A 230,686-nucleotide genomic window follows, 5' to 3' on the forward strand; every position below is an offset into this window, starting at 1 on the left:
CCCGTGTGAAAGTAGGTAATCGTCAGGCTCCCCTTAAAAACCCCTTGTAGCCTTAGCTGCAAGGGGTTTTTGCTTTGGGCCCGCGATTTGTATCGACGTTTTGCACCCACACTTTCTACCGATGCGCCGATGCGCCGATGCGCCGATGCGCCGCTTGGCGGCAGTCGGTTGATGGTGCCGGCGGGGCGATAGCTTAATTTCAATGGACGTCTCCTACTCGCCGGATGTCTCGACGGTGATCCACTTGGTTCCGGTTCGGCGCTGCTCGTGCATCAGTTTCCCGGCGTTTGCGTGACGCACGCCTGGACGATGCCGTGCCTAATATGCGGTTTTGCCTGCTCGATTGCTTAACATCGCCTCGCTCGGTGCCGGTTGTGTATCAAAGTCCTCGCAGCGTTGAAGTGCTGCTGGCCTGAATGACGCGATGACTTCAGCGCCTGGCGCGCACTGGCGGCTGGCTGTTCTCAGAAGCCTCACCACACAACTTCCGAAAGAAGACGACGCGCTCTGTTTCGTTGAAACCCAGTGCTCGGTGGATCGCTTGGGCATCAATGTTGGATAGTGCGGTGTCAGAGGCAAATTCTGTGCAGCCCCGCTCCATGCCCCATTGCTCGATCTGTACGCATAGCGCTCTGGCAATACCGGAGCGTCTCATGGACGCTTCCACATAAATTCCTTCGAGGAACAGGACCGGTGACGTGTCGCAACCGTTGACGTAGTCGCGTCTTATCGACGCTTCTGCAAAGCCTAAGCACTCATCGGCTTGAGACATGGCGAGGAATGCCACGTATCGATCCGGTTGCGATAACAAATCCCTTCCATCACGTTCGTGCTCGGAGGCACTCGCGTCGGGCCAGAGTTTCGCTCTCACGCTTCCTAGCGATGCTACAGCGCCGGCGTGAACGCGCTTGATGAGAAACGGGCGTGGTGACATTCTGGGCGTTCGCTTGAGAGGGACGTTCCACCAGCCTACACGGTTTTCCCTGCGGCTTCAGGAATCGACTACTGCACCCGATGAGTCGGCAACGGGCCAGTAAATTCTCGTTGCCCAACCCCGCAATTCGATAAGCGAAAATTGGATCGGCTTAAGTTTGACATGCGTAAAAAAACGCGCTGCCCACTAGGACAGTGGGACAGCGCGTTCATGACGTTGCCGACGATGCCGAGACGCCAAGGCGCCTCGTCTTCGTCCGGCGTCAGGCGGTTGCAGCGGAGTCCGGGAATACCGGTTCGCCCAGGTTGAGCATCAGTCGGTTGGCCCACGCGAAGATGGCGATCGAGTGGATCAGGTCCAGAATCTCGGCGTCCGTCAGGCCTACGTCACGCAATGCCTGCAACTGCTCGGGACGGATGTCGCCAGGCGTCTGCGTCAGTGCAATCGAGAACTGGGCAATGGCCTTTTCACGGTCGGTCGTGCCGGCGGTGTGCGGGTCCTCGAAAACCTCGCGAATCACGTCGTTACGCTTCGCCAACTGCTCGAATCGCTGCGCATGCACCGACGCGCAGTACACACACCCATTGATACGCGAGACAACTGTCGTCGACAGCTCACGCTCGGCTCGCGGCATGCCGCCCGGCGCATACATGATCGCGTTGAACGCCGCAGAGCGTTGACGGAGAATTTCCGGCTGATGCACCAGAAAGAGGTAGTAATCCGACGTCTTCGCCTTCGGATGACTTTCCTCCAGCACGGCTACCTGCTCCGGTGTCGCCTTGTCGAGTGCGACCACATCGAGCCAGGCGTCCCAGTCGAGCGACTCGTTAGTAAATCCATGCGAACGGATGATCTCGCTCATGCTGCCGTCTCCTGTCGTGCCAGTTGATCAAGCGCTTGCAATCCCGCAACCAGACGCGTCTGGTACGACAGGAACGCAATCAGTTGTGCCAGTGCAACGACGGCAGGCGTCGTCAGTCCCGCCGCAGGCAACCGATGCAACGCTTCCTTATCCCCGGCAACAGGGTTCTCGATCAGCGTCTTCGTAAACACCAGCATCGCGCGCAGACGCTCATCCGTCACCTCCTGCGGCGAACCCGATTCGACAGCCTTCAGTTGCCCGGCATCCACATCGTAGTTATCCAGCGCCGCCCGATAGTGCGCAGCAAGCGATGCCGAGGGCGTCAGGCGACTGGCGTACAGCGCGACGAGCAAACGCTCGACGAGCGAAATGCCTTCGAGCTTCGGGTCGAACAGTCCTTCATAGCTACCCTGCGTCGCCACGGCGACCTTGTCGCGTGCGTGACGCAACGTATGCGTAGCCGATCCCGGCGTCAGACCGGCGACGCGGTCGACGAGATCGTTAGCAATGTCGTATTCAGTACTGACGGTCATGATTGTCCTTGTGATTGGGCGCGCTCGGCCACGGCCTGCGCGAGAAAGGCCTGCACTGCTACCCACGAACGCTCGTCGGCAATCGCATTGGCGTCCGGCACGCCACCGCCGGTGCTGATCTTGCCGGAGACGGGATGGGCGTATACGAGTTGCGTCGTCGGCACGTAAGGGAAGACGATGGCGTGTCCCGCCCGGTCGAAATCGAGATGCTCGACCGCATACGGGTGCGCATGTGCCGCGAGTCGCTCCGTGACCATGCGCGAGTAAAGGCTCGACGGCCATGAGCCGTCGTCTTGCGCGGATAGCAACATGACGGGCCCCCGGATCTTCTCGACAGGGATGCGGGCACGTTCGACGGCGGCCGCGTCGTCCAGCGCAGTCAGCATTGCACTGGCGTGACGATGCGGCGGCGGACCTTCGTCGAACGGCGCCCACGACGCGGTTCGGTTGTTCTCCCAGATGTGCGGCAACGGCTTGCCGTCGAGCAACCATGTCGGTCCCTCCCGACCGATCGCCGGATCGCACGCGTTCTGCGCACTGTGAATCAGCGCGCTCGGCACATAGCCGATGATTGCCGAGACGGCGTCCGGGAACGTCGCACCAAGCAGCAGCACCAACTCGCCGCCCCGCGACTGGCCGGACAACGCCACGAAGTCATGCGCGGGACGCACCGTGCGGCGCAGCCAGTCCATGCCCTTCGCGAAGTACTCGAGCGCCGTGTTAGAGATGTAGTCGGGCAGGCCAGGGCCTTTGAAGTACCCCAGTGCGAACGCCGCATACCCGTGCGATGCGTACAACGCGGCACGCGGCTCGTTGATCCCGCCGCCCGATCCATTGAGGATCATCACCGCTGGATAGGGACCCTCTCCCGGCGGCAGGTACAACGTGCCGACGAGTCCGTCTTCGCGCACGTCCCGCCGAGTGACACCTTCGGCGACAAGCCGCTGGGTGAACGACACCGATGTCGCCACTGGTGCCGAAGCGGTGCCGTGTTTCGGCGGCGCATCGGTCGTGGATGCCGTCGAACGCGACGTGAGCATCTGTTCCGACGCCGACGCCGACGCCGACGCCGACGCCCAAGCCGGGCCCTGTCTCAGCGGCGCATCGGTTGCAGATCCCGTCGTGCTCGACACGAGCGACCGCTCCGATGCCACGACCCGCGACGACGCGACACCATGTCCCGACGGTGCGTCCGAGACAGACGTCGGTGAAGACGTGCGATCCCGATCCGACGAAGACGCAGGTAAACCGTCCTCATCGACGACCTGTGCGACGACCGTCGTGACGAGCGGGGCAAGGACCGGTTGCGGGAAGACGTCGCGGCTCTTGCCGTCTTCCGGCACCTGCGACCAGATGAGACCCATTGCGGACACGCCGCGGTAGCTGCCGCTCACCGGGGCGTCGCGCGAGACATCGACGACACCGTCGGCGTCGGCCACAAACGTGGCCTGCGCGTGCCAGACCACACCGCCGGCACGCGCGGTGCGGGCCGCGAGCGTCACATGCGCGCCGGGCACCGCACCGCGCACCACGAGGTGGCGCGGCACGTCGATGAGCGCATCGGCGGGCGTCGCCGTCAGGATCAACGCGGTACTACAGGTCGCACCGAGCGAAGCCTCGGGCGACCCGATGGACGAAGAAGCAGACGATGAACCGGTCGATGAAACATGGGATGACGTCATGGCGCGGCGACCGGTTTACTTCGCTGCCTGGGTCACTTGCATCGCAACGGTGCGATCGCTCGTGAACGGCGTGACCTTCAGCCCCTTACGCGCCGCCCAGATGTTCTGGTAGTGATACAGCGGAATCGTGCCGACGTCGTCCGTCTCCACCTTCACCGATTGACGCAGTATCGCTTCACGCTTGCCCTCGTCGAACTCGGCCGTCGACGCATCGAGCGCCTTGTCGATGGCCGGGTTGCTGTAATGACCCCAGTTCGATGCACCAAGCCCCTTCTTTGCGTCGACCGTCGCCAGCACGTTCACGAGCGCATAGCTCGCCTCGCCCGTGCCGTTACCCCATGCCAGCATCGTCATGGCGTACTCGTTCTTGTTGGCGCGGCCCGAATACACCGCCCAAGGCACCACTTCCACTTGCGTCTTCACGCCGATACGCGTCCAGAACTGCGCCACCGCCTGGGCCGTTTCCGGGCCTTGCGGGTAGCGGTCGTTCGGCACGTGCATCGTGAGCTTGAAACCCTCGGGGAAACCGGCCTCGGCCAGCAGCTTCTTGGCCTGTGCCGCATCGAACGGAATGTCCTTCACGTCGGGGTTGTAGCCGAACGTATCCTTCGGCATCCACTGGTTGGCCACGCTGGCCGTGCCCTGCATGATGCGCGAGACGATCGCTTCGCGGTTGATGGCGAGCGACAGCGCGCGACGCACACGCACGTCGAGCAAGGGGTTCTTCGCGAGCGGCTTGCCGGCATTGTCCGTAATGTACTGATTCGTGCCTTCGCGGAACGTCGGCTGAAGCAGCATCACGCGCAGACCCGGATACGGATAGACCGTCACGTTCGGCGCCTTCTTCAGACGCGGAATGTCCGACGCCGAGACCTTGTCGATCACGTCGACGTCGCCCGCGAGCAGGGCGGCGGTGCGCGCCGCGCCGTTGTTGATGTAGCGATAGTCGACCTTTTCCCACTCCGACTTGCCGCCCCAGTAGTTGTCGTTACGCACCATCTCCACGCGGTCGCCCGGCGTGTACGAGACGTACTTGAACGGACCGGTGCCCACCATCGCACGCCCGGCGTTGTAGTCGTCCGTGTTCGACTTTTCACCGACGTGCTTGCTCACGATATGCACCGACGCGAGGTTCAGCGGCAGGTCCGGGTTCGGGATCTTCGTTTTCACGACGAGCGTGAGCGGGTCCGGCGCGCTCATCGTATCGATGGTGCGCAGGTAGCCGGCGAACGTCGCCACGCTGCCCGGCACGTTACGCGCGCGCTGGTACGAGTAGATGACGTCGGCCGCCGTGAACGCCTGACCGTCGTGCCACTTCACGTTCGGGCGCAGTTTGAATTCCCAGGTCTTCGCGTCGAGCGCCTTCCACGACACGGCAAGGCCCGGCTGGAGCTTGTTCCACTTGTTCTCGACGAGCAGATCCCAGAAGTGCAGATCGACCGAGCGGTCGCCCGCGTGGTTGTTCAGTTGCGGGTCGAGCGACGACAGCGGGTCGGCAAATGCGATACGGAGCGTCTGGCCGGACTGGGCAGATGCGGCTGCGCTCGTCACGAGCAGGGCAGCCGCCAGAGAGGACAACAAGAAGCGTTTCATTATCAATCGATCCTGGTCGTGGGTGATTCGGTTGGAAAGCCGGGCCGGTCGCGCAATCGGGCGATCGGGCGCTCGGGTCGGCGGAAATTCAGGCAAACAGGTCAGGTGTCGCGTCGGTCACACGTCGTTCAGATGACAGGCGCTGACGTGGTTGATCGCCACGCCGCGCAGCGTCGGCACTTCCGTGCGGCACCGCGGCATGGCGTGCGGACATCGCGGATGGAAGTGACAGCCGCCGGGCGGCGCGATCGGACTCGGGATTTCGCCGCGAATCGCGGAGAACGTCTTGTGACGCACGTCGATACGCGGAATTTCGGCCAGCAGCGCCTGCGTGTACGGATGGTTCGGGCGACGGAAGACTTCCTCGACCGGCGCGCTCTCGACGATGCGCCCCAGATACATGATCACCACGCGATCGGACAGATGCTCGACCACGCCGAGGTCATGGCTGATGAAGACATACGTCAGCCGCAGTTGCTCGCGCAGATCCATGAACAGATTCAGAATCTGCGCCTGAATCGAGACGTCGAGCGCGGCGACGGCTTCGTCGCACACCAGCAGATCCGGATTGACGGCGAGCGCACGGGCGATGCCGATGCGCTGGCGCTGTCCGCCGCTGAACTGGTGCGGGTAACGATGACGCAACGCCGGGTCGAGTCCCGCGCGCTGCAATTGCGCGCTCACGTAATCGTCGAATCCGGCGCGATCCGTGAGCCCATGCACGAGTGCGCCCTCACCCACGATGCGATCGATGCGCAGTCGCGGGTTCAGGCTTGCATACGGGTCCTGAAAGATCATCTGAATCTTCAGACGCGCGTCGCGCTGTTCGTCCGGGCTCAGCGACTGCGCCGGGCGTCCGTGAATCTGTACCTCGCCCGACGACGGCTTGAGCAACCCCGCAAGCATGCGTCCGAGCGTGGACTTGCCGCATCCCGACTCGCCCACGAGACCGACGACTTCGCCCGGCTTGACGATGAGGTCGACGTTATCGACCGCCCGTACGACGGCGGGCGGGCGCACGAGACCGGCGCGCTCGAGCAGGCGTGCGGCCGGACCGGCACGACGCTCGCCGAAACGCTTGCTCACGCCGCGCAGCGACACGATGGGCGCCGGCAGCGTAGCGCTCGGGCTGTTCGACTTGCCGTAACCGGCAGTCGCCGGACCGCCCGCGTTGGCGGGGCTGGCCGACTGGCCTTGCGGCTGCGGCGTGTTCATACCATCTCCTTTTGCAGCGCCGCGCCCGGGTGGAAGCAACGCACGAGGCGACCGGGCGACGTCTGCGTCATCTCGGGACGCTCGCCGCACACCGCCGTCGCATAAGCGCAGCGCGACGCGAAGGCGCAACCGGCGGGCATGTTCAGCAGGTTCGGCGTCATGCCGGGAATCTGGCGCAGACGCTGCCCGCGCTTGTTCAGGCTCGGCAGGCTGCCGATGAGTCCTGCGGTGTAGGGGTGTTGCGGCGCATCGAGCACGGCGTCGACCGCACCTTGCTCGACGATGCGCCCGGCATACATCACGGCCAGCGTGTCGGCCAGTCCGGCCACCACCGACAGGTCGTGCGTGATCCAGATGAGCGCGGTGCCGTGCTGGCGCGCGAGCTTCTGCACTTCCGAGAGGATCTGCGCCTGAATCGTGACGTCGAGCGCCGTGGTCGGTTCGTCCGCAATGATCAGGTCCGGGCGATGCAGCATGGCGATGGCGATCGCCACGCGCTGGCGCATGCCGCCCGAGAGCTGATGCGGATAAGCGCGCAGGCGCTCCTCCGGACTCGGGATGCCCATCATGCCGAGCGTGTCGCGCGCGAGGTCACGCGCCTGCGACTTCGACACTTTCTGATGCGCGCGCACGGCCTCGATCATCTGAGCATCGACGCGCAGCACGGGGTTGAGCGTCATCATCGGATCCTGAAAGATCATCGCGATGCGATTGCCTTGCAGGCGACGCAGCTCACCCGGCGACATCTTCGTCAGATCGCGCCCCTGGAACAGGACTTCGCCACCGACGATGCGGCCCGGCGCATCGACCAGCCCCATGATCGAGAAGCCGGTGACCGACTTGCCCGAACCGGACTCGCCAACGAGCCCCATGATGTGACCCGGCGGCAGCGAGAACGAGACGTCGTCCACGGCGGGCAGGGTGCCGGCGCGCGTGACGAATTGTGTGCGCAGATTGCGTACTTCCAGCGTGAGCGCGGACGTTGAGGAGGGAGATGACACGGCGCCGCTCATTTCTGCAACCTTGGATTGAACACGTCGCGCAGGCGATCGCCCACGAGATTGATGGCGACGACGGTGACGAGCAACGCCAGCCCGGGATAGAGGCTGATCCAGTATTCGCCGGAGAGCATCGTCTGATAGCCGTTGGCGATGAGCAGGCCGAGCGACGGCTCCGTCACCGGTACGCCGAGTCCGAGGAACGACAGCGTGGCTTCGAGCGTGATCGCGCGCGCGACCTGCAATGAGCCGACGACGATCAGCGGCGGCAGACAGTTCGGGAGAATGTGGCCCAGCACGATGCGCCAGTTCGGAATGGCCTGGCAGCGCGCGGCTTCCACGTACTCGCGTCGCGATTCCACCAGCGCCTGCCCACGTGCCGTACGCGCGAAGTAGGCCCATTCGAGTACCACGAGCGTGAGCACCACGTTGCCGATGCCTTTGCCGACGTAAGCGAGGATCATCAGCGCGACGAGAATCGACGGAAACGAGAGCAGCAGGTCGACCAGACGCATGATGAAGGCGTCGACACGACCGCCTGCGTAGGCGGCGGTCAGGCCGAGGATCGTGCCGAGAATGCCGGCGATGAGCGCCGAGCCGACACCCACCCCGAGGCTGATTCGCAACCCGTAGATGATGCCGGAGAGCAGGTCGCGACCCTGTCCGTCGGTGCCCAGCCAGTAGGTATAGGTGGCGGCGCCGTTGGCCGTCGCGGGCGGCAGACGCGCGTCCATCACGTCGAGCTGGCTCAGGTCGTAGGGGTTTTGCGGCGAGATCCACGGTGCGGCAAGCGCGGCGACGATCAGCACCGCCAGCACGACGAGACCGAGCACGGCACTCTTCGAGCGCAGGAACTCGCGCAGCCCTTGCTGCCACGGCGATTCACGACGCATCGGCACCGGCTCGGGCGCGAGCGCCGGTGCGGGGTTGCCGTTGGGGGAGACGTTGAGCGACATCAGGCAGCGGCCTCCACGCGCACACGAGGATCGAGCCACTTGTAGAGCACGTCCACGATCAGGTTGATCGATACGAACAGGCACACCACCACGATCAGATACGCCACGATCACCGGGCGGTCGAGCGCGTTGATGCTGTCGAGAATGAGCTTGCCGGCGCCGGGCCACGCGAACACGCTTTCGGTCACGACGGCGAAGGCGATGGTCGATCCGAACTCGAGGCCGATCACCGTCACCAGCGGAATGAGCGTGTTGCGCAGCACGTGCACGAGCACGACGCGCAGCGGCGACAACCCCTTGGCGCGGGCGAATTTCACGAAGTCCTGCGGCAGGACTTCGGAGACGCCGGCACGCGTGAGACGCAACACCAGCGAAATCTTGAACAGCGCCAGATTGAACGCCGGCAGGATCAGATGACGCAACCCGTCGACGGTGAGGAAAGACCATTCCACACCGAACAGACTCGCCGTCTCGCCCCGACCGCTCGCAGGCAGTACGCCGAGATGCACCGAGAAGAACATGATGAGCATCAGGCCGACCCAGAACGTCGGCAGCGAGAAGCCGACGATGCTGCCCGTCATCAGCAGTTTCGAGATCGGATTGCGCGGATACAGGCCTGCGAACAGCCCCAGCGGAATGCCGATGACCACCGCCAGCACCAGCGCGGCGAAGGCGAGTTCCAGCGTGGCGGGCAGGCGTTGCACAATCAGCTGGATGGCCGGGACGTTGTACACGAAGCTGTTGCCCAGATGGCCATGCAGCGCGCCGTCGAGGAACGAGAGGTACTGACGCCACAGCGGCTGATCGAGACCCAACTGCGCGATGATGCGCGCACGGTCGACCTGATCGACGTCCTGACCGATGAGGATGTCGACCGGGTTGCCGATGGCGTGCAGGCCGACGAACACGATCAGCGTCATCAGCCACACCACGAACACCGCTTGCAGCGCGCGGCGCAGAATCCAGGCGGTCATGATGCGAGAGACTCCTTGGCCTGGCCGGCCCCGTGAGGCTCGGTCCCGATCTCGGCCACGGCGGGCGGCGGCGGCGCGGGCGTCCATTCGTCGCCGTAGACTTCCGGCTCGGCGTATGCCTCCATATTGGCGTAGTGATGCGCCACGTCTTCACGATAGAACGTGCCCGCCAGCCCTTGCGCCAGACGCTTCGCCCCTTCGCTCACCGCCGGGATATCGCCCGAGACGGCGCCGTGCGAGAGCGTGGCGGGGGCGCAGAAGCAGTGAATGCGTTCCAGGCCGGGGCAGGCGCCCGGCGTCTTTTCCTGAAACTCGAACGTAGGACCGAGATCCGGGGAGTCGGACAGTTCGGCGTCTTCGTCGCCGGCGTCCGGCGTATAGCGATCGCTCCACTTGCGCACGGACTTCGAGAACGCGGCGAATTCCGGTCGTCCTTCGATATCGATACGGAAGCCCGTGGCGAAGACCAGGAAGTCGAGCACGAACGTGCCTTTAGCGGTGCGCACGTGCAGTGCATCGCCCACCGGCGTGACGTCGAGGATCGGCGCGCCGAGGTTGAAGCGGGCGTTGTCGTGACGCGAGACGCGCAGCGTGCTGCCGCGCGGTGGCGGCACTTGCTGCACGTTGACGTAGTGACGGATGCGCCACTTCCACTCGTCCGGTAGATTGAGATGGCCATGCGTGAGGCCCGGGTTGCCTGCGCCTTTGCCCTTGTTGATGCGGGGAATGTCCGCGCGGCGAATCAGCAGGTCGACGCTCGCCGCGCCGGCTTCGAGCGCGGTGGCGGCGCTGTCCATGGCCGATGCGCCCGCGCCGATCACGCCCACGCGCTTGCCGCGCAGCGTGGCGTAGTCCATGACGTCCGACGAGTGCGCCCAGAAGCGGCGCGGCAAGTCGCGGGCGAATGCGGGCACGGTCGGGCCGCCCAGGCCGTCGCGACCCGTCGCCAGCACCACATGGCGCGCATAAACGGTGCGGTTGCCCTCGGGCGACGTGACGGACAGTTCGACGAGGCCGTCTTCGCCTCGTGGCGTGACGTGATCGATGCGATGGTCGTTGCGCACGTCGATGGCGAGCACGTCGCGATACCAGCGCAGGTAGTCCATCCATTGCAGACGCGGAATCTTGTCGAGCGCTTCCCACGCATCAAGCCCGAACTGGGCCTCGAACCACGCACGGAACGTGAGAGCAGGCAGACCGAGCGCCGGGCCGGTGAGTTGCTTGGGCGAGCGCAGGGTTTCCATGCGCGCGGTGGTGGCCCACGGGCCCTCGAAGCCGCGCGGCGACTGATCGAAGATCACGGCGCCGACACCGAGATGCGTGAGCGACGCCGCCGCCGCCAGTCCGGCCATGCCGCCGCCGATGATGGCGACGTCGAGCACGGGCTGCGCGTTGTGCATGCGCTCGGGCACCCAGCGTCTGGCGGGCAGTTCGAGCCAGGCGAGGTCCTGGCGCAGACGCGCTTCGAGCGCGGGCAGGCCGGTGGCGGCGGTGGGGAACGTGGTCATGACGACTGAGCTTCCTTGGGAGCGGGCAAGTCGCCGTAGAGCGACTGCAAGACTTGAGCGTGTTCGGTGGCGGCGCGCTGCACGAAACCGGGCAGCAGGTCGCGGGCGGCGTTGGCCAGCGCTTCGACGAAGGCGAGCGCGGCGGGCGATGGCGCGCGGGCGTCGCGCGTGATGACGCCGAAAAAGAATGGGATGTCGGCGTCGATGGGACGCACCGCGACATCGGCGAGCGGCAGCCCGTAGGCCGTGACGGGTTCGAGTACCGCAACGCCGAGTCCGGCGCGCACGGCCGTCATCGCATTGATCGACGCGTTCGTCTCGATGAGCCCGGCCGGGGCGACGCCGGCTTGGGAGAACGCCTGATCGAGACGTCGGCGCAGCCGGTACGGGTTCTGCATGGTGATGATGCGACGCCCCGCGCAGGCGGCGAGCGGCAGACGCTCGTGAGCAGCCAGCGGGTCGTCGGCACGCACGGCGGCAACGCAGGCCGACTCGCCGATCCAGTGCACGACGATGCCGCGATGCTCGAGCGGGAGGCTGGTGACGCCGATGTCGGCCGCGCCGGTCAGCACGGCGTGCACGACTTGCTCCGGCGACGTGCTGCGCATCTGGATCTGATGCGTATCGTGGGCAAGCCCCGGTAGCGCGAGCGCGGCGGGTACCAGGCCCGCGGCCAGCGCCGAAGTGGCCGCGACATGCAGCGGGCGGGTCTGGCCGCGCGCGATTTCGTCGGCGCGGGAGCGGATCTGCTGCATGCCGGCGAGCACATGTTCCACGTCTTCGAACAGCAGAAAGCCCTGCTCGGTCGGTGTGACGCGCGGACCGCTGCGGGTAAACAGGGCGTAACCGATCTCGGCTTCCAGCTCCTGAATCATGCGGGTGATGGCAGGCTGCGAGCGCCCGAGCAGACGCCCGGCAGCAGTGACGCTGCCCGTCGACATGACTGCCGCGAAGGCTTCGAGTTGGCGTAATTCCATCTGGCTCGGTGTGGGGACGAAGCGCCGGCGCGTACCCCTACGCGCCAGCGCCCCGGTGATCGACGACGCCATGGCCGTCGATATCGCAAAACCTTGTATTCGGATTGCGTATTCTTCGACCGCCAGCATGCGTCTTGCAAATACTTAATGTTTATATGCTCATGACCCGAAGTGCAAAGGAGGGTTTTGCCTAGGTGGCATAAGGCGGAAAGCAATTTAGGACGGCGGAGACGCTTGCGGCGGTCTCTCGCAGCGTGAGACGCGCAGGCGGCGAACGCGATGTGTGAAGCGCCGACGGGCGGGGCTGCGGGAGGGGGAGAGAAGGTGAAAGAGGGCAGGAGAGGAGCGCGCGGTCGCCGGCTAAGGGCTGGCGACCGCTGTGCCGGGTCGGCGCTAATGCGCGTCGAACGGCAGTCGAAGCTGGTACGGATCTTCAGGGCGAGGCTGCCGACGACGTAACAGCGCAACGCTGCGGGGGTTGCGGGGCGTGTCGACGGGGGGCTCGATGTGGCTCAGACGAAACGCCGCACGTGTGAGGTGCAGCACCCGTGCGTCCGCATCGAACTGGGCGAGGCGCCGGCCGAGCAACCGATAGATGTCGGGATCGAAACCCGTGGCGGCGGGCATGTTGTCGATGAGCGCATCCAGCGCCTCTCGCGACGCCACGCTGCCCAGATATTGCCAGCGGTCGATGACGTGATACTCGACCTCTCCCGACTGGCTGCCGGGTTCCTCGATGGCGATCGGGCCGTCGTAGGGCCATGTATCCAGTTGCAGCGTTGCAAGCGCCTCACGCGTGCGAGCGGTGTGCGCATCGAGCGGCGCGTCGCCAACGCAGACGCCGTCGCAACGCTTCACCTGATAACCGAAGCACGGACGCCCCTTCGCCACTTTCTCCAGCCCCAACTGCGCGCAGCAAAGACGATGCTCGTCCGCCAGCGTGCGCAACGCACTTTCCGCGCCGTAGCGCGAGGAAAACGTGCCGTACAGCGATCCGGTGCCGGAGAAGTCGACTGTCTTCGCGCTGACCAGTCGAGGGGTATCGCTATCCGGTGCCAGTTGCCAACTGTAGAGACTGGCGGCGCGGCGCAACATGCGGTTATGCACGGGCTGCAATTGCTTGACGAGCTGCGATTCGAGCAGCAACGCGCCCAACTCGCCGACCGTACGACGCACTTCGACACGACGGATTTCCTGCGAGATGCGCAGATCCTTGGCGACCTGATGATCGCTGGAAAAGTGCGAACGCACGCGTGCCCGGACATCGACGCTCTTGCCGACATACAGCAGCGTGTCGCCCTCGCCGTAGAAGAGGTACACGCCGGGGCTGGCCGGCAATGCGTCGATGGCTTCGTCGGGCAGTTGCGGCGGCTGGCTGGAGCGCTTCGTCACACGCTGCACCGCCTGCCCGATAAGGTCGGGCGCATAAATCGTGTGGAGCTTTTGCCAGAACTGCCAGAGCAGATCGGCGTCGGCAAGTGCGCGGTGGCGGCCCTGCGGCATGAGGCCGAAGCGGGCGATCAGCGCGTCGAGTCCATGACGCGCTGCCGAAGGAAACAGCAGCCGCGACAGACGCACGGTACAGAGCACGTCGGCCTGAAAACCGATGCCCGCTCGCCGGAACTCGTTCTTGAGAAAGCCGTAATCGAAGCGGGCATTGTGGGCGACGAACAGTTTGCCGTGCAAGCGTTCGGCCAAGCCTTGCGCCAGCGTACCGAACGACGGCTGGCCTTTCACCATCTCGTTGGTAATGCCGGTGAGCTTCTGGATGAACGGCGGAATCGGCTCGCCAGGATCGAGCAGGGTGCTCCATTGGTCGACACCGTGCGGCCCGACTTCGACCACGCCGATCTCGGTAATGCGGTCTTCGAGGGCGTTGCCGCCGGTCGTCTCCAGATCGACGAAAACCATCGGGGCCGGCAGTGAGCGTGCGAGCGTATCCGGGTCGATCCCGTCGGGAGCGAATTCTTGAGTGCCGTTCAGGACATGCGGATCCATCGCTTCGACCACGGTTTCAAACATTGGATGCACCCGGTCCCCGATGCGTGGCGGGCGGATTCCGGCGGCTACGGGGCATCGCACTCAGGCCCGGCACGCCGGACCCCCGGCACGCGAGGCGGAAAAAGCCGATGCGGCAGACGACGCGGACGACGACGCGCACGACGGGGCGGGATGGGAAGGATGGGGGGTACGGGACGCAAGCGATGTCAGGATCGTTGCGCCCTCACCGAACACGCCGGCTGGCGCCGTATCGTCCCGAAGATCCGCCATCGACGCGGCAAGATCGCCCTCGGTGAAGGCGGTCACGATGGCGCGGAAGACGGCCGGGGCGGGGGCGTCAGGCCATTGCAGGTCGACTTCGGCGTCAAGCGACGGCAGCTCGCCGCCGCGTCGCAGGGTTTCGTCGCCCGGCAGGCGCAGAAGACGTGCGAGCACCCAGGACTCATGCCTGGCATGCAGTCCGATGTCTGCCTCCGCTTCGTCGGCAATGGCCACGAGCGTGCGCCAGTCCAGCGCCATTGTCGACGCGACTGCGCGGGGCGCGACAGCGACGTTCGTTGCCCCGATCGCTTGCGCACGCTGTGACGCCTGCGCCTGCACATAGCGCGCGGCAATCTCGCGCACGATGCCCGCCAGGTCGCGCTCGGCGGCGCTCAGCGCCAGTTGATCCCAGTCGATGGTTTCCATGAGATGTTCCTCGATTGGGGGATATGATACTGTATAAAATCACAGTGCGCGAGTCGCGTATCCGTAGCCGACGCCTCTCATGTCTCGATGCACTCGCCGGGGGCACCGCGGCATGTAATACTCTGCGCCAATCTTCTCGCACAGGAGCGCGCCTCAAGATGTTGACCCTGTATACCTTCGGCCCGGCGTTCGGGCTTCCCGACGCCAGCCCGTTCGTCGTCAAGGCGGAGATGCTGCTCAAGCTCGCCGGATTGCCGTACCGCACCCGGCGCGGCGGACTGCGCCGCGCCCCCAAGGGCAAGCTGCCTTATATCGACGACGATGGCGAGATCGTGGCGGACTCCACGCTGATCCGTCTGCACATCGAGCGCAAGTACGGGTTCGACTTCGACGCGGCTCTCACACCGGGCCAACGCGGGGCGGCGTGGATGTTCGAGAAGGCGTTAGAGGATCACTTCTACTGGCACGTCGTGCAGGCGCGCTGGTGCGACGACGAGAATTTCGACCGGGGGCCGGCCTCCTTCTTCCGGTCGATTCCGTGGCCGGTGCGCCCGATGGCGCAGGCGTTGATTCGCCGCAAGGTGCGTAAGACTCTGCACGGGCAGGGCACCGGCCGCTACCAACCCGAGGAGCAGCGACACTTGCTCGCGCGCGGTGCGCAGGCCGCCGCCCAGTTGCTCGGCGACCAGCCTTACTTCTTCGGTGATCGGCCGTGCGGGGCGGACGCCACCGCCTTCGGCTTCATCTCCAGCGCCATGTCGCCGGATTTTCGCCAGCCGTTGCGCGACGAGATCGAAAACCATCCGAACCTGACGGCCTATGTGGCGCGTATGCGTCGGGAGTTCTTCCCCGACGCCGGGGACGGCGGGAGCGCGTAGGCCGAGGCGCGCGCGGGCGATCGGCGCGCGGATCCGGACGCAACGCGTTCGCAGGCCGGCAGGCGAGGTGCCCCCGGCAAGCCGCGGGCCGTCGTCCGTCAGCCCGCCTCGGGGGCGGTCTCGTCGCTGGACAGCACGTCGGAGAGGACGAGATTGCGCCCGGAGATCTTGGCGGCGTAAAGCGCGCGGTCGGCACGGATGCACAGTGCTTCGAGGCTTTCGTGCTCGATCCACGTTGCAACACCGCCGCTCAGTGTGTAGTGGCATACGCCGAAGGGGCCCGCCACGAGATGCCGGCTCGCCTGCGTTCGCAAGCGCTCGGCAATGCGGATCGCCCCCGGCGTGTCGGTGCCGGGCAACAGCACGGCAAATTCCTCTCCGCCTAACCGTCCGAAAACATCGCCCTCACGCAGACTGTCGCGCACGAGCTTCACGAACTCCCGCAGCACCGTGTCGCCACCCGCATGGCCGTGTGTGTCGTTGATCGCCTTGAAGTGATCCAGATCGATGACGACGATGGACAGCGGCCAGCCGCGCGCGACGGCGCGCACCATCTCCTGACGCGCGAGCAGGTCGAAATGCTTGCGTGAGATTGCGCCGGTCAGATAGTCGCGATTCGCGGCTTCTTCGGCGGTAGCGAGCATGGCGTCATGGATCATGAGGACCGAGCCCATCGTCATCGCAGGCATGACGATCGCGCCGATCGTGAGCATGACGAGATTGAACATCGTCGGTGCGAAGACGTCGAGTCCGGGCGCTGGCGCCCATGCGAACGCCACGCCGCGCACGGCGTGCGCCGTGGCGAACACCGCCGCCATGCCGGCCGTCAGCCAGTAGTTATGGGGATGGCGACGCGGCGGGATATGCCGCAGGATCAGCGTCGCAATCGCGAGCAGGAAGGTGGCGTGAAACGCCGATACGGCCACGACGCGCAGCGACGGATTGTCGATGCCGTAATGCCAGAACAGCATCGCCGCCGCGAGCACGCCGAGCGAAGCCCCCAGCGCGTGCCAATGCGGCGGACGCCCGAGAAACCGGGCGCAGCCGGCGTAATACGACAGCAAGCCACTGGCCAGCGCGAGGTTGGCGACCGGAATCGACAGGAAATCGGGGATGACGCCGCGCAGCGCGAACAGCGGCAAAGAGACGAGGACCGCAACGTTGGCGAAGCACCACTCGCGAACGCCGGCCACCCGCGAGCGCAGGAGAGAACCTACGATCAGCAACATCATGAAGCTGAGCAGTGAGGTGATCGCGAGCAGGGACGTCGTCAACATGGCGCTGGCCAATGGGGAGGCTGACATGTGTTGAGCATTGTAATGTACGGCGCGCCGGGCGTTACATTCCTTCGCGTGCCACACCAGTAGAATGGCCGGGTTCGTCATTTCTGCCAGTAGGAGCTTTCGTCAATGCCGACGACTCGACGCGATGCGTCACATTCTGTTCGCCCGACGCGCCTCGCGGCGCTCGCCCTCGGCGTGGTCGCCTGTCTGGGCGCCGGCCTGAGCGCCTTGCCCGCCTACGCGCAGCAAGAGCCGATGCAACGCCGCTCGGCGCAACCGCCGTTGTTCGCCACGCCAGCCAGTAACGCCACCGCGCCGGCGGCGGACATCAATCGCGATATGCGTCCCGCGCTGCAGGCCGCCAATCTTTGGCTGGGACTCGCCGACATCAACCGCGCGCAGCAGAGCTGGGAGCAGGCCGCGCCGGTGTTCCAGCGCGCGATTTCCGCGGAAGACTGGGCGCGGAGTCTGCAAGGCGCACGCTCGCCGTTAGGCAAGGTGAAGACGAGGAAAACGCACGACGCGGTCTTTACGCGCTCGCTCGCCGGGCAGCCCGACGGCGAATATGTGGTGATTCAGTACGACACGGTGTTCGAGAACAAGGCCGAGGCGCGTGAAATGGTGACGATGGTTTTCGGTATTGACGGCCGCTGGCGGGTCGCGGGCTATCTGGTGCGTTGATCCGGGGTGTGGGGCAGGATGCCTTACCCGCTTGCCCCCGCTCGCCCCGGTCCGGCGTGCGCGTCTAGCGCGGCAGCGCCGGCTCGACGATGTGCATCGTCGTCTCGACGTGAGTACGGGCGATCTGCTCGGCAAGCGCTTCGTCGTGCGCGCGCAGCGCCGCAAGCAGTTCGCGATGTTGCTCGTTGGTGGCGCGAAGCTGTTCATCGGAGAACATGACCGGCACGCGCAACGCCCAATAGTAAAACTGCGTACGTTCGTGAAATTGCTCGATCACGACGTTATCTGCCGCCTTCACGATGAGATCGTGAAATTCCGTGTTGAGGCGGTTCAGGGCCAGACGCGGCAGATCGGCGTTGGGTTCCATCTGTGCGATGAGGGCTTCGAGGGCGTCGCAGGTCTCGGGGGTGATCTTGCGTGCGGCGAGCCGGGCGGTTTCGGACTCGATGGCCACGCGACTCTCGAAAATCGCGCGCACGGGCAGATGGTCGGCACCTTGCACTTCCCAGCCGCGATTACGTGCGATAAAGCCTTCGCCTTGCAGGATCAGCAATGCTTCGCGCACGGGCGTGCGGCCTACCCCGAGCAATTGAATCAGATCGTCCTCGATGAGGCGCTGTCCCGGTTTGAGTTCCGAGGCGAGAATCATGCCGCGGATTTTGGTCCGCACTTCACCAGTAATCAAGTTGCTCGGCGCTTTCATCTGATGCTTGTCTTCCATTGAGCGGCGCGAACGCCGTTTCCTTCGACTTCGGCGAGAGGCCGTCGGTACTGCCGGATTTCTCGTGCACAGGTATGCCTTGTGTATGGATTCCTATGCCGCTGCGGATTTTACCGAGTTTCTTTCGGCGCCCCGGAAACCATTCCCAAAACGGCAAAGTTGTGGCAACCATGCGCGCAACGCATGAATGGGGTCCGATTTTGCGCAATTCTTTCGGTTTCCGAAGCGAGGACTCGCTTATACGAGCGTTTGAAGTGTCGAAAAAATACCATAACGCCCGACGTGTCGGGGTTCGCGCTCACTTACTTGCAATGTGAGTACCCACAGTCATAGCGTTGCGGGTACCGAAACATGCGCCGTGCGACGGCTTCGGAAAATTGATGAAGATGTGAATAAAGTGCGCCTAATAACCCCTCATTTATAAGGGGCTTTGGACAAAAATGTTGACCGTCTTCCCGGTATGCGGGATTTCACAGGCCCCGATCGGGTGCGATGCCAATGATTTGTTCGATAATTTTTGCAATAGATGATAATTCTGCATGATTGTTAATAAAATTGGTGCAAACCCCGTCGATTCCCGGTGGATTGCCCGGCCATTCGCTGGCCAATGTGCCTGGTCTGCATGAAAAACCGTCGGGTGACAGAATCGACGTATGCCGCTTTGTGCCACTTCGCGTGTCATCGCACGCCTGTCCCCATGCCACCATCGCTCTATCGGCGGGCTAGCCGAGTGTCTCGACAAGTCGTTGCGACCCTGCGCGCTGCCGCCTGCATCAGTCTCGCGTCCCTTGTCATGCTGAACGTCGCACAGGCGGCGCCGTGGGGTGTTGGCAACGGTGCCGAGGGGAGTGCCGATAGCAATGCCGGTCCGGCCTACGGGCCGGAGTTGCAGGGCTTCGACTATCCCTATCCGGTCAATCGTTTCGACTTCACGTCGCAGCGTTTGCCGCTGCACATGGCCTATATCGATGTGAAGCCGACGCAGGCGAACGGCCGCACCGTCGTATTGCTGCATGGCAAGAACTTCTGTGCCGCGACGTGGCACGAGACCATCGACGCGCTTGCGGGGGCCGGCTATCGCGTGATCGCGCCGGATCAGATCGGGTTTTGCAAGTCGAGCAAGCCTGCGCAGTATCAGTACAGCTTCCAGCAACTGGCTAACAATACCCATGCGTTGCTCGCGTCGCTCGGCATCCCGTCGGCCACGATCATCGGCCACTCGACCGGTGGCATGCTCGCTGCACGCTATGCGCTGATGTATCCGGGGCAGACGCAGCAGCTAGTGCTCGTCAATCCGATCGGACTGGAAGACTGGAAGGCGCTGGGTGTGCCATCCAGGACGGTGGACGAGTGGTTCGATCGCGAATTGCGCACGAGTGCGCCGGGTATTCGCCGATATGAACAGTCGACGTACTACGCCGGGCAATGGAGCGATCGCTACGAACCATGGGTGCAGATGCTCGCGGGGATGTATCGCGGTCCGGGCAAGCGGATCGTGGCGTGGAATTCGGCGTTGCTCTACGACATGATCTATACGCAGCCGGTCGTCTACGAACTCGGTGAGATTCGTGTGCCCACGTTGCTGATGATCGGCGATAAGGATACGACGGCCATCGGCAAGGATTTCTCGCCGCCCGAGGTGCAGGCGCGCATTGGTCATTATGCGGAACTCGCCAGGACCACGCATGCCACGATTCCGGATTCGACTCTCGTCGAATTCCCCGATCTGGGACATGCCCCGCAGATGCAAGACCCGGCGGCTTTCCACAAGGCGCTGCTCGCCGGGCTGGCGGCGCTACGCTAATTCGACATGGCGCTCACCGATGCGCCCTTTGCACACCATCGATAAGCCTATCGGCAAAGGCGTCGGCGGCGGCGAGTGCTTGCCATCGAGCGTTGCCAGCCCGAGGGGGCGAGGGGTCGAGGGGGCGAGGGGTCGAGGGGGCGAGGGGGCGGTGCGGCACCCGCGACGGAATCGGAAGACGTCAGGACGCTCGCCTGTTGGCGTGAAACGGTAACGTCACGAGTCCGACGAGGTATCGCGCCGTCGTCGAGGCCGGATTGTAAAAGCCGATCGGCTGATCGAGCCGCATGGCGAGGCAATCGCCGGCGTCGAGCCGCCAGGTCGTGTTGCCGAACGTAATCTCGATCGTGCCATCGATGATCCAGATCTGCTGCCAGACCTCGTTGTCCCTCGTGCCGGCGTCATAGGCAACGCGCTCGCCCGCCGGGAACCGGATCTCCGCGAACTGGAGCGGCGACGGTTGCGACGGCGAAAGATTACGTCTCACATACCCCGAATCCGGATCGGTCCACACCGGCTGGTCGGCGTGTCGGGCAAGCGGCGAGGGCGGCGTGTCTTGCGCTGCATGCTCCTCGAAGAGCGACGCCAGCGTGACGTCGAGCGCCGTGGCGAGCTTGTCCAGCACGTTGGCCGTGGGACTCGTCTGCGCGCGCTCGATGAGCGAGATGTTCGACCGGCTCACGCCACTGCGCTCAGCCAGCGTATCGAGGGAGTAGCCGCGCTCGCTGCGCAGGTCGCGCACTCGGCGGGCGATGCGTTCATTGATATCCATGATGTCCAGTTTACTGGAAATTTATTTCTAGTAAACTGGACGCCAATGAGGATAACGTTGAGAATGTCGCGAATGCGGCCCACGTCTGGCTTCGGATCATCGGCGGTCATCGGTCGCCAGATGCTGCCGTACGTCACCGTACAGCGCCATACAGAGCCATACAGCGCCATACCGCGCCATTCACGTCACCTGCTTGCGGAACCCATGAAATGACTGCTTCCTCCTCGTCGTCCAACTCGCTGACGATTCGCGACGCCACCGATGCCGACCTCCCGGTCATTCGCGACATCTACAACGACGCCGTCGAGCACACCACCGCCATCTGGAACGAGATCCTCGTCGACCTCGACAATCGTCGCGAGTGGCTGGCCGCGCGTCTGAAGCGCGGCTATCCGGTGATTGTCGCCGAGCGCGACGGCAAGACCGTAGGGTATGCGTCGTTCGGCGACTGGCGCGCCTTCGACGGCTATCGTCATACCGTCGAACATTCGATATACATCGACGGGCATGCACGCGGCGGCGGCATCGGCGAAGCGCTGATGCGCGCCCTCATCGAGCGCGCTCGCGCGGCCGACGTGCATGTGATGATCGCGGCCATCGAAGCCGGGAATGCGCCGTCGATTCGCCTGCATGAAAAGTTGGGCTTTCGCACGGTCGGCACGTTCAGCGAAGTCGGCACGAAGTTCGGCCGCTGGCTCGATCTCACCTGCATGGAGTTGCGTATCGCGTAACGGCCGGACGATCGATCCCGACCGCGTCAGCGCTGCGCACCGAACGGGACATGGCGCATAATGTCGCGCCATGTCCCGAACACAACGTCTCTTCTCATTGATGCAACTGCTGCGCCGTCACCGTTATCCGGTGGCAGGTGCGGCGCTTGCCGACTCGCTCGGCGTGAGCTTGCGCACGCTTTATCGGGACATCGCCGAATTGCAGTCTCAGGGGGCGCATATCGAAGGCGCGCCGGGGTTGGGGTACGTCCTCAAGCCGGGCTTCATGCTGCCGCCGCTGATGTTCTCGGAAGAGGAAATCGAAGCGATCGTGCTCGGCTCGCGCTGGGTCGCCAAGCGCACCGACGGCGCGCTGGCCGATGCCGCGGCGAATGCGCTGGCGAAGATCGCAGCGGTGCTGCCGGCGGATTTGCGTGCGTCGCTGGAGGCGTCGACGTTGCTCATCGGCCCCGGCGATCCGCTGCCGCCGATGATCGTCGATCTGACCGACATTCGCGAGGCCATTCGCGCCGAGCGCAAACTGCATCTGTCCTACCGTGATGAAGCCGGCCGCATGTCCGAGCGAGTCGTCTGGCCGTTCGCGCTGGGCTTCTTCGATCGCGTTCGCATGATCGTCGCGTGGTGCGAGTTGCGCGATGACTTCCGAAGCTTCCGCTGCGATCGTATCGAAGCAATGACGGCGACGGGAACCCGCTATCCGCGCGGGCGTCGCGCGCTGCTCAAGTCGTGGCGGGAGACGATCGGCAAAGGCTGATGACGTATCGGCTTTGCTGGGGCATAAAGGGGGCATCAAGGGCGCATAAAGCACGAGAGACGCACGAGAGACATGCGTGAAAAACGGCGTAGCGATAGGTGCCCCGGGGTTTCAAATCTGCGTTCGAATACTGACAAAATCTGACAGCATGCCTTCGTACGATGACGTTCATGACAGCGCGCAACAGTGTTCGGTTGACAGGCAATCGATACGGCGTTGTCCATCCAAAACGACATCGATAACGAACGACAGGAGCCCGTCATGCTGCATCCCGACATGATCAATTTGTACGTTGCCAGTCCACCCGAGAGCGCCGGCTTTTATTCGGAGCTGTTCGATATGGAGCCGGTGGAAGCGTCGCCAGGGTTTGCGCTGTTTGCATTTCCTTCGGGCATGAAGCTCGGCCTGTGGGCGCGCTTCTCCGTGGCACCGACGGCGATCGCGCCGCCGGGCGGCAGCGAGATGGTGTTTCCGGTGGCGTCGTATTCGCACGTCGATGCGACGTGGGAGGACTGGAGCGCGCGGGGCATCACGATTCTTCAGGCGCCGACCACCATGGACTTCGGCCGTACGTTCGTCGCATCCGACCCGGATGGGCATCGCCTGCGTGTGTATCGCCTTGCCGAGAATCGCTGAGCGCTGATCGGCGTTGTCCGGCGCGAGTCGGTCGGGCCAGCCGGGTGCCCTATACGAGCGGCACCCTCGGCCCTTCCTGCTCTCGCTATTGCACTGCCTTTGCTACTGGTAACGCGACATCAACTGCTGGTACATCGACTGCAACTGCAACTTCGACATCAACTGCTGGTACATCGACTGCAACTGCAACTTCGACATCAACTGCTGGTACATCGACTACAACTGCAACTTCGACATCAACTGCTGGTACATCGATATCAACAGCCACTTCGACATCAACATCAACGGCTGCTACTGCTACACCACCTGCCATTGCGTTACGGCGTGACCGCCGTTTCTCTCCTCCACCTCATGCTTCACTTTGCCGACGCCGTTTTTACGAGCACCGGCGTATCGCGGTACTGCGTGGGGAAAATGCGCTTGAGATCCTTCACTTTCGGCAGATCGTTGATCACGATGTACGGATAGTTCGGGTGCTCGGTCAGAAAGTCCTGGTGATACGTCTCGGCGGCATAGAAGCCCGTGTACTTCTCGACCTTCGTGGCGATGGGTTTGTTGTAGACGTGCGAAGCGTCCAGTTGCGCGATGTAAGCGGTGGCGACCTGCCGTTGCGCATCGTTCATCGGGAACACCGCCGACCGGTACTGCGTGCCGCTGTCCGGGCCCTGACGGTTCACTTCCGTCGGGTTGTGCGCCACCGAGAAGTAGATTTGCAGCAGCTTGCCGTAAGACACCTGCTGCGGATCGAAAGTCACCTGCACCGATTCGGCGTGCCCGGTCGACCCCGTGCCGACCGTCTCGTAGTCTGCCGTCTTGGCGCTGCCGCCGGCGTAGCCGGACTCGGCCTTCGTCACGCCCTTCACGTGCTGGAAGACGCCCTGAACGCCCCAGAAGCAGCCGCCGGCGAAAACCGCCGTTTCCGTGCGGGCACCCGTGGACGGCATGTCGAGTTTCGGCGCTGCGATGACGACGGCGTTTTCGGCTCCGAAGGCGAACGCGCCGGACTGCCAGGCGAAGATGCCGGCGGCGACGGCAGCCGTGCCGATCAGCGCGCGTCGCAAATGGGAGACCGGCGACGCTTGACGGCGGGACGGGGCGACGTCGTTGCACCCGGGGTGATGCGGTTGTTGCGGTTGGTGCGAATTGAGCTTGGCCATCTGAATACTCCCGGCGTCGACGGACGCCTCGGTTGTGGCGTTAATTAAGAGACTTGGCGTTTGCGGCTGTCGCCCCCGCTAGCGCGGCATGCTGCGAGGACCTCATCTGTCGTATCGATAACGCGGCTTCATACATCGGTGTGACTACCTCGTCGGTCAACCGAACGTGAAGGCGTAGGCAGACGCCCCGGCGTCGAAAAACTCGATGCTGAACGTGTGGTCGCGCACCTCACCCGTCTGACGGACCAACTGGTACAGGCGCTGCGACGTTACGGTGCCGGTGCCGTCCGCTGCCACGTCGGTGCCATGGGCGTTGCCGGGCGCCTCACCGTCGAGCGTCACGCGAAAGCGCACCGGCTTGCCGTTGACGTCAGGACCGAGCACGAGATGCAGGTCGCGAGCATGGAAGCGATAGACGATGCGTGCGCCGACTTGCGCTGCCGTGGCCTGCTCAGGGCCGACCTTCCATTGCCCGGCAAGCCCCCAGTTGTTGAGCGACGGCGTCGAGGGGGCGCGGTAGTCGCTGACGGCATCCTTCACGGCGCCGCCCGGCGAAGTGAAGTTCTCGGCGCGCTCGTAGCCGACATACGTTTCCGGCGAGCGAACGTCGCCCATGTCGGCGGCCTGCTGAACGCCAGCGGCCTTGACGTCGGTAATGCCGTCGGCGACCTGGGCGGCGCCGGCTTCGCGCAGCAACTGCTGAATCACGCGCTCCGATTCGGCGTAGTTGCCCTCACCGAAGTGGTGATAGCGCACGCGACCCTGCGCGTCGACAAAGTAATGCGCCGGCCAGTACTGATTGTTGAAGTTGCGCCAGATGGCGAAGTTGTTATCGATGGCGACCGGGTAATCGACGCCGAGATCGTGCACGGCCTTCTTCACGTTGTCGATGTCGCGCTCGAAGGCGAATTCCGGCGCGTGCACGCCGATAACGACGAGCCCCTGATCGCGATACTTCTGAGCCCACGCTTTCACGTACGGCAGCGTGCGCAGGCAGTTGATGCAGGAGTACGTCCAAAAATCGACGAGCACCACTTTGCCGCGAAGGGCCTGTGCCGTGAGCGGCGGCGAATTGAGCCATTGCACGGCGCCGTCGATCGACGGCAGTTGACCCTCGACGGGCAGCGGTGCGGGGGCGCTGGCCGCCGTGCGAACCATGGCAGGGCCACCCGGGGTGGCGTCGGTTGCCGATGCGTTCTGCGCAGAGGTGTCGGGGGCGGCGCGGTTCGCGCCATCGACGTTGCTAGCGCTATTGCCACCGTTGCCCCGGCCGCCGAGCTGGTCGACCAGACGCTGTTCGATGCCGCCGGTCGACGCCGTCGACAACCGGGCGAGGGCACCCGTGTCGAGACCCAGCGCGATGGCGCCGACACCCGCGAGCATCAGACCGCCCAGCACGCGGCGAATCCATTCGCCTGCGCCGAGTGAGCGCTTCATGGTGGCGAATACGCGTCCGCCCACGAGCAACGCCAGCGCCAGCGAGGTCGCAGCGCCCGCCGCATACGCGATCAGCAGCAATGTCGTGCCGACACTCGCGCCTTGCAGGGCTGCTCCCGTGAGTACCAGACCGAGGATCGGGCCGGCGCAAGGCGCCCAGAGCAGGCCCGTGGCAATGCCGAGCAGAAACGATGCGCCCGGCCCGGCGCCTTTCGATTCGCCCCCTGAAACGGTGCCATCGCCCTGCGCAGATTGCGTCAGACGATTGCCGAGCGAGACGAGCGGGTGTGTCAGGCGTTCGGCCAGTTTCGGCAGCAGCAGCGTGGCACCGAACACGGCGACGAGTGCGAGGGCGAGCCAGCGCCCGTACTGGTTGGCTTGCACGACCCAGCTACCACCGACGGCGGCAAGCGTGGCGACGACGGCGAACATCAGTACCATGCCGGCGAGCATCGGCAGTACGCTGCGCGAGAACGACTGGCCGGCACGTGAGAACACGAACGGCAGCACCGGCAGAATGCACGGGCTGACGATCGTCAGAATCCCACCGAGGTAGGCAAGGATGAGCAATGTCATGAAACGCTCCTTGGGCGACGTCAGGCGGCTTGCGCGCGGAAGGTCATCGCCAGACCGTTCATGCAATAGCGCAGACCGGTCGGTTTCGGGCCGTCATCGAATACATGGCCCAGATGACCGCCGCAGCGGCTGCAATGCACTTCGGTGCGAATCATGCCGAACGTGGTGTCGGTTCGGGTACCCACGGCTTTGTCGAGCGGTGTCCAGAAGCTTGGCCAGCCGGTATGGCTGTCGAATTTGGTGCGCGACGAGAACAGCGGCTGCGCGCAACCGGCGCATGCGAAGGTGCCCGCGCGATGCTCGTCGTTCAACGGGCTGGAGTAGGGCCGCTCCGTGCCTTCCTGACGCAGAATTTCGTACTGTCCCGGCGAGAGACGTCGGCGCCATTCGGCATCGCTGTACGCGACTTCGAAATGCTCGGCGGCGCTCGCGCGACGGGTGTCGTCGGCGCGCGCGGGGCGCACCAGACGCGGCACCAGCCCGGCGGCCACGGCGGTCGCGGCGGCAGTCGCGCTCAGCAGGAAGACCCGGCGGGCGGGTGTCGCGCCGGCGTCGGTGGCCGTTGCCCCGGTTCGGGCGGCATTGCGCGACGCGTACGGCTGGTGCGACTGATGCGGCTCGATCGGTTTGCGGGGCTTGGGCGGATACAAATCGGACAATCTCATGACATCCTCCGGTCAGTGGGACGATCCGGGGTGGGCTGGCCACGCCGCAGCAAAATCGGGGAGCGCGTCGGCGGTGGTACGGCACAGAGGGGGTCCACGCCGGATCGATGGCTGAAGGTTAGTGCGCCGGCGATGGCGAAGTCCTCACGTAAAATTAAACAATTCGTGATACCTCTTAAGGCGTGTTCTGCGCACAATGGGGGGCATCACCACTCATGTCCCTCACTTTTCGGGAGCCGCCCGTTCGATGGAATCGCCGCGCCGTGTTCTGCTCGTCGAAGACGACGTGCATATCGCCGACCTGCTCTCGCTGCATCTGCGCGACGAGCGCTTTGACGTCGTGCATTGCGCCGACGGCAACGAGGGCCTGCGCCGTCTGGCCGAAGGCGGATGGGATGCCCTGATTCTCGACCTGATGCTGCCGGGTGTCGACGGGTTGGAAATTTGCCGCCGCGCCCGGGAGATGACGCGCTATACGCCCATCATCATCACGAGCGCCCGCTCCAGCGAGGTCCACCGGATTCTCGGGCTGGAACTGGGCGCTGACGATTATCTCGCCAAGCCTTTCTCGGTGCTCGAACTCGTTGCCCGGGTCAAGGCGCTCATGCGCCGCGTCGATGCGCTCGCGCGCAATGCCCGCATGGAAGCGGGCAGTCTGGCGATTGCCGGGTTGTTCATCGATCCGATCGCTCGCGAGGCGTCGCTCGCGGGCAAGCTGCTCGACCTTACGCCGCGCGAGTTCGATCTGCTGTACTTCTTCGCGCGTCAGCCAGGCAAGGTGTTCTCGCGCATGGATCTGCTCAACGCCGTGTGGGGCTATCAGCACGAGGGCTACGAACACACCGTCAATACGCACATCAATCGCTTGCGCGCGAAAATCGAGGCCGATCCGGCGCAACCGACGCGCATCCTGACCGTGTGGGGCCGCGGCTACAAGTTCGCGAACGACGGTGCGCCCGACGGTGCTGGCGGTGTGAGCGGTGAAGCAGGAGCTGCATGATGCGTCGCTGGCGTTTTACCCTTACCCAACGGTTGTCCGTCGTCTTTGCGGTGCTGTTGCTCGTATGCAGCGGCACGTCCGCGTGGATGCAGGTGCAGGCCAACCGCATCCACGAGGCCGAGGTGATTCAGGGGCTGTCGCGCGGGCTGGCCGAACACATCGCGGCGAACGCGCAACTGATGGACTCGAACGGCATGAAGCCTGACGCCGTGCGTCGTCTGTTCGGGCAGCTCATGGTCGTGAACCCGAGCGTCGAGGTTTATCTGCTCGACGAACAGGGGCGCATCACCGGACATGCGGCACCCGATGGCCACCTGCGACGCACCCAGATCGATCTCGGGCCGGTGCACAAGCTGCTCGACGGCGAATCGCTGCCGATCTATGGCGACGATCCGCGTAGCAGCGATGTCCGCAAGGTGTTCAGTGCGGCGCCGCTGCGGGTGGATGGGCGTGAGGTCGGTTACGTGTACGTCGTGCTGCTGGGCGAGGCGCACGACCGCTTCGCGGAGCGTGGGGCCACGAGCGCGGCGTTGAATACGGCGCTGTGGTCGATCGGACTGGTGGCCGCACTGTGCCTGATCGCCGGTCTGGCGGCCTTCGCGCTGATCACGCGCCCCTTGCGACGCCTCACGGATACCGTGCGCGAATTCGATATCGACGCCGCGCCGCCGGCGACGGCGCCTTCGATGTCCTCGCTATCCCCGCTGTCGGCCGAAGCGCTTGCCGCGCAGCAGTCGCGGTCGAGCGACGAAATCATGGTGCTGGAGCGCGCATTCCGCCAGATGGTCGAGCGTCTGGGGACGCAGTGGCGCACGCTGATGCGTCAGGATCAGGAGCGGCGCGAACTCATCGCCAACATCTCGCACGATCTGCGAACGCCGCTCTCCTCGATGCACGGCTATCTCGAGACGCTTTCGCTCAAGGACGCGACGCTCACGCCCGCCGAGCGGCGGCGCTATCTTGGCATTGCTCTCGATCAGAGCCGAAAGGTCGGCGCGCTCGCTCAGTCGCTGTTCGAGCTGGCCCGTCTGGAGCATGGCTTCGTGCAACCCGAGGCGGAACCCTTCTCGGTGACGGATCTGATTCAGGACGTCTTCCAGAAATTCGAACTCAGCGCCGAGTCGCGCGGGGTGACGTTGCGGGCCGAACTCGCCGCGCAGATTCCGGCGGCACGGGCCGATCTCGGTCTGATCGAGCGCGTGTTCACCAACCTGCTGGAAAACGCGTTGCGTTACACGCCGTCGGGCGGAGCGATCACGGTGGCGGTTGCGCCGGTCGGCTCGGAAATCGAAGTGCGGGTGAGCGATACGGGACCGGGCATTCCGGAGAGTGCGCGCGAAGGACTCTTCGAGCGCCCCTTTACGGTGGGCGGGGCGCGCCGCGAAGGCGGGCTCGGACTGCGAATCGTGCATCGTATCCTGCAACTGCACGACCGGCGGATTTCGTTGATCGATACGCCCGGTCAGGCAGGGCAGGGCGCAACGTTCCGCTTTACTTTGCCGACGTAACTGCGGTCAGCGCCGTCGGTGAGGCAGCCGAAGTAAGCGTGTCGCCTAAGGTAGCTGAGGTGGCTAAAGTGGCTGATGTGTCTGAGGCATCTGACGCGGCCGCAGCCGCGGCGGGTGCCTCAGCGGCGGTCGCCGATGGCGCGCGCGGGGCCGCCGACGTGGCGCCGAGCGGGCCGTTGGTGTTGTTGGCGCCGTTCGGCGTGACGCCGGTCGTTGCGTCGAAGTACGTCAGCTTGCGCACGAAGACATTGGCGAAAGGATCGATCTTGTCGCCGGGCGACGTGATGACGATACGCACGATGTTGCCGTGGCTGTCGTACTTGTAGTGATACTCGGACACATGATGCTCGCCGGTGGCGGCGTCGGTCCGAATGACCCGTACCAACTCGTGGCGCGGCGAGTATTCCGAGACCTCGTTATCCCAGGCCAGCGGCAACCATTGTCCGTCGATGAAGGCCGCCGCGCCGTTGTCGCGCACGATGCGGCCGCCGTCGGGTTTGCGCTCGACGCTCGCGAAGGTTCGATACGACACCATCTTCGGCGCCGGGCGCGCCCGTCCGTCCGCCGTGATGACCTGACGCGCTTCGTTCGGCGCTTCCCACTGACGCGAGAGCGCGAAACATTCATCGTCGAACTGGCGCGCCTGCACGGTGCCGGGACGACGGTGATGCAGGCTACCCGATGCGGACACCAGGCTGCGCGTCCATTCGAGATGGCCGTCTTCCAGACGCACCTGTTCCTTCCATGCCGGTTGCCGCGCTGCGTGCACGACCCATGCGTCGGGACCTTGCCAGTCGACGGTCGTGCCGTTGATGCTGTGCAGCCGACCGTCGGCGTCGTACGTGTAGCGGCCCCGGTCGGTGCTGGCGAGCAGATGACCCTGCGGGTCGAACTCCATTACGAACCGATTGCCGTTGTCGAGCGGACCGACCTTGCCGGTGCTGCGATCGTAGCTGGCGATGAAGCGCGTTTCCTCGATCTTGCGAACGCCGGCGGGAATGCCCCCGAAGTTGCGCATGAGGTCGTCTTCTTCGCGCAGTGCGGCTTGAACGCACCACGGCAGCGGTGCGGCGGCCGCCTGAGGCGTTTCGGCGGAAGGCACGGGCGTGGCGGCATTGACCGGCGCGAGCGCGGGTGCATTCGTCGCCTTCGGATTTGCCGGGGCGACGCCCGGTGGTGTGCCGGCACAACCGGCGAGCACGGCGGTGAGTGCGGCAAGTGCCAGGGCACCGCGCACAGAGCGGAAAGAAAGCATGGACTGGACAGGTCGGGCAGGTGAAGCAGACATCATCGCAACGGATTGCCGGAAGTGTTTTTCCGCAATTGTACCGGCTCCGTGTGACGTGTCTGCGCCGACCCGTCCAGGCAGGGGCCGCCGGCGCGCCGATCGCGCCCCGGCGGCGACTTAACGCGCTATCGCCACAAGCACCACGCAAACGCGGTGATGACGAGGATGCACACCCCGTTGATACCGACGCCCGCCCGTATCATGGCGCTTTGCGGCACGCGCCCGGTGCCGAACACGATGGCGTTGGGCGGCGTGGCCACCGGCAGCATGAAAGCGCAAGACGCACCGATGCCGATCACCATCGTCAGCAAGGCTTCGGGCATGCCCAGCGACACCGAGATGGCGGCGAAGATCGGCACCAGAATCGCAGCGCTGGCAGTGTTGCTCGTCAACTCCGTGAGGAAGACGATGAAGGCGGCGGTGATCAGCAGGATCACGAGCGTCGGGCTCGTTGCGAAGGCGCTGGACACCCCTTGCGCCATGACGACGCTCGCGCCCGAGTCGCGCAGCACAATGCTGAGCGTGAGGCCGCCGCCGAACAGGAGCAGCACGCCCCAGTCCGTGTGCGCCTGGATCTGCTTCCACGACGCAACGCCTGTCGTCGCAATCAGAACGGCGGCGAGCAGGGCGATCAGCGTGTCGAGTTGCTTCACGCCCCCGAGCCATGCGGAGATCTGCTGGCTGAAGATCCACGACACTACGGTCACGCCGAAGATGGCGACGGCTGTGATGCGTTGCCCGGTCCACGTCATGGGCTCATTGTCGATGCTCACGGTCTGATCCAGACGGGGGCGCAGAACGACATAGGTCGTCGCGATCATGAGCGGCAGCAGCAGCGCGACCAGCGGCACGCCGAACTTCGCCCACGTGAGGAAATCGATGCCCAGATGCGAGGCGACCATCGCGTTGGGTACGCTGCCGACAACGGTGCCGAGGCCGCCGATGTTGGCGCTGTAGGCGATGCCCAGCAGCAAGAAGGTGACCGTCTTGCGATCGCGGCTCGCATCGAGTTGCGACAGAATGCCGAGCGCGAGCGGCAGCATCATCGAGGTGGTCGACGTATTGTTCACCCACATCGACAACATGGCCGTAGCGATGAACAACATGAGAGCCGCGCGGCTCATGCGGCCGCCGGCCAGACGAAGGAGCTTGTTGGCCAGAAAGCGGTCGAGCCCCTGAACCCGCATGGCGGTGGCAAGTGCAAATCCGCCGAAGAACAGGAACACGATCGGATGGGCGAAGGAGGTGAGCGCGGCGGGCGTGTCCAGGATGCCCAGCATGACGGCGAGCACCGGCACCATGAGGGCGGTGGCCGTCAGATGTACCGCCTCGGATAGCCATAACACGGCGATAAAGACGGCGAGCGCTAGTCCGCGATTGGTTTTGTCGTCGAACGGCAGGACGAAAATGAGCGCCAGCATGACAATGGCGTTGCCCAGCAGTATCCAGGCGTCGCGGGCGGACATGGCCCAGCGCTGGGTGAGGGTTCCGGCTATTTCGTTCATCTCCTAATTCCTCTGTTTTCCTTTGTTGCGATTGTTTTCTTTTGAAGCTTCCCACCGTGGTAAGCGGCGCGGACGGTAGCAGGGCGCGTGGCGGACACGTTGCGGACACGTTGCGGACACGTTGCGCCGGTCGTTACACGCTGAAAAAGGGAACGGCCGGTGCGTCGTCAGCGCGAGGTTCTTCGCGCCCCTGCCTTAGATGCCACGGATTTTCCAGAGGTGCCTTAGGAAATCGCTCATACGTGAGGTGAGGGGGGCGTGGGCGAGTCGCGGTGGGGGCGCAACCTACCCATGGGGGATTGCCGGCGAGCAGGGTTTGCCGGCGATGTACAGCGCCACTTCCCGCGTTGTCCGGGCGATCCGAACAAAGTCGGACCAGTTGCCTCAAGCCGGTGACGCTCGACGATGGCCCCGTGATACGCTACCGCCAGCCCAGCATACGGATACGGGGCATCTCGATAACGAGAGCGATGGACAAGCCTGAAGCGCACCAATAGAGAGATGCCAGGAGGGGGGACATGCAGCGTATCGAGAAGGACGCGCCACCGGGCGATCGGTCGACGCAACCCGCGAATCGGGGCACGCCCGAGCCGATGGCCGCCGCAGGACGCACAACCCCGGAACGGCACCCTCACGCCGACCGGCAACGCCGTATACAGGCGATTGCCAACAATAGCCCCCGACTTCAGTCCGCCGCGCAACTACGTACGATGATGGACCAGCGCACGTCGGCGCAGGCCTTCAGCTCGACGCATCCTGCCCCCCTCGCCGTCCCCCTCGCCGCGCAGGATGCCGCCATCGGCGTAGGGGCAACGCACGCGCCCCGGAGCCCGCATGACGCGGCGCAAGGTCGGACACCCGTCGTTCAATTGAGTAAGAAGCGCCGCGGGGGCGCGAAGCGGTCGAAGAAGACGGTTAAAAAATCGCCATCAAAAGGCAAGGACGAAGCGACGGCGGACGACACGCAGGGCGATGACGCGCCGCAAACCCAGGACGGGGCGTCCGACGAGATTACCGCGATCGCGCCCTACCGTGTGCCTGACAAAGGCACCGGGCAGAACGTCGCCGGGGCCAAGGAAGCCCGGCAGACGCTGGATGCCATGCGAGAGAACTTCTATCGGGCGGCCACAGGCGTTCTGCGGGCGGCCGGTGTCGACGGCTCGGGCGCTCCGGGAACATCGGTCGCAGACTTACAGGCGTTAGCGTTCGAGGATGCGGTTTCGCGAGCCGTCGATATCACGCTGCCCGCGCTGCTGCGGGCACTGCCGTTCGGCGGTGCCGGTGCTGCAATTCGATTTGCGTACAACATGATGCTGGAACGGCTGCGCGTCGAGCCTGTACTGGCGAGTCAGGACAAGCCAGCCCAGGAGAAAGCCGTCGAGGCGTTTCTGATTGCCGCCGTCGAGGCCCTCGGCCCGGTAGACAGCGACGGCGAAGACGACGAAATGGACGACGATGCGCAAGACGGCGAGAAGCCCCGCGTCGATTTGAAGCGTCATCAGGCTGCGAAAGCGAACGTCGCCGCGATCGTCGAAGCCGATGCGCAAGCCTCCAACGAGCACATTACTAAGTACAGTCAGACCCGGGCTCAGGCACAAACAAGCTACTTGTACTCCCGGATGATGGAAGTGCCGGTGATTGCTGGGTTGCGTGGCCGCGAATCCAAGGCAAAAGGCATTGCATTCATCAACGATCAGCGTAGGTCGGAATTGTCGTTCGACGCCGCTGACAAACTTCTCGTGAAGCTTGCGGTGACGCTCGACTTTCGCAACGGTGTGGAGTTGTTGCACCGGTTCCGGACGACCCCCGTTGCCGATGCCGTTACGGCGCATCGCATCCGGCTATTGCTCCGAACCCGGTTTAACAAAGAGTTCGACTCGCACCCGCTGGCGACACCGATCACCGACGCGCTTGTGGCACTGAATCTGGTCAGCAACGCGGTGAGGGGGGAACTTCAGCCAAAATCCGAAGTGGCCAGACAGGTGGCCGATGATCTGGTGCTCTCCGACCATTTCTCTCGCATCGGGAAGATGGAGCTCGCCTTCAACACCAGGCGCCAGGAGGCCGTGAAGCGCGATACCGCGCAAGACGAAAAGAAGCGTCAGGCGCGGCACGAAGATCTCCTCCAGCAATTCGATGCACTCAAATTTCCTCGGGACACGTTGGAGCGCGTTGCAAAATTGCTGGGTGTCGTATTGCCCAAGCCCAAAAGCGAGGATGCCGCAGCGGACAGGGCTTACGTACCGTCCGTCGAACTGCTGCTGTTCACCATGGCGCTGACCCATGTGCAAAGCGGCGCGACCACGGACGTCGTGCAGACAGGCTTCGAAAACTTGTTGTTCCGTGCGAATCTCGACCCCGGCAGCGAGCGCCGGGAAGCAGTCGTCATGCAATTGAAGGCCGACAAGCTGTTGGCGGGTGTCGACCCGGAAGTGCTGAGCCGGGGGGCGAAAAGCATTGCTTCACTCAAGCGCGATGCCGTGCAGGGGGGATGGGCCACGGCAGGCGAAATCGATATTTGCTCTCGCTTGCTGGGGCCGCGGGCGTTCATCGGCATTCTTGGCTCACACATGGCGCGTCGCAAATATGGCCCATTGCGATCGATCATCGAACAGACGATTCGGCACCGTGAAGCCGTCGCCGTGGCGCCTCCCATGACGAATCGCTCGCTGGCCCTCGATACGAACACCATCGAAATTCTGTTGCCGACGATCAAAGAGGTGCCGGATGCCATGAAATACCGGCGCGAGCAACTCAACGACATCATCGTCAACAACGATATTCAGGATATCCGTCTCGCCAACATGAACGTCGCGGAACTGGGCGAGTACGGCCGCCTGATCGGCCGGACACTCGACATCGAGGTCCTTGTCGGATCGGTGCTCTCGCGCCGCAAGCTGACGTTCATGGGCGTTCCCTTCTCCAAAAATCGCGCGGGTGGCGCGTACTCGCGGTTGTTCAAGGAGTTGGAAACGAAGAAGGTCGGCGAGAATAAGGGGCACGCCGACCGTAGCATGATGGCCGACCTGTTCCTCGCAGAACGCGAGGAAGGTCATGTTCCACATTTTGCAAGCGCCGATCAGGGCGTGGGCGACGAAATCGGCGATAAGAAGCATCAATTCAACCCCAAGGCGTTGAAGCTTCCCCCTTTGAACATCGTACCGATCAAAACGAAGCGAGACGAACCGTCCACCGGCGCGAAGGCATCGACCGCAGGAGGCGCCACGGCGACGGACAGCACGAAGGCCGCGGCCTCAGGCATCGATCCCGTTGCGAAAACACCCCCCAAGTCTGTTTCTGGCGCGACGCCATCTCCCGGCAGCGGATCGACCGAGCGACCCCACAGGTTGGGGGAGGGCAATGCGATCTATGGCTTCGAAGTGGGTGGCACGCACACGGTGGCCGAAATCACCAAACTCATTACGGACGAGACATACGGCCGCAAACGCAAAAAGCACTTCGAGGTATACGTGGTGGGCGGGGCCGTGCGCGACTACTTGCGTGGCAGCAAGGTCAAGGACGTGGACGTGAAGACCAATATGCCGGTCAAGGTCCTTCAGAACCTTCTCGAAAAGCACAAGCTCCCCTATCACACGACAATCAAGGACGGCCTTTACCTCGTCACCGTCTCTGAGGAGCCGCACTCACTGGATATCGTCTGTGCGACACAGACACAAGAAGCGTTCGATGCGCTGCACCACAGCGGGAAAGAGCGCCTCGATCTGCGGAAAGATGCATTGGAGCGCGACTTCACCATCAATGCTCTCTATCTCGACAGCCGCTCAGGCTTTGCCCCGTCACGCGGGGGAGAGCAGGTCATCGACCCGTTGGATGCCGGTGGAATTCGGGACGCGCGTAGCGGCAAGCTCAGACTGGTGGCCGATCGCACCCGAGAGGACGGCGCCGACAAAGACGATGGCGCCAGCGCTTGGTTGCCCGTACCGATTCAGGAGCGGGCGCAACGTATCGTCGAGCATCTGTTGGCACATCCCGAGGAATTTGGCCGCACGCTAAAGTTTCTCGATCGCGGCCACACCGAATGGGAAGCGCAAGGCCGGAAAACCCGCACGGTCAGCACAGGCAAAGGCGGGGCCGGAAAGTCGCATGCCATCGACACCTACCATCTCGATACCGAAGTCCTGGACATCCTGCGCAGCAATGCCGAGATTATTCTTCATCCGCTGGTCACCGAGTTGAAAGAAGACACCAGCGCGATACGTGGAGAAGACGTCAAGCGAGGCAGCAGTCCCGCAGCGCGCAAGAACTTTTTCTTCCATAAAACCGGCTTCTCGACACCGATGGAGTTGGTGGAAGTCATGCAACGGCTGCACTTTTCCGCGCATGTCATTCAGTTGCTAATCCCGGATACCGTCGCCGGCGAGTATGGCAGTGGCGAGTTGGCATACAACCGCAATGTGTCGCCGCGCAATCGCCCCACAGGCTCGCCCTCGGCATGGGACCCGAAGGCGGCGCCCAAGGTGAAGGTCGACATGCAAAGCGGGGCGTTGTACCAGCATCGCATTTATGCATGCCTGCCCAGCGAGACCCAAAGGTATGCTGCCGACGCGGCGGACAAGACGTTGACGCGCATCCTGATCGATGTGGATTACACAAATCACGCCGTCTCCGGGCACCCGGCCCCTCACCATCACGTTTTTCGCGACATCGGTGGGAAATGGGTCAAGAACGAAAGCGGGTTCTCGAATACCGGCCAGCCCGGATTGCCGTCTGTTGCGATGGAAGACGGTATTTACGTGTATCACGGACCTACGCCGTGGTTGTGGCGTCCTGCCCCGGGGCAGGACGATGACAGCGTGCCGGACAGTCGCTTCGTCGAGCTGGTGGAAGCGGCGTGTCAGGACGCATCGCTGACGTTCGAAAATCATAACGATGGCGTGGTGACAATCGGCAAACAACTGCGCATACCCGTGGCACGTTTGCGGCAAATCGATGCGCGCGATGCCGAGAAGGGGAGTCCCAACAAGTACCGGCTGGCACGTCTGCTGACCTTGATAAGGACGTTGAACGCCGGCGACGTGAATACGGACGACGACAGCCTGAAGTACTTCACGCAATCCAAACGCGGCGGCGAAAGACTTCGGTTTCAGGTGCAATTGGAAAAGGTCGACGATTTCATGGCAAAGTCCTGCGGCTTCGCGCGCAAGGGACCGGAAATCGCCTCGTTAACGCACGAAGAACGGCTGCGGCTCTACGACTTGCTGTCCGCAGGATATGGCGAATTGGAGAGCGCCGCGGCGGCCCGTTATGCGAAAACACAGTTGGCCGGGAAATTCGACGCCCATTTGTTCGTGGAGTATTTCGAGTTCTATATGGCGGCTGTCGCCAGTCGTGTGAGTGGCAAAGACGTCGCCGAGCTGAATCGGCGGATGATCCGCAAATCGCGGTCGACTGTGGTCGGGCCCGCCGTGGCGCTTTCCGCCAAGGGGCAGGCGGCCGCCGACGACGTTATTGAGGCGGCGATCAAAGACAAGCAGGCGGCACTACGCTTCACGAGTGAGCAAGCCGCCGCCTATCACATCGTGAAGCACCGCGAAGTCACCGGTGAAGATCCGAAGGCACTCGAAACGAATGCCGGTGCTGCGCAAGCCGGCAAGCACTACATCGATGCGGCGACTGGCGCCGTCGCCAATGGCAAGGTCGAGAAGACTGTGCGCGAAAGTGCATCGACGCGTGTGTTTTTCTTCAAGGCGAACGACGTCACGACGATCGTCGAAGCCCGGCTGGATAAAGACACCTGGCACGCCAGAATCTTGTCGTGCTACGGAAAAAACGACGAGCAGGATGTCGTTGTCGGCTCGCCGTTCATCGATGTTCCGTCATCCTCGGGGTTGAGTGGGCTGACGGCCCCGCACGGCGGAGCGAAGTCCGGGGCAGAGTCCGCGCAAGTCGACAACGTGCTTCGGACGGATTTCGGATTGCTGTACAGAGTGCCAGCCGTGACGGACGGCAACTGTTTCTTCGACTCGGTCCGGCTTTCTGCGGGGTTGCCGCAGAGTGCGGCGAGACTGCGGGAAATGGCGGCCGCTCAAATTCATCCCGCGAGCGAGGCAGACCAGCGTTGGCTTGCGCCGTTCGTCACAGGTTCTCAATCGGACGAAGCCAAGTTAAAGGCCACGAATCGCAAGATCAAGCAAAACGGATTCTGGGCCGACAACGCGGGTGATTTCGTCCCGTATTTGATGGCTCGCGCACTGGCGCGGCCGATCTACATCGTCTCGGGCATCAATGGCCGTCTGATTACGGTAGCAGGGGGCGGAGCCGGTCAGCCGATTGTGGTTTTCTACAACGGTGCCAACCATTACGACGCGACGGCGCAGGCGGGGCCTGGACCACTGAAACATTGATCGGCCACAGTGGCCATAGCCAACCCAGCGCTCGCTCGCGCCCCTGATTCAGTGAGCCTCCCCCTGTTGGACCGGGCGCCACACGCCCATCGCGATTTATCGGACGAACCCCGTCGCTGTCGTCGTCTCGTCAGTCGCAAACATGTACGCCCGACAAGGGAGAGGGCTGCGGATCTCTTGTATGTTGTTGATTTGAAGTGATTTTTCTCGGGTGTCGATCTGACGGGGGCCAGATTGCGTGAATAACGCTCAAAGTTGAGTGAATGTCGACATGCGCTTTGGCAGGGGGGCGTCCCAAATTTTCTTCGCCTCAGGGAAAACCCCGCGTCTTGAAATCGTAAAACCCCGTCCCTATAATTAGCACTCGTTGGCGCAGAGTGCTAACGCCATGAATTCACCAGATATGCAAAAGTTTGCATATTTAGTTTTGACGATCTCACTGAGAGAAAGAGGAGCTTGTAATGAACCTTCGTCCCTTGCATGACCGCGTTATTGTCAAGCGCCTGGACAACGAAACGAAGACCGCATCGGGCATCGTGATCCCGGACGCCGCTGCTGAAAAGCCGGACCAGGGTGAAATCCTGGCCGTCGGCCCGGGCAAGCGTGACGATCAGGGCAAGGCGATCGCACTCGATGTGAAGGTGGGCGACCGCGTTCTGTTCGGCAAGTACGCCGGCCAAAGCGTGAAGGTCGATGGCCAGGAACTGCTGGTCATGCGCGAAGAAGACATCATGGCCGTCGTGGCCCAGTAAGTCTTTCCCCCAAAGACATCTACGTAAAGTATTCAAGGAGTTACTGCAATGGCAGCTAAAGAAGTCGTTTTCGGCGATGCCGCTCGTTCCAAGATGGTCGAGGGCGTCAACATTCTCGCCAACGCCGTCAAGGTGACCCTGGGCCCGAAGGGCCGTAATGTCGTGCTCGAGCGCAGCTTCGGCGGCCCGACCGTGACCAAGGACGGTGTGTCGGTCGCCAAGGAAATCGAACTCAAGGACAAGCTCCAGAACATGGGCGCGCAAATGGTCAAGGAAGTGGCTTCCAAGACCAGCGACAACGCCGGTGACGGCACCACCACCGCTACGGTGCTGGCTCAGTCGATCGTGCGCGAAGGCATGAAGTACGTTGCCTCGGGCATGAACCCGATGGACCTCAAGCGCGGTATCGACAAGGCCGTCGCCGCTGCGATCGAAGAACTGCGCAAGATCAGCAAGCCCTGCACGACCAACAAGGAAATCGCGCAAGTCGGCTCGATCTCGGCCAACAGCGACACCTCGATCGGTGATTACATCGCCAAGGCGATGGACAAGGTCGGCAAGGAAGGCGTGATCACCGTCGAAGACGGCAAGTCGCTGCAAGACGAGCTGGACGTCGTCGAAGGTATGCAATTCGACCGCGGCTACCTCTCGCCGTACTTCATCAACACCCCGGAAAAGCAAGTCGCGATCCTGGAGAACCCGTTCGTCCTGCTGTTCGACAAGAAGGTGTCGAACATCCGTGACCTGCTGCCGGTGCTCGAGCAAGTCGCCAAGGCTGGCCGTCCGCTGCTGATCATCGCCGAAGACGTCGAAGGCGAAGCCCTCGCAACGCTGGTGGTCAACAACATCCGTGGCATCCTGAAGACCTGCGCCGTCAAGGCTCCGGGCTTCGGCGACCGCCGCAAGGCCATGCTGGAAGACATCGCCATCCTGACGGGCGGCCAGGTCATCGCCGAAGAAATCGGTCTGACGCTGGAAAAGGCCACGCTGGCTGAGCTGGGTCAAGCCAAGCGCATCGAGATCGGCAAGGAAAACACCATCATCATCGATGGCGCCGGTGAAGCCTTGAACATCGAAGCACGCGTCAAGCAGATCCGTGCCCAGATCGAAGAAGCCACCAGCGATTACGACCGTGAAAAGCTGCAAGAGCGCGTGGCCAAGCTGGCCGGCGGTGTTGCCGTGATCAAGGTCGGTGCTGCGACCGAAGTCGAAATGAAGGAAAAGAAGGCACGCGTGGAAGACGCGCTGCACGCGACCCGCGCTGCCGTGGAAGAAGGCATTGTCCCGGGCGGCGGCGTTGCGCTGCTCCGTGCGCGTGTTGCCGTGTCGGACATCAAGGGTGCTAACGCCGATCAGGACGCCGGTATCAAGATCGTGCTGCGCGCCATGGAAGAGCCGCTGCGCCAGATCGTCACCAACGGCGGCGAAGAAGCCAGCGTCGTTGTGGCCAACGTGATTGCCGGCAAGGGCAACTACGGCTACAACGCATCGACCGGCGAGTACGGCGATCTGGTGGAAATGGGCGTTGTCGACCCGACCAAGGTCACGCGCACCGCGCTGCAAAACGCCGCTTCGGTGTCGGGCCTGCTCCTGACGACCGACTGCGCCGTTGCCGAACTGCCGAAGGAAGATGCACCGATGGCCGGCGGTATGGGCGACATGGGCGGTATGGGCGGCATGGGCATGGGCATGTAAGTCTCGAAAGAGACAGCATGTGCGGGGCGCCGCGAGGCGCTTCCGAATGCCCGGTCGTCGGGCGTCGGTGCAAGATCCTGGATCTTCGCGCCGTCGCCCGAAGCCAGAACGGCAACACATTCTTCGGAATGCGTTGCCGTTTTTTTATGGGCGCCTGGGCTTGAACGGGGAACCGGCCAGTGGCGTCATGGCTGCGATTTCGTCCTGCATCCAATCCCAGAAGGCGAGGATCGCCGGCTCGCGCGGGTGGTTTTCCCGCCAATTCACGTGATATTCCAGGCTTGGCGGAATACACACGTCGCCAATCTGTACCAACTCACCTGCGGCCAGGGCGTCGCGCACCAGCAAACTGCGTGTCGTGGCAACACCTTGCCCGGCGATGGCGGCGCGCAGCAGCAGTCCGGAATCGTCGAATATCGGTCCGCGCGTGGGCTCATGCGGCGGCAAACCCGCAGCGACCTGCCAGTCGCGCCACGAGCGATGAGCGAAGCGCAGCATCGGCAACTGGTGAATGTCGGCGACCGTAAAGTCCGGGATCTGCGCCACGACATCGGGACGACACACGGCGATCACGAAGTCGTCGAGCAGCTTGCGGGTCACGAATCCCGTCGCTTCCACACGCTGATGCCATATCCCCACGTCGACCGAATACGGATCGGGTGCGGAAATATCCGCATGAATCCGCACGACCAGATCGATGCCCGGATGTCGCTCGCTAAAGCGAGAGAGCCGGGGAATCAGCCACTGGGCCGCGAGATCGGTCATCACACTGATCTCAAGCCGGACGATGGCGGGCGTCGCATCGGGAGTGACGCCCGCCCTGGCCTCGTTCATGGCCTCATCCAGTTCGGACATGCCGATGCGCACCCGCTCGGCCAGACGGGCGCCGACGCTCGTCGGAATCATTCGCGCACCAACGCGGCGAAAGAGGGCCGTGCCCAAGTGCTGCTCCAGTGCGCGCATGTGGTGACTGACGGCACTGTGCGTCAAATTCAATTCTTCCGCAGCGCGCGTAAAGCTCCGATGACGGGCAGCGGCTTCAAGCGCACGCAGGGATTGGAGAGGAGGCAGGTGTTGGAACATGATGTCAAATTCTACTCACAATGCGAGCACAAAGGTTTCGTTGGCCTCGACGCGCGGTTGCGCAGACAATCGGTACCCAAGCCAGTTACTAGGGTTTACTCCATGTCGAAAGCACTCAGAATCTTTGTGCTGTTTGCCTGCGGATACTTCGTCTCTTACGTGTATCGCGGTGTGAACATCGGATTTGCGCCGTTTATGACGCGCGAACTCGGCCTCTCGTCCGCCGACCTCGGTCTGCTCACGAGTCTCTACTTCCTCGGTTTTGCCGGTGCGCAACTGCCCGCCGGCGTGCTGCTCGACAAGTTCGGGCCTCGCCGCGTGGCGTCGCTGGTGCTGCTGCTCGCGGCAGCCGGGGCCGCGCTGTTCGGGCTGGCGCAGGGGGTTGGCGCGCTCATGGTGGGACGTCTGCTGATCGGTGTCGGCGTATCGGTCTGTCTGGGCAGCGCGTTCAAGGCGCTGGCCCAATGGTTTCCGGTGGCGCGTCTGCCGTTGCTCAACGGTCTTGTCATGGCCGTCGGGGGGATGGGCGGTGTGGTCGTCGGCACGCCGCTGAACTGGTTGCTCGGGTTGACGGACTGGCGTGTCGTGTCGTTCGGGCTGGCGGCGCTCACGGTTTTCATGTCGGCGGCGCTCTGGTTCGGCGCGCCGGAGAAGCCCGGCTCGCATGCGCAAGGTGGCTTGTCCGAGGCGTTGCAGGGCGTGCGTCAGGTGCTGGGCAGCGCCATGTTCTGGAAAGTGACATCGCTCTCCGGTATCACGCAGGGCGTGTTCTACGCGATGCAATCGCTGTGGATGGCGCCTTTCATGCGCGACGTCGAAGGGCTGTCCGAAGCGCAGGCCGCATCGCTGGTGTCGGTCGTGGGGCTCGCGATGATGGTCGGTAGCGTAGTGTTCGGCGCGGCGGCCCGTTCGCTCGAACGACGTGGCGTGAGCGTCTTCGCGTTTTCGGGCCTCGGCATGTCGCTGTTCGTCGTGGTGCAGTTGCTGCTCATGCTCGGCGCACCGATTCCGCCGGCCGGGTTGTGGGCCGCCTACGGGATCTTCGGCGGTACAGGCATTCTGTCTTACGCCGTGCTCGCGGAGCACTTCCACGGCACGCTGATCGGGCGTGTGAATACCTCGCTCACGCTCGTTATCTTCTTGCTGATCTTCCTGTGCCAGGTCGGCGTGGGCGCGGTGCTAGGCGCTTATCCGGCGCACGGCGCGCAGGGCCACTTCTCGGCCTGGACAGCACTCATCGTGCTCCAAGTGGTGGGGGCGGTGTGGTACTTCTGGCCGCAGCGTCAGCGCGCTGGCAAGGTGGCGGCGGCGTGATGTGTCGTGGTGCGTCGTGGTGCGTCGTGATGCGTCGTGATGCGTCGTGATGCGTCGCCCGCCGGCGACGCATTGGCAGCAAGGTGCGCCGACCCGGTGCGCTGGCAAGGAGGCTCGCCATGGCGAGCCTCTTTTCGCATGCAACGCGCTTACTTTTCCGCTTCGAGTACGCGCAACCAATCGCTCAGCCCCGATTCGATGCGCGTGAGCGATGCGATCGTGAGTGGCGCAAGCATGCGATGCTCGTTGGCGACGTGCGCTTCCACCGCGCGCTCGATCAGCGTAAAGCCGCTTGCGGTGAGTTCGACGAGCATGCTGCGGGCGTCGTCCGGATTCGCGACGCGGACAATCCAGCCTCGCGCTTCGAGGCGTTGCAAGCGATGCGTCATCGTACCGGACGTCACCATCAGCGTCGAAAACAAGGCGGTCGGCGCGAGCCGGTAAGGCGAGCCGGCGCGTCGTAGTGTCGCGAGCATGTCGAACTCCCAGCCGCTCATGTCGAACTCGGCGAACGTGGCGTCGAGCTGCTGCTGAACGAGCGCGGCGCACCGCTTGAGACGGCCGATCACGCCCATTGGCGAGACATCCAGATCCGGGCGCTCACTGTGCCATTGCGCGAGGATCTTGTCCACGGCGTCTCCATTTGCCGAGGCTTGCGGTGTTGCATCATGGGCTTTGCCCCCCGTTGGCCGGTTCGCCATCCCTTAACTCCAGTTGTCTTGACATCGAGATAAAAGGATACCAAACTGCCATTTATCTTGAATTGAAGATAAATAAACATGACGACGAAAACGCCCTTGCGATTGACGTGGTGGGACGTGCTGCTCACGGCACTGGCGCCCGTGATCTGGGGCTCGACCTATATCGTGACGACGCAGGTGCTGCCCCCCGACCGGCCGTTCACTGCGGCGCTGATTCGCGTGCTGCCTTCCGGGCTACTGCTGCTGTTGTATGCGCGACGTTGGCCCGCGCGAGGTGAGTGGGCGCGATTGGCGGTGCTTTCGGCACTGAACATCGGCGCGTTTCAGGCGCTGTTGTTCGTGGCGGCGTACCGTTTGCCGGGCGGCCTGGCGGCGGTCGTTGGCGCGATTCAACCGTTGCTCGTGATGGGGCTCGCGTGGGGTGTGGAGCAACGGCGTCCGCTCGCGAGCACGGTGTGGGCGGCGCTGGCCGGTGTTGTCGGGATGGGGGTGTTGCTGCTCTCGCCGGGGACGGTCTTCGAACCGGTGGGCATGCTGGCGGCGCTGGCCGGTGCGGCGAGCATGGCGACGGGCACGTACCTGACACGTCGCTGGCGTCTGGGCATGCCGGTGCTCGCGCTGACCGGCTGGCAACTGTGGTTGGGCGGCCTGATGCTCATGCCGATCGCGTTGATGGCAGACCCGCCGTTGCCGTCCCTCACGCTCTGGCAGACGTTGGGCTACGCGTACCTGTCGATGGCGGGGGCGTTGCTGGCCTATGCGTTGTGGTTTCGTGGGATCGCGCGGCTGGCGCCTGTCGCGGTGTCGTCGCTGGGACTGCTCAGTCCGTTGACGGCCGTCGTGCTCGGTTGGGTGCTGTTGGGGCAGGCGATCAAGGGCTCCGCCTTCGTTGGCCTCGCGATGGTGTTCGCGAGTATTTTGGCGGTGCAGTGGACGGCCTCACGGGCCTGAATCGGCGGTGGGGGCGCGGCGTGCGATCCGCCACGATACCCCACCGCTATCCATCGTCGGCAATCGCGCGCTATTCAGAGACGTTGCGCAGACATTGCGCAGACGTTGATTAGACTTTTCGGAGACGATGCCGAGACTATTCGGAGACGACCCAATCGCCCGACTTGCCGCCGTGCTTTTCCAGTACGCGAACGTCGGTCATCGTCATGCCGCGATCGACGGCTTTGCACATGTCGTAAATCGTCAGCAGCCCGACTTGCACTGCGGTGAGGGCTTCCATTTCGACGCCGGTGCGGCCGATGGTCTCCACCTGTGCGCGGCAATGTACGGCGTTCGCGCCGTCGTCCACCAGAAACTCCACCGTCACGCGCGTGAGCGCCAGCGGGTGACACAGCGGGATCAGATCGGCCGTGCGCTTCGCTCCCTGAATCGCCGCGATCCGCGCGATGCCCAGGACGTCGCCCTTCTGGGCGGTGCCCGAACGAATCAGTGCGAGCGTTTCGGGCTTCATCCGAATCGTGCCGCGCGCGACCGCAATGCGATGCGTGCTGTCCTTGCCGCCGACGTCAACCATGTGAGCCTGTCCGGCGGTGTCGAAGTGGGTGAGTTCTGCCATGGGTCGATGCATGAAAAATGCTGGGAAGGTGACGAAAACGGTCTGAGTGCCGTGTGATTGCGTCGGTTGTGAATGTGAATTCGCCGATGTTGTCGACGTCCGGCCAATGGTGCGGAACGTCTGCGTCTGGCTGCTATCATAGCAGCAGCCCCGAATGATTCGCGCCGTGCCGCGCCTACCTCCATGACGCGTTCGTCACATTCGTTTCGCGCCGCAGGCCGCATGTTCTGCATGATGTCTCGCGCTGGCGCAGCAGCGGCATCCTTTGCCTCCCGCGCATGTCTTCGGCTCGGTCGGCTCAGTCGGCTTGGTCGGCTTGGTCGGCCCGGTGGGCTCTGTACGCTTCGTCCCGGTTCCTTTGCATGACCATGATGCCGATGCGCGCTCGCCATCCCCATCCTTCGTTATCTGGAGCATCCTGCCCGACGGGCTCGACCGAGGTCTGCGCTCGCTGGCGCCGCGCGTTCGCGTGGGTCATGTTGCCGGTGATGACGGCGACGACGTTCGCGACCGCCGTGGTGCCGACGCAAGTGGCCGCGCAGGGACTGCCCACGCTCGGACAGAGTTCGGCGGCGGACCTCTCGCCCGCGATGGAGCGCAAGCTCGGCGAGCGCGTGATGCGCGAGATCCGCGCCGATCCCGATTACGTCTCCGATCTGCTGCTCTCCGATTATGTCAATGCGCTGGGCAGCCGGCTCGTCTCCGCCACACGCAAGGTCGGGCTCGACGCCAGCCAGAGCTTCGAGTTCTTCGTCGTGCGCGATCCGGCAATCAACGCGTTTTCGCTGCCCGGCGGGTTCATCGGCATCAACACCGGTCTGATCGTTGCGACCCGTACCGAGTCCGAACTCGCATCGGTCGTCGGACACGAGACGGGGCATGTGCTGCAACACCACATCGCGCGCATGCTCGGCCAGCAGGCCCAGAACTCCTGGCTTGCGCTGGGCGGCATGTTGCTCGGCTTGCTCGCGGGTATCGGTGCGCGAAGCTCGGATCTCGGCCTGGGCATCGCCATGGGCGGGCAGGGCCTGGCCATCGATCGGCAACTCCGGTTTTCGCGCGATGCCGAGCGCGAGGCGGATCGGGTCGGCTTTCAACTGCTACAGGCGGCGGGTTTCGATACGTATGCGATGCCGACGTTTTTCGAGCGTTTGCAGCGTGCTGACGCCATCAACGAAGCCGGTGTGCCCGAATACGTCCGGACTCACCCGCTCACGACAGAGCGCATCGCCGACATGCTCAATCGCTCGCGCAGCGCCGGCTATCGCCAGCCGGAGCAGTCGCCGGAGTACGTTTTCGTGCGTGCGCGCTCCCTCGTTTTGCAGCAGAAGTCGGCGAGCGATTTCGCCGCGATTGCCGAGGCCCAGCGCACGGCCATCCGGACGCAGACCGCGCCCAGCGTCGCCGGGGCGTGGTACGCCGTAGCGCTCGCAGAGTACAAGCAGCGTCGATGGGAACCGGCGCGCGACGCGCTGGAGCGCTCGCGTGCGGCCTTCGGCGGCACCGGGCCGGGCACGCCGAGTCTGGCGGTGCTGGCCTCGGATCTCGCCAGACTGTCGGGCAGGTCCGACGACGCACTGCGCATCGCCACGCAGGCCCGTGCGGCGTTCCCGCTCTCGCAGGCAGCGGACATGGCGTATGCGGACGCGCTGGTCGCGAGCCACCGTATTCCCGACGCGACGAAGTTCCTGCAAGCGCAGGTGGAGCGCTATCGCAGCGAGCCGGTCTGGTGGCGGGCGCTGGCCGGCGCCTGGGCGGCAGGCGGCAAGCGCGCGCGGCAGCATGAGGCGCTCGCGGAACAGTACGCGCTGCAAGGTCAGTGGATGGCCGCCGTCAGTCAGTTGAAGCTCGCGCGGGACGCCGGGGATGCCGACTTCTACGAGCTGTCGACCATCGACGCCAAACTGCACGAGTTTCAGCGTCGATACCGGGAAGACAAGGAAGACGAGAAGGACTTCAACAAGCAGTTCGGGTAGTCCGGCGGGTTGGGTCCATGGCGCATCGATGGTGCATCGACGGTGCATCGACCGGTGCATCGACCGGTGCCGAGCGCCCGATGCCCATCCCATGGGACTTCGCTACCCGCGTGTTTGTCCCGATCGGTTCGTCGACGTCTCCGGGGCTTGCGGGTCGCGCTCGAAGCCGTAGGTCTGCGGCAAGGTGCCCGCATGGACCGTGGCGAAGGCAAGCGAGTCGCCGTTGCGCCAGTGCAGACGCACGGCGGCCTTCGCATCGGCTGTATCGTCGGAGGTTTCGGCGACTTCATAGGCCTGCGTCAGATCCGATACCTGCGTGAGCAGATCGATGTCGTGATCGTGCAGCAGCGCCAGCGTGGTCACGGCCGGGGCATTGGCGGCATCAGCGTTGTCACGGGGCGTTTTGCTCGCACCGGTGCTTGCCTCGCGCGTTTTGCCGCCTCTGCCGCCTCTGCTATTTCCGCTATTTCCGCTATTTCCGCGATCGCCCGAGATTCCCGCAAACGCGACGCTGCCGTCCTCATCGAGCAGGCAGGCCTGCGGCACGAAGACCTTCCCCAACTGGTCTGTCAACACAGGCGCGCCGTGGCCGTCGTTGGCGGTGGCGTTCCACGTCAATCGCACGACCAAAGGGGCGTACGCCAGCGAGACGTACACCCGCTGCGGCCCGTTCTGGAAGTACCAGCGCCCGGCTTCGTCGCTCGCGTAATTGCGGGCGATGAACGCAATCAGGGCGTCGTGACGAATCGGATCCCCCGCCGTGCCTTCGGCTTGCACCTGCTCGTCGCGCATGCGCCACTGCCCGCGCCGATCCAGTGCGAGCCAGCCGTAGCAATGCGGCACATTGGGCCATTTGGCCATGGCCTGACGAACGATTTCATCCATTCGGAATCCTTAATGTATGGTGAGCCGGCGTACGCCGTACGCCGTACGGCTTGCGGCGCCGTCGCGCCGGTCGCAGGAGTTGCAGTCGTCACGCGGCGTTCGGCAGAAATTGACGGAAATAGTCGACGACGGTGCGCGGCATCCACGTGAGGCCTCCCGGAAATGGCCCGCTCATGAAGCCCACATGTCCGCCGTGCGCCGGTTGCAGCAGTTGGACGAAGCGTCCGACATCGTCTTCGCCGGGCAGCGCGCTGGCGGGCTGGAACGGGTCGTTGTGTGCGTTGATGACGAGCGTGGGCACTTCGATGGCGGGCAGAATCGGTTTGCTGGACGCCCGTGTGTAGTAGTCGAACGCGCTGTGAAAGCCGTGCAGCGGCGCTGTCACCACGTGGTCGAACTCGCCGAGATCGCGCGCCGCCATCATCAGGTCGCGGTCGTAGAGGCCCGGGTACTGATCGAGCTTCGCCAGCGCCTTTTTCTTGAGCGTGCCCAGAAAATTGCGCGTGTACACCATGTTGAAGCCGTGCGAGAGCGCGAGTCCGCCCGCGCGCAGGTCGAGCGGCGCGGAGATCGCGCACGCGGCGCTCACCACTCGCGACGCGTGCGCCTCGCGCTCGCCGAGCCAGCGCAGCAGCACGTTACCGCCCAGCGATACGCCTGCGGCGAAGATCGGGCCCGAGATGTGCGCACGCAGACGTTGCAGCATCCAGTCGATCTCGGTGCTGTCGCCCGAGTGATAGAAGCGCGGCGCGCGATTCATGCGTCCGCTGCAACTGCGAAAGTGCGGAATTACGCCGCGCCAGCCCTGCGCTTCGACTTCGCGCATCAGGGTGCGGGCGTAGTGACTGCCCGAGCCGCCTTCCAGTCCGTGAAACAGCACGACGAGCGGCGTCTGGACCAGGCCGTCAGGTGCGGGCGGGGGCTTCTGCGAGGCGGGCGGGGCGACCAGCCAGTCGACATCCACGAAATCGCCGTCGGGCGTATCCCACGTCTCCCGACGGAATGCCACCGACGGGCGGCGGCCCATCAGGGCAGGATAGATCGTCTGGCTGTGCCCGTCGGGCAGCCACCGGGGCGGCCGGTAATCCTGGGGGAGAAAGACTGCCGGGCGCGCTGTCATCGGGACGCCGGCGCGCTCAGTGCAGCCCGTCCGGACGCGCGTGCATCATCAGGCTGAATTGCTCGACGGCATGCGGGGGGAGCGGGCTGGAATGGATGTGGGCGAAGCGCCAGTCGCCCTGCTCATGCACCAGCACGTAGGTCGTGTGGATGAGCTGGGCGGTGTTTTGCTTGGCGTCCTCGGCGCCGACGCGCATCGCTTCGGTCGCCGTGTGCACGACCGTGCCGACGGTGTCGTACTCGGTCGTGTCCAGCGAGTCGATCAGCACGACGCTTTGCGCGAACTGAGCGACGAGACCGCTGCGGATCTGCTCGAGTCCGTCCCAGCGGGTGCCGTCGGCGCGAATATAGCTGACGAAATCCTCGTTCGCCCAGAGCGCCATCGCGCGATCCGTCTGACCCCGGCGCAGCGCGTCATAAAAGGCCGTGATGGTTTCACTGGCGGCATCGAACAGACGGACAAAACGTGGCATGAGGATTTACCGTTGAGTGTTACCGGGATCGAACTGATGCAGCTTCAGACGTCTCGTGTTTCGCAAAATGGGGGCGGCTCAGCGCTGCGTGAGCAGGATGTTGCGCAGGTTCGCGAACACGTGCTCGGGCATCAGCTCATTCAGGCAGCGCGTGTGACCCAGCGGGCATTCGCGGGCAAAACACGGGCTGCATTCCAATTGTAGCCACAGGATGTGCGCCTGATCGGACAACGGCGGCGTGTGGCGCGGATCCGACGAACCGAACAGGGCGATCTGCGGCCGGCGCAGCGCGGCGGTTACGTGCATCAGCCCGGAGTCGTTGCTCACGACGGCGTTGGCGCGCGCGAGCAGGGCGCAGGCTTCCGCCAGCGACGTCTGCCCGCAAAGATTGCGGACGAAGGGCGCGTCGGCGGCGATTTGCTGGGCCAGCGCGCCGTCCTTGCCCGAGCCGAGCGCGACGATCTGCGCATACGGGAACGAGCGACGCACCAACTGCGCCAGCTGGGCGAAGTGTCCCGGCGGCCAGCGCTTGGCCGGCCCGAACTCGGCGCCCGGGCAAAACACCACGAGCGGCACGCGCAGATCGAGCCCGAAGCGGGCGAACACGCGCGCCGATTCGTTCAGATCGGCTTCGATGCGCGGCGTGGGCAGCGTCTCGGGCAATTTGGCGCCCGGCGCGAACGCGAGCGCGGCGTAGTGCCGCACCATCGGCGGGCGCTCGTCCTTGCGCGGATTGGCGTGGCGCACGTTGAGCAGGCCGTAGCGCTGCTCGCCCTTGTAGCCGATGCGCAGCGGAATGCGCGCCAGCCACGGAATCAGCGACGACTTCAGGGAATTCGGCAGCACGTAGGCGGCGTCATACCCTTCGTCGGCGAGCACGCTCGCGAGCCGGTAGCGCTCGAGCGGCTGCAATTTGCCGTGCGCGAGGTCGGTGGCGACGACGCGCGAAATCTCCGGCATGCGTTCGAGCACCGGGGCGACCCAGCCGGGCGCGATCGCGTCGATGGTCAGGCGCGGATGCAGACGCTTGAGCAGGGTAAACAACGGCTGCGCCATCAGCGCGTCCCCAATCCAGTTGGGGGCGATCACCAAGGCTTTATGCATCGTGGCGGAGACTCTGTACGTTAAGCGTGGCGATGAAACGGACCGACTTGCGGGCGGCGCCGGGCAGCAACGGGGTGCTGCGCGCCGCCGGGCGGGTCCGGGTCACGAGAGTGGCAGCGATCAGTGACCCTTGATCACGGTGCCGGGCTTCAGGCGATAGCGCGTGCCGCAGTAGGCGCAGGCCGCTTCGCCGTGGCTCACGTCGATGAACACGCGCGGATGGCTGCTCCAGAATTGCATCTTCGGATTCGGGCAGTGGACCGGCAGATCTTCGGCGCCGACTTCGACGACCGGCATTTGTTTGACTTCGCTCATGGGGTTCGGACCGTGATGGGTATTCGCAGGTATTCGCTGGTATTCGCGGATATTCGCTGATTCGGTAACTTCCGATGGCTTCGCGAGCAACCGCCCGCTTACCAAAAGTCGCTATTGTAAAGCAGCAGCAGCCCTTTGCGGATGGCCCGCACCTCGCGCGCCCCGGTGTCGCCTCGTGTCACGGGTCCGCGTGGTACGTACGCGACACCCCTCGCGTTGCATCAGAAAAAACAGGTCGAAGTACGGTTTTCAGTGACTAAGTAATCATTTACCGTGGCTATAATGGCCTGTCGTCCGCCGCCAATGATGAACATATTCACGAGACACTCCGGCAACCCTGGCGGGCGCCATGGCCGCTTGCGGCCATCTTGGGCGTGCCGGGCGCCGTCGGGACCGCTTCGCCCCGCAATACCAGACACCGCGTCGTTCGTCACGGCGCTCGCCCCCCAAGCTGACCATGCCAATGCTTCGCTTGCCAGCCGCCGAACGTGAAGGGTTCGCGGCGGGTTTTCGCATTATCTCGCCGTTATTGCCCGCTATCTTCTCGTGGGGGCTCGTCACCGGCGTCGCCATGAGCAAGTCGGTGCTCACCGTGCCGCAGGCCGTCGGCATGAGCCTGATGCTCTACGCCGGTTCGGCGCAGTTGGCGTCGCTGCCGCTTTTCGCCGCCGGCATGCCGTTGTGGACGATTCTGCTCACGGTCGGCATCGTCAATCTGCGTTTCGTGATTTTCAGCGCCGGGCTGCAACCGCATTTTTCCTATCTGTCGTTGCCGCGACGCATCGCGCTCGGGTACATGAACGGCGATCTCGGGTTCGTGATGTTCATGAACCAGAATTTCGCGAACGGTTATGTGCCGGGTAAAGAGGGCACGTATTACGGCATCACGCTCAGCAACTGGGCGGTGTGGCACGTGTCGTCGATGCTCGGTATCGCGCTGGGCGCGCTCGTGCCCGATAGCTGGGGGCTCGGATTCGCGGGCACGCTCGCCCTCATTCCCATGATGGTTCACACGATCAACAGCCGCTCGACGATGCTGGCGGTGGCGCTCGCGTCGCTCATCGGCGTGCTGGCGTTCGATCTGCCTTACCGCCTCAATCTCGTGCTGGGGGTGATCGGGGCGCTCGCTGCCGGCATGGTGTGCGACGAACTGGCCGCGCGTCACGCGAAGCGGCTGGCGCTGGCGAACCCGGTGAAAGTGCCGATTCCGGCGACGCCGCCGGCTGCGGCCGCTGCGGTCGAGACGCTCGAAACGCGCGAAACGCTCGAAACGCTCGAAACGCTCGAAACGCTCGAAACGCTCGAAACGCTCGAAACGCTCGAAACGCTCGAAACGCGCGAGGACGGTGCGCAAGCGGTGGAGGCGTCGCCCGAGGCGCGTCGCAGTGCGGGAGAGCGTCGTCGATGAGCACCTTCGAAATCTGGTTCGCCTTCGTCGCGATGACGGCAATTACGATCGTCACGCGGACGTTCTTTCTGCTCGGCGGGGAGCGCGTGGCACTACCGCAGCGATTGCAACGCGCGCTGCGCTACGCTCCGGCGGCGGCGCTGGCCGTGATCGTCGTGCCCGAAGTGGTCCTGCTCGATCATCAGTTCGCCGTGCATCTGGGCAATCACAAGCTGGCCGCGGCCGTGGCGGCGACGGGCTGGTTCATCTGGCGCCGCAACATGATCGAGATGATCGTGATCGGCATGGTCGTCTACACGCTCGGACGGCTGTTCCTGTAGGCGGAACCTTCGACCGCAAAAATGGGCGTCCGGTGGGTCGGATCAGTTAAAATGCATGTTTTTCCCACCATTTATTCCGGATTCTCATGGCTTCCGTCGTACGTCTTTCCGATTTGATCGCTCAGGGCCGCCTCGCGGGCAAACGTGTCTTCATCCGCGCCGATTTGAACGTGCCGCAGGACGATAACGGCCGCATCACGGAAGACACGCGGATCCGCGCCTCGGTGCCGGCCATTCAGATGTCGCTCGACGCCGGCGCTGCCGTGATGGTCACGTCCCATCTGGGCCGTCCGACCGAAGGCGAATTCAAGCCCGCCGACTCGCTCGCCCCCGTGGCGCAACGCCTGTCGGAACTGCTCGGCCGTGAAGTGAAGCTGGTGGCCGATTGGGTCGACGGCGGTTTCGACGTGGCGCCGGGCGCGGTCGTGCTGCTGGAGAACTGCCGCGTCAACAAGGGCGAGAAGAAGGACAACGACGAACTGGCGCAGAAGATGGCCAGGCTGTGCGACGTCTATGTGAACGACGCGTTCGGCACCGCCCACCGCGCCGAAGCCACCACCCACGGCATCGCCAAGTACGCGGGCGTCGCCTGCGCCGGCCCGCTGCTCGCCGCCGAACTCGAAGCGCTGGGCAAGGCACTGAACGCGCCGGCGCGTCCGCTCGTGGCCATCGTGGCCGGTTCCAAGGTTTCCACCAAACTCACCATCCTCAAGACCCTCGCCGACAAGGTCGATCAACTGATCGTGGGTGGCGGTATCGCCAACACGTTCATGCTGGCGGCCGGCCTGCCGATCGGCAAGTCGCTCGCCGAAGCCGATCTGGTCGGCGAAGCGAAGGCGATCATCGACGCCATGGCTGCGCGCGGCGCATCGGTGCCGATTCCGACGGACGTCGTGTGCGCCAAGGAATTCAGCGCCACTGCCGAAGCGACCGTGAAGGCCGCTGCCGATGTGGCCGCCGACGACATGATCCTCGACATCGGCCCGCAAACCGCCGCCAAACTGGCCGAACAACTGGGCAGCGCCGGCACGATCGTGTGGAACGGTCCGGTGGGCGTGTTCGAATTCGACCAGTTCGGTCACGGCACGGAAACCCTGGCGCGCGCCATTGCGGCGGCCAAGGGCTTCTCGATTGCCGGCGGTGGCGACACGCTCGCGGCCATTGCCAAATACGGTATCGCCGATCAGGTCAGCTATATCTCGACCGGTGGCGGCGCTTTCCTGGAATTCCTGGAAGGCAAGACGCTGCCGGCCGTCGACGTGCTGCAACAACGCGCCGCACAGTCGAACTGATCGCGCGGATTGCGGGAAGGCAGGTGGGGCGGGGCTCGCGGGCCGGTTGGACGGTCCCGGAGACGTTGGCAGACGGCGGTTTCGATCGCCTTATTGCGAACGTTTGGGATCGAATCAAACGATTTCGTACGGACAATACGAACTTTTTGGTTAACCTGCGGCGGCCTAATTGCGTTACAAACCTCTAAGCGCCGGTAATGTCGAAAGCGCTGCTACCAAAAGAGGATGAAGAGATGGATGTAATGAACCGCTCCACCAAGATCGTCGCCACCATCGGTCCGGCATCGAGCACGCCGGAAGTGCTTTCGCGCATGATCGCCGCAGGCGTCGACGTCGTTCGCCTGAACTTCTCGCACGGCAAGGCGCAAGACCACATCGAGCGTGCCGACATGGTGCGCGCGGCTGCCCGGGCGGCAGGCCGCGAAGTGGCCATCATGGCCGACTTGCAGGGCCCCAAGATCCGCGTCGGCAAGTTCGAGAACGGCAAGACCACGCTCGAAGCCGGCGCCAGGTTCATTCTGGATGCCGAATGCGAACTCGGTAACGACGAGCGCGTCGGGCTGGATTACAAGGAACTGCCGCGCGACGTGCGCACCGGCGACGTGCTGCTGCTCAACGACGGGCTGATCGTGCTGATCGTCGACCGGGTGCTCGGCAGCGAGATCCACACGACCGTGAAGGTTGGCGGCGACCTGTCGAACAACAAGGGCATCAACCGCCAGGGCGGCGGACTCACGGCGCCGGCGCTGACCGCGAAGGACATGGAAGACATCAAGACCGCGATGGCGCTGGGCGCCGATTACGTCGCGGTCTCGTTTCCGAAGAACGCCACCGACATGGAAATGGCGCGACGTCTGGCGAACGTGGCGGGTGAGCCTTACGGCATCAAGCCGCTGATGATCGCCAAGATCGAGCGTGCGGAAGCGATCCCGGCGCTCGAAGAGATTCTGGCGGCGTCGGACTGCATCATGGTCGCGCGTGGCGATCTGGCCATCGAAGTCGGCAACGCTGCGGTCCCGGCGCTTCAGAAGCGCATGATCAAGCTCGCGCGCGAGATGAACAAGACGACCATCACGGCCACCCAGATGATGGAGTCGATGATCCACAATCCGGTGCCGACCCGCGCCGAAGTGTCGGACGTCGCCAACGCCGTGCTCGACGGGACCGACGCGGTGATGCTTTCGGCCGAGAGCGCCGCAGGCAAGTATCCGGTCGAGACGATCGAGACGATGGCGGCGATTTGCGTCGAGGCCGAGCGCTCGGAGACGGTGGAACTCGATCGCGATTGGCTGGACCAAACTTTTACGCGCATTGACCAAACGATTGCCGCCGGCGCCCTGTTTACCGCGTATCATCTTGGCGCGAAAGCCATCGTGGCGCTGACCGAGTCGGGCGCGACCGCGTTGTGGCTGTCCCGTCACAAGATCCATGTGCCGATTTTTGCGCTGACCTCGCAGCTCGGCAGTCACCGCAAGATGGCGCTGTATCGCAATGTCTACGCCATGCGCGCAGACGCCACGCAGGACCGCGATCAGGCGCTCAAGCAGGCAGAGCAACTGCTGCTTTCGAGCGGCGTCGTCAAGCGCGGCGACACGATCGTGCTGACGGTGGGTGAGCCGATGGGACAACCCGGCGGTACCAATACGTTGAAGATCGTCCAGGTGGGCCACGCATGACGATGCAGGCCGCGCGAGTGCGGCGGGGTGACAGTGCGTTGCACACGCCGCGCCGCCCGCGAGCCGTCGTCATGAGGGGCACCTCTGGATCGAGGAAAGATTTGCTTAGTTTTTGATTCCAAGGAGAACATCATGCCCCTAGTCTCTATGCGACAGCTGCTCGACCACGCCGCCGAAAACGGCTATGGTCTGCCGGCCTTCAACGTCAACAATCTGGAGCAGGTTTCCGCGATCATGGCCGCTGCCGACGAAGTCGGTGCGCCGGTCATCATGCAGGCATCCGCCGGTGCGCGTAAGTACGCCGGCGAAGCGTTCCTGCGTCACCTGATCTCGGCCGCCGTGGAAGCCTACCCGCATATCCCGGTGGTGATGCACCAGGATCACGGCCAATCGCCGGCCGTGTGTATGGCCGCTATCAAGAGCGGTTTCTCGAGCGTGATGATGGACGGCTCGCTCGAAGCCGACGGCAAGTCGGTCGCCAGCTACGAGTACAACGTCGAAGTGTCGAAGAAGGTCGTCGAGTTCTCGCACTACATCGGCGTGACGGTGGAAGCCGAGCTGGGCGTGCTGGGGTCGCTCGAAACGATGAAGGGCGACAAGGAAGACGGTCACGGCGCCGACGGCACGATGACCCGTGAGCAACTGCTGACCGATCCGGATCAGGCTGCCGACTTCGTGCAGCAGACGCAATGCGACGCGCTGGCCATCGCCATCGGCACCTCGCACGGCGCCTACAAGTTCAGCCGCAAGCCGACGGGCGACATTCTCGCCATCGACCGCATCAAGGAAATCCACCGCCGCATTCCGAACACGCACCTGGTGATGCACGGTTCGTCGTCGGTGCCGCAGGAACTGCTCGCTGAGATCCGTGAGTTCGGTGGCGACATGAAGGAAACCTACGGCGTGCCGGTCGAAGAAATCGTCGAAGGCATCAAGCACGGCGTGCGCAAGATCAACATCGATACCGACATCCGTCTGGCCATGACCGGCGCGATCCGTCGCTATCTGTTCGAAAACCCGAGCAAGTTCGACCCGCGCGACTACCTGAAGCCGGCGCGCGAAGCCGCCAAGCAGGTTTGCAAGGCGCGCTATCTGTCGTTCGGTTGCGAAGGTCAGGCCGGCAAGATCAAGACCGTGTCGCTCGAGAAGATGGCCGAGAAGTACAAGAGCGGCGACCTCGCGCAGATCGTGAAGTAATCAGGCGGCACGCGTCGTGCGGAACATGCCCTGCATGCACCGCATGATTCGTTGCCTGACCTGCGCGGCGTGACGCCCGCGGCATTGCCGCAGGCCATACACCGTCGCTCAGGTCGCAGGCCCGGCTTTCGCCAGCACGCGCTGGAACAGAAGCCGGGCCTTTTCTTTTGGCAGTTGCAACTGGAACTTGCCGCCCAGTTCCGAGCGGATCGTGGCGGTGAGCATCTCCACGCCGTCGACGATCAGCGTCATCGGCTCGTTCAGATGCTGGCGTGAGAAATCGCGCATGCGTGTGGTCGCACTGTCGCGCAGACGCATCGTGACGACAACCTCGCTGTCCGGCGACGCATTGGCCGTCTGTGCCGGAAACTGCAAACCCAACTGTTCGATATCGCGGGCCGCATAAAGGGCGAAGCGCGGGATGTCGTTGTCGGTTTCCGGTGTCGCGATGGCGATCAGGCGGGGCGTCGCGACGCGTTCGTCGGTGTCGGGCGACGTGCCGGACGCGCTGCCGCCCGAGGCGATGCTCGGTGCGGCTGCCTGAGACCGCGGTTTCCCGGACGGCGAGGGCGCCGCGGAGGCCGGCGACGCCGAGGGCATGGACGCCATCGCGTGAGGTGCGGTCGTCCGAGCCCACAATGGGCCGCTGCCCGGACCGATAGCGGCGGCAAGGGCGACGAGGGCAACGCTCGCGATGTGAGCGCCATGCCGCAGCGCGCGGTGCGGGGTGGCCGGTTCGTTGGCCGGGGCTGTCGTCCCGGCGCGCGGGCGCGGGACGTTACGTGGAGTCGATGCGAGCGTCACGGCAGCCCCCTTTCGCGCGTCGGCGGGTGAACATTTCCATTCTAGGCAACATCCTTGCGCGCACGAAGCACGGCGACATGCCGGTCGGCGCTCGGCGCCGCAACGCCGTGGCCGTTGCCTCGGCACGAAACCACAGGTGGGCGGCCGATCCCGGAAGTCTGGCGGCACGGGGCGTGGCAGTCTCCGTGCCTCCCGCCAACCCGCCCAACCTGGGCCATCCGGAGTGATTCATGCCGTTCAATAGCTTTCCCAGGACCGTCGCCCGATGTCTTGGGCTTTCCAGCGCCGAGGAGACATCTCCACCGCCGTCGCGCACCGGCACCATGGCGACATCGCTGACAGGCACCCTCAACCGTACGCCTTCGCTACGCGGGCCGGGCGCCGTTTCCCATGCCGCAGCGCAGGCGTCGACGGACATTCCGACGGACGTGCGGATGACGATGGCCGCCGACTGGCGAGCCGCCGGACGTGGTCCCCGCGCCGACGCCAGTGCCGCACTGAGCTTGCCGATCCGACTTTGGGGCTACGACGACCCGGCGCCCGACTGGGGGCCGTCGATGCGCGAAAGCGCACAACACTGGGCCGACCGTTATGGCGTCAACACCGCGACGCTGATGCGTGCGGGCGGCGAGTGTACCCGCTACGGCCTGCTCGAGCTGGGCGGCTGTCGCTTTATCGTCGGGCCGACGGCGACGCCGGCCGAGGTGCGCTCGCTGACCCGCATGCTCAAGGCGCACCCGCAGATCGGCGCGATTTTCAGCGTCGAGCCGGGGACGATGCGCCTGCGGGATATGCAGGATGCGCAGGATGCAACGGGTGCAACGGGTGCAAGGGGTGCGGCCCGTGTGTCTCAGGGGGCTGTGGCCACACCCGGTTATCGTGAGCGGCCCGTCAGCGATTACATCACTGCGCTCACGCGCCGGGGCGCGAAGGCACGTCATCCCGCCGCCTCGGGGGCCCTTTCGGCCCACGGCAATCTCGACGGCGGCCTGTCGCACGTGCACTTCATGGAATTCACCGGCATGGAGCGTTTCGATGCGAAGATCGACGGCGCGACGCTGTGGCGCGCCGGCAAAGGCGTCGCGGATTTTATGCGACGCAATCCCGGCAAGATCGCGCTGGTGTGTTCCGAGCATGGCATCGCCCGGCCATGTGCCGTGATCGCCAGCGCGGCGCTGCAACTCCGGGCGGGCGACACGCGGCTGCGCGCTCAACTCGCCACAGAGGTCGTCAGTCAGCGCGCCGAGGCCAGCGACCATCACATCAACGTGGCGGCGCGCGGCATGGACCTCGTGGCGGAGTTGTCGCGGCTCACGGCCATGCTGCGCGCCCCCGGGCGCGGCGACCCGCGCTGGGAGCGCAAAGTGTTGCAGCTCAGGCAGCGGCTGCCCGAGGTAATGGTCAACGCCGACATCGACTGGCAAAGCGCTCAGGGGCGTTGCAAACTGGCCGGCATTCTGGAGGCGAACTTCGAGCGGGTCGCGCCGCTGCTGGCGTCGGGCGGCTTACCGCCCGGCACGGCGCTGTTGTGGTTGCGCGGCGAAATCGGCGTGCTGAGCGGCGTGCGATTCCTGAGTCCGGGCTACATCGGCGGGCACACGGACCGGATTTCGCAAGATGAGGTCGATCCGCAGAGTCCGGACGCCGTGCGTCTGGTGTCGCTCGACGACTACGGGCTGACTTGCGACAACAAGTATTACGACGTCAAGTCGGTCGCCGACTGGTACCGGCATTGCCGGCAGCGCGGCGACGTCATGACGAACCCGATCTCGCGCTCGCCGGTGGTCGCCTTGCTGGTTCAGGCAGACGAGACGGCGCGGCTCGCCGCCGGATTTCGTCACTGACGGCGCACGTGGAGCCCGGCAGAAGGCGCAGCGCACCGGGGAATTGACGGCGCGCAAAGCCGGCAAGATGTCGGCGCCCGGCACTCGCCGGACCGACATCTTCGTGAAACACCCCCCCGACGCGCGTATAATTACGCCTTTGCCCTTCCTGATATTGGGTCCCGCCGTGACTACCCCCGCTCTGAACGCCCTGTACGAATCCTCCCTCAAGAGCCTGCCGCTGCTCTCGCGCGGCAAAGTGCGCGATAACTACGCCGTCGGCGACGACAAGCTGCTCATCGTGACGACGGACCGCCTCTCGGCGTTCGACGTGATCATGGGCGAGCCGATTCCGGGCAAGGGCCGCGTGCTCAACCAGATGGCCAACTTCTGGTTCGACAAGCTCGCCCACGTCGTGCCGAATCACCTCACGGGCGTGGCGCCGGAGACGGTCGTCTCGGCGGACGAAGTCGCACAGGTGGCCGGCCGCGCGGTCGTCGTGAAGCGTCTGAAGCCGATCCTCGTCGAAGCCGTGGTGCGCGGTTATCTGGCCGGCAGCGGCTGGAAGGACTATCAGGCGACGGGCGCCGTGTGCGGTGTGACACTGCCGGCCGGTCTGCAAAACGCGCAGCAACTGCCCGAGCCGATCTTCACCCCGGCGGCCAAGGCCGAACTGGGCGAGCACGACGAGAACATCAGCTTCGACGACATGGTGAGCCGCGTCGGCCGCGAACTGGCCGAGCAGATCCGCGACATCTCGATCCGTCTGTACAAGGAAGCCGCCGCCTACGCCGCCACGCGCGGCATCATCATTGCCGACACGAAGTTCGAATTCGGTCTGGACGACGACGGCCGCCTGCACCTGATGGACGAAGCGCTGACCGCCGACTCGTCGCGCTTCTGGCCGGCCGATTCGTACGCGGTCGGCAGCAACCCGCCGTCGTTCGACAAGCAGTTCGTGCGCGACTGGCTCGAAACCCAGCCGTGGGGCAAGACGCCGCCCGCGCCGGCACTGCCGGCCGAGGTCGTCGAAAAGACGGCTGCCAAGTACCGCGAGGCGCTCGAGCGCCTGACCGGCCAGCAACTGGCCTGAGCGGGGCATTGACGACATGAGCGAGAAACAAGCCGTGGCCCCGCGCGTTGGCGTGGTAATGGGGTCCAACTCGGACTGGGAAGTGATGAAGCACGCGGCCGCCATTCTGGCCGAGTTCGGGGTGCCGTATGAGGCGCAGGTCGTCTCCGCGCACCGCATGCCGGACGACATGTTCCGCTACGCCGAAGCCGCGCGCGAGCGCGGGCTGGTCGCCATCATCGCCGGCGCCGGCGGCGCCGCGCATCTGCCGGGCATGATCGCCGCCAAGACGACCGTGCCGGTGCTGGGGGTGCCGGTGCCGAGCAAATACCTGCGTGGCGAAGACTCGCTGCTCTCCATCGTGCAGATGCCCAAGGGCGTGCCGGTCGCGACCTTCGCCATCGGTGAAGCGGGGGCGGCGAACGCGGCCCTGTTCGCCGTCTCGATGCTGGCTGCCGACGACAAGACGCTTGCCGACAAGCTCGAAGCGTTCCGTGCGAAGCAGACCGAAGCGGCGCGCGGCATGACGCTGCCCGCGCTGTAATAGAAAAGAACGTCCCCGCTACCGTCTGCTTCCGACCGAAGATGAATTCTGCCTCCGCTGCGCCTGTCCTTCCCGGCCAATGGCTGGGCATGCTGGGCGGCGGCCAACTCGGCCGCATGTTCTGTTTTGCCGCCCAGTCGATGGGTTACAAGGTCTGTGTGCTGGATCCGGACCCGCGCTGTCCGGCCGGCGCCGTCGCCGACCGTCTGATCGTTGCCGATTACCGTGACGAGACGGCGCTCTCCGAACTCGCCGCCCTGTGTCCGGCCATCTCGACCGAATTCGAGAATGTCCCGGCGCAGTCGCTCGACTTCCTCGCGCAAACCACGACCGTGAGTCCGGCGGGCCGTTGTGTCGCCATCGCGCAGGACCGCGTGGCGGAGAAGCGTTTCATCGAGAGCTGCGGTGTGCCGGTGGCCCCGCATCTGGTCATCGAGTCGAACGACGCGCTCGCCGCCATTGGCGATGCGGCCATCGAGAGCGTGCTGCCGGGGATTCTGAAGACGGCGCGTCTCGGTTACGACGGTAAAGGGCAGGTGCGCGTGAATACGCCCACCGAGGCCCGCGACGCCTACGCCGCGCTCGGCGGCGTGCCGTGCGTGCTGGAGAAGCGTCTGGCGCTGGCGTTCGAAGTGTCGGTGCTCAGCGCGCGCGGGGCGGATGGCGCGGTTGCGACCTATCCGCTTGCGCAGAACGTGCATATCGACGGCATTCTCGCCACCACGACGGTGCCCGCACCCGATGCCGCACCGGGACTGGCGGACGCCGCGCGCGCTGCCGCCGCCGCGATCGCGGCGCAAATGGATTACGTGGGCGTGCTGTGCGTGGAGTTTTTCATTCTGAAGGACGGTTCGCTTGTGGCGAACGAAATGGCGCCGCGTCCGCACAACAGCGGTCACTACACGATCGACGCCTGCGCATCGAGCCAGTTCGAGCAGCAGGTGCGCGCCATGGCCGGTCTGCCGCTCGGCGAGACGCGCCAGCATTCGCCGGCGGTCATGCTCAACGTGCTCGGCGATGTCTGGTTCGACGGTCCGGCGAAGGACCAGCCGCGAACGCCCGCATGGGCCGATGTGGCGGCGCTGCCCTCCGCACGTCTGCATCTGTACGGCAAGGAAGACGCACGCGTGGGCCGCAAGATGGGCCACATCACGTTCGCGGGTGCGTCGCTCGACGAAGCGCGCAATGCGTGTGTGACGGCGGCCGCGAGCCTTGCCATTGCTCTGGAAGACTGATCCGATGGCAACGTCCACCCCGCCCGACGTTCCGCGCATCGTCATGCCGCCGGCGGAGGCCATCGCGCAAGCCGCCGCGCAACTGGCGGCGGGCGAGTTGGTCGCATTCCCGACGGAGACGGTCTACGGTCTGGGCGGCGACGCCGAAAACCCGGCCGCCGTGGCGGCGATCTACGCGGCGAAAGGGCGTCCGGCGAATCATCCGGTCATCGTGCATTTCTCGCCGGACGGCGACCCCGGTTACTGGAGCGACGACGTCACGCCTGCTGCGCGCAAGCTGATGGACGCCTTCTGGCCTGGCCCGCTCACCCTTATTCTCAAGCGTGCGCCGCACATCCCCGACGCTGTCTCCGGCGGTCAGGGTTCCGTGGGGCTGCGTTGTCCGTCTCACCCGGTGGCGCAGGCGTTGCTGCGTGAGTTCGAGCGTATCAAGGGGGGGCAGGGGGGCGTGGCCGCGCCATCGGCCAACCGTTTCGGTCAGGTAAGTCCGACCGCTGCGCAACACGTGCGAGACGAGTTTGCCGGTTTGCCGGGCGTGACCGTTCACGTGCTGGATGGCGGCGAGGCGGCTGTCGGCATCGAGTCGACGATCGTGGATCTTTCGCGCGGGTTCCCGGCGTTGCTGCGTCCGGGACACATTACGCCTGCGCAGATCGCCGAGGTGCTGGGGGAGATGCCGCGCTTGCCGGGGCAGGATAGCGACGCGCCGCGTGCGTCCGGCACGCTCAAGGCGCATTACGCGCCGCGCACGCCGCTGTATCTGTGCGATGCCGGGCAATTCGCGGCGGCGCTGGCCGTCCATCCGGCGGGCGAGCGTGTGGCCGTAGTGGCATTCGCGCCGACGCTGGCTGCGCTGTCGTCAGCGCTGTCGTGCCCGCCGTTGTCCACGTTATCGTCAGACATCTCGGCATCGGACGACATCGTGACAGTCGTGCTGCCCGCGACACCTGCCGCGCTTGCGACCGATTTGTACGCGATGTTGCGACGTCTCGATCGCGCCAACGTCACGCACATCCTGTTCGAGCGTCTGCCCGACACGCCCGCGTGGGCGGCAGTGGGCGACCGCCTCGGGCGCGCGGCGGCTGCCTTCGAGCGCACCTGAAGACGGCAATGCACTGAACGCCCGCGCCCCGCACATGACGCGGGGCGTGACGCGGCACGGCGTCGAGCGTCAGAGGGGCTTCTGCGTGCGACCCATGCCGTGCGCATCCCCGCCAGCCGTTGCCGTTCCCACCGATCCCGTTTCCGTTTCAGTTTCAGTTTCCATCGACCGGCTTGCCGCCGCCTGCCATGCATACCGCCATTCCGGCGGCCCGAACAACGCCATCCACTTGTTACGCCAGCCGGGCAGGGTCACGGCGTCGCGCGCCATCGCTCGCCATTCGTGAAACGTCAGCGTGATCGGATTGTGCGTGTGGATCGGATCGACGATGCCGTACTCGCACGGTTCGGTGTCGCTCTCCTCGACGTACGAGCCGAACAGACGATCCCAAATGACGAGCACCCCGGCATAGTTCCTGTCTATGTAACGGGGATTGCGCGCGTGATGGGCTCGATGGATCGATGGCGTGTTGAGCACGTACTCCAGCCAGCCGAGTTTCGGAATCGCCTGCGTGTGCACGAAGAACTGGAACGCGAGATTGAGCAGCACCACGCCGACGATCTGCGCGGGGGTGAAGCCGATGAGTGCCATCGGTGTCCAGAACAGCCACATTCCCGCGACGGGATACATCAGACTTTGCCGGAACGCCGTCGACAGGTTCAGACGCTCGGACGAGTGATGCACGACGTGCGCCGCCCACAGCCACCGAATGCGATGACTGGCGCGATGAAACACGTAGTAAAGGAAGTCCTGCACGATGAACAGGAGCAGGAGACCGAGCCATCCCGCAGGCATCGTGTAGAGGCGGTGATGCTCGTAGAGCCATGCGTAAAATGGCACGACGAGCAGCCAGGCCAGTTTGTCGGCGCCCTGGTGCATGAGCGCGAGCGTGGCGTTGCTGAGCGTGTCCTTGAGGCTGTAAAGGCCGGGACGGCGACCCCGCCAGTACCAGGCTTCGATGCCGATACACAGCACGAATACCGGCGCGAGCGCCAGCAGAATCAACTCGACGTTCATGACCTCGCGTCTCCTCACGATTGGGTCATCTGAACCGGTGTCCCCGCATCTCGTGGCGCCAAGGGGCGGTCTGGCGCGGGTGACACCGGTGGAACGTCTATTCTGACGCGAATGAGGCGTGTCGGCGTTGCGGTTAGAAGGAAACGTCAAATACGCGGCTCGCGTCGTTCCCCTCCGTCACAACGCGTTCGCGGTCACGGTGCGTTGTCGAACACCCAGGAGATCAGCGCATCGTTGAACGCCCGTGCGTTGCTCGCGCGTGGGTCGTTGACCAGCGAGACCACCACGTAGACGCTGCCTGAGCGCGCGGCGACGTAGCCCGCCACCGCACCGACATCGTCGAGCGTGCCTGTCTTGATGTGAGCGTTGCCCGCCACGCTGTGATTCGTCAGGCGATTGCGCATGGTGCCGTCGACCCCGACGGTCGGCATCGATTCGACGAGGACTTGTCCGGTCGGGCTGTTGATGCCGTGTTGCAGCACACGCCCCAATTCCGCCGCGCTGATGCGCTCGATGCGCGAGAGCCCCGAGCCGTTCTCCACCACTAGGCTCGGTGCGGCCAGATCGTTCTTGTCGAGCCAGCGGTTGAGCACCTCACGCGAGCGCGCGATGCTCGCGGGCGTTTTCCCGTCGGCGGCGAGTCCCAGCGTGAGGAACAACTGGCGCGCCATCACGTTGTTGCTGAACTTGTTCATGTCGTGCACGACTTCGGCCAGCGTCTGGCCGCGATGCGTGACGAGCAGACGCGCTCCCGGCGGCACGACGCCGGTGCGCACATTGCCGTTGAACTGCCCGCCCGAGGCCTGCCATAGCGCCCGGAAGCCGCCAAGGAAAAAGCGGTCGCGATCGGGGGCGGCGATGTTCCACCCCTTGTCTTCGCACGACGCGGGATATGTCCCGGAGAACCGCGCGACGTAGGCGCCGTCGGGCGTCGTGCTCAGGCTGGGATGGATGCGGGTGAGCCAGTCGCCGCAATTGCCTGCGGCCGTGGACGACATTTCGTTCGAGACTTGCAGATTGGCCAGCGGCGGCAACACGTTGACGTCCACCGTGCCGTTCGGATTGCCCGTGAAGTTGAACGACATCGCCTTGAACGAGTAAAGCAGCGGGTCCGGCGAGACGTTGTACGGACGGTCGGTGTCGCCGTCGATAGGACCCTGTGCGCCGATATCCGAGCTGTAGGCCGAGCGGTCGAGCACGATGTCGCCGTTGATGTTCGTCACGCCCGCGTTGTGCAGTTCGGCGATGAACTTCTCCATCTCCTCGGGCACGAGCTTCGGGTCGCCGGTGCCTTTGAAATAGAGATTGCCGTTGAGCGTTCGACCGTCCAGTTGCCCGTCGGTGTACGCCTGCGTGCGCCAGCGGTAGTCCGGGCCGAGCGTGTCGAGAGCGGCAATCGTCGTGACGAGTTTCATCGTCGAGGCGGGATTGCGCGGCACGTTCGGATTGAGGGCGAGCATCGGCGCCGGAATCGCACCGCGCGTTTGCAGCGGATTGTCGACCCTGGCGACGATCACGCTGACGTGAGACGCCGGGACTTGACTTGCCGCGAGGGCACGCGCCAGCGGGGCGGGCAGCGGTGTGGCGTGCGCCGGCGTAACCGGCACCCGGGGGGCTTTCGCCTTCACGAGCTTCGTCGATTTGGCGGGCTTGGTCGGCTTGGCCAGCGCAGGCGCGCCCGCCATCATCGTCAACGCCAACGCGGCGCAGCAGGCGCGCGCGATGTGGCGAAGGTTGCCGTGCAGACGCGGCGCGCCGGGCGTGAGTCTGGCGGAGGCACTAAAGACCTTGGGGGATGTGGCGCGAGCGAAGCGAGGGGGGTGCGAGGGGAGTCTGGGCAAGCGAGGGACGCGCATGACGGGCGAGGTTCTCCAGCGTTGCGTGCGGCGTGCTGTCGGACGATCTTCGGGCGACCCAGAGAGACAATCCGAGCGATCGGAGCGACCTGCGCCGATGCCCGACGGCATGTCGACACCAGGTGGGGCGATGCGCACGCGGCAACGCAGTTAAGCGTAAAAGTAGGCCGCGAGTGCGTCTGAGCGCGCGGCGCGTGCGTGCCATTGTAAAGCCGCCGTGCAACGAACTGTGGCTACAATGAGTCGAATTTTGGCAAATGTCACTCGAAGGCAACATCATGCAACGTTGCATGGGCTTGAGGCGACGTGAGCCGCGAGGCCCGGACACGGTCCCAAATCACGTAGCTGACTGCGTACCGGACCGGTCCCGAAGCGTTTCCTGAATCCCGTTCCCGATGACGTCCAAAACGGTGCCTGAACCATGCGAATTTTGTTGGTGGAAGACGATGCGATGATCGCTGCCGCGGTCTCGAAGGGGCTGCGCCAGGACGGCTGGACCGTTGACCACGTGGGCGACGGGCAGCGCGCGCTCGACGCATTGTCCATCGAATCTTACGACGCCTTGCTGCTCGATCTCGGTCTGCCGCGACGCGACGGCATCGACGTGCTGCGCACCTTGCGCGCACGTGGCCAGACGCTGCCGGTGCTGATCGCCACGGCGCGCGACGCCGTCGCGGATCGCGTCAAGGGCCTCGATGCGGGGGCCGACGATTACCTTGTCAAACCTTTCGATTTCGATGAACTGGCGGCGCGTCTGCGGGCGCTGGTGCGGCGTCAGGCCGGGCGCAGCGAACCGTTGCTGCGCCATGGGGGAATCGTGCTCGATCCTGCCACGCGTCAAGTGACCTGCGACGGCACGCCCGTTGTGCTCTCCGCACGCGAATACGCGGTGCTCGAAGCGTTGCTCAATCGTCCGGGCGCGGTATTGTCGAAGTCGCAACTCGAAGAGCGCATTTACGGTTGGGGCGAGGAGGTGGCGAGCAACGCGGTGGAAGTCCACATTCACGGGCTGCGCAAGAAGTTGGGCGCGGAGGCCATCCGGACCGTGCGCGGCGTCGGGTACATGATGCCCGCGCCCGGCGTGGCATCGGAGGCGAACTGATGCGCTCGATTCGCCGTCGTCTTCTCGTCGGATTGCTCATTACGCTGGCGATCGCGCTGGTGCTCGCGGGCATCGCCATCTTCCGTCAGGCACGCACCGAGGCCAACGAGTTGTTCGACTTCCAGTTGCAGCAGATGGCGTTGTCGCTGCCCGCCGAGTCGTTTTCGAGCGTGCAGGGCGAGCACAACGATACGGAAGGGCTCGTCATTCAGATCTGGAGCCGCAACGGCGTGGAGTTGTATTACTCGCATCCGCGCACCCCGTTGCCGCCGCGCGCCGAACTCGGTTTCACGACGGTGCAAACGCCGGCGGGCGACTGGCGCGTCTACGCCGCACTCGTGGGCGATAACGTCGTGCAACTCGCGCAACCGATGGTCATCCGCGATTCGCTGGCCGTCTCGATGGCATTGCGCACCTTGTTGCCGCTGGTGGTCGCCATGCCGCTGCTGGGGCTGCTGGTGTGGATCGTGGTGGGGCGCGGCCTGCGCCCGTTGCGTCGCGTGACGAAGGCGCTCGACGCCCGTGCGCCGGGGGCGCTGGAAGCGTTTCCCGAGGCGGGATTGCCGGATGAAGTGCGTCCGTTGGTTCGCGCGCTCAACAGCCTGCTCGGCAGACTCGACGAAGCGCTCGTGCAGCAAAAAGCCTTTGTGGCCGACGCAGCGCACGAGTTGCGCACACCGCTCGCCGCGCTGCAACTTCAGGTGCAGTTGCTCGAACGCGCACAGACGGACGCGGCGCGCGCCGAGGCCATGCGCGATTTGCGCGATGGCGTGCGGCGCGCGTCGCATATGGTGGCGCAGTTGCTCACGCTGGCGCGTCAGGAGCCGGACGCCGCACGAGCCGCAACGGCGTTCGTCGAGATGCCGCTCGTGCCGCTGTTGCAGGATGTGGTGGCGCACCACGCGGCGCTGGCCGTCGCACGCGGCATCGATCTGGGACTGGAGGCGCCCGATGCGCTCGCGGCGATCAGTCGCGTACGCGGCGATGCGAATGCGTTGCAGACGCTCTTCGGCAATCTCGTCGACAACGCGCTGAAATACACGCCACGCGGTGGACATGTGGACGTGCGGCTGGTATCGGCGATGCCGTCGCCGGTGGTCGAAATCGAAGACACCGGGCCGGGGATTGCGCCAGCCGAGCGAGAGCGCGTGTTCGATCGGTTCTTTCGGGGCGGTGCGGCGTCGGTCGACGCTTCGCCGGCGTCCGGCGCATCGACGCACGACGCGCCGGACAGCGCTGCGCCACGCGTTCAAGGCAGCGGTCTGGGGCTGGCCATCGTACGCAACATTGCGCAGGCGCATGGCGCGCGCGTGGAGTTGTTCGACGCACGCAACGGCTCGGGACTGCGCGTGCGCGTGAGCTTTGGCGATGCGGCGTCGGTGCCGCCCGCGCTTTGACGGTAGTGGCGTGGCGGGCGAGATATCGCGCGGCGCGGGTGGGCCGTCTCCCGACACCGCGCTCACGGCGTACGGCGCTGCGCACGTCCGCGTGGCTCAGCGTGTTGCCGTGATTTACCGGTGTGTTACCCGCGAGTCACGTCCGTGACCTTGTCGTGCTCGATGGTGAGCGTGCGGCGATCCGGACGATGATCGCGCGTGGTCGGCATGGCCTTGCCGTCTTGCATGCCGATGCGCCACGGGCATCCTTGCAGCATCGACTTCGCTTCCGAGAGCGACTTGCCGACAATGGCCTGATCGGACGGCGAATCCTTCGAGCAATGGCCGCTCTGGCTCTGCATCGACCCCGGCATCTGGCCCGAATGACCCTGCATCGGCATGGAATTGGATGTTGAATTCGACGTTGAATCGGCCGGCCCTTGCGTGCCCGTCCCATTGCCGTTGCCGGACGCGGCGTGGGCCGACACGGCAAACGTCAGGCACAAGGCGACGCCGGCGGCGCCCATCCAGTCGTCCGGAGGAAGTTGCGATCGGATTGCATAGGCATCGTGATTCTCCTGTAGACGAAAGACGTGCGACGCGGAATTGCGCCACTTCGCCACCGTAGGCAGCGGTGGCACGCTTTCGCAAGCTGAACCACGCGAGTTGCGCCTTCAAACGCATGCTGCCTTCACGCATAGCGTGCAAGGAACGTCGATTTTGGTTTCGATGGGTGACGTTATGGCGTCGACGCTCGGGCAATGTCGCTCCCGTTTTTTCTCCCGCCAGCCCGCAGGTCGGACGCGGTGTCTTGCATCCACGGTCTTTCGACGCCGTTCTCTCGTGGTTGTCTCTCCGGTTGTTTTTCCGGTTGTCTTTCCGATTGTCCTTAAGGTTCTCTTAAGGGAGCGTCTCTACGATGGCAGTCATGTTCAAACGTGGTTGTCGGTAAGGAGAGACTCATGCGGACCTCGAAGCTCACTCGTACGCTGGTTGCCAGTGCCGTGCTCGTCGCGTTGACGGGCGGTTACGTCGCGGGACGCCAACATTGGCGGACGCCGCTCGCCTCGGAGATGGTCAGCGACGCCAGCGCGGCGGCAACTTCGGCCGCCAACGTGCAAAACGCGCCGAACACCGCGCCGCGCATGCTCGTGCCCGACTTCTCGCAACTGGCGGAACAATACGGACCGGCCGTAGTCAACATCAGTGTGACGCACGATGGGAAACCTACGGCGCAACGGGGTTCGGCGGCGAATCAGCTGCCGCCGGGCATGGATCCGAACGACCCGCTGTTCCAGTTCTTCCGTCATTTCTATGGCGCGCCGGGTAACGACGGCGGTGACAGCGGCGACGGCGACGACAGCGATGGGCCGACGCGCAGCCTCGGTTCGGGCTTCATCGTGAGTGCGGACGGTTACATCCTCACCAATGCGCACGTCGTCGACGACGCAAGTCAGGTGACGGTGAAGCTCACCGACAAGCGCGAGTTCAAGGCGAAGGTCGTGGGGAGCGACAAGGCGAGCGACGTCGCGTTGCTCAAGATTGCGGCCACGGACTTGCCGACGGTGAAGATCGGCGATCCGTCGAAGTCGAAGGCGGGTGAGTGGGTCGTTGCCATCGGTTCGCCTTACGGCTTCGACAATACGGTGACGGCGGGTATCGTCTCGGCAAAGGCGCGTGCCTTGCCCGACGAAAATTACACGCCGTTCATTCAGACGGACGTGCCGGTCAACCCGGGCAACTCGGGCGGACCGCTGTTCAATCTGAACGGCGAGGTCATCGGTATCAACTCGATGATCTACTCGCGTACCGGTGGGTTCCAGGGCTTGTCGTTCGCCATTCCGATCGACATGGCCATGAAGGTCAAGACGCAGCTTCAGCAGTACGGCAAGGTGAGTCGCGGACGCATCGGCGTGGCGATTCAGGAAGTGAATCAGTCGCTCGCGAAGTCGTTCGGTCTGCCCAAGCCGACGGGCGCGCTGGTGTCGTCGATCGACAGAAACGGCCCGGCGGCGAAGTCCGATCTCAAGCCGGGCGACGTGATTCTCGCGGTCAACGGCGCGACGATCGACGATTCGGTGCAGTTGCCGGAGAAGATCGCGGATATGCGTCCGGGGCAGACCGCGACGCTCACGATCTGGCGTAACGGCGCGAAGCAGGATGTGAGCGTGAGGGTCGCCGCGCTCAACGAGAAGAAGGATGCCACCAATACCGACGATTCGGCCACGCACGGTCGTCTGGGGTTGGCCGTACGTGAGTTGTCGCCGCAAGAGAAGCGCGCCGCGCAGGTCACGAACGGTCTGCTCGTCGCACGCGCCGGCGGTCCGGCGGCGCAGGCCGGTGTGGAGGCGGGCGACATCATTCTGTCGCTCAACGGCACCCCGGTCAGCAGTGCTGCGCAACTGAGCGATCGGCTCAAGAAGGCGGGCAATAATGTCGCGTTGCTCGTACAGCGCGACGGGCAACAGATTTTCATCCCGGTCGATCTCGGCTAATCGCCGCGAAGACCGCCAAGGGATGCCATGCGCTTCCTGAGTCCCGAGGACGCACCTCGGGACGCTCCGGCATCGTGAAGTCGTGCAATGGGAGGTTGATTATGTGGCAGAACAAATGGCAACGCTGGTCGGTGGCAGTGGCCGCCGCAGCGGCACTGACGGGCAGTCTGGGCGGCATCGCCGTCGCGCATGCGCAAGGCGGCGCGCTACCCCCGTCGATGCAGCAGGGCAATGTGACGTATGTCTCCGGCGGGATCGACAGCGACGAATCGGGAGCCTTCAAGCGTGAGGCGCCGCACTGGCCGCTGTCCATCGAGATGGCCGCGCGCGGCGACGGTGCGAACGAATACATCGCCGATGCGCAGGTGCAGATTTTGCGCGGCGGCACGACGGTGCTCGATACGCGTTCGAAAGGCCCGTTCATGCTGGTGAAGCTGCCCGAGGGCAACTACACCGTGAAGGCGACTTACAACGGCAAGCCCATGACGAAGGACGTGAAGGTCGCCGCCAAGGGCCACGCCGTTGCAACCTTTCTGTGGCCGCACGACTGATGTGCCGATCGGTCGGGCACGCGAGGTTCCACGGATGACGAGGTAACCCAGGCAGTATCGAGTAGTACCGAGCAGTACCGAGCAGTACCACTCTGCAACGAGTGAGCGAGTTGCGCCGCCATGTTCGTCATGGCGGCGTTTTTTTTTCGACGCGCGCCTGCGCCCCGCTCCCGCGGTGGGGTGTTCAGACGAGCCCAGGGCACTCGGCGGCGGTGTCGTCGCGCTGGGCGTCGTCACCGCGACGCATGCCGAACGTCTGCGTGACGGCGATGCCGTTCTTGATGGCCGTCATCTCCGCGAGAATCGCCACCGCGATTTCGGCCGGCGTGCGTGCGCCGAGATGCAAGCCGACGGGGCCATGCAGACGCTCGATCTCCGCCGTGCTCAGATCGAACAGGGACAGACGCTCGCGACGTCGCGCATTATTCACACGCGAGCCGATGGCGCCGATGTAGAACGCCGGCGATTTGAGCGCTTCGAGCAACGCCATGTCGTCGAGCTTGGGGTCGTGCGTGAGCGTGAGCACGGCGCTGTGCGAATCGAGTTGCAAACGCACGATGAGATCGTCCGGCATTTCGCGCGAGAGTTCGGTGCCGGGCACTTGCCATTCGTCCGCATACTCGGTGCGCGGATCGCAGACGATCACGTGATAGTCGAGCGCGCAAGCCATGCTTGCCACGTACTTCGAGAGTTGTCCCGCGCCGATGATCACGAGCCGGCGGCGGGGGCCATGCGAGGTGATGAGACGCTCGCCGTCGAATTCGACCGACGGCGTGTGATGCCCCGGCGCCATGCGCACCGCGCCGGTCTTCATGTCCAGTTCGCGCACGACGAGACGGAATTTCCCGATCGTATCGAGCAACTCGGCGATGCGCGAGGTCTCCCGCACGGGTTCCAGCACCAGTTGCAGCGTGCCGCCGCAAGGCAGGCCGAAGCGATGCGCTTCCTCCGCCGTCACGCCATAGCTGGTGATCTGAGGACGATCCTGCGGCCAGTCGCCGTCGCGGATTCGGAGGATCAGGTCGTCCTCCACGCAACCGCCCGACACGGAGCCGACCATGTGGCCGTCTTCGCGGATCGCGAGCATCGAGCCCACGGGGCGCGGGGCTGAACCCCAGGTGCGCACAACGGTGCCCAGCGTGACGAAAAAGCCTGCGCGGGTCCACTGTACGGCGGACTTCAGCACTTCCAGATCGACACTATCCATAGCACGCTTCCTTCGCCAATATGCGAGCGACGGCCGTCAGTGGGCCGGGTAGGGGGCTGGAATTCCGATGGGGCGCCGCTCAATGTGATGCGGCAGTATATCGCGCCTTGGCTGGCGCTGTATTTCAGGGGATATTCCGGTTGCCACGACGAATATGGCGGTGTCGGCGTCGCGCACACGCGCGCCCGGCGGCCGTGTGGAGGGGGCAGCGCAGGGTGTCGCGGCGTATCGGGATGGCGCTGTGATTCGGCGGGCGGTAACTCGTGTCACAATAGTTCGATGTTCGAGACAACGCCACGACAACTCCGTACAACGCTGAAGGCGGGACGAGCGTCCGTACACAACGGATACCAAGGAGAGGGGCAATGGAACTTCGAAACAGCCGGCAGTTGCCGGTCGCGAGAGACATCGCGTGGATCGCGCTGGGCGATCCGGGCGTTTTACAGGGCTGCATCCCGGGATGCGAGTCCATCGAGCGGATCGACGACACCACGTGGACCATTGTCGTGGCCGCGACGCTCGGTCCCGTGGGCGGGCGCTGGACCGGGCGCATCCGGCTCACCGATGTCGTCGCCCCGACCTCATACACATTGCATTTCGACGGGCTGGGCTCGTCCGCCGGACTCACGCGCGGTCGGGCCGTGGTCACGTTGCAGCCGCAAGGACCGATGAACACATTGCTCACATACGACCTGAAGGCGCAGTTCGGCGGCGAGTTCGCCGGGCTCGATACGCCTCAGGTGGACGGCGCCGCCGGCAAGCTCGCCGACGAGTTCTTTCGTCGTCTGACGGCGGCGATCGCGCCGCATCACAAACTGAACGACCCCGTGCCCGCCAGCACCGCTGATACCGCTGATACCGCCGATGGCGAAGCGGCCACCGCACTCGCCGCGGACGGCACCATGCGCGATATGCCATCGACGCGCGCCGGGATGACGCGCTGGTGGCCCTGGGCGGTGGCGCTGATCGTGTTGATCTTCATCGTCATGTGGGGCAACCATGCCGGCTGAGCGACGTCACGCGAAGCGCGCGGCCACGGCTGACGCGGCGCCTCCGGATACGACCGGCGAGGCGGGGGCCGTTGCGATACGGGGCCAGGACGCAAACGACTCGCTTACCCGCGGGGCGCTCGCGCCGGCCGCATTGCAGGATGCGGCGGGGGCTGTGGAAGCGTCGGAAGCGGCGGAAGCGGCGCCAGCGACCGTCGGCGTCGCCGGATACGATGTGCGTGTGCGAATTCGCGACGGGGAGACACCGGTGTTTGGCCCCGGGCGTCTGACGCTGCTGCGCGCCATCGATGCGACCGGGTCGATCTCGGCGGCGGCGCGTTGCATGAATATGTCTTACCGCCGGGCGTGGCTGCTGGTCGAGGCAATGAACCACGAGTTCCGCGAACCGCTCGTCACGCGGCATATCGGCGGGGTGTCGGGCGGCGGGGCGCAACTGACGCCGTTCGCGCAGAATCTCGTGGCGCACTACGACACGCTCATCAAGGAAATCCGCGCGCTGCTCGACGCCCACGTGCCGACCTTCGACGCTTACCTTAAAGCCGGCAAAGCCGTCGATCCGGACGACGAGTAAGCCGGCCGGGCCTGCCCCCCCTACCCCCTCCCCCCGGTCGTGCCCGTCCCCTCCTGCCGGTAACCCTATTTCCCGCCCGTTATTCCCCCTGAATCCCGTTCCTCACGAAAACGTTAATTTTTCGTGAGGACTTCGTCACTGGCCAGGCGCGACACTAACTCCATCGAAAGCAACCCCTGCGATGGAGATCCCGATGTCCACTTTGACGAAGTCAGTGCCCCCCGCGGCACAGCCTCCCGTGCGTAGTGCACCGGTCCAGCCGGGGTGGCTGCGTATTACCCACTGGCTCAATGTGCTGGCGGTGATCGTGATGACCATGAGCGGCTGGCGCATCTATAACGCCTCGCCGATCTTCGCGTTCCGATTTCCGAACGACATTACCCTGGGCGGCTGGCTCGGCGGTGCGCTGCAATGGCACTTCGCCGCGATGTGGCTGCTCGTTGCCAACGGCCTGATCTACCTGCTGACGAATGCCGCCAGCGGACGCTTCTCGCGCCGGTTTTTCCCCTTTTCGCCGCGCGGCGTGGTGCGAGACCTGTTTGCTGCGCTGCGGGGTCGTCTGGCGCATGACGATCCGCGTCATTACAACCAGGTGCAGCGCGCCGCCTACCTCTTCGCGGTGCTCGACCTCGTGCTGCTCGTCGCGTCGGGTCTGGCGATCTGGAAGCCGGTGCAGCTCGGCTGGCTTTGCACGCTGTTCGGCGGCTTTCAGGGGGCGCGTCTGGTGCATTTCCTCGCGATGGCGGGGCTGGTCGGGTTCATCGTGGTTCATGTGGCGATGGTGGCGCTGGTGCCCCGAACGCTGCGCACCATGATCACCGGACGCTGAGCGCGTCGACACGACGCATCGACCACAGACATCGGCCACGAGCCATCGAACAAGGTAAAGGACGGCACTGCCATGAGCCTCGAACGTAAGTCCCGGATCCTCACGCCCGACGCGCCGGTCATTCGCGACGGCGAAGCGATCCTTCACGAAGCCCGCGCGATCATGACACGTCGCGTGGCCGAGCCCTCGCGCCGGGCATTTCTCACGCGCACGTTGTCGCTCGGCGGGGTGGCCCTGCTCTCGGGCTGTTCGCTCGACAACAACGCCAGCGTGGAGTCTGCGCTGACCAGGATTTCGCGCTGGAACGATCGTGTGCAGGCCGCGCTGTTCCGCAAGGACGTGTTGGCCCCGACGTTCCCGGCGTCGGCGATCACGCGTCCGTTCCCGTTCAATGCGTTCTACACGATCGACGAAGCGCCGGTCGTCGAAGAGGACGATTATCGGTTGGAACTGTCGGGCCTGATCGCGGACAAAGCGCCGTGGCGTCTCGAATCGTTGCGCGACTTCGCGTCGCCGCGTGCGACTGAGCAGATCACGCGTCACGTGTGCGTGGAAGGGTGGAGCGCCATTGGCCGCTGGGGCGGGGTGACGTTCTCGGACTTCCTGCGTCGCATCGGCGCGGATACCACGGCGAAGTACGTCGGCTTCAAATGTGCGGACGACTACTACACGAGCATCGACATGCCCACGGCGCTGCATCCACAGACGCTGCTCGCGCTCACGTATGACGGCCAGACGCTGCCGAGGGAGTACGGCTTCCCGATGAAGCTGCGCATTCCCACGAAGCTCGGCTACAAGAATCCCAAACATATCCAAGCGATCTACGTGACCAACACGTACTCGGGCGGGTACTGGGAGGACCAGGGCTACAACTGGTTCGGTGGCAGTTGAGGCGAGCGCCGGGGCGGTGAGCCGATCCCCGGGGCGCAAGACTGCACGATTTAGGAGACGGACAGGAACGTCTCACTGGAAATTTCTCACTCTTGGAGTAACAGCAATGAAGACGCGATATCTGGCAGTGATGGCAATGGCGATGGCACTCGGCACGGGCGCAGCATTTGCGCAGGATGCAATGGGTAAGGCAGACGCCATGTCGAAGGGAGACGCCATGGGCAAGCACGACGCGATGTCGAAGGGCGACGCCATGGGCAAGGGCGGCGCGATGTCCAAGGGCGACGCCATGGGCAAGCACGACGCGATGTCGAAGGGCGACGCCATGGGCAAGCACGACGCGATGTCGAAGGGCGACGCCATGAGCAAGGGCGGCGCGATGTCCAAGGGCGACGCAATGAGCAAGTAAGCGCTTCGGTCGCGAGGTAGTGCGGTCGTGACAAGGCGTCGCAGCGGGATTCCGTTGCGGCGCCTTGTGTTTTGTTATCGACCGCGACGGCGGCTTGTGCGCATCGTCGTTCCTTGCGTCATTCCGGCACCATTCGGGCATCGGTCGGGCATCGGTCGGGCATCATCGGGTGAGCGCGACGGATTTGACGAGCAGGTACACGTCGCGTCCCGGCGCGAGTTGTAACTGGTCGGCGGAGAAGCGGGTGATGCGGGCACGCAGGGCGGTTTGCGCGCCATCGCCCACCAGCGTGGTGCTGACTTCCACCGCGTCACCCAGATCGCGCAGCGTGGCCACCCGTGCGCGCAGCACATTGAGCACACTGGTGTCGACCGGCGCGAACGTCGCCACGGCGACATCGCGCTCTCGCACGAGGATGCGGCACGCGTCGCCGACCTGGCCGCCCGCGCGCGGCACCCGCAGCCGAATGTCCTCGTTGCCGCTCACCGCCAGCTCGGTCAGGCCGTAATGCGTGTCGTGCGCGACAATGCGCGTCTCCAGCACCGTGCCCGGCGATTCGGCCGTGCCATCGAACGCGTCGCGATGCACGTTGAGCACGTCCGCAGGCGCCCCCTGCGAGATAGTGCGTCCGTCTTTGAACAGCACGACCTGATCGGCCAGCCGCATCACTTCGTCCAGCGAATGCGTGACATACAGCACCGGCAGCTTCAATTCGTGACGGATGCGGTTCAGGTAGTCGAGCACTTCCAGGCGGCGCGCGTGATCGAGCGAGGCGAGCGGCTCGTCCATGAGCAGCATTCGGGGGCACGACAACAACGCGCGGCCGATGCCCACACGTTGCTTCTCCCCGCCGGACAATGCGCCGGGACGACGACTCAGCAAGTGCGCAAGATTGAGCACGTCGACCACATGTTCGAGCGCGATCGCGCCGCTGCCGGCGGCAGCCACGTCGCGTCGCCGCAGCCAGCGGCCGAAGAGCAGATTCTGGCGCACCGTCAGATGCGGCAGCAGACGGGCGTCCTGAAACACGTATCCGATGCGTCGGCGCCATGTCGGCAATGCGATGCCGGCAGCGCTGTCGAAGAGCACGTCGTTGCCGACGACGATGCGTCCGGCATCCGGTTCGAGCAGCCCGGACACCGCGTTGACCACCGTGCTCTTGCCGCTGCCGGACGGGCCGAACAACGCGGTCACGCCCATGCCGGCAGCGAACTCGGCGTCGAGCGTGAAGTCGCCGAAGCGATGCCTGAGACGAACCTCAACCGTCATAACCGAGCGCCTTGCGATTGCCGAAGCGGATCATGACTTCGGAGAAGATGAGCGTGGCGACGGCCAGCACGACCGAAATCGCGCATAGGCGCCAGACCATGGCGTCGCCGTCCGGGACCTGGGTGGCCGTGTAGATCGCGAGCGGCAGCGTTTGCGTCTGCCCCGGAATGTTCGAGACGAACGTGATCGTCGCGCCGAATTCCCCGAGCGCACGGGCGAACGCCAGCACGAAACCGTGCAGCACGCCGGTGGCCGTGAGCGGCAACGTCACCGTGAGAAACGTGAGCCAGGGACCTGCGCCGAGCGTCTGCGCCGCTTGTTCCAGCTTCGTGTCGGAGGCTTCGAGCGCTTGACGAATAGCGCGTACGAGCAGCGGGAAACCCATGACGCCCGCCGCCAGCGCCGCGCCCGTCCAGCGAAAGGCGAACGTGAAGTGGAACCATTCGCGCAGCAGTTTGCCGATGCTGCCCTGCGCGCCGAACAGCACGAGCAGCGCGAAGCCCACCACGACCGGCGGCAGCACGAGCGGTAAATGCAAGACGGCATCGAGTAGCGCCTTGCCGGGAAAGCTTCGGCGCGCGAGCAGCCAGGCGGCGGCATAGGCAAAGGGCAGGCTGCAAAGCGTGCCCCACAACCCGACGCGCAGACTGAGTTCGACGATGCCCCATTCCTCCGGCGTCAGGCCCATGACGGTGATTTCCGTAGTTGGCGTTGTGTCAGCGGCATCCGCAGCCTCGGCATGATCCGCTTACGGGCGGCTGAAGCCGAAACGCTGGAACGTGGCCTGCGCCGACGGCGTTTGCAGGAATTTGTAGAACGGATCGGCGTCGGCCCGATTGGCCTGCTTCGTCACGGCCACCGGATAGACGATCGGCGCATGGCTGTCGGCCGGGAACGTGCCGGCGATGCGCACACGCTTTTCGGCGTTGGCGTCCGTCTTGTAGACGATGCCGTACGGCGCTTCACCGCGCGCGACGAGCAGCAGCGCGTTACGCACGTTGTCGGCGGCGGCGACCTTGCCTTGTATCTTCGACCAGATGCCGAGCTTCTCAAGGGCGGCCTTGCCGTAAAGCCCGGCCGGCACGTGCGCCGGGTCGCCCATGGCGAGTTTGCCGTTGGGCACCTGTGCGAGCTTGGCGTCGAGGTCGGCGCCCGACTTGAGGTCGACGTCGCCGGTGGTTGTGGCCGGCGCGATCAGCACCAGTTCGTTGCCGAGCAGATTGCGGCGCGTGCTGCTGTCGATCAGATCGCGCTTCTGTGCGTAATCCATCCAGTCCTGATCTGCCGAGATGAAGACGTCAGCTGGCGCGCCTTTCTCGATCTGGCGAGCGAGCGTGGAACTTGCGCCGTAGACCAGCACCGGTTTCTTGCCCGTCTCCTTGGCGTAGGTAGCCGACAGGTCGTCGAGTGCGTCTTTCATGCTGGCGGCGGCGAACACTTGCTGGGCCACCGCGTGGCCGGCGAACAGCAGGCTCGCGCCGACGGTGGCGGCGCGCAGGGCGCGGCGCAGCATCGTGCCGGTCGTCTGCGTGGCGTGGGACTTCAGGCTGACGGTGACGGTGGTTGCGACAACAGCTTTCACGAAAGTGGTCTCCAGCGTGGGATGGGCAAGGCTGGCTCGACGATCGGCGGGAAGGGAGCGCAACGACGATGCCGACGCGCCATCCCCCTGACAATGCCGCGAACCGGCGCATGGAAAGGCCGGGCAGCGAGGCCCGGCCGTCGGCTGCGCAGGGTGCGCAACGCGTTGTGTAGGATTATATATAACGCTGCGACGCTGTATAGGGATATGCCGTGTCCCGGCACCCGAAAGACCTCTGGCGCGGCGACGCCGCGTGGGGAAACGATGAAATCGGGACAATGCGCGCTTGGGCGGGAGATCGCTGCGCGAGCGGAGGCGCCGGCCCCTGGTCAATCAGGCAGGCGAGGCGCCGGGCGGCGGCTCGCCGTCCGGGCGGCGCATGGCGGGGCTGGCGCGCAACATGTCGAAAAAACCGTCGACCACGGCGTCGCACTCCACACCGAGGTCGTAATCGGGGAAAAACAGCCAGTCCGACATCATGCCGACCACGAGCGCGTGCAGCATGATGGCGGCGCGATGCGTGTCGAGCGTTGCCGGCAACTGCCCGCGTTCGATGGCGCGCTCCATGTCACGCATGATGCGCTGCTTGCCGTCGGCACAGGCTTCGCGCTGACGCTCCAGCACCGAAAGCATCTCGTTCGTGTATTCACATTTGTGGAACAGAATGTCGAGCACGCGGCGGCGGCGCTCGTTGCGCGCCGTTTCCTTGAGCACGAGCTTGCAGATCTCATGCATGCGCTGCATCGGGTCTCCGCTCTCGGGCTCCGAGCATTCCTCGTCGATCATGCGCTCCATCGGCAAACGGATGCGGTCCGTCATGGCGTTGAAGAGATCGATCTTGTTCTTGAAGTGCCAGTAAATGGCGCCGCGCGTGAGGCCGGCGGCTTCGGCGATGTCGGCGAGCGACGTGCGCGACACGCCTTTCTGTGCGAACACCGTCTCGGCGGTATCCAGCAGCAGATTGCGGGTCTCGATCGCTTCTTCTTTCGTTCTGCGGGCCATCGTCGTGTCACAGGGTTGGCGCGGGAGACGCCGGAATGTGTGAAATGTCATGTAAACCGCACCGCACGATGGTGCGACGCAATGTGATTTACATACATTCATGAATGTATCTATAATAGCAGCCGCTTGCTCTATTGCACAGGGACCATTTAAGCTGCCTCCTCTAAGGGAAAACTCTCTGACCGGGGCGAGCGATTTGGAAAAGGCGCGCCGCCTGAATCGATGTTAAGTGCGCCGGTCAAGGTCGCCTGATGTCCCGGAGCCTGTTCGACGATCTCACACGAGTGCCAGCGTGCGCGGCGAACGCCGCGCCCGGGGATGTCTTGTTGGCCCGCCTGACGGGCCTGTCTCCGATGGCCCGCTCACCCGGGCCTTTTGGCATTCGCCGCCCGCCTTTGTGCGACGGGATTGCGGACCGGCCTTCGCCGTCGCAATCGTCGCAACGTATTCGTCATTTTGTTTGACCGCATTCCATTTATCGGGGGCGTATATGCACGTCAAGAGAAGTTCACTGGGGATGGTCACTGCCGTCGCACTCGCGGTATTGACCCTGGCCGCGTGCGGCAAGAAGCCGCAGCAGCCGCAGGGCATGGTGCCGGAAGTCGGCGTCGTGACACTGCAACCCCAGAGCGTCACGCTGACGACCGACCTGCCCGGCCGTACCGCGCCCTATCGCGTTGCCGACGTGCGTGCGCGTGTCGACGGTATCGTGCTCAAGCGCGATTTCACCGAAGGCGGTGACGTCAAGGCAGGCCAGCGTCTGTACAAAATCGATCCGGCAACATATCAGGCCGCCTACGAGAACGCCAAGGCAACGCTCGCGAAGGCCGTGGCGAATCAGGCCTCGACCAAGCTGCTCGCCGATCGCTACAAGCAACTCGTCGCCGTCGAAGCCGTGTCGAAGCAGGATTACGACAACGCCGTGGCCTCGGCGCTGCAAGCCGACGCCGACGTGCAGGCCGGCAAGGCCGCCGTCGATACGGCGAGGATCAACCTCGGCTACACCGACGTGCCGGCCCCGATCTCGGGCCGCACAGGTCTGTCGCAAGTGACCGAAGGCGCTTACGTGCAGGCCGGCGCCGCCACGCTCATGACGACCGTGCAGCAGATCGATCCGATGTATGTGGACGTGACGCAATCGGCCGCCGACGGCCTGCGTCTGCGCCGTGCACTGGCCGACGGCAAGCTGCAAAGCGCGGGCAAGAATGCCGCCAAGGTCGAACTGACGCTCGAAGACGGCACCGCGTACCCGCTCGAAGGCAAGCTCCAGTTCTCGGACATCACTGTCGACCAGACGACCGGCTCGGTGACCGTGCGCTCCATCTTCCCGAACCCGAACCGCGAGTTGCTGCCCGGCATGTTCGTGCACGCCAGGCTTCAGGAAGGCGTGAAGGAAGGCGGTCTGCTGGTGCCGCAACAAGGCGTGACGCGTGACCAGAAGGGTCAGCCCACGGCGCTCATCGTGAACAAGGAAGGCAAGGTCGAACAGCGTCAGCTCGTGACCGACCGCGCGGTCGGCGACAAGTGGCTGGTGAGTTCGGGCCTGGCGGCGGGCGATCAGGTGATCGTGTCCGGTCTTCAGAAGGTTCGCCCGGGCGCGCCCGCGAAGGCAGTGCCGGCGCAGTTGCCGGGTGCTCAGGCGCAGGCGCCGGCAGGTGCAAGCGCACCGGCCGCCGCGAGCGCAGCGCAGGCCGACGCCGCCTCTGGCGCCAAAGCCCAATAACGCGGAGCCTCATTCATGGCAAAGTTTTTTATCGATCGCCCGATCTTTGCTTGGGTGATCGCCATTGTCATCATGCTGGCCGGCGCGCTCTCGATTCTGAAGCTGCCGGTCTCGCAGTACCCGCCGATCGCACCGCCGTCCGTGCAGATCACCGCAGTCTACCCGGGCGCTTCGGCGCAGACCGTGCAGGATACGGTCACGCAGGTGATCGAGCAGCAGATGAACGGTATCGACCACCTGGAATACATGTCGTCGACGTCCGACGGCTCGGGTACCGCGCAGATCACGCTGACGTTCGCGCAAGGCACGAACCCGGACATCGCGCAGGTGCAGGTGCAGAACAAACTGCAACTCGCCACGCCGCTGCTGCCGCAGCAGGTGCAACAGCAAGGTATCAAGGTCGCGAAGGCGACCAAAAACTTCCTGCTGGTGATCGGCGCGTATTCCGATGACGGCACGATGACCGACATCGACCTGGCGAACTACATCGCGGCCAACGTGCAGGATCCGATCAGCCGTGTGAACGGCGTGGGTCAGGTCCAGTTATTCGGTTCGCAGTACGCCATGCGCGTGTGGGTCGATCCGCAGAAGCTCAACGGCTACAACCTGACCGTTATCGACGTCTCGAACGCCATTCAGGCGCAGAACGTGCAGATCTCGGCCGGTGAGCTGGGTGGCGCGCCTGCGGTGAAGGGCCAGCAGCTCAACGCGACGGTGACGGCCCAAAGCCGTCTGCAAACGCCCGAGCAATTCCGCAAGATTCTGCTCAAGGTCAACAAGGACGGCTCGCAAGTGCGTCTGGGCGACGTGGCGCGTATCGAGCTGGGCGGCGAATCGTATCAGGTGGTGGCCCGTTACAACGGCAAGCCCGCCGCCGGTCTGGCGATTACGCTGGCCACCGGCGCGAACGCGCTGCAAACGGCAACGGCGGTCAAGCAGCAGGTCACCGAGCTTGAGCCGTACTTCCCGCAAGGCATGAAGGTCGACTATCCGTACGACACCACGCCGTTCGTGAAGATCTCGATCGAGGAAGTGATCAAGACCCTCATCGAGGGTATCGTGCTCGTGTTCCTCGTGATGTATCTGTTCCTGCAAAACCTGCGGGCGACGATCATCCCGACGATTGCCGTGCCGGTGGTGCTGCTCGGTACGTTCGGCATCATGGGCGCCGCAGGTTTCTCCATCAACACCCTGTCGATGTTCGGTCTCGTGCTGGCCATCGGTCTGCTTGTCGACGATGCGATCGTGGTGGTCGAAAACGTCGAGCGGGTGATGGCCGAGGAGGGGCTCAGTCCGAAGGAAGCGACGAAGAAGGCGATGGATCAGATCGTCGGCGCGCTGGTGGGCGTGGCGCTCGTGCTCTCGGCGGTGTTCGTGCCGATGGCGTTCTTCGGCGGCTCGACCGGCGCCATCTATCGTCAGTTCTCGCTGACGATCGTGGCGGCCATGGCGCTGTCGGTGCTCGTGGCGATCGTGCTGACGCCGGCCATGTGCGCGACGATCCTCAAGCCGATCAAGAAGGGCGAGGTCCACGAGAAGCGCGGCTTCTTCGGCTGGTTCAACCGCAAGTTCGACAGCGGTTCGAAGGCATACCAGGGCCAGGTGGAGCGCATTCTCAAGCGCACCACGCCGTTCGTGGTCGTCTATGTCGTGATCGTGGCGGTGGTCGGCTTCCTGTTCGTGCGCATGCCGACGGCGTTCTTGCCCGACGAAGACCAGGGCTACTTCTTCAACCTCGTGCAATTGCCGCCGGGGGCGACGCAGGAGCGTACGCTCGACGTCATGAAGCAGGTCGAGAAGCACTACCTCGAGAAGGAAAAGGATTCGGTTCGTTCGATCTTCACGGTGACGGGCTTCGGCTTTAACGGCCGGGGTCAGAACGTGGGTCTGGCGTTCACGATGATGAAGCCGTGGGAAGACCGTCAGGCATCGGACCTCAAGGTGCAGGCCGTGATCGCGCGTTCCTATCAGGCTTTCGCCAGCGTGAAAGACGCCATGATCTTCGCCATCAACCCGCCGTCGGTGCCGGAACTCGGTAACGCGGGCGGTATCGACTTCGAGTTGCAGGATCGCGCAGGCCTCGGCCACGACGCGCTCATGGCGGCACGAAATCAGTTGCTGGGCATGGCGGCGAAGAACCCGAACCTCGCGAACATGCGTCCGAACGGGCTGGACGACACCCCGCAGTACAAGGTCGACGTCGACGAAGAAAAGGCGGCCGCATTGGGCCTGTCGATCTCCGACGTCTACCAGACGCTGTCGGCGTCATGGGGCTCGTCGTACGTGAACGACTTCATCGACCGCGGTCGCGTGAAGAAGGTGTACGTGATGGCGGAACCGAAGGACCGGATGCTGCCGCAGGACATCAACAAGCTCTACGTGCGCAACAGCAGCGGGACGATGGTGCCGTTCTCGGCCTTCGCCACCGGCAAGTGGACGTACGGCTCGCCGCGTCTGGAGCGTTACAACGGCGTGCCTGCCGTGGAAATTCAGGGCATGCCGGCACCGGGCAAATCGTCGGGTGACGCGATGAAGGCGGTCGAAGAGATCGCGAAGCAACTCCCGCCGGGTATCGGTCTGGAGTGGACAGGGCTGTCGTTCGAAGAGCGTATTTCGGGCTCGCAGGCGCCGGCGCTGTATGCGATCTCCATCCTGATCGTGTTCCTGTGTCTGGCCGCGTTGTACGAAAGCTGGTCGATCCCGTTCTCGGTGATTCTGGTGGTGCCGCTGGGGGTGTTGGGGGCACTGCTGGCAGCAACGCTGCGCGGATTGTCGAACGACGTGTACTTCCAGGTGGGTCTGTTGACGACCGTGGGGCTGTCGGCGAAGAACGCGATTCTGATCGTGGAATTCGCCAAGGATCTGCAAGAGCAGGGCCGTACGCTGATGGAAGCGACGATGGAGGCGGTGCGGTTGCGTCTGCGACCGATTCTGATGACGTCGATGGCGTTCATTCTCGGGGTGCTGCCGCTGGCGATCTCGAACGGTGCGGGTTCGGCGTCGCAGCACGCAATCGGTACAGGCGTGATCGGCGGTATGCTGGCCGCGACGTTCCTCGCGATCTACTACGTGCCGGTCTTCTTCGTGCTGGTGCGCAAGCGCTTCGCCCATGAGGATCTGGATACGGTGGAGCATCCGGAAGCGCGTCACGAAAAACCGGACGCAACCGACGGTCCCGCCAAGGAAGGAAACTGACCTATGAAGCACAAAGCATTGCCGATGGCCTTGGCGGCAGCGTTCCTGGCAGGCTGTACCCTCGCGCCGCATTACGAGCGGCCCGAGGCGCCGGTCGCCACCGCGTTCCCCACGGGCCCGGCTTACAAGACGCCCGCTGCGGCGAACCAGAACGGCGCCACCGACAGCAACGTCGTGGCCGCCGAACTGGGCTGGCGCGAGTTCTTCGCCGATCCGCGTCTGCAAAAGCTGATCGAGATCGCGCTGCAGAACAACCGCGATCTGCGCGTCTCGATGCTCAACGTCGAAGCGGCACGCGCGCAGTATCAGATTCAGCGCGCGGCGCTGCTGCCCTCGGTGGGGGCGGCGGGGCAGGCGTCGGTTCAGCGCTCGCCGGCAGATCTGTCGGCGTCGGGGCGTGCCGGCATCAGCCGCAGCTATCAGGTCGGCGTGGGCTTCACGTCGTATGAACTCGACCTGTTCGGTCGTATCCAGAGCCTGAAGGATCAGGCGTTGGAGACGTATCTGGCGAGCGAGGACACGGCCAAGGCGGCGCACATCACGCTCGTTTCGGAAGTGGCGACGGCGTATCTCACGTGGCTGGCCGATCAGGAACTGCTCAAGCTGACGGCCGACACGCTCAAGAGCCAGCAATCGTCGTACGACCTCACCAAGCGCAGCTTCGACGTGGGAACGGCCTCGGGGCTGGATCTGCGTCAGGCGCAAACGCCGGTCGATACGGCGCGGGCGAATTTCGCGCAGTACACGCGTCAGGTGGCGCAGGACGAAAACGCGCTGGCGCTGCTCATCGGCCAGCCGTTGCCGGCCGATTTGCCGCCGGCACGTCCGCTCGACGGGCAGGGCCTGCTGGCCGATCTGCCCGCAGGGTTGCCGTCCGATCTGCTGCTGCGTCGTCCGGACGTGACGGCCGCCGAGCACACGCTCAAGGGGGCCAATGCGAACATCGGCGCAGCGCGTGCCGCGTTCTTCCCGTCCATTTCGCTCACGGCGAATGCGGGAACGGCGAGCGCGTCGCTGAGCAATCTGTTCAAGGGCGGGCAGGGCGCATGGTCGTTCGCACCGACCATCACGCTGCCGATCTTCGCGGGCGGGCAGAACATCGCCAACCTCGATCTGGCCAAGGTGCAAAAGCGCATCGAGATCGCCAACTACGAGAAGGCGATTCAGACGGCGTTCCGCGAGGTGTCCGACGGGTTGGCCGCACGCGGCACGCTCGACGACCAGATTGCGGCGCAGGAATCGCTCGTGAAGGCGAGCGACGAGAGCTACAAACTCTCGGACATGCGCTATCGCAATGGCGTGGACAGCTATCTGAACGCGCTGGTCGCGCAACGCTCGCTGTATTCGTCGCAGCAGACGCTGATCTCGACGCGTCTGGCGCGCTGGACCAATCTCGTTACGCTGTACAAGGCGCTCGGCGGCGGTTGGCAGGAGCACAGCGTGCCGGCCAACGCCGGCGCGGCATCGGCGGCATCGGCGTCGTGATCGCACGGCGGGACATGAGCACCGCCTGATTCGTTCGCATGTCCTGCTCCGACGGAAGGCTTGAAAGTCGAAACGCCCGGCCATGGCCGGGCGTTTTGCATGGGGCTTTGACACCGCGAACCATCGATCGGGCAGATATCGGTCAGATATCGATCAGCGATTGGCAAGGGATTGCCAGGGGATCGAGCGGGGGCCGATTGTATTCACGCATGTGCGTTGCTTGAAAAAACGGCTCAGTTCCCGAGAGGTTTAGACGCTGGCTTCTACGCTGGCCCCTACCTTGCATAGGCCATCGTGGCTATCCTTGTTCGCGTTGTATTCGCAACACCCCGAGCGTCGACGCCTGTGCGTCTGCGGCCATCGCCCGCGCGTCGTACGGGGCACTTATAAGCTGACTGTTTTTCCAGGGAGAGACACATGAGCGATCTTCAAGCCCGCTTCGATGAGGCGGTGGCACAGTCCAAGACGCTGCCCGAACGTCCCGACAATCTGACACTGCTGCGTATCTACGCGCTATTCAAGCAAGGCACCGAGGGTGACGTGACCGGCTCGCGCCCCGGTGCGATGGATTTCGTCGCCCGCGCCAAATTCGACGCCTGGGGAATGCTCAAGGGTCAGTCGAAAGAGGCCGTGCAGCAGGAGTACGTCAATCTCATCGGGTCCCTCAAGAAGTGACGGCGGGACGTTTCGCGTTGCCCGCTTCGTGTGCGACGCGATGTGATGGCGATGCCTGACGCAAGCGCATTCGCATGACATGCCAAAAACGGCGACTTCGGTCGCCGTTTTTTATTGGCGGATCTCGGGGAGAGAAAATGCAGGGCGTTGTCGTCAGCGCAAGCATGGCGGGGGCATGTGCCATTTGCCGCCGACCCTTTGGCGTTGACATGTGAAATGAGCGTGCATGACGTCTTGCGTGTGAAAAGCGCGGTGGCACATAACGAGGTGGGTTTTGCGGTCTTGTCCGATTGGCGCAGTGGCCCCGGTGCGCGACGATGGAGGCGTCGTCAACGATCAACGAGATGAGGAACCGCACCATGCAGCAGGATCGCCACCCCACGATGAAAATGACTGGCCGGCACCTATCGCGCGACACACGGACCGGCCGACGGATGCATCGAAAACATCAGGCGCGTCGAACAGGAACGCTATCCCTGCCCCGACCGGGTACGCCCGCGCACGACGCGGCACGCAAGCGGCTGTTGTCGGCGAAGGAGGAGGACGCGCGCTTACGGGCTTCGACGGCCGCCGGGAAATCGCCCGCGTCTGTGCGATGTGCGGCGCGAGTTCATCGCCTGCGTGTCATGCGAGGGGCGGCGCTTCTCGACGTGATGTTCACGCTGACTGCCTTGATGGCGGGCGCACAGGGATTTGCGCATTGGCAGGCGGCTGGCGGCATGTCGTCTGCGGAACTTGTCACCTCGCAGAAGGCGATCGCGATGGCGATGCCGTCACCGGCGTGCGACGACCGGGCTTGCGTCGAGCATCGACGCTTGCCTGCCTCTGGTGCGGTGTTGGCGGCGTCGCCCGCACCATCGCTTGATCGAGGTGGTGCGCCGATGCCGTCCCTCGTGTCGGGCGTTACCTCAGCCATCGACCGTCGATCATGACGATGTGGCGCAACGACCGTCCGCTTGTGAGACGACAACACCGCGCCAGTGGCTTCACTTTACTTGAATGGGTCATTGCCATGCCCTTGGGGCTGATGATCGTGATGGCGGCAACGGCGATCTATCTGGCGGGCATCCGGTTGTGGCGCGTGCAGGCCGAGCGATACGACGTGAACGAGCGGGCCGTCTTCGCGCTGACGCAGCTCTCTCGCGCTGTCGCCATGGCGGGCTATAGGAATTGGGATCCGGCGGAGGGCCTGATTCGTCCGCTGGACGACGCGCGTAAGCGCGATTGGCCGTCGCTGCGCGCGAGCGCCGAGTGCGCCAGCACGGTGGACACCTGCCCGAAACGCGGCTGGCAAGGGAGTTCGATTCTCGAGGTGCAATTCCACGGCGCTGGCTTTGGCGACGAGAACGGCAATGGCAGCGGTGCGGTGCAGAACTGCGCGGGACTCAATGTGAGGGCGCGCAGCAACGGGGATAACCGGAACCTCAGCATCTTCTACGTCGACAAGGGGGAGGATGGCATTCCCTCGCTGTTTTGCCGATATGGGGAGCGCGCGGCGCATTTCACGGATCTGCATCCGGCACAGGCGTTGGTGATGGGGGTTGAAGCGATGTACATCCGACTTGGCGTTCGCGCAGGCGGCACTGGCCCGTTACGGTGGATGTCGCCGGTCAAGAGTGCGCGCCGCAAGCCGCCAAATCCGCCATTGGGTTCGGGCGGATGGGAAAACATCGGCGCTGTGGCGTTTTCGCTGGTGGTGCGTGGCGCACCGCGTGCGGGAGGTAAGCCGCGCGTTGGCCGCACGGTTGAAGTCTTCGATGCCGCGTCGGGTGGCCGGGAGTACAAATGGCTCTCCAATGCGGGCAACGTCCATTTGCATGTGTTCAACGCGGTGGCCTATCGGCGTAATGATGGTGGCGTGGAGGAGGCGGCGAAGTGGCTGGCGTCTTCATCGTGATGTGGTTGGCCGCACTGATGGCGCTGGCGGCCTCGGGCATTCAACATCGGCAGATGGCGAGTCGTTTTATCGCTTATACGAACGACCGCGCCGTGGCTTTCGCGGCGGCCGACAATGCGCTGCGGGTGGGCCACGACAGGTTGGTGCGTGGTGCGCAGGCATCCGAGATAGCGGCCCTGAGCGAACTCGACGCCGGACCCCATGACATCATGGCGGCGAGCTATCGAACGGGCTACCGCGAGCAGAACCGCGTGGCAGGGTGGGTCAAGGTCGATTGGAATGGTCGCGAGGTCGTCCGGACCGATAACGCGCGCTACTTCATCGAGCGAATCGCCTTTACCGGTGTGTACCCCAACGGCGCATTGGAGAAGGTGGCGAGGGCGTCACCGATACGGCGCTATCGCATCAGTGCGATGGGGTGCGGGAATCTGCCGGGGACGCGTGTTTTTCTACAGGCCGTCTATGAAGTGAGCGCGCGAGCTGGGGGGCAGAACGGCGCAAGCGTGGCGTCCGGATCGTACGCGTCGCGGCGGCTGAACTGGCGCGAGGTTGTGGCGTGGCACGACAGTTCGGTAGTGACGGCTGAGCCCGGGCGACGTCGGGAGCGCTGCGATGTGTAATGCACGAATCGCTACGGACATTTTGTGCCGGTGCCGGGCGTGCGCGGTCGTCGTCGCGATCGGGCGAAGCGCCGGCGTCGTTCGGGCCGGTGAGGTCGATGTCGCCGGCGCCGGGCGCGGAGCGCGAGCGCTGCGTCTGCGACACGCGATTCGTGTCATGCGTGCCATTCCCGTGATTTGTGCGAATCGTACGAATCGTACGATTCGATCGCCGCAGCCAAGGTGGCGCGGCCGAGCGATGCGAGGCGTGACGTTGATCGAATGCCTTGTTGCGATGGCGATCATGGTCGTGGCGATCATGGCGGTAGCGCCGTCGATAGATGCGGTGCGACGCCGTGTCGGCGTGGACATCACCGCACGCGCTTTCATGGCGGCGATGCAGACTGCCAGGGCAGAGGCCATTGCGCGACACCGTCGGATCGCCATCGCGCCGCATGACGGCGCGAGTTTGAGTGGCGGCTGGGTGACGTTCGTCGACGAGAATCGAAACCATCGCTTCGATGACGGCGAGCCACTGCTCGCCCGCTACGCACCGCTGCCGCGAGGCGTATCCATTGAGGCGAGATGGGGCCTGTACTACACGGAGGGGCTTGCGTTTTCGGAAAGCGGGTTCATACGAACCGAGGCGCACAAATGGCTCTCGGGCACCGTGCGCATTGCAGGGTATGGGCGACGTGTGTGCATCACCATCAATGCTTACGGACGCGCCCGCGTTGCAAAGCGCTGCGATGCGTAGTCGATGGCGCGATGCCGTTTTGTGCATCGTGCCGGGGGAGCACCGAGTATCGGGCTTGCGAAACATACCGGACGGTGTGCGGCGGCGCTCGTGTGGCAGATGAGATACGGCGGGGCGTGCTGCGAATCGGGCGTGCAAAATATCCCGCACGGCTTGCGGCGGGTACGCGAGGCGGGAGGGGCGACGCGGGAGATGCGAGGCAGGGGAGGCAGGGGAGGCGAGGCGGGAGTGGCGACGTCGGTCGTCCGCTCGACGGGCGATGTGGCCCGGCGAGCGTGACGCGATTACATCGGTGGCGTGCCGCGATCGTTGCCGGTCTCGGCCGTTGCATCTTGCGACGCGCCCGCTTGCGGTCCGGAAGGCTTCGTCGATTCGTGCCAGAGTTTGATGCCTTGCCAGGCGAGCACGCCGACGGTGCCCCACTTGAGGCTGCGCCGGGCGATGCGGCCGATGGGCGTATGCGACAGACCGGTGAGTGCGATCGATGCCACCGAGCTGACGAGCGGATAGCGTTCGAGCAAGCCGCCGAGCTTGAGGCCGGAATTCGCGAGACCGCCAAGACCGGAGAACTTCGCGAAACCGCCGGGCAGCAGATAGCGAACCCAGCGGAAGTTGCGCAGGCGTTCGCGGGTGACGTGCGACGCCTGAATCAGTTCGGCGCGCTCGACCGCGATGCGCGTGAGCACGAGTTCCTTGCGGATGGCAAGCAACTCATGGCGCGAGCGCCGCGACTGTCGCGGGCGGCGTGGACGTTGCGGACGGTTCTGTTCCAACGGCACGGGCAGCTCTCCTTCAGTCCGGACGCAGGGCGTCGCGGTCCTTTTCGAATTCGGCCAGTGTGGCTTCGAACGGCATCGGGGCATCGCGCAGAATATTGCGCGCACGCGTGGCGCACCAGCCCGCGAGCAAGAGATACACGATGAAGATGCCGGTCATGGCCTGGAGGCGGTAGGTGTCCCAGAAAATGACGATCACCAGCGCGGTCAGCGCCACAAGGGCAAGAACACCGAAGAGCATCGCGGCAAGACCGAGGAACGCAACACCCATCAGGCGTTCTTTTTCCTCGGTCAGTTCGATACCGATGAGTTCGATGCGCGACTGTACGATCTCGAGCAACGCACCAGCGAGGCGCCGCAGCGAAGGCCGCGGCGGGGTCGTGCGATCATTGTCGGTCATGGGCTGGACTGGGCGGCCCGCCGGACCCGTCGCGCCGGTCAGGCAGGCTCCGCCTTGGGCAGAGTAGGCGAGAGGGCGACTTGCGTCGGCGCAGCTTACTTACGGTTGAGCAGCAGGCCGATCACCACGCCGATACCGGCGGCGATGCCCACTGCCTGCCACGGATGATCGTGCACATAGTCGTCGGTCGCACGAGCGGCTTGTTTGCTCTTTTCCACGACGACGACCTGAACGTCCGATGCTTTTTCCTTGGCCTGCTTGAGCAGCGCCAGGGCCTTGTCGCTCAATTCGGAAGCACGCTCACCGGTCGTGTTGGCAGCTTGCTTGAGCAGGTCTTCGGCGTCGGCCAGTACGGATTTGATATCGGTCATGAACTTCTCCTTGTTGGTGTGCACTTGCGACATAATCGTTACCCGGTTCTGGGAGGAAAATGCGAAACAGATGTGCGGGTGGTCCAGCTGATATGGGGACTATCGTACCGCTTTCAACGCATCGTTGCCAGAAAACAACACCGCGTCTGCGATATATTTCGAATCGTTATTTGGAACAAATTTTTTATTCGTTCTGACTAAGCTTAGCATCCTTTAGTCTTGTTCCCACTGAGTGAAAGGTTCTCAAGGAGACCGTAAATGACATTGCGTTTGGGCGATATCGCTCCCGACTTCGAGCAGGATTCGTCGATCGGTACGATCAAATTCCACGAATTCCTCGGCGATGGCTGGGGTGTCCTTTTCTCGCATCCGGCCGACTACACGCCGGTGTGCACGACCGAACTCGGTCTGACCGCCAAACTCAAGGGCGAGTTCGAAAAACGTAACGTGAAGGCTATCGCGCTGTCGGTGGACGACGCCGAGTCGCATAAGGGCTGGATCAACGACATCAACGAGACGCAGAACACCACGGTCAACTTTCCGATCCTGGCGGATAAAGACCGGAAAGTCTCCCAGCTGTACGACATGATTCACCCGAATGCCAGCGAGACCGTTACGGTGCGCTCGCTGTTCGTGATCGACCCGAAGAAGAAGGTGCGTCTGATCATCACGTACCCGGCAAGCACGGGCCGTAACTTCGACGAAATCCTGCGTGTCATCGACTCGCTGCAACTGACCGACAACTACTCGGTGGCGACCCCGGGTAACTGGAAAGATGGCGAAGACGTGGTGATCGTGCCGTCGCTCAAGGACGAAGCCGTGCTCAAGGAGAAATTCCCGAAGGGCTACAAGGCGGTGCGTCCGTACCTGCGTCTGACGCCGCAACCGAACAAGTAATCCGGTCGCAAACCGCAGGCAAGCGCGTCGCTCACAGCACGTGCAGTCCAAAAAAATGCCAGCGCGAGGTGCGCTGGCATTTTTGTTTGGTACGCGCCGTCACTCGTGGGATTGACAGCCCGCGACATGCGGCGCGAGAACGGCGCGTACCAGACAAGTTCGTCGACGCGTCAAATCGCGAGGCATGCCGCGTTGAGCTGCGCGCAGCCGGACGCATTCAAGGAGAGAAGGGCCGAAAGCCACGATAGCCGCAATCGCCTCCTCCCCGCGCACTTCCGGCCACTTCGCACGACGCATCGACGTCATCGTTGCCGCTGCGACTACTGAGGCCGCATCCGGTGAACCGACGAGATCAGAAGAACGCCTGAATACCCGTCTGTGCGCGCCCGAGAATCAGGGCGTGAATGTCATGCGTGCCTTCGTAAGTATTTACCACTTCGAGGTTCACGAGATGACGGGCGATACCGAATTCGTCCGAAATGCCGTTGCCGCCGAGCATGTCGCGAGCGAGTCGGGCGACGTCGAGTGCCTTGCCGCATGAGTTGCGCTTCATGATCGATGTGATCTCGACGGCAGCCGTGCCCTCGTCCTTCATGCGGCCCAGACGCAGGCAGCCTTGCAGGCCCAGCGTGATTTCGGTCTGCATGTCGGCGAGCTTCTTCTGGATCAACTGATTGGCCGCGAGCGGACGACCGAACTGCTGACGGTCGAGCACATACTGACGCGCCATGTGCCAGCAGAATTCGGCCGCACCGAGCGCGCCCCAGGCGATGCCGTAGCGCGCGGAATTCAGGCAGGTAAACGGCCCCTTCAGACCGGAGACCCCCGGCATCAGATTCTCTTCCGGCACAAAGACCTGATCCATCACGATCTCGCCGGTGATCGAGGCGCGCAGGCCGACCTTGCCGTGAATGGCCGGCGCGGAAAGTCCCTTCCAGCCTTTTTCGAGAATAAACCCGCGAATCTTCTCCTCGCCGTTTTCGTCGGCGAGCTTGCCCCACACCACGAAGACGTCGGCGATCGGCGAATTCGTGATCCACATCTTGCCCCCGCTCAGCTCGTAACCGCCGGCCACTTTCCTGGCGCGTGTTGTCATGCCGGCGGGGTCCGAGCCGTGGTTCGGTTCGGTCAGACCGAAGCAGCCGATCCACTCGCCGCTGGCCAGTTTCGGCAAATACTTCTGCTTTTGCGCCTCGCTGCCGAATTCGTAGATGGGCACCATCACCAGCGACGACTGCACCGACATCATCGAGCGATAGCCGGAGTCCACGCGCTCGACTTCGCGGGCGATCAGACCATAGGCCACATAGTTCAGGCCGGGGCCGCCGTATTGTTCGGGAATCGTGGGGCCGAGCAGGCCGATCTCACCCATCTCGCGAAAGATCGCCGCGTCGGTGCGCTCATGACGGAAGGCTTCGAGCACGCGCGGCGCGAGCTTGTCGTTCGCGTAGGCGGCCGCAGCGTCACGAACCATGCGCTCGTCGGTGGTGAGCTGCGCGTCGAGCAGCAGCGGATCTTCCCAGTGAAACTGTGCATTGCCTGCCATGACCCTTCTCCTCCATTCAACTTGACGGAAGTTCCGCAATGCGGAACAATGTTCTGAAATCGAAATTAGTTTAACACTAAAGTTTTTTGCCCGGCAACGGTCAGCGCATGCATTGGCCGACGCTGTTGGCAATGACTGGAAGCGGAGTGCGCGATGGCTGTGATCAAAACGTCCCTGTCTGCCTTTGCCGGTGCGCCGGCGCACGGTGTGCCGCCCTCGCACGACGAGCGCAAGTTCGTGACGGCGCTCGCTCGGGGACTCGAATTGCTGCGGGCCTTCGGGCCGGACGACGTCTTGCTGGGCAATCGCGACTTCGCGGCGCGCACCGGGTTGCCGAAAGCGACCGTCAGCCGGTTGGCCTACACGCTCACCGAACTCGGCTATCTGCGTTACGACGCCGATCTGGGCAAATATGCGCTGGATGCCGGCGTACTTGCGCTCGGCTATGCGTTCCTCAACGGCACGGACATGCTGACGCTGGCGCGTCCTCATATGCGCACGTTGGCCAGGGAGATGGGATGCTCGATCTCGCTCGGTTGCCGCGAGGGGCTCGACATGATGTATCTGGAGACGATTCGCAGCGATTCGGCGCATCTCACACTGGGTTTGACGGCGGGGTCGCGTTTGTCGATGTTGACGAGTTCGATGGGGCGCGTCTATCTCGCGGCCATGACGCCGACCGAGCGTGAAACGATGCTCAGCGACCTGCACGACGCCTACGATGCGAATCCGGCGGCGCTGCGCCATGTCGGATGGGACGCGCTGAAGACCGGCGTCGACAAGGGCATCGAGTCATACCGGCGCGAGGGGTGCTGCTACTCGTTTCGCGAGTGGCATGAGGGTGTGAATGCGGTGGCGGTGCCGCTTCGCGATGTCAGGCAAAACCGGTGGCTCGCGATCAGTTGCAGCGGGCCATCGTCGTCGATTTCCGATGCGGTGTTTCGCGAAGAGATCGGCCCCCGATTGAAGCAACTGGCCGCCCGACTCAGCGGTAACGCGTAAGCGCTTGGCGGCCACTCGACCGGGGACGGTGAGACGTCGCTTAGCGCCACGCCCCGAGCAGCAGGGGCAGACGCTAAGCGCATCATCCGACGGAGCGAATCACAGCAACGTTCGGACGTGCCACAACTCGGGGAACAGCACGACATCGAGCATCTTGCGCAGATACGGCGCACCGTTGGTGCCGCCGGTTCCTTGCTTGAAGCCGATGATGCGCTCGACGGTGGTGACGTGACGGAAGCGCCACTGGCGGAAAGCGTCTTCGAGATCGACCAGTTCTTCTGCCATCTCGTAAAGCTCCCAGTGCTGCGACGGATTGCGGTACACCTCCAGCCACGCCGCTTCCACGCTCTTGTCGTGCGGCGTCGGTTTCGTCCAGTCGCGCTCCAGTCGCGCCGGCGCAATCGCAAATCCGCGACGCGCGAGCAAACGTACCACTTCGTCGTAGAACGACGGCGCCTTCAGGGCCGCCTCCACCTGCTGGAACAGATCCGGACGATGCGAATGCGGCTGGAGCATCGCCGCATTCTTGTTGCCCAGCATGAATTCCAGAATGCGGTACTGATACGACTGGAAGCCCGAGGAACTGCCCAGCGAGGGGCGCATCGACGAATACTCCGACGGCGTCATCGTCGCAAGTACGCTCCACGCCTGCACCAGTTGCTCGAGAATGCGCGACACGCGGGCCAGCATCTTGAACGCCGGCGGCAATTCGTCGTGATGCACCGCCGTACGCGCCGCCTGCAACTCGAACAACGCGAGCTTCATCCATAGTTCGCTCGTCTGATGCTGGATGATGAACAGCATCTCGTTGTGGTCGGTCGAGCGCGGATGCTGCGCGTTCAGAATCGGATCGAGCGACAGGTAATCGCCGTAGCTCATGCGCTTCGAGAAGTCGAGCTCGGCGTCGTGCCATTCGTTCGCGTTCGCCGGCTCGGCGGGGTCGGACTTCGGCGCACCGGGCTCGCCTTCGCTGTATTCGCTGTGGTGCCCGAACGGACACCCGCCCGAGGACGCCTGAGGCGCCGACGGCAGGGGGTGTTCGTCGGTCGATGCCGGGGATGTGGGGACAGTCTTGCTCATACTCACCGCTCCTCGCTCAAGTCACCGCGCCACGACGATGAAATTCGGGCCTGTCCCACGATCCCGTGCTCAGCACGTCGCGCAGAATTTCGACCGAGTCCCATACGTCGGCAAAGCTCGTGTAAAGCGGCGTCATGCCGAAACGCATGATGCGCGGCTCACGGTAGTCGCCGATCACGCCACGGGCAATCAATGCCTGAATCACGGCAAACCCTTGCGGATGCTCGAAGCTCACCTGCGACCCGCGCGACGCATGATCGCGCGGGGTCACCAACGTCAGCGGGAACTCGGCGCAACGCGCTTCGACCAGTTCGATGAACAGATCGGTCAGCGCCAGCGACTTGCTGCGCAGCGCTTCCATCGACGTCTGCGCAAAGATGTCCAGACCACATTGCACCAGCGAGAGCGAGATGATCGGCTGCGTGCCGCACAGATAACGTCCGATGCCGTCGTCGGGGGTGTATTCCGGCGTCATCGCGAACGGCGTGCGATGGCCCCACCAACCCGACAGCGGCTGCCAGAACGTATTCTGATGCGCCTTGTTGACCCACACGAAGGCCGGTGCGCCCGGGCCGCCGTTCAGATACTTGTAGGTGCAACCCACGGCGTAATCGGCGTTCGCGCCGTTCAGATCGACCGGTACGGCGCCCGCCGAGTGGCAAAGATCCCACACCGCCAGGGCGCCAGACGCATGAATCCGCGCCGTCAGTCCGGCCATGTCATACATCGCGCCGGTGCGATAGTTCACATGCGTGAGAAGGACGACCGCCACGTCGTCGTCCAGCGCGCCTGGCAAATCGTTCGGCGTGTCGATCAGACGCAGCGAATAGCCGTCGTCGAGCAAACGCGTGAGGCCCTGCACGATGTACAGATCGGTCGGGAAGTTGCTGCGCTCGGAGACGATGACCTTGCGCTGCGGGGCGCGTGAGCGCTGCGCGTCGAGCGCAGCGGCCATCACCTTGAAGAGGTTGCTCGACGTGGTGTCCGTCACCACGACTTCGCCCTTGCCCGCGCCGACGATCGGCGCGAGCGCATCGCCCAGCGTGCGTGGCAGCGCAAACCAGTCGGCCTCGTTCCAGCTACGAATGAGACCGACGCCCCATTCGCCGGTAATCACTTCCTGTGCACGTTTGGCCGACGCGATCGGCCGTGCGCCGAGCGAGTTGCCGTCGAGATAGATCACTCCCGGTGGCAAATCGAATTGGGCACGCAGCGGGGCGAGCGGATCGGCCGCGTCGAGGGCCAGACAATCGTTGCGAGAAGACGTCATGGTTTGCGTTGGTTGAGGTGGTGTGTAGTCGAGCAAAGGAGGCGTATGCGCCGCCGGGGCTCAGCGGTTCAGAGCGAACGCAGCACGGCGCGAACCGGGCTGGCGTCGAGCCGCGTGAACTTGAGCGGTAGCGCGATGAGTTCGTAATCGCCGGGCGCGATGGCGTCGAGCACCAGCCCTTCGAGGATTGCCATGCGATGCGTGCGAATGCGGTGATGCGCATCCATCGTCTTGCTCTGTTGCGGATCGAGCGACGGCGTATCGATGCCCACCAGCGTCACGCCGTGCGAAGCGAGCAGATCGACGGTCTCGGGCGCGACGGCGCAAAACTCGCTATCCCAGCGTGAAACGGGGGCTTGCCGGTAGGTGCGCAGCAGCACGCGTGGCGGCACGTCTTTCAGATGCGCTTCGATCCGCTGCGGCGTGACGAGCGGCGACGCACCGAGGCAGTGAATCACCCGGCAGGGCCCCAGATAGGTCTGAAGATCGACTTCACCGATGCAAACGCCGGCGGCGTCGTAATGACGCGGTGCGTCCGCATGGGCGCCCGTGTGCGGCGACAGCGTGATGCGTCCCACATTGACCGGACAATCCGGCCCGATCTGCCAGACGGCCTCCTCGGTAAACGGCGTGTCGCCCGGCCAGACCGGAGTGTCGGCCGACAGTGGCGCGCTGATATCCCATACGCGACGCTCGCGCGTGTCGGGTGGGGCGGCGGGGTTGTCCGCAGCGTTCGGAACTTTCATACGCAAGCGATCTGTGAGGGGCCGCGACGGGCGATTTATGAAAGGAAAAGTCCCCCATAGTTTAGGAAATTCCTCGCCGCAGGTGCTTGCGTATTCGAAGGGCGGGTAACGTCAGATTGAAATCCGGCGAACATTTTTCACGGTTTTTCGGTGGATTATTTTAATTTTTATGAAATTGGTCGAATTCGATGCGAGTTCGTCCGCACTCGGATAGGGTGCCGGAGCGGCGACAGGGGGAGCCGGGGGCAGGGGCTTCGCGCGAGGATTACCCGCGATGCGTCATCTGATGGATGAGTTCTCGCAGCGAGTCCTTCAACTGTGCCGACTGTGTCTCGCCGAAGCGCTCGAGCACGCGTGCCTCGTGTCGACGTGCGCTGTCGAGCAGCGGCTTGACATGGGCGACGCCCGCCCCGGTGAGCGACACGAGCGACTGGCGCTTGTCGGTGGCGCTCTCGCCGCGCACGACATACCCGGACGCTTCGAGCCGGTCGATGACCTTGGTGACCGTGGGTTGCTTGGCGAGCACGATATCGGTCAACTGATTGACGGTACGCGCCCGGGCGTCGGAGAGCGTGGCGAGCACGCGCCACTCCAGCACGCCGAGCCCGGCGGCGGAGACTTCACGATGGAATTCGTCCGAGACGAGCGCACTCGCGCGGGCGAGCAGATACGCCAGATAGTCGTCGACGAACGGCGCGCCCGCAACCGACATGGCGTGCCTCAGCCCAGCGATTGCGGCTTGTGGAAGCCACCGGCGTGGAAGATCAGCGGCATGCGATCCGCCACGTCTCCATGCACGCCGCAACGCTCGACTTCACCGACGAAGATGACGTGATCGCCTTCGTCGTATCGGCTGCGATTGTGGCATTCGAACCAGGCCAGTGCGCCGTCGAGCACCGGGGTGCCCGAGGCCGACAACGTGTAAGGCACGCCGGCGAACCGGTCGCCTTTCATCGTGGCGAAGCGTTTGCAGAGATCCAGTTGATCGGCTGCGAGTACGTTCACGGCGTAATGCGAGTTCTCCCGGAAGACCGGCATGCTGCCGGCTCGCGTCGCAAGGCTCCACAGGATGAGCGGGGGCGTGAGTGACACCGAATTGAACGAACTGGCGGTAATGCCGATGAGCGAGCCGTCGTCGGCCCGCGTGGTGATCACGGTGACACCGGTCGCAAATTGACCGAGCGCACTGCGAAAAGCGGCGCTGTCGAAGTCCGGCGCTGCGGCGTGTTTGACGTTCACTTTCCCTGCACTCCCGTCCATTCCGCCCGGCAAATTTGATCGGGTTGATTTGTATGAATATTCATATACTATGGCACGAACAACAGATCGACAAGACGCGTGATGGCCAAACGTTGCTCCGTTTCGGGGCGAGAAGGTCAGGCGCTCAGGAGACGATATGCTGATCGAGCGAATCGAGCATAAGTGGATCGACGTATTTGCCGAGACCTTGCGGCGCTGCGACATACGACCCGGTGACGTGGTGGCGATTGTAGCTGAAACGCAATCCCGGCCTGTGAACGTGGAATTAGCGCAACTGGCTGCCGAGTCGCTCGGCGCCAGGCCGTTTCGGCTGGTGGTCCCGAGCCCGCGCGTGTCTGCGCCGGTGCCGGTGCGCTCCACCGGCGCGAGCGACGCTTTGGGCCAACTCGCACCGGTGGTCGCCGCGCTCAAGACGGCAACGCTGGTCGTCGACTGCACCGTCGAAGGCCTGCTGCATGCCCCCGAACTGCCCGAGATCCTCGGCGGCGGCGCGCGCGTGCTGATGGTCTCCAACGAACATCCCGAGATTCTGGAACGCTGCGCCACCGACCCGGCGCTGGAGCCGAAAGTGCGTGCTGCGATCAAGCGGTTGCGCGGCGCATCGCAAATGCATGTGACGTCGGCGGCCGGCACGGATTTGCGCATCGGGCTTCGCGACGCGCGCGTGGGCGGCGTGTGGGGCTGGTGCGCCAAACCCGGTCAGGTCGCACACTGGCCCGGCGGGCTGGCGCTGGCGTTCCCCGCAGCGCACAGCGTGAGCGGCCGGCTCGTGCTGGCGCCGGGCGACATCAACCTCACGTTCAAACAGTATCTGCGCGACCGGATCGCGCTCACCGTCGAAGACGATTACGTTGTGGCGATCGACGGCGAGGGCGTCGACGTCGATCTCATGCGCGACTACTTCGCCGCTTGGGGCGATCGCGAGGCGTACGCCGTCTCCCATGTCGGCTTCGGTCTGAATCGACGGGCGCGCTGGGATGCGCTCGCCTGTTACGACAAGCGTGACTGCAACGGCACGGAGCAACGCGCATTCGCCGGCAACTTCCTGTACTCGACGGGCGCTAACGAAGTAGCGGGACGCCACACGCTGGGCCACTTCGATCTGCCGCTGCGCAAATGCACGATCTCGCTCGATGACGACGTGGTGGTGCGCGACGGCCAACTGCAAGGCGAGTTCGCATGACGACGCCCGCCCGCGCCGATCAGCACGACTGTCCTGCCTACCGCGTGGCCGGCGACGGCCCGCTCACCCTCGTGCTGTTGCATGGCATCGGCGGCAATCGTGACGTCTGGCCCGCGCAGTTCGAGACGTTCGTTGCCGCGGGATATCGCGTCGCGGCGTGGGATATGCCGGGCTATGGCGAGAGTGCCATGCCCGCCGCGCCGACGATGGCGGCGCTGGCCGACGCGCTCGGCGTATGGCTCGACAGGCTGGTGTCGTCTGGCGCTTCCCCCACATCTCCTCTCGTCCTTGTCGGCCACAGCATGGGCGGCATGGTCGTGCAGGAATGGATGGCGCGCGGTGAGCCGCTCACGCGCCATGTCGCGGGGCTCGTGCTGTGCGGCACGTCGCCGGCATTCGGCAAGCCGGACGGCGACTTCCAGCGCGAGTTCGTGCGTCAACGCACCGCGCCGCTCGATGCTGGCAAGACCTTGCGCGAGATCGCGCAGGCCATTGTGCCTGGCATGCTGGGCGAGCCCGACGACGTCGCGCGCGAGGCGGCCCGATCGGTGGCCGTGGACGCCATGGGCGCGCTCACGCCCGAGGCGTACCGCGCCGCCTTGCACGCGCTCGTGGGTTTCGAGCAGCGTGCCGCGCTGGCGCGCCTGTCCGTGCCCGTTTTGCTCATCGCAGGCGAGCACGACAACAACGCGCCGCCGAAAGTCATGGCCCGCATGGCCGAGTCCATTCCCGATGCCCGTTACGTGTGTCTGCCGGGCGCGGGACACCTCATGAATCTCACGCATGCGGCGGCATTCGATACCGAGGTGCAAGCGTTCCTCTCGACGCTCTAGCCACCGCCCGATTTCCTCAGGCACCCCAAGAACACATCAGGAGACTACCGTGGCCTATCAGCCCCCTTCGATCGTCGGCGAGCACTACCCGCTCACGGACAAGCAGCGGCGCCTGCTGGCGCTGGCAGAACAGGTCGGACGCGAATCGCTCGCGCCGCGCGCGGCCCAATGGGATCGCGAAGCGTCGTTCCCGTTCGAGAACTATGACGACATGCGTGCCGCAGGGCTGCTGAAGTTGTGCATTCCCGAAGACGACGGCGGCCTCGGCGCAGACTTCGCCACGTACATGATGGTCTCCGCCGAACTGGGACGTCATTGCGGCGCCACGGCGCTCACGTTCAACATGCACACCTGCTCCATGATGTGGACGGGCATTCTCGCGGACGATCTCGAGATGACGCCCGAGCAACGCGCCGAGCACGCGGGGTATCGCAAGCACCACTTCGAGCGGGTGATTCAGGACGGTGCGATCTACGCACAACCGTTCTCCGAAGGCAGCGCCGCGGCTGCCGGCAAGGCGCCGTTCGGCACCACGGCGACGAAGGTCGACGGCGGCTGGCGGATCAACGGCCGCAAGATCTTCGCGTCGCTCTCCGGCGCAGCGAACTACTACGGGGTGCTGTGCACGGAAGACAAGCCAGAACTGTCGATGAAGGACACCTTCTACATCGCCGTGCCGGGCGACGCCCCGGGCGTGACCGTCACCGGCGACTGGGACCCGTTGGGCATGCGCGGCACCGTCTCGCGCACGTTGCTCTTCAAGGACGTGTTCGTCGCCGACGAACTGCAACTGATGCCGCGCGGCGTCTACTATCAGGCGGCGAGCCGCTGGCCGCACATGTTCATGACGCTGGCCCCGACGTATATGGGCATTGCGCAGGCCGCGTACGATTTCACTGTGCGCTACCTGCGTGGCGAAGCTGAGGGCATGGGCGCACCGGTCAAGCGCCGCATGTATCCGACCAAGCAAATCGCCGTCGCGCAAATGCACATCATGCTGGAGCAGACCCGCGCGTTGTTCCTGCGGGCGTTGCAGGACGGTCGTGCCGATCCGGGCAAGGAGGCGCGTCTGCGCGCCTATGCGGCGCAGTACACGATCATGGAGAATGCGAACGAGCTGTGCCGTCTCGCGATTCGCACTTGCGGCGGACAGTCGATGCTCAAGACGCTCCCGCTCGAGCGCATGTATCGTGATTCGCGTTGCGGCGCGCTGATGCTGCCGTGGACGGCGGAGCTGTGCCTCGATCGTATCGGTCGCGAAGCGCTTTACGAGCCGGGCGAGCGCGACGAGTGATCGCGTCGGATGCCTCGTCGAATCCTCGAAAGGTCGATGTGAGGCAGCGACAAGTCGCGAAACATCGGCAGATCAGTGGTTCAGCGAAGCGGCGGGGCGGCGACAGCCTCGCCATCTCTCTTGTCACGGAGAACAAGTTGACGCCTTTTGTAGAAGCGCTTGCCCGTCACGCGCGCGCCACGCCCGAGCGGCTGGCGCTGCGGTGCGGCGTAGGTGAGGAAGCGCTGACGACCGACTACGCGGCGCTATGGCGACGCATCGAGCGCGTCGGTGGTCATCTTCGCGAGACGTGGCGCATCGCCCCGGGCGATCGCGTCGCGTGCCTCGGTCTGAACGACGAATTGCAACTGGCGCTGCTGTTCGCCTGCGCGCGCGCCGGCGCCATCTTCCTGCCGCTCAATTTTCGTCTGGCCGTGCCCGAGCTGGCGGCCATCGTGCGACACGCCGGTGTGCGCGTGCTGTGGTTCGACGCGGCGCATCGCGATGCGGCCCGCCGGATTCGCGACACGCTGGCGCAGGACACCCCCACCGATGCGCTGCCGCCTGCGATTGCCCCCATCGACGGCCTGATCGCGGTGCCGTCCGTCAAGCCTGTCGATTACCCCGATGTGGCGCCCGATGCGCCCGTATTGCTTGCGTATACGTCCGGCACGACGGGCGAACCCAAGGGGGCGCTTCACACGCAGGCGGGACTGCTGGCCAATGCCGAAGCGAGCTGGTGGTCGCACGACATGCGTGCGGACGATCACGTGCTGTCGACATTGCCGATGTTTCACGTCGGCGGTCTTTGCATTCAGACGCTGCCGGCGTTGCTGCGCGGCGCCAGCGTTACGCTGCACCCGCGCTTCGATCCGGCGGCGTGGCTTGCGGACGTCGCGCGATATCGCCCGACGCTCTCGCTGATGGTGCCCGCCACGATGCGCGCCGTGCAGATGCATCCGACGTGGGCGACGACGGATCTCTCGTCGTTGCGTGGCGTGATGGCCGGATCGAGTGTCGTTCCCGTGTCCGCCATCGACGCTTTTCACGCGCGAGGCATTCCGCTGGGCCAGGTGTACGGTGCAACGGAGACCGGTCCGGTGTCGATTGCGCTGCGCTTCGGCGAGGCGAAGGCGCACCCCGGCGCGGTGGGGCGCGCCTGTCCGGGCGTGGCAATCCGTCTGGTCGATGCGGCCGGGCAGGAGGCGGCCCCCGGCGAGGTCGGCGAGATTCTGGTGCGCGCGCCCAACGTCATGCGCGAGTACTGGCGAGCGCCCGGTCATGTCGCGTTCGAAGACGGCTGGTTCCATTCGGGCGACCTCGCGCGGCTGCGAGGCGACGGCTGCTACGAAGTTGTCGGCCGCAGCAAGGACATGATCATCTCGGGCGGTGAGAACATCTATCCGGCAGAGATCGAGAACGCGTTGGTCGACTGTCCGGGGGTGATGGAAGCGTCGGTCGTCGGCGTGCCGGACGAGCGTTGGGGCGAGGTGCCGGTCGCGGTGATCGTGCCGACGGCGGAGTCACCGGCCACGCAGGCGTCCGTGCTCGACTTTCTTGGTACGCGTATCGCACGCTTCAAACTGCCGCGACGCGTGGTCGTTTTCGACAACCTGCCCAGGAGCGCACTTGGGAAAGTGCAGAAGCCGATTCTCATCGAGTGGCTATTCAACGGCAGGATTTCTTGAATGGCTACCGATATTCGCTAATCAGAAGCTTTATTCAAATCCTGCTTAAAAACGCCGAAGGCCTTGCTAATCAAAGGGTTAGGCGTTTTTTTATGATCGACTTCCGCGATGCATAAGGGAAAGTCCCTATGCGTAATCGCCCAATTTGTTACCATCGGCTGAGAATCGCATTTTTTACTTTGGGAATTGCGTCGCAAGATAGCGCCCATGTCGTCATCGGCGGCATAGCCCGCCGGGTTTTTTTGCATTTTTTAGTTTTTGAAGACGATGGACACCACCGAAGCTCATTCGGTCTCCGAGCGCGTACTGCAAGTCCTTGTGACTGTGGCGCGTCATGGACGACCGATCGCGGCACGCGAGATCGCCGCGCAAACGAGCCTGCCGCTCTCCACGGTTTACCGCCACCTCGTGCCGCTCAAGAAGTGGGGCCTGGTGCAGGAGCATGCCCATGAGGCGCTCTACGAACCTGGTCCGGTTGGCGTGCAATTGGCGTGGGGTTTCGACCACAACTCGCATCTTGTTACCCAGGCCCGTGAAGAGATCGACGCCCTCGTGCAGCGCACCGGGGAGACCGTCGGTCTGCTCGTCGCCGCGAACGGTCAGGTCGTCTGCCTCGACATGCACGAGAGCGAGCAATCGCTGCGTTGCTCGTTCGCCAAAGGACGGGCGCACCCGCTGGTGCATGGCGCGTCGGCCAAGGCCCTGCTCTCCTTCCTGCCCCAGACCACCCGCGACAATCTGATCGGCCGCCAGCTGGCCGGCCAGCCGGTCGCGCAGGAGCGTCTCGTCGCGCAGATCGAAGAGATTCGCAAGCAACGCTATGCGGTGTCGGAGAGCGAAGTGGACTTCGGCGTCTGGGGCGTATCGGCCCCGGTGTTCGCCGCGAAGGAACTTCTGGAGGGCACCATCACCCTGATGGCGCCGGCCGTGCGTGTGGCCCAGCGCCACGAAGAGCTGATCCGTCTGACGGTGGCGGCAGCCGAGCGTATTTCGAATCGATTGCAGTACTTTTAACCGGTTTTTTCGAACCGAGACTACACGAAGGAGTACCAGATGAAATTGCGTCACATCCTGTTCACGATGGCGCTGGCCGTCACCTGCTCGACCAAGGTCTTTGCCGCCGACGACGTGCTGCGTGTCGCCACCGACGCGACCTTCCCGCCGTTCGAATACGTGGAAAACGGTAAGCGTACCGGTTTCGACGTCGAGATGATCGAAGCGCTGGGCAAGGCCATGGGCAAGAAGGTCGAGTGGACGGATATCGATTTCAAGGGCCTGATTCCGGCCGTGCTGGCCAAGCGTGTCGACGTGGCCGCATCGGCGATCTACATCACGGACGAACGCCTAAAGGTCGTGAACTTCACGCACCCGTACTACACCGGCGGTCTGGCCATCCTGGTCAAGACCGATAACACCAGCATCAAGGAACCGGCCGACCTGAACGGCAAAAATGTCTCGGTGCAGGTCGGCACGAAGTCGGTGCAGTTCCTGAAGGACAGCTATCCGAAGGTCTCGCGCGTGGAAGTCGAGAAGAACGATCAGATGTTCGAACTCGTGAAGATCGGCCGTGCCGACGCCGCGGTAACGGGCAAGCCGGCCGCGCTGCTCTACGCGAAGGCCAATCCGAGCGTAAAGGTGCTCGACAAGACGCTGACCGTCGAGCGCTACGGCTTCGCGCTGCGCAAGGAAGACAAGGCGCTGACCGAAGACATGAACAAGGCGCTGGAAAAGGTGCGCGCCGACGGCACCTACGCTGCGCTGGTCACGAAGTATTTCGGTTCGTCGAAGTAATGCCGCAAGTCCGGGCATGACGTCGCGACGATCGTATCGATTGCGTCGACGTCGTGACCCTCGGCAGTCTGAATCGCAATACCGGGCGGGCCGGCCGTTTCCTCTTGCGGGGCGACCTCGCCCGCCCGGGCAATAAAGCATTAGCGCAGTAGAGCAACTGACGGAGTACGCATGGAACTCGATTTTTCGCCGGTGTGGGCAAACTGGCCCGACCTCGCGCGCGGGGCGCTCGTTACCATCGAGGTGACGGCATGTGCGCTGGCCCTGGGCTGTGTGCTGGGTTTGCTGGTCGGCATGGGCCGCCTCAATCCGGCCAACCGCATTCGCTACGGCATCTGTACCGCTTATGTCACGTTCATTCGCGGCACGCCGCTGCTGGTGCAGCTCTTTATCCTGTTCTTCGGTCTGCCGCAGTTCAACATTCTGCTGCCTGCGTTCGTGTGCGGCGTACTGGGCCTGGGCATCTACAGCGGTGCTTACGTCTCGGAAATCGTACGCGGCGCCATTCAGTCGATCGAACGGGGTCAGATGGAAGCCGCCCGTTCGCTCGGCATGCCTTACGGCATGGCCATGCGCTCGGTGATCCTGCCGCAGGCAATCGTGCGCATGATCCCGCCGCTGGGCAATGAATTCATCGCGCTGATCAAGAACTCCGCCCTTGTGTCGCTGCTCACGATTCATGACGTGATGCACGAAGGCCAGAAGATCATCAGCGTGTCGTATCGCTCGCTGGAAGTGTATCTGGCGATTGCTTTCGTTTATCTGATTCTGACCGGTGTTACCACGTTGCTGTTGCAGCGCGCCGAGAAGTCCCTGCGTGCCGGAGGTGCCGTGCAATGAGCGAAGTCAAGACAGTCACCGGCGCCCCGATCCTTAAGATCGAAGGGCTGGGCAAGGCATACGGCAGTCATCAGGTCCTCAAGGGCATCGATTTCGCCGTCGAGGCACGTCAGGTCGTCGTGGTCATCGGCCCGAGCGGGTCGGGCAAGAGCACGTTCCTGCGTTGCTGCAACGGACTCGAGACGGCCGAGCAGGGCACCATCGAAATCGTCGGCAAGAAGCTCGTCGACCACGGCAAGATGATGGGCGAGCACGCGCTCAACCAACTGCGCACGGACGTGGGCATGGTGTTCCAGTCGTTCAACCTGTTTCCGCATCTGACGGTGCTCGACAACGTCACGCTGGCACCGAAGAAGCTGCGCGGCCTGAAAAGCGCCGAGGCGGACACGCTGGCCCGCGAACTGCTGACCAAGGTCGGGCTGGCGGCAAAGGCCGACGTCTACCCGGGCACGCTCTCGGGCGGCCAGAAGCAGCGCGTGGCGATTGCCCGTGCGCTCGCCATGCAGCCGCAGGTCATGCTGTTCGACGAGCCGACGTCGGCGCTCGATCCGGAGCTGGTCGGCGAAGTGCTGCAAGTCATGAAGGCGCTCGCGAACGACGGCATGACGATGCTCGTCGTCACGCACGAAATGGGCTTTGCCCGCGAAGTGGCCGATGTCGTGGTGGTGATGGATCAGGGTCGGATCATCGAAGCCGGTCCGCCGGAGCAGATTTTCACGGCGCCGCGAGAGGCGCGCACGCGTGAGTTTCTGCAAGCGGTGATTACGCGTTCGGCGTAATCGTCTGGGCTCGCGCGAATCACGGGATCGAGACGCTTGATGAGGTCGATTGAGGTCGATTGAGGTCGATGAGGTCGATGAGGTCGATGAGATCGATGGGGTCGGCAAGACAGGTGCGATGGGCGCGGGCCGGACGGTAGTTCGGTAACGATCAGGTAAGGCAAGGCAGGAAAACGTATGACAATCGATCGAGCGGTCTGGCAAGGCCGTGTGGATACCGGCGAGACCGGCCATACGCTGCGTCTGCATCAGGTACTGCGGGATTACGAGGCGAGCGACGCATCGGAAGTCGCAGGCGGCGCCGTGGTGCTGGGCTTTTGCAGCGATGAAGGGGTACGCCGCAATCACGGTCGCCAGGGCGCGGTCGCCGGGCCGGACATGCTGCGCCGCGCGCTCGCGAGTCTGCCGGTGCAGGGCACGCCCGCCGTGTTCGACGGCGGCAACATCGTCTGTGTGGACGACCGTCTCGAAGCGGCGCAAGCCGCGTTGGGACACCGCGTGGCCGAAGTGCTGGCGGCGGGGGCGCGTCCGGTGGTGTTGGGCGGTGGTCACGAAATCGCTTACGGCACATTCCTCGGCGTGGCCGAACACTACGGCGACCGACTGCGCGACGAGCCGATACTGATCCTCAACTTCGACGCCCACTTCGACCTTCGCGCACAGCCCACGGCCAGCTCCGGCACGCCGTTCTGGCAGATATCGCAATTGCTCGCGGGGCGGCAGGCGCCGTTCCGGTATGTTTGCCTCGGCGTGAGTCGATATAGCAATACGCAAGCGTTGTTCGAGCGCGCCGAGTCGCTGGACGTCGATTACTGGCTCGACGAGACGATGCTCGCGCACCGTCTGCCGCAAATGTGCGAACAGTTGGAAAAGAAGCTCGCGAAGGCGAGTCACGTCTATCTGACCATCGACATGGACGTGCTGCCGGGCGAGAAGGCGCCGGGCGTGTCGGCGCTGGCGGCACACGGCGTGGCCCTCGAAGTCGTGGAGGCGCTCATCGGGGTCGTGCGCCGTTCGGGCAAGCTTCGTGTGGCGGACATCGCCGAGTACAACCCGACATACGACCGCGATGGTCTGACGGCGCGTGTCGGGGCGCGCTTGCTGCATCCGCTGATCACGCAGTTGGAGGACTGAGTGGCCTGAAAGGTTATTTGCGCCGTTCGCAGGACTTCTGCGCGACAATAGGGCGGGCGATCGCATCATCGATCGCCCGCCCTATTTGTTTGGTGCAATTTGTTTGGTGCAGTGCGACACGAACGGGCACACCGTGGACCGTCCGGGCGCACGCACGAACGCAGTCGACAAGCGAGGTCAAGATGACAGAGCAGACGAACTCTCCGAGCGGTACCCGTACCGAAGTCGCCACGCTGGCCGGTGGTTGTTTCTGGTGCCTCGAAGCTTGCTATCAGCAACTGGACGGCGTGACGTCCGTTGTTTCCGGCTACGAAGGCGGGCATGTCGACAAGCCGACCTACGAGCAGGTATGCCAAGGCGACACGGGCCACGCGGAAGTGGTGCAGGTGACCTACGATCCGGACGTCGTCACGTTCGAGGAAATTCTGGTCGTGTTCTTCCAGATCCACGATCCGACCACGCTCAATCGTCAGGGCAACGATATCGGCACGCAGTATCGCTCGGCGATCTTCTATCACAACGACGCTCAGAAGACGGCTGCCGACCATCTCATCGCCGAGTTGATGGCGGAGATGACGTATCCGCATCCGATAGTCACGCAAGTCGTGCCGACGCAAACGTTCTGGCCGGCCGAGGCCTATCACCAGAACTACTTCCGTCAGCATCCCGATCAGGGGTACTGCGCTTATGTCGTGGCGCCGAAGCTCAAGAAATTCCGCGAGAAGTTCGCGCGACGGCTCAAACCTGCGGCCTAAGTCGGCGGCGGACGCAGCGCGCAACGTTGCGTCCGACCGGCGTCGCGCGAGGCCGGCCGACATCGACATCGGCGACGGTCGTCGCGCTGCCCGAGTATGCCCGTCAAAGCAGCGTGCAGTTGTAGAGAATGTCGTGCTGCGGCGATAGCGGGTAGGGGGGTGGCTTGGGCTTCGATGCCTTGCGACGTGCGCGTTGCGCTTGCGCCTCGTGCGCCATCGTAAGGAGCGCAGGCGTTGCTGGCGTCTGCTGAATCGGAATCCGCCCCCTTGCCTTGCTTCGAATTCGCTGCGGTTCGACGCGTTGCCGGCACCGTTCGAGATGCGCGATGAATGCGTCGATGCGTCTTGCCTCGTGTGTCGGCGCTCGCGCCGTGCCGGTCGCGCCGGCGGCGCTGTGCTCACCTGAACCGTTGACGTCGTGACCTGCGCGACGATCAAGACCTTCACGACTGTCGTGAAGGCGCTCCGCCCCGGGAAGCGACTGCCACGTCGAGACACCCGCCGCGCCGTAATGGAAATCGAGAATCCGTTTGTGGTCGTGTGCCACTTGCGCGGCATGCGGACTCTCGCCGTCGAGGTAGGACAGTTCACGTGCGCCCGCTGCATGCAGCGCAAAATCCCCTGGCGCGTCGAGCTGCGCGAGGTCGGGAAATTGGCTACGACCGATCGCGACGATACGCGACCCGACGTCGTAGCGAAGCGCTGCGAGGGTGCCCGGCAAGTATTGCGGCTCGTCGCGCAGCAGCGAAGGGAGTCCGAGGGCTTTGAGCCATGCTTCGAGCAGGGCATCGCCCCCTTGCGGATGTAACGCGAGCGCGGTAGCGACCGAATTGCGCAGTTCGGCGTTACGCGCATAACGGCGTGACGGGCATCCGTCCTTCGGCGTGACCAACGCCGTGAGCACGTTGTGCGTGTAGTCGTCCACATGGACACCCCGGCAGCCATTCTTCGTCGGCATTTCCGGTCCCATTCCCGTCGCCATTCCCATCCCCATTTCGGTCCCCAATTCCGTCCGTAGGTCCGTCGGCACGACATGGGCGCTGGCGCCCCGCGACCCCGTCCGGATGGCGTGCCCCTCCGGTAAGCGATTCCTGATGCTCGTGAACGACGCTGCGGGACGACGGGTGGGTGCCTCTCCCGCCTTCACTTGCCAGTCGGATAATTGCGGCCAGTAGCCCGGCAGCGGTTGCGATGGTACGTGCATGAGGACACTCCTTTAAGTGAAAGCGTCAGAGAATCGAGCAGATCAGGTCGTTCTGCCGGGTGTCGAGCGGCGAGAACGCATGCGGGCGTGAAGCGCTGTTTCGTGACGTGCGGCCCGGATCGTCGCGATGACGACAGCGCGCGAGTTGCGCGGTGAAATCGGATAGCTGCGTTTCGTCTTGCGCGGCGTTGGCGTATCCGACCGGGGGCAACGCCGTGTGAGCACGCATGCCGACGGCTCGGTAATGAAAGTCGAGGATCGACGCGTGGTCCCGCCGGACGCGCGGCGCGTGACGATTCCCTTCGTGCAGAAAGGCGAGTTCGCTCTCGCCCGCGAACAGATACTCGGCCTGCCCCGGGGGCTCGCTCCCGGGAAACTCGAAGCGTCCGATACGCACGCTGTTTGCGCCGATGTCATAGCGCAAGGCCGAGAGCGTGCCCGGCAGATAATCGGGCTCATCGCGCAGCAACGACGGCAAGCCCGCGGCGACGAGTTGCGCCTGCACGTCGAGCGCCCGGCCGTGGGGGTGAAACCGGAGGATTTCCGTAAGTGCTGTGCGAAGCTCGGCATTGCTTGCATACGCCCTTGGTGCACATTCCGATCGTGGCGTGACGAACTCCGCGAGCGCGTGGTCGAAGTACGCGTTGACCGGGATCAGCCGGCATTCGAAGACGCGGCGAAATGTCTCGAAAGGCGATGTTGCGGTCTGCGCACCGGCGTCGCGCTGCGGCAGTTGATTTCTGATCTCCTGCATGTCGATAACGACCTCGTGGCGTCGGGCGCCGGCGTTCGTGGTGTTCGTGGCGTCGGCGGAAGGCGAGGGGGCGTTCGCACGCGCATGCGGGATTGCCAAAGCGAGAAACGGCATGGTCCATGCTCCCTTGAAAGTCATGGTGCAACGTGAGGGGGGCACTGGTGCAACGACGAGGATCGCCGGACGACCTCGGTACGCAGGCAAGACGCGACGGGAGGGCGACGGGACCGCCGCTTAACCGACGACGCGAACCGGCGCCCCCGCCGCCTCGGCAAACAGAATCAGGCAGGGCTCGCTCGCATCGGTCGCATGTCCGTAGGCGGCGTCGAGATGATCGAAGTAGAACGCTTCGGCGGGGTTCTCCACGTGCTGCGTGACGACGGCGAACCGCTGATGATCGAAACGAATATCGAGAAACGTCAGGCTCGCGTAAAACCACACCACATACCCGGCAAACGGCAACGTGGCCGGCAACTTCGGCCATGTGGCCTTGGCCGGTTCGACGCCCTTTTCCGTTACCTTTGCGTCAGCGCTCGCGGGATCGCTCTGTGCGTCCAGCCAGCGACGGTACGCCTCGCGCGCAGGGCGATGTTTCATTGACGTGTCTCCAGAAAAGTGACGATGACGCTTTCCGAAGCGTCGAGCGATGGTGCGGCCGTTGCTCGGGCGCAGTTTTGGTGAATGCGCCCGGGATTGACGCATTTGCATCGTTTCGCAGGGCAGCCGAAGGAAAGATGATGCCCGCGAGCGCCGTTCGTGGGGTTGAGGTGCGTCCGAAAGGGGTATCGGACAACGCCTTGGTTTCGGGCGTTAAAAAGAAACAGGGGGCGAGAAATATCAGGTTGAGTTTTTTGATGCGTCTTGTTGAAAATTTAAATGGTAAAAATTCGTTGTTGGGTCAACGGATGCGCGCCGGCGCGCAGCAAGGCGTTCCGGGCGCTTTGCTCCGGAAATGCGCGCCGCGCATGAACATTCATATATTCACTATTTTTGGCATAAAATGACGACTCTCCTCCATGAAGTCTTCAGGTAGTCCGCCGTGCGCCCCCTGCCTTTCCGCGATGCGTTGATGGCCATGATCGGCATCGCGCTCGTCAATATGCTGGTCGCCCTCGACCAGACCGTCGTCAGTACCGCCCTGCCTTCCATCGTCGCCGAACTCAAGGGATTCGAGTATTACGCCTGGATCGCGAGCATTTATCTGCTGGCCTCCGTCGTGACCGTGCCGGTCTTCGGGCGACTCGGCGATTACTTCGGGCGTCGCCGCTTCGTGATCGCTTCGGTACTGACATTCACGTTCGCCTCGCTCCTGTGCGGTCTTGCGCCCAACATGCCGTTCCTCGTGTTTGCACGGGGCTTGCAGGGCATTGGTGGCGGCATGATGGTCGGTACGGCCTTCGCGTCGGTGCCGGACCTCTTTCCGGACGCCCGTTCACGCGTGCGCTGGCAGGTCGTGATCACGACGGCGTACGGGATCGGCACGGCGGCGGGTCCGTCGCTGGGCGGTCTGCTCTCCGAGCACTTTGGCTGGCGCTCGACATTCTTCGTCAACCTGCCGGTCGGTCTGGCGGCGCTTTACTTCGTGTGGCGCTACCTGCCGAAATTTCCGCCAGCGCACAAGGGTGACGTGCGGGTGGACTGGCGTGGCGCGCTATGGATCGCGGTCGTGCTCGGCGGTTTTCAGGTGTTTATCGAGAACGTGCCGTCGCACGGTGCGTCGCTGGGCAATCTGGCGCTCATTGCGGCAGTCGCCATCGGATTCTGGGCGCTATTGCGCACCGAACGTCGCGCAACGCATCCGATCGTGCCGCTGGACATGTTCCGGCACCCGCAACTCGTGGTGCTGTTCACGCTGTCGGTGCTGATCGGCTTCGTGATGTATTCGCTGATCTTCTTTGCCCCGTTGTTGCTACAAGGCGGCTTCGGCCTGAGCCCTCAGGCGGCCGGGTTGATCGCGACGCCGATTGCCGCGTGCATTGCGCTGGGCAGCTTCATCAATACGCCGGTGGTGGTACGCCTGTCGCGCCCGACCAATATGCTGGTGATCGGGTTCTGTCTGCTGGCTGTCGCGTCGGCGGGCGTCGGTGTGTCGCATAGCGACACGCCGCACGGCCTGCTCGCGATGGCGATGGCCTGTGCCGGCATCGGCATCGGTTTCATCCTGAACAATATGAATGTATTCGGCCAGGAGATTGCCGGGCGCGAGCGCTTCGGCATTACCACGGCGTTGCTGCAATCGACCCGTATGGTCGGTGGCATGCTGGGCACGACCATCGTGGGCACCCTGGTCAATCATCGCTATGCGAGCGGGGTGGCCGGCGCCGTGTCGGCCTACGACGGTACGCTTGCCGCCCACGCCGTGGCGCGCGCGCTCGACCCGCGCATTCTCATCGACCCGGCATTACGGGCGGACTTGCTGATCGATCTGCGCGCCATGGGCATCGATGGCGCGCCGCTGGTCGAAACCGCACGGCAGACGCTGGTGAGCGCCGTGCACGCCGGTGTGCTGCTCACGGGACTCGCCGCCATCGTTGCGGCATTGCTGGTGCGCCGCATCCGTCAGATCCAGTTTCCGAAGCGCATCGACCGTACCGTCGTAGCCGCGCCGGATTAATGCCGGTGTGATCTCCGAATGATCCGAAAAGCCGTTGGGCGTTGTCCGATCCGACATTGCCTGACGGCGCAAAAACGGGCGCTAGCGGGGCAAAACGCCCGTGAAATGCTTGGTCGGCCCCGACCTCGTTTACAATGCGCGGTGTTTGCCGGGTGAGCCGGCATCACCGAATTTTGTGAACGAGGTTTCCATGATCATCAAGCCACGCGTGCGCGGCTTCATCTGCGTCACCACTCATCCCGTCGGCTGCGAAGCCAACGTCAAGCAGCAAATCGATTACGTCAAGGCGCAAGGCCCGATCGCAAACGGCCCGAAGAAGGTGCTCGTGATCGGCGCGTCGACCGGCTACGGTCTCGCTGCACGTATCACCGCCGCCTTCGGCAGTGACGCCGCGACCCTCGGCGTGTTCTTCGAGCGTCCGGGCACCGATACCAAGCCGGCCACGCCGGGCTGGTACAACACCGCTGCCTTCGACAAGTTCGCCACGGAAAAGGGCCTCTACGCGAAGAGCATCAATGGCGATGCCTTCTCCAACGAAATCAAGGCCAAGACCATCGAGACGATCAAGCAGGATCTCGGTCAGGTCGATCTGGTCGTGTACAGCCTGGCGGCGCCGCGCCGCACGCACCCGGAAACGGGACAGGTGTTCAACTCGGTGCTCAAGCCTGTCGGCAAGTCGGTGACGTTGCGCGGCATCGATACGGATAAGGAAGTCGTGAAGGAGTCGGTGTTCGAACCGGCCTCGCAGGAAGAAATCGAGAACACGGTCGCCGTCATGGGCGGTGAGGACTGGCAGATGTGGATCGACGCACTGGCCGAAGCCGGTGTGCTCGCGCCGGGCGCCAAGACGACCGCGTTCACGTACCTCGGCGAGAAGATCACGCACGATATCTACTGGAACGGGTCTATCGGCGCTGCGAAGAAGGATCTCGACGAAAAGGTGCTGGGTATTCGCGCCAGGCTTGCCCCGAGCGGCGGTGACGCCCGCGTCGCCGTGCTCAAGGCATTGGTCACGCAGGCCAGTTCGGCCATTCCGATGATGCCGCTCTATCTCTCGCTGCTGTTCAAGGTCATGAAGGCCAAGGGCACGCACGAGGGGTGCATCGAACAGATCTACGGCCTTTACAAGGACAGCCTGTACAGCGCGTCGCCGTTGCTCGACGAAGCGGGCCGCGTGCGCACCGACCAGAAGGAGCTGTCGGCGGACGTGCAGAGCGAAGTGTCGGCCCTGTGGGACAAGGTGACGAACGAGAACCTCTATGAACTGACGGACTTTGCGGGCTACAAGCACGAATTCCTGCGTCTGTTCGGCTTCGAAATCGAGGGCGTGGACTACGACGCCGACGTGAATCCGGACGTCGCGATTCCGCATCTCGTCGCGTAAAGCTCGCGAAGTTCCCGAGCGATGGCCCGGGTCCGGCATGCCTGCCGGCCCGGGCCATCGTCGTTTCCGTGCCGTCCCTCAGCTGCTCAGCCGATCAGCCCCTCAGCCCGCCAGCACCTCAGTCGTTCGGCGCGTCCCCGGGCGACGGTGACGCCTGCGATAGCTCGGCGATCCGCTCCGCCAGCGCATGGCATGACAGCGGCGACGAGCCTTCCGCCTTGTTGTTGACGATGACGAAGACGGGATGTCCCGCGAGTGCATAGTGTGTGGCGAGTGCGGCGAGTACGTCGCGCGTCGTCGGATCGGGATCGACGATTTTGTCGAACGGCGCATACTTGGCTTTCGCCTGCTCGTACTTATGTGCGCTGTTCAGATTCCAGCGCACCACGAGCGGGCCCGCGCCCGCTTCATCGAGCATCGCCAGGGCGGCGGCCTGACGCTCGACGTGCGGCATGCGCGCGTGCAGGCCGATGCAGTAACGCACGCCTGACTGTCCCAGCGTACGCATCAGTCGTGGGGTCAACAGCGCGCCGTCACGAATCTCCAACGCATAGCACGGTCCCGGCGAGGTCGTACCGTCGGGCATGACTTCGCCTCGCGGCAACGGTGGCAGCGCGGCGAAGAACGCTTCAATGCGTTGGATCAGTGCGGGCACGTCACGCAGGAGTTCGATCGGCAGCGGGGATACCTGAAACACCAGCACGCCGGCTTTGGGGCCGAGTCCGGCGAGGCAGGGAGCAACGAACTGCTCGGTGGCGATGCGCGCGTCGAGAAAACAGGGGTTCGTGCTCAGGCCTTCGCCCTTTTCGCCACGCACGACAGCATCTGTCACGAGACTCGGCGCCTTGACCAGAAAACGGAAGTCCTTCGGCACCTGCTCGGCGTACTTCTGATACTCCGTGATCGACATCGGCTTGTAGAACGACCGGTCGATGCCGACGCAACGCAGCACAGGGTGGCGGGCGTATGCCGTCAGCCCGTGTCGGGAGAGTTGGGTGTCGCTGTAGTCGTCGTCCCAGACGATGCCTTTCCAGCCGGGGAACGACCATGACGAGGTGCCGAGGCGGATGTTGCCGGGCAGTCGATCGCCCAGCGAGTGCATGGCGTCGGGGACATCGGCAGCGCCGACGCCGCCACGGCGAGAGGCGCCGCTGCGGCGAGGGGAATCGGCGTCGCCGGAGGCGTCGGAAGCGTCGGAAGACGCCGTGGCATTACCGTCGACCTGCCGGGCGCGCCGGCCTGGCGGAGGATCGTCAGGCGGCGTGCCGAACAGATCGAACTGGCTCATCGACTCTCGTACATGTAACGGCGCGACCAGGGCAATTGGGTGGCCGATTGCCCGGCCTTGCGGCAAACGATTTGATAGATCGACACGTGATCGTGCTCGAACGCATACGCGCAGCCTGCGAGATACACGCGCCAGACACGGAATCGCTCTTCGCCGGCCAGCTCGCGCAGGCGCGGTGCATGGGCTTCGAAGCGTTCCGACCAGCGCGTGAGTGTACGCGCATAGTGGCGGCGCAGGCTTTCCACGTCGCTCGCTTCCAGTCCACCGCGTTGCATCGTCTCAAGCGCAAGGCTAATGTGCGGCAACTCGCCGTTCGGGAAGACATATTTGTCGATGAATTCGCCGCCACCCATCGCCGTCTCGCCGCTATCCGGATCGGTCGACGTGATGCCGTGGTTCATGGCGACGCCGTCGTCCTTGAGCAGTGACGCGATTTTTGCGAAGTAGTCCTTCAGATTCTTGCGCCCGACGTGTTCGAACATGCCCACGCTCGTGATGCGATCGAACTGACCGTCGATGTCGCGGTAATCCTGAATGCGGATTTCGATCCGGTCTTCGAGACCGAGCTTCTTCACGCGCTCGGTCGCCAGATCGAACTGATTCTGCGACAGCGTGACGCCAATACACTTCGCGCCGAACTTCTGTGCGGCGCGAATCACCAGCGCGCCCCATCCGCAGCCGATGTCGAGCAACGTTTGCCCCGGCTGAAGCTGAATCTTGGTGAGGATGTGATCGATCTTCTTCTCCTGCGCCGTATCGAGGTCTTCGTCGCCATTTTCAAAGTAGGCGCACGAATAGACCATGTTCTTGTCCAGCCAGAGCTGGTAGAACTCGTTCGACACGTCGTAATGGAACTCGATCGAGCGTTTGTCTGACTTCTTGCTGTGATTGAAGTGGCGCACGGCACGCTCCAGCGGGCCGATGGTCGTGAGACTGCTACCGGCGAGCGCATAGCTCATGTCGATGACGTCGGTCAGCTTGCCTTCGACGTCGATTTCGCCCTTCACATAAGCCTCGCCTAGATTGTCGAGGCTGGGACTCAGCAGGCGCGTCATGGCCGCAGGGCCATTGATGCGCAACGTTACGCTGGGATTGTCGAAGGCACCGAAGTCGTATTGCTGTCCATTCCAAAGCGCGAGGCGGATGGGCAGGTTCGAAGATGTCTTGACGCCGCTTACCCAGTTTTCGAGTTTTTTCTCCCACAACATGGATGTGCTCCAAGTGTCACCAAAAAAACTTCAATCCGTACCGTCGGCACGGTGACGTCTCCTCGTCAAACGGGCGGGCAGGCGTACCGCGTCGGCGCAGCCGACACAACGTTTAAGGAGACAGGCGCGCGATGCGCCACGCTCCATCGGCAAGCCGGAAAAATTTGATGCGATCGTGCAGGCGCGAATCACGGCCCTGCCAGAACTCGATGGCGTCCGGCACGAGCCGGTACCCCCCCCAGTGCGGCGGGCGCGGCGGGGCGTCGCCGAACTGGTGCCGGAAATCCGCTTCGCGTTGCTCGATGATGGATCGGTCGGCCACTTCGGCGCTCTGCACCGAGGCCCAGGCGCCCAGACGGGAGCCGACCGGTCGGGAGTGGTAATACGCGTCACTTTCTTCTGCGCTGACTTTCTCGACGCGCCCCTCGATGCGCACCTGCCGCTCGAGTTCGATCCAGTGAAACAGCAGGCAGCCATAGGGCGTGGCCGCCAATTCCTGTCCCTTGCGCGACTCGTAATTCGTGAAAAACGTGAATCCGCGTTCGTCGGCGCCCTTGAGCAGCACGATGCGCGCGTCCGGGCGGCCATCCGGGGTGACGGTGGCGAGCGTCATGGCATTCACTTCGGCCACCTGCGCCGAGAGTGCCTGCTCAAACCAGTGTCTGAATTGTTCGAACGGGCTGGGCGCCACATCGGTCTCGGAAAGCGAGCCGAGAACATAGTTGTTGCGCAGGTCCGCGAGAGAAAGCGTCTGAGTCACGACGATCGTAGTCGGTCTGATGCGGTTGGGGGTTGCAACACAGTATAGCGAAGAGTCGGCAAATGTGCGCACGTGACGATTTGTCGCCTCACACGAATATCAACCCTCCGAATGCCCCGTGAATCGGGCGTCTCGCGCTATGTGCTTGATATTTAATGAGTGAAGTATTTGTGCCGCTCCGACGTAGACGTCCCGGAAATCGATCGCGACGGCAGCGCCAAATCCATCACATCGGCATGGGCATTGCGTTGCATACTGCGTGCAATCGACGATGCGTCGGCCACGATCCCTGCATGGCCGACCCACGCCGGACTTACGGTTTCTCGCGTCCGGCGTCCGGACCGGTTGCGGCAGGCGGATTCGCACGGGACTTGCCGCCTGTCTTGCCGGACTTGCCGGCGCCGCTCGCGTCGGGCGCCGGTTTGACGTTCGCGGGATTGCGGTTGGGCGGATGTTGCAGATTGGCCAGTAATTCGCCGCACGGGCTGTCCTTGCCCGGGCCGAGTTCGAGCAACGGAACGAGCGCCGTGTACGGTGCCAGCACGCCCAGCGCGATGGCGCCGCCCGCACGGGCGACGAGCGTGGGCACATTCACGCCGACATCGGGATGCTTGAACGTGCCGCGCACATACAGCGGCGAGCGCAGCGACAACAGACCGAAGTGTTTCGGCTCCGGACGGATCGTCAGGTCGAAGCGCTCTCGCTTGAGATCGACCTGACCGGTAACGCCGATGCTCGTATCGTCCGTATCGATCACGAACGTGCGGGTGTCCATGACCCCGTCGCGCACCGCGAAGTCGGCGGCCGCACAACGCATCTCTATCTGCTTGTCGCCGAAGAGCTTGGTGAGCACGATGTTGCCCACGTTGAGCCCCATGTATTGCAGCAACAGCTTGCTGACCGAGCCACGGTCGATCAGCGTCTTGATCTCCCCGTTGGACGAGCCGGCCAGTGCCGCGACGGAGTTGCCGGTTGCGGTGAGCGCGGCGTCGCCGTTGACTTCGCCCACGCTTGTCTTCATCAGGTCGACGTCGGGCAACAATTGCTTGATCTTCAGATGTCGCAACGACACTTGCGAGTCCACCTTCATCGGTTCGGCCTGCCCGTTGAGCACCAGCGTCGACGTGATGCGCCCGCCCGCCACGCCGAACTCCAGCGGGCGCAGCGAGAGCACGCCGTCGTCGAGCACGAGATGCGTCACGAGATTGTCGATCGGCAGGCTCTTGTCCTTGATGATCTTGCGGCCCGTGAATTGCACGTCGGCGTCGATCGCGCGCCAGCGGTCGGTCTTGAACGGATCGACCGGCAGCACCTTGTCGGACGGCGGCGCTTTCGGCTTGCCCGACAAGTCGCTGCCGCCCGACGGGTTCTGTCCGCCGATGGCCGGCCCCAGATCGACGAGCCGCAATTGATTAGAGACCACCGCGCCTTGCAGAATATTGCGCGGTTCGCGCTGACGGAACACGAGCGTGCCCGACAGATCGCTCTGCCCGACCCTGCCCTGGAAGCGCTCGTAGCGCCACACCCCTGCCGTGTGCAGCAAATGGCCGTTGGTTTCGTAGGCGGGCGTTTCCGGCAGCAGCACGCCGGTGATCGGATACAGATCCGCCATCGTCGGGCCGGCCAGCTTCAGGTGCATGTCGAGCGCCGAGAGCGTGGCGGGATTCGTAAACGTACCCTTCGCGGCAATTTGCGTGCGACCGATGCGCACGTTGGCGTCGAGCGGATAGGGCTCGCCGGTGTCTTCGAGCGAGAGGACATCGCCGCCGCGCGCCTTGCCGGTGACGGCGACTTTCCGGAATGTGCCTTTCAGGGAGACGCCGATACCGTAGGGTGCCTGACCGTCGATGGTGGCGATGTTGGCGCTCAGATCGAGCTGTTGCGGGACGAGGCTGGCGCGTATCACACCGTCTTCGAGAATGAGACGGCCGATGCGCAGCTTCCACGGCGAGGGTTTGCCGTCGCCCTTGGCGAAGGTCCAGTTGTTCTGGCCGTCGGCGCGTTGCTCGACGATGACCTTCGGCGCGGACAGCGCGACTTCGGGCAGCACCACGTGCTTTTCGAGTAGTGGCAGCCATTCGAGCGAGAACGTGAGGCGGCCGACCGAGATCATGTTCGGCTCCTGACTCCACGCAACGTTGCCTAACACGATATCATTCGCGATCAGGCGAGGCCGCGGCAGCCAGCGCCCCAGACCCGGGGCCTGTGCGTTCGGCGCCAGCCAGTGCAGCGAGAGGTCGCCCCGGATTTCGAACGGGCGCCCCGTCGCGGTGCTCACTTCCCGGTTGATGAAGGGCCGGGCGTAGTTCCAGTCAAACCACGTGATGAACGCCGCGAATGCCAGCACGATGGCGACCATCGTGATCGCCAGCCATTTCAAGGACGTTACCCATCGCATCATGAACAGTACCCCGTCGATCGTTGTTGCTCCGGTGCCTGCCACGCCATCGGAGGTGGATTATGACGCGAACCGCCGTTTCGGCGGCCTCGCGCGTTTGTACGGTGACGACGGTCTCGCGCGCTTGCGTGAAGCCCACGTGGCCGTCATCGGCATCGGCGGCGTCGGCTCGTGGGTGGCCGAAGCGCTGGCGCGCAGCGCGGTGGGCCGACTCACCCTCATCGATCTCGATAACGTCGCCGAAAGCAATACCAACCGTCAGGTGCATGCCCTCGATGGCAACTACGGAAAACCGAAAGTCGCCGCGATGGCCGAACGCATCGTGGCCATCAATCCTGGATGCCAGCTTACGCTCGTTGAGGACTTCGTAGAACTGGAAAACCTCGATGCCATGCTGAGCGGCGGCTTCGACTGGGTGGTCGACGCCATCGACAGTGTGCGGGTGAAGACGGCTCTCATCGCATGGTGCGTGGCGCATAAGCAGCGTCTGATCACCGTTGGCGGAGCGGGCGGTCAGATCGATCCGACACGGATTCGTATCGACGATCTTGCCCGCACGATCCAGGATCCGCTGCTGGCGAAAGTGCGTGCGCAATTACGCAAGCAACATGGTTTTGTCCGCGGCCCGAAAGCCAAGTTCAACGTACCGGCGGTCTACTCGGACGAGCCCTTGCAGTACCCGGAGGCGGTGTGCGCGCCGGGCGAAACGCCCGATGTCGCTGCGGGGCCGCAGGGCCTGAACTGCGCGGGTTTCGGCTCGAGCATGTGTGTCACAGCGACATTCGGCATGGCCGCCGCCGCGCACGTTCTGAAGCAGGTCACAAAGGTCGGACGATAAAACGGCTTACGTAGCGGCCTGCGTACCGGGGCACCGACGTGCCCGAGATTTTCCCAAGCCTCGTGCGCGGCGTCTGTAACCAAAAGTTACGAGAGTGAGGAAAGTGAGGAAAGTGAGGAAAGTGAGGAAAGTGAGGAAAGTGACGAAAAGGGGGGGCGGTCTTGGGCAGTAAGCGTCGCACGATACCGCTCGATCGGTCTCTCGATTCCCAAAGCAAAACGGCCGGGGCAGTTCAGTCGCTGTGAACTGACCCCGACCGTTTTGTCTGACGGCTTCACTGCCTGCTTTGCGGACGTCGCATTGTTTCGTTGTGCATAACGAAACACGCGCCGATGCAAAAGCCTCAACGAGGCCCGGCGGTCCTTAGCGCAGTTCGCGACGCAGGACCTTGCCGACCGGCGTCTTCGGCAGTTCCTGACGGAACTCGATGACGTGCGGCACCTTGTAGTTCGTCAGATGCTGGCGGCAAAAGTCGATGATGGCCTTCTCGCTCAGCTCCGGCGACTTCTTGACGATCACGGCTTTCACCGCTTCGCCGGTGCGCTCGCTCGGCACGCCCACCACTGCCGATTCGAGCACGCCCGGGCACATCGCCAGCACGCTCTCGACTTCGTTCGGATAGACGTTGAAGCCCGACACGATGATCATGTCCTTCTTGCGGTCGGTGATGCGCACATAGCCTTTATCGTCCATCGTGCCGATGTCCCCGGTACGCAGCCAGCCGTCCGGGGTGATGGTCTTGGCCGTCTCGTCGGGGCGATTCCAGTAACCCTTCATGACTTGCGGGCCGCGCACGCAGATTTCCCCTTCCTGACCGAAGCCGAGCGCTTCGTTGGCGTCGTTGCGAATGCTGACTTCCGTGGACGAGATCGGCAGACCGATCGACCCGTTGAACTCGCTGCCCAGCGGGTTGATACATACCGCAGGCGCCGTCTCCGTCAGGCCGTACGCTTCGATCAGCGGATGCCCCGTGACCTTTTGCCAGCGCTCGGCCACGGCGCGTTGCACGGCCGCACCGCCGCCGAGGGCGCATTTGAGCGCGCTGAAATCGAGCTGATCGAATCCCGGCGTGTTGAGCAACCCGTTGAACAACGTATTCACGCCGGTCATGAACGTGAACTTCCACTTGCCCAGTTCTTTCACGAAGCCCGGCATATCGCGCGGGTTGGTGATGAGCAGGTTGAGGGCGCCGAGCTGGAGGAACACCAGGCAGTTCGCCGTCAGACAGAAGATGTGATAAAGCGGCAGGGCGGTGACGATGATCTCCTTGCCTTCTTCCAGGCCGGAGCCGATCCACGCGCGCGCCTGCAGCATGTTGGCGATCATGTTGCGATGCGTGAGCATCGCGCCCTTGGCCACGCCGGTCGTGCCGCCGGTGTATTGCAGGAATGCAATGTCGTCATGACCGAGTTGCACTTCCTGCAGCTTGGCGCGCGAGCCTTGCGCCATGGCGGTGAGGAAGGGCACTGCGTGCGGAATATGCCACTCGGGCACCATCTTCTTCACGTGACGCACGACATAGTTCACGATCCAGCGCTTGGGCGCGGGCACGAGGTCGCCGATCGCCGTCGTGATCACATGCTTGACCGGCGTATTCGGCAGGGCTTTTTGCAGCGTGGCGGCGAAGTTCTCGATGACGAGAATCGCGGCGCAGTCCGCATCCTTGAGCTGGTGTTCGAGTTCGCCCGCCGTATACAGCGGATTGACGTTCACGACGACCATGCCTGCGCGCAGGATACCGAACACGGCGACGGGGTATTGCAGCAGGTTCGGTGACATGATTGCCACACGCGAGCCGCGTTGCAAACCGGGCAGGCTTTGCAGATAGGCGGCGAAATCGCGCGACTTGCGTTCTAGGTCGGCGAAGGTCAGCGTTACCCCGAGATTGGTGAACGACGGACGATTCGCAAACTTCTGGCAGCTTTGCAGGAACAGATCGTTCAACGAACGATACGTGTTGACGTCGATCTCGGCCGGCACGCCGGGCGGATAGCTCTTGAGCCAGACTTTTTCCATGAGCGCCTCCTTGAATTTGGTTTTTATCGCATCATGGCCGCCGAGGGAAGTACCGGGTAAAAGTACGGGCGGTCCGATGCGTCGTTTCATCGCATGTCGTGTGGGGGGGGCGAGCGGGGCGTCTCCTTGCCCGATGCTGTCTCGCTTGCGCAGCAGGTGCGCCATTCGATGCGTTGCAAAAAGCCGTAGCATACCGTGCCGCCTCAAGGGCGAGCACATGGAATGCCCTGATTTGATGCGGGTTTGCGTGGAGTAATTGTTCTAGCGGCAAAGACTTGCCATTAAGGGCGATTCCGCGCTAATCCCGCATGGAAAGCCGGATGAGGCGGGCAAATCGGGGATGTGACAAAAGAATTGCAAAAAACACTTGCGTGGCCGGCTGGTTTCTTACATAATTCTGTTCTCACAGCGCGGCTGTAGCTCAGTTGGATAGAGTACTTGGCTACGAACCAAGGGGTCGTGGGTTCGAATCCTGCCAGCCGCGCCACCTATTTCGAGGGTCTCCTCACGGAGACCCTTAGTTTTTCGGGAGAGTCCTTCCCAGTGGCGTACCGGGTGCATTGTACCGGTGACGTTGATGAGAAGGTAGGCCGACAGCAGCAAAACGGCTGATCGGTATCTCGTGCAGTAAGTGCGGCTGTAGCTCAGTTGGATAGAGTACTTGGCTACGAACCAAGGGGTCGTGGGTTCGAATCCTGCCAGCCGCGCCAACTCAGTTGGCAAAAACGCTCCGAAAGCGAAAGCTCCCGGAGCGTTTTTCGTTTACCTCTCGTCTTCGCTGGGATGTGCGCTTCCATCGCGCTTTCTTCCCGCTTCCATCCCGCTTCCGTCCCGCTGTCTTTCCCGGCATGACGACCCTTCTCCCTGCGCCGTCATGCCGCGACGATCCATCGCAACCCGCAACCCGGCAACCCGGCAACCCGCGACAGACGTCAGCCCGTCGTCGGGCCCACTTGCCACCCCAACCCTAACGCCTTCTGCAACGTCACGAACGACTTGAGCAGTTGCGCGTCGCCTGCGATACGGTCTTGCTCCGCAGAGAAGCGTGTGCGCTCCGCGTCCAGCCAGTCGAGCGTGCTGGCCGTCCCGGCGCGATAGCGCTGGCGTGTGAGCGTGGCTGCACGCGAAGCCGAGGCCTCCACGCTCTGCAATCGGTAGACGTTTTGACGCTGATGTCCGTACCGCGCCAGCGCCACGTCCGCGTCGCGCAAGGCGGTGAGCACGGCGCTTTCGTACTTTGCCTGCGCCTGATCACGTCCGGCTCTGGCGCCGTCTACGCCAGCCTGCACGCGCCCGAAGTCGAGCGCGTTCCATTGCAGGCGCGGCAACGCGAGCCAACTGAAGTTGTCCTTGCGCAGCAGGTGGCCGGGATCGAGTGCGGAGTAGCCCAGTTCGCCCATGATCGAGAGCTTCGGAAACCAGTTCGCGGTCTGTATGCCGATCTGCGCGTTTTGCGACGCCAGACGTCGCTCCGCCGCACGAATGTCCGGACGCGCCTGCAACAACGCCGACGGGTCGCCGATCGCGACCTTCGCGGGCACCCGGGGCAGCGCCTTGGGCGATTTGAGTTCGTCGTCCAGCGAACCGGGTGCGCGGCCCGTCAGCAATGCCAACTGATCGAGCGATTCGATGACGTCCGCCTCCAGCGGCAATACCCGCGATTGCGTTTGTTCGACCTGCGTGAAGAGGCGTTCGACGTCGAGTTCGGACGCCACGCCGCCGGCGCGGCGCTGGCGCGTGAGATCGAGCATCTCGCCTTCGAGTTGCGCGGAGTCGCGCACAAGGGCGAGACGCGCTTGCTGGTCGCGAAGCGCCACGTACGCTTGCGCGACTTCGGCGGCAAGTTGTACATGGGCGTCGGCGAGATCCTCGGCGGCGGCATCGGCGTCGGCACTGGCGGCCTCGACTGCCCGGCGCGTGCCGCCGAACAGATCGAGTTCCCAACTCGCATCGAACCCGGCAATGTAAAGATCGAGCGGACCGCGCCCGCCACCGCTGCCGTTACCGCTCAGCGCGCCGAGATTCGGGGAACGCGTGCGAACCGCGGCGAGATCGACCGTCGCCTTCGGCAACAGATCGGCCTGATGACTGCGCAGGCTCGCGCGTGACTGCCGCACCTTCGCCTGCGCCGCGCGGATATCCGGACTATGCGCAATGGCGTCGTCGATCAGCGCGGTGAGTTGCGGGTCGTCGAGCGCGGTCCACCAGCGCGCGACGCCGGGTGTGTGGGCTTCGACGCCATCGCCCGCGTGGGCAAACGTCGCGCCGGAGCGCAGGGCGTCGTCGGCGACGCGGGGCGCGCCACGATAGTCCGGCCCCACGGTGCAGCCGGCGACGAGAAAGGCGGCGGCGAGCGCCAGGGTTCGTAGAGGAAAAGTCATGATCGATCAATGCCCACCGGAAGTGAAGCCGGCCGGTTGCTTGAGCATCAGGGCAAGCGGCACGCAAAACAGCAGCGCGATCCCCAGTGCATAGAAAGTCTCGGAAAACGTGATGACGCTCGCTTGTCTGGCGATCTCCGCGGCGAGTTGTGCGGTGGCCTGCAATTGCGCGTGCACCATATCGCCCGATTGCGCGAAGAAGCCCGCGGCGTTCTCCGAAAGATGCGCCTGCCCGATCGGGTTATTCGCCGTGAGCGACTCGCGCAGCAAGGCGTCGTGATAGTCGGTGCGACGATCGATGAGGGTGCCCAGCAGAGCGAGCCCCACGGAGCCGCCGAGATTGCGCGCCATGTTGTAGAGCCCGGCGGCGTCGCCGGCGTCCTGCGCATCGACGGCGGCCATCGACGCCTGATTGAGCGGCATCATCGCGAGCATCTGGCCGACACCACGCAGCAATTGCGACAGCGTGAAGTCGTGCCCCACGCTCTGTGCCGTGAGATCGATGTCGAGCATGCAACTGGCGAAGAAACACAGCAGCCCGATAATCACGAGCAGACGAATGTCCACGCGGCTGATGAGACGCGGCAGGAACGGCATCATCAGAAACGCCGGCAACCCGGAGAGCAGCATGATGTTGCCGGATTGCTGCGCGTTGTAGCCCGCAATGGTGGCGAGGAATTGCGGCAACAGATACGACACGCCATAGAGCCCGGCCCCGACCGTGAACACGATGTAGATCACGCTCGCGTAGTTCTTGTTGCCGAGCAGCGAGAGCTTGACGATGGGCTTCTCGGCGGTGAACTGCGCCACGAGCATCATGCCGATGCCGATCACCGACAGTATCGAGAGCCAGACGATCATGTGCGAGTCGAACCAGCGCTCGCGCTGACCTTCTTCGAGCACCACGGTGAGCGAACTCAGACCCACGGTCAGCCCCACGATCCCGAGCCAGTCCGCTTTAAAGAATGCCTGCAAGTTGGTTGGCTCGCGCTTCAGACCGAGCACCAGCAGCGCGACGATGGCGCCCGAGAGCGGCAGGTTCAGAAAGAAGCACCATCGCCAGTTCGCATTCTCGGTGAGCCATCCGCCGACGACGGGGCCGAGCAACGGCCCGAGCAGCACGATCAACCCGAACATCGCCATGCCGACGCCCATCTGGTGGCGAGGCAACCGCGTTCGGATGATCATCTGCGCCGTCGGAATCATCGCGCCGCCTGCGAAGCCCTGTCCGATACGACCGATGACCATTTCGGGCAGGCTGCTCGATACGCCGCACATCATCGAGAACAACGTGAAGAAGACGGCGTTGAGCATCAGAAAGCGGCGCAGGCCGAGCACGCGTGTGAGCCACGCCGCGAGCGGGATCATGACGATTTCCGACATCAGGTAGCCGGTCGAGATCCAGGTGCCTTCGGTGCCCGATGCCCCGATTTGCCCCTGAATCTGCGGCAGCGCCGAGTTCGTGATGGAGATATCGAGCGTGGCGAGCAGGGCGCCCAGCGCGCCGGCTGCGACCGCGATCCAGTCCGACGCCGACGCGTTTGGCGGCGTGGCCGCGCGCGCGTTGGTGACATGGTCTGCATGGGGGGCATGGGTGACGTCGTCGCCACCGGTATTAGCCACGTTGGACTCCGTTGTCGGCCGTGGCCGCGTTAGCATTCGACGGCTCGCTCACGCGCGGACCGACGCCGGATCCGAGCGGTGCGCTGAGCGAAAGCTGCGTCGATGGCTCGTTCGCTGCCGTGTTGGCCTGTGCGGCCGATCTGGCTGGCGCCGCTGTGGTAGCGGCTGCGGTGTGATGGGTGTCGACATCCGCCGTCACCGAAAGCCCGGGCAGCAGCACGGCACGCAAGGATGCCGGCGCGTCGAGACGAATGCGCACCGGCACCCGCTGCACGATCTTCGTGAAGTTGCCCGTCGCGTTCTGCGCGGGCAACAGGGCGAACTGCGAGCCCGTCCCCGGCGAGACGGAATCGACGACACCGTGGATCGGCTCGCCCGGCAGCGCGTCGACGTGAATCGTCACCGGCTGGCCGGGGCGCATATGCCCGACCTGTGTTTCTTTGAAATTGGCCGTCAGATAGACGTTCTGGACCGGCACGACCGTGAGCAGGCGGGTGCCCGGTTGCGCGAACTGACCGACGCGCACGGCACGATCGCCGACACGCCCGGCGAGTGTGCTCTTGACTACCGTGTCCGCGAGGTCGAGTTCGGCCTTGCGGGCGCTGGCCTGCGCCACGGCCAGTTGCGCCCTGGCTTGCGCGAGTGCGGCGACGAGCGTGTCCGTCTGGCGCTGCGTGGACTCAAGACTGGCCTCATTGCTCTTGAGCGCGGCGTCTGCGCGGGTGCTGGTGTTGCGTAACTCGGCCAGTCGCTCGTCCGTCTCGGCGCCGGTCGCGACAAGCGGCGCATAGCGCCTGACCTGACCGGCCGAATACACGGCGTTGGCCCGGGCGCTGTCGAGTTCGGCGCGCGCCTGCGCAATGGTCGCCGTGTGCTGCGACAACTCGGCCTGTGCGCGGGCGACGTCCGCCTCGCGCGCCGCCACGGTCGCGGCGGCTTCGTCGTAAGCGGCCTCATACTGGCGGGCGTCGAGCCGCACGAGCGGTTGGCCGACGCTGACCGTTTCGTTGTCTCGCACCAATACTTCGGTCACATAACCGCCGACTTTCGGCGCGACGGTCATGCTGTCGGCTTGCAGGTAGGCGTCGTCGGTCGACTCAATGAAGCGACCCACCAGCCACCAATGCGCACCCCAGCCGAGACCCGCGACGACGCCCAACGCAAGCGCGCCGAGCAAAAGCCGCTTGCGGCGCGAATTGGCCGGCGCCTCCGTCTGACCGGGCCTGCCGGCACTCTCCTGGGGGGCGGCTGCCGGGGTGGACGTCGGGGGCGCCATCGTCTGCACCGACGCCGATGGCTTGACCTGTGCTGCGGTGGTCATGGGAATTTCCTCAAATTATTCCAATCGGCAGAATTATTCCAGTTGATCGATTTATGTCAAGTGTTATATTTTTGACGAAAGTTTTGGCAAGTAAGGAGCGACATGACAGGAACTTCACGAGCGGGGCGCGTGCAAAGCGCAGCCTCGCGCCCGCGGCATGCGGTAGATACCGGATATCAGCGGGGTGAGGAGACGCGCGCGCGCATCATCCTCGCGGCGATCAAATGCTTCGGCGAGTTCGGGTTCACCGGCGCGTCCACGCGCGATATCGCGAATGCGGCGGGTGTGAACGCGCCCGCGCTTCAGTACTACTTCGACAACAAGGAAGGGGTGTACAAGGCTTGCGTCGAATACATCCTTGAGCTCGTACTCGGGCAGATGGGCGAAGCCATCGAGGCGGCCGAGCGGGTCGTGGCCGACCCCAAGGCCACCGACAAGCAACTGATCGACGCCTTTTGCGAGTTACAGAACCGCAAGGGCGGCTTCATGGAGAAGGGGCCGGAGATCGACGGCTGGCATATGTTCATGGCGCGCGAGCAGGCGGGCCTCGGCCCCGAGGCCGGGTTCAAGGTGTTTCACGATCGCTTCTCGAGCCGTCTGGCGTCGGTCGGCGCGAATATCGTGACGCGGCTCGCGGGCGTAGACCCCGACGACGAAGCGATGCGCATCCGCGCAGTGTGCATCAGTACGCTGGGCATGGCGTTTCGCGTGATGCGCCGCTCCGTCGATTGTTCGATGGGGTGGGGCACCGAGCCGAACCCGGAGCGTAACCGGATGGTGCGCGAGGCGGTGTTGGAGCAGACGCGCTATCTGTTGGAGCACACCGTGAAAGAACGCAAGGCGGCAGCGAAGTAAGCCGCGCGGCAGAAAAAATGGGGGCGCCGGTGAGCGCCCCCATTTTCGTTTCAACGCGAAGCCGCAGCGGTGCGATACCGATTCTTGGGCGACAGGAGCCGACGCCGAATGCTCGACGGCAGCCGCTGAATGACGAATGGTCCGTTACGAATGCGTCAGCACTCGCGCTTGCGGCTCGCCGTCGCGTTTGCGATACCAGAGGAAGTAGATCAGCAGGACGACGGCGACGAACGGCACCCCGAAGATCAGCGTCATGCGAAACACACCGGTGAAGAGCGTTGTAAGCATGATTGCAGCCATGAGCGCAGCGCCGAGCCCTGTAAGCCATGGGAAGCCCCACATGCGGAACGCCAGTGGCGGGCGCTTCTCGCGTTGCCACGCGCGACGGAAGAAGACGTGCGTGACGAAGATCATCATCCACGTGAGCATCGCCCCGAACATCGAGATCGCCATCATGAACGTGAACGACGACTCGGGGTACAGGAAGTTCACCAGCGTGGCCAGCGCTATGCCGACGGTCGAGAGCAACAACGCCGCGAGCGGCACCCCGCGCCGGTTCACTTCACCGAAGCGGGCCGGGGCGTACCCGGCGCGCGAGAGCGAGAACATCATGCGCGTTGTGATGTAGAGCTGGCTGTTCATCGACGAGAGCGCCGCGATCAGCACCACGAAGTTGATCACACCTGCGGCGCCGGGAATGCTGATCGCCTGCATCACTTTCACGAACGGGCTTTCGTCCTGGCCGGCGGCGGTCCAAGGCACGATGGCGAGCATCAGCGCAAGCGTGAGCAGGTAGAACAGCACGAGACGCACGACCGTCGAGCGGAAGGCGCGCGTGACCGCACGCTCCGGATTCTCCGCTTCACCGGCGGCGACCGCGATCATTTCGATGGAAAGGTAGCTGAAGATCGAGATGATGACGGCGACCCACATCCCCCACCATCCCTTCGGGAAAAAGCCGCCGTGTGCGGTGTAGTTCGCAAAGCCCGCGGGCGAGTGACCGGCGCTCGCGACCGAGTTCGGCGCGATGAACACTACGTACGCGCCGATCAGAATGAAGATGACGATCGCCGTGATCTTGATGAGCGAGAACCCGTATTCGATGGCGCCGAACAGATTCACCGACATGGCGTTCACAAGCACGAGGGCGGCCGAAAAGCCCGCGACCCAATACCAGCCGGGCACCTGCGGGAACCAGTACTTCATGTAGACGGCGATGGCGCTGACCTCGGTGCCTACGGCGAGCACGATGCACGACCAGTAGGCGTAACGCACCAGAAAACCGGCCCACGGTCCGATGTAGTGCTCGGCGTACGCGCCGAACGAGCCGGATGTCGGGTGCGCGACGGTCATCTCCGCCAGGCAACCCATGAGCATGAGCGCGATGAGTGCGCCGATGGCATAGGAGATAAGCACGCTCGGGCCGGCAAAGCCGATGGCGAAACCGCTGCCGAGAAAAAGCCCCGTGCCGATTGCGCCACCGATGGCGATCATGGCCATCTGGCTCGCGGTGAGCGAGCGGCGCAGGCCTTGCTCTCGCCGGACGATATGCGAGAAGTCGCGGGACTTCGCCGCAGCGCGTGGCTGGGGAGACTGGGAGTGACGCGTCATGACACACCTCCAGGACATCGCACGATCCCGGAAGAACGCGATATCCGCCTGAGTACAACATTGCTTGTCATTGCCCGTTGGCGCGCAGCGGTACGGCATCGGTCGATATCCCGACCTTGTTGCCGGCATCCCTGAATCGCCGGATCTCGGGATCGCAGGCGTGAACGGGCCCCGCCGCCCCGATCGACGCCGGGGCGGATCATACGAACCGCAAAGGTGAAGCCTTTTGGTGCAAAGGGCGCGAACCTGAGGTGCGCCCTGCGCCTGCACTTAGAAGATGTGGCGGATACCCGTGCCCACGCCGACTTGCGTCGAGTTACCCGGCAACTCGACGCGTGCTGCGCCGCTGACCTTGTTGTAGTCGACCGTGCCGTAGAGTTGCGTGCGCCTGGACAGCGCGTACTCGGCGAGCAGCACGTACGTGTAGCGACGTCCCGAACCGGCATCGCCCGCCTGGGCGTTGATGTTCTTGATGTCGTCGAAATACGCGGCGCCCGTAATGGCGAGGTTCGGCATGGCCTGAAGCGTCGTGCCGAGATAGAACGTCATGTCCTTGCGCGGATTGTCGTTCAGGTTGCCCGTGGCGACCGTGTGGGCCGGATCGTTGAGGGTGCCGTCGAGCCAGCCGCTGCGGTCGCGTCCACCCATGTAGCCGAGGAAAACTCTGGCGATGGACACGCTGTAGATACCGCCGAGGCCCCACATTTGTTGCACGCGCTTTTGCGCGTCGCGGGCTTGCTGATAGACGCCTGCGATCTGGAACGGGCCCATGGCGTACGCGGCGCGCGCACCCCAATAGTTGCTGGCGGCCAGGGTGCCGGCGGTGTTGCCGAAGCCGTAGGTCGCGCCCACGGACAGGCCGCCGAACGTCCCGGCGTAGCTCACGGCGTTATCCACACGACCTCGCGTGATGTTGTACATCCACGAGTTGTTCGCGTAATTGCCGATCGTGAGCGGGTCGAAGTCGCCGTAGACATTGAATGCCTCGGTGGCCTGACGGCCGATCTTGATCGTGCCGTACTGGTTCTGCAAGCCGACGAACGCGTAACGGTCGAACAGACGCGGACCGTTGGCGAGGGTGCCGTTCTGCGGGTTGATGCCCGACTCCAGCTGGAAGATCGCCTTCATGCCGCCGCCGAGATCTTCCGAGCCCTTGAAGCCGAAGCGGCTGTTGGTCACGGCGCCGTTGGCGACTTGCCAAAGCGCGTCGTTATTGGCGTTGGCGTTATTCTGGTAACGCACGCTCTGATCGACGATCCCGTAAAGGGTGACGGTGCTTTGCGCGGCTGCGGTGGTGCTCAAGGCGAGGCCGCATGCGGCCGAGAGAATGGCCAGACTGGCCGGAAATGCAGACTTCATGAGTCTCCTTGGTGCGTCTTGTCGACGTATTTTTAGGTGCTCTTTTAAACGGATCCGCTGTGCCTTCAGATAAAGGCGATTGCGGATTCTTTTCGGCACGACGACTGCAATAGCTGAAACGGCACCCGACCGGAATGCCTCACCCGACCGGCCTGGCGCCGAGGGCTATCATATCAACGCAAAAATTGAATTTGCTTGCTATTTCTAGCAGGCAACTGGCGGTAAGTCGAAGGATCTGCCAGAATCCCGGGAAACTTGATGGATTCTGCCAATGAACCTCGACCTTGCCGATCTGCGCATCCTCCGCCATCTGGAACTCAATGGCCGCATCTCCAATCAGGAGCTGGCAGACGCCGTCGGCCTATCGCCATCGGCATGCCTGCGCCGCGTGAAATTGCTGGAGGACCGGGGAGTGATTTCCGGATATCGCTGCATCGTGGACGCACAGCATATCGGTCTGGAGTTCGAAGCGCTAGTGCAGATCACGTTGCGTCCGGACGTCGATCAATGGCATGAAAAATTTCTCGCGTGCGTGCAGAACTGGCCCGAAGTCGTGACGGCCCGCATCGTTACCGGCTCGGCCAATTACATCTTGACGGTAAGAGCGCGCAACCTCGCGCATTACTCCGACTTTATCGTCAATGAGCTCTATCGGGCTCCCGCCGTGATGTCGATTCAATCGAACATCGTGCTAAAGACAATTAAACATACGCAGTCACTGGTCGACCTCGTAAAGCAGAAATAAAAAATCTAGAAGATATTAATTATTCTCGAAATATGAGAATGCATTCTTAAAATAAGAGACGCAGCATGGCAGTGATCACCACCATCGAGGACTTACGGGTTCTGGCAAAAAAGCGCGTACCGCGCATGTTCTATGAGTATGTCGATTCCGGGTCCTGGACCGAATCCACCTATCGGGCGAATGCGGCGGACTTCGGCAACATCGAGTTCCGTCAGCGGGTGGCGGTGAACATCGAGCATCGCAGCACACGCACTACGATGCTGGGGGAATCGGTGGCCATGCCGGTGGCGCTGGCCCCGACCGGAATGACGGGCATGCAGCATGCCGACGGCGAGATTCTGGCCGCACGTGCGGCCGAGGCGTTCGGCGTGCCGTTCACGCTCTCGACCGTGTCGATCTGCTCCATCGAAGACGTGGCGGCGCACACCAGGGCGCCGTTCTGGTTCCAGTTGTACGTGATGCGCGATCGCGACTTCATCGAGCGGCTGATCGATCGGGCAAAGGCTGCCGGATGTTCCGCATTGATGGTGACGATGGATCTGCAAATCAGCGGCCAGCGCCACAAGGACATCAAGAACGGCTTGTCGGCGCCGCCCAAGCTGACGTTGCCGAACATCGCGAACATGATGACCAAGCCGCGCTGGTGCATGGGCATGCTGGGCACGCGCCGTCGCACCTTCGGCAATATCGTGGGGCACGCGAAGGGCGTAGACGACATCGGTTCGCTGGCAGCGTGGTCGGCGGCGCAATTCGATCCGTGCCTGTCGTGGGACGACGTCGAGTGGATCAAGAAGCGATGGGGTGGCAAGCTGGTGCTCAAAGGCGTGCTCGATCCGGAGGATGCGCGCGCCGCGCGCGACACGGGGGCAGACGCCATTGTGGTGAGCAATCACGGTGGCCGTCAGTTGGACGGGACGATCTCCACGATTCGCGCCTTGCCGGACATCATGGCGGCGGTAGGGCGCGACACGCAAGTCTGGCTCGACGGCGGCATTCGCTCGGGGCAGGACGTGATCAAGGCTATGGCGCTGGGAGCGAAGGGCACGTTGATCGGGCGTCCGTTCCTGTATGGGCTGGGCGCGATGGGCGAGGCGGGGGTGCGTCGCGCGCTGGAAGTGATCGCGAAGGAAATGGACGTGACGATGGCCCTGACAGGGCGCACGACGATCGATCGCCTCGACACCTCGATGCTGATCCCGGGCAGTTTCCCGACGGGCATCGGTCCGTACCCCCCGGCGCCCGGCGGGGCGTAATACGACTTGCACGACTTGCGCGATTTCACGGGATCGCGCCATGGCGAAAGCCAAAACTGAAACCGGGAACGAGACCGAAGCCGAGACCGAAGCCGAGACCGACACCGAAAGCGAAACCAGAATGACAACGGAAACCGCAGCCGTCACGCTGCGGTTTTTTTGTTTCGGCTCCCCAACTTTGTGCGCGCTCCCATCGTGCACATCGCACCGCATTCGTGCATTCGGCACAACATCTGCGCTCCCCGCTTGCGGGGCGTCGGGCGCTCTGCCTTGACCGACGGGTGTTTCCTCTGTCTGGCACAGCCCTTGCATAAGGATTCCGCAAACTTGTACACAAGAAGGAATACCAGATGCAAACCTGGACGATCACGCAGTGGCTCACCGCCTATCGCAACGGGGCCACGCCCGCGCAATTGCTCGGCGAACACGTCGCGTCGCTTGTACCCGGCGATGCCGCGTGGATTTCGACGGTCACGCCTGCCGTGCTCGAGGCACAGCTGACGCGTCTCGACGCACGGCTCGCCGCCGTCGGAGGCGACATGCGCAAGTTGCCGCTCTACGGCGTGCCGTTCGCCGCGAAAGACAATATCGACGTCGCCGGATTCGAGACGACGGCCGGTTGTCCCGCGTTTGCTTATGCGCCCGACACCGATGCGACCGTCGTGCAGCGTCTCGTCGAGGCGGGCGCCATTGTGATCGGCAAGACCAATCTCGATCAGTTCGCCACGGGGCTCGTCGGGGTGCGCTCGCCCTATGGCATTCCCACCAACACGTTCGACCCCGCATACATCTGCGGCGGTTCCAGCTCGGGCTCCGCGAGCGTCGTGGCGCGCGGCATCGTCCCCTTCGCGCTCGGCACCGATACGGCCGGGTCGGGGCGCGTGCCCGCCGGACTGAACAACATCGTCGGCCTCAAACCCACGCGCGGTGCGCTCAGCAACACCGGCGTGGTGCCGGCATGCCGCACGCTCGATTGCGTGTCCGTCTTTGCGACGACCGCCGCCGATGCCGCACGCGTATACGATGTTGCTGCGGCGTTCGATCCGCAAGACGGACTGTCGCGCGAAGCGCCGGCCGGGGCGATGCGCTGGACAGTCCCCGCTGCGCCACGCTTCGCGATTCCGGCAGATCCGGAGTTCTTCGGTGACGAACTGGCCGCCAAAGCGTTCGAGGCAGCGGTTGCCCGAATCGAAGCGCGCGGCGCGACCTGCGTGCCCATCGACTTTTCGTTGTTCGACGATGTGACGCAACTGTTGTACGACGGTGCATGGGTGGCCGAGCGCTACGCCGCCATTCGCGACTTCGCGCAGACGAATGAAGCCGACATCCACCCGGTCGTGCGCGAGATCATCTTCAAGGCGAAGGACTTCTGCGCTGCGGATACCTTCGCGTCGATGTACCGGCTGGCCGATCTCAAGCGTCGTGCCAACGCCGTGCTCGCACCGTTCGATGCCCTGCTCGTGCCGACCGCGCCCACGCATTATCGGATCGACGACATGCTCGCCGATCCGGTTCGGCTCAACAGCCGCCTCGGCAAGTACACCAACTTCGTGAACCTGCTCGACTGGAGCGCGTTCTCCGTGCCCGCCAGTTTGCGCGACGACGGTCTGCCGTTCGGTATCACTTTCATCGCCGACGCATGGCGCGAGCGCGCACTGGCCGAGTTTGCCGACGGGTGGCATCGCGCGACGGGGTTGACGAGAGGCGCCACGGGGCAGCCGCTGCCGCTCGACGACGCCGTATCGTCGAGCGCACGAGGCGAGGTGCCGGTTGCTTCGGCGGCTCCGTCGTCATCTTTGTCCTCTTCGACATCGTTGCCCTCGTTGCTGTCTCCGCACGCTTCGCCCCCGAGCGCCTCGAACGACCCTACGTTCCCCACCGCGATCCGTGTCGCGGTGGTCGGGGCGCACCTTCGCGGCATGCCGCTCAATCACGAGTTGACGCGTCGCGGCGCGCAGTTCGTCGAGAGCACGACCACGTCGGCCAACTACCGGCTGTTCGCCCTCGCCAACACCTCACCGCCGAAGCCGGGATTGCTACGCGCCGACGACGGTGCGGCGATCCAGTTGGAGTTGTGGGACGTACCGTCCGCCGCGTTCGGCTCGTTCGTGGACGGCGTGCCCGCCCCGCTGGGCATCGGCACCGTCACGCTGGCCGACGGGCGTGAGGTCAAGGGATTCATTTGCGAGCCGTTTGCGCTGCATCAGGCAAAGGACATCACGGCGTTCGGCGGATGGGCGTCCTATCTCGCCAGCCTCTCTCACGTCTGCGGCAACGTTTCCAACACTGCAACGCCCATGAACGGCGCTACGCCGTCCGACGCCTGAGGACCCCCCATGTTCGATACCGTTTTGATCGCCAACCGGGGCGAAATCGCCTGCCGCATTGCCCGAACGCTCAAGCGCATGGGCATTCGCGCCGTCGCCGTTTATTCCGATGCCGACCGAAACAGTCTGCATGTCGGGGCGGCGGATGTCGCCGTCGCGCTGGGCGGCAACACGGCCGCCGAGAGTTACCTCAACGCCGACCTCATCATCGCCGCAGCCCGGCAGACGGGGGCGCAGGCCATCATCCCCGGCTACGGTTTCCTGTCCGAGAACGCCGAATTCGCCCAACGATGCGAGGCGGAGGGCATCGCCTTCGTCGGCCCGACGGCCCAACAAATGGCGCAATTCGGCCTCAAGCATGCGGCGCGTGAACTCGCGCAAGCCGCCGGCGTGCCGCTCACGCCCGGCTCCGGTCTGCTGGCCGACGTCGATGCCGCGCGTGACGCCGCGCAGGCCATCGGGTACCCGGTGATGCTCAAGAGCACTGCGGGCGGTGGCGGCATCGGCCTCACGCGCTGCAACGACGAAGCCGAACTCGTCGCTGCGTTCGCGTCGGTGCAACGGCTGGGACAATCGTTTTTCTCCAACGGCGGTGTATTCGTGGAGCGCTTCGTGGACCGCGCGCGTCACGTCGAAGTGCAGATCTTCGGTGACGGTCTCGGCCAGGTGCTCGCGTTGGGCGAGCGCGATTGCTCGCTGCAACGGCGCAATCAGAAAGTCGTGGAGGAGACGCCCGCACCGAACCTTCCCGAATCCGTTCGCGCGCGCCTGCTCGATGCCGCTGCGAGTCTGGGACGCGCCGTCAATTACCGTTCCGCGGGCACCGTCGAGTTCATCTACGACGAGGCGCAACAGGCGTTCTACTTCCTCGAAGTGAACACGCGGTTACAGGTGGAGCACGCAATTACCGAGTGCGTGAGCGGCGTCGATCTGGTCGAGTGGATGATTCGCACCGCCGCCGGCGAGCCGCCTGCGCTGGACCAGCCGGTGACGGCCGCCGGCGCTTCCATCGAGGTGCGTATCTACGCAGAGAATGCGCTGCGCAACTTCGCGCCCAGTCCCGGCACGCTGACCGAAGTGCGCTTCCCGGCGGACGTGCGTGTCGACGGCTGGGTCGACACCGGCACCGATGTCTCGGCGCACTACGATCCGATGCTCGCCAAGCTGATCGTGCATGCGGACAGTCGCGCCGAGGCCATCGCGAAGATGAAGCGGGCGCTGGCCGACACGCGGTTGTCGGGCATCGCCACGAACCTCGACTATCTGCGTCACGTGATCGACAGCGAAGGCTTCGCCGCAGGCGACGTGTCGACGCGTTATCTCGACAGCCTCGTCTATCGTCCCGAGGTCGTCGAAGTGCTCGAAGCGGGCACCTATACGACCGTGCAGGACTACCCGGGACGCGTAGGCTATTGGGATATCGGCGTGCCGCCGTCCGGCCCGATGGACGACTGGGCTTTTCGTCTGGCTAACCGCATCGTAGGCAATGCACCGGAGGCGGCGGGCATCGAGACGACCGTGCTGGGCCCGACGCTTCGTTTTCACTGCGATACGGTCATCGCGCTCACGGGCGCGCCGACCGACGGCGATATCGACGCAGAACCGCTGACGTTCTGGACGCCCATCACGGTCAAGGCCGGGCAGACGCTGCGCATCGGCCGTGCCACGAGCGGTTGCCGCACGTATCTTGCCGTGCGGCACGGTCTTGATGTCCCCGTCTATCTCGGTAGCCGCTCGACATTCGCGCTCGGCCAGTTCGGCGGCCACGCCGGACGCACGCTTCGCCCGGGCGACGTGTTGCCGGTGCTTGGCACGCCGGCGGACCTTGCGTCACATCAGGGTGCCCCTCATGCACCCTCGGCATTGCCCGACACGCTCGTGCCCGCCTACGGCAAGACGTGGGACATCGGTGTGCTGTACGGCCCGCACGGCGCGCCGGACTTTTTCACGCGCGAATCCATCGACACGTTTTTCGCGAGCGAGTGGGAAGTGCACTACAACTCGAACCGTCTGGGGATTCGTCTGAGCGGGCCGAAGCCGCAATGGGCGCGCGCCGACGGCGGCGAGGCGGGCCTGCATCCGTCGAACGTCCACGACTGCGAGTACGCCATCGGCAGCATCAACTTCACGGGCGATATGCCGGTGATCCTGACACGAGACGGCCCGAGCCTCGGCGGCTTCGTTTGCGCGGCGACCATCGTCAAAGCCGAGTTGTGGAAGGTCGGTCAGGTCAAGCCGGGCGACAGGATCCGGTTTCGCGAGATGACCTTCGACGAGGCGCTCGCCCTCGAACGGGCGCAGGACACGTTCCTCGCCGACTGGCAGGTGACGACGAAGGTCGCCCCGACGTTTGAGACGGAACGCGGCGAACGGGGTGAGCCGATCCTGTTCGAGGCGCCGGAGCAGGACACCCGTCCCAAGACCGTATTCCGCCAGGCGGGCGACAAGTACATCCTCATCGAGTACGGCGAGAACGTACTCGATCTGAATCTGCGCTTTCGCGTGCATGCGCTCATGGAAGCGCTGAAGGCCCGCCTGGTGCCCGGCGTGCTGGAATTGTCGCCGGGTGTGCGCTCGCTTCAGGTGCGCTACGACTCGCGTGCGATCCCGCAGCGCGTGCTCGTCGACGCGTTGCGCATGGCCGACGCGTCGCTTGCCGACGTCGCCACCATGAAGGTGCCCAGCCGTGTCGTCTATCTGCCGATGGCCTTCGAAGACACCGCGACGCTCGATGCCGTCGCGCGCTATCGTCAGTCCGTGCGCGACACGGCGCCGTGGTTGCCCAGCAACACCGAGTTCATGCGACGCATCAACGGACTGGATTCGGTCGACGACGTGCGCGATGTCCTCTACAGCGCGAGCTACATGGTGCTCGGGCTGGGCGACGTCTACCTCGGTGCGCCGTGTGCGGTGCCGGTCGACCCGCGTCACCGGCTGCTCACGTCGAAGTACAACCCTGCGCGGACCTATACCGCCGAGGGCACCGTGGGGATCGGCGGCGTCTATATGTGCATTTACGGGATGGACTCGCCGGGCGGCTACCAGCTCGTGGGACGCACGCTGCCGATCTGGAACAAGTTTCTGAAGAACGAGGTGTTCGTCGACGGCAAACCGTGGCTCCTGCGCTTCTTCGATCAGGTGCGTTTCTATCCGGTGAGCGAAGCGGAACTCGACACGTTGCGCAACGACTTTCGGGAAGGGCGCAGTGCGTTGCGTATCGAGGAGGAGGTTTTCGATCTGGGCGCATACAATGACTTCCTCGCGCGCATCGAGCCGGAACTCGCGGCGTTCCGCGACAGGCAGCAGACGGCTTTCGATGCCGAGGTCGAGCGCTGGGCGATGCACACGGATGCCGACACGGCCGAGCCCCATGCCGGTGCGCAGCGGGCTCAGGCCATCGATCTGAGCGGCTCGACGGTGTCGGCGGATATCTCCGGCAGTGTCTGGAAGCTGCTCGCGACGCCGGGCGCGAGTGTGAGCGCCGGCGATCCGTTGCTGATTCTCGAGGCGATGAAGATGGAGTTTCAGGTCTGCGCGCCGTGCGACGGCACCGTGAGGCAGTTTCATTGCCTGCCCGGCATGACGATCAACGCTGGAGAACCGTTGGTGTCATTGGTATGAGCGTATTCTCCGAACCGCTTTCCCCAGATTCACCGAGTCGAGCGTCAATGACGGACAATCTTCCCCCGGCCGCGATGGCCAAAAGCGCGAGCAACCTTGCGGCGCAAATCTATGTGCAGTTGAAGACGGATATCTTCGATTTTCGTCTGCTGCCCGGCGACCGTTTCAGCGAAGGCGATATTGCCACGCGCATGCAGGTGAGCCGCACCCCGGTGCGCCAGGCGCTGTTCTGGTTGCAGCGCGAGGGGTACGTCGAAGTGCACTTTCGCAGCGGCTGGCAGGTGCGGGCCTTCGATTTCAAATACTTCGAAGACCTCTACGAGATCCGGGTGATGATGGAGACGACCGCGATTGCGAAGATCGTGGCGTCGGACGCGGCGTCGCGTCTGGAGGCGTTACGCGAGACGTGGTGCGTGCCGGTGAAGCAGCAACTGGAAGATTCCGCGACCGTGGCCGCCATGGACGAGGCGTTTCACGCGCGGCTCGTGGCGGCGGTGGGCAATCAGGAGATGGCCCGCATGCATGAGGAAGTGACGGAGAAGATTCGCATCATTCGCCGGCTGGACTTCACCAAGAAACCGCGCATCGCCGCGACCTACAAGGAGCACGGCGCGATTCTCAAGGCGATCTTCGCGGGGGATGCGGCGCTCGCGCAGCAGATGATCGGCGCGCACATCGCGGAGAGTCAGGCGGAGGTCAAGCGCATCACGTTGTACATGATGCAGGCGGCGCGGGAGCGTTATGCCGCGCGGGAGGGGCGTTGACCGGGTGTCGCAGCAGGGGCGACAAATCGCGGCACGGGAGTAACGAGAGCGCGGCAGCGTGCCACAGCGACACAGCGGCGGTGCGGGAGACCGTTCGGTCATCCCGCCGTCTGTCTTGCGATCTCGCGTAACGTCGCGTCGGCCTTGACGGAACACCGGCGGATTACCGACGGAATACCGACTGGATGTCGGCCGAACGTTGAACCGGCGTCTCGACAACGCTGAATCAACGTCCGATCACCGTCGGTTCGGTCGATCCGATCAATGATGGTGATGCTTGCGATGACCGCGACGCTTGCCGCGGTAATGGTCGTCGTCGTACGAGCTGGAGCGCGACATGTTGCCGCCGAGCGCAGCGCCGGCGCCACCGCCGACCGCCGCGCCGATCAGGCCGCCCGAGCGGCCGCCCATCGCGTTGCCTGCGGCCGTACCGGCGCCGCCGCCGAGTGCGCCACCGATGATCGCCCCCGTGCGCTCGCGACGGTTCGACGTCATCGCGCCGCCGGCGCCACCGCCGACAGCACCGCCCAGCACCGCACCGGTGCTGCCGCCCAGCGCGCCGCCGACGGCCGCACCTGCCACGCCGCCCAGCGCACCGCCGAGGGCATTGTTCATATCACCGGCCGTCGCCGTCACGGAAGTCGTTGCAGCCAGCGCGGCGATGGCCACCATCGGGAAAATTCGCTTGAACATGAGTCTTGAGTAAGATTCGAATTGACGCGAGGCAAGTATAAAGACGCGCCGTGGCGCCGCCGTGGGTCCAATGTTTCACTTCTCGTAAGGCGGGTAACAAAGTGTTTCGGCACGTGCAATCGCCGTCAATTATCGATATCCGATCCGTCCACTAAGTCCAGCGCCTCTCCGGCTTCCCCCGCTTCCCCCGCTTCCCCGGCCTCTGACTCCGGGCCGTCGACGCCCGAGCGGCGTCGCGATCCGACCTTCATGTCCGCCACGTAGCGATACAACTGGGCCGCCGCCGGCGAGAGCGGTCGCGACTTGCTGCGGATCATGCCCACCCGGCGCGTGACCACCGGATCGATCAGCGGCACGCTCGTGAGCACCGGATGGTCGCCACCGGGCATTGCCATCGTCGGCACCGCCGCTACCCCCAGCCCCGCCTCGACGAGCCCGATCATCGTGGTGACGTGCTGCGTCTCACAAATGCTCGGCGGACGCTGCGGCAGCCCGGTCAGCGCCTGATCGAGCAGCAACCGGTTGCCCGAGACCTTGCCCACGGTGATGTAGTCGTACTCGTAAAGCTCGCGCCATGTGACGCGTTTCTTGCCCGCGAGCGGATGATCGCGGCGGCACGCAGCGACATAGCGCTCCTGCAACAACAGCTTGAACTCGATGTTCGGCTCCTGGCTGCCGATGAAATTCAGCCCGAAATCGGCGTCTCCGTTCACTACGGCCGCCAGCACTTCGTTGGCGCTCGCGTCGAGCACCGAGATCCGAATGCGCGGGAACGCCTTGTGATAGCGCGAAATCACCTGCGGCATGAAGTAATACGCGGCTGACGGCACACAGGCGATCGTCACATGTCCGAGGCTCGATGACGCGACATCGCGAATGCCGAGCAGCGCGTTATCCAGATCGTCGAGAATCCGTTCGGCGTCGCGGGCGAATGCGCGGCCGACGTTGGTCAGCGCCACGCGCCGCGTGCTGCGCTCGAAGAGCTTCACACCGAGCGCGTCTTCGAGCTTGTCGATGCGACGCGACAGCGCAGGCTGGGAAATGTGGATCGATTCGGCGGCGCGGCGAAAGCTCGCGAGTTGCGCCACCGCGCGAAAGGCCTGCAAATCGTTCAGATCGAAGTTGATCGCCATGACATGGGGGGGTGAAAGCCGTGCAAGTGCCGACGGGCGGCAAAAAACGAGGGGTGGCGTCGGGGGACGGCCCGTGAACGTCTGGATGTGCCGACACCCTTGCCAACCGGGGCTGTGAGCGGTGTCCGGGGTTCCCGGAGTGTAACGTGTTACCGCTCGGTTGGTGCATTAGCCATCGTACGATTGATAGCGTGTGCGCATCAATCCTTCCAAAAATTGCAATTCACAAGCGTGGAACTTCCGGCGCACCATTGGCGGCTGATTAAAAAGCGTCCGTGACGGCCCGACACGTCCCTGGCAGAGACGCGATGCGACGATTATTGGCGGTCCGACCCCCCGGGCCGCAGGCAACACGGAGACAGCGCATGTCACAGCGCCCCCAAGACGCGGTTTCGCGTCGCCCCTCGAAAGCCGGCGCAGTCCTGCGCGTTACGGCCGGTAACTTCCTCGAGCAGTTCGATTTCTTCCTGTTCGGTTTCTACGCCACCCAGATTTCCCGCGTCTTCTTTCCGACGGACAGCGAATTCGCGTCGCTCATGCTGACCTTCGCCGTGTTCGGCGCGGGCTTCCTGATGCGCCCGCTCGGCGCCATCGTGCTGGGCGCATACATCGACAACGTGGGTCGGCGTAAAGGTCTGGTCACGACGCTGGCCATCATGGCGAGCGGCACCATCCTCATTGCATTCGTGCCCGGTTACGAAACCATCGGCCTGGCTGCCCCGGTGCTGGTGCTGATCGGCCGCCTGCTGCAAGGTTTCTCGGCCGGCGCCGAACTCGGCGGCGTGTCCGTGTATCTCGCGGAAATCGCCACGCCCGGCCGCAAGGGCTTCTACACCAGCTGGCAGTCGGCCAGTCAGCAGGTCGCCATCGTGGTGTCGGCGGCGCTCGGCTTCATGCTGTCGCTCACGCTCACGGCGCAGCAGATCGCATCGTGGGGCTGGCGTCTGCCGTTCCTCGTGGGCTGCATGATCGTGCCGGTGATCTTCGTGCTGCGCCGTTCGTTGCAGGAAAGCGACGAGTTCAAGCAACGCAAGCGTCATCCGTCGGTGAAGGAAGTGTTCCGTTCGATGGCGTCGAACCTCGGGGTTGTGATCGGCGGCACCATGCTCGTCGCGCTGACCACCACGGCGTTCTATCTGATTACCGTCTACGCGCCGACGTTCGGCAAGAGCGTGCTGCACCTGTCGAGCGCCGACGCGCTGCTCGTCACGCTGTGCGTGGGGGTGTCGAACTTCATCTGGTTGCCGATCGGCGGCTCGCTCTCGGACCGTATCGGGCGTCGCCCGGTGCTGCTGTTGTTCGCTGGCCTCACGCTTGTGACGGCTTACCCGGTGCTCTCGTTCCTCGTGCAGGCCCCGAGCTTCACGCGCATGCTGGTCGCGTTGCTGTGGCTGTCGTTCCTGTATGGCATGTACAACGGCGCCATGATCCCGGCGCTGACGGAAGTCATGCCCCCGGACGTGCGCGTCGCGGGCTTCTCGCTTGCGTATAGCCTGGCGACGGCGCTCTTCGGCGGCTTCACGCCCGCACTGTCGACCTACCTGATCCACGCCACGGGCGATAAAGCGGCCCCCGGCTACTGGATGAGCTTCGCGGCACTGTGTGCGATCTGCGCGACGTTGGCGCTGTACCGTGGCCGTCGCGGCGATCAGGGACGCAGCCCCACGGGACTGGCCGCCGGCTGACGCCGGCCGACAGCAGCAGGCGCGGCCCGGACATCGCGGCGCGCCTGCGCTTCGTCAGGGCCCGTTTTGTCATGTACTTGCCGGATGCCATTCCGCCTCCGGCGTCATCAAAAGCAAAATTCTCAGAGACAACATCATGAATATTCCTGGTGCCCCGGCGCGTGTGCGCTCGGTCCGGCGTCGGCTTGCCGCTGTCGGTGCGGGCGTCGTCATGGCGACGCTGTTCGGCATGGCTCCCGCCCGTGCGGAAGACCTGCGTGTGATGAATTCCGGTGGTTTCACGGCGGCCTACAAGCTGCTGCTGCCGAAGTTCGAAGCGGCCAGCGGCGATCACGTCGACACGGCGTGGGGCCCGTCGATGGGGCGCGCGCCGGAGGCGATCCCGAACCGGCTGGCGCGCGGCGAGACGGCCGACGCGGTGATCATGGTCGGCTACGCGCTCGACGATCTGATCAAGGCAGGCAAGGTGCGGCCGGATTCGCGAGTGGAACTGGCCGATTCGCGCATCGGCGTGGTCGTGAAAGCGGGGGATGTGGTGCCAGACGTCAGCACGCCGGAGAAGCTCCGGGCGGCCCTGCTCGCAGCGAAGTCCGTGGCCTATTCGGACAGCGCCAGCGGCGTGTATGTCGAGCGCGAACTGTTCAGGAAGCTGGGCATCGCCGCCGAGATGCACGGCAAGGCGGTGATGGTGCAAAAGACACCGGTGGCCGAGAAGGTCGCGGCAGGCGACTACGCCCTGGGTCTGCAACAGGTGAGCGAACTGCTGCCGGTCAAGGGGATTGCCTATGCAGGCAAGATTCCCGAGTCGCTGCAATCGGTCACGCGCTTTGCCGGTGGCGTGCCGGTGACGGCCCCGCATCCGGACGAGGGCAGAAAGCTCCTCACATACATGGCTGCGCCGGCAGCGGCCAAGGATGTCGAGTCCACCGGTCTGGATCCGCTCGCGCACTGATCGCTCGTCGATCTCGATGCGAGGGTCCGATGGATCTGTTGGTAACGCAACGCGGCCCGGGGTTTCCCGGGCCGCGTTGCGTTTGGGGTGTCGTCTCATGCAACGCGGGGGCGCGGCGACGGTTCGGCATTCGCCGCCGGTTTGACCGAGAATGACGTATCAGACAACGGCGTCGGACCGGACGACGCCACCCCCAAGGAGAGAGAGACATGGCCTCAGTGCCGCCCCGGCCTATCCCATTGGCGGATGCCGACGTTTCGGGCGCCGTTTCCGACACCGCCCTGAACGACATCGTTGCGCTCGACGCGCTGTCGCTGTCCAAGGCCATTCGCGAGCGACGCGTGTCCTGCCGCGAAGTGATGCAGGCGTACCTCGCACACATCGCGCAATACAACCCTGCGGTGAACGCCATCGTGTCGCTGCGCGACACCGCGACGTTGCTGGCCGAGGCTGACGAGCGCGACCGCCAACTCGCGAACGGCGAGTCTCTCGGCTGGATGCACGGCATGCCGCACGCGGTGAAGGACCTGGCATCGTGCGCGGGGTTGCCCACGCGCAAGGGCTCGCCGCTGACTTCCGATGCGCCCGACACGCAGGACAGCATCAGCGTCTCGCGCATTCGCGCTGCGGGCGCGATTTTCATCGGCAAGACCAACGTCTCCGAATTCGGCCTCGGCTCGCACAGCTATAACCCGGTCTTCGGCGCCACGCGCAACGCTTACGATCCCACGCGCATCGCCGGGGGCAGCAGCGGCGGGGCGGGGAGCGCGCTCGCCCTGCGCCTGTTGCCGGTGGCTGACGGCAGCGACATGATGGGCTCGCTGCGCAACCCGGCGGCGTTCGGCAACGTCTACGGCTTGCGGCCATCGCAGGGCCGCGTGCCTTACGGCCCGGCCCCGGAAGTTTTCGTGCAGCAACTGAGCACGGAAGGACCGATGGGGCGCACGGTCGCAGACGTCGCGCAATTGCTCGTCACGCAGTCCGGCTTCGACGCCCGTAGTCCGCTCTCGCTGGCCCACGACGCGTCGCATTTCCCGAGTCTGCTGCAACGCGATGTCAAAGGGTTGCGGCTCGGCTGGCTCGGTGACTATGACGGCCATCTGCCGATGGAAGACGGCGTGATGGCGCTGTGCGAGGCGTCGCTCCACGACTTCACGGCGATGGGGTGTGAAGTCGAAGCCTGTGCGCCCGACTTCGCGCCGGACCGGCTCTGGCAGACGTGGCTCACGCTGCGTCACTGGATGGTGAACGGCTCGCTCGGCGAGATGTACGCCGACCCGGCGCGTCGCGGCAAGCTCAAACCCGAAGCGCAATGGGAGGTCGAAGGCGGCGGGTCGCTGAGCGCCGCGCAGGTGTTTCGTGCGTGCGTCGACCGCAGCGAGTGGTACCGCTCGCTGGCGCGTCTGTTCGAGCGTTACGATTTCCTGCTGCTGCCGTCGGCGCAGGTGTTCCCGTTCGAGGTCGAGACGCACTGGCCGGCGTCGGTGGCGGGCAAGACGATGGACACCTACCACCGCTGGATGGAAGTCGTGATCGGGCCGACGCTGGCGGGCCTGCCGGCCATCAGCGTGCCGGTCGGGTTCGACGCGCGCGGGTTGCCGATGGGCTTGCAGATCATCGGCCCGGCGCAAGCCGATCTCGCGGTGCTGCAACTGGCGCATGCGCATGAACAGCAGACGCGGTGGGTGCGACGTCGCCTGCCCCCGATGCTCGCCGGTGGCCGTTGATCTCATCGACCCATCGACCCATCGCCACCCATCGACACCCATCGACACCCATCGACACCCATCGCCGCTCATGAGCGATCAGTGTCGCGATCAAGCAGGAAGGAACAGGCCGCGCGAGTCAGGTCGGGCGCGCGGCCTTTGCATGAGCGCGCAGTGGTTTGAGCAATTCGCCCAGCGCGTTGTGATCGATTTCGTGCATGAGGGCGAGCAGACGACCGATCTCGCCCGGCGGGAAGCCTTCGCGGGCGAACCAACTGAGGTAGTTGCCCGGCAGATCGGCAATCATCGTGCCCTTGTGCTTGCCGTACGGCATGGGCGTGGTTACGAGACGCATCAGGGCGTTGGCGTCGAAATCCGGCATGGTTCAGGCGCGAGCGCAGCGCGCAGGACTGAGGCAAAGCGTCACGCTATCACAGGTGATGGCGTGACGTGCCCCGTACTCAGACCTTGATCGGAAAGCGCTTGTCGAACGTCGGCTTCACGTCGAGCGGTTGACGCAGCAGGCCGACCTGCGAGTAGAAGTCGGCGGTGCGTTGCTGTTCGGCGACGAGCGCGTCGTCGATGTTGCGCCATTGGGTGGCGCGTCGGGAGAACTGGAGCCTGGCCGCTTCGGGCGGAATGCCGATGATGCGCGCCATCGCGGCGGAGAACGCATCGATGTGCTGGTACGACCAGACCTGTGCGCGCACCACACGGGCGAGGAAGTCGCGCAACACCTCCTGTTTCGCGGCGATGGCGGCGTCCGTGGCGGCGAGATAGCTCAGGCCGGACCAGAGGCCACGGCCATTCACGAGCACCCGTGCGCGTTGCGTCGTCTCGGCCACGGCCGTATACGGTTCCCACGTTGCCCAGGCATCGACCGATCCGCTCGCCAGCGCCGTTACGGTGTCGGCCGGCGGCAGGAAGCGGAAGTTGACGTCCGTCGGCGCCAGACCCGCGGCTGTGATCGCCTTGAGCGTGACGAAGTGACCGATGGAGCCGCGTGTCGTGCCGATGTTCTTGCCCTTGAGCTCGGCGGCCGTGCGCAGTGTCGAATCGGGACGCACCAGCACGGCGGTGCCGTAGGCGTCCGAGCGGTTCGCGCCGATGATCTTGATCGCGGCGCCGGCGGAGAGCGCGAAGATCACCGGGGCGTCGCCGATGGGGCCGCAGTCGACCGCGCCCGCATTGAGGGCCTCGGCGAGCGGCGCGGCGGCGGGGAACTCCGTCCACTGGATGTCGTAGGGCAGTTGCTTGAGCGCGTCGGCGGCTTCGAGCAGCGCGCGCAGTCCGCCTTTCTGATCGCCTGCCTTGAGCAGGGGACGGCCCGATTGGGCAAACGCGATGCCGGGCGCGCCCAGCGAGGCGAGTGTGGTCACGGTGCCTGCGGCGCTCGTCGTGGTGAGGTACTGCAAGAAGCGGCGTCGGGAAATCGTCATGGTGAAAGCCTGTGATAAATCGCAAAAAACGTGGGTAAAGTCGAGGCGCACATCGAGATCGTCGAGGTCGTCGAGGTCGTTGATCTCGTTGAGCTCGTTGAGCTCGTTGAGCGGACGATGCGAGCGTCAGTGCACGAAACCGCCTTTGACGAAGCGCACCGGGTCGTCGTCCATCTGGCGCAGCGTGGCCGTGAGCGGATCGCGAGGGGCGGTCGTGTCGCCGTCGGGCAGCGCGGTCGTGGTGGTGCACATCAGGCCACCGTCGGCCCAGCCGCGACGTCCCGCCGGGGCGAGTGCGCGCAGCCAGCCGTCGCGATCCGCGAGCCATTCGGTGCCTGCGAGCGCCGAGCTCGATGTGCCGGCGATCTGTGCGAAAACCTGCCATGCCTCGGGCGAATCGGCGATGCAATCCGCACGGGTGCCGAACAGCGGGGTGACGTTGGCCGGCTTGCGCTCGGACGCAGCGCTGACCTTCCGGATGCCGGCGGTCGGTGTCTGCGCCGTGTCGGATCGAATCAGCAGTGTGAGAAAGCGCGGGTCCTCGAACGGTGGCGGATGCGCGGCGTCTACGGCGACCACGCGCACGCGCTGACGGCCGCGCCACGCCTCGACGGGCCGGTCCGCGCCGTTGGCGCACTTCACCGCGACGGACGGCAAGGCAATCGGCACGGGCCAACTGCCGCCTGCGGCCATCCCGGCCGACGCCGAGAGCACACGCATGTAGTCGAGCGCGGCCCAGACTTCGCGGTCGCTCAGCCGCCCGAGAAAGCCGGGCATGGTGACACCCTGTTCGTCGCGCATGCCGTACAGCACATGCCAGAAGAGTTCTCCGTCGGCACGGCGGCTCAGCAGCGCACTCGCCATTGTGGGCGGCCACCGCCTGAGCGTGCCGGCCAGCGGCCCCTCTCCGCGCCCGTCTGCGCCGTGACACGCCGCACATTGCGCGGCATAGACCCGCGCACCGCGGGCAATGCTTTGCACGGTGAATCCGGTCGGACTCGTGTGGAAACTCGTCGGCACGGCGGCGGTGAGCCAGAGCGACGGCGAAGGCCACGGGGCGAGGGCGAGGGCGCCGATGGCGGCTGCCGTCAGCCAGCGCCAGGCACGTCGCCGGAACAGGGCGATTGTCAGGCAGAGGAGTGCGAACGCGATGGCGGCGAGCATCCACGCGAATTGCCGGGCGAGGGACACGTCGATGACGAGGTTCTCTCCGGCGATGCGCGACGCCCACGGCCACGACGGTGCGCCGTGCGAGTCGTCGGTAATGCCGAGCGCGTACAACGCGCTCAGCCATGTGGACTGGACGAACTGCAACGCCTCAAGCAGTGCGTTGAGCCAGAGATGAGAGGGCGGCGATGTCATCGACGCCCCGCCCCGCGAGGACGGCCCGATGACGACCGCCGCGTCATCGCCGACGTCAACATCAACGTCATCGTCATCGACGACGGGCAACGACGAACGGTGACTCGCCCTGAGATGTGATTCACCACAGCCACGACAGCGACAACATTACCAACTTGCATCGAGCCCCAGATGTCGGAGCGCTTCGTGGCGCAGTTCGGTAATGCGCGCGTCGCCGCGATGGCGCGGATACGGCAGATCGACGTGCAACTCCGCCACAATGCTCGCCGGACGTGGGCTGAAGACGATCACGCGCTGTGCGAGAAACAGGGCTTCTTCCACATCGTGCGTGACGAGCAATGCGGAGAATCCGGCGCGCTGCCACAAGTCGACGAGTTCGCTTTGCATCGCCAGCCGGGTGAGCGAGTCGAGCTTGCCGAGCGGTTCGTCGAGCACCAGCAGACGGGGATCGTTCACGAGCGCGCGCGCGAGCGCCACGCGCTGGGCCATGCCGCCGGAGAGTTGGTGCGGGAAAGCGTCGGCGAATTCGGACAAGCCCACGCGCGCCAGTGCGGCGTCCACGCGCGCGCGTTCCTTCGCGAGCACACCGCGCGCTTGCAGACCGAGCGCGACGTTATCGCGGACCGTGCGCCAGGGATAAAGCGTCGGATCCTGGAACACGACGATGCGCGACGGATCGGGACGCGTAATGGCGGCGCCGTCCTGCGTGATCGCCCCGCGCGTGGCCGTCTCCAGTCCCGCGACCAGACGCAGTAACGTGGATTTGCCGCAGCCGCTCGGGCCGAGCAGCGCCACGAACTCACCGGGCGCGACGCGCAGATCGACGCCGTCGAGCACCTGCAACGGCGCCTGCCGGGTGCCGAACCAGTGGCTCACCCCCTGAATGTCGATCTGCGCGCCGGTGTCGTTGGCCGACGCCGGTCGGGCGTCGGGGCGAGCGGTCGATGCCGGTGTGTCGGGGGCGACACCGGCGAACGTCGGAGAGGAAGTGGCGTAAGTGGCGGAAGTGGCAGAAGTTGAGGAATTGGCGGCGCTTACCATTTGACGGTTCCTTTCTGCCAGGCGAGCGCGCGATCGCGCACGGTGAAGAGCAGGGTGATGACGCCGGAGAAGAGCAACGCCATGACGATGAGCGCGGCGTACATGTTCACGTACGACGCCCAGCCCTGCGCCCATGTGAGATACCAGCCGAGCCCGGATTTCACGCCCATCATCTCGGCGGTCACGAGCACCGAGAACGACGCGCCCAATCCCATGAACAGCCCGACGAAGACGTTCGGCAGCGCGGCCGGAATCGCTACGCGCAGCACCAGAAACGCTTCGGACGCCCCGAGTGTGCGCGCCACGTCGTAGTAGCTCTTGTTGACGCCTGCGACGCCCGACCACGTCAGCACGGCCACGGGGAAGGCCGTCGATAGCGCGATGAGGAAGGCCGCGGCGGAGTAGCTGGAGGGGAAGAAGTAGAAGGTCAGCGGCAGCAGCGCGGTGGCCGGCACGGGGCCAAGCACGCGCAGCACCGGATGCACCCAGTAGCCGATGGCGCGCGACCAGCCGATCGACACCCCGATCAGGAAGCCCGCCACCGCACCGAAACCGAAGCCCAGACCGAGCAGCTTGAGCGTGTTGACCGCGCTGTCGCCGAGGCGTCGCCAGTCTTCGGTGTAGACCTCGATGAGCGCCTGCGGCGGCGCGAAGAACGGTGTGGGCAGCGTACCGGTTTTGGCGGTCAGCATTTCCCATGCGGACAAAGCGATGGGAATGGCGACGAGCCACGGTCCCGCACCGCTTAGCGCTTCGCGCAGTCGCAGCAGCGGCGGCGTGGCGCGTCCCGCAACCGACAGCACGGCCAGCAGCGCGGCGACGACCAGCGCGAACACGCCCAGTTCGTCGGTGAACGCCCAGTCCGCGAAACCCACGACCTTATTGGGCCAGCGCAGGGTGAGCGAGCCGAAGGCTGCCCACGCGAGTGCGGCGGCAAAGCCTGCGCCCCACAGCGCCGAGGCGCGCGGCGCGGCGAACAACTGGTCGATTTCGGTTTCGTCGAATCGGCGCAGCGGGGAGGCAGCGGGCAACGCTGCCACGCGCCGCGCGTTTCCTTCCACCTGCTCCGTCAGTTCCAGCGCACCGGCGGGCGACGCGCCGCGCAGTGCTGCATTGTCGAGAATGGCACTCATGATGGTTTATCCGAAGGGGCAGCGTCAGCCAAGCACGTTGGCGTAGACGTGCTGCGCGAGTTTTTGCGGATCGGTCGACTTCTTGAGTACGCCGATGCGGCGGAAGTCGTCGGCGAAGTACGCGATTTCGTCGCGCAGATCCGCACCGGTCGGGTGATGGGAGTAGGTGAGCGTGGCGTAGAGCTTGCGCAGGTCGTCGGGGCTGATCTTCGGCGAATACTTGGCGAAAATCTTTGCGGCCTCGTTCGGATTTTCGTTGACGAATTCCGTGGCCTGCACGATGGAGCGCGCCAGCGCGCTTGCCGCCGCACGGTCGTTGCGCACCAGATCGCCGCGCGCGCCGATCACGCAGCACACCTTGCGGGCATATTCGCCGCTCAGGTTCGTCGCCAGCTCGACGTAAGCGCCGTTGGTGCGCTTTTCCAGCAGATACAGGTTCGGATCGCCGTCCGCAATCGCCTGAATTTCGCCTTTGTCGACCGCCACGCCGAGCAGGTCGGCCGGATACTGGCGCCACGTGATGTCGCGCTCGGCATCGATGCCGTTCTTCGAGAGCAGAATCTGGAAGAAGTGCTTGCCCGGCGCTGCCAGATCCGACACGCCGACGGTCTTGCCCTTGAGCGCAGCGAGCGACGTGATGCCGGCCGCTTTCGAGCCCAGCAGACGCACGCAGCCGCCGTGCGAACTGCCGATGATCTTCACGTCGAAGCCCGATTCGAGCGGCTTGAGCCAGCGGTGAATCATGCCCACGGCGGCGTCGGCCTTGCCCGTGGCGATGGATTCGAGCAACTGGTCGGTCGAGCCGCTGTAGTTGATCAGATCGACCTGCAAGCCGTTCTTCTCGAAGAAGCCGCGCTCCTGCGCCGCGACGATGGGCGTGAGGCAGAACGAGTTCTGGTTCCACGCGAATGTGAGCTTCTTCGGTTGCGACCATGCCTGACGGCCAAGCAGCAGCGCCGGTGCGGCCAAGGCAACGGCGGCGCCCGCGCGCAGCACCTTGCGGCGCCCGGCGTGCGCCGGGGTGGCGAGGCTGGCTGACTTATCGGTGTGGCGGAACTTCATGGATACGACTCCCCTGTTGATTTGTGATGTTGGTAGGCGGCTATCGATGACTCTCGGTGACGCTCGATGACGATCCAAGGGCACCGAGCAGGCGCGCAAAAACCGTCAGTCGAGCAGATCCGGCTCGTCCTCGACGAGTCCTTCGTACAGGCTCTCGAACGAATACAGCGCGCCCTCGGGGCCGCCGACCTGGCTGTGCGTGTGACGTGCGGTCGCCTCGTCGATCGGCTGCGGCGTGCCGGCCGCTTCGGCGAGCAACTGCGTGTGCGCGGCGTTCTCCAGCGCGATGTACCACCATGCTGCGGCCTCGACGCTCGGGCCCGCCGTGAGAATGCCGTGGTTCTTCAGAATCACGCCCTTGACCGTGCCGGTGCCGTCGGGCTTGTTCAGCGCGCGGGCAATGCGGTTGCCTTCGCTGTCGTCGACCACCATGCCGGTGAAGTCGTCGAACAGGGCATGGTCTTCGAAGAAGCCGCAGGAATCCTGCGTCAGCGGGTCCAGCGCGCGACCCAGCGTCGACCACGCTTTGCCGTAGGTCGAGTGGGTGTGCGCGGCGGCGACCAGATGCGGATGCGCTTCGTGAATCGCTGCATGAATCGCGAACGCCGCCTTGTTGAGCGGACGCTCGCCCACGACCGTCTCGCCCCTGGCGTTCACGAGCAGCAGGTCGGAGACCTTGATGCGCGAGAAGTGCACGCCGAGCGGGTTGACCCAGAAGTGATCGGTCAACTCGGGATCGCGTGCGGTGATGTGGCCGGCCAGACCGAGATCGAAGCCATGACGGGCGAAGATGCGAAACGCTGCGGCCAGACGTGTCTGACGATGGCGGCGCTCGGCCAGGATGTCGCTGCGCACGGGGGGTGCATCGAACCAGAAGCGCTGCTGCGGTGCGGCATTGAGCACAAGGCCGGTGGGTGTGGTGCGGGTGTTCGGCGTAGCGGTGTCGGCCGGGGTACGGCCGAAGCTGTGGGTGTCGACGGGCAGAACGGCAGCCATTGAGTTTCTCCTTGGCGTCGAGTGGGGAGCGATGACGGCGAACGCGCGTGGCGCGCTCAGGCCGCGCGGCGTGTGGCGTCGCGCTGACGGTCGCGCTCGGCGACCAGCGTGCGCAGACGCGGAATCAGTTCGCGGCCATAGTCGATGGCGTCGCCCAGCGGATCGAAGCCGCGAATGAGGAACGTCGTGACACCGAGGTCGTAGTAGTCGAGCAACGCGTCGGCGACCTGCTCCGGCGTGCCGACGAGTGCGGTGGAGTTCGAGCGGCCGCCGATGAGCTTGGCAATCTCCGTCCACAGCACCTTGTCCAGACGTGCGCCCTTGTCGGCGGCGGCGAGCAGGCGTCGTGCGCCCTCGCTTTGCAGCGCCGAGCCCTGCGGCAGACCGGCCGCCTCGCGAATGGCTTTGGCCTGCGCCAGAATCTTGTCGGCGCGCTCCCACGCCTTCGCTTCCGTCTCGGCCAGAATAGGACGGAACGACACGGAGAAGCGCGGCACGCGGCCATGAACGGCAGCCGCAGCGCGCACGCGCGTGGTGATGTCGCGCACCTGATCGAGCGATTCGCCCCACAGCGCATAGATGTCGGCGTGTTTGGCCGCAACCTGCAATGCGGCTTCCGATGCGCCGCCGAAGAAGATCGGCACGTGCGGCTGTTGCACCGGTTTGACCTCGGAGAAGCCCTGCTTGAAGCGGTAGAACTTGCCGTCGTGATCGAACGGCGTGTCTTCCGTCCAGATGCGGCGCAGAATGCTCAGGTACTCGTCCGTGCGCGCATAACGCTCGTCGTGCAGCAGGAAGTCGCCATCGCGCTGCTGTTCTTCGTCGGAGCCGCCGGAGATGAAGTGAACGCCGAGGCGTCCGCCGCTGAACTGGTCGAGCGTGGCGATCTGACGTGCGGCCAGCGTCGGGGCGACGAAGCCCGGACGATGTGCGAGCATGAAATGGATGTTCTCGGTCACGGTCGACGCGTAAGCGATCGTGAGCGTGGCCGACGGACTGGTCGAATGATGCGGCACGAGAATACGGTCGAAACCGGACTGCTCGTGAGCGCGCGCGAAATTGCGCACGTAATCCCGGTCCACGGCAGGGCCACGCTTGGGGTGTATTTCGGATTGCTTACTGCTTTGAATCATGCCGATGATCTCGACGCTCATGACGCTCTCCATTTTTTGACGGGGGACGCGTGCACGGCGACGTGGGTCGGGTTGCGCTACACGCCCATCGATCGGAACAGACGGTGAATGGGAGTGAGCCTACGCAAACAATGTTCGGTCGTTAAATAATCATTTCCGCAAAGATTATTCGATATGGATGGTTGGGCGCGGCCACGCCGGGCCTTACGCTATGGGCACTGCTTCACCGACACCATGACCGACACGCCGTGACGCGCAAAAGGCGCCGAACGCGTATTTGCTTATTCCAAAATCATGTCTTCTTCCGGTCTCGCACCTTCCGGGGCGGTGCTGCCCCTGCCGCGTGCCGACGGCCCCGCACGCCTGGCTCAACTGGACGCGCTGCTGCCGCCCATCACGCGCGCGCTCGCCGAGGGCGCGGCGTCGCTCGATCGCGATGCGCGGTTCCCGTTCGATAACTTCGCGCTGTTGCATCGTCACGGCCTGATCGCCGAAATCGTGCCGCGCGCCGAGGGCGGCGGCGGTGGCGGGTTGGCGACGGCGCGTCGCATCATCGGCGCCGTCGCCGCCGGCGAATCGGCGACGGCACTCGTGCTGACGATGACGTATCTCCAGCATCGCTCGCTGGTTCGCACCAGCACGCGCTGGCCCGAAGCGCAACGTCGCGCGGTGTTCGAGAGCGCGGTGCGCGACGGCGCGCTCATCAACGCGCTGCGTGTCGAGCCCGATCTCGGCACGCCTGCGCGAGGCGGTTTGCCGTCGACCACGGCACGGCGTACCGAGACGGGCTGGCGTCTGTCCGGACGCAAGCTGTATTGCACCGGCATTCCGGGGCTACGCTGGCTGTCGGTCTGGGCGCGAACGGACGAAGCGGAGCCGCGCGTCGGCGTGTTTCTCGTGCCGCGTCCGGTGGGCGTGCCAGGGCCGGAAGCTTCGCCCGATCGTCCCGGTATCCGCGTCGTGCAGAATTGGGATCACCTTGGCCTGCGCGCGTCCGCAAGCCATGAGGTCGTTCTGGAGGATATCGATCTGCCGTTCGGCAACGCCGTCGACATTCGGTTGCCGGGCGAATGGGCGCCGGCGGGCATCGGTCAGCGAGACAACGACGCGCATATCGAGCAGCAGGCGTGGATGAGCGTGTTGCTCGGCACGCTGTACGACGCGCTCGCGCGCGCCGGCGTCGATTGGCTCGTGACGTTCCTCAACACGCGCGTGCCGGGCAATCTCGGTGCGCCGCTCGCGACATTGCCGCGCGTTCAGGAGACGGTGGGGGAAATCGCCGCGTTGCTGCATGTCAACCAACGGTTGCTCGATGCGGCGGCGCGCGCGGCCGATGCGGGAGACCCCGATGACGATATTGCCAGCGGTGCGCTAAAGTTCACGGTGACGGGCAACGCGATCCGGGTGCTCGAACTCGCCTTGCAGTTATCGGGAAATCACGGGCTCTCGCGCAACAACCCGCTGGAGCGCTATCATCGCGACGTGCTGTGCAGCCGCATTCACACGCCGCAAAACGACACCATTCTGAGTGCTGCCGGCCGGCGGACACTCGCTGCTTTCCGGGAAACGGCATGACAGGTACGACCGAAGTGCTGGATGGCATCGCCTTGTCGCGCGATTTGCCTGCACACGATTACGACGCCCTCGATCCGCTGCGCACCTTCGTCGCCGCGTTTTCGCGGCTGCTGGAGCGGCGTCCGCACGAGACCACGCTGCTCGAAGAAGGGGCCGGACTGCTGGCGCAGCTCGTCGCCCGCGACGACTGGCTGCCCAAGGCGTTCGCCACACCCCATCCCGAGCATTACCAACAATATCTGCTGCACTGCGATTCGGCGCAACGCTTCTCCATCGTGAGTTTCGTGTGGGGGCCGGGCCAGCGCACACCGATTCACGACCACACCGTGTGGGGGCTGATCGGCATGCTGCGCGGCGCGGAAGACTCGCAGCCGTACGTGCTCGACGCGCAAGGCGTGCCTGTCGTCGCAGGCGAACCGGTGCGTCTGGTGCCGGGCGACGTCGAGGTGCTCTCGCCGCGTCTGGGCGACATTCACCGCGTGAGCAATGCTTACGACGACCGCGTGTCGGTGAGTGTCCACGTCTACGGTGCGAACATCGGCGCGGTGCATCGCAGCGTGTTCACCGAGTCGGGCGAGCGCAAGGGTTTCGTCTCCGGTTACGCCAACGCCCGGTTGCCGAACCCGTGGGGCAAGGCCGCGCCGCCCGCCGACCGACAATAGACGCTTGCCGCGTCTGTAGAACGCTATACGAGCCATCAGGCTTCGACCTCCGACGAATTCAAGGAATGACCGTGTCCGACCAACCGACCCAAGCACCGACGCTTGCCCCTGCCGACGCATCGCCGCAGACCGCGCACGCCGCGTTCGCCGAAGTGACCTATGCCGACGTGCGCGCCGCGCTGCTCGCGCGTGAAGAAATCGCGCTGCTCGACGTGCGCGAAGAAGACCCGTTCGCGCAAACGCACCCACTGTGGGCGGCGAACCTGCCGCTCTCGCGCGTGGAAATCGACGCCTGGGCGCGCATTCCGCGTCGCGACACGCGCATCGTCGTCTATGGCGTGCACGACGGCGAGGACCTCGCGCCGCGCGCAGCGGCCGTGCTGCGCAAGCTCGGCTATACCGACGTCAACCTGCTCGCGGGCGGCCTCGACGGCTGGACGGCTGCGGGCGGCGAGGTGTTCCGCGACGTGAACGTCCCCAGCAAAGCCTTCGGCGAGTGGGTCGAAGGGTTGCGACACACGCCGTCGCTCTCGGCGCAGGAAGTGCAGGCGCTGTTCGATGCCGAGGCGGACGTGGTCGTGGTCGACGCGCGGCGCTTCGACGAATACCAGACGATGAACATTCCCGGCTCGACGAGTGTGCCCGGCGCGGAGCTGGTGTTGCGCGTGCGCGAACTCGCACCGGACCCGGCCACGCGGGTGATTGTCAATTGCGCGGGACGCACGCGCAGCATCATCGGCACGCAGTCGCTGGTGAACGCCGGGCTGCCCAATCCCGTCGCCGCGCTTCGCAACGGCACCATCGGCTGGACGCTCGCCGGCCAGACGCTGGAGCGTGGCGCCGACCGCCGTCATCCGGCCACGGTGCGCGACGCGACGCTGGCCGTCGCCCGTGAGGGCGCGCGCGCCGTGGCAGATCGTGCCGGGGTCCGTCGCGTTGCGCTGGCCGACGTGCCGTCGCTCGACGCGCCGGGACGCACCGTCTACCGGTTCGACGTGCGCACGCCGGAAGAGTACGCGGCCGGCCATCTGCCCGATTTCGCAAACGCACCGGGCGGGCAACTCGTGCAGGAGACCGATCATCAGGCGCCGGTGCGCGGCGCATGGATCGTGCTGGCAGACAATGACGGCGTGCGCGCCGACATGACCGGCTCATGGCTCGCGCAAATGGGCTGGACGGTGTACGTCGTCGAGCCGCACGGCGACGAAGCGCGCAGCGCACAAGGCGGCTGGCCGCTCCATACGCCGAGCGCCCCGGACGTGGCGACGGTCACGCCCGCGCTGCTCGCCCGGTGGCTCGCCGACGCCGCGCCCGGCCAACTCGCGGTGCTGGACTTCACCTCGGGTGTCAACTACGTCAAACGCCATATTCCGGGCGCGTGGTTCGTGATTCGCGCGCGTTTGGCGCAGGCGCTGCGCAAGATCGGTCCCGCGCAACGCTACGTGCTCACGTGCGGCTCCAGCTTGCTGGCGCGCTTCGCGGCGGCCGACCTGCGTCGTCTGACCGACGCTGAAATCGTGGTGCTCGACGGCGGCACGCAGGCGTGGATCAACGCCGGGTCGCCGCTCGAATCGGGGGAAACGCATCTGGCCAGTGCGCGCGACGATCGGTATCGTCGTCCGTACGAAGGCACCGACAATGCGGCCGAAGCCATGCAGGCGTATCTCGACTGGGAGTTCGGTCTCGTCGACCAACTGCATCGCGATGGGACGCATCACTTTCAGGTGGTGTAAGGGCTCCGGGGACGGGAGACGCCGACCGTAACCTGCGGCACCTGGGCAGTCGTGCTTAGGAAGCAGTGCTTAGGAAGTGAGACCGGGGAGCGAGATCAGGAAGTGGGGGTTCCCAAGGAAAGCGAGGGGGCTTGCGCGAGGGCCGTTGCAAGCCGGGGGGCTGCCTCGACCGCGCACCCGTGGCATACTCCCGAACTTCCAGAGCCGCTGCCTCCCGCGCCCGCATACCAAGGCATGTCCTTGTCAGTTCCCGGGTGCCGACCGGCGCTGCGGCCGATCCGTCCCCGAACCGAACATGCCATTGCAGCGCATCATCGCTCGCCTTGCCCGGCCGTTGGCCGGACTCACCGCACAGTCCATCCACATTCCGTACGCGTGGGTGTACCACGAGCCCGACGTCTTCATGCAACGCACGTCGTCGCTCACTGTCGCCAAAAAATACCTGCACCGGCGTTTGCGTCTCGTCCTGAGCGGACAGGCGAGCCGCGAGGTTCGCCATGTGCCGCCGGACGCGCGCGTGCTCTGGATTTACGGCGGGAAGTCGTCGCTCGGCGACGCGATCATGGACCTGTCCGGTCGTGCGCTGCTGCGCGGGCGCGAGGCGCCGATCGATCTGCTGATCGCGCCGGGTTTGAAAGCCGTCTTCGAAGGCGACGATATTTTTCGTAACGTCTTTAGCGATCCCGCACAGGTGAATCCGACGGACTACGACGTGATCGTGCTTCAGGAGTTCAACTATCCGACGTTGCGCCTGAAACGCAAATCCTTTCCCGCGCTGCCGTTCGCCTGCCTGTTCCGTTACTTTCACGGCCCGGACCGCAATCAGACACAGTTCAGTCTTGCCGCCGTCAACGACGTTTTCGGGTTGGGGCTCGCACCGGACGACCTGCTTGCACGCGCGAAGCCGTATCTGCGCGACGAACCGGCATTGCCGCAAGCCCTTGCGCAACGGTTGCCGCACGGGGCGTTTCTCGCGCTCGCGATGGGCGGCGTCGAGCCGCGTCGCACCTACGCGCATTGGCGCGAGTGCCTTCAGGCCTACGATGCGGCCTACCGACCCGGCATGCCCGGCGGCATCGTCCTGCTGGGTTCCGGCAACGGGGTCGAGGCCGCCCGAACCCTGCTGGCGGCGCCGTTTCTGAATTTGCAGGTGGTGTCGTTCGTCGGCGAACTGACGTTGCGCGACACCAAGCGTGTGATCGCGAACGCATCGCTGTTCGTTGGCGCGGACGGCGGACTGATGCACGTGGCGCACACCACCCGAACCCCGAGCGTGGCCCTTTTCGCAAAGAACGAGCCACCTTATCTGCGGCTCACGCCGCTGTGCCGATCTACGCCGCTGCAAACCGATTCCGACGTCAGCGCGCTGGATCCCGACAGGCTTGCCGAGACGATCGTCACTACGCTGTCAAACCCTCTTCCCTGCCAAAACTAAGGCGTTCCGGGCATGCCCGGGCACCCGGTTTTCTGTCGCATTTCCACCACGAAAGACACGTCACCTGTCAACGTTTACAGGTGACGAAGTCTTATCCAGCACCTATGTTCCGACGAAACACGGGCGAATTTGCATCATTTTTCCCGTTTTTCTGACGACGTATTAGCATCCACCCAGTCGTTTGCTGCGTGTGTTTCGACGGTCTCCGAAGTGAGGCGCGTCACACACCGGTCGAAGGCAGGTCGCCAGGGCGAAGGGGCTGCGCCAGGGTAGTGCGTCGTGGAGTTGTTGTCGTTGCTGCGCGTCGTTCCTTCGGCAAGGGAGGCCTCGTCATGCCTACGTCACACGTCTTCGCTCCGCGCCAGCGCATCATGGCATCTGCCATCGCGCTCGCCCTCACGTCCTTGGCCGTTTCCGCGCAGGCCGACACCGTCGACGGCAGTACGCGGACCGTCACCGCCCCAGGCAATCCAAACGAAACCTACACCGTCTTCAATGGCGGCAAGCTCACCCTTCAGAGCGGCACGTCCACCAACTGGATCTATCTGGACGGGACGGTGACGCCGGCGCGAGGCGCCTCCCATCTTCGCGCCGATGGGGCGACGATCATCGGGAGTATGCTCTCGGGCGGGACGCTGGTCGCGGCGCTGCGGATCCTGAACTCCGACGCGACGATCAACAACTCGACCATTACCAGCACGACGCAGGCGGGCGTGGCCCTCACGGGGCAAGTCGGCAGCGGACTGGTGGCGCCCACCGCCACGATCACGAACAGCACGATCTCGGGCAATCAGTTCGGCGCGTCGGTGTCGTCGAACGGCATACTCACGCTCAACAACTCCGACGTCAGCGCTGGCACGGGCGCCGTTGCCGGACTCAACGGCGGCGTGGCCAACTTCGATTCGACGGTGGTCGTCAACGGCGGCAAGATCAGCGGCAATCTCTCGGGGGTGCTGGCTGCCACGTCCAATCTGGGCAACACGAACTCGTTGACGACGATCAATGGCGCGACCGTCACCGCCGCCAACGGCGCGGCAATACTGGCAGAGCCGGGGCGCAACGCCGGCGCGTTCTTCGGACACACGGCCAACATCCTCGTGCAGAACGGCTCGACGCTCACCGGCAGCAACGGTTTCGCCATACAGGCGTTGGGGCAGATCACGGCGAATGCGACGATCGACAATTCGAACATCACCGGCAATGTGGGCAGCGACGGCACCGCCACCCTCAACCTCACGCTCCAGAACAACGCCACGCTCACCGGCGATCTTCAGAATCTGAATACGCTCGCGGTGAACGCCGGCGCGACATGGCGTCTCGTGACCGCCAGCACGGTCGGTACGACGACGATGAACGGCGGCACGATCGACATTCCGGGCGCCGCCGCCGGGACCGGCACCTACCGCACGCTGACACTCGGCTCGCTGTCCGGTAAAGGCAACTTCCTCATGGGGGTGGGCTTTCCGGCGCATACCGCAGACGTGATCAACGTGACGGGAAATGCGGCAGGGAGCTACCAGCTGAGCATTCCCAGCACCGGGCAAGAACCCACGGATCTCTCGCCCCTGACGGTCGTGAAGACGGGGGGCGGCGACGCCACGTTTGCGGTGAAAAGCATCAAGGTCGATGCCGGGACCCGCACTTACCTTCTCGCCAAACAAGGCAATAACTGGGCGTTGGTGACCGATACCAATCAGGGGATCGACGAGGTACCGACGGACGGCGGCGGCACCGACGGCGGCACGGGCGGTGGCGGTGGCGGCGGCGACAGTGGCAGCCCGCCTGTGGGCGGCGAACTGTCACCGAGCGCACAACTCGTGCTGGGCATTTCCAGCGCCGGGCCGACCGTGTGGTACGGCGAAGAGGCCATTCTGCGCACGCGGCTCGGTGAGCTTCGCATGGGCGATCAGAGCAACACCGGGGTATGGGCACGCACCTTCGGTAAGCAGTACCACGCCAAACCGACCAACTCGGCGGATTACCGGCAGACGCAATACGGCGTGATCGGCGGCGCCGACGGTGTCGTGGGCGAGGCGTGGGGCGGCAAATGGCTCGTCGGCGCGATGATGGGCACGAGCCACAGCAAGCTAACGTTCGACAACGGCTCGACCGGCGGCGTGAACAGCTATACCGCCGGTTTGTATGCCACCTGGCTCTCCGCGGCCGGCTGGTACTTCGACGGCGTGGTGAAGTACAACCACTTCCAGAACGACGCCAACGCGATCATGAGCGACGGCGTCGGGGCGATCGGCAGCTTTAACAACAACGGCGTCGGGATGACGCTCGAGTTCGGTCGCCATCTCGAATTCGGCAATCGCTGGTTTATCGAACCTTACGTGCAGACATCGATGCTGCGTGTGGGGGGCGACAGTTTCACGCTGTCCAACGGCATGACGTCGACCACCTCCAGCACGGGGTCGGTCCAGTTGCGCGTGGGGGCGGCGCTCGGCAAAACCTTCGAGCTGGCGGGCGGCATGGTGCAGCCCTATCTGAAACTGGCGGTGGTTCAGGAATTCATCAAGAGCAACCAGACCAACATCAACGGCATCGTGTTCAACAACGATATCTCCGGCACGCGCGTGGAGTTTGGCGCCGGGGTGGCCGGGCAGGTACGCCGCAATCTGCAACTCTATGCCGAGCTGGAAACCAGCACCGGGCGTCGAATCAATCAACCCTGGGGCGCGCAGGTCGGCGTGCGGTACACGTTCTGACGAACTTTCCGGCGCCGCCGGTCGCACCGACCGGTATCGAATAACACGCCGGGGGCACATCGGCGTATTCAAACTGCGCCGACTCAGCATGCGCAGTCGGCTTCCTGTGATGGGAAGCCCCTCACAACACCTCGGCTTGCCCCGAGGTGTTGTTTTTTGTGGCGCTCGCGCACGTCGGCTTTCTCGGCAACGGCCTGACACGAATAGGTGGGGCACAAAATCAGTTTTTGCGTCTTTTGCATCAAAAAAGCGTGACATTCGATGAATTTCGGTGAATTGTGATGAAGTTGATCGTATATGATAGGTTTTTCGCGGATTTGACGCATATCTTTCGCCTCGTTGTTAATAACTTAGCGAAGGATCACCCGTCATGTCCCATGTGTCTTCTTCCCGGCGTTTTGCGATGCGTGCGATACCTGCATCGATTCTTGTCGCCCTGTCAACGTACGCAGGTTCGGCAAAAGCCATCGATATCAGCTGTGCGGTTATCCCGATCAACTGCCTGATCAACATCGTCACGCCTCAGCAGGCGAACGGCAGCGTTATCACCGTACGGAACAATGGCCGTGCGCTGATCTCCGGTTTGGCCGGCGGTGAGACGAGCCCGCAGTATTTGCATATCAATATCGGTGGTTCGGTCGAAGCGTCGAATTTGATATTCCGGGGCCCTGGCAGCGATACGCCTTACGGACGTGGGCTGGTGTCGGTGAGCGACGGCAGTCAGATGTTCATGTCGAATTCACGCATCGAGGCCCGGCCTGGGGACTTCAGCGTGGGGGGGGCGGAGGCGGTCGGTCTATGGGTGTTTCGCCGCACGCGTACCGAAGAGACGAATCGCCCGTCGGTGGCCCACCTCGAAAATGTCGACGTCTCCGGCGTGGGCCGCGCGGTGATCATCACCGGCGCCAGCCAACTGGAAATGACCGGGGGAAGCGTCACGTCGACGTTCGCCACCGGGCCGATCGGCGCCGCTGTTCAGGTGACCGATTCGAACTTCAATACGTTCGGCACCAAGATCAATGGTTTCTATAACGGCATTGTGGTGACGACCGACCCGATGATGAGCGCCAATGAACCATTTCATTCGTCGCGGCTCATTCTTGCCAACTCGGAAATCACTTCGGGCCAATCGTCGGCCATCCGTATCGACCGTCAACGCCTCGGCCACGACGACACGCGCATTTCGGTAGTGCTCGCCAATGACACGAAGGTGAATGCCGGCAACGGTGTGATTCTCGAAGCAGGTTTCGATCAGCGTTACCTGAAGCCTTTCGAACTGGATGTTGCGGTCGATAACAGCAAACTCGAAGGCGACTTCAAGTTCAATACGCAGGTCGATAGCGATCTGCTGCTCACGAACAATGCGGAAGTGACCGGGCGTATCGAAGGCGTCAAGCTGCTGCGTCTGGAAGACGGCGGTCAGTGGCGTCTGGTCGAAGACACGACCGCCACCACCGTGACGATGGCCGATGGTGTGATCGACATTCATGGCACGGCCACCGACGGACAATACCGCACGCTCGATATCGGATCTCTCTCCGGCGAGGGCGAGTTCCGCATGCAGACCAACCTCGAAACCGGCGAGTCGGATCGTCTGAATCTGACCAACGGCGATTCCACCGGCAATTTCCGTCTGGCGGTGAAGAACGTCGGTACGGAGGCACTGGTGCCCGTGGAAGGGCTGGTGTACGACGCCGGCGGCAACGCGCAGTTCGCCATCGTCGGCGACAAGGTCGACCTCGGCGCCTACTCGTACTCGCTCGAAAAGCAGCAAGTCGACGGCCAGACCGTCTGGCAACTGGTGCGCGACGGCGGTACGTCGATCTCGACCGATACCGTGATGGGTGTGGTCGGCGCCACGCCCACGGTATGGTTGGGCGAAATGACGACGCTGCGTGCGCGTATGGGCGAGATGCGCCTGCACGAGCCGAAAGACGGCGGTGTCTGGGCGCGTACGTTCGGCAACCGCTACAACGCCAAGCCGGCGTCGGGTCAGGGTTACAGGCAGGACCAGTGGGGCGTGCTCTTTGGCGCCGATCGCGCTGTCGCACAAACGCAGAACGGCACGTGGTATGCGGGCGCGATGGCCGGCACGAGCACCAGCAATCTGAAGTTCGGGGTGGGCTCGAACGGGGCCATCGAGAGCTACACCGTCGGCGGTTACGCCACGTGGATCGGCAAGAACGGCTACTACTTCGATGGCGTGCTCAAGTACAACCGTTACAACGCCGAGCTCAACGCGCGCATGCGTGATGGTGTCATGAGCGCCGGCGAATACAGTAACAACGGCTTCGGTGCGTCGGCGGAATTCGGTCGTCGCCTGGGATTCGGTAACGGCTGGTTCGTCGAGCCGTATGCCCAGGTGGCCGCCATGACGGCAGGCGCTGCCGACTTCTCGCTCGATAACGGCATGGTGGCGCGTTCGTCGCGCACCACGTCGATTCAGACGTCGCTCGGTGCGACGCTGGGCAAGACGTTCGAGACGTCGAAGGGCACCTTTCAGCCGTACGTGCGCGCTGCTGTGATTCAGGATTTTGCAAAGAACAACAAGGTCACGATCAACGGCAACGAATTCAATAACGATTTGTCAGGCACACGGGTGGAAGTCGGTGCGGGTCTCGCCGCACAGATGCAGAAAAATCTGCAGGCATATCTTGATGCTTCTTACTCCGGCGGCAAGCGTCTTGATAAGCCCTGGGGCGTGAACGTAGGGGTGCGTTACACGTTCTGACCACCGGCTTGACGTGGTGCGAGGAATGGGATCCCCTAACCCTGTTTCTCGGCCTTTTGCCCTGCGCAGCTTCGTGCCGCGCAGGGTTTTTTTTCGTTTGAGGGGCTAGCGGGATGTCGGTGCGGAGAGCGACGCCGAGGCGGTGGCCGCGCGGCGTGGCGCACAGTAGATGCGCGGCGAGTCGTTGTAGGCGACCGCGGCTGCGCTGCCCACACGAATCAATTGATAGTAATCCGTATGGTCGGCGCGCAGACCCGGCAGAAAGCGGTATACGGTCTCGTCGTCGACGCTGTCGTTCATCTGTCGCGTGGCCCGCGTGGTGTGGATTCGCAACTGATCGCCCAACGACTGATAATCGAATTCTGCGGCGCGATGCACGCGCTCGGTTGCGTCGCCCGTGCGTTCGTTCTGGAAAAAACCGATAAACCGCGCGAAGCCTGTGCCCGAGGGCCGGTAAGTCACATCGAGTTCGCCCCATATGCGTGCGCGCCGGTTATCGGTTTGGGCGACGAATTCGAGATCGCCGACGCAATCCCACGTCACGCGGTCGGTGGGTTGCGCAAGCCACCAAGCGACCGGCCACGGCAGCAAGACCGCCGCTACGGCGCCCATCCACACGAACCGCCGACGAATACCCGAGTTCATGAGGATCCTTTGGCGTTGGCGGGAGGCGTGATGAGGTAGGACATGCAGTCGGGGAAGTCCGACTCGACGGGGCCCTCGCACAGGAGGTAACTGAACAGGTCGTCGTGAACCGTGCCGTTCACATACACGAAGCGCGTGTCGACATTGTCGACCGACACTGGCGGCTCATGCTTGAGCATGGCCAGACGCCGGGCGACATACGCGGTGTCCTGCGCGCGATCGGCGGTCACGAAAAAGCGCTTCGTGTCGTCGCCGGGCACCGGTTGCCAGACGGCGGCGCTCGTCACGTTGTGCATGCCGGCACGCAGTTTGGGCGTGACGTACGTGGCCGCCGCCGCGCTGAGCAGCGCCACGACGGCCCACAGACCGGCGGCGATACCCCATCGCACGGTGTTGCGCGGCGAGGTGGCTTCTCGTGCACCCGGAAGTGTGGGCGGAAATGTGGACGGTGGGGCGGACGAAAATTCAGGTGGTAGTGCACCCGGCCTTGCTTCCGGATTCGACGCGCGCTTATCGGATTCGACGGGCGTATCGGCAACGGTCGGTGGGAGATCGCGCGTCGATGCCGACGGCGAAACGGAAACGGCGGGGGCTGCAATGGAAGGCGCGATGGGGGGCACCCCCGGAAATTCGCGGGGCGTCGACGCCAAAAAATCGGTGAGATCTTCGTCTTCAGTTTGGGCAATTTCCTCGCCAAGATGCGGCATCGGGAGCACGGGAGAGACCGGCATGACGCTGGGAGCGGTGCTCGCGTCGACGAAGCGGCTGATCTTGTCGGTCTGATTCAGGCGATAGCCGATGCGTGGCACCGTCGCGAGCAGTGCCGGATCTGCGCCGGCCAGTTGCAGCGCGCGCCGGATCTGAACGATGGCCTGACTGAGATTGTTCGAGGTGACGACGGCGCCGTACTGCTCCCACGCTTCGGTCAGCAGCGTGCGCTTGGTCACAATGCCCCCTTCGGCCTGAACCAGCACCAGCAAGCATCTGCCGGCCGCCGCGCCCAGCGGGATCACATGCTCGGGCTCGGCCACGTTGGTCAGCGACAGCGTGTCGCTGTCGAAGCGGGCGGCGTCGCCGATCAGGAAATTGGCCATGGGATCGATCTTCTATCGGCGGGAATGGCTGAGGCGTGCCGGGGATGCCCGAACGCTGACGCAAAGCATCGATGTGCGAAGGCGTGGCATGACTTGGCTATCCGCAAACTACGTACTTGTTGTTGGGGAACATCTTACGCCGAAATGCGATGGCGAAGCGGGTCCTCCCTAACGTCATACCGGTGCCGCGCCGGTCTGATGCGTGTCGCGAAGGCGATGCCTGCGACGCGGCCGTACCAAAAAAAACCGCACACGTCTCGCGAGGTGTGCGGTTGCCGTCTCGGCGTTACGCCGCCGGATCCGGACGTTCCGGGTCGTCCGGTGGCGTCGGGTTCACGCGCGTATCGCACAGGATCATCGATTGCTGGGACGTCACGCTCTGTCCGGCTCTGTTCGTGACCGTGACTTGGGCGAACACCTGACAGATTTTGTACAGGTACTGGATGCGCACCCATGGGTAACGGAATTCGACACGGCCATCGACATCGTTGCGGCCGACATACTTCTCGAAGGGGAAATTCACGATCGCCGTATCACCCGCGTGTCCGAACTCGGCCTTGTTGACCGGGCCGCCCGTGCCGTTGCGGCGGAACCGGGCGGTGATATGGATGCGCAGCAGATCGTCTTCCTTCATGTTGACGTAGCTGGGGACGAAACACGAAAGATAGCCGAGTGCCGTGCCGTCCGTGTAACCCAGCGGCTTTTCGAAAAAAGGCGCCGCAATCGGGTCGCCGCCGCCCGGCAGATCCGTCGCAGATTCCACCACGACGTTTTGCTTCGGCGAGTAGGCGGTGTTGGTGACCGCCGTGACGCCTGCGCCGGCTGCCCGCACCTGCCGGGTGCTGGAGTAACTCGCCAGCCACGTGCCGGTGCCGAACTCGATGATCGTCGCGGCCGGAATCGGGCGCACGAGCGGGGCCTTTGCGGCGACGTCGGCCGCGCTCACCGTGATCGTCGCGAACGGCACGGCGGTCGCGTCGGTGATCGGATCGACGCCGTAGTAGAGATTGATGACGTCGTTCTCAATAAACGCGTCGGCGCCGGTCGGTGTATCCGTGTTGAGCCACGGGATGATCATGCTCGCTGCGTTGCGCGAATCCTCCACCGGAATGTAGTTTTCGCGATCGCCGGCGGCCCAGCTTGCGTTGCGTACGGTCGGCGCTGCGAGCTTCTCGTTTTCCGGCGTGATCGGGTCGGGGTCGATACCACCGGACTGATCGAGGTTCACGATCACCGTCTTGGCGGTTGCAGGGCTGCCGATCAGGCGGCCGGCGCGCCAGACTTCGTACGTGACGTTGACGTTGACGTTCCCGCCGGCGGCGCCACTGGCGGCAACCGTTGCATACGGCACGTCCACGTTCAGCATCGGATCGTCGGTACCCACCGGGTCGGGGATCGGCCTCGGATCAAGACGTGCGGTGCCCCAGAGCACGACGATCTGATCGCCGCTCTGGATCGAGGCATTCAGGGGAATGCCGACTCTGACCGGCGTGCGGGCGTCAGACTCGTTGATCAGGTTGTTGTCGTCGAACAGCACAACGACCGGTGTTCCCAAATCGTCGATTCCCTCACTGACGAAGACCGGGAATGTCACGCTAGTCGATCGGGGCGACGTGTTGCCGGCCAGATCCGTGATGTCGTACGTCACCGACCAGTTGCCGTCCCCCAGTGTCTCGATGGCGGTTCGGGGAATCTTGATTTCCAGCGGGTTTCCGGACTCCCCGAGCCCGATCCTCTGTGAAAACTGTGCCGTACTGCCGTTGGCAGCGTTAACCACGTAGACCGTCACCAGATCGCCATCGATACGGCCCGTGTAGCCGGAGATCGTGAGGGGGAGTTCGTCGCCGAGCGCAGTAAGCGTCGAGTCGCTCAGCCCGCCGTCTTCGACGCCATCGGGCAGGTCGAGACGGCCGAGTCGCGGGATCCCGGGCCTTTCCGTATCGACGATGAACGTGGTCGGGTCGCTCTGATCCGACTCGTCGCCCGTGATCGACGAAATCACCGAGTAGGACGCGCGGTGCAAGCCATCGGGGCGAGGCGCCGGGATATCGAAGGAGATCGCTCCCGCATCCTGTTCCGCCTGCGTGATTTCACGCATCATCAGCTGAGCGCCGTCATACATCACCCGAATAAAATCGCCGGCGCCCCAGTCCGCGAGCAGCACCGAAGTCAATGTGAGCGGATTCGCGCTCCACGCTGTCGAGAGCAGCCGGTTCGCGGGAAAGCCGTCGGGCAAGGGGGCTTGCGCAGCAATGTCCACGGACAGGACGTTCGGCTTGTCGTCCATGATCTCGATAAGACCCGAGCGCGCGGTGCGTACTCGCCGGGGCGGGACCGGGGGGTCCAGGGGGACGACCATCGTCACACTGTCATTGGATTCCATGTTCGAACTCCATCGAGTGAAAGAAAAATTGCCTTCCCGTTCCCGGAAGACGAGGGCGGCGGGGTGCCCATTGTGGCGCTGGGTATTTGTGCGGAGAAACTGTCAACGTTGACAGTTGGCGGGCATCGTTCGCCGTGGCCTGATGGAGTTCCCGAAAGCGGGATGCGCTGCGCGAGACACGCAGCATTTTTCCTCTGGTCACACGTTCTTGCGGAGATATCTCATGCTCATGGACGAACCCCTAGCGGCCGCACCGGAAGATGCCGGTGATGGCGAGACCGCCTCATTCGCGAACACGCAAGCCCGGGCGGATATCACCGACGCTCCGGTGGAACCCGCCGAAGCGCCGACCGACCTGACCAATGCGCCAGCGGCTCTCGACGACGCACCGGCCGACCTCTCCCACACCGAGACGGACTTCCCCGCGGTGCCGATGACATTCGCGGCAGCGCCGGCGACGCTCTCCGCCGCCCCGGCGACGGACATCGCAGCCGTCTCGCTCGACATTACCGATGAGACCGGCGCGCTCGCCGGCCTGATCGCACCGCGTGTGCCGGTGGCCGAAGCGTACGGCGGCGTCGGTTATCGCGACATCAGCAAACCCGACGGCAAGGTCATCGTCATCGTTCCGCCGAATCTGGAGTACGTCCCCGGCGATACCGTATTGCTTTACTGGAAAGACGATAAGACGGCGGCGCAAACGTACACGATTGAGCCCAAGGACCTGTTCAACCCGCTGACGATTCCGGTCGATTCTCTGTGGGTGGAGCGTCAGGGCGACGGGCTGATTCCCGTTTGGTACACCTTCACGTCGAGCATCAACAACGAAGTAGCGGCATCGCCCAAGTTGATGGTGGTCGTGAAGACGACGGTGCCTGGCGGCATCGACCCGGACCCGGTGCTCACCCCCGAGACCAACGAGCGACTGGCGCCGCCGCTCGTGCCGTCGATCGTGATCGGTCCTTCCGAGGCGGCGCTGGGCGCCATTGTTCATGTGCCGGAATGGCTGAACATGCACGTGGGCGACAAGTTGCGCGTGCGCTGGGGCACGCAGGCGGTCTATCACCCGCCGCTGACCGCCGAGGAAGTCGGCAAACCCGTCGCCGTGACCGTTCCCGAGCGGATCATTCTGGCCGCAGGCGACGGCGAGAAAATCATGGTCACGTACGACATCGACGATGTCGTGCGCGAGTGGTCCTACAACTCGCCGGCCGCGTTCGTCAATGTCGAAGCGTCCGGCGCGACGCTCCTGAAACCGGGCGTGCTCCAGGCGAGCGGCGATCAACTGAATTTCACCGGGCTTCAAGGCGCTGCGGCCGACGTCATCGTGACGTTCCAGAATCCGCCGATGGTGGTCGGCGATATCGTGCGGGTGCACTTCGACGGCATGTCCCGGGGTGGTTTCGAAGTGGCGTACTTCGTCGATATTCCGGTCCAGTCGGCCGGATCGTTTATCTTCGCGAATATACCGAACAACGTGATCGGCAATGTCGTGCCGGGGATCGCTTCGGTGTATTACGTCGTGAGGAGCGCAGCCGGACAGGAGAAAGCGCGTTCGCAGCGCCTGTCGCTGACGATTACGGGGCGGGCGGTCATTCTTCCGGCACCGTCGGTCATGGAAGCGGACGGTGCGACGCTGGATCCGGCGAAGGTGACGAATGGCGCAACGGTCATCGTGCCGTCGTGGCCCGGCATGGCGCTGACCGACCAGGTGACGATGATCTGGGAGGGCACGCGATCGAGCGGTCTGACGCTGTCTCACAGTGAGACAAAGATCGTTGGCCCGAACGACGTGAACCAGATCATGGTGTTCGGTGTGCCGAAGTCGGCGGTCGACGGACTGGCCGGCGGTAATGTGCGCGTGTCCTACTTCGTCACGCACGGTGCCGACAGACCCCGGAATTCGGAACGTCTGGTGCTCGACGTCCTCGGCACGATTGCGCTGGAACGGCCCGACGTGGGGGGCGTGGTCAACGGCGAGTTGATACCGCCGAATACGCCCGGGGCCGGGGTGCAGGTCACGGTTCCCATGTGGGAACTGATGGCCGCAGGCGACAAGCTCGAATGGTTCTGGACGGGCGTATCGCCCGCGGGCACGACCAGCGGCTCCGTGATACTCGATCGCACGCAGGTCACTCGGCCCTATGTGTTTGCCGTACCGCGTACGGTGGTCGACGCGAATGCCAACGGCCGGGAGAGCGTGTCGGTGTCGTATCGAGTCACGCGCGCGGGCAGCGAAGTCGCGCAGAACTCCGCGATCAATCAGTTCCGGGTTACGCCGCCGCTGGCGGAAAGACTCGCTGCGCCTTCGGTCGATCAGGCAAGCGGGGGCATTACGCTCGATCCGGATAGCGTGCCGCCGCAAGGGGCGACCATCCGCATCCCGATTTACGACGGCATGATCAGTGGCGATCTTGTCTACGTGCGATTCGGATCGGCGGTCGGGCCCGAACTGATCGGCACTATCGACGTGACGAAAAACCTAGTCGGCCATGAACTGACGATTCTCGTGCCGAAGAGCAAGGTGCAGCAGTATCTCGGTGGTCCCGTCGTCGTGAACTACTCGGTGTTGAGCCCGGGGGGAAAGCTGCGCGACTCGGCAAACCTGGTATTGAACATCGCCACGGAAGTCAAGTGGCCGGCGCCGAGGGTGGATGAAGCGGACGGCGATTCTCTCGATCCGGTGGTGGCCGCAGGGGGCGTGACGACACGCATTCTGCGCAGCACGCAGATGGAGCGCAACGACCGGCTCGTCTTGCATTGGGGCGCGCCTGGCGACCCGGGATATTACATCGACAGCATCACCGTCAGTACGCAGCGCGATTACCGCTTCCTCGTCGAACCGGAAGATGTCGCACCGTGGATCGGCAAGACAGTGCCGGTTCGCTACGAAGTCGTGCGCGCAGGGGTGACATTCCGATCCGAGACGCTCAACCTCCGGATCGGCGCCAGTGCGACGGAACCGCTGCCGGCGCCGACGATTCCCGAGGCGCCGAACGGTGTGATCGATCCGGCGACCATCGGTACGAAAGTGACGGCGCGCATCAACGTGTATCCGGGCATGCAGCTGGGCGATTTCATTACCATGACCTGGGGCGGCGGCGTTGGCAGCGGTGGCCTCGAATGGACGATCGATGTGTCGTCCACCGTGGTCGGCAGACCCATCGAGCGCGATATTCCACTTGCGAACATCACGGCGTTCGAAGGTCGGGAGGTGGTGCTCAAGTACACCGTCGATAGCGGCACGCCGCCGCTGCGCGAGTCGGAGGAGTACACGGTCAAGATCGAGCGCGCTTCACTCACGCTTCCCGCGCCGCGCGTGCCGGCGGTCTCGGCGGGGGTTCTCGATCCGCGTCAGGTGCCGTCGGGTGCGCAGGTGCTGGTCGATCGGCACGCAAGCATGCGTCTGGGAGACTTGATCGTGCTGCACTGGGATAGCAGCAAGCCAGGCGGCAGTTTCACGCATAGCGAACTGGTCGGCAGTGCACAGACGCCGATCCCGTTTACCGTTCCGATTGCCAATGTGCTGGCCGGCGTCGATGGGACGGTCGAAGTCTGGTTCCAGGTGATGCGCGGCGCCACGGAAATTGCCACGGGCGAGGTACTGACCTTCGCGATTCGTCAGTCGGCGTTGCCGCTGCCGGTCTTCACGCTGGCGAACGGGCAACTGCTCGATCCGGACCGCGTGCCGTCGACAGGCGCCACGGTGACGCTTGCCGCGTCGGGGCTGTTCCGCGCGAACGACCAGATCACGCTGAACTGGACCGGCACCGTCGGCGCCGGGACGGGGTCGACCACGCACACCGTCTCCGCTGCCGAAGCGGGCGGCGCGATCACGATGACGATGCCCAAGTCGGCTGTCGACGCCAACAACGGCAACACCGTCACGTTGGCGTACTCGGTCACACGGGCGGCGGGCGGCGCCATCGAGCGTTCGGGCAACAACATCTACGACATCCGGCGCGAGCTGGGCAGTGGCGATCTGCTCGTCATGGGGGCGCGCTACAACAGCAACAGCTATCGGGGATCGGGCGCATCTCAGTATCTGCGTTCGATTTCCGCGGTGGCCCCGCGCGGCGATCTGCTCGCGGAGTGGCGCTACGACGACGAAGTGACCTGGGTCACTGGCGTGACCTTCAAGGACACGCGTCCATGGGTCCCGCTCAAGGTGCGCTCGAAGACGAATCAGATCACGATCAATCCGGTCAATGTGGTCGGTTCGGGATCGGACAGCGTCTCGGCAACCGGGACCGCTGCGCTGGTGGCGATCCTCTCGCCTCGCAACAACGTCGCGGTTTGGGGGGCGAGAGCGGGCGGGAACGATCTGAGCAACAACACGGCCATCCTGACGATCGACAACGTCCGCGAGGTGTCTTCGACGTCGAGCGCCTTCGCGCTGCGCTACGAGCAGGGACAGGTGGCGACATTCGGCAATACGACGTATGGCGGCTCGATTCCGCAAGCCAGTCGTGGCATTACCGATGCCGTGCGCATCCACGGCAACAGCGGCGCCTTCGTGGCCGTGCGCGGCGGGGGTTATCTCACGTCATGGGGGTTTAGCCAGTGGGGCGGCACGCTCGCCAACGGGGCGGATGCGCTTACCGATGTCGTGAAGGTGGCCTCCTCGGGCAAGGCATTCTGTGCGTTGCGGCGCGCCGGGCAGGTGGTCGCGTGGGGCGATGGGGCTTCGGGGGGGAATCCCAATCAGGGCATTACGGGGCTCTCCAATGTGCGCGATGTGCGGGGCAACTACACGTCGTTCATCGCCTTGCTCGACAACAAGTCCGTGATCGGCTGGGGCGACCAGACCGACGGCGGCCTGGTGCCCGGGGCTGTCGCTTCGCGTCGCGACATCATCGAACTGTCGTCTGCCACGGCGCGCTCGTTCGCGGTTCGCACGGAAGGCGGACAGGTGCTGGCGTGGGGCCGCCCCGGGTACGGCGACGTGGTGCCGAGTCCAATCAACGGTTTCATCGACATCGTGCAAGTCGTCGCGACGTGGGGCGCGTACTGCGTACTGCGCAGCAACGGTGCGGTTGCTTGCTGGGGAGATCCGAACCGCGGCAATTCGATGCCGGCGAACATCGGCCTGATGCGCAACATCGTGCACGTTTGCGGCACCAGCGGCGCTTTCGCCGCCCTGACGCGCGACGGCACGGTGGTGGTGTGGGGCAATCCGGCCCACACGAACATCACGGCGATTGCGCCGTTGCTCGTCGATATCGTTGCGCTGTACTCCAGTACCGAGTCGTTCGTGGCGATCAAGCGCAACGGCGGCGTGGTGACTTGGGGCGTGGCGGCCGGCGGCGGCGACAGCAGTTCGGTGCGGGCAGCGCTCGAGAACGGTGTGCGCTATCAGGCATCGGCGGGAGGGGTGATCGTGAACGCGGCGTAAGAGACGCCTGGACGGCGCTTGAGGTGGCGCTCGATGCACAGCGCCACCTCCCGCGCCGGAGGGCGTGACGCCAACCTTACGCGTAACGACGCGACAGCCGTTGGCGAAATGCGCAATCAAACGAATTGGAGGCTCTCATGGCTGAGCAAGACATTGGATTAGGCGGGCTGGCGATCGGCAATCTGGTCGCCCCGCAGGCTAACGACGCGGCGAATGGCGCCATCGATCCCGCCAAGCTGGGGACCCGAGGCGCGAGTTTCACGATTCCCGTTTATCCGGGCATGGCCGCAGACGATTACGTGGAATTCTTCTTCGATGACGGATCCGGCAACACGTTGATGGGCGACGCCGACGTGTCGACCAACACGGCGGGCAAGCCCCTCCCGATATGGGTGACCAAGGCTAACCTGTCCGCCTACCTCGACAAGACTGTCAAAGTGACCTACACGGTCAATCCCGGCGATGGGAGTGCGCCGGTCACGTCGCCACCGCTGTCGCTCTACATCGGCGTGAAAAAGGAGACCAAACTCAAGGCCCCCACGGTCGATGAGGCTGTCGGCGATCATCTCGAGAGCGAATTCGTCGACTTCGGCGTGCGCGCCCGTATTCCGATTTACGACGGCATGGCGATTGGCGACATGGTGAATCTGGCCGTCGGCAAGTCAGGCGATGCCGGTTTCTACCAGGACTCGATCAAGGTGCGTGCCGTGCGTGCGGTGACGTTCTCCATCCCGCCGGAAGCCCTTGCGTCGTTCGACGACAAGACGATGCCGGTGAGCTACAACGTGGTGCGTGGCGCTCAGACGTTCTCGTCCGAGACGTTCAAGATGCGCATCGGCGACGCACAGGAAGAAGGGCTGCTGGAAATGCCGGCGATGGCCGACGCGATCGGTGGGGTGCTCAATCCGACGCTGCTCGGCGCGGCCACGACCGCGCTGATCGGCCCGTACACCGGGCTGGAGAGCGGCGATTACGTGCACGTGGTCTGGGGCGGCGGGCCGCCCAAGGGCTTCGAGACCACGGAGCAGATCTCGTCGCGGTATTTGACCGAGCCGTTCCCGGTGCGGATTCCGGCCGACAAGATCGCGGCATTCACCGACTCGACGACCGACCTGTATTACGAGAAGGAAATGCCGGACGGCTCGTGGCAGAAATCCCAGTCGCTCAAGGTGCAGGTCAGTCAGGCATCGGCAACCGCCGATCCGCCGTCGGTGCCCTTGTCGAGCGCCGGACAGCTCGATACGCGCGATCTCGATCCGCTCAAGGGTGCGGAGGTCATCGTGCCGCCGTACGCCGGCATGCGTGCAGGCGACACCATCGTCCTGAAGTGGGACAACGAAGACGACACCGGCGATTACACCAGCCCGGCCTATCTGGTCAAACCTGCGGACGTCCCCAATCCGCTGAGCTTTCAGGTGCCGTATCTGCTCGCGACGCGCGGCGGCGAGAAGTCCGTCGTGACGAGCTACGAAGTGCAGCGCGGCGGGGCCACGATCGTCAAGAGCGGGGAGCAAAAGCTGCTGGTGCGTCAGGTGCTGCCGACCGCGGTGACGATCACCGAAGCGAAGGAAGACGAAATCAACCCGGACGACTGCCGCACGGGGGCGCATGTGCAGTTGCCGTCCAGCGCCAAGTTCCGGGCGAACGACAAAGTGACATTCCACTGGGAGGGCGAGGGCGGGGCAGGCAACTACACGACGACCGTGACCGTTTCGCCGGAACAGGCTGGCGGCGCGCTGGAGATCGTGGTGCCGCAGGCGACGCTCAAGGCTGGTGTGAATCACTCGGCGTCGGTCGGCTACACGATCACGCGCGCGAACGGCACCCCTGACGAAACGGCGCCGCCTTCGATCTTCGACGTGATCGCCGTGCCGTCGAGCGGCATGCTGCGCGTGTTCGGCGCGCGCAACAACAGTGCGATCTACCGCTCTTCGTCGGTGCCGCAGTACCTGAGTGTGTTCCATCTGGTATCGGGTGAGCCGATCAAGGCGCAGTGGCGTTACGAGGACGAGACGGACTGGGTACTCGGACATCGCTTCAAGGACACGCGTCCGTGGATGCCCCTCAAGGTGCGCACGCAGGACGATAGCGCGACCTTCAACCCGGTGAACATCGCCGGTAACGGCCCCGATACGACCACGCGTGGTACGTCTTCGCTGATCGCGCTGCTCAACCGGGGCAGCGTGGCGGGGTTTGGCGCTTCCGGTTCGGGCGGTGTGGTGCCCTCGACGTTGCTCACGATCGACGACGTCGTCGAGACGAGTTCGACGAGCGCTGCCTATGCCTTGCGCCGGGCGAACGGTCGCATTACCGCATGGGGCAGTTCGGGGACCGGAGGCGTATTGCCCGAGAACCTCAACGTGACCGATGCCGTTCGTATCGTCGGCAACGGCTGGAACTTCGCGGTGCTGCGCGCGAACGGTCAGGTCATGACGTGGGGACCGACCCCGACGGCCGGCGTGCCGGTGCCGGCGCCGATTGCGACGCTCAACGATATCAAGTCTGTCTGGGCTTCCGGTCACGCATTCGCCGCGCTGCGCAAGACCGGCCAGGTGGTGGCGTGGGGCACGGCAACGACGGCTGGTGCGGTACCCAAGGACATCGGGGACCTCATCGACATCGTCGACGTTCGGGGCAACTACACGGCTTTCGCAGCCTTGCGCAAGAACCACACCGTGGTGGCATGGGGGGCCGACGGCGGCGTGGTGCCGAGCGCCATTGCCTCGCGCGGCGACATCATGGAACTGGCGAGTGCCAGCGCGCGCGCTTTCGCGGTGCGCACGTTGGGCAATCAGGTACTGGCATGGGGACTGGCAACCCATGGCGGCACCGTGCCGCAGGAGATTTCCGATATGTCCGATCTCCTCGAAATCGTCGCCACCTGGGGCGCCTTCTGCGGGTTGCGAGGCAACGGGCACGTGGTGGCCTGGGGTAACGCGAATCAGGGGGGCGCGGTGCCGGCCCCCATCGCCATGCTCGACGACATCGTGCACGTGTGCGGGACGGGCGCGGCTTTCGCCGCGCTCCGCAAGGACGGCACCGTCGTGGCGTGGGGCGATGCGCAGGTCGGCGGCGACATCACGTCGGTCAAAGGGCAGTTGGTCGACATCGCGGCGCTCCATGCGAACTCGGAAGTGTTCGTCGCCGTCAAGCGCACCGGCGGTGTGGTCACGTGGGGGGTGCCGGCCAGCGGAGGGGACAGTACCAGCGTGAAAGCGCTTCTCGATACGAACCTCACGTATCGGGCGACGTCGGAGTCGCGTGGTCGCGTGTTGTCGGGGCTGTACGCCTGACGTTACCACGCGGCGTCCCTCGTCAGAGGGGCGTGCGGGCGCGTTGGCGTTTGGTGGGGACGCCAACGCGCAAGCCCGCACTTCGGTGTGCAAGACGGTGAGTGAGCGGGTGACCGTGCAGGTCGTTGAGCGGGTCACTGAGCACGGGGCAGAGCGAGCAAACGCGAGGAGGTTCTCATGGCCGAACTAGATGCGTTTCCGGGTGGTTTCTCAATGGGTGCGCTGACCGCACCACGCAGTGGCGATACGGTGGTCGACGGTGCGCTGGATCCTGACAAACTGGGCGCTCGCGGGGCGAGTTTTATCGTGCCTGCGTACGTTGGCATGAAGGATGGCGACCACATTTTGCTGCGCTTCGATTCGGGCGGCCCGCATGAGGCCACGGCAGACGCCGATGTCAGTACCAATACGATGGGCAAGCCGACCACGCTGCGAATCTCCAAAGCGTTGGTGGCGGCGGCGCTTGGCACGACCGTGACGGTCGATTACACGGTCGAACCCGAAGATGAGAGCGGGCCGGTCGACTCGGCGCCGCTGCGGCTCTTCATCGGCGTCAAGGCGGTGCCCGTGGACAAGCTTGCGGCGCCGTCGGTGGATGAAGCCATGGGCGACTACCTGGCGCCGGAGTCTGCCGCGCTGGGGGTGCACGTGCGCGTGCCGAGGTACGACAGCATGGCGCCGGGCGATGTCGTGAGCCTGAGCGTGGGCAGGCCGGGCGAGGCGAATCACCATACCGACACCATCGAGGTGCACACGGCGGAGGCTCTGACGTTCGCCGTGCCGCCCGAGGCGCTCACGCCCTTCGTCAATCTCTGGATGCCGGTGAGCTACAGCGTGGTGCGCGGCGCGCAGAAATTCTCTTCCGACGTTTTCCAGGTGCAGGTCGGCGATGTATCCGGCGAGGGATTGCTGGAGACGCCGGCCGTGGCGCAGGCGGTGCAGGGCGTACTGAACGTGGACCTGACCTCAGGTGGCGCGACGGCGCTGATCGGGCCGTACACCGGCATCAGGAGTGGGGATCAGGTGCGGGTCGTGTGGGCCGGCGGCCCGCCGAGCGGTTTCGCCGCGCTTGCGCAGGCGCCCGCAGGCGACCTGAGCGTGCCGTTCGACGTGTCGATCCCGGCGGCACAGATCACGCCGTATCTCGACAAGACGGTCACGCTTTACTACGAGAAGCAGATGCCGGATGGTACGTGGCTTCGCTCGAAGTTACTCAAGCTGCTCGTCAAACGAGGGCCTGTCACGTGCGAGTCGCCTTCGGTGCCGGCGTCGAGTGGTGGGCGACTGGATGTGCGCGACGTGGATCCGGTCGCCGGGGTGGAGGTCATCATGCCGCCGTACCAGGGAATGCAGGAAGGCGACGTCATCCGCATGACCTGGGACAACGAGGACAACACGGGCGATTACACGAGCGAGCCTTATGGGCTCAAGCCGACCGATGTCGGTCAGCCGGTGAGCTTTCATGTGCCCTTTGCGCTGGTGATGCGCGACACCGAGCAGGCGGTCACGATCGCCTACGAAGTCGTGCGCGAGGGCACAACCATCGTCCAGAGCAAGTCGCAGACCTTGCTCGTGCGCCAGGTGCGCTCGCCATCGGCGATGATCGACGAAGCCGTCGGCGATACGATCAATCCCGAGGATTGTGCCGGCGGCGCACACGTGCATATCCCGATATCGGCGAAGCTGCGTGGCGGCGACAAGGTCGTCGTCACCTTGCAGGGACAAGGGGGCGGCGGCGAGTACAACTCGACGGCGACCGTCTCGCCGGAACAGGTGGGCAGCGAGTTCGAGATCGTCGTGCCTGAGGCTGCGCTGGTCGCGAACGTGGATCGCACGGTGGCATTGCGCTACACCATCGAGCGGCAGAACGGTGCGCCGCCCGAGGACGGTCCCGCAGCGGTGTACGACGTGGTGTCCGCGCCGCTCAGCGGCTTGTTGCGGGTGATGGGCGCGCGGGCCAACAGCGGCCAGTACCGCGCGTCGTCGGTGCCGGAGCATCTGAGTGCATGGCATCGGGACACGCAGGCGTCGGTGCAAGCGGAATGGCGCTACGAGGACGAGTCGACGTGGCGCAAAGGGGCGAGCTTTCGTGACACCCGCCCGTGGGTGCCGCTCAAGGTACGCGCGCTCGACGACAGCGTAACGCTCAGTCCGGTGAATATCGCCAGCGACGGTTTGGGCAGGATCGTGCCCGGCTATGCATCGATCATCGCGACATGCCGCGATGGCGGCGTCGTGGGCTGGGGGCAGCCGCAGTACGGCGGGGATTTGCCCCCCAGGATCCGGAGTTACGACGACGTCGTCGAGGTCGGAGCGACCTCGTACGCCCTGGCGCTGCGCCGCGCCAACGGTCGTATCGACATGTGGGGACTTGAGGCGGGGGGAGGCAAGTTGCCGTCGGGGCTTTCCGTGATCGACGCCGTTCGTCTGACGGGCAGTGCGTCCAGCTTCGCCGTGTTGCGCGCGGACGGATCGGTCCGCGCCTGGGGCAATCCGACGGCGGGCGGCTCGCTGCCTGCGGCCATCGCGTCGCTCACCGATCTTCGCGCGCTGGCCTCGACCGAGGGCGCCTTCGCGGGGCTGCGCGCCGACGGTTCGATGGTGGCATGGGGCGCGCAGGCGAATGGCGGGGGTTTTCCGGTTGCCTACAACGTGTACAAGGACTTCGTCGAAGTTCGTGGCAATAGTTCGGCGTTCGTTGCGCTGCGCGCCAACAAGTCGCTGGTGACGTGGGGCAACGGCGCCGATGGCGGCACGTTGCCGGCGATCCTCGCCGTGCGCACCGATATCGCGTTTCTGTCCGGCGCCAGCGCGCGGGCGTTCTCGGCGATCACCACGGGCAAGCAGGTGGTGGCGTGGGGCTCGATCACACACGGCGCGACCGTCCCGACGGCAATCGCCAGCCTGAAAAATATCGAGGAAGTCGTGACCACCTGGGGGGCGATGTGCGCCCGCTGCTCGACCGGACAGGTCGTGGCGTGGGGGAACACCGGCGAGGGCGGTACGGTGCCGGCCGACGTGGCGGCGCTGCGCGACATCGTTCATGTCTGCGGTACGAGCGGCGCGTTCGCTGCGCTGCGCCGCGACGGCACTGTCGTGGTGTGGGGCAACCAACAGGTCGGTGGCGACATCTCCGCGGTGAAATCCCAGTTGGTCGACATCTGTGCGCTGTATGCCAACACGGAGGCTTTTGTCGCCATCAAGGCTGGCGGTGGCGTGGTGACGTGGGGCGTTCCCGTGAGCGGCGGCGACAGCGCCAGCGTGCGGGACCGTCTGGATGCCGGGTTGCACTACAAAGCGTCGGCAGAAGTGCGCGGTCGGTTGTGGGCGCTCACCCCGGTGTGATCCCAGGCAGATTTCAGGCAGGTCTTAGAGACTACGGAGCACGATCATGGATCTGAACGTTTTGGAAACCGACAGCGTAGGGACCCTGGCGACCTTGGCCGCACCGACGGTGTCCGATGCGAGCGGTAACAAGCTCGATCCCACGCTGTCGATGACGACCGTCGTGGTGCCGGTCTACGCCGGCAAGACGGCCAACGACGTGGTGACGTTGCGCTGGGACGGCAGAGCGGGCGCGGGCACCGTGACCGACAGCATTCGCGTGACGACGACGAGCGTGGCGCGTCAGATTCGCTTCAACATCGACGCGCCGGCCATCGCCGCCAACGACGGCGCAACCGTCACCGTCTGGTACAGCGTGCAGCACCAAACCGGCACACGGGAAGAGTCTATACGGCTGATATTGGAAGTTGGCGAGCAAGCGCCTGTCCCGGGCGCCGTGTTGCCGCCGCAAATGAGCGGTGTGGTCAACGGTGTGCTCAATCTCGACGGCATTCCCCCCGAAGGCGTGACGCTCACCGTGCCGGTCTACGGCGGCATGGCGCGCTACGACGCGGTCTTCGTCGGCATCAACGGCAATGAATGGGAAGACGGCAAGTCGCTCTCCAATACGACCGATGTCGGTCAGCCGGTGGTCTTCACGATCAAGCGCGAAGATCTCGCGAAGTTCTCCGGTCGCGAGGTCTCCCTGCGCACAACCGTGATCCCGTCGCGAGGGGGAGATCCGCTCCTCTCCCGAGAAATGAAGGTACGCATCCTTCAGGCCGTCGGCGCATTGCCGCCTGTCGTCGTGCCGCTCGCGCAGGGCAATTCGCTCGATCCGCTTGTGGTGACGACCCCCACGGTGGAGGTCGTCGTCAAACCGTTTCAGGGCATTGCGCAGGGCGACGTCATCACCTTCACGTGGGCGAACGACAGCGGTGTGCCGGCCCCGTTTTCCGGCACACAGACCGCAGGCGCCGTGCCACAGGTCGATTACGTCTTCCAGGTGCCGCGTGCGCACGTCGATCAGAATGTCGACAAGACGGCGAAACTGTCGTACACCGTCACGCGCGGCGGTGGCTTGCCGACGACGTCTCAAGTTCTGTCGCTGTCGATCGGCAAGCCGTTCGAAGGCACGGTGACGCTCGATCTGGCCGACAAGCAGTACATCGTGGCGGAAAAGCCGCCGAGGGATGTCCCCGAATACGGAACCTTCCTGCGCGAGGCATCCTTCGGTACCGCGCCGTACCGCTATTCGAGCAGCGACACATCCGTGGCGACCGTGCAGGCGACGGGGCGGGTATTGCTCACGGGTAACGGCAGAGCAACGATTACCGCCACGGACGCCACGAACCAGACACGCAGCTACACGCTCAACGTGAGCGGCATCCGGCAGATCTTCTTCGTCAGCCCGTCGGCCAACTGGGCGGGCGCGCGCACGGCGGCGGCAGCGGCGGGCGTACGGGTGCCGACAGTGGACGAATTCAAGGCGTTCTGGCGCAGCTACTACCCGAGCAGCGGGCCGGTGGCGAGCTACTCGGGATGGCTGAGTTACCGGTTCTGGACAGCCACCGAACTCGGTGCAGGCACCAGCTTCGCGTATGACCTGAACGGCGCGTCCGAGCAGGGCAATGCGACCGGGCGCAATCAGTCGGACTTCCTCCAGGTGCTGGGCATCGCACCCTGATCCCATCCATCTCGAAGCCATCGGCGTGCCACGCGGTGGGTGACGTGAGCGGCGCCTGCGGGCGCGCTCACGGGGCGTCGCTCGCCCGCTCGCCGGCAGGGAGTACATCATGAACAAGGTTCTCTGGCGCATCGCGCTCGTCGTCGCATGCACGACCGGCTTGCTGGCGACGTCGGGTGTCGCGCGCGCACAGGACGGCGCAATCACGGCCATCGACGGGGGGCAGAATCCCCGCCTCAACGGTGCCGATGTCGCCTACCTCATCAATCAGCGTTACGCCAACACGCCGGCGAAATGCTTCGTTCGCTCGCCCGTGCAGGAGTGTTCCGGCGTTCTTCTGCGTACGGCGCCTGCCGGCGCGGCCGGCGACCGGTTCTGGCGCATCAGTCCGGCGGAAATCGCCGCGGGGCGCGCGGAACTCAGCTATGCGCGTGCGGATCTGTCGGCCGTCAATCCACCGGCGTCGGTGGGCTTCGTGCTGGCCGACAGACCGACGGCGGCAGGCAACAACCAGGGGTACCAACTCGTTTGCGGATCGCTTGCGCAGGATCAGGGATTAGCCCCATGCCCGGAAGGCGGCAATACGGTCGGCGTGAGTCCGTGGGACGCGAATTCCCCCGCGTCGCTTGCTGTGCAGGCGATTTACTACGATGCCGGACGCGGAGGCCAACTGGCGCAGGCGCTGAATTACCAGAAGCAATATTACGATTCGACGCGGCAATGGGTTCCGGTGCTCAGGGCATTTCTGGCGAATGCCGCAGCCGGTGTCGCGTTGGGTTTCGACGAGCGCGACCAACTGGATTGGGGGTATGCCGTCGTGAGAAATCTGGAAGCGCGATACGCCGATACGCGTATGACGTGTGATGGCGGGAGTGCGGGCTATGACTGTGCCGGCGTGCTGATTCGCGCCACCGGCTTCGGCGGCACGTTCCGTTCGTGGAATCCCAGCCCGAATTCGGTGTTGCGCGATGGGGTGTCGTTCTCCTATGTGCGGTCGGATATGTCGTCGGTGGTCATCGGCAATGCCGGCGTGATCATGCACGAATTGAACTACCCGAGTGCATACAAGCTCCGGTGGCGTTGTGCGTTTCCGCAGAACGCAGGCACCTCGGCCCGCGCCAACAGTTGCAATGTCGGTGGCGAAATGCGCCTGTGCGACGCGTTGGGCATTACCACGGCGGCTCAGTGGCGGGCGCGGTACAACTCCAACTCGAACATCGCCTGCGGGCTGGGCCCCAGCGCTGCGCAGTTCGCCGTATTTGCCGATCTGCGAAGGCAGTTATTTTCGGGGCACAACGAAATCATCATCGGCGCGTGGCCGCAGAACATTCCCGAGCAGCTCCCCCTGCAAGCGTTCTTCTATCCCGGTGACGCTCAGCGACCGGGCGCGCAGTTCATCCAGCAAGACTACATGTCGACGACAGGACGCTTCATGCCGATCGTGCGCGTGAGGTTCTCCAACCCGCCGGGTTCGATCTTCACTTACTCACCCGACGACCAGACCGGGGCGATGCGACCCGGTGCGTTGCTGGCGGTGCCGACAGGCGGCGATAGCGACTAGAGAAATGAGCGATTTTCGAAAGAAAAATTAATTCGGTATACAACACGTCTACCTGTCAACGTTGACAGTTTCCGCAGGGCATACGCGTCGATAACCTGACTTCACCACTATGAAATGAGAGGTGAATGATGCGAGTCGATGTCCTGCGGGGCGACCAATTGATGCCCTGTACGCGTGCGGAAATTGCGCGCTTTCGCCACCGGGTTTTTATCGAAAAACTGGGCTGGCAAGTCAACGCTTCGTCGTCGTGTCCCACGCCGAACGAAGGGGAAGAAACCGATGAGTACGATCATGATGAGACCATCTACATCACGATCCGGGGGACGCAAGATGCCATCGTAGGATGTGCCCGTTTGCTGCCCGCAAAGAACCGGTATCTATTGGGAGATCACTTCCGACATCTCGTCGACGATCTGCCTGCGGCGACTCACGTCGCTGCGGCGTCTCATGCGAGTCCGGCAATGATGGATAACGGTGAGTTCACGACGCCGGTGTGGGAGTTGTCTCGCTTTGCCTGGGACCGGCCCGAGTCCGAGGTGATGCCGGGTGGGGGGGGCGACGGCAAGCAGGGTGCCCGCGAACTGTTGCGTGCGGCCGTGTTCACGGCGCAGGCGCTGGGCGCGCACCGGCTGATCGGCGTGACATTCGTCAGTCTGGCCCGTCTGTTCGTGCAACTGGGCGTTCCCACGCAGAAACTCGGTGCCGCTTATCGGATCGACGGTCGGTGGGTAGCGGCCTATCGCATCGATATCGATCGGGTAACGCTCGGGGCGCTGGGCCTGCTCGGCGTCATGCCCGCAGCCGCAGACCCGGTGGCGTCTACATCGCCCTGGCGTATGTCGGGCGATGTATCCGATGTCATCCCACCGGCAAAGACGCTTACGCAGTTATACGCTAGCGCCACATGACGAGCCGGATGGCGCTCTGCACTTTGTTGCGGCAGCCGGTCTTGTCGAGACAATTGCGAATGTGAAAGTTGACGGTTCGCGTGGAGATGCCGAGGATATCGCCGATTTCGTCGGCGGTTTTCCCTTCGGCGGTCCACAACAGCACTTCGCGTTCGCGTGCCGATAGCGACGCCACGTCGAAGGGCGGGCGTTGCGGGCGCAGCAGGCGGCTCATCGATTCATGGGTGTAGTTTGCCAGCACACCCATCCCGACCTGCAACGAATTCAACTCGATCGGCGAGAGGTGTTCCGACGATCGTCAAAAACTCAGGAGTCCGAACTCACCGTACGGTCCCCAGCTCGATCTCGCCACACCGTGATTGAGGCCGAAATCGCCGGCGTCGCGCCAGAGTTCATCGGCGCGCGGCAACGACGGATCGCGCCAAGACAGCAGACGTTCCGAGTGCCCGCCTACGACGACCGTCGGATCGATTTCAAGAAATCCCTTTTGACTGTAGTGAGCCATCCAGCCCGCCGGATAGCTGTCGAAGACACGCACTTCGGACTGCGTGGCGGTGCGGTGATGTCGAAAACCGTAGCTGCAAAATTCGAATCCGATACGTTTGGAAAACGAATCGATTTGTTGGAAAAGTTTTTGCGAGTCGGTAATCCCGTTGCAATCGTCGTGAATCGTTTCGAGCAAATGCATCAAGGCAGACATGATGTCTCCAGGGGAATGAAACTGATGCTTGTGCAGACAATTTTTGTTAGCGACACCGACTCCCTGCGCGCGTACGACGCCTCCACGGTGAATATCACCGTGTTGGCCCCTGGGTCGTATAGCGCGTCGGAGTTTTAAATGGAATGCAAAAAAGATGGTGCTGCTCACGTTTGCAATCGGTTCGCCCGCCGTTGCGATGCTTTGAATCGAAAGCTACGTATCCGTGTGGAGCGGTTCTGGCCGCATGTATCAACTGAAATCCCTACACCGATGGGCTAAGAATATCAACCAGTTGACGAGTTTTCAACGCGGGCATCTAATTTATTGAAAAACGAGACCTCTCGAATTTCAAGATATTATTTTGTTGTTATCTTGGGCGTAAAATCAAAAAGTTTGTCTGAAAAAAACCTCTTGGTTTACATGTTTTCCTTGTGTTATCTCGCCCGATATTTTTTTGAAAATAATTTTCAATTATGCTAAGGGTTTGTGCCTATTTTGACAAATTTTAATTATTTCGTCATTTAAATTGTATTCAGTCCGTCGGTTTTTGTTTGCTTCGATGGTCGAGGAATAAGCGCGGTGAATGTTTTTACATCGGCAGCGAGAGTCTTGTTGGGGAGCGATGGTGCGTCGCGTATGTCGCGTATGGCCCGGGAGGCTGACATCGACAGGGCAGGCCAGGGCGCGAAGCGACGCGGCGTGCCATGATCCGTCGTGGCGCGCGCGAACGCCGCGCGCGCCAGCGTCGGCGAGCTTAGAGCGCAGCGCTGTAGATCGCGAATGCGTCGGCTTCCGAAACCTCACGGGGATTGTTCACGAGCAGGCGGGTCTGGCGCATCGCATCGCTGGCCATACGGGCGATGTCGTCGTGCTTGACGCCGACTTCGCGCAGCGTGCGAGGAATGCCGGTCTCGACGATCATCGCGTCGATGTGCCGGATCAGCGCATCGGTGCGGGCTTCGTCGCTGCCCGTGGCTTTGACCGGCAGAATCACGTCGGCGAGTTCGGCGTAGTGCCGACTTGCGGCGCTTGCGTTGAAACGCATGACGTGGGAGAGCACCAGTGCGTTCGACAGTCCGTGGGCCACGTGGAAGATGCCGCCGATCGGATAGGCGAGCGCGTGTACGGCGGCCACCGGCGAGTTGGCGAACGATTGCCCGGCGAACATGGCGCCTACGAGCATCGCTTCACGGGCACGGCGGTCGCTGCCGTCGTTGCAGGCAGGCAGCAGGTTGCGCGAGAGCTGTTCGAGCGCCTTGACGGCGAGCATGTCCGACATCGGATTTTTCAGATGGGCTGACGTGTAGGCTTCGATCGCGTGCACCATCGCGTCGATGCCCGTGGCCGCCGTCGCCGCGCGCGGCAGGCCGAGCGTGAGTTCCGCGTCGAGAATCGCGAGATCTGCGAAGAGTTGGGGCGCGACCACGCCCATTTTCGTCGTCTCGCCGGTCGTGACGATCGACACGGCGGTCACTTCCGAACCGGTGCCGGCCGTTGTCGGCATTTATACCAGCGGCAGGCGCGAGCCCGTCACTTTCCTGACGCCATACATCTCCTGAATCGATTGGGTGCCCGGCAGCAGCACGGCGAGCAACTTCGCCACGTCCATCGACGAGCCACCGCCCAGCCCCAGCACGATCTCGGCGTCGGCCGCGCGAGCGCGCTCGGCCGCGTCAAGCACCACGTGCTCGGGCGGATCGGCGATCACGTCGTCGATGACCGAAACCTGCCAGTCGTGCTTTGCCAGATCGGCCAGCGCCGGGGCGAGCAAGCCGCTTTTGTGCAGGAAGCCGTCGGTGACGACGCAAAGGCGCTGGCCTGCGGGAAACTGCTCACGCAGCAAAGCGCCCAGACGGCGCGCAGCGCCGAATTCGACGACGACGGTGGGGACCGTCTGGAAACGAAACGGGTTCATGTCGATGTCCTCTTGATGTCTGTTGTCCCGGTTGACGCCGTACTACGCGAGCATCTGGCCGCGATCGATGAGATCGATGAGATCGATGCGATCAATGCGGTAGATGTCGTCGGGCGTCGGTATACGCGAACGCGTCATCAGCGCGTGGTCAACGGCGACCAGTGTCTGCTGCCCTTCGGACAATGACAAGGCGCGGGGCGGGGCCATTCGCGCGCCTGCGGAATGATGCGGTAGACCTTGTGCCGCCTTGTCTGCATGTTATTCGCTTCGAGCGCCCATGCACGCATGCCCCATGATCGCGCCGGGGTGGCAGGCTTGCCCGCGCCGTTGCGATCTCGCTGATCGATTGTTTGAGGTGCGGTGCCCGGGCCTGCCGTCAAGCGCTCCGGCAGGCCCATGACCTCACACTTGCAGGCACAGGTATTTCATCTCTAGGTATTCCTCGATGCCATAGCGCGAGCCTTCGCGGCCCATCCCGGATTGCTTGATACCGCCGAACGGCGCGACTTCGTTGGAGATCAGGCCGGTGTTCAGACCGACCATGCCGTATTCGAGGGCTTCGGATGTGCGCCATGCGCGCGCGATGTCGCGTGTGTACAGGTAAGCGGCGAGCCCGAATTCGGTGTCGTTGGCCAGTGCGATGGCGTCTTCGTCGCGTGTGAAGCGGAAGAGCGGGGCGACCGGGCCGAAGATTTCCTCGCGCGCCATGCGCATTTGCGCGGTCGCCCCGGCGATCACGGTCGGCGCGTAGTACCTGCCGCCCAGCACATGCGCTTCGCCGCCGACGAGCACGCGTGCGCCATGCGACCTCGCGTCTTCCACGAGCGTCGCGACCTTGTCCACGGCCCGGCTTTCGATCAGCGGGCCGATGACCACGCCGTCTTCGAGGCCGTTGCCGACCTTCATTTCGCCGACGCGCGCGGCAAACTTCTCGGCAAAGGTGTCGTAAATGCTGTCCTGAATATAGAAGCGATTCGCGCACACGCATGTCTGACCGCCATTGCGGTACTTCGCCACGAGCGCGCCTTCGACGGCGGCGTCGATGTCGGCATCGTCGAACACGATGAACGGGGCATTGCCCCCGAGTTCCAGCGACAGGCGCTTGATCGTCGGCGCGCACTGCGCCATCAGCAGGCGGCCCACGCCCGTCGAACCGGTAAACGACAGCTTGCGCACGCCAGGGTGCGACGTCAGTACGCCGCCCACGGCGCGCGCGTCACCCGTGACGACCTGGAACACGCCACCGGGAATGCCGGCGCGATGCGCCAGCTCGGCCAGCGCGAAGGCCGACAGCGGCGTAAGTTCGGACGGCTTGACCACGATGGCGCAGCCGGCCGCGAGTGCCGGCGCGACCTTGCGCGTGATCATCGCGGCGGGGAAGTTCCACGGCGTAATGGCCGCACACACGCCCACCGGCTGCCTGAGCGTGACGAGGCGCTTGTCGGTGGCGGGCGAGGCGAGCACGTCGCCGTCCACCCGCTTGGCTTCTTCCGCGAACCATTCGATGAAGCTCGCCGCATAGGCGATTTCGCCGCGCGCCTCGGACAGCGGCTTGCCTTGCTCGCGGGTCATCAGGTATGCAAGGTCTTCCGTGTTCGCGATCATCAGTTCGAACCAGCGGCGCAGGATGTTGGCGCGCTCCTTGCCGGTGCGTGCGGCCCAGGCCGGCTGAGCGGCCTCTGCGGCGGCCACGGCGCGCGTGGTTTCTTCCGCGCCAAGTTCGGGCACCTGCGCCAGCACTTCGCCGGTGGCGGGGTCCAGCACGTCGAGAGTCTTGCCGCTGTCGGCCGCGATCCATTGACCGTCGACCCAGGCGAGCGTCTTGAAGAGGTGGGTGTCTTTGAGTTGCATGGCAGTTGGCCGGGTTTGTCGGCGTTTCCTTCAGGGGAGGTGTGGCGAACGGCGCGCGGCAGTGTCTCGGGTTGCCACTTGCCGTTCTATCTATTGAACGGTATTCTATGTATTGAATTTGATTCTACGTATTGAACGTTTTCGACGCAACCAAGGGGTTTTCCTAGGGCGTCAATGAGAATGACTTGCCCGTACCATGCTGGCGGCGTGGCCCGCCACGCCCGGCACCGTCGCGATTTCGATACCCGGTTTCACGCTGCGACATCCCACGACACCATTCCCGAGATTCCCGAGACTCCCGATTCATGCCAAAGCGCAAACTCGATCCGCCTGCCAACGCTTCGCTCGCCGCGGCTTCCGCTCACGCCGATGAGCCGCTCAAGACCACGTCGCCTGCCGTGGTGCGGGCGGTACACGTCCTCGATGTGATTGCGGCATCGTCCGAGCCGGTAGCGTTGGCCGATCTGGCGCGGGAGACCGGCGTGCCCAAGAGCACGCTGCATGGGCTGTGCGACACGCTGGTCAAATTGCGGCTCGTGAAGCGCCACGCCAGTGGCGGCATGACGATGGGGTCGTATGTGATGGGATGGGCGAACGCATTTCTGTCGCAGACTCATATCACCGAGGAGTTCAGGGCAGTCTGGGAAGCATCGCGTGCATTCGCGCAGGAGACGGTGACGCTGTCCGTGCTCGACGGCGCCGAGGTGATCTATCTGGCGTGCCATAACGGCAATCGTCCGCTGGGTGTGACGTTTCGCATCGGCATGCGCCTGCCCGCTCCGTACACGGCGACCGGCAAAGCCATGCTCTCGACGCTCCCGCCGGGCGAGGCGGCCGATCTGCTCGCCGGCGCGTGGCCGGCGCCGCTCACGCGGGCGAGCGTAAGCACCTATGCGGCGTTGGCGCAGGAGATGGCGCAAGTGCGTCGCGACGGCTACTCCATCGACAACGGACAGATGCGCGAAGGCATGATCTGCTTCGGTGCGCCGGTGTTCGACGCAAGCGGCGAACGTGCCGTCGCGGGGCTTGCCGTGAGTTTCCTGACCAACGAAATCGATGCACAGACCGGCCAACGTATCGGTCGTCAGATGCGCGAGTTGGCCGATCAGTTGTCGGTTCGTCTCGGTGCGCCATCGCCTCGTTGAAGCGGTTCGGCGGGTTCAGCGGGTTCAGCAGGTTCAGCGGGCTCGGTGAAATCGCCACGAAAACCCTTCCGCAAACGTGGCGAAGCGCGAAAATATGCGAGACGTGACGTTCGTGTGTCATTGAACGGATTTCACGTCGAATACCGGGAACTGTTTCGGAAGTGCACGCAATCTGCTGTGCTCGACGCCGCGAATGTCCCGATAATCGCCCCGGGTCACGAAGGGGAATTGAGCATCCGTGCCCCTAGGCCGTGGTCGCAGCACGCGCATGCGTGCCGCATCACGCTCGTCCTCACTTTCCGGCGGTTCGTCACCGCCCGGCCTCGCTGTCAGCGTCGTGCCATCTTCCTGTCAGTTTCGCGTTCGCTGTGCGCCAGCGTCATGCATCGATCCGATTGTTATCTTTAACGGAACAGTCATGTCCACGAATGCAGGCTATTCCCTAAGGGTTATCACTGGCATTATCTGGCCTTGACTGATGTCCAGACAAGCCAGAGGAAGCGTAGGGAAGCGCGATCCCGGCGGTGCCATGGGGCGGACATCCAATAGGGAAGCACTACGCCATGTCAAATATCGCAATCGTTTATTACTCGCAAGGCGGCGCGACCGCCATGATTGCTCATTCCGTCGCGCAAGGCGTGAACGACGCCGGCGCACACGCTCAACTTTTCAGCATCGAGCCGCACCAGCTCGTCGATGGGCAATGGCACGACGAAGCCATGCTGTCGCGTCTGGCCGCCGCCGATGCCATCATCTTCGGCGCACCGGCTTTCCAGGGCGGAATCGCGACCGCGTTCAAGGCGTTTGCCGACGCGACCACCGGTATGTGGCGCGCACGCAGCTGGCGCAACAAGGTCGCCGGCGGATTCTCGTTCAGTTGCCGTTCGGGCGAAGACAAGCGCAATACGCTCGACTACTTCGCGGCGTTGGCGGCGCAGCACGGCATGGTGTGGGCCGACGCCGATGCCGACGACACGGATTTCGAGATGCGTGGCTCGGGCGGCTCGCCCATCGTGCGCTTTGCCGGGGACTTCCCGGCCGTCACGGCGCCCGGTGTGGAAGTCGACGCCGCCTATGCGCTCGATCCGGCGGACGTGATCGCCGGCAAGCACTATGGCCGCAACGTGGCGGCACTCGTCGCGCGTCTTGCCGGCGAAGTGCTGGAGTCGCCTGCGGTGCTTGCGCGTCGCGCGCTGGAAGCGGCCGAGCGTCGTCTGTAATACGGTCGGTCGGGAAGTCGGGTACGCTGGCCGCACACGGGCTGCCCGGTGCGGCGCGGTGCGAGACAAAACGGCACGTCGAGTGATCTCACTCGCGTGCCGTTCCGCTTTTGGGCGCGCAACGCGGCGAGATTCGCGCTTCAGGCCCCGGGCGCGTGATGTGGGAGGCCGAAGGTCAGTTGCTCGGCGCGTCGCTCGCCGGTTCGGCGTGAATTTGCAGGACCGCGTCGCGCTTGGCCAGCAGGTGCTTGCGCAGGATGTCGCCCAGACGTTTGCCATCGCGCTTTTCGAGCGCGTCGATCATCTGCTCGTGCTCGTTGATGGCGCGATCCCATTTGTCCGAATGGAAGTTGGACCGGAAGCGCAGCGCCATCAGACGCCGGTTGATCGACACATACGTCTGACGCAGCGCCCCGTTGCGCGCGGCTTCGTTGATGCGGTCGTGAATGGCCTGATTGCGCGCGTAATAGCCCGGCAAGTCTTGCTGCGCGCGGCACGCGAGCATGGCGTAATGCAACGCCTTGATCTCGGCCAGTTCGACCGGCGTCATACGCTCGGCGGCCAACTCGCCCGAGAAGGCTTCGAGCGCACTCATGAGTTCGAACATCTCGCGAATCTCTTTTTCCGTCATTCGCGCAACGCTCGCACCGCGATTCGGGGCGATCTCGATGAGTCCCTCGGCGGCCAGCACCTTGAAGGCTTCGCGCAATGGCGTGCGCGAGATGCCGAGCGTCTCGCACAACTCGCGCTCGTTGAGTTTGACCCCGGGGGAGAGCACGCCTTCGATGATCAGGCGGCGCAGGTGCTCGACGACCGTGTCGTGCAAACGCAGGCGCTCGACACGGGGAATCTCTGGGGCGGAAATCGTCGGCGTGTTATCCATTTTTTGCATTCAAAATCATCCGGCCATCCTCAAGCCGTATGGCCGCGATTGTAACGCACGGTATCAGGTCGCCCTATCTCTAGGGTAAACGACTGTATTAAAAGCGCTTCTCACCTCTTGCGAAAGCCTTCGACTCTGATAAAGTATTTTGAATGCAAAATTCAAAAGCGAATTTTTGAATAGGAGAGAGACGTTCATGCTGAAGCTCGATTTCCACCCCTCGGGTCGCCATTTCCTGCAGATCCCTGGTCCGAGTCCGGTGCCCGACCGCATTTTGCGCGCCATGAGCTATCCGACGATCGATCACCGCGGTCCCGAATTCGGCGCGCTCGGTCGCAAGGTGCTCGCCGACATCAAGAAGATTTTCAAGACGGAACAGCCGGTGGTGATCTATCCGGCGTCGGGCACGGGCGCGTGGGAAGCCGCGCTGTCGAACACGCTCTCGCCGGGCGACCACGTGCTCATGTTCGAGACGGGGCATTTCTCGACGCTGTGGAAGAAGATGGCCGAAAACCTCGGCCTCAAGCCGGAGTTCATCGGCCTGCCGGGCACGGAGGGCTGGCGTCGCGGCGTGCAGCCGGACATGATCGAAGCGCGTTTGCGTGCCGATACCTCGCATGCCATCAAGGCCGTATGCGTCGTGCATAACGAAACCTCCACGGGGGTGACGTCGGATATCGCCGCGGTGCGTCGCGCCATCGATGCTGCCGGCCACCCCGCGCTGCTGCTCGTCGATACCATTTCCGGCCTTGGTTCGGCGGACTATCGTCACGACGAATGGGGCGTGGACGTCACCGTCTCGGGGTCGCAAAAGGGGCTGATGCTGCCGCCCGGCATCAGCTTTAATGCGGTCTCGTCCAAGGCGCTCGACGCCGGCAAGCAGGCGAAATTGCCGCGCGCTTTCTGGGGCTGGCAGGAAATCATCGAGGCGAACAAGAACGGCTATTGGCCGTACACGCCGAACACGAACCTGCTCTACGGTCTGTCCGAAGCACTCGACATGATCCTGGAAGAGGGGCTGGACAACGTGTTCGCGCGTCACCAGCGGCTGGCGGAGGCCACGCGTCGCGCCGTGAACGCGTGGGGGCTCGAGATTCAGTGTCAGGACCCGGCCGTGTACAGCCCGGTGCTCACCGGTGTGGTGATGCCGCAAGGCGTGGACGCCGACGAAGTGCGCAAGCGTATTTACGAGCGCTTCGACATGTCGCTCGGTCAGGCGCTCGGCAAGATTCGCGGCACGATGTTCCGCATCGGCCACCTCGGCGATTGCAACGATCTCACACTCATGGCGACGCTCTCCGGCTGCGAGATGGGGCTGCAAATCTGCGGCGTGAAGCTCGCCGGTTCGGGTGTCGTGGCTGCCATGGACTACCTCGCGCAGGCAAAAGACACACCGTCGCTCAAGGTCGCCGCCTGATGTGCCGTTAGTCGTCCTTATCAGGAGACGGGGTGCTGTCGTTGTTATGCCGTGTAAGCAGCGCCTCTGAAGTGAACGCTTTGATTGTCATTCATGCGTCACAGGGCTTCATCATAGAAGAGTCCGTGACGCCGCAACACCTTTGCGCCGCCGGCATGCTGCGGGCGCGCTCCACGGGATGTTTCAGGAGACATGCAATGAAGCTTTTCAGAGCGACACGGGTCGTGCTGGTGATGCTATGCGTCATGTATTTCATCACCTATCTCGATCGTGTCAACGTCAGTACGGCTGCGGCCGGCTTCGGTAAAGAGTTCAATCTCAGCAAGACGGAAATCGGGCTTGTCTTCTCGGCTTTCGCGTACCCCTATCTGGTCTTTCAAATCATCGGCGGCTGGGTCAGCGACCGCTTCGGCGCCAAGCGCACGTTGCTCGTGTGCGGTGCGTTGTGGGCCGTGGCGACGATCCTGACCGGCATGGCGGGCGGCCTCGTCACGCTGCTGTTGGCGCGTTTGTTGCTCGGTCTGGGCGAAGGCGCGACGTTCCCGGCGGCCACGTCGGCGATGTCTCGCTGGATTCCCAAGGAGAAGCGCGGTTTCGCGCAAGGCATCACGCACGCGGCGTCGCGTATCGGGAATGCGGTTGCACCGGCTGTCGTGGTCTTCATCATGGCAACGCACGGCTGGCGCGAATCGTTCTACCTGTGCGGTATCGTGAGCCTGATCTGGGTGGCGCTGTGGGCGTTGACGTTTACCGAGCGTCCGCAGGATCACCCGCGGATCACGACGGAAGAACTCGCCGTGCTGCCGGCGCTCAAGGCGAAGAGCGCTTCGGTGCCGTGGGGCCCGCTGTTCAGGCGCATGATTCCGGTCACGATCGTGTACTTCTGCTATGGCTGGACACTGTGGCTGTTCCTGTCGTGGATTCCGCAATATTTCCTGCACAGCTACGACCTCGATCTGAAGAAGTCGGCATTGTTCGCATCGAGCGTGTTCTTCGCCGGCGTGGTCGGCGATACGCTCGGCGGCATCGTCACCGACAAACTCTACGAGCGCACCGGCAGTCTGAAGCGTGCCCGTAGCTGGATGGTCTCGGTGTGCATGGCGCTTACGCTGATTTCGCTCGTCCCGATGATGTTCACGCACCATCTTTACGTGTCGATGGCATGTCTGGCGTTCGGCTTCTTCTTCGCGGAGATGACGATCGGCCCGATGTGGGCGATCCCGATGGACGTTGCCCCGGAATACTCGGGCACCGCCAGCGGCATGATGAACACCGGCTCCGCCCTGGCGGCCATCATCTCGCCGGTGCTCTCGGGATATCTGATCGACCGCACGGGCAACTGGGAACTGCCGTTCGTGGGCAGCATGATTCTGATGGCCGTCGGTGTGGTGCTGGCCTTCCGCATGCAGCCCGAGAGCAAGTTCTCGCTGGCCGGCGACGCCGCCCAGCCGAGCAACGCACGCCAGCCAGCATGATGCACGTGTGGCGCGTGCGATGACCGCCTGATCGTCGCGTGCCGTCGGACGTGCCGACGGCCGCGACATCGGTGACGTCGAGCGTCATCGTGGGCCATCGTGCGATATCGTGCGATATCGTGTGACGTCGCCCCGCAGAACCCCTGCCGGGCCGTCGGGTGTCGCGTTCGCGCAAAGGCGCGCACGGCCAGACGCTTGCACGTGCTCGGACGACCCTGTCCGGCCTACCGTGCCCTCCAACCTCCATGCCCGCCAGCGCATCGCGCCAGACCCGCCAAGCCAGCCAAGCCAGCCACGCCATGACTCCCCAATCGAACGCCCGCGAGCCGCACTCCACCGATGCCACCGATGCCGCCAGCGCCGCAATCGGTCCGAACCTTGTCAGCCAGCCCGTGCATCTGATGCCGATGCGGCGCGGCGGCGTTGCCCTCACGCCGCTTCAGGCGCGCCTGCGTCGCGAGATGCGCGGCGACGTGCTCTTTGATCGTGCGAGTCGCGGCCGCTACGCGACGGATGCGTCGATCTATCAGATCTTCCCGATCGGTGTGGTGGTGCCGCGCGATCAGGAGGATCTTATTCGCGCCCTCGACATCGCCCGCGATCAGCACGTGCCGGTGCTCGCGCGTGGCGCCGGCACGAGCCAGTGCGGGCAGACCATCGGTGAAGCGCTGGTCATCGACAACAGCAAGTGGCTCAACCGCGTGGTGGCGTTCGACGCCGAAGCGCGCACCGTCACCGTCGAACCGGGCATCGTGCTCGACCATCTGAATGCATGGCTCAAGCCGCATGGCCTGTGGTTTCCGGTCGATGTGTCGACGGCCGCGCAATGCACGCTCGGCGGGATGACGGGCAACAACTCGTGCGGCTCGCGCTCCATCGAGTACGGCAACATGGTGCACAACGTGGTGTCCATCGATGCGGTGCTGGCCGACGGCGCGCAACTGCACTTCGGCTCGCTGCACACGCCGCCGACGGACCCGCGCACGAAGTCGCTGCTCGCGAGCGTTCACGAGATCGCCATGCGGGAACAACAGGAGATGCGCGAGCGTGTGCCGCGCGTGTTGCGGCGCGTGGCCGGGTACAACCTCGATCTGTTCGATTGTCTCAACCCGCGCGCGTACACCGACGATGGCGTTGCCAACCTTTCGCATCTGCTCGTCGGCTCGGAGGGCACGCTCGCCTATAGCCGTCAGATCACGCTCCGGCTCGCGCCGTTGCCCAAGCACAAGACGCTGGGTGTGGTGAACTTCCCGACCTTTTATCAGGCGATGGATCTCACCCGGCACATCGTGAAACTGGGGCCGGTGGCGGTGGAACTGGTCGACCGCACGATGATCGATCTGGCGATGGATAACGCGGCGTTCCGACCGGTGATCGAGAAGGCGCTCACGGGCGATCCGCAAGCGATCTTGCTGGTGGAGTTCGCGGGCGACGATCTCGCCTTGCTGCGTGCGAAGCTCGACGACCTCGCCACGCTGATGGGCGATCTCGGCCTGCCCGATTGTGTGGTGAAGATGCCGGACGCCGGGCCGCAAAAGGCGCTCTGGGAAGTGCGCAAGGCGGGGCTCAATATCATGATGAGCATGAAGGGCGACGGCAAGCCGGTGTCCTTCATCGAAGACTGTGCGGTGCCGCTGGAACATTTGGCCGAGTACACGCGCCGGCTGACCGAAGTGTTCCATCGCAACGGCACCGAGGGCACGTGGTACGCGCACGCGAGTGTGGGCACGTTGCATGTGCGGCCGATTCTGGACATGCGTCGCGACGGTGCTGCGAAGATGCGCGAGATCGCCGAGGAAGCGGCGGCGCTCGTGCGCGAATACAAGGGGGCGTATTCCGGCGAGCATGGCGACGGGCTGTGTCGCGGCGAATGGGTGGCGTGGCAGTACGGGCCACGCATCAATGCGGCGTTCGCCGAGATCAAGCAATTGTTCGATCCGGAGAATCGTTTCAATCCCGACAAGATGGTGCGTCCTCCGAAGATGGATACGCGCGAGCTGTTCCGCTTCGCGCCGGGCTATGCGGCAAAGCCCCTCACGCCTGCGCTCGACTGGACGGCGTGGAACGTCAGACGCGATGCCCTGAGCGGCGAGCAGAGCGCGCCCGACACGGGGAGCGACGCGACGCACGGTCTCGCGTCCGCTGTCGAGATGTGCAACAACAACGGGCACTGCCGCAAGTTCGACGCGGGCACGATGTGTCCGAGCTATCGGGTGACGCGCGACGAACAGCATGTAACGCGCGGGCGTGCGAATACGCTGCGTCTGGCGATCTCCGGTCAGTTGGGTGAGGAGGGAGAGGAGGGAGAGGAGGGAGAGGGGGCGGAGCGGGGACAGGGACTGGCGAGCGACGAAGTGAAGGCCGCGCTCGACCTGTGCGTGTCTTGCAAGGGCTGCAAACGCGATTGCCCGACGGGCATCGATATGGCGCGCTTCAAGATCGAGGCGCGCCACGCGCGTGCGAAGCGGCACGGCGTGTCGCTGCGCGACAAGCTGATTGCTTATCTGCCGCGCTATGCGCCGTGGGCGAGCCGTGTGGGCGGGTTGCTGGCAGTGGCGCAGCGTTTGCCCGGCAGCAATGCCGCGAAGCGCTGGCTCGGCCTGGCGCTGGAGCGTTCCCTGCCGGCATTGAAGACGTCGTTTCTCGAACGTGAGCGCCCGCTGGGCGAAGCCAGCGCTGCGCGGGGCGAGCGTCACGTGTTGCTGTTCGTCGATACGTTCAACAATTACATGGAGCCGGAAAACGCGCACGCGGCGAAGCAGGTGCTCGAAGCGGCGGGGTACACCGTGCATGTCAACCGGCGTGCGGGCGAGCGGCCGTTGTGTTGCGGACGCACGTTCCTCGCGGCAGGGCTGGTGGACGAGGCGAAGGCGGAGGCGCGGCGCCTGCTCGATACGGTGATGCCGTTCGTCGAGCGCGGCGTGCCGATCGTGGGGCTGGAGCCGTCTTGCCTGTTGTCGCTGCGTGACGAAGTGCTGGGGTACGGCTTCGGGGATGCGGCCCGCAAGGTGGCCGATAACGCGTTCCTGTTTGAGGAATTTCTGGTTCGCGAGAAGGCGGCGGGGCGGCTCGATCTGGCCTTGCAGGCGCTGCCGGACGGTGCCGGCGAAGCGCTGGTGCACGGTCACTGCCATCAGAAGGCGTTCGATGCATACTCGCCTGTGACGGCGGTGCTTGGATGGGTGCCGGGGCTGAAGGTATCATCGATCGAATCGTCGTGCTGCGGCATGGCGGGCAGCTTCGGTTACGAGGCGGAGCATTACGACACGTCGCGCGCCATGTCGGAACTGACATTGTTGCCGGCGATTCGTCAGCGCAGCGAAAACGCTATCGTGGTCGCGGACGGCACCAGTTGCCGTCACCAGATCCACGACGGGGCGCAAGCACAGGCGTTGCACGTCGCCCGCGTGCTGGCGAGGGCGTTGCCCGGTGCGTCGCGGGCGTCGCGTGCTTCGCGGGTCTGATCCGCATAATTCGCCAGATCCGCCTCATCTGCCCGTGTCTGCCTTATTAAGGGGATTGCTGCCGCTGAGTGCGAATTTCCGCGAACGCCTATGAAAGGATTGTGATGCCAGATTCAGTCAATACGGTTTCGATGTCTGCGAACGCTGCCGCCGGCGGCGTGGCGGTGCCCCCGGTAGCGCGCGTGGGCGATTCGCTCGCGCAGGTCGCCACGCCTTCCCTGTTGCTCGATCTCGACGCGTTCGATGCGAACCTCGCGCGCATGGCGAGTGCCGCCGAGGCGCGCGGCGTGGCGGTGCGTCCGCATGCGAAAGCGCATAAGTCCGTGACCGTCGCGCAGGCGCAGATGGCGGCGGGCGCCGTCGGCATCTGCTGCCAGAAAGTCACCGAGGCCATTCCATTCGTCAATGCCGGCATCGGCAACATTCACATCAGTAACGAGTTCGTGGGCGAGGCCCGGGTTGCGCTGGCCGTGGCGATGGCGGCACGCGTCACGCTGTCGGTCTGTGTCGACGACGTGCGTCAGGTGGCGCCGCTGGGCAAAGCGGCGCAACGTGCCGGGGTGCGCATCGCCGTGCTGCCCGAGGTGGACGTGGGGCAGGGGCGATGCGGCGTGGATACGACACATGCCGTGGCGCAACTGATCGAGGCCATCGATCATTACGAGGGTTTACGCTTCGGCGGATTGCAGGCGTATCACGGCAGTGCGCAGCATATCGAGAGTTGGGACAAGCGCCGCGACACAGCGCGACTGGCGGCGGATCGTGCGTCCGCCTACGTGCGATTTCTCGAAGCGCGCGGTATCGCATGCCCGGTGGTCACGGGCGGTGGTACGGGCACGGCCGAGTTCGATATCGAGAGCGGCGTCTACACCGAGATTCAGCCGGGCTCGTACGTGTTTCTCGACGGACATTACGGCTCGCTCGAATGGCGCGACGACTGGCGTTTCCGTCATGGGCTGTTTCTGGCCTCGACGGTGATGAGCACGGCGCGCAAGGGCATCGTCGTGTGCGACGCCGGGCTCAAGAGCGTGGCGACCGATGCAGGGCTGCCGCGCTTCTGGTCGTCGCAACAGGCGGGCAAGCCGCATTACCGGACGGCGTCGGACGAGCACGGCGTGCTCGAACTCGCCTCGCCGGACGAGGACGGCACGGCTTGGCTCGGGGAGCCGATTCTGCTGGTGCCGGGACATTGCGATCCGACCGTCAATCTTTACGACCGCTATGTGGCCGTGCGGCACGGGCGCGTCGAAGGGCTGTGGCCTATCGAGGCACGCGGATTGAGCCAGTGACGACGAGACGGCAGGCGGCGCCCGGTGTCATGGCCGTGACATCCTGCCGCGCCAAAATATTTTGGTGAGGGGGCTTCCCAAGTACTGAAAAGCACGCTATAGTCTCACTTCTTCGCCGTACGGGGGTATAGCTCAGCTGGGAGAGCGCTTGCATGGCATGCAAGAGGTCAGCGGTTCGATCCCGCTTACCTCCACCAAAACGGAAGACTTTAGGTCCCCTTCGTCTAGAGGCCTAGGACATCACCCTTTCACGGTGAGTACAGGGGTTCGAATCCCCTAGGGGACGCCAGATTTAACGGCGTGATGCTCGGAAAATTCCAGAGGCACGACGTGCAATCGGTTGTCGATAAACGCGCCTGGTTTCACGACCAGGCGCGTTTTGTTTTTTGCGCGACGGATGGATAACCTGCCGTCCGGCATCTGCTGTCATGAATCTGCTGTCATGACGACGCGCGAACGCTGTGGCATCGGCAGGATAGTCTCCGGCGCGTTTTACCGGTAAAACGCGGATGGCGGTACGCCGAAATGTCGTTTGAACATGGCGGCAAATGCGCTCTGACTGGCATAGCCGTGGTCGAGCGCAACGTTCACGATCTTCTCCCCACGCGCCAACGCTTCCAACGCCTGCAACAAGCGGGCCTGCTGACGCCAACGTCCGAACGTGAGTCCTGTTTCCGACGCGAAGCGGCGCTGAAACGTCTTGGCCGACAGTCCGGCCTCGTTCGCCCAATGGTCGATGGTCGCATCGTCGCCAGGGCACTGCATCAGCGCGTCGCACACGCGTGATAAGCGCTTATCCGTCGGCCAGGGCAGATACAGCGGCAGCACGGGCAGCGCGATCAGTTCGTCGAGCAACAGGCGCATGAGACGGGCGTCACGGGAGTCCGGGGCGTAATCGGGCGGCACGTCGATGGCGGCGAGAATCAGTTCGCGCATCAGCGGCGTGATCTCCACAACGCAACTGGTGTCGGGCAACGGTTCGCTGCCGGGTTCGACGAACACCGTGCGCATCTTGACGTTCCCGCTCATACGCACCGTATGCGCCAGCCCGGCAGCGAGCCAGACGCCGCGCGTTGGCGGCACCACCCAGCGTCCCGATGACGACGCAACGATCATGACCCCCTCGATGGCATAAAGCAGCTGCGCGCGGCGATGCGAATGGGAGGCAATGAACTCGTTGTGCACGTAATCGACCGCCATCGCCGCCATCGGCATGGGGGTGCTCTCGAAGCGAAGATGGTCGGTCACGCGGGGGGCGATGAGGCGGCGGACAGTCGTCACGGGGTGTCCTTTTCAAGACAGGTTCCGGAATTTTAGCGTGAGACGGCCGGATACGGCATGGCTGACCATGGCGCTTCCTTTGTCAAACCTGTGGGAATTCGTCATGGGGTACTTCCTGTATCCGCTGGGCGCCATGTTGTTGTGGGCCGGCAATGTCATCGTCTCCAAACTCTCGGCCACGACCATTGCGCCGTCGGCCATCACGTTTTACCGACTGGTGCTGGCGCTCGCCGTCATGACGCCGTTCGTGATTCGACCGCTGGCGCGCAACTGGCATCACGTGCGTCCGCAGCTCGCCAGGCTCGCGTTCCTCGGCTTCCTGAGTATGTCGTTCTATCAGAGCCTGTCCTATCTCGCCGCGCACAGCACGACTGCGACCAACATGGCGATCGTGACGGCGCTCGCACCGCTGTTGACATTGCTGTGGAGCGTGGTGCTGCTGCGCGAGCCGCCCACGCTCGGCATGCTTGTCGGCGGTCTGCTCTCGCTTGCGGGGCTCGTCTACCTGATCGGTCAGGGACATCCGTCGCAGTTGCTCGACGGCGGGGTGCATCCGGGCGACATTCTGATGCTGGTCGCGTCGGCCTCGTACGGGTTGTACAGCGTGCTTCTGCGCCGCTGGCATGTCGCGGTGCCGCCCGCACAGTCGACCTACGTGCAGGCGTGGGCGGCGCTCGTCACGATGATTCCGATGCTGGCGATGGTGCCCGCAGGACAGGCGCAATTGAACGCGGCGACGGTGCCGCTGGTGCTGTACGCCGGGCTGGGCGCATCGATCGTGCTGCCGATTTTGTGGATTCAGGGCATCCGGCATCTGGGACCGAACCGGTGCAGCATGTTCATCAACGTGCTGCCCGTGATGACGGCGGCGATTGCCGTGGTGTTGCTGGGGGAGCAATTGCACACGTTTCACGTGATCGGCGGCGGTGTTGCGCTCGTCGGCGTCTTCATCGCGCAGCGGTGGCAACGCCCGCTGCCGGGGTTCGGCGCAGTGCCCGACGAGTCGGACGAAGTTCCCGCCTGATGTTCCTGCCTTGCGCGGCCCGGTCCCGTATCCGGCCCGCGCAGACACGGTTCGAGCCCCGCAGTCCGTGTAGCGTGCGCAGGTGCCGGGGGGTGCCTGCGCACGTTGGGGCAGGGGCCGGCGCTCACCGATCCCGCACCGCCACCCCGTAAGTGCTCACTATGCGACGGTCCTGCTCGGCGGCGGAGAAGGCTTCCCACAGCAAGCCATTGCAATCGGTGCTGCTCGAATACCCGGGGGCGTCGTCGTCTTCGAAACCGACATGCCGCAACTCACCCGCGCGCGACGGCGACTGATTGATCGAGAAGTTCAGCAGATCGGTACGCCACATGGCGTATGCACCGGGGACGACAGCCGAAGGCGGTTGCCCGAGGCGGGCGGAGTAGTCGGCGATCGACTCGTCGAGATCGCGCACGGCAAGCGCGATGTGAAAGCGTTTCATGGGGTCTCCTGAACCGGATGTGAGGGATGCGTTGCCAGCGAAGACACTGCGCGGTGTGAGAGCGTGCGCTGGACGGTGGCGTCCGATCCGCTCCCTCCGTCCGATGCGACGAAAGCGTCACGCCGTGCGGCCTGTGCGCTGGCGAAAAGCATCTTAACGGCCGTGCCGAAGACCCGCCAGACGAGCCGTTATCCCGGTATCGGCAGTGATGGGGTGGCGGGCGGTCGTGGGAGACGCCCGGCACGATGTGCGGGGGGGCAGGGGCGGTGACGTGTGCGCGAAGCCCCGTGATACCGGTCGGTCGAGTTGGCGGGCGCTCACTGGGGGCGCTGAAAATCGTTCTCCACCCATGCGCGGGCACTGTTGCGCGAGAGCTTGAACGAGGGCGGCACCTTCACCGAGGCGATGGTTTCGCCAAACCGGTCGACAGCGCTGAGCATGGCGTACGGATCGTAGTCGTCGGGCACGATGTCCAGCGTCACATCGATATCGCCGTCCGGTCCGTCAACGCTCACCCGCTTATGCAACTGCGCGTGCAATTGCTGCTCGTGACGCCGCAACACTTCGGCCGCCGTCTTCACCAGCGTATGGAATGCACCGACGTCCAGCGGCTTCGGATTCTTCTTGTCGCGCCCCATTGTCCATGGCCCGACGAGCGCGGGTTCCGACTCGCCGTCCTTGAACATGGCCACGGCCCAGCCGTCGTCTTCCTCGTTCTTGACGACTTTCGCCGTCCAGCCGTCGTCGCGCCAGAGGCGATCTTCATGGATGGCGTCGTGGCTCGGCGTGGTGTCGTCGGTGCAGGCGTGGTCGGTAGGGATGGCGGAAGTTGCGGTCACTGTCGGCGTTCGGGCGTGGGGATGAGGGCGGCAAGCGGCAAACCTCGGCGAAAGCCGAAGCGGGCGCTCACAAAGGTCGCAATTTTACCGCGTCCGGCCGGTGCGCGGACGCGTTCAGCGCATTGCGTAGGCCCCCCGCACGGTGCGGTGTCCCGGGACAGCTCAGCCCTTCACCAGTCCGCCGTCGACAATGAGGTTCTGCCCGGTCACGGCGCGGGCCCACGGCGAGAGGAAGTACAGCACGGCGTCGGCAAACTCCTCGGGCGTGGTCACGCGACGCAGCGGCGTGAGACCGGCAATCAGGTCGAACACGGCCTCCGGCGTGGCGGCGCTGGCGTCCGTCACCCGTAGCAGGCCGCCCGAGACCATGTTGACGGTAATGCCGTCGGGGCCGAGGTCGTTGGCGGCGGTGCGGGTGAGGGAGAGCAGCGCGGCCTTGGCAGTCGTGTAATCGTGATACGGCACGACCGGATTTTGAAACAAGTTAGTGCCTACGTTCACGATGCGTCCAAAGCCCGCTTCGCGCATGCCCGGCAGCGCGGCCTGCATCGTGTTGAGCGCACCCTTGACGGCGCCTTCGAGCTGTTGGGAGAAGCGCGACCACGAGATGTCCGCCAGCTTGGGACGGGCGTCGCCATCGAAGCGGAAGTCGGCCAGCGCATTATTGACGACCGACACGATCGGGCTGCCGATTCGTTCGCGCGCTTCGCAGAACAGACGGGCGACGGCTTTCTCGTCGGTGACGTCGGCCTGCAACGCGATGGCGCGCTCGCCAAGCGACTCGGCCAGTGCGCGCGCGGCCGCGTCGCTGCGCAGATAGTTGATGACGACGCCCGCGCCCTCACGCGCGACGGCCCGCGTAATCGCGGCGCCGAGCCCGCGCGCCCCACCCGTGACGAGTACCCACTGCGAATCCAGCTTCATGACGATGTTCCCCGATGTCGATGCGATGTGGCTTCACGCGCGCGGCGATTGTCTATCGTCCGGCTCGCGCGTTGCGCACATCGCGAAGACGAATGCCGGAAAAGGCGTGCGTGAAAGCGCGCTCATTATCGCGCGTTCCGTGGCGTCGCCCGGGGAGAGCCCATTGCCGGTAAGGTCGGGCGCCTTATGGCGATGGGGGGAGGTCCGGGAGAGCTGCGGGGGATCCGTGCGTGAGGTTAGGTGAGGTGAAGTGAGGCGGGTGGTTGGTTGGTGGTTGGTTGGTGGTTACTCGTTGGCCGTCGCCAGTGCGGCGAGCAGGGCGACCGGCAAGAGTACGCACCAGAACCCTGCGCCGTGATAGGCGAATCCGCCGAAGATCGCCCCCACGGCAAATGCCGCCAGCGCGGGAAGCATCTTGCGAAGGCGTGCTTTCGCGGCATTGCCGTCGCCGCACTTGCCGCTGGCCAGCTCGACCATGTCGATCACGATCTGCGTGGTGTTGCCGGTCATGATGGTCGTCGGCGCGAGGTCGGAGAGCACCAGGCGTCCGATCGCGTTCTGGATGGCGAGTGCCGCCACGCCCAACATCCCCGAGGCAATCGCGAGCGGCGCGTCGGCCGAGACGATCGGCTGCGCCGCGATACCGACGAACATGAAGCCCAACAACAACAACGTTTGCAAGACGAGCAGCAGCCGTAACGGGCGGCGCTCGGTATTCGCGAAACTTTGCACGATGAGCTTGACCATGGCGACGAAAATGACGAACACGGGCAGCGCCAGCAATTTGGCGAGCACACCGACGTGGGTACTCGCCACAAGTTGTACGCCGATCATCACGAAGTTGCCGGTCACATGGGCGGTGAACAAGCCGAACAGCGCTATGAAGCCGACCACGTCGATGTAGCCGGCGACGAAGGCGAGGGTCATGCCGATGGCCGTCGGTTGGGAGAAGCGGCCGACCCACGCGCGGGCGATTGTCGCGGCCTCGGTGGGGGTGGGGATGTGGCGAGGGGTTCCCATGAAGGCTCCTGTGTCGGCTTGATGGCATATAGCTGCATGCAGCGGCATGTCGCCGCATATGACCGCATACAACGACATGTTGCCGCGTGAGACTACCGGATGCGGTGTCCGATGGGGCCGCCGAACGCGGTCGGTCGGGTGGCTGCCCTGCGCGCGGGGGTGGTAATGAAGCATATCATCGGCCGCTAACATCGCATGTCGCGAGGACCCGCTATACTGCCCCACGCTGACGGGCCGATCTACCGTCCGAACGTCTTATTGCCCCCCTGGCCTGCACCACACCGACGCTTCGCGGCGCCGTGCGATCCCGTCCTGACTTCACGATGACGGTTAGGCCATCGAACTTACCAATAGGAGACACACCTCATGAAAACCAGCGCTCGTAATCAATTCACCGGCAAAGTCGTTTCGCTGTAACGCGGGGCGGTGAACGACGAAGTCACGCTGCGCACCGACGCCGGTCAGGAAATCGTGGCGGTCATCACACACGAGAGCACGGTAAATCTGGGTTTGAAGGAGGGTAGCGAAGCGGTGGCGCTCATCAAGGCCTCGTCGGTGATCGTGATGGTCGACGCCGATGCGAGCAAGGTCTCCACGCGCAACGTGATGAGCGGCAAGGTGTCGCGTGTCGAGACCGGGGCGGTGAACAGCGAAGTGGAGATCACGACCGACAGCGGCGCGATCATCGCCGCGATCGTGACGAACGAAAGCGTGAAGCGTCTGGGGCTCACGGCCGGCCGCGCGGCAGCCGCACTGGTCAAAGCGTCGAGCGTGATTCTGGCGCTCGCCTGAGCAACGCCGTCATGGCGTGCCTCGCCGACGCGATGTCGGCGCACGCGCGCGGTCCGCACACCGCCAGCGCTTTGAGACGTGTACTACGACGTGTACTACGACGTGTTTTACGACATGTTTTATGACGTTTCCCGAGCCGGCGTTCGCCTGTGCGCCGGGCCCGAGCCGATGCAACGCATACGGGGTGTGCCTGCCCCCGCAACGGGCGGCGCTGGTTGCGGCGCCGGTGGCGGGAGCGATGCGCATTGGCGCGCGGCACGCGTGTCGTTCTATGTGTGGGTCAATGTGTCGTTCAACGCATCGTTCAATAAGCCAGATTGGCCGCTGCGTAGGCGCGCTTGAGTGCTTCCCGGTCGTGAAACGCGTCGGTCATGAGGCACATCAGCGTTTGCGCGTTACGTCCGACGGGGTTGATGACATCCTCGTCGTCGATGCCTGTCGACGCCAGCACCTGCACGACTTCCCTGTTCAGCGCGAAGGCCATGTCTCCCCGGTCGTCATTACGATGCATGCCGATGATTTCGAGCGCGTCGAACAGTGCCGGCGAGCTGCGCAGATACCACTGTTGCGCGGCGAGCACGTGATCCGCACTGAAATCGACGGCTTTGGGGACTTCGCCCTCGGCCGCAAGTCTGGCCTGATCGTACACGCGACTCGCCCCGATTTCGCGAAACCGGCATACCACCGGCAGGTCGTCGTGCCGCAAAGACAGCAGCAGTCGCGCCATATCCGGTAAAGGCAGCACCATGGGGGCTGGCGAAACCCATTCGGCTCTCGACGAGAACGCATAGTCTTCGATTCTGAAGATCAACGTGTCGTTTTCGTCGATACACCATTGCAACCGATCGAATTGCGCCGGGTCGACATAGCGTGCCAGTTCGACAAACGCATCGAATTGCGCTTGCGAGCTTCGCGCGTGCGCGAGTTCGAAGAGCGCCAGTTTGGCCGCCTGCGTATGCGTGCCGAGAAACCAGTCCTTGATACGCTCCCAAAGGCTCCGGATTTCCGATTTGCTGCCGGCCGTAATGCATGTCTCGATCGTCTGCGGACTCAGATAGCTTCGTGTGTGACCGATCAGGCTGAGCGACGAGGTTGAAATACCCATGTCAATGACTCCTTTGGCGGGGCCGGTCGGTGATTCGACAAGACACCGATCCGGCGATATCGCCATTGCTTTGTTGCCCAGGTTGCCTCAGTTTCGGTAGCCCGGTGTTGCGGTGATGTTCATCAGCAGCGTGGTGCGCAGAAGATATTGCAACGCGACCTCCGGGGCGACCTGACGCTGCCCGACCAGATGGTGCACCGTCATGGCAACGTCCTCGGGAAGTTCGCTCTCCCGCGTCACGCCGCGCAGTCCCAGAACCTGAAGGACCGCGAGAAGCGGCGACATGGTCTGGACGGCGCTCAGGCAGGTGTCCAGATAGTTCGGGTCGTAGGGATGCCGCAAGAGCGCCTCCAGCGGCAAGCCGAATTCGTCCGACTCCGTGAGTACGTCGTACCCATTCACGCGCAGCGTCATCAACAGTCGGCAGCTGTCGTCGAAGCCGAGCGGCGCGGCATGTTTCACGAACTCGGAAACATCGGATTTCACCGGAAATTTCCAGTCGCCGACCTGAAAGTCGAGAATCTCGGTGCTTGTGAGATTCCATCTCAGAAGGTGCGCCTGTTCCGGTTCGATATAGCTCGCGAGTTGGGTAAATGCGTAGCATTGTTGCCAGGTGGTCTCAGCGGTCGCCAAACGGAAGATGGCACGTTTGGCATCTTCCTTGTCAGTGCCGAGGAAGTGATCCTTCAAAAGTCCCCAGCGGCTGCGGATGTTTTGCTCGCTGACGGCGGTTGCACACTTGCGAATCGTCGCTGCGCTCATGGTGCGCGCCGACGTGCCGGTCAATAGAAATGCGCTGAGTGAAATGGTCATGCTGGATGTCATCGTGCAGGGTCGAAGTCGACGCAGAGCCGGTGCTCCGGACGTTCCACGGCGCCTCGCCCGGAGTGTCGCGCACACGCGGAACTGTCGGATTGCATGAATCGACCGGTGCCGGCGGCAACGTCGCGTCTGGGGCGCGCCGGGGAGGTTCCTTGCGACGGCTGGCGTTGGCGCCCGCGCGGCAGATCGCCGCGCGGTGGTTCAGCGCATGCCGCTTGTGCCCGACTGGCGCTGGTTCGCCTCGCGACGCTCATGAAACATGTCGGTCACGAGAATCATGACGTCTTGCGCCATATAGCCCATCGCGACGTCGGTGTCCGCGTTCGGATCGCCCGGGGCGTCGTGGGGATGGCGCGCACGCCACTCCTCGGCGACTTGCAGACCGAGTCGGAGCGAGGTGTCGTTCCGGGTGTCGTTGCCGTGCAGGCCGATGTACTCCAGCGCGGCGACCAGCGAGGGAGCGGTCCTCAGATACTGCCCTGCCATATCGAGATTGACGCTGGTCGTATCCTCGTCTGCGTCGCCCAAGGTCGACGTGCGCGGCGCGAACATGGCGAGCGAATCCTGTTCGATTTGCCGAAACGTCGACAGCAGCGGCGCATCGTTGTGCCGAATGCACAGCAGTAGCTGCGCCATGTCGACGATGTTCACGTGCATCGGCAGGCGAGCCGACCAGTCGGGCGCCGCAGGAATGACACAGTCGCCGATCTTGAAGTAAGGGTCTTCGCCTTCCCCGATACACCATTGCAACTTGTCGCGGTGCGAGGGTTCGATGTAGCGCGTGAGATCCAGCAGGGCTTCCATCCGGGCACTCGTCGAGGTGGCGCTCGCAAGCGTGTGGATCGCGTTCTGCGCGGCGACGGTGTGGGTGCCGAAGAACCAATCCTTGATCCGTTCCCACAGCAATTTCAACTCGCTCTTGCCGACGTCGCTGGCGCACGCCCTGATCGTGTCGGCGTCGAGCCTGCGCGGAATGTTGCCGATCAAGTTGATCGAGGTACCTGCTGCGGATACTGCCATTTCGTGTTTCCTTTTTTCGTTTGCCGACACGGGTATCGACCGCGCCCGCATGCCCGACGTCCGGTCGGCGCCGCATCGACGGTCCTGGATCGTCGACGCTGCCGGTGCCGCGGCGGGCAGTTCGTGGTCACGCCCGACGGGATTTTGCTTGTTGGCGTGACCTTTGCATTTCAGGAATCGCCGCGTGTGCGGCAAGAAGGTGGCTGCGCTGATAGCATGTGTTTTTTTCGCACATTCCCCGCGCGCTGCGCGCTGTGCTATCCCCGAGGAGCTTTCCGATGTCGATTACCCTCTATCGCGCCACGATTCCCGTTTATCTGCGCGGCCTCACTGTCATGGCCGATTACATCAAAAAGGCGCACGAGCATTGTGCGGCGCAGTCCGTCGATCCGGATTCGATCCTCAAGGCGAAGCTCGCCCCGGACATGCTCGATTTCGTCGGGCAAATCCAGCGAGTGAGCGATACGGCGAAGTTTGCCGTGGCGCGCCTGACGGGCGTGGAGGCGCCCAAGTTCGAGGACACGGAAACCACGTTCGATCAGTTGCGCGATCGCATCGCCAATACCGAGGCGTTCATTGCAGGCATTCTGGAGGATCGTTTCGAGGGGGCGGCGTCGCGTCAGATCACGTTGAAGTTCAAGACGCAGCAAACGACCATGGACGCGGTCGATTACCTCTTCAAGTTCGCGCTGCCGAACTTCTATTTCCACGTAACGACTACGCATGACCTGCTGCGTGCGCAAGGCGTGGCAGTCGGCAAGACGGATTACCTCGGCCCGTTCGAGATGCAGCCGGTCTGACGCGCAGCCCGGGCGCCGTCCCCATGAAAAAAACGGGAGCGGCGGCGTAATCGCCGTCGCTCCCGCTTGTCGTTTGCGGTAGTCCATTTGCCGTCTTGCGCTTGCTGCCTCCTGCTCCCTGCCCCCTGCATCCCGCCTTGCCGTCGACCGGCGTCAGCGCTGAGACACGACCGGTTCACTGCGTGGCAATCGGCAGGTACATGCGGATATCGTCGCAAAAACCGTTGCCGACGCGCATGGCATCGGGCTCGCGGCCGATCTCGACGAAGCCCAGGGATCGATACAGCGCGATGGCCGCGCGATTGTCGGCGTTCACCTGCAACGTGACGTGACGCAGGCCGGGTTGGGAGCGCGCGAGCGCAAGCGCCGCGTCGATCAGCGCGCGACCGATGCCGCGCCCCATGGCTTGCGCCTCGACGTACATCCCCCACAAAAAGCCCACATGGGCGAAGTTCGGGCGCGTGCGGCGTCCCAAGCCGAGCACGCCGACGAGCCGCTCGTGCTCGAATGCGCCGAATACACCGGCGTCGGGGCGCACCGCCAGCCAGTCCCGCACGCGCGCTAGCGGCCAGTCCTTTTCTTCCGCATAGGTCGAGCCGAACGCTTCGGGGTGCGCCTGCAACCCGGCGAGACGCAGCGCCTGAAAGGCCCGCGCGTCGGCGGGAACCAGCCGTCGCACGTCCACCGACGCTTCCGTTGACGTCATGGCAGGCGCGGTTCCAACATGGCGAGCACCGTGCGGGCGGCTTCCTCCGACGAGGCCGGGTTCTGTCCGGTGACGAGGCGGCCGTCGCCGACCACATGCGATTCCCAGTTGCCGCGTTTCTCGTACACGCCGCCGAGACGCCGAAGTTCGTCTTCGACGAGGAACGGCACCACGTCGGTCAGGCCCACGGCCGCCTCTTCGTCGTTGGTGAAGCCGGTCACGCGACGCCCGCGCACCAGCGGTTCGCCGTTCGCGGCGCACACTTGACGCAGCACGCCGGGCGCATGGCAGACGAAACCGATCGGTTTGCCCGCGCGTTCGAAGGCTTCGATCAGGTGAATGGAGTTCGGGTCCTGCGCCAGATCCCAGAGCGGGCCGTGGCCGCCGGGGTAGAAGAGGGCGTCGTAGTCGTTCGCCTTGACGTCGGCGAGCTTGAGCGTATTGGCGAGGGCCTGGCGGGCGTCGGTGTCGTCGCGAAAGCGCCGGGTCGCGTCGGTCTGTGCATCGGGCTCGTCGCTCTTGGGATCGAGCGGCGGTTGTCCACCCGCGGGCGAGGCGAGCGTGACGGCGACCCCTTCGTCGATGAACACGTAGTAGGGCGAGGCGAATTCTTCGAGCCAGAAGCCGGTCTTCTTGCCCGTGTCGCCGAGGCGGTCGTGCGAGGTCAGAACCATCAGGATGTTCATGAAACGTCTCCCTGTCGAATCGGCCATGCGAACCATTCTACCCGTCATGTATGATCCATGAAACCGGCGGCGACCGCCTTGCAAAGGAGAGAGACATGCAGTTGATCGGAATGCTGGATTCCCCGTACGTGCGTCGCACGGCGATTTGCCTGAAGTTGCTCGGGCTGCCGTTCGAGCACCGTTCGCTGTCCGTATTCCGGACGTTCGACGAGTTCTCCGCCATCAATCCCGTCGTCAAAGCGCCGACGTTGGTGACTGACGACGGCACGGTGCTCATGGACTCCACGCTCATTCTTCAGTACGTCGAATCACTGGTCGATCCCGCGCAGCGGCTGGTGCCGGCCGACCCGGCCGCCCATCTGCGCGCCTTGCGCCTGACCGGGCTTGCGCTCGCGGCCTGCGATAAGTCGGTGCAGCTTGTCTATGAGCGTGAGTTGCGTCCGAGCGAGAAGCGGCACACGCCATGGACGGACCGCGTGCGCACGCAGGTCCACTCGGCGTTTTCCGCATTGGAGAAGGAGCTGGCGCAGGTGCCGGTCGAGGCCGCGCCGGATCGCATCGGCGAACACGGTGTGACGATTGCCGTGGCGTGGCGCTTTCATCAGATGATGCTGCCGGAGGTCGACTTCAGCAGTGCGTTTCCGGAGGTCGCCAGCTTCTCCGCGAAAGCCGAGGCGCTGCCTGCATTTCGCGAAACGCCGCCGATCTGACGCCGAAGCGCGCGCCATCAGGACAAACGCCGGACGTAGTAGCGTCCGGCGTCTTTCTTTTCCACGCACGGCACACCGCGTGCAGGGGGGAACGCGTGACCCGCCGGGGCGCCGAGTATCCGACGCGAGGGCGGTACCTCAGCTCTTGAGACGATAGCCCGTCTTGAACATCCACGCCACGATGGCGAGGAAGATCGCGAGGAACAGCAGTGTCATGCCCAGACTCACGGCGACGCTGACGTCCGCCAGTCCGTAGAAGCTCCAGCGAAAGCCGCTGATCAGATACACCACAGGATTGAACAGCGTGACGGCGCGCCAGAACGGCGGCAGGATGCTCGTCGAATAGAAGCTGCCGCCGAGGAACGTGAGCGGCGTGATGATCAGCAGCGGCACGAGTTGCAGCTTCTCGAAGCCGTCAGCCCAGATACCGATGATGAAGCCGAGCAGGCTGAACGTCACGGCCGTGAGCACGAGGAAGAAAATCATCCAGACGGGATGCTCGATGCGCAGCGGCACGAACAGCGCGGCAGTGCCCAGCATGATGACCCCGAGAACGATCGACTTCGTCGCCGCAGCACCGACATAGGCGCACACAATTTCCATGTAGGACACGGGGGCCGAGAGCACCTCGTAAATCGTGCCGGTAAAGCGTGGGAAGTAGATACCGAAGGAGGCGTTCGTCACGCTCTGCGTGAGCAGCGAGAGCATGATGAGGCCCGGCACGATGAACGCGCCGTAGGGCACGCCTTCGATTTCGGGAATGCGCGAGCCGATGGCCGCGCCGAACACCACGAAGTACAGCGAGGTCGAGATGACCGGCGAGATGATGCTCTGCATCAGCGTGCGACGCGTGCGCGCCATCTCGAAGTTGTAGATCGCCCTGACGGCGTAGAGATTCATGGCGCGGCTCATCCTTCTTTTTTGTGCACGAGCGAGACGAAGATGTCTTCGAGCGAGCTTTGCGTCGTGTGCAGATCCTTCACCGAAATACCGGCGCGCTCCATGTCGCGCAGCAGCGAGGCGATGGACGTCTGCTCGATATTGGCGTCGTAGCTGAAGACGAGTTCGGTGCCGTCGTTGCCGAGCACGAGGCCGTAACCGGCGAGCGCCTCGGGAATGGCCGCGATGGGCTCGGCCAGTTGCAGCGAGAGTTGCTTGCTGCCCATGTGCCGCATCAGTTCGGTCTTCTCCTGCACGAGCGTGATCTGCCCGCCGGTGATGATGCCGACACGGTCGGCCATTTCCTCAGCCTCTTCGATGTAGTGCGTGGTGAGGATCACGGTCACGCCTGTCTCGCGCAGCGATTGCACGAGACGCCACATGTCGCGCCGCAACTCGACGTCGACACCGGCGGTCGGCTCGTCGAGGAACAGTACGCGCGGCTCGTGCGAGAGCGCCTTGGCGATCAGCACGCGTCGCTTCATACCGCCGGAAAGCTGCATGATGCGGCTATCCTTCTTCTCCCACAGCGAGAGCGAGCGCAACACCTGTTCGATGTACGCGGGATTCGCCGGCTTGCCGAACAAGCCGCGCGAGAAGGAGACGGTGGCCCATACCGATTCGAACGAATCGGTAGTCAGCTCCTGTGGCACGAGACCGATGGCTTCACGTGCGGCACGGTAGTCTGTCACGATGTCGTGACCGTCTACGGTGACGGTGCCGGAGGTCGGGCGCACAATGCCGCAGATGGTGCTGATGAGGGTCGTTTTGCCGGCGCCGTTCGGGCCGAGCAGGGCGAAGATCTCGCCGCGCTGGATGTCCAGGTTGATGTGCTTGAGCGCCTGGAAACCGGTCGCGTATGTCTTCGACAGATTTTTGATCGAGATGACGGATGGCATGGCGGCGACGATAGCACAGGCGTGAGGAATTTGTCCGGCACGCCCGTGCTGGAATGACGGTGACGCTATGCCGCCACGCCCCCCACGAACACTGATACCGCTGATACCGCTGATACCGCTGCACGGCGCAGGGCTTGCAGGCGACTCAGCCCTTGGGCATTTCCTTCGGCACGATCACCATCCAGTTCATGCCGAAACGGTCCTTGACCATGCCGAACGTTTTGGCGAAGAACGTCTCGCCCAGCGGCATGTTGACCGAGCCGCCCTCGGCCAGCGCATGAAACGCCTTTTCCGCCGCCGCCACTTCGGTGAAATCCACCGACAACGCAAAACCCTCGAACTTCGGCTGGCCGCTCACCATGCCGTCGGAGACCATCACCATCGATTCGCCGATGGTGAACTCGCCGTGCATGATCTTGTTCTCGCTGCCCGGCGGCAGCATGCCTTCGGGGCACGGCTCGGGACTCTCGCCGTAGCGCATCGCCATGCCGCGCTTCGCGCCCAATGTCTTCACATAGAAATCAATCGCTTCTTCGCAACGACCTTCGAAAAACAGATAGGAATGAACTTGCATGGAGTGCTCCTCGAGATGTCTGCAATGAAGGGGCGTTCCGGCATACCGGCGCCCCGGGGCGTGTCATCGGTCGATCGTCATCGGTATTTCATCACCATAGTGCCTGCGAACGTGAGTCGCGAATGTGACGTCATCCACGGACCGCTGACGCACTGCAACTTGCCTTTGTGGACGGTGTACACAAACAATAGCAGACATAATGGACACTGTCCACAAGGGGTAGCAATGACAGACCAAGAGACCACGACCGGGCCGGCGCGCGCGACTTACCGCCACGGCGACCTGCGCCGGGCGTTACTCGACGCGGGGATCGCACTCGCGCGCAACGGCGGACCGGATGCCGTGATCCTACGTGAGGCGACGCGGCGTGCCGGCGTCGTTCCCAATGCGGCATACCGGCACTTCGCCAATCGTCAGGATCTGCTAGACGCCGTGCGCTCGGCGGCGCTCGCTGAGCTGGCGCTCGCCATCGAACACGAACAGGCGCTTGCCGACGCCACATCGTTGCCCCATGGCGCAGCGCGCTCGCGTGCCGTGCTGCGTGCGGTAGGGATCGGTTATCTGCATTTCGCGCGACGCCAGCCGGGTTTGTTCCGCACGGCGTTCGCGCCATCGGAAAATGTGCGCTCGGCCGGCGGGCCGGAGAAAGCGGGCGCGAGCGGGTTGAATCCGTTCGAGTTGCTGGGCGCGGCGCTCGACGGCATGGTGGCCGCCGGGATCGTTGCACCGGAACAGCGCCCGGGGGCGGAGTATCTGGCGTGGGCGGCCGTACACGGCCTGGCGGTGCTCGTCATCGACGGTCCGCTAAGGGACTTGCCGGACGACCAGATCGATGCGCTGGGGCAGCGGCTCGTCGCGATGGTCGAGCAGGGGCTGTAGCGGTGCAGCGGTGGTCGGGAGGGCGGAGGCTTGCGGGCGACGACGTCGCTCAGACGCGTGTCACGGGGTTGTCAGACGGGGCATGAGCAGATCGGCGAGCCAGTTCATGAACACCTGCGCGCGACGCGGCAAATGCCGCCGGTTCGCGTAAAGCAGCGATACGGCGAGCGGCTCCGCCTGAAACGCCGGCATGACCTCTCGCAGCACGCCGTCGGCAATGTAGCCCCGCACGCCGGATTCGGGCGCCTGAATGAGTCCGAGTCCGGCCAGGCAGGCGGCCTGATAGGCGTCGGCATTGTTCACCGTCAGCACACCCTCCATGGGCCATTGCGCGTAGCGCTCGCCATCGAAATACTCCCAACCGGCGGGGCGAGTGCCCAATGTCGTCGTGTAGTGAATCAACTGGTGCGCATTGAGGTCTTCGAGGGTCTTCGGCTCACCGTAGCGCCTGAGATACGCGGTGCTCGCGACATTGATCTGACGCATATGGCCGAGCGGTCGTGCGATGAGCGTGGAGTCCGCGATGGCGCCCACGCGCAGCACGCAGTCGAACCCTTCGCGTACCAGATCGACGCGACGGTCGGTGCTCGACAGTTCGATGCGTAGCGACGGGTGCCGCGCGAGAAACGCGGGCAACTGCGGAATGACGGTCGTGCGCGCGAGCGTGGCCGGGAGATCGACCCGCAACCGTCCCGTGAGCGCCTCGTTCTGCGCCGCGAACATCGTCTCCCACTCCTCCATATCGGCGAGCAGATCCTTGCATCGTTCGAGGCACGCCAGACCGTCCTGCGTGAGCTGCACGCGGCGTGTGGTCCGGTGCAGCAGGCGCGTGCCCAACTTCGTTTCGAGTTGCTTGATGGCGTTGGACACACTGGCGCGCGGCAGGCCGAGGCTGTCGGCAGCCTGCGTGAAGCTGCCGGTCTCGGTAACGCGCACGAAGATGCGCATGGCGTCGAGCTGGTGCATGACGGCGAGGGGCCATTCGTCGGGGTGGACGAATGATTGTTATTGGAATTTGATCAGTGTAATCAGATTCGATGGATTTATTGGTGAAATTCGATGCAATAGGATGTTGAACATACCGCAGCCCTTAACGTGCATCGTCAGCCAAACACGACGATAGCGCAGGACGCGGCACGTGAAGCGACGACCGATGCGGTCGTCCGAAGGGTTCGGCGGGGCGCAGCCAGCGGGCTCGCTCCGATCCATCCCGTCATCAGGAGAACCGTCATGACCCGCAAGATCGCTCTCATTACCGGTGGCAGCCGTGGTCTCGGCCGTGCATCGGCGCTCGCCGTCGCCCGCCGTGGCATCGACGTCATTCTGACCTATCGCAGCCAGCGCGAGGAAGCCGAGGCGGTGGTGGCCGAGATCGTCGAGATGGGGGCAAATGCCGTGGCGCTGCCGCTCGACGCGTCGGATTCGTCTCAGTTCGCTCCGTTCGCGGCGGAGGTCAGGCGATGGCTCAGGGAGGTTGGGAAGCGCGATACGTTCGACTTCCTCGTGAACAATGCCGGCACCGGACTGCACAAGTCGATCGTCGAGACGACGGAAGACGAGTTCGATTTTCTCGTGCGTCTGCACCTGAAGGGACCGTTCTTCCTCACGCAGACGTTGTTGCCGTCGATTGCCGACGGTGGCCGCATTCTGAACGTATCGAGCGGGCTGGCCCGCTTCACGCTGCCGAACGCATCGGCCTACGCCATGATGAAGGGCGGCATCGAAGTGTTCTCGCGCTATCTGGCCAAGGAGCTGGGCGCACGCGGCATTCGCGCCAACACCATTGCGCCGGGGGCGATCGCAACGGACTTCAACGGCGGCACCGTGCGCGACAATCAGGCCGTGCACCAGATGGTCGCCAACAACATTGCGCTGGGTCGGGTGGGCGAAGCCGACGATATCGGAGGTGTCGTGGCGGCGCTGCTGAGCGATGAGACGGGCTGGATCAATGGTCAGCGTGTCGAGGCATCGGGCGGCATGATCCTCTGACGCTCATGGCGCTCATGATGGCGCTCATGAAGTCATGGTGTGATGGCATGCATGACGGCGCAGGACGCGGCTCGGTGAGCCGCGTTCTCGCGCGTACCGGCGAGACTCGCGCGATTCAGCGGCGTGAGCGCATCGAACCGGACCACGCAACGGCGCCGACGATGCACATGCCGCCGATGGCCATCTTGAGCGTCGGCGAGGTACCGAACAGTGCCCATGCGAACGCGATGGCGTAGACCGGTTCGAGCGCGATCACCACGGCGGCCTGACTTGCCTTGACGGTGCGAAGTGCGTGAATGAAGAGGGTGTACGCCAGTGCGGTGCACACGACGCCCAGACAGGCGAGCCATCCCCATTGCGCGGCGGGCAGCGTGAGCGCCTCGCGCCCCGCGAACGGCCCGAGCACGACGAGAATGCCGAGGCATTGCCACCAGCTTGCCTGCAACGGCGATGCCTGCGCGCCTAGCACCCGGTTCGAGAGCGCGATCACGGCGTAAATCGCGCCGGACAGCACTCCCCATGCGAGGCCGACGCTCGCGTCGGCCCGCCAGTCGAAGGCCGGTGTCACGAGCGCGAGGCCGATGCAAACCAGCGCGATTACGCCCACGTCGCCCAACGACGGGCGTTCGCGGCGCAACGGCCATTCCAGCAAGATCACGAACGCGGGAAAGCACGCGAAACCGAGCGTGCCGACCGCAACGCCGCCCGCCTTGATCGCGAGAAAGAACGCAAGCCAGTGCACGGCGAGCAATACGCCGGCCACGATGAGGCGTAACGCGCTGGCCGTCGGGAGGCCCCGCCACGGCGCACCGCCCGATAATCGCGCGGCGCTGCGCAGCCCCGCCAGACCGGTAAGGGCGATGACGGTGAGGGCGAGCCAGGAAAACAGCCCGCGTCCGAAGACGATCATCGTGCTGCTCGCGGCGATATGCTCACCGAAGAGCGCCGAAGCCCCGAACAGCATGGCGGCGACGTGCAGCGCGAGCTGCTGGCTCACGCCGCCGTGCGGTGTGGGGGAGGCGACGGTGTCGCGGGCGCCGACCTCAGGCATTGCCCGACGTCATGGTGTTGTGGGGATCGGGGACGGGGACGGCCGTGGTGTACATGACCTGTTTGAGCGCGAAGCTCGACCGGATGTTGCGGATACCGGGAATTCGGGAGATACGATCCGTGATCAGCGTTTCGTAGGCGGCCATATCGCTGACCATCACGCGCAGCAGATAGTCGGCGTCGCCCGACATCAGGTAACACTCCATGACGTTCGGCAGGGCGGTCACGGCGGCTTCGAAGGCGTCCAGACCGTCGCGATTCTGATTTTCCAGCGTGACGTGGATGAAGACGTTGATATGCAGCCCGAGCCGCGACGGATCGAGCAGCGTGACGCGCTGGCGAATATAGCCCGCTGCTTCGAGTGCCTTCACGCGTGCCAGACATGGCGAGGGCGACAGGCTCACGCGCGAGGCGAGTTCAACGTTGGTGAGGCGGGCGTCGGCTTGCAGCTCCCGCAGAATTTTCAAATCAATGGCGTCGAGTTCCATACCACACTGCGCGCGTGCCCCGGATGAGGGCCGGCGTTCCGTTCGATTGGCCGCTCGGTAGGCGACAGTGCCGCGATATTAGCCTATTTGCGTGGGTTGCCGGTGGCGATGTCACGGCCTGACGGCATTCCCTCGACGGGGCTTACCCGATGCCGTTCGATCCGACCCGATTCCCTCCCATCTGATCCGATCTCATCTGGTAAGAAACGGGAATGTTGTATTTCCGTCTTGTCTTCGTCACGACGTGCGACATGGGTTGACGGTGTGCGATGACCTGATACCATCCGTCGCTGAGAATGATAATGTTAACGATTCTCATTTATAAAAAGATCTTCTAGATACACGGGATTTCAAGCATGTCGTCCGCTCAGCTTCACCGCGCCAGCCACATTTCGCGCGCTGCCGTTCATCCGCTGGCCCTCGCCGCATTTCTGACTTTCTCCACCGCTTGTTCGACTTCGGTTTTCGCGCAGACATCCGCCGATACGGCGAGCGCTGCCACGGCGGCGCCCGCCGCGCTCAAGGCCACGACGGTAACGGAATCCGCACTGCGGGAGACGCCGCAGAACCTGAAGCAAGCGGTGGCGGCAGGCGCACTCGGCACGCGCAGCCAGCTCGACACGCCGTTCTCGACCACGGTGGTGAGTCAGGAGCAGTTGGAAAAGCGCATGCCTGCCAAGCTCGGCGATGTGTTCGTGACGGACGCTTCGGTGACCGACGGCAGTAACGCCTTCGACGCGTGGGCCGGTTACATCTACGTGCGCGGTATGCCCGTCGACTGGCAATCGGGCTTCAAGCTCGACGGCATGCCCGTGATGACCTACGGCGTGACGATGCCGTACGAACAGTTTGACCGCGTGGAGTTGCTCAAGGGCCTGTCCGGCTTCATGTACGGCTTCGTTGCGCCGGGCGGCGTAGTGAATTACGTGACGAAGAAACCGACGGACGAGCGCATCGCGAGCGTCGACGTGGGCTTTCAGTCGGAAGGGATCTGGCGCGAGCACGTCGACCTCGGTGGCCGTGCCGGTCCGAACGACATGTTTGGCGCGCGCCTGAACTACACCCATGAGGAAGGCCGCACGTACACCGACGGCAATCTGAACCGCGATACGGTGTCCGTTGCACTCGACGCCCGCATCACGCCCGACCTCACGTGGAATTTCGGGGCGATGTATCAGGACCGACGCGCCACGGGAACGTCGCCGTCGCTCTCCACAGCCTACTTCACGGGCAATCAGTTGCCCGGACCGATCAACGTTTCCAACGCGAATCTCCAGACGCAGGCTACGCACCTGAACACCATCACGCAGTTTTACACGACCGGGCTGCAGTATCAGGTGAATCCGGACTGGAAGGTCTCGGCCAACTTCGCTTACAACAAGTCGACACGCGACCGTAACGAAGCGACGCTTTACCTGCTCAACGGCGCCGGCGATTACCGTGGCCTGAACGATCTGGGCGACGAAATCAACACCTTCCATGCCTGGCAGGTGACGGCCGAAGGCAAGGTACGCACCGGCCCGCTCACGCACCAACTGACGTTCGGCTACGCGTCGCAATATCAGACGAACGACTATTCGTATCTCTATAGTCCCGTCACGGCGAACCCGAGCGTGGCGTTTTCGACGTACTCGGGCAATCTGTATCAGGGCGCGTCGTATCAGTTCTACGGCAACGGCACGCCGCTCCAGGCGCAGCGTTCCAGCGCCATCGAGCAGAAGTCGGTCTTCGCGTCCGACACGGTGCAGATTACGGATCGCTTCTCGGTGCTCGCCGGCGGGCGCTTCACCAACTACGATCAGACCAACGCACAGGGCGTGTCGACATACTCGACGAACGGCGTCTTCACACCGACACTCGCCGCGATGTACAAGCTCACGCCGAATACGACGGCTTACGCGAGCTATGTGGAAGCACTCGAAGCCGGTGAAGTGGTCGGCTCGACCTACGCCAATGCGGGCGCGGTGCTTAATCCGTTCAAGAGCCGACAGTACGAAGTCGGTGTAAAGACGGAGCAGGCGAGCTGGAGCACCACGGCGGCGCTCTTCCGTATTGAGCGTGGCGCCGTCTACACCAACAGCGCGAACGCCCGCGTAGCGGACGGTCAGTCGGTCTATCAGGGCATCGAACTCGCCGGTTCCGTGAAGCTCGGCCCGCAGTGGACGCTCGGCGCGAGTGCGATGGCCCTCGACGCGTGGTACGCCCGCACCTCGGGCGGCTACGACGGCAACCGGGTGGGCGGCGCACCGCGCTTCGTGCTCTCGGGCAATGTCGAGTACAAGATTCCGTACGTGCCGGGCCTGTCGGTCGGCGGCGACATTCGCTACAACGGCCGCACGGCGCTCAACCCGCAGAATTCGCTGACGGTGTCGGGCTTCACGCTGATCAACCTCGGTGCGACGTACCGCACGCGCGTGTCGGGCAAGGACGTGACGTTGCGCGCCGCTGTGAGCAATCTCACGAACCGCCGATACTGGGAATATCAGTACGACAACTACATCAAACCTGCCGATCCGCGTATGGTCAGCCTGAACGCCAAGATCGATTTCTGATTGATCCGACCGCTGTGAGGGCGGCGCAGCGAGGGCGTCGATCGTCGGCGTTGCGCACGCCAGCATGCCTCGACGGCGGCCTTCGGGCCGCCGTTCTGCTTTCCGACGTTGCCCGCTATCGATCGCATCGTCAGAATTCATCGCGGCTTTCGGAAAAAACGCTTGACTATCTATCTACTGATAGATAAAGTTCGTCACATGAACCGCACAACGACATCACCGACGACAGCGCCGACGACAGCGACCGCAACCGTCAGAGAACAACTGCTGGATCATGCGCAGATGTTTCTGATGACGCGAGGCTACAACGGCTTCAGCTATCGAGATCTGGCTGAGCGGGTCGGTGTGAAGACATCGAGCATCCATTACTACTTCCCCGCAAAGGAAGATCTGGTGCTCGAAGCGATCAGGGCATACGACGCGTTCATCGGTGAGGGATTGGCGCAGATCGATGATTCGCTGCCCGCGCCCGAGAAACTGGCGCTGTATTCGCAAGGCTTCGGACGCATCGTCGAAGATGGTCACCGGATTTGCCTGTGCGGCATGCTGGCGGCAGATATCGAAACGTTGCCGGAGACGGTGCGCGAGGCGGTGCAGCGTTTCTTTGCGTATCACGAAGCGTGGCTGGCGCGCGTGCTGGCGCAAGGCGAGGCGCAGGGTACGCTGACGCTGACGTCGTCGCCTGAAGCCACGGCCCGTACCCTGTTTGCCGGGTTCCAGGGCAGTGTGATGGCCTCGCGGTTGTTCCGCGCGCCGTCGCGGTTGGAGGATGTGGTCGCGTCGGTGTGCGGCGTGGCCTGACCCGCCCCGGGCAGGGCAGCATCACAACGGGAGATCGCTCCCGTTTATTTGTGACAAGTTGTCTATCTTTGAGTAGATAGATGCTCGAATACCGTAAGCGGCAACCCGCAGCAGTGGGACCGCAGCACAACACGGTATGAGTATGAGGCAGTAGGAAACCGTAGCAAACGGGACGGACGACACGCAGGTTGTGTCGCGCGTCACGAAACGGGGCTCGCAGGTGCATTAAGATGACCGCTTGGCTTCAAGGCAACGCCATGATGGCGTGTCAGGTCAGGATGGTCGAAGTTTGGAAGTGAAATTTTCTACTTACCAGGAGTTCGTCATGTCGATCGAAAAAGTGCTGTACACCGCCCATGCCACCGCCACCGGAGGCCGTGACGGCCGCGCCGTCTCGTCGGACGGCGTGCTCGACGTCAAGCTGGTCGTGCCCAAGGAAATGGGCGGCCCCGGCGTCGGCGGCACCAATCCGGAACAATTGTTCGCCGCCGGTTACTCGGCTTGCTTCCTGGGCGCGTTGAAGTTCGTCGCCGGCAAGGAAAAGGTCGCGCTGCCCGCCGAGACGAAGATCGACGGTGCTGTCGGCATCGGTCAGATCCCGACCGGCTTCGGTATTCAGGCCGAACTGAAGATCAGCGTGCCCGGCGTGGACCGCGCCGTGGTCGAGGACCTCGTGCAAAAGGCGCACATCGTGTGCCCGTATTCGAACGCCACGCGTGGCAACATCGACGTGACGCTCACGATCGTCTAAGACGTCTTAATGCCTTAACGTCTTAATGTCTTGACGCCGTAATCGCCGGATGTGCAAAGGGCAGCCCTCGGGCTGCCCTTTTTGCCATGCGAGGCGGATCACTCACTGCGTCTGCGGCTCACTTCGTCCTGACCTCGACCTTGATGCCGTCCGGCAGCACGGTGATCGCGCCGGGTTCGACGTCGCGCCCGCCGTACTTCAGTTGCTCCGGCTTGAAGGTGTAGATCGGGTACTGATTGAGCACCTGCTGTGCGACGTTGCCGCCGATTGCCGTCAGTTGCTGGCCGTAGGCGGGCGGCATGCCGTTCACGTCCACACGCTCGACGCTCGGATTGTCGAGCAGCACGGCGCGCCTGACCGGGTCGTACTTCAGCGCACTGGAAATCGCCAGCACGCCCTTGAGCGGCTGGCCTTGCAGCAGCACATTCTGCACCTGCGCGTCGACCTGCGTGTTGATGCGGTTGGCTTGCGGATTGAAGCCGATCAGCGGATGGGTCAACTCGACGGAGAGCAACTGGCCGTAGTTGAGCGTGGTGGGAAAACGCTTGTCGACGGCGCTCTCGATGTCTTTGCGCGTCATCGTGTACTCGCCGGTCCAGATGTTGTAGCCGGCGCTGGCCGGGCGCATCAAGGGCGTGAGCGTGAGACCGAGCAGGCCGCCGATGCCCAGACGCAAGGTGTCGCGGCGCGATATGTTCACAATGTCCGATGCTGCGTCGGCAACGGACATATCCCCTTGACGAGGCCGGCGGGAGAAGTGGCGCGAGAGGTCGCGAGAGAGGGGGCGGGAGCGTTGCGAAGTCATGTCGTGAGCGCCGCGCGAGCGGGCGCGCTGAGAGCCGTCGATGGTTTTGTGACCCGTGCGGTGTGGAATCGTTCTGAACGCCACGTTGATCCACGCACCTGGCCTGCGACGCGAATGCGCCATCGACATGGCATCGCAGCCACTCCCGGTGCCTGCACCGGCGAGATCGCGAGATGGCGAGACGGCGGGCGAGACGGCGAGCGTCGGCACCGTGCCGCGTTTCAATAGTGCGGCGGGATTTCGTGACGCGGACCGCCGTCGTTGCCGCCCTGACCTTGCGACTGCATCTGCTGATACAGCGCCTTGAACTGCTTTTGCAGCAGGTCGATCTGCTGTTCCTGACGGGTGACGATCTCGTTGAGCGTTTCGAGCAGGTCTTCCTGAAACGCCGCTTTTACTTCGAGTTCGACGACGCGTGCTTCCAACGATTCCATGAGCTTCTCCGGTGAACGCGGCATTGTAGGCCATTGAAGGATTCACTGGCCCGTGCCGCAGGCGGCACGCTGCACAATGCGCCTGCCGGGCATAATCGCAACATGAAAACTTTTCTGCTTTATGTCGTCACCGCAGTGGCGGAAATCGTCGGTTGCTATTTGCCGTGGTTATGGCTCAGGCAGGGGCGCAGTGCGTGGTTGCTGGTGCCGGGCGGCGTGGCGCTGGCGCTCTTCGCGTGGCTGCTCACGCTGCATCCCTCGGCGGCCGGACGCGTCTATGCCGCGTATGGCGGCGTGTACATCGGCGTGGCCATCGTATGGTTGTGGCTCGTCGACGGCATGCGTCCGACGTCGTGGGACATCGCCGGCGTGAGCGTCGCGCTCGCGGGCATGAGCCTGATCGCATTTCAGCCGCGCTGAGCCGTCGGCCGGGGACGGACGCACGCTTTCGACCGAATCATCCGCCGGATTGTCCACGGCGTCGGTGGCTGCTCGGCGTCATCCCCGCGGCTTCACGCGATACGTGCAGCGCTGCCCGCCGGCGAGCATGTGCGTTTCACGCGACACGCTGCCGCGCTCACCAATCAACGTCTGGAACAATTCCAGTTCCGTGCGGCAAAATCCCTGACAGGTTTTGGCGGCGGCACAAATCGGGCAATGGTCCTCGATCAGCAGCCAGTCGTCGCCATCGCGCTCCACACGCGCCATGTAACCTTCCGCCGACCGGATTTCCGCAAGTTTCTCAATGCGCTCGGGCAAGCCGGGCAGGGGATCGATTGCGCTCGTGTACTGGGCGCGTGTCTCCAGGGCGCGTTGCGTAATCAGGCGATCCAGCCCCTCTTCACCGAACAACTGGCGAATCGAGCCGATCAACTGAACGGTGAGGGTGCCGTGCGCGTCGGGGAAGCGGTTGTGGCCGGCTTCGGTGAGCGTCCATGCCTGACGCGGGCGTCCCGCGCCACGCGAGGGCATTGTCTCGCCCACGAGCAGGCCGTCCGCTACGAGCTTCTGCACCTGCTGACGTGCGGCCTCCGCCGTGATCCCCAATCCTGAAGCGACTTCCGCGGTCGACGCCGGTCCCTGCGTCTTCAGCCAGTGCAGCACGCGTTCGTGCCCGGCACCGGGCAACGCCGGGGCGGCCGCCCTATTATCCAAGTGGTTATTTGGGTAATTCATCGTGAGACAGGTAATATCCAAGAACTTTCTTGCATATTAGTCTCCTGACGTGGGGGCTGTCTATCCATGACAACGAGCACGACGAATCTGAATGCGCCGGGCTGGCGCGATCTGTTGAGCGGTAACAACGGCTGGCGGTCGCTGGCGCTGGCCGGAGGTGTGGCGTTGCACGCGACGAACGTCTATGTGGCGACGACGGTGTTGCCGTCCATCGTCAAAGAGATCGGCGGGCTGGATCTGTATGCATGGAACACCACGTTGTTCGTGGTCGCGTCGATTCTGGGTTCGGTGTTCGCGGCGCAACTGCTGTCTTCGCTGGGGCCACGCGTGGCTTATCTCACGGCGCTGGTCGGCTTCAGCGCCGGCACGATGCTGTGTGCGGCTGCGCCGAACATGCCGTGGATGCTGGCGGGCCGCACCTTGCAAGGTTTCGGCGGGGGCATCCTGCTTGCATTGAGCTACGCGCTGATCCGCATCGTCTTCGCGCCACCGTTGTGGTCGCGCGCCATGGGACTTGTCTCGGGCATGTGGGGCGTCGCCACGTTATGCGGACCGGCGGTGGGCGGCGTCTTCGCGCAGTTCGGGCAATGGCGCTGGGCGTTCTGGTCCTTGCTGCCGGTCGTCGTCGGCCTCGGTCTCATCATTCGCGCCCAGGTGAGCGCCGGGCGGACCGTATCGAGTGCCGACGGCAGCGTCCATGCCAATGACGAAACGCACGCCGTACCCTGGTTCAAGGTGGTGCTGCTGTGTGCATCGGCCGTCG

194 protein-coding genes, 4 tRNA genes and 2 pseudogenes (1 of these 200 cut by a window edge) are annotated in these 230,686 nt (G+C 64.2%); 99 read left to right on the plus strand and 101 right to left on the minus strand.

Annotated elements, in window-relative coordinates; all coding sequences use genetic code 11:
* From PAN31108_RS26590 to PAN31108_RS05460, 14 genes are all read right to left on the minus strand, one after another.
* A partial coding sequence (locus tag PAN31108_RS26590) for a hypothetical protein (protein WP_217426283.1) occupies positions 1-203 on the minus strand: 203 nt, incomplete at its 3' end.
* A 227-nt stretch (positions 204-430) separates the two neighbouring features.
* Entirely contained in the window at positions 431-934 is a 504-nt protein-coding gene (gene aac(6'), locus PAN31108_RS05400; protein ID WP_150667882.1) for an aminoglycoside 6'-N-acetyltransferase, read from the minus strand.
* A gap of 262 nt (positions 935-1,196) precedes the next feature.
* Complete coding sequence (locus PAN31108_RS05405) at positions 1,197-1,796, minus strand: peroxidase-related enzyme (protein WP_150667883.1); 600 nt, start codon at positions 1,794-1,796, stop codon at positions 1,197-1,199.
* A complete protein-coding gene (locus PAN31108_RS05410) occupies positions 1,793-2,329 on the minus strand; it encodes a CMD domain-containing protein (protein WP_150667884.1) in 537 nt (178 codons plus the stop codon). Before PAN31108_RS05410 ends, PAN31108_RS05405 begins: the two co-directional genes overlap by 4 nt.
* Positions 2,326-4,011, minus strand: a complete 1,686-nt coding sequence (locus PAN31108_RS05415) for an acyl-CoA thioesterase/bile acid-CoA:amino acid N-acyltransferase family protein (protein ID WP_150667885.1) — start codon at positions 4,009-4,011, stop codon at positions 2,326-2,328. The genes PAN31108_RS05410 and PAN31108_RS05415 overlap by 4 nt, the downstream gene beginning before the upstream one ends.
* Positions 4,012-4,026: 15 nt before the next feature.
* Positions 4,027-5,604: an ABC transporter substrate-binding protein gene (locus tag PAN31108_RS05420; RefSeq protein WP_150667886.1), complete on the minus strand. Its 1,578-nt coding sequence runs from the start codon at positions 5,602-5,604 to the stop codon at positions 4,027-4,029.
* 117 nt (positions 5,605-5,721) lie between these two features.
* The gene (locus tag PAN31108_RS05425) at positions 5,722-6,720 is read right to left on the minus strand and encodes an ABC transporter ATP-binding protein (RefSeq protein ID WP_150668206.1); all 999 of its coding nucleotides are present in this window, start codon (positions 6,718-6,720) and stop codon (positions 5,722-5,724) included.
* Positions 6,721-6,815: 95 nt separating this feature from the next.
* Positions 6,816-7,820: an ABC transporter ATP-binding protein gene (locus tag PAN31108_RS05430; protein ID WP_370819579.1), complete on the minus strand. Its 1,005-nt coding sequence runs from the start codon at positions 7,818-7,820 to the stop codon at positions 6,816-6,818.
* A gap of 8 nt (positions 7,821-7,828) precedes the next feature.
* Positions 7,829-8,773 carry an ABC transporter permease gene (locus PAN31108_RS05435; protein ID WP_150667888.1) on the minus strand — a complete coding sequence of 315 codons (945 nt, stop codon included), beginning with the start codon at positions 8,771-8,773 and terminating at the stop codon, positions 7,829-7,831.
* Entirely contained in the window at positions 8,773-9,747 is a 975-nt protein-coding gene (locus PAN31108_RS05440) for an ABC transporter permease (protein ID WP_150667889.1), read from the minus strand. Before PAN31108_RS05440 ends, PAN31108_RS05435 begins: the two co-directional genes overlap by 1 nt.
* Positions 9,744-11,255 (minus strand): flavin-containing monooxygenase, encoded by a 1,512-nt coding sequence (locus PAN31108_RS05445; protein ID WP_150667890.1) that lies wholly within the window; start codon positions 11,253-11,255, stop codon positions 9,744-9,746. Before PAN31108_RS05445 ends, PAN31108_RS05440 begins: the two co-directional genes overlap by 4 nt.
* Positions 11,252-12,232 carry a LysR family transcriptional regulator gene (locus PAN31108_RS05450; protein ID WP_150668207.1) on the minus strand — a complete coding sequence of 327 codons (981 nt, stop codon included), beginning with the start codon at positions 12,230-12,232 and terminating at the stop codon, positions 11,252-11,254. Before PAN31108_RS05450 ends, PAN31108_RS05445 begins: the two co-directional genes overlap by 4 nt.
* Before the next feature lie 393 nt (positions 12,233-12,625).
* Complete coding sequence (locus PAN31108_RS05455) at positions 12,626-14,254, minus strand: exonuclease domain-containing protein (protein ID WP_150667891.1); 1,629 nt, start codon at positions 14,252-14,254, stop codon at positions 12,626-12,628.
* A gap of 60 nt (positions 14,255-14,314) precedes the next feature.
* A complete protein-coding gene (locus PAN31108_RS05460; RefSeq protein ID WP_150667892.1) occupies positions 14,315-14,920 on the minus strand; it encodes a DUF2471 family protein in 606 nt (201 codons plus the stop codon).
* A 158-nt stretch (positions 14,921-15,078) separates the two neighbouring features.
* Between PAN31108_RS05460 and PAN31108_RS05465 the strand changes: the two genes are divergently transcribed.
* Complete coding sequence (locus tag PAN31108_RS05465) at positions 15,079-15,798, plus strand: glutathione S-transferase C-terminal domain-containing protein (protein WP_150667893.1); 720 nt, start codon at positions 15,079-15,081, stop codon at positions 15,796-15,798.
* Positions 15,799-15,896: 98 nt separating this feature from the next.
* On the opposite strand, the gene PAN31108_RS05470 is transcribed toward PAN31108_RS05465, so the two are convergent.
* Complete coding sequence (locus PAN31108_RS05470; protein ID WP_150667894.1) at positions 15,897-17,075, minus strand: GGDEF domain-containing protein; 1,179 nt, start codon at positions 17,073-17,075, stop codon at positions 15,897-15,899.
* 132 nt (positions 17,076-17,207) lie between these two features.
* Here PAN31108_RS05470 and PAN31108_RS05475 point away from each other — a divergent pair, with 132 nt between their 5' ends.
* Positions 17,208-17,762: a DUF4019 domain-containing protein gene (locus PAN31108_RS05475; protein ID WP_150667895.1), complete on the plus strand. Its 555-nt coding sequence runs from the start codon at positions 17,208-17,210 to the stop codon at positions 17,760-17,762.
* A 64-nt stretch (positions 17,763-17,826) separates the two neighbouring features.
* On the opposite strand, the gene PAN31108_RS05480 is transcribed toward PAN31108_RS05475, so the two are convergent.
* Positions 17,827-18,483: a GntR family transcriptional regulator gene (locus PAN31108_RS05480; protein WP_150667896.1), complete on the minus strand. Its 657-nt coding sequence runs from the start codon at positions 18,481-18,483 to the stop codon at positions 17,827-17,829.
* A complete protein-coding gene (locus tag PAN31108_RS26305) occupies positions 18,434-18,655 on the minus strand; it encodes a hypothetical protein (protein WP_174994865.1) in 222 nt (73 codons plus the stop codon). Before PAN31108_RS26305 ends, PAN31108_RS05480 begins: the two co-directional genes overlap by 50 nt.
* Positions 18,656-19,276: 621 nt before the next feature.
* Between PAN31108_RS26305 and PAN31108_RS05485 the strand changes: the two genes are divergently transcribed.
* Complete coding sequence (locus tag PAN31108_RS05485; protein WP_246183798.1) at positions 19,277-20,287, plus strand: alpha/beta fold hydrolase; 1,011 nt, start codon at positions 19,277-19,279, stop codon at positions 20,285-20,287.
* A 181-nt stretch (positions 20,288-20,468) separates the two neighbouring features.
* Here the strand turns inward: PAN31108_RS05485 and PAN31108_RS05490 are convergent, their stop codons facing one another.
* Positions 20,469-21,059, minus strand: a complete 591-nt coding sequence (locus PAN31108_RS05490; protein ID WP_150667898.1) for a helix-turn-helix domain-containing protein — start codon at positions 21,057-21,059, stop codon at positions 20,469-20,471.
* A 209-nt stretch (positions 21,060-21,268) separates the two neighbouring features.
* Between PAN31108_RS05490 and PAN31108_RS05495 the strand changes: the two genes are divergently transcribed.
* The 3 genes from PAN31108_RS05495 (at position 21,269) to PAN31108_RS05505 (ending at position 23,180) form a co-directional block, all read left to right on the plus strand.
* Entirely contained in the window at positions 21,269-21,790 is a 522-nt protein-coding gene (locus PAN31108_RS05495) for a GNAT family N-acetyltransferase (protein ID WP_150667899.1), read from the plus strand.
* A gap of 70 nt (positions 21,791-21,860) precedes the next feature.
* Positions 21,861-22,544: a helix-turn-helix transcriptional regulator gene (locus tag PAN31108_RS05500; protein WP_150667900.1), complete on the plus strand. Its 684-nt coding sequence runs from the start codon at positions 21,861-21,863 to the stop codon at positions 22,542-22,544.
* Between the two features lie 261 nt (positions 22,545-22,805).
* Positions 22,806-23,180, plus strand: a complete 375-nt coding sequence (locus PAN31108_RS05505; RefSeq protein ID WP_150667901.1) for a VOC family protein — start codon at positions 22,806-22,808, stop codon at positions 23,178-23,180.
* Between the two features lie 85 nt (positions 23,181-23,265).
* Here PAN31108_RS05505 and PAN31108_RS05510 read toward each other — a convergent pair whose 3' ends face one another.
* The 4 genes from PAN31108_RS05510 to msrB all read right to left on the minus strand — a co-directional run bounded on the left by PAN31108_RS05510 (position 23,266) and on the right by msrB (position 27,015).
* Positions 23,266-23,493 carry a hypothetical protein gene (locus PAN31108_RS05510; protein WP_150667902.1) on the minus strand — a complete coding sequence of 76 codons (228 nt, stop codon included), beginning with the start codon at positions 23,491-23,493 and terminating at the stop codon, positions 23,266-23,268.
* 43 nt (positions 23,494-23,536) lie between these two features.
* Entirely contained in the window at positions 23,537-24,337 is an 801-nt protein-coding gene (msrA, locus tag PAN31108_RS05515) for a peptide-methionine (S)-S-oxide reductase MsrA (RefSeq protein ID WP_150667903.1), read from the minus strand.
* 156 nt (positions 24,338-24,493) lie between these two features.
* A complete protein-coding gene (locus PAN31108_RS05520; protein WP_150667904.1) occupies positions 24,494-26,350 on the minus strand; it encodes a cytochrome c biogenesis protein DipZ in 1,857 nt (618 codons plus the stop codon).
* A 20-nt stretch (positions 26,351-26,370) separates the two neighbouring features.
* Positions 26,371-27,015 (minus strand): peptide-methionine (R)-S-oxide reductase MsrB, encoded by a 645-nt coding sequence (gene msrB / locus PAN31108_RS05525; RefSeq protein WP_150667905.1) that lies wholly within the window; start codon positions 27,013-27,015, stop codon positions 26,371-26,373.
* A 247-nt stretch (positions 27,016-27,262) separates the two neighbouring features.
* Here msrB and PAN31108_RS05530 point away from each other — a divergent pair, with 247 nt between their 5' ends.
* Together PAN31108_RS05530 and PAN31108_RS05535 are read left to right on the plus strand one after the other, a co-directional pair.
* Positions 27,263-28,015: a response regulator transcription factor gene (locus PAN31108_RS05530; protein ID WP_150667906.1), complete on the plus strand. Its 753-nt coding sequence runs from the start codon at positions 27,263-27,265 to the stop codon at positions 28,013-28,015.
* Positions 28,012-29,523 carry a sensor histidine kinase gene (locus PAN31108_RS05535; protein ID WP_150667907.1) on the plus strand — a complete coding sequence of 504 codons (1,512 nt, stop codon included), beginning with the start codon at positions 28,012-28,014 and terminating at the stop codon, positions 29,521-29,523. Before PAN31108_RS05530 ends, PAN31108_RS05535 begins: the two co-directional genes overlap by 4 nt.
* Here the strand turns inward: PAN31108_RS05535 and PAN31108_RS05540 are convergent.
* Both PAN31108_RS05540 and PAN31108_RS05545 read right to left on the minus strand, forming a co-directional pair.
* Positions 29,507-30,778, minus strand: coding sequence for a hypothetical protein (locus PAN31108_RS05540; protein ID WP_174994866.1), 1,272 nt, complete (start codon positions 30,776-30,778; stop codon positions 29,507-29,509). The two genes, PAN31108_RS05535 and PAN31108_RS05540, sit on opposite strands and share 17 nt — an antisense overlap.
* A 158-nt stretch (positions 30,779-30,936) precedes the next feature.
* Positions 30,937-32,316 (minus strand): DASS family sodium-coupled anion symporter, encoded by a 1,380-nt coding sequence (locus PAN31108_RS05545; RefSeq protein WP_150667909.1) that lies wholly within the window; start codon positions 32,314-32,316, stop codon positions 30,937-30,939.
* Between the two features lie 518 nt (positions 32,317-32,834).
* Between PAN31108_RS05545 and PAN31108_RS05550 the strand changes: the two genes are divergently transcribed.
* The 3 genes from PAN31108_RS05550 (at position 32,835) to groL (ending at position 41,128) form a co-directional block, all read left to right on the plus strand.
* The gene (locus tag PAN31108_RS05550; protein ID WP_150667910.1) at positions 32,835-38,681 is read left to right on the plus strand and encodes a hypothetical protein; all 5,847 of its coding nucleotides are present in this window, start codon (positions 32,835-32,837) and stop codon (positions 38,679-38,681) included.
* A gap of 461 nt (positions 38,682-39,142) precedes the next feature.
* Positions 39,143-39,433: a co-chaperone GroES gene (groES, locus tag PAN31108_RS05555; protein ID WP_150667911.1), complete on the plus strand. Its 291-nt coding sequence runs from the start codon at positions 39,143-39,145 to the stop codon at positions 39,431-39,433.
* Between the two features lie 48 nt (positions 39,434-39,481).
* Positions 39,482-41,128: a chaperonin GroEL gene (groL, locus tag PAN31108_RS05560; protein ID WP_150667912.1), complete on the plus strand. Its 1,647-nt coding sequence runs from the start codon at positions 39,482-39,484 to the stop codon at positions 41,126-41,128.
* 144 nt (positions 41,129-41,272) lie between these two features.
* On the opposite strand, the gene PAN31108_RS05565 is transcribed toward groL, so the two are convergent.
* A complete protein-coding gene (locus PAN31108_RS05565; protein WP_150667913.1) occupies positions 41,273-42,211 on the minus strand; it encodes a LysR substrate-binding domain-containing protein in 939 nt (312 codons plus the stop codon).
* Between the two features lie 102 nt (positions 42,212-42,313).
* Here PAN31108_RS05565 and PAN31108_RS05570 point away from each other — a divergent pair, with 102 nt between their 5' ends.
* Positions 42,314-43,525 (plus strand): MFS transporter, encoded by a 1,212-nt coding sequence (locus PAN31108_RS05570; RefSeq protein ID WP_150667914.1) that lies wholly within the window; start codon positions 42,314-42,316, stop codon positions 43,523-43,525.
* A gap of 149 nt (positions 43,526-43,674) precedes the next feature.
* Here the strand turns inward: PAN31108_RS05570 and PAN31108_RS05575 are convergent, their stop codons facing one another.
* Positions 43,675-44,157, minus strand: coding sequence for a MarR family winged helix-turn-helix transcriptional regulator (locus PAN31108_RS05575; protein WP_246183799.1), 483 nt, complete (start codon positions 44,155-44,157; stop codon positions 43,675-43,677).
* 147 nt (positions 44,158-44,304) lie between these two features.
* Here PAN31108_RS05575 and PAN31108_RS05580 point away from each other — a divergent pair, with 147 nt between their 5' ends.
* A complete protein-coding gene (locus PAN31108_RS05580; protein WP_174994867.1) occupies positions 44,305-45,177 on the plus strand; it encodes an EamA family transporter in 873 nt (290 codons plus the stop codon).
* Between the two features lie 136 nt (positions 45,178-45,313).
* On the opposite strand, the gene moaC is transcribed toward PAN31108_RS05580, so the two are convergent.
* Entirely contained in the window at positions 45,314-45,793 is a 480-nt protein-coding gene (gene moaC / locus PAN31108_RS05585) for a cyclic pyranopterin monophosphate synthase MoaC (protein WP_150667916.1), read from the minus strand.
* A gap of 476 nt (positions 45,794-46,269) precedes the next feature.
* On the opposite strand from moaC, the gene PAN31108_RS05590 reads away from it, so the two are divergent.
* The gene (locus PAN31108_RS05590; protein ID WP_150667917.1) at positions 46,270-47,769 is read left to right on the plus strand and encodes a M48 family metalloprotease; all 1,500 of its coding nucleotides are present in this window, start codon (positions 46,270-46,272) and stop codon (positions 47,767-47,769) included.
* A 102-nt stretch (positions 47,770-47,871) separates the two neighbouring features.
* Here the strand turns inward: PAN31108_RS05590 and PAN31108_RS27145 are convergent, their stop codons facing one another.
* The 5 genes from PAN31108_RS27145 to PAN31108_RS05615 all read right to left on the minus strand — a co-directional run bounded on the left by PAN31108_RS27145 (position 47,872) and on the right by PAN31108_RS05615 (position 51,665).
* A complete protein-coding gene (locus tag PAN31108_RS27145; protein ID WP_150667918.1) occupies positions 47,872-48,654 on the minus strand; it encodes a DUF2946 family protein in 783 nt (260 codons plus the stop codon).
* 88 nt (positions 48,655-48,742) lie between these two features.
* A complete protein-coding gene (locus PAN31108_RS05600) occupies positions 48,743-49,774 on the minus strand; it encodes a YheT family hydrolase (protein WP_150667919.1) in 1,032 nt (343 codons plus the stop codon).
* 16 nt (positions 49,775-49,790) lie between these two features.
* On the minus strand, positions 49,791-50,246 hold the full coding sequence (locus tag PAN31108_RS05605; protein ID WP_150667920.1) for a nuclear transport factor 2 family protein: 456 nt from the start codon (positions 50,244-50,246) through the stop codon (positions 49,791-49,793).
* Positions 50,247-50,324: 78 nt separating this feature from the next.
* On the minus strand, positions 50,325-51,350 hold the full coding sequence (gene waaF / locus PAN31108_RS05610) for a lipopolysaccharide heptosyltransferase II (protein ID WP_150667921.1): 1,026 nt from the start codon (positions 51,348-51,350) through the stop codon (positions 50,325-50,327).
* 120 nt (positions 51,351-51,470) lie between these two features.
* A complete protein-coding gene (locus PAN31108_RS05615) occupies positions 51,471-51,665 on the minus strand; it encodes a zinc-finger domain-containing protein (protein ID WP_039396595.1) in 195 nt (64 codons plus the stop codon).
* A 463-nt stretch (positions 51,666-52,128) separates the two neighbouring features.
* Here PAN31108_RS05615 and PAN31108_RS05620 point away from each other — a divergent pair.
* The 5 genes and pseudogenes from PAN31108_RS05620 to fba all read left to right on the plus strand — a co-directional run.
* Positions 52,129-52,857 (plus strand): annotated as a pseudogene (locus PAN31108_RS05620) (AzlC family ABC transporter permease); the annotation flags it as partial.
* Positions 52,858-53,069: 212 nt separating this feature from the next.
* Positions 53,070-53,393: an AzlD domain-containing protein gene (locus PAN31108_RS05625; RefSeq protein ID WP_150667922.1), complete on the plus strand. Its 324-nt coding sequence runs from the start codon at positions 53,070-53,072 to the stop codon at positions 53,391-53,393.
* An 86-nt stretch (positions 53,394-53,479) separates the two neighbouring features.
* Entirely contained in the window at positions 53,480-54,685 is a 1,206-nt protein-coding gene (locus PAN31108_RS05630) for a phosphoglycerate kinase (RefSeq protein ID WP_150667923.1), read from the plus strand.
* Positions 54,686-54,927: 242 nt separating this feature from the next.
* Positions 54,928-56,361: a pyruvate kinase gene (gene pyk, locus PAN31108_RS05635; protein WP_150667924.1), complete on the plus strand. Its 1,434-nt coding sequence runs from the start codon at positions 54,928-54,930 to the stop codon at positions 56,359-56,361.
* Between the two features lie 132 nt (positions 56,362-56,493).
* The gene (fba, locus tag PAN31108_RS05640; RefSeq protein WP_042112359.1) at positions 56,494-57,558 is read left to right on the plus strand and encodes a class II fructose-bisphosphate aldolase; all 1,065 of its coding nucleotides are present in this window, start codon (positions 56,494-56,496) and stop codon (positions 57,556-57,558) included.
* 108 nt (positions 57,559-57,666) lie between these two features.
* On the opposite strand, the gene PAN31108_RS05645 is transcribed toward fba, so the two are convergent.
* The gene (locus tag PAN31108_RS05645; RefSeq protein WP_150667925.1) at positions 57,667-58,362 is read right to left on the minus strand and encodes a SecDF P1 head subdomain-containing protein; all 696 of its coding nucleotides are present in this window, start codon (positions 58,360-58,362) and stop codon (positions 57,667-57,669) included.
* 230 nt (positions 58,363-58,592) lie between these two features.
* On the opposite strand from PAN31108_RS05645, the gene PAN31108_RS05650 reads away from it, so the two are divergent.
* The 5 genes from PAN31108_RS05650 (at position 58,593) to PAN31108_RS05670 (ending at position 64,138) form a co-directional block, all read left to right on the plus strand.
* Complete coding sequence (locus tag PAN31108_RS05650; protein ID WP_150667926.1) at positions 58,593-60,206, plus strand: hypothetical protein; 1,614 nt, start codon at positions 58,593-58,595, stop codon at positions 60,204-60,206.
* A gap of 181 nt (positions 60,207-60,387) precedes the next feature.
* Positions 60,388-61,278 carry a phosphoribosylaminoimidazolesuccinocarboxamide synthase gene (locus PAN31108_RS05655; RefSeq protein ID WP_150668209.1) on the plus strand — a complete coding sequence of 297 codons (891 nt, stop codon included), beginning with the start codon at positions 60,388-60,390 and terminating at the stop codon, positions 61,276-61,278.
* A gap of 16 nt (positions 61,279-61,294) precedes the next feature.
* Positions 61,295-61,801, plus strand: a complete 507-nt coding sequence (purE, locus tag PAN31108_RS05660) for a 5-(carboxyamino)imidazole ribonucleotide mutase (protein WP_150667927.1) — start codon at positions 61,295-61,297, stop codon at positions 61,799-61,801.
* A 41-nt stretch (positions 61,802-61,842) separates the two neighbouring features.
* A complete protein-coding gene (locus tag PAN31108_RS05665) occupies positions 61,843-63,036 on the plus strand; it encodes a 5-(carboxyamino)imidazole ribonucleotide synthase (RefSeq protein ID WP_150667928.1) in 1,194 nt (397 codons plus the stop codon).
* Between the two features lie 4 nt (positions 63,037-63,040).
* The gene (locus PAN31108_RS05670; RefSeq protein WP_370819581.1) at positions 63,041-64,138 is read left to right on the plus strand and encodes an L-threonylcarbamoyladenylate synthase; all 1,098 of its coding nucleotides are present in this window, start codon (positions 63,041-63,043) and stop codon (positions 64,136-64,138) included.
* Between the two features lie 69 nt (positions 64,139-64,207).
* Here the strand turns inward: PAN31108_RS05670 and PAN31108_RS05675 are convergent, their stop codons facing one another.
* Positions 64,208-65,155 (minus strand): sterol desaturase family protein, encoded by a 948-nt coding sequence (locus PAN31108_RS05675; RefSeq protein WP_246183800.1) that lies wholly within the window; start codon positions 65,153-65,155, stop codon positions 64,208-64,210.
* 194 nt (positions 65,156-65,349) lie between these two features.
* Positions 65,350-67,011, minus strand: a complete 1,662-nt coding sequence (gene dacB / locus PAN31108_RS05680; protein ID WP_150667929.1) for a D-alanyl-D-alanine carboxypeptidase/D-alanyl-D-alanine endopeptidase — start codon at positions 67,009-67,011, stop codon at positions 65,350-65,352.
* Between the two features lie 421 nt (positions 67,012-67,432).
* Between dacB and PAN31108_RS05685 the strand changes: the two genes are divergently transcribed.
* Positions 67,433-68,113: a response regulator gene (locus PAN31108_RS05685; protein WP_150667930.1), complete on the plus strand. Its 681-nt coding sequence runs from the start codon at positions 67,433-67,435 to the stop codon at positions 68,111-68,113.
* Entirely contained in the window at positions 68,113-69,510 is a 1,398-nt protein-coding gene (locus PAN31108_RS05690; RefSeq protein ID WP_150667931.1) for an ATP-binding protein, read from the plus strand. Before PAN31108_RS05685 ends, PAN31108_RS05690 begins: the two co-directional genes overlap by 1 nt.
* A 125-nt stretch (positions 69,511-69,635) precedes the next feature.
* Here PAN31108_RS05690 and PAN31108_RS05695 read toward each other — a convergent pair whose 3' ends face one another.
* A complete protein-coding gene (locus PAN31108_RS05695) occupies positions 69,636-70,130 on the minus strand; it encodes a hypothetical protein (protein ID WP_150667932.1) in 495 nt (164 codons plus the stop codon).
* Positions 70,131-70,451: 321 nt separating this feature from the next.
* On the opposite strand from PAN31108_RS05695, the gene PAN31108_RS05700 reads away from it, so the two are divergent.
* Together PAN31108_RS05700 and PAN31108_RS05705 are read left to right on the plus strand one after the other, a co-directional pair.
* The gene (locus tag PAN31108_RS05700; protein ID WP_150667933.1) at positions 70,452-71,984 is read left to right on the plus strand and encodes a DegQ family serine endoprotease; all 1,533 of its coding nucleotides are present in this window, start codon (positions 70,452-70,454) and stop codon (positions 71,982-71,984) included.
* Between the two features lie 101 nt (positions 71,985-72,085).
* The gene (locus PAN31108_RS05705) at positions 72,086-72,535 is read left to right on the plus strand and encodes a carboxypeptidase regulatory-like domain-containing protein (RefSeq protein ID WP_150667934.1); all 450 of its coding nucleotides are present in this window, start codon (positions 72,086-72,088) and stop codon (positions 72,533-72,535) included.
* A 184-nt stretch (positions 72,536-72,719) separates the two neighbouring features.
* Here PAN31108_RS05705 and PAN31108_RS05710 read toward each other — a convergent pair whose 3' ends face one another.
* Positions 72,720-73,742: an XdhC family protein gene (locus tag PAN31108_RS05710; protein ID WP_150667935.1), complete on the minus strand. Its 1,023-nt coding sequence runs from the start codon at positions 73,740-73,742 to the stop codon at positions 72,720-72,722.
* A 365-nt stretch (positions 73,743-74,107) separates the two neighbouring features.
* Here PAN31108_RS05710 and PAN31108_RS05715 point away from each other — a divergent pair, with 365 nt between their 5' ends.
* The 5 genes from PAN31108_RS05715 to PAN31108_RS05735 all read left to right on the plus strand — a co-directional run bounded on the left by PAN31108_RS05715 (position 74,108) and on the right by PAN31108_RS05735 (position 77,452).
* Positions 74,108-74,752, plus strand: coding sequence for an SRPBCC family protein (locus tag PAN31108_RS05715; protein ID WP_150667936.1), 645 nt, complete (start codon positions 74,108-74,110; stop codon positions 74,750-74,752).
* Positions 74,742-75,323: a winged helix-turn-helix domain-containing protein gene (locus PAN31108_RS05720; protein ID WP_150667937.1), complete on the plus strand. Its 582-nt coding sequence runs from the start codon at positions 74,742-74,744 to the stop codon at positions 75,321-75,323. Before PAN31108_RS05715 ends, PAN31108_RS05720 begins: the two co-directional genes overlap by 11 nt.
* Positions 75,324-75,516: 193 nt before the next feature.
* A complete protein-coding gene (locus PAN31108_RS05725) occupies positions 75,517-76,152 on the plus strand; it encodes a cytochrome b/b6 domain-containing protein (protein ID WP_246183801.1) in 636 nt (211 codons plus the stop codon).
* Between the two features lie 72 nt (positions 76,153-76,224).
* A complete protein-coding gene (locus tag PAN31108_RS05730; RefSeq protein ID WP_150667939.1) occupies positions 76,225-77,043 on the plus strand; it encodes a molybdopterin-dependent oxidoreductase in 819 nt (272 codons plus the stop codon).
* A 106-nt stretch (positions 77,044-77,149) separates the two neighbouring features.
* Positions 77,150-77,452 (plus strand): pentapeptide MXKDX repeat protein, encoded by a 303-nt coding sequence (locus tag PAN31108_RS05735; protein WP_150667940.1) that lies wholly within the window; start codon positions 77,150-77,152, stop codon positions 77,450-77,452.
* Positions 77,453-77,614: 162 nt separating this feature from the next.
* On the opposite strand, the gene modC is transcribed toward PAN31108_RS05735, so the two are convergent.
* The 4 genes from modC to PAN31108_RS05755 all read right to left on the minus strand — a co-directional run bounded on the left by modC (position 77,615) and on the right by PAN31108_RS05755 (position 81,305).
* Positions 77,615-78,721 carry a molybdenum ABC transporter ATP-binding protein gene (modC, locus tag PAN31108_RS05740; protein WP_150667941.1) on the minus strand — a complete coding sequence of 369 codons (1,107 nt, stop codon included), beginning with the start codon at positions 78,719-78,721 and terminating at the stop codon, positions 77,615-77,617.
* Positions 78,711-79,409 (minus strand): molybdate ABC transporter permease subunit, encoded by a 699-nt coding sequence (gene modB / locus PAN31108_RS05745; RefSeq protein ID WP_150667942.1) that lies wholly within the window; start codon positions 79,407-79,409, stop codon positions 78,711-78,713. The genes modC and modB overlap by 11 nt, the downstream gene beginning before the upstream one ends.
* 60 nt (positions 79,410-79,469) lie before the next feature.
* Complete coding sequence (gene modA, locus PAN31108_RS05750) at positions 79,470-80,303, minus strand: molybdate ABC transporter substrate-binding protein (RefSeq protein WP_246183802.1); 834 nt, start codon at positions 80,301-80,303, stop codon at positions 79,470-79,472.
* A gap of 333 nt (positions 80,304-80,636) precedes the next feature.
* Complete coding sequence (locus tag PAN31108_RS05755; RefSeq protein WP_150667943.1) at positions 80,637-81,305, minus strand: TetR family transcriptional regulator; 669 nt, start codon at positions 81,303-81,305, stop codon at positions 80,637-80,639.
* 490 nt (positions 81,306-81,795) lie between these two features.
* On the opposite strand from PAN31108_RS05755, the gene PAN31108_RS05760 reads away from it, so the two are divergent.
* The 8 genes from PAN31108_RS05760 (at position 81,796) to PAN31108_RS26595 (ending at position 91,636) form a co-directional block, all read left to right on the plus strand.
* Positions 81,796-83,028, plus strand: coding sequence for an efflux RND transporter periplasmic adaptor subunit (locus tag PAN31108_RS05760; RefSeq protein WP_150667944.1), 1,233 nt, complete (start codon positions 81,796-81,798; stop codon positions 83,026-83,028).
* 15 nt (positions 83,029-83,043) lie between these two features.
* Positions 83,044-86,223: an efflux RND transporter permease subunit gene (locus PAN31108_RS05765; protein ID WP_150667945.1), complete on the plus strand. Its 3,180-nt coding sequence runs from the start codon at positions 83,044-83,046 to the stop codon at positions 86,221-86,223.
* Positions 86,224-86,226: 3 nt separating this feature from the next.
* The gene (gene adeC, locus PAN31108_RS05770; RefSeq protein WP_150667946.1) at positions 86,227-87,708 is read left to right on the plus strand and encodes an AdeC/AdeK/OprM family multidrug efflux complex outer membrane factor; all 1,482 of its coding nucleotides are present in this window, start codon (positions 86,227-86,229) and stop codon (positions 87,706-87,708) included.
* A gap of 417 nt (positions 87,709-88,125) precedes the next feature.
* Positions 88,126-88,383, plus strand: coding sequence for an acyl-CoA-binding protein (locus tag PAN31108_RS05775; protein ID WP_150667947.1), 258 nt, complete (start codon positions 88,126-88,128; stop codon positions 88,381-88,383).
* Positions 88,384-88,742: 359 nt separating this feature from the next.
* Positions 88,743-89,315 (plus strand): hypothetical protein, encoded by a 573-nt coding sequence (locus PAN31108_RS05780; protein ID WP_150667948.1) that lies wholly within the window; start codon positions 88,743-88,745, stop codon positions 89,313-89,315.
* Positions 89,312-90,280, plus strand: a complete 969-nt coding sequence (locus PAN31108_RS05785) for a PilW family protein (RefSeq protein ID WP_150667949.1) — start codon at positions 89,312-89,314, stop codon at positions 90,278-90,280. Before PAN31108_RS05780 ends, PAN31108_RS05785 begins: the two co-directional genes overlap by 4 nt.
* Entirely contained in the window at positions 90,259-90,900 is a 642-nt protein-coding gene (locus PAN31108_RS05790; RefSeq protein WP_150667950.1) for a pilus assembly protein, read from the plus strand. The genes PAN31108_RS05785 and PAN31108_RS05790 overlap by 22 nt, the downstream gene beginning before the upstream one ends.
* Positions 90,901-91,138: 238 nt before the next feature.
* A complete protein-coding gene (locus tag PAN31108_RS26595) occupies positions 91,139-91,636 on the plus strand; it encodes a GspH/FimT family pseudopilin (RefSeq protein ID WP_281350041.1) in 498 nt (165 codons plus the stop codon).
* Between the two features lie 284 nt (positions 91,637-91,920).
* On the opposite strand, the gene PAN31108_RS05800 is transcribed toward PAN31108_RS26595, so the two are convergent.
* The 3 genes from PAN31108_RS05800 to PAN31108_RS05810 form a co-directional block, all read right to left on the minus strand.
* Complete coding sequence (locus PAN31108_RS05800) at positions 91,921-92,415, minus strand: DUF3318 domain-containing protein (RefSeq protein ID WP_174994868.1); 495 nt, start codon at positions 92,413-92,415, stop codon at positions 91,921-91,923.
* A gap of 13 nt (positions 92,416-92,428) precedes the next feature.
* Positions 92,429-92,812 carry a phage holin family protein gene (locus tag PAN31108_RS05805; protein WP_150667953.1) on the minus strand — a complete coding sequence of 128 codons (384 nt, stop codon included), beginning with the start codon at positions 92,810-92,812 and terminating at the stop codon, positions 92,429-92,431.
* 95 nt (positions 92,813-92,907) lie between these two features.
* The gene (locus tag PAN31108_RS05810; RefSeq protein ID WP_044456631.1) at positions 92,908-93,216 is read right to left on the minus strand and encodes an ElaB/YgaM/YqjD family protein; all 309 of its coding nucleotides are present in this window, start codon (positions 93,214-93,216) and stop codon (positions 92,908-92,910) included.
* Between the two features lie 225 nt (positions 93,217-93,441).
* Here PAN31108_RS05810 and PAN31108_RS05815 point away from each other — a divergent pair, with 225 nt between their 5' ends.
* Positions 93,442-94,080 carry a peroxiredoxin gene (locus tag PAN31108_RS05815; RefSeq protein WP_150667954.1) on the plus strand — a complete coding sequence of 213 codons (639 nt, stop codon included), beginning with the start codon at positions 93,442-93,444 and terminating at the stop codon, positions 94,078-94,080.
* 352 nt (positions 94,081-94,432) lie between these two features.
* Here the strand turns inward: PAN31108_RS05815 and PAN31108_RS05820 are convergent, their stop codons facing one another.
* Complete coding sequence (locus PAN31108_RS05820) at positions 94,433-95,626, minus strand: acyl-CoA dehydrogenase (RefSeq protein ID WP_150667955.1); 1,194 nt, start codon at positions 95,624-95,626, stop codon at positions 94,433-94,435.
* A gap of 153 nt (positions 95,627-95,779) precedes the next feature.
* Here PAN31108_RS05820 and PAN31108_RS05825 point away from each other — a divergent pair, with 153 nt between their 5' ends.
* On the plus strand, positions 95,780-96,628 hold the full coding sequence (locus tag PAN31108_RS05825) for an IclR family transcriptional regulator (RefSeq protein ID WP_246183803.1): 849 nt from the start codon (positions 95,780-95,782) through the stop codon (positions 96,626-96,628).
* 99 nt (positions 96,629-96,727) lie between these two features.
* Here the strand turns inward: PAN31108_RS05825 and kynA are convergent, their stop codons facing one another.
* From kynA to PAN31108_RS05850, 5 genes are all read right to left on the minus strand, one after another.
* On the minus strand, positions 96,728-97,708 hold the full coding sequence (gene kynA, locus PAN31108_RS05830; protein ID WP_150667956.1) for a tryptophan 2,3-dioxygenase: 981 nt from the start codon (positions 97,706-97,708) through the stop codon (positions 96,728-96,730).
* A 16-nt stretch (positions 97,709-97,724) separates the two neighbouring features.
* Positions 97,725-98,978 (minus strand): kynureninase, encoded by a 1,254-nt coding sequence (kynU, locus tag PAN31108_RS05835; RefSeq protein ID WP_150667957.1) that lies wholly within the window; start codon positions 98,976-98,978, stop codon positions 97,725-97,727.
* Between the two features lie 68 nt (positions 98,979-99,046).
* Entirely contained in the window at positions 99,047-99,724 is a 678-nt protein-coding gene (kynB, locus tag PAN31108_RS05840) for an arylformamidase (protein ID WP_150667958.1), read from the minus strand.
* A 265-nt stretch (positions 99,725-99,989) separates the two neighbouring features.
* Positions 99,990-100,436: a MarR family winged helix-turn-helix transcriptional regulator gene (locus PAN31108_RS05845; RefSeq protein WP_150667959.1), complete on the minus strand. Its 447-nt coding sequence runs from the start codon at positions 100,434-100,436 to the stop codon at positions 99,990-99,992.
* 8 nt (positions 100,437-100,444) lie between these two features.
* A complete protein-coding gene (locus tag PAN31108_RS05850; RefSeq protein ID WP_246183804.1) occupies positions 100,445-100,963 on the minus strand; it encodes a flavin reductase family protein in 519 nt (172 codons plus the stop codon).
* Between the two features lie 157 nt (positions 100,964-101,120).
* Between PAN31108_RS05850 and PAN31108_RS05855 the strand changes: the two genes are divergently transcribed.
* The 10 genes from PAN31108_RS05855 to msrA (PAN31108_RS05900) all read left to right on the plus strand — a co-directional run bounded on the left by PAN31108_RS05855 (position 101,121) and on the right by msrA (PAN31108_RS05900) (position 111,260).
* Positions 101,121-102,167 carry a 2,5-dihydroxypyridine 5,6-dioxygenase NicX family protein gene (locus PAN31108_RS05855; RefSeq protein WP_150667961.1) on the plus strand — a complete coding sequence of 349 codons (1,047 nt, stop codon included), beginning with the start codon at positions 101,121-101,123 and terminating at the stop codon, positions 102,165-102,167.
* The gene (locus PAN31108_RS05860; RefSeq protein ID WP_150667962.1) at positions 102,164-103,000 is read left to right on the plus strand and encodes an alpha/beta fold hydrolase; all 837 of its coding nucleotides are present in this window, start codon (positions 102,164-102,166) and stop codon (positions 102,998-103,000) included. Before PAN31108_RS05855 ends, PAN31108_RS05860 begins: the two co-directional genes overlap by 4 nt.
* Positions 103,001-103,049: 49 nt before the next feature.
* A complete protein-coding gene (locus tag PAN31108_RS05865) occupies positions 103,050-104,294 on the plus strand; it encodes an acyl-CoA dehydrogenase family protein (protein ID WP_150667963.1) in 1,245 nt (414 codons plus the stop codon).
* A 137-nt stretch (positions 104,295-104,431) separates the two neighbouring features.
* A complete protein-coding gene (locus tag PAN31108_RS05870) occupies positions 104,432-105,961 on the plus strand; it encodes a class I adenylate-forming enzyme family protein (RefSeq protein WP_150667964.1) in 1,530 nt (509 codons plus the stop codon).
* A 267-nt stretch (positions 105,962-106,228) separates the two neighbouring features.
* Positions 106,229-106,975 (plus strand): IclR family transcriptional regulator, encoded by a 747-nt coding sequence (locus PAN31108_RS05875; RefSeq protein WP_150667965.1) that lies wholly within the window; start codon positions 106,229-106,231, stop codon positions 106,973-106,975.
* A gap of 39 nt (positions 106,976-107,014) precedes the next feature.
* A complete protein-coding gene (locus PAN31108_RS05880; RefSeq protein ID WP_150667966.1) occupies positions 107,015-107,752 on the plus strand; it encodes a transporter substrate-binding domain-containing protein in 738 nt (245 codons plus the stop codon).
* Between the two features lie 171 nt (positions 107,753-107,923).
* Positions 107,924-108,592: an amino acid ABC transporter permease gene (locus PAN31108_RS05885; protein WP_150667967.1), complete on the plus strand. Its 669-nt coding sequence runs from the start codon at positions 107,924-107,926 to the stop codon at positions 108,590-108,592.
* Positions 108,589-109,371, plus strand: coding sequence for an amino acid ABC transporter ATP-binding protein (locus tag PAN31108_RS05890; RefSeq protein ID WP_150667968.1), 783 nt, complete (start codon positions 108,589-108,591; stop codon positions 109,369-109,371). Before PAN31108_RS05885 ends, PAN31108_RS05890 begins: the two co-directional genes overlap by 4 nt.
* 177 nt (positions 109,372-109,548) lie before the next feature.
* Positions 109,549-110,505, plus strand: a complete 957-nt coding sequence (gene hutG, locus PAN31108_RS05895) for a formimidoylglutamase (protein WP_150667969.1) — start codon at positions 109,549-109,551, stop codon at positions 110,503-110,505.
* 182 nt (positions 110,506-110,687) lie between these two features.
* Positions 110,688-111,260, plus strand: coding sequence for a peptide-methionine (S)-S-oxide reductase MsrA (msrA, locus tag PAN31108_RS05900; protein ID WP_150667970.1), 573 nt, complete (start codon positions 110,688-110,690; stop codon positions 111,258-111,260).
* A 103-nt stretch (positions 111,261-111,363) separates the two neighbouring features.
* Here msrA (PAN31108_RS05900) and PAN31108_RS05905 read toward each other — a convergent pair whose 3' ends face one another.
* The 3 genes from PAN31108_RS05905 to PAN31108_RS05915 all read right to left on the minus strand — a co-directional run bounded on the left by PAN31108_RS05905 (position 111,364) and on the right by PAN31108_RS05915 (position 113,815).
* Positions 111,364-112,464, minus strand: a complete 1,101-nt coding sequence (locus tag PAN31108_RS05905) for a hypothetical protein (RefSeq protein WP_150667971.1) — start codon at positions 112,462-112,464, stop codon at positions 111,364-111,366.
* A 25-nt stretch (positions 112,465-112,489) separates the two neighbouring features.
* Complete coding sequence (locus PAN31108_RS05910) at positions 112,490-113,332, minus strand: hypothetical protein (protein WP_150667972.1); 843 nt, start codon at positions 113,330-113,332, stop codon at positions 112,490-112,492.
* Positions 113,333-113,452: 120 nt separating this feature from the next.
* A complete protein-coding gene (locus PAN31108_RS05915; RefSeq protein WP_150667973.1) occupies positions 113,453-113,815 on the minus strand; it encodes a hypothetical protein in 363 nt (120 codons plus the stop codon).
* 137 nt (positions 113,816-113,952) lie between these two features.
* Between PAN31108_RS05915 and PAN31108_RS05920 the strand changes: the two genes are divergently transcribed.
* From PAN31108_RS05920 to fabV, 3 genes are all read left to right on the plus strand, one after another.
* The gene (locus tag PAN31108_RS05920; protein WP_150667974.1) at positions 113,953-114,222 is read left to right on the plus strand and encodes a hypothetical protein; all 270 of its coding nucleotides are present in this window, start codon (positions 113,953-113,955) and stop codon (positions 114,220-114,222) included.
* Between the two features lie 71 nt (positions 114,223-114,293).
* Positions 114,294-115,832: an MFS transporter gene (locus PAN31108_RS05925; protein WP_150668213.1), complete on the plus strand. Its 1,539-nt coding sequence runs from the start codon at positions 114,294-114,296 to the stop codon at positions 115,830-115,832.
* Between the two features lie 190 nt (positions 115,833-116,022).
* Positions 116,023-117,216: an enoyl-ACP reductase FabV gene (fabV, locus tag PAN31108_RS05930; RefSeq protein WP_150667975.1), complete on the plus strand. Its 1,194-nt coding sequence runs from the start codon at positions 116,023-116,025 to the stop codon at positions 117,214-117,216.
* A gap of 118 nt (positions 117,217-117,334) precedes the next feature.
* On the opposite strand, the gene PAN31108_RS05935 is transcribed toward fabV, so the two are convergent.
* The 4 genes from PAN31108_RS05935 to PAN31108_RS05950 all read right to left on the minus strand — a co-directional run bounded on the left by PAN31108_RS05935 (position 117,335) and on the right by PAN31108_RS05950 (position 122,831).
* Positions 117,335-118,504, minus strand: a complete 1,170-nt coding sequence (locus tag PAN31108_RS05935; protein ID WP_150667976.1) for a DUF72 domain-containing protein — start codon at positions 118,502-118,504, stop codon at positions 117,335-117,337.
* The gene (locus PAN31108_RS05940) at positions 118,501-119,712 is read right to left on the minus strand and encodes a class I SAM-dependent methyltransferase (RefSeq protein WP_150667977.1); all 1,212 of its coding nucleotides are present in this window, start codon (positions 119,710-119,712) and stop codon (positions 118,501-118,503) included. The genes PAN31108_RS05935 and PAN31108_RS05940 overlap by 4 nt, the downstream gene beginning before the upstream one ends.
* A gap of 112 nt (positions 119,713-119,824) precedes the next feature.
* Positions 119,825-120,472, minus strand: coding sequence for a pyridoxamine 5'-phosphate oxidase (gene pdxH, locus PAN31108_RS05945; RefSeq protein ID WP_150668214.1), 648 nt, complete (start codon positions 120,470-120,472; stop codon positions 119,825-119,827).
* 313 nt (positions 120,473-120,785) lie between these two features.
* Positions 120,786-122,831 (minus strand): AsmA family protein, encoded by a 2,046-nt coding sequence (locus tag PAN31108_RS05950; protein WP_246183805.1) that lies wholly within the window; start codon positions 122,829-122,831, stop codon positions 120,786-120,788.
* 40 nt (positions 122,832-122,871) lie between these two features.
* On the opposite strand from PAN31108_RS05950, the gene tcdA reads away from it, so the two are divergent.
* The gene (gene tcdA / locus PAN31108_RS05955; RefSeq protein WP_150667978.1) at positions 122,872-123,708 is read left to right on the plus strand and encodes a tRNA cyclic N6-threonylcarbamoyladenosine(37) synthase TcdA; all 837 of its coding nucleotides are present in this window, start codon (positions 122,872-122,874) and stop codon (positions 123,706-123,708) included.
* Positions 123,709-124,071: 363 nt separating this feature from the next.
* Here tcdA and PAN31108_RS05960 read toward each other — a convergent pair whose 3' ends face one another.
* Complete coding sequence (locus PAN31108_RS05960; protein WP_150667979.1) at positions 124,072-125,724, minus strand: AMP-binding protein; 1,653 nt, start codon at positions 125,722-125,724, stop codon at positions 124,072-124,074.
* Positions 125,725-126,134: 410 nt separating this feature from the next.
* On the opposite strand from PAN31108_RS05960, the gene PAN31108_RS05965 reads away from it, so the two are divergent.
* Together PAN31108_RS05965 and PAN31108_RS05970 are read left to right on the plus strand one after the other, a co-directional pair.
* Positions 126,135-126,211 (plus strand) — tRNA-Arg (locus PAN31108_RS05965).
* A 146-nt stretch (positions 126,212-126,357) separates the two neighbouring features.
* Positions 126,358-126,434, plus strand: a tRNA-Arg gene (locus tag PAN31108_RS05970).
* Between the two features lie 222 nt (positions 126,435-126,656).
* Here the strand turns inward: PAN31108_RS05970 and PAN31108_RS05975 are convergent.
* The 3 genes from PAN31108_RS05975 to PAN31108_RS05985 form a co-directional block, all read right to left on the minus strand.
* On the minus strand, positions 126,657-128,105 hold the full coding sequence (locus PAN31108_RS05975) for an efflux transporter outer membrane subunit (protein ID WP_150667980.1): 1,449 nt from the start codon (positions 128,103-128,105) through the stop codon (positions 126,657-126,659).
* A 6-nt stretch (positions 128,106-128,111) separates the two neighbouring features.
* Positions 128,112-129,626: a DHA2 family efflux MFS transporter permease subunit gene (locus tag PAN31108_RS05980; RefSeq protein ID WP_246183825.1), complete on the minus strand. Its 1,515-nt coding sequence runs from the start codon at positions 129,624-129,626 to the stop codon at positions 128,112-128,114.
* Positions 129,627-129,720: 94 nt separating this feature from the next.
* Positions 129,721-131,049 (minus strand): HlyD family secretion protein, encoded by a 1,329-nt coding sequence (locus PAN31108_RS05985; protein ID WP_150667982.1) that lies wholly within the window; start codon positions 131,047-131,049, stop codon positions 129,721-129,723.
* A 102-nt stretch (positions 131,050-131,151) separates the two neighbouring features.
* Between PAN31108_RS05985 and PAN31108_RS05990 the strand changes: the two genes are divergently transcribed.
* Entirely contained in the window at positions 131,152-131,904 is a 753-nt protein-coding gene (locus PAN31108_RS05990) for a CerR family C-terminal domain-containing protein (protein WP_150667983.1), read from the plus strand.
* A 144-nt stretch (positions 131,905-132,048) separates the two neighbouring features.
* On the opposite strand, the gene PAN31108_RS05995 is transcribed toward PAN31108_RS05990, so the two are convergent.
* Together PAN31108_RS05995 and PAN31108_RS06000 are read right to left on the minus strand one after the other, a co-directional pair.
* Positions 132,049-133,515: an amino acid permease gene (locus tag PAN31108_RS05995; RefSeq protein WP_174994869.1), complete on the minus strand. Its 1,467-nt coding sequence runs from the start codon at positions 133,513-133,515 to the stop codon at positions 132,049-132,051.
* 270 nt (positions 133,516-133,785) lie between these two features.
* The gene (locus PAN31108_RS06000; protein ID WP_150667984.1) at positions 133,786-134,874 is read right to left on the minus strand and encodes a porin; all 1,089 of its coding nucleotides are present in this window, start codon (positions 134,872-134,874) and stop codon (positions 133,786-133,788) included.
* A 271-nt stretch (positions 134,875-135,145) separates the two neighbouring features.
* Here PAN31108_RS06000 and PAN31108_RS06005 point away from each other — a divergent pair, with 271 nt between their 5' ends.
* The 5 genes from PAN31108_RS06005 (at position 135,146) to PAN31108_RS06030 (ending at position 143,584) form a co-directional block, all read left to right on the plus strand.
* Entirely contained in the window at positions 135,146-135,619 is a 474-nt protein-coding gene (locus PAN31108_RS06005) for an Lrp/AsnC family transcriptional regulator (protein WP_039372583.1), read from the plus strand.
* A gap of 65 nt (positions 135,620-135,684) precedes the next feature.
* The gene (locus PAN31108_RS06010; protein WP_150667985.1) at positions 135,685-136,872 is read left to right on the plus strand and encodes an alpha-hydroxy acid oxidase; all 1,188 of its coding nucleotides are present in this window, start codon (positions 135,685-135,687) and stop codon (positions 136,870-136,872) included.
* 350 nt (positions 136,873-137,222) lie between these two features.
* The gene (gene atzF / locus PAN31108_RS06020; RefSeq protein WP_150667986.1) at positions 137,223-139,199 is read left to right on the plus strand and encodes an allophanate hydrolase; all 1,977 of its coding nucleotides are present in this window, start codon (positions 137,223-137,225) and stop codon (positions 139,197-139,199) included.
* A gap of 9 nt (positions 139,200-139,208) precedes the next feature.
* On the plus strand, positions 139,209-142,820 hold the full coding sequence (gene uca, locus PAN31108_RS06025) for an urea carboxylase (protein ID WP_150667987.1): 3,612 nt from the start codon (positions 139,209-139,211) through the stop codon (positions 142,818-142,820).
* Between the two features lie 47 nt (positions 142,821-142,867).
* Positions 142,868-143,584 carry a GntR family transcriptional regulator gene (locus PAN31108_RS06030; RefSeq protein WP_150667988.1) on the plus strand — a complete coding sequence of 239 codons (717 nt, stop codon included), beginning with the start codon at positions 142,868-142,870 and terminating at the stop codon, positions 143,582-143,584.
* A 261-nt stretch (positions 143,585-143,845) separates the two neighbouring features.
* Here PAN31108_RS06030 and PAN31108_RS06035 read toward each other — a convergent pair whose 3' ends face one another.
* A complete protein-coding gene (locus PAN31108_RS06035; protein WP_150667989.1) occupies positions 143,846-144,277 on the minus strand; it encodes a hypothetical protein in 432 nt (143 codons plus the stop codon).
* Positions 144,278-144,402: 125 nt separating this feature from the next.
* Positions 144,403-145,410, minus strand: coding sequence for a LysR family transcriptional regulator (locus PAN31108_RS06040; protein WP_246183806.1), 1,008 nt, complete (start codon positions 145,408-145,410; stop codon positions 144,403-144,405).
* Positions 145,411-145,775: 365 nt separating this feature from the next.
* Between PAN31108_RS06040 and PAN31108_RS06045 the strand changes: the two genes are divergently transcribed.
* The 3 genes from PAN31108_RS06045 to PAN31108_RS06055 all read left to right on the plus strand — a co-directional run bounded on the left by PAN31108_RS06045 (position 145,776) and on the right by PAN31108_RS06055 (position 149,774).
* Positions 145,776-147,095, plus strand: coding sequence for an MFS transporter (locus tag PAN31108_RS06045; protein ID WP_150667990.1), 1,320 nt, complete (start codon positions 145,776-145,778; stop codon positions 147,093-147,095).
* 211 nt (positions 147,096-147,306) lie between these two features.
* Positions 147,307-148,047, plus strand: a complete 741-nt coding sequence (locus tag PAN31108_RS06050) for a substrate-binding domain-containing protein (RefSeq protein WP_174994886.1) — start codon at positions 147,307-147,309, stop codon at positions 148,045-148,047.
* Between the two features lie 209 nt (positions 148,048-148,256).
* The gene (locus PAN31108_RS06055; protein WP_150667992.1) at positions 148,257-149,774 is read left to right on the plus strand and encodes an amidase; all 1,518 of its coding nucleotides are present in this window, start codon (positions 148,257-148,259) and stop codon (positions 149,772-149,774) included.
* A 118-nt stretch (positions 149,775-149,892) separates the two neighbouring features.
* Here the strand turns inward: PAN31108_RS06055 and PAN31108_RS06060 are convergent, their stop codons facing one another.
* From PAN31108_RS06060 to PAN31108_RS06095, 8 genes are all read right to left on the minus strand, one after another.
* Positions 149,893-150,135 (minus strand): DUF3820 family protein, encoded by a 243-nt coding sequence (locus PAN31108_RS06060; RefSeq protein ID WP_150667993.1) that lies wholly within the window; start codon positions 150,133-150,135, stop codon positions 149,893-149,895.
* A gap of 79 nt (positions 150,136-150,214) precedes the next feature.
* Positions 150,215-151,192 (minus strand): ABC transporter substrate-binding protein, encoded by a 978-nt coding sequence (locus PAN31108_RS06065; RefSeq protein ID WP_150667994.1) that lies wholly within the window; start codon positions 151,190-151,192, stop codon positions 150,215-150,217.
* 126 nt (positions 151,193-151,318) lie between these two features.
* Positions 151,319-152,554 (minus strand): c-type cytochrome, encoded by a 1,236-nt coding sequence (locus tag PAN31108_RS06070; protein WP_150667995.1) that lies wholly within the window; start codon positions 152,552-152,554, stop codon positions 151,319-151,321.
* A gap of 147 nt (positions 152,555-152,701) precedes the next feature.
* Positions 152,702-153,595, minus strand: a complete 894-nt coding sequence (locus tag PAN31108_RS06075) for an ABC transporter ATP-binding protein (RefSeq protein WP_150667996.1) — start codon at positions 153,593-153,595, stop codon at positions 152,702-152,704.
* Positions 153,589-154,728, minus strand: coding sequence for an ABC transporter permease (locus PAN31108_RS06080; protein ID WP_246183807.1), 1,140 nt, complete (start codon positions 154,726-154,728; stop codon positions 153,589-153,591). The genes PAN31108_RS06075 and PAN31108_RS06080 overlap by 7 nt, the downstream gene beginning before the upstream one ends.
* A 24-nt stretch (positions 154,729-154,752) precedes the next feature.
* Positions 154,753-155,790 (minus strand): ABC transporter substrate-binding protein, encoded by a 1,038-nt coding sequence (locus PAN31108_RS06085; protein WP_150667997.1) that lies wholly within the window; start codon positions 155,788-155,790, stop codon positions 154,753-154,755.
* A gap of 105 nt (positions 155,791-155,895) precedes the next feature.
* Positions 155,896-156,786, minus strand: coding sequence for a class II aldolase/adducin family protein (locus tag PAN31108_RS06090; RefSeq protein WP_150667998.1), 891 nt, complete (start codon positions 156,784-156,786; stop codon positions 155,896-155,898).
* 56 nt (positions 156,787-156,842) lie between these two features.
* Positions 156,843-157,940 (minus strand): LLM class flavin-dependent oxidoreductase, encoded by a 1,098-nt coding sequence (locus PAN31108_RS06095; RefSeq protein WP_150667999.1) that lies wholly within the window; start codon positions 157,938-157,940, stop codon positions 156,843-156,845.
* A 273-nt stretch (positions 157,941-158,213) separates the two neighbouring features.
* On the opposite strand from PAN31108_RS06095, the gene PAN31108_RS06100 reads away from it, so the two are divergent.
* The 6 genes from PAN31108_RS06100 (at position 158,214) to PAN31108_RS06125 (ending at position 168,766) form a co-directional block, all read left to right on the plus strand.
* Positions 158,214-159,494, plus strand: a complete 1,281-nt coding sequence (locus PAN31108_RS06100; RefSeq protein ID WP_150668000.1) for an acyl-CoA dehydrogenase family protein — start codon at positions 158,214-158,216, stop codon at positions 159,492-159,494.
* Positions 159,491-160,156 (plus strand): cysteine dioxygenase family protein, encoded by a 666-nt coding sequence (locus tag PAN31108_RS06105; RefSeq protein ID WP_150668001.1) that lies wholly within the window; start codon positions 159,491-159,493, stop codon positions 160,154-160,156. Before PAN31108_RS06100 ends, PAN31108_RS06105 begins: the two co-directional genes overlap by 4 nt.
* A gap of 65 nt (positions 160,157-160,221) precedes the next feature.
* Positions 160,222-161,889, plus strand: a complete 1,668-nt coding sequence (locus PAN31108_RS06110) for a rhodanese-related sulfurtransferase (RefSeq protein WP_150668002.1) — start codon at positions 160,222-160,224, stop codon at positions 161,887-161,889.
* Between the two features lie 295 nt (positions 161,890-162,184).
* Positions 162,185-163,324 carry a glycosyltransferase family 9 protein gene (locus tag PAN31108_RS06115; RefSeq protein WP_150668003.1) on the plus strand — a complete coding sequence of 380 codons (1,140 nt, stop codon included), beginning with the start codon at positions 162,185-162,187 and terminating at the stop codon, positions 163,322-163,324.
* A gap of 332 nt (positions 163,325-163,656) precedes the next feature.
* Positions 163,657-166,035 carry an autotransporter outer membrane beta-barrel domain-containing protein gene (locus tag PAN31108_RS06120; RefSeq protein WP_150668004.1) on the plus strand — a complete coding sequence of 793 codons (2,379 nt, stop codon included), beginning with the start codon at positions 163,657-163,659 and terminating at the stop codon, positions 166,033-166,035.
* A gap of 403 nt (positions 166,036-166,438) precedes the next feature.
* Positions 166,439-168,766: an autotransporter outer membrane beta-barrel domain-containing protein gene (locus PAN31108_RS06125; protein ID WP_174994870.1), complete on the plus strand. Its 2,328-nt coding sequence runs from the start codon at positions 166,439-166,441 to the stop codon at positions 168,764-168,766.
* 105 nt (positions 168,767-168,871) lie between these two features.
* On the opposite strand, the gene PAN31108_RS06130 is transcribed toward PAN31108_RS06125, so the two are convergent.
* From PAN31108_RS06130 to PAN31108_RS06140, 3 genes are all read right to left on the minus strand, one after another.
* Positions 168,872-169,411, minus strand: a complete 540-nt coding sequence (locus PAN31108_RS06130; protein ID WP_150668006.1) for a hypothetical protein — start codon at positions 169,409-169,411, stop codon at positions 168,872-168,874.
* On the minus strand, positions 169,408-170,505 hold the full coding sequence (locus PAN31108_RS06135) for a transcriptional regulator (RefSeq protein ID WP_150668007.1): 1,098 nt from the start codon (positions 170,503-170,505) through the stop codon (positions 169,408-169,410). Before PAN31108_RS06135 ends, PAN31108_RS06130 begins: the two co-directional genes overlap by 4 nt.
* A gap of 286 nt (positions 170,506-170,791) precedes the next feature.
* Positions 170,792-172,888, minus strand: a complete 2,097-nt coding sequence (locus tag PAN31108_RS06140) for a hypothetical protein (protein ID WP_150668008.1) — start codon at positions 172,886-172,888, stop codon at positions 170,792-170,794.
* Between the two features lie 229 nt (positions 172,889-173,117).
* Here PAN31108_RS06140 and PAN31108_RS06145 point away from each other — a divergent pair, with 229 nt between their 5' ends.
* From PAN31108_RS06145 to PAN31108_RS06170, 6 genes are all read left to right on the plus strand, one after another.
* Positions 173,118-178,283 carry an RCC1 domain-containing protein gene (locus PAN31108_RS06145; RefSeq protein WP_150668009.1) on the plus strand — a complete coding sequence of 1,722 codons (5,166 nt, stop codon included), beginning with the start codon at positions 173,118-173,120 and terminating at the stop codon, positions 178,281-178,283.
* Positions 178,284-178,420: 137 nt separating this feature from the next.
* Positions 178,421-181,576: an RCC1 domain-containing protein gene (locus PAN31108_RS06150; protein ID WP_150668010.1), complete on the plus strand. Its 3,156-nt coding sequence runs from the start codon at positions 178,421-178,423 to the stop codon at positions 181,574-181,576.
* A 177-nt stretch (positions 181,577-181,753) separates the two neighbouring features.
* Positions 181,754-184,921 carry an RCC1 domain-containing protein gene (locus tag PAN31108_RS06155; protein ID WP_150668011.1) on the plus strand — a complete coding sequence of 1,056 codons (3,168 nt, stop codon included), beginning with the start codon at positions 181,754-181,756 and terminating at the stop codon, positions 184,919-184,921.
* A gap of 46 nt (positions 184,922-184,967) precedes the next feature.
* Positions 184,968-186,587 (plus strand): immunoglobulin-like domain-containing protein, encoded by a 1,620-nt coding sequence (locus tag PAN31108_RS06160; RefSeq protein ID WP_150668012.1) that lies wholly within the window; start codon positions 184,968-184,970, stop codon positions 186,585-186,587.
* A 109-nt stretch (positions 186,588-186,696) separates the two neighbouring features.
* Positions 186,697-188,148, plus strand: a complete 1,452-nt coding sequence (locus PAN31108_RS06165) for a hypothetical protein (protein WP_150668013.1) — start codon at positions 186,697-186,699, stop codon at positions 188,146-188,148.
* Between the two features lie 125 nt (positions 188,149-188,273).
* Positions 188,274-189,056, plus strand: a complete 783-nt coding sequence (locus tag PAN31108_RS06170) for an acyl-homoserine-lactone synthase (protein WP_150668014.1) — start codon at positions 188,274-188,276, stop codon at positions 189,054-189,056.
* Here the strand turns inward: PAN31108_RS06170 and PAN31108_RS26710 are convergent.
* The 5 genes and pseudogenes from PAN31108_RS26710 to PAN31108_RS06185 form a co-directional block, all read right to left on the minus strand.
* Positions 189,043-189,324 (minus strand): helix-turn-helix domain-containing protein, encoded by a 282-nt coding sequence (locus tag PAN31108_RS26710; protein WP_246183808.1) that lies wholly within the window; start codon positions 189,322-189,324, stop codon positions 189,043-189,045. The two genes, PAN31108_RS06170 and PAN31108_RS26710, sit on opposite strands and share 14 nt — an antisense overlap.
* A gap of 30 nt (positions 189,325-189,354) precedes the next feature.
* Positions 189,355-189,924, minus strand: coding sequence for an autoinducer binding domain-containing protein (locus PAN31108_RS26715; RefSeq protein WP_246183809.1), 570 nt, complete (start codon positions 189,922-189,924; stop codon positions 189,355-189,357).
* 586 nt (positions 189,925-190,510) lie between these two features.
* Positions 190,511-191,671: pseudogene (locus tag PAN31108_RS06180) on the minus strand (iron-containing alcohol dehydrogenase).
* A 42-nt stretch (positions 191,672-191,713) separates the two neighbouring features.
* Positions 191,714-191,878 carry a hypothetical protein gene (locus PAN31108_RS26315; RefSeq protein ID WP_174994871.1) on the minus strand — a complete coding sequence of 55 codons (165 nt, stop codon included), beginning with the start codon at positions 191,876-191,878 and terminating at the stop codon, positions 191,714-191,716.
* Between the two features lie 195 nt (positions 191,879-192,073).
* A complete protein-coding gene (locus tag PAN31108_RS06185) occupies positions 192,074-193,522 on the minus strand; it encodes an NAD-dependent succinate-semialdehyde dehydrogenase (protein ID WP_150668015.1) in 1,449 nt (482 codons plus the stop codon).
* A 305-nt stretch (positions 193,523-193,827) separates the two neighbouring features.
* Here PAN31108_RS06185 and PAN31108_RS06190 point away from each other — a divergent pair, with 305 nt between their 5' ends.
* Together PAN31108_RS06190 and PAN31108_RS06195 are read left to right on the plus strand one after the other, a co-directional pair.
* Positions 193,828-194,667: an IclR family transcriptional regulator gene (locus tag PAN31108_RS06190; RefSeq protein ID WP_150668016.1), complete on the plus strand. Its 840-nt coding sequence runs from the start codon at positions 193,828-193,830 to the stop codon at positions 194,665-194,667.
* Positions 194,668-195,230: 563 nt separating this feature from the next.
* Positions 195,231-195,887, plus strand: coding sequence for a flavodoxin family protein (locus PAN31108_RS06195; RefSeq protein WP_150668017.1), 657 nt, complete (start codon positions 195,231-195,233; stop codon positions 195,885-195,887).
* Positions 195,888-196,062: 175 nt separating this feature from the next.
* Here the strand turns inward: PAN31108_RS06195 and PAN31108_RS06200 are convergent, their stop codons facing one another.
* Entirely contained in the window at positions 196,063-196,779 is a 717-nt protein-coding gene (locus PAN31108_RS06200; RefSeq protein ID WP_150668018.1) for a GntR family transcriptional regulator, read from the minus strand.
* A gap of 187 nt (positions 196,780-196,966) precedes the next feature.
* On the opposite strand from PAN31108_RS06200, the gene PAN31108_RS06205 reads away from it, so the two are divergent.
* From PAN31108_RS06205 to PAN31108_RS06230, 6 genes are all read left to right on the plus strand, one after another.
* A complete protein-coding gene (locus PAN31108_RS06205) occupies positions 196,967-198,187 on the plus strand; it encodes a pyridoxal-phosphate-dependent aminotransferase family protein (protein WP_150668019.1) in 1,221 nt (406 codons plus the stop codon).
* Positions 198,188-198,384: 197 nt separating this feature from the next.
* Positions 198,385-199,662, plus strand: a complete 1,278-nt coding sequence (locus PAN31108_RS06210) for an MFS transporter (protein WP_150668020.1) — start codon at positions 198,385-198,387, stop codon at positions 199,660-199,662.
* Positions 199,663-200,063: 401 nt separating this feature from the next.
* A complete protein-coding gene (locus tag PAN31108_RS06215; protein WP_150668218.1) occupies positions 200,064-203,126 on the plus strand; it encodes an FAD-binding and (Fe-S)-binding domain-containing protein in 3,063 nt (1,020 codons plus the stop codon).
* 131 nt (positions 203,127-203,257) lie between these two features.
* On the plus strand, positions 203,258-204,415 hold the full coding sequence (locus PAN31108_RS06220; RefSeq protein ID WP_150668021.1) for a DSD1 family PLP-dependent enzyme: 1,158 nt from the start codon (positions 203,258-203,260) through the stop codon (positions 204,413-204,415).
* A gap of 121 nt (positions 204,416-204,536) precedes the next feature.
* Positions 204,537-204,612: transfer RNA gene (locus PAN31108_RS06225), tRNA-Ala, on the plus strand.
* A 16-nt stretch (positions 204,613-204,628) separates the two neighbouring features.
* Positions 204,629-204,704, plus strand: a tRNA-Glu gene (locus PAN31108_RS06230).
* A 203-nt stretch (positions 204,705-204,907) separates the two neighbouring features.
* On the opposite strand, the gene PAN31108_RS06235 is transcribed toward PAN31108_RS06230, so the two are convergent.
* Positions 204,908-205,630 (minus strand): AraC family transcriptional regulator, encoded by a 723-nt coding sequence (locus PAN31108_RS06235; protein ID WP_150668219.1) that lies wholly within the window; start codon positions 205,628-205,630, stop codon positions 204,908-204,910.
* Between the two features lie 133 nt (positions 205,631-205,763).
* On the opposite strand from PAN31108_RS06235, the gene PAN31108_RS06240 reads away from it, so the two are divergent.
* Entirely contained in the window at positions 205,764-206,720 is a 957-nt protein-coding gene (locus PAN31108_RS06240) for a DMT family transporter (RefSeq protein WP_246183810.1), read from the plus strand.
* A gap of 124 nt (positions 206,721-206,844) precedes the next feature.
* Here the strand turns inward: PAN31108_RS06240 and PAN31108_RS06245 are convergent, their stop codons facing one another.
* The 4 genes from PAN31108_RS06245 to PAN31108_RS06260 all read right to left on the minus strand — a co-directional run bounded on the left by PAN31108_RS06245 (position 206,845) and on the right by PAN31108_RS06260 (position 209,945).
* On the minus strand, positions 206,845-207,162 hold the full coding sequence (locus PAN31108_RS06245) for a VOC family protein (protein WP_150668022.1): 318 nt from the start codon (positions 207,160-207,162) through the stop codon (positions 206,845-206,847).
* A 317-nt stretch (positions 207,163-207,479) separates the two neighbouring features.
* Positions 207,480-207,983 carry a hypothetical protein gene (locus PAN31108_RS06250; RefSeq protein ID WP_150668221.1) on the minus strand — a complete coding sequence of 168 codons (504 nt, stop codon included), beginning with the start codon at positions 207,981-207,983 and terminating at the stop codon, positions 207,480-207,482.
* Between the two features lie 180 nt (positions 207,984-208,163).
* A complete protein-coding gene (locus tag PAN31108_RS06255; RefSeq protein WP_150668023.1) occupies positions 208,164-208,925 on the minus strand; it encodes a 3-oxoacyl-ACP reductase in 762 nt (253 codons plus the stop codon).
* Positions 208,926-209,210: 285 nt separating this feature from the next.
* Positions 209,211-209,945 carry a YoaK family protein gene (locus tag PAN31108_RS06260; RefSeq protein WP_150668024.1) on the minus strand — a complete coding sequence of 245 codons (735 nt, stop codon included), beginning with the start codon at positions 209,943-209,945 and terminating at the stop codon, positions 209,211-209,213.
* A 426-nt stretch (positions 209,946-210,371) separates the two neighbouring features.
* Between PAN31108_RS06260 and PAN31108_RS06265 the strand changes: the two genes are divergently transcribed.
* Positions 210,372-210,737: a TOBE domain-containing protein gene (locus tag PAN31108_RS06265; protein WP_246183811.1), complete on the plus strand. Its 366-nt coding sequence runs from the start codon at positions 210,372-210,374 to the stop codon at positions 210,735-210,737.
* 304 nt (positions 210,738-211,041) lie between these two features.
* Here the strand turns inward: PAN31108_RS06265 and PAN31108_RS06270 are convergent, their stop codons facing one another.
* The 3 genes from PAN31108_RS06270 to PAN31108_RS06280 form a co-directional block, all read right to left on the minus strand.
* Entirely contained in the window at positions 211,042-211,842 is an 801-nt protein-coding gene (locus PAN31108_RS06270; protein WP_150668025.1) for a hypothetical protein, read from the minus strand.
* An 87-nt stretch (positions 211,843-211,929) separates the two neighbouring features.
* Positions 211,930-212,667: a hypothetical protein gene (locus PAN31108_RS06275; RefSeq protein WP_150668026.1), complete on the minus strand. Its 738-nt coding sequence runs from the start codon at positions 212,665-212,667 to the stop codon at positions 211,930-211,932.
* 198 nt (positions 212,668-212,865) lie between these two features.
* Positions 212,866-213,684, minus strand: a complete 819-nt coding sequence (locus PAN31108_RS06280) for a hypothetical protein (protein WP_150668027.1) — start codon at positions 213,682-213,684, stop codon at positions 212,866-212,868.
* A gap of 278 nt (positions 213,685-213,962) precedes the next feature.
* Between PAN31108_RS06280 and PAN31108_RS06285 the strand changes: the two genes are divergently transcribed.
* Positions 213,963-214,484, plus strand: coding sequence for a DUF1993 domain-containing protein (locus PAN31108_RS06285; RefSeq protein ID WP_150668028.1), 522 nt, complete (start codon positions 213,963-213,965; stop codon positions 214,482-214,484).
* Positions 214,485-214,659: 175 nt separating this feature from the next.
* On the opposite strand, the gene PAN31108_RS06290 is transcribed toward PAN31108_RS06285, so the two are convergent.
* Together PAN31108_RS06290 and PAN31108_RS06295 are read right to left on the minus strand one after the other, a co-directional pair.
* The gene (locus tag PAN31108_RS06290; protein ID WP_150668029.1) at positions 214,660-215,190 is read right to left on the minus strand and encodes a GNAT family N-acetyltransferase; all 531 of its coding nucleotides are present in this window, start codon (positions 215,188-215,190) and stop codon (positions 214,660-214,662) included.
* The gene (locus PAN31108_RS06295) at positions 215,187-215,876 is read right to left on the minus strand and encodes a type 1 glutamine amidotransferase domain-containing protein (RefSeq protein WP_150668030.1); all 690 of its coding nucleotides are present in this window, start codon (positions 215,874-215,876) and stop codon (positions 215,187-215,189) included. Before PAN31108_RS06295 ends, PAN31108_RS06290 begins: the two co-directional genes overlap by 4 nt.
* A gap of 95 nt (positions 215,877-215,971) precedes the next feature.
* On the opposite strand from PAN31108_RS06295, the gene PAN31108_RS06300 reads away from it, so the two are divergent.
* Positions 215,972-216,586, plus strand: coding sequence for a glutathione S-transferase (locus PAN31108_RS06300; protein ID WP_150668031.1), 615 nt, complete (start codon positions 215,972-215,974; stop codon positions 216,584-216,586).
* 138 nt (positions 216,587-216,724) lie between these two features.
* Here the strand turns inward: PAN31108_RS06300 and PAN31108_RS06305 are convergent, their stop codons facing one another.
* From PAN31108_RS06305 to PAN31108_RS06315, 3 genes are all read right to left on the minus strand, one after another.
* Positions 216,725-217,486 (minus strand): ABC transporter permease, encoded by a 762-nt coding sequence (locus PAN31108_RS06305; protein WP_150668032.1) that lies wholly within the window; start codon positions 217,484-217,486, stop codon positions 216,725-216,727.
* A gap of 8 nt (positions 217,487-217,494) precedes the next feature.
* Positions 217,495-218,424 carry an ABC transporter ATP-binding protein gene (locus PAN31108_RS06310; protein ID WP_150668033.1) on the minus strand — a complete coding sequence of 310 codons (930 nt, stop codon included), beginning with the start codon at positions 218,422-218,424 and terminating at the stop codon, positions 217,495-217,497.
* A gap of 145 nt (positions 218,425-218,569) precedes the next feature.
* Complete coding sequence (locus PAN31108_RS06315) at positions 218,570-218,998, minus strand: VOC family protein (RefSeq protein ID WP_150668034.1); 429 nt, start codon at positions 218,996-218,998, stop codon at positions 218,570-218,572.
* 225 nt (positions 218,999-219,223) lie between these two features.
* On the opposite strand from PAN31108_RS06315, the gene PAN31108_RS06320 reads away from it, so the two are divergent.
* The gene (locus PAN31108_RS06320) at positions 219,224-219,877 is read left to right on the plus strand and encodes a TetR/AcrR family transcriptional regulator (RefSeq protein ID WP_150668035.1); all 654 of its coding nucleotides are present in this window, start codon (positions 219,224-219,226) and stop codon (positions 219,875-219,877) included.
* Positions 219,878-219,937: 60 nt separating this feature from the next.
* On the opposite strand, the gene PAN31108_RS06325 is transcribed toward PAN31108_RS06320, so the two are convergent.
* A complete protein-coding gene (locus tag PAN31108_RS06325) occupies positions 219,938-220,843 on the minus strand; it encodes a LysR family transcriptional regulator (protein WP_150668036.1) in 906 nt (301 codons plus the stop codon).
* Between the two features lie 264 nt (positions 220,844-221,107).
* Here PAN31108_RS06325 and PAN31108_RS06330 point away from each other — a divergent pair, with 264 nt between their 5' ends.
* Positions 221,108-221,866 (plus strand): SDR family NAD(P)-dependent oxidoreductase, encoded by a 759-nt coding sequence (locus PAN31108_RS06330; RefSeq protein ID WP_150668037.1) that lies wholly within the window; start codon positions 221,108-221,110, stop codon positions 221,864-221,866.
* Positions 221,867-221,981: 115 nt separating this feature from the next.
* Here the strand turns inward: PAN31108_RS06330 and PAN31108_RS06335 are convergent, their stop codons facing one another.
* Both PAN31108_RS06335 and PAN31108_RS06340 read right to left on the minus strand, forming a co-directional pair.
* Complete coding sequence (locus tag PAN31108_RS06335; RefSeq protein ID WP_217426285.1) at positions 221,982-222,917, minus strand: DMT family transporter; 936 nt, start codon at positions 222,915-222,917, stop codon at positions 221,982-221,984.
* Positions 222,910-223,404 carry an Lrp/AsnC family transcriptional regulator gene (locus tag PAN31108_RS06340; RefSeq protein WP_150668038.1) on the minus strand — a complete coding sequence of 165 codons (495 nt, stop codon included), beginning with the start codon at positions 223,402-223,404 and terminating at the stop codon, positions 222,910-222,912. Before PAN31108_RS06340 ends, PAN31108_RS06335 begins: the two co-directional genes overlap by 8 nt.
* 356 nt (positions 223,405-223,760) lie before the next feature.
* Here PAN31108_RS06340 and PAN31108_RS06345 point away from each other — a divergent pair, with 356 nt between their 5' ends.
* From PAN31108_RS06345 to PAN31108_RS06355, 3 genes are all read left to right on the plus strand, one after another.
* Positions 223,761-225,956, plus strand: coding sequence for a TonB-dependent siderophore receptor (locus PAN31108_RS06345; RefSeq protein ID WP_150668039.1), 2,196 nt, complete (start codon positions 223,761-223,763; stop codon positions 225,954-225,956).
* Positions 225,957-226,154: 198 nt separating this feature from the next.
* Complete coding sequence (locus PAN31108_RS06350; RefSeq protein ID WP_150668040.1) at positions 226,155-226,757, plus strand: TetR/AcrR family transcriptional regulator; 603 nt, start codon at positions 226,155-226,157, stop codon at positions 226,755-226,757.
* A gap of 325 nt (positions 226,758-227,082) precedes the next feature.
* Positions 227,083-227,508, plus strand: a complete 426-nt coding sequence (locus tag PAN31108_RS06355) for an organic hydroperoxide resistance protein (protein WP_150668041.1) — start codon at positions 227,083-227,085, stop codon at positions 227,506-227,508.
* Between the two features lie 118 nt (positions 227,509-227,626).
* Here the strand turns inward: PAN31108_RS06355 and PAN31108_RS06360 are convergent, their stop codons facing one another.
* On the minus strand, positions 227,627-228,238 hold the full coding sequence (locus PAN31108_RS06360; RefSeq protein WP_150668042.1) for a DUF1439 domain-containing protein: 612 nt from the start codon (positions 228,236-228,238) through the stop codon (positions 227,627-227,629).
* A 296-nt stretch (positions 228,239-228,534) separates the two neighbouring features.
* Positions 228,535-228,747 carry a SlyX family protein gene (locus PAN31108_RS06365; protein ID WP_370819583.1) on the minus strand — a complete coding sequence of 71 codons (213 nt, stop codon included), beginning with the start codon at positions 228,745-228,747 and terminating at the stop codon, positions 228,535-228,537.
* Between the two features lie 102 nt (positions 228,748-228,849).
* On the opposite strand from PAN31108_RS06365, the gene PAN31108_RS06370 reads away from it, so the two are divergent.
* Positions 228,850-229,167, plus strand: coding sequence for a YnfA family protein (locus tag PAN31108_RS06370; RefSeq protein WP_150668043.1), 318 nt, complete (start codon positions 228,850-228,852; stop codon positions 229,165-229,167).
* A 78-nt stretch (positions 229,168-229,245) separates the two neighbouring features.
* Here PAN31108_RS06370 and PAN31108_RS06375 read toward each other — a convergent pair whose 3' ends face one another.
* The gene (locus PAN31108_RS06375) at positions 229,246-229,923 is read right to left on the minus strand and encodes a helix-turn-helix transcriptional regulator (protein ID WP_370819585.1); all 678 of its coding nucleotides are present in this window, start codon (positions 229,921-229,923) and stop codon (positions 229,246-229,248) included.
* A 66-nt stretch (positions 229,924-229,989) separates the two neighbouring features.
* Between PAN31108_RS06375 and PAN31108_RS06380 the strand changes: the two genes are divergently transcribed.
* Positions 229,990-230,686 carry the beginning of an MFS transporter gene (locus PAN31108_RS06380; protein WP_150668045.1) on the plus strand. 788 nt of this gene lie beyond the right edge of the window, so 697 of the gene's 1,485 nt are visible here — the first part of the coding sequence; the start codon lies at positions 229,990-229,992; the stop codon falls past the right edge of the window.

This window comes from Pandoraea anhela (assembly GCF_902459655.1).
Classification (GTDB): Bacteria; Pseudomonadota; Gammaproteobacteria; order Burkholderiales; family Burkholderiaceae; genus Pandoraea; species Pandoraea anhela.

Excerpts from the sequence above, each read along its gene's own strand:
- PAN31108_RS05405 (WP_150667883.1), bottom strand. The coding sequence starts at position 1,796 with ATGAGCGAGATCATCCGTTCGCATGGATTTACTAACGAGTCGCTCGAC.
- PAN31108_RS05410 (WP_150667884.1), bottom strand. The coding sequence starts at position 2,329 with ATGACCGTCAGTACTGAATACGACATTGCTAACGATCTCGTCGACCGC.
- PAN31108_RS05415 (WP_150667885.1), bottom strand. The coding sequence starts at position 4,011 with ATGACGTCATCCCATGTTTCATCGACCGGTTCATCGTCTGCTTCTTCG.
- PAN31108_RS05420 (WP_150667886.1), bottom strand. The coding sequence starts at position 5,604 with ATGAAACGCTTCTTGTTGTCCTCTCTGGCGGCTGCCCTGCTCGTGACG.
- PAN31108_RS05435 (WP_150667888.1), bottom strand. The coding sequence starts at position 8,773 with ATGTCGCTCAACGTCTCCCCCAACGGCAACCCCGCACCGGCGCTCGCG.
- PAN31108_RS05440 (WP_150667889.1), bottom strand. The coding sequence starts at position 9,747 with ATGACCGCCTGGATTCTGCGCCGCGCGCTGCAAGCGGTGTTCGTGGTG.
- PAN31108_RS05445 (WP_150667890.1), bottom strand. The coding sequence starts at position 11,255 with ATGACCACGTTCCCCACCGCCGCCACCGGCCTGCCCGCGCTCGAAGCG.
- PAN31108_RS05450 (WP_150668207.1), bottom strand. The coding sequence starts at position 12,232 with ATGGAATTACGCCAACTCGAAGCCTTCGCGGCAGTCATGTCGACGGGC.
- PAN31108_RS05455 (WP_150667891.1), bottom strand. The coding sequence starts at position 14,254 with ATGTTTGAAACCGTGGTCGAAGCGATGGATCCGCATGTCCTGAACGGC.
- PAN31108_RS05460 (WP_150667892.1), bottom strand. The coding sequence starts at position 14,920 with ATGGAAACCATCGACTGGGATCAACTGGCGCTGAGCGCCGCCGAGCGC.
- PAN31108_RS05465 (WP_150667893.1), top strand. The coding sequence starts at position 15,079 with ATGTTGACCCTGTATACCTTCGGCCCGGCGTTCGGGCTTCCCGACGCC.
- PAN31108_RS05470 (WP_150667894.1), bottom strand. The coding sequence starts at position 17,075 with ATGTTGACGACGTCCCTGCTCGCGATCACCTCACTGCTCAGCTTCATG.
- PAN31108_RS05475 (WP_150667895.1), top strand. The coding sequence starts at position 17,208 with ATGCCGACGACTCGACGCGATGCGTCACATTCTGTTCGCCCGACGCGC.
- PAN31108_RS05480 (WP_150667896.1), bottom strand. The coding sequence starts at position 18,483 with ATGGAAGACAAGCATCAGATGAAAGCGCCGAGCAACTTGATTACTGGT.
- PAN31108_RS26305 (WP_174994865.1), bottom strand. The coding sequence starts at position 18,655 with ATGGTTGCCACAACTTTGCCGTTTTGGGAATGGTTTCCGGGGCGCCGA.
- PAN31108_RS05485 (WP_246183798.1), top strand. The coding sequence starts at position 19,277 with ATGCTGAACGTCGCACAGGCGGCGCCGTGGGGTGTTGGCAACGGTGCC.
- PAN31108_RS05490 (WP_150667898.1), bottom strand. The coding sequence starts at position 21,059 with ATGGATATCAATGAACGCATCGCCCGCCGAGTGCGCGACCTGCGCAGC.
- PAN31108_RS05495 (WP_150667899.1), top strand. The coding sequence starts at position 21,269 with ATGACTGCTTCCTCCTCGTCGTCCAACTCGCTGACGATTCGCGACGCC.
- PAN31108_RS05500 (WP_150667900.1), top strand. The coding sequence starts at position 21,861 with ATGTCCCGAACACAACGTCTCTTCTCATTGATGCAACTGCTGCGCCGT.
- PAN31108_RS05505 (WP_150667901.1), top strand. The coding sequence starts at position 22,806 with ATGCTGCATCCCGACATGATCAATTTGTACGTTGCCAGTCCACCCGAG.
- PAN31108_RS05510 (WP_150667902.1), bottom strand. The coding sequence starts at position 23,493 with ATGGCAGGTGGTGTAGCAGTAGCAGCCGTTGATGTTGATGTCGAAGTG.
- msrA (WP_150667903.1), bottom strand. The coding sequence starts at position 24,337 with ATGGCCAAGCTCAATTCGCACCAACCGCAACAACCGCATCACCCCGGG.
- PAN31108_RS05520 (WP_150667904.1), bottom strand. The coding sequence starts at position 26,350 with ATGACATTGCTCATCCTTGCCTACCTCGGTGGGATTCTGACGATCGTC.
- msrB (WP_150667905.1), bottom strand. The coding sequence starts at position 27,015 with ATGAGATTGTCCGATTTGTATCCGCCCAAGCCCCGCAAACCGATCGAG.
- PAN31108_RS05530 (WP_150667906.1), top strand. The coding sequence starts at position 27,263 with ATGGAATCGCCGCGCCGTGTTCTGCTCGTCGAAGACGACGTGCATATC.
- PAN31108_RS05535 (WP_150667907.1), top strand. The coding sequence starts at position 28,012 with ATGATGCGTCGCTGGCGTTTTACCCTTACCCAACGGTTGTCCGTCGTC.
- PAN31108_RS05540 (WP_174994866.1), bottom strand. The coding sequence starts at position 30,778 with ATGCTTTCTTTCCGCTCTGTGCGCGGTGCCCTGGCACTTGCCGCACTC.
- PAN31108_RS05545 (WP_150667909.1), bottom strand. The coding sequence starts at position 32,316 with ATGAACGAAATAGCCGGAACCCTCACCCAGCGCTGGGCCATGTCCGCC.
- PAN31108_RS05550 (WP_150667910.1), top strand. The coding sequence starts at position 32,835 with ATGCAGCGTATCGAGAAGGACGCGCCACCGGGCGATCGGTCGACGCAA.
- groES (WP_150667911.1), top strand. The coding sequence starts at position 39,143 with ATGAACCTTCGTCCCTTGCATGACCGCGTTATTGTCAAGCGCCTGGAC.
- groL (WP_150667912.1), top strand. The coding sequence starts at position 39,482 with ATGGCAGCTAAAGAAGTCGTTTTCGGCGATGCCGCTCGTTCCAAGATG.
- PAN31108_RS05565 (WP_150667913.1), bottom strand. The coding sequence starts at position 42,211 with ATGTTCCAACACCTGCCTCCTCTCCAATCCCTGCGTGCGCTTGAAGCC.
- PAN31108_RS05570 (WP_150667914.1), top strand. The coding sequence starts at position 42,314 with ATGTCGAAAGCACTCAGAATCTTTGTGCTGTTTGCCTGCGGATACTTC.
- PAN31108_RS05580 (WP_174994867.1), top strand. The coding sequence starts at position 44,305 with ATGACGACGAAAACGCCCTTGCGATTGACGTGGTGGGACGTGCTGCTC.
- moaC (WP_150667916.1), bottom strand. The coding sequence starts at position 45,793 with ATGGCAGAACTCACCCACTTCGACACCGCCGGACAGGCTCACATGGTT.
- PAN31108_RS05590 (WP_150667917.1), top strand. The coding sequence starts at position 46,270 with ATGTTGCCGGTGATGACGGCGACGACGTTCGCGACCGCCGTGGTGCCG.
- PAN31108_RS27145 (WP_150667918.1), bottom strand. The coding sequence starts at position 48,654 with ATGGATGAAATCGTTCGTCAGGCCATGGCCAAATGGCCCAATGTGCCG.
- PAN31108_RS05600 (WP_150667919.1), bottom strand. The coding sequence starts at position 49,774 with ATGACAGCGCGCCCGGCAGTCTTTCTCCCCCAGGATTACCGGCCGCCC.
- PAN31108_RS05605 (WP_150667920.1), bottom strand. The coding sequence starts at position 50,246 with ATGCCACGTTTTGTCCGTCTGTTCGATGCCGCCAGTGAAACCATCACG.
- waaF (WP_150667921.1), bottom strand. The coding sequence starts at position 51,350 with ATGCATAAAGCCTTGGTGATCGCCCCCAACTGGATTGGGGACGCGCTG.
- PAN31108_RS05615 (WP_039396595.1), bottom strand. The coding sequence starts at position 51,665 with ATGAGCGAAGTCAAACAAATGCCGGTCGTCGAAGTCGGCGCCGAAGAT.
- PAN31108_RS05625 (WP_150667922.1), top strand. The coding sequence starts at position 53,070 with ATGAGCACCTTCGAAATCTGGTTCGCCTTCGTCGCGATGACGGCAATT.
- PAN31108_RS05630 (WP_150667923.1), top strand. The coding sequence starts at position 53,480 with ATGGCTTCCGTCGTACGTCTTTCCGATTTGATCGCTCAGGGCCGCCTC.
- pyk (WP_150667924.1), top strand. The coding sequence starts at position 54,928 with ATGAACCGCTCCACCAAGATCGTCGCCACCATCGGTCCGGCATCGAGC.
- fba (WP_042112359.1), top strand. The coding sequence starts at position 56,494 with ATGCCCCTAGTCTCTATGCGACAGCTGCTCGACCACGCCGCCGAAAAC.
- PAN31108_RS05650 (WP_150667926.1), top strand. The coding sequence starts at position 58,593 with ATGCCGTTCAATAGCTTTCCCAGGACCGTCGCCCGATGTCTTGGGCTT.
- purE (WP_150667927.1), top strand. The coding sequence starts at position 61,295 with ATGAGCGAGAAACAAGCCGTGGCCCCGCGCGTTGGCGTGGTAATGGGG.
- PAN31108_RS05665 (WP_150667928.1), top strand. The coding sequence starts at position 61,843 with ATGAATTCTGCCTCCGCTGCGCCTGTCCTTCCCGGCCAATGGCTGGGC.
- PAN31108_RS05670 (WP_370819581.1), top strand. The coding sequence starts at position 63,041 with ATGGCAACGTCCACCCCGCCCGACGTTCCGCGCATCGTCATGCCGCCG.
- PAN31108_RS05675 (WP_246183800.1), bottom strand. The coding sequence starts at position 65,155 with ATGAACGTCGAGTTGATTCTGCTGGCGCTCGCGCCGGTATTCGTGCTG.
- dacB (WP_150667929.1), bottom strand. The coding sequence starts at position 67,011 with ATGCGCGTCCCTCGCTTGCCCAGACTCCCCTCGCACCCCCCTCGCTTC.
- PAN31108_RS05685 (WP_150667930.1), top strand. The coding sequence starts at position 67,433 with ATGCGAATTTTGTTGGTGGAAGACGATGCGATGATCGCTGCCGCGGTC.
- PAN31108_RS05690 (WP_150667931.1), top strand. The coding sequence starts at position 68,113 with ATGCGCTCGATTCGCCGTCGTCTTCTCGTCGGATTGCTCATTACGCTG.
- PAN31108_RS05700 (WP_150667933.1), top strand. The coding sequence starts at position 70,452 with ATGCGGACCTCGAAGCTCACTCGTACGCTGGTTGCCAGTGCCGTGCTC.
- PAN31108_RS05705 (WP_150667934.1), top strand. The coding sequence starts at position 72,086 with ATGTGGCAGAACAAATGGCAACGCTGGTCGGTGGCAGTGGCCGCCGCA.
- PAN31108_RS05710 (WP_150667935.1), bottom strand. The coding sequence starts at position 73,742 with ATGGATAGTGTCGATCTGGAAGTGCTGAAGTCCGCCGTACAGTGGACC.
- PAN31108_RS05715 (WP_150667936.1), top strand. The coding sequence starts at position 74,108 with ATGGAACTTCGAAACAGCCGGCAGTTGCCGGTCGCGAGAGACATCGCG.
- PAN31108_RS05720 (WP_150667937.1), top strand. The coding sequence starts at position 74,742 with ATGCCGGCTGAGCGACGTCACGCGAAGCGCGCGGCCACGGCTGACGCG.
- PAN31108_RS05725 (WP_246183801.1), top strand. The coding sequence starts at position 75,517 with ATGTCCACTTTGACGAAGTCAGTGCCCCCCGCGGCACAGCCTCCCGTG.
- PAN31108_RS05730 (WP_150667939.1), top strand. The coding sequence starts at position 76,225 with ATGAGCCTCGAACGTAAGTCCCGGATCCTCACGCCCGACGCGCCGGTC.
- PAN31108_RS05735 (WP_150667940.1), top strand. The coding sequence starts at position 77,150 with ATGAAGACGCGATATCTGGCAGTGATGGCAATGGCGATGGCACTCGGC.
- modC (WP_150667941.1), bottom strand. The coding sequence starts at position 78,721 with ATGACGGTTGAGGTTCGTCTCAGGCATCGCTTCGGCGACTTCACGCTC.
- modB (WP_150667942.1), bottom strand. The coding sequence starts at position 79,409 with ATGGGCCTGACGCCGGAGGAATGGGGCATCGTCGAACTCAGTCTGCGC.
- PAN31108_RS05755 (WP_150667943.1), bottom strand. The coding sequence starts at position 81,305 with ATGGCCCGCAGAACGAAAGAAGAAGCGATCGAGACCCGCAATCTGCTG.
- PAN31108_RS05760 (WP_150667944.1), top strand. The coding sequence starts at position 81,796 with ATGCACGTCAAGAGAAGTTCACTGGGGATGGTCACTGCCGTCGCACTC.
- PAN31108_RS05765 (WP_150667945.1), top strand. The coding sequence starts at position 83,044 with ATGGCAAAGTTTTTTATCGATCGCCCGATCTTTGCTTGGGTGATCGCC.
- adeC (WP_150667946.1), top strand. The coding sequence starts at position 86,227 with ATGAAGCACAAAGCATTGCCGATGGCCTTGGCGGCAGCGTTCCTGGCA.
- PAN31108_RS05775 (WP_150667947.1), top strand. The coding sequence starts at position 88,126 with ATGAGCGATCTTCAAGCCCGCTTCGATGAGGCGGTGGCACAGTCCAAG.
- PAN31108_RS05780 (WP_150667948.1), top strand. The coding sequence starts at position 88,743 with ATGCAGCAGGATCGCCACCCCACGATGAAAATGACTGGCCGGCACCTA.
- PAN31108_RS05785 (WP_150667949.1), top strand. The coding sequence starts at position 89,312 with ATGACGATGTGGCGCAACGACCGTCCGCTTGTGAGACGACAACACCGC.
- PAN31108_RS26595 (WP_281350041.1), top strand. The coding sequence starts at position 91,139 with ATGCGAGGCGTGACGTTGATCGAATGCCTTGTTGCGATGGCGATCATG.
- PAN31108_RS05805 (WP_150667953.1), bottom strand. The coding sequence starts at position 92,812 with ATGACCGACAATGATCGCACGACCCCGCCGCGGCCTTCGCTGCGGCGC.
- PAN31108_RS05810 (WP_044456631.1), bottom strand. The coding sequence starts at position 93,216 with ATGTCGCAAGTGCACACCAACAAGGAGAAGTTCATGACCGATATCAAA.
- PAN31108_RS05815 (WP_150667954.1), top strand. The coding sequence starts at position 93,442 with ATGACATTGCGTTTGGGCGATATCGCTCCCGACTTCGAGCAGGATTCG.
- PAN31108_RS05820 (WP_150667955.1), bottom strand. The coding sequence starts at position 95,626 with ATGGCAGGCAATGCACAGTTTCACTGGGAAGATCCGCTGCTGCTCGAC.
- PAN31108_RS05825 (WP_246183803.1), top strand. The coding sequence starts at position 95,780 with ATGGCTGTGATCAAAACGTCCCTGTCTGCCTTTGCCGGTGCGCCGGCG.
- kynA (WP_150667956.1), bottom strand. The coding sequence starts at position 97,708 with ATGAGCAAGACTGTCCCCACATCCCCGGCATCGACCGACGAACACCCC.
- kynU (WP_150667957.1), bottom strand. The coding sequence starts at position 98,978 with ATGACGTCTTCTCGCAACGATTGTCTGGCCCTCGACGCGGCCGATCCG.
- kynB (WP_150667958.1), bottom strand. The coding sequence starts at position 99,724 with ATGAAAGTTCCGAACGCTGCGGACAACCCCGCCGCCCCACCCGACACG.
- PAN31108_RS05845 (WP_150667959.1), bottom strand. The coding sequence starts at position 100,436 with ATGTCGGTTGCGGGCGCGCCGTTCGTCGACGACTATCTGGCGTATCTG.
- PAN31108_RS05855 (WP_150667961.1), top strand. The coding sequence starts at position 101,121 with ATGCTGATCGAGCGAATCGAGCATAAGTGGATCGACGTATTTGCCGAG.
- PAN31108_RS05860 (WP_150667962.1), top strand. The coding sequence starts at position 102,164 with ATGACGACGCCCGCCCGCGCCGATCAGCACGACTGTCCTGCCTACCGC.
- PAN31108_RS05875 (WP_150667965.1), top strand. The coding sequence starts at position 106,229 with ATGGACACCACCGAAGCTCATTCGGTCTCCGAGCGCGTACTGCAAGTC.
- PAN31108_RS05880 (WP_150667966.1), top strand. The coding sequence starts at position 107,015 with ATGAAATTGCGTCACATCCTGTTCACGATGGCGCTGGCCGTCACCTGC.
- PAN31108_RS05885 (WP_150667967.1), top strand. The coding sequence starts at position 107,924 with ATGGAACTCGATTTTTCGCCGGTGTGGGCAAACTGGCCCGACCTCGCG.
- PAN31108_RS05890 (WP_150667968.1), top strand. The coding sequence starts at position 108,589 with ATGAGCGAAGTCAAGACAGTCACCGGCGCCCCGATCCTTAAGATCGAA.
- hutG (WP_150667969.1), top strand. The coding sequence starts at position 109,549 with ATGACAATCGATCGAGCGGTCTGGCAAGGCCGTGTGGATACCGGCGAG.
- msrA (WP_150667970.1), top strand. The coding sequence starts at position 110,688 with ATGACAGAGCAGACGAACTCTCCGAGCGGTACCCGTACCGAAGTCGCC.
- PAN31108_RS05905 (WP_150667971.1), bottom strand. The coding sequence starts at position 112,464 with ATGCACGTACCATCGCAACCGCTGCCGGGCTACTGGCCGCAATTATCC.
- PAN31108_RS05910 (WP_150667972.1), bottom strand. The coding sequence starts at position 113,332 with ATGCCGTTTCTCGCTTTGGCAATCCCGCATGCGCGTGCGAACGCCCCC.
- PAN31108_RS05915 (WP_150667973.1), bottom strand. The coding sequence starts at position 113,815 with ATGAAACATCGCCCTGCGCGCGAGGCGTACCGTCGCTGGCTGGACGCA.
- PAN31108_RS05920 (WP_150667974.1), top strand. The coding sequence starts at position 113,953 with ATGATGCCCGCGAGCGCCGTTCGTGGGGTTGAGGTGCGTCCGAAAGGG.
- PAN31108_RS05925 (WP_150668213.1), top strand. The coding sequence starts at position 114,294 with ATGATCGGCATCGCGCTCGTCAATATGCTGGTCGCCCTCGACCAGACC.
- fabV (WP_150667975.1), top strand. The coding sequence starts at position 116,023 with ATGATCATCAAGCCACGCGTGCGCGGCTTCATCTGCGTCACCACTCAT.
- PAN31108_RS05935 (WP_150667976.1), bottom strand. The coding sequence starts at position 118,504 with ATGAGCCAGTTCGATCTGTTCGGCACGCCGCCTGACGATCCTCCGCCA.
- PAN31108_RS05940 (WP_150667977.1), bottom strand. The coding sequence starts at position 119,712 with ATGTTGTGGGAGAAAAAACTCGAAAACTGGGTAAGCGGCGTCAAGACA.
- PAN31108_RS05950 (WP_246183805.1), bottom strand. The coding sequence starts at position 122,831 with ATGGTCGCCATCGTGCTGGCATTCGCGGCGTTCATCACGTGGTTTGAC.
- tcdA (WP_150667978.1), top strand. The coding sequence starts at position 122,872 with ATGAACAGTACCCCGTCGATCGTTGTTGCTCCGGTGCCTGCCACGCCA.
- PAN31108_RS05960 (WP_150667979.1), bottom strand. The coding sequence starts at position 125,724 with ATGGAAAAAGTCTGGCTCAAGAGCTATCCGCCCGGCGTGCCGGCCGAG.
- PAN31108_RS05975 (WP_150667980.1), bottom strand. The coding sequence starts at position 128,105 with ATGACTTTTCCTCTACGAACCCTGGCGCTCGCCGCCGCCTTTCTCGTC.
- PAN31108_RS05985 (WP_150667982.1), bottom strand. The coding sequence starts at position 131,049 with ATGACCACCGCAGCACAGGTCAAGCCATCGGCGTCGGTGCAGACGATG.
- PAN31108_RS05990 (WP_150667983.1), top strand. The coding sequence starts at position 131,152 with ATGACAGGAACTTCACGAGCGGGGCGCGTGCAAAGCGCAGCCTCGCGC.
- PAN31108_RS05995 (WP_174994869.1), bottom strand. The coding sequence starts at position 133,515 with ATGACGCGTCACTCCCAGTCTCCCCAGCCACGCGCTGCGGCGAAGTCC.
- PAN31108_RS06000 (WP_150667984.1), bottom strand. The coding sequence starts at position 134,874 with ATGAAGTCTGCATTTCCGGCCAGTCTGGCCATTCTCTCGGCCGCATGC.
- PAN31108_RS06005 (WP_039372583.1), top strand. The coding sequence starts at position 135,146 with ATGAACCTCGACCTTGCCGATCTGCGCATCCTCCGCCATCTGGAACTC.
- PAN31108_RS06010 (WP_150667985.1), top strand. The coding sequence starts at position 135,685 with ATGGCAGTGATCACCACCATCGAGGACTTACGGGTTCTGGCAAAAAAG.
- atzF (WP_150667986.1), top strand. The coding sequence starts at position 137,223 with ATGCAAACCTGGACGATCACGCAGTGGCTCACCGCCTATCGCAACGGG.
- uca (WP_150667987.1), top strand. The coding sequence starts at position 139,209 with ATGTTCGATACCGTTTTGATCGCCAACCGGGGCGAAATCGCCTGCCGC.
- PAN31108_RS06030 (WP_150667988.1), top strand. The coding sequence starts at position 142,868 with ATGACGGACAATCTTCCCCCGGCCGCGATGGCCAAAAGCGCGAGCAAC.
- PAN31108_RS06035 (WP_150667989.1), bottom strand. The coding sequence starts at position 144,277 with ATGTTCAAGCGAATTTTCCCGATGGTGGCCATCGCCGCGCTGGCTGCA.
- PAN31108_RS06040 (WP_246183806.1), bottom strand. The coding sequence starts at position 145,410 with ATGGCGATCAACTTCGATCTGAACGATTTGCAGGCCTTTCGCGCGGTG.
- PAN31108_RS06045 (WP_150667990.1), top strand. The coding sequence starts at position 145,776 with ATGTCACAGCGCCCCCAAGACGCGGTTTCGCGTCGCCCCTCGAAAGCC.
- PAN31108_RS06050 (WP_174994886.1), top strand. The coding sequence starts at position 147,307 with ATGGCGACGCTGTTCGGCATGGCTCCCGCCCGTGCGGAAGACCTGCGT.
- PAN31108_RS06055 (WP_150667992.1), top strand. The coding sequence starts at position 148,257 with ATGGCCTCAGTGCCGCCCCGGCCTATCCCATTGGCGGATGCCGACGTT.
- PAN31108_RS06060 (WP_150667993.1), bottom strand. The coding sequence starts at position 150,135 with ATGCCGGATTTCGACGCCAACGCCCTGATGCGTCTCGTAACCACGCCC.
- PAN31108_RS06065 (WP_150667994.1), bottom strand. The coding sequence starts at position 151,192 with ATGACGATTTCCCGACGCCGCTTCTTGCAGTACCTCACCACGACGAGC.
- PAN31108_RS06070 (WP_150667995.1), bottom strand. The coding sequence starts at position 152,554 with ATGACATCGCCGCCCTCTCATCTCTGGCTCAACGCACTGCTTGAGGCG.
- PAN31108_RS06075 (WP_150667996.1), bottom strand. The coding sequence starts at position 153,595 with ATGGTAAGCGCCGCCAATTCCTCAACTTCTGCCACTTCCGCCACTTAC.
- PAN31108_RS06080 (WP_246183807.1), bottom strand. The coding sequence starts at position 154,728 with ATGAGTGCCATTCTCGACAATGCAGCACTGCGCGGCGCGTCGCCCGCC.
- PAN31108_RS06085 (WP_150667997.1), bottom strand. The coding sequence starts at position 155,790 with ATGAAGTTCCGCCACACCGATAAGTCAGCCAGCCTCGCCACCCCGGCG.
- PAN31108_RS06090 (WP_150667998.1), bottom strand. The coding sequence starts at position 156,786 with ATGGCTGCCGTTCTGCCCGTCGACACCCACAGCTTCGGCCGTACCCCG.
- PAN31108_RS06095 (WP_150667999.1), bottom strand. The coding sequence starts at position 157,940 with ATGAGCGTCGAGATCATCGGCATGATTCAAAGCAGTAAGCAATCCGAA.
- PAN31108_RS06100 (WP_150668000.1), top strand. The coding sequence starts at position 158,214 with ATGTCTTCTTCCGGTCTCGCACCTTCCGGGGCGGTGCTGCCCCTGCCG.
- PAN31108_RS06105 (WP_150668001.1), top strand. The coding sequence starts at position 159,491 with ATGACAGGTACGACCGAAGTGCTGGATGGCATCGCCTTGTCGCGCGAT.
- PAN31108_RS06110 (WP_150668002.1), top strand. The coding sequence starts at position 160,222 with ATGACCGTGTCCGACCAACCGACCCAAGCACCGACGCTTGCCCCTGCC.
- PAN31108_RS06115 (WP_150668003.1), top strand. The coding sequence starts at position 162,185 with ATGCCATTGCAGCGCATCATCGCTCGCCTTGCCCGGCCGTTGGCCGGA.
- PAN31108_RS06120 (WP_150668004.1), top strand. The coding sequence starts at position 163,657 with ATGCCTACGTCACACGTCTTCGCTCCGCGCCAGCGCATCATGGCATCT.
- PAN31108_RS06125 (WP_174994870.1), top strand. The coding sequence starts at position 166,439 with ATGCGTGCGATACCTGCATCGATTCTTGTCGCCCTGTCAACGTACGCA.
- PAN31108_RS06130 (WP_150668006.1), bottom strand. The coding sequence starts at position 169,411 with ATGAACTCGGGTATTCGTCGGCGGTTCGTGTGGATGGGCGCCGTAGCG.
- PAN31108_RS06135 (WP_150668007.1), bottom strand. The coding sequence starts at position 170,505 with ATGGCCAATTTCCTGATCGGCGACGCCGCCCGCTTCGACAGCGACACG.
- PAN31108_RS06140 (WP_150668008.1), bottom strand. The coding sequence starts at position 172,888 with ATGGAATCCAATGACAGTGTGACGATGGTCGTCCCCCTGGACCCCCCG.
- PAN31108_RS06145 (WP_150668009.1), top strand. The coding sequence starts at position 173,118 with ATGGACGAACCCCTAGCGGCCGCACCGGAAGATGCCGGTGATGGCGAG.
- PAN31108_RS06150 (WP_150668010.1), top strand. The coding sequence starts at position 178,421 with ATGGCTGAGCAAGACATTGGATTAGGCGGGCTGGCGATCGGCAATCTG.
- PAN31108_RS06155 (WP_150668011.1), top strand. The coding sequence starts at position 181,754 with ATGGCCGAACTAGATGCGTTTCCGGGTGGTTTCTCAATGGGTGCGCTG.
- PAN31108_RS06160 (WP_150668012.1), top strand. The coding sequence starts at position 184,968 with ATGGATCTGAACGTTTTGGAAACCGACAGCGTAGGGACCCTGGCGACC.
- PAN31108_RS06165 (WP_150668013.1), top strand. The coding sequence starts at position 186,697 with ATGAACAAGGTTCTCTGGCGCATCGCGCTCGTCGTCGCATGCACGACC.
- PAN31108_RS06170 (WP_150668014.1), top strand. The coding sequence starts at position 188,274 with ATGATGCGAGTCGATGTCCTGCGGGGCGACCAATTGATGCCCTGTACG.
- PAN31108_RS26315 (WP_174994871.1), bottom strand. The coding sequence starts at position 191,878 with ATGGCCCCGCCCCGCGCCTTGTCATTGTCCGAAGGGCAGCAGACACTG.
- PAN31108_RS06185 (WP_150668015.1), bottom strand. The coding sequence starts at position 193,522 with ATGCAACTCAAAGACACCCACCTCTTCAAGACGCTCGCCTGGGTCGAC.
- PAN31108_RS06190 (WP_150668016.1), top strand. The coding sequence starts at position 193,828 with ATGCCAAAGCGCAAACTCGATCCGCCTGCCAACGCTTCGCTCGCCGCG.
- PAN31108_RS06195 (WP_150668017.1), top strand. The coding sequence starts at position 195,231 with ATGTCAAATATCGCAATCGTTTATTACTCGCAAGGCGGCGCGACCGCC.
- PAN31108_RS06200 (WP_150668018.1), bottom strand. The coding sequence starts at position 196,779 with ATGCAAAAAATGGATAACACGCCGACGATTTCCGCCCCAGAGATTCCC.
- PAN31108_RS06205 (WP_150668019.1), top strand. The coding sequence starts at position 196,967 with ATGCTGAAGCTCGATTTCCACCCCTCGGGTCGCCATTTCCTGCAGATC.
- PAN31108_RS06210 (WP_150668020.1), top strand. The coding sequence starts at position 198,385 with ATGAAGCTTTTCAGAGCGACACGGGTCGTGCTGGTGATGCTATGCGTC.
- PAN31108_RS06215 (WP_150668218.1), top strand. The coding sequence starts at position 200,064 with ATGCCGATGCGGCGCGGCGGCGTTGCCCTCACGCCGCTTCAGGCGCGC.
- PAN31108_RS06220 (WP_150668021.1), top strand. The coding sequence starts at position 203,258 with ATGTCTGCGAACGCTGCCGCCGGCGGCGTGGCGGTGCCCCCGGTAGCG.
- PAN31108_RS06235 (WP_150668219.1), bottom strand. The coding sequence starts at position 205,630 with ATGCCGATGGCGGCGATGGCGGTCGATTACGTGCACAACGAGTTCATT.
- PAN31108_RS06240 (WP_246183810.1), top strand. The coding sequence starts at position 205,764 with ATGGCGCTTCCTTTGTCAAACCTGTGGGAATTCGTCATGGGGTACTTC.
- PAN31108_RS06245 (WP_150668022.1), bottom strand. The coding sequence starts at position 207,162 with ATGAAACGCTTTCACATCGCGCTTGCCGTGCGCGATCTCGACGAGTCG.
- PAN31108_RS06255 (WP_150668023.1), bottom strand. The coding sequence starts at position 208,925 with ATGAAGCTGGATTCGCAGTGGGTACTCGTCACGGGTGGGGCGCGCGGG.
- PAN31108_RS06260 (WP_150668024.1), bottom strand. The coding sequence starts at position 209,945 with ATGGGAACCCCTCGCCACATCCCCACCCCCACCGAGGCCGCGACAATC.
- PAN31108_RS06270 (WP_150668025.1), bottom strand. The coding sequence starts at position 211,842 with ATGGGTATTTCAACCTCGTCGCTCAGCCTGATCGGTCACACACGAAGC.
- PAN31108_RS06275 (WP_150668026.1), bottom strand. The coding sequence starts at position 212,667 with ATGACATCCAGCATGACCATTTCACTCAGCGCATTTCTATTGACCGGC.
- PAN31108_RS06280 (WP_150668027.1), bottom strand. The coding sequence starts at position 213,684 with ATGGCAGTATCCGCAGCAGGTACCTCGATCAACTTGATCGGCAACATT.
- PAN31108_RS06285 (WP_150668028.1), top strand. The coding sequence starts at position 213,963 with ATGTCGATTACCCTCTATCGCGCCACGATTCCCGTTTATCTGCGCGGC.
- PAN31108_RS06290 (WP_150668029.1), bottom strand. The coding sequence starts at position 215,190 with ATGACGTCAACGGAAGCGTCGGTGGACGTGCGACGGCTGGTTCCCGCC.
- PAN31108_RS06295 (WP_150668030.1), bottom strand. The coding sequence starts at position 215,876 with ATGAACATCCTGATGGTTCTGACCTCGCACGACCGCCTCGGCGACACG.
- PAN31108_RS06300 (WP_150668031.1), top strand. The coding sequence starts at position 215,972 with ATGCAGTTGATCGGAATGCTGGATTCCCCGTACGTGCGTCGCACGGCG.
- PAN31108_RS06305 (WP_150668032.1), bottom strand. The coding sequence starts at position 217,486 with ATGAATCTCTACGCCGTCAGGGCGATCTACAACTTCGAGATGGCGCGC.
- PAN31108_RS06310 (WP_150668033.1), bottom strand. The coding sequence starts at position 218,424 with ATGCCATCCGTCATCTCGATCAAAAATCTGTCGAAGACATACGCGACC.
- PAN31108_RS06315 (WP_150668034.1), bottom strand. The coding sequence starts at position 218,998 with ATGCAAGTTCATTCCTATCTGTTTTTCGAAGGTCGTTGCGAAGAAGCG.
- PAN31108_RS06320 (WP_150668035.1), top strand. The coding sequence starts at position 219,224 with ATGACAGACCAAGAGACCACGACCGGGCCGGCGCGCGCGACTTACCGC.
- PAN31108_RS06325 (WP_150668036.1), bottom strand. The coding sequence starts at position 220,843 with ATGCACCAGCTCGACGCCATGCGCATCTTCGTGCGCGTTACCGAGACC.
- PAN31108_RS06330 (WP_150668037.1), top strand. The coding sequence starts at position 221,108 with ATGACCCGCAAGATCGCTCTCATTACCGGTGGCAGCCGTGGTCTCGGC.
- PAN31108_RS06335 (WP_217426285.1), bottom strand. The coding sequence starts at position 222,917 with ATGCCTGAGGTCGGCGCCCGCGACACCGTCGCCTCCCCCACACCGCAC.
- PAN31108_RS06340 (WP_150668038.1), bottom strand. The coding sequence starts at position 223,404 with ATGGAACTCGACGCCATTGATTTGAAAATTCTGCGGGAGCTGCAAGCC.
- PAN31108_RS06345 (WP_150668039.1), top strand. The coding sequence starts at position 223,761 with ATGTCGTCCGCTCAGCTTCACCGCGCCAGCCACATTTCGCGCGCTGCC.
- PAN31108_RS06350 (WP_150668040.1), top strand. The coding sequence starts at position 226,155 with ATGAACCGCACAACGACATCACCGACGACAGCGCCGACGACAGCGACC.
- PAN31108_RS06355 (WP_150668041.1), top strand. The coding sequence starts at position 227,083 with ATGTCGATCGAAAAAGTGCTGTACACCGCCCATGCCACCGCCACCGGA.
- PAN31108_RS06360 (WP_150668042.1), bottom strand. The coding sequence starts at position 228,238 with ATGTCCGTTGCCGACGCAGCATCGGACATTGTGAACATATCGCGCCGC.
- PAN31108_RS06365 (WP_370819583.1), bottom strand. The coding sequence starts at position 228,747 with ATGGAATCGTTGGAAGCACGCGTCGTCGAACTCGAAGTAAAAGCGGCG.
- PAN31108_RS06370 (WP_150668043.1), top strand. The coding sequence starts at position 228,850 with ATGAAAACTTTTCTGCTTTATGTCGTCACCGCAGTGGCGGAAATCGTC.
- PAN31108_RS06375 (WP_370819585.1), bottom strand. The coding sequence starts at position 229,923 with ATGAATTACCCAAATAACCACTTGGATAATAGGGCGGCCGCCCCGGCG.